Genomic DNA, 230,686 nt, shown 5'->3' on the forward strand with positions numbered 1-230,686 from the left:
GTACCAGGACTTCACGAGCACTCACGCGCTCCAGCAAATAGTCGCGACGTTCCAGCAAGTCCTTAGCGTAATCCAGCAGTTCCCCACCCTTTTCGGTCAACCGGGCATTGCGCTTGCTACGGTCGAAAATCTCCACGTCGAAGGTTTCTTCAAGCTCCTGGATGCGCTTGGAAATAGCCGACTGAGACATGTTGAGCTTATTTGCCGCCGCTTCGAAGCTGCCGAGTTCGGCTATCCAGTAAAGCGCGTCAATTTGCTTGAAGGTGATCATGACAACACCACATGAAAAAAAGCGATGCTAACGCATAATAAAATATCGCTAAAACTGTTTCTTTTTCACTCCTAAGATCGAGCCACAGCCCTGACCGGCTGCTACCTCAAACTTTCGGAGATCAGCCATGTCCTTGCCCGGTTCACGCATTCTTCCCAATCCACCGCTAGCCGATGCCGAAGTGCTGGAAGCCTTCACCAACGTGGTGACGCCGCACATCAGCGACAACCTGGGTCGCCACATCGGCGCTCGCGGCCTGACTCGTTACAACCGCAGCGGAAAGCTGGTGGGCACCGCCCTGACGGTCAAAACCCGCCCAGGCGACAATCTTCTGATCTACAAAGCCATGAGCATGCTGCAGCCAGGCCATGTATTGGTGGTAGACGCCCAAGGCGATACCAACAACGCGGTGATTGGCGAATTGGTCAAGCTTTACGCCCAGCAACGAGGTTGCGTCGGGTTCGTTATTGACGGTGCGATTCGTGACGTCGCCAGTTTCGAGGACACGCCTTGCTACGCCCGCAGCGTTGTGCACTGTGGCCCCTACAAAAGCGGCCCTGGAGAGATAAACGTGTTGGTGCTGACGCCGAATTGACCCAGTGGCCGATACCACGCTGACCCAACACCAAACGGCAAAGATCCAGCGCTGGTGTGTGTCACGAACGCTGGCGTAAGCCAGCGATGCTGTATCAAAGATGGGAGTAGGCCTCCCGGAGTCTGCTTGCAGGAGCTGGCTTCAAACCACCCGGTGCTGCTGCGTTCAAAAGGCGTGGTGGTGAGCGACCGTTGGAAAAGGCGCCGATAACGGCGTCAGGTACGTATTGAGAAGATGAGCGAAAGCAAACCGTCCGAAGACGCATCGTTATGGATTCAAATGCTGTCAAAACCGAGGTCGACCAGTAGCCTCGAGATCAGTCTGGAAGATACCTGTCTACTGTCCAGATGGCAGCCGGTGTATAGGCGGCATGAGCTCAATACAGGCTTTGATAGGGAACGTGAGAACCTCGCCTTTGATGCCAAGGAAAATGACAAGCGGCTACCACCGCAAGGAAGAATACCGATGCAGAGGTCGAGGGGCGGAGCCATTCGTAGTAGTGATGAAGTTCTTGTAATGGGAATGGAGCGAAGGGGTGGCGTTGCCCAGCTGGCTTATGTCATCAACCTGCTTCGGCGGGGAGGAGTGGTATGAGCACAGCAAAGTCGTACAGCATTTCCAAACTGACAGTTTGGGAGGCCTTCCAGCGAGTGAAAGCCAATCGAGGAGCCGCTGGGATAGATGAACAGTCTATTGCCCAGTTCGAGCAGAAGCTGCAACGCAATCTGTACAAGGTTTGGAACCGGATGGCATCGGGTTCCTATTTTCCGCCTGCGGTTCGGCAGGTGGAAATTGCGAAGCAATCAGGAGGCAAACGCAAGCTGGGTATTCCAACCGTCGCTGATCGTGTGGCTCAGACCGTTGTCAAGCTGCTCATAGAGCCTCGACTGGACAGCCTTTTCCATCCGGACTCCTACGGGTATCGACCAGGAAAATCAGCCAAACAGGCGGTCGAGATCACTCGGAAACGCTGCTGGAATATAAATTGGGTGGTGGAGTTTGATATCAAGGGTGCTTTTGATCATATCGATCATGAACTGCTGCTCAAAGCGGTTAGGCATCATGTGAAGGATGACTGGATCGTTCTGTATATCGAGCGGTGGCTCAAAGCGCCGTTTGAGACCGCTGATAGCGTCCAGGTGCCGCGTGATAGCGGTACACCCCAAGGTGGGGTGATCAGTCCTTTGCTGATGAATCTGTTTATGCACTATGTATTCGATGCCTGGATACAAAGGACGTTTCCGGGCTGTCCATTTGCACGCTATGCCGACGATGCGGTGGTTCATTGCCGCAGTGAAAAGCAGGCATGTGAGGTGATGGCGGCAATCAAGGCGCGCTTGGAGGCGTGTTTGCTGAGCATGCACCCGGACAAGTCGAAGATCGTTTATTGCAAGGACTGTAACCGTAAAGCAGATTACCCAACGACGCAGTTTACGTTTCTGGGATTCACCTTCCGGCCACGGGAGGCATGGGGCAATCATGGACGCCGGTTTACCAGCTTCCTGCCCGGTGCCAGTAACGAGGCTCTGAAACGGATGCGTAAACAAACTCGCCGCTGGAATATCCAGCGACAAACACCAGCCAGCCTTCTGGAACTGTCAAAGCAGTACAACGCTACCCTTCGAGGGTGGTGGAATTACTATGGGGCTTTCTACAAAACGGTGATGCGCAAGGTCTTCAATCACTTTGACTTGAAGCTGCAACGCTGGGCCCGTCAGAAGTACAAACCACTGGCGGGGCACAAGCGCCGCAGTGCTGACTGGCTCAACCGGATGAAGAAAGCCTGTCCATCGTTTTTCGTGCACTGGCATGTCTATGGAAATGAGGTTCGACCGGGCAACGGGAGCCGTATGAGTTGAGAGACTCACGTACGGTTCTGCGAGAGGCTGAAGGTGAAACTCCTACGGCCTACTTACCAATGGTTCACAAGGTAGGAGCCTGGGTCAGTGAAATATCGGTAACTGGGTCAATCCTGCGCTGGCGATAACAAGATGGGGAAACAAAGCGTGCTATCCCATCGTCAGACGCTGAAATTTCAACCTTGCTTTTGCGATCAACCGGCTCTTTCCAAAGCGGAAAACAGGCTGACGAATTCCAATGAAAGCTTATGGCGTGGCGCCAGATGAATCATGGGCACCGACGCTTCATGGGACTCACGCATTTTGACCGTGCTGCTCAAATAAACCGGTAACACGGGCAAGCCTTCGGCCACCAGCTCGTCGATCAGCATTTGGTGCAGGCTGGCACGCGCCACAAACTGGTTCACCACCACGCCTTCCACGATCAACGACTCATTATGGTCAGCTTGCAACTCGGCCACTTGCGCGATGACGTTGTAGAGCGCCTGACGGGAAAAGCTGTCGCAATCGAATGGAATCAGCACGCGGTCGGCGGCGATCATTGCGCTGAAGGTATAGAAATTCAGGGATGGCGGCGTATCGATATAAATGCGTTCGTAATCTTCGGAAAGCTCCACCAACAAGGGGCGCAGCTTATTGATTTTGAATTTTGACTCAAGCTTTGACTGCAGGTCGGCAAGCTCGTGGCTGGCCGTGACCAGGTGCAGATTGTCGTACCGAGTATCAGTGATGGCCACCCGATTTTTTTTGCTGGCCGGCCCGCTGGATAAGGTTTGCTTGAAGAAATCGGCAATCCCCATGGGGATATCATCGCCTGTCAGTCCTGTCAGGTAGTGGGTAGAGTTAGCCTGAGGATCGAGATCCACCAGCAACGTTCTGTAGCCTTCGGCAGCACTGACAGCTGCGAGATTGCAGGCGATGCTGGATTTGCCAACGCCCCCTTTTTGATTGAACACAGCTCGACGCATGAGGGAGGTAACCTGAAAAAGATCTCCCTTGATCATAGGACTGAAACATTTCAGTAATATTTCTACGCGACAATTATGTTTCAGTTTTAAGACAGCGGCTGCCATGCCCTGCCTGCGTCACCCGACTGCAGTCAATGAGAAACGTGTCTGTACTTATGGCATTACAAGGAGGTCGACAATGCAATGCTCGCCGGATGAAATACGCCACCAGATCCTGGACGCCGAATCTGTGTTGAAACGACTAGATATTGAGATGGAAAGGATCGAATTTGATCCGCTGGTACCGTCAAGCGTCACCGCTGCCTACGCCAAGGTCGATCGGGTGATTGAGCATTTGTTGGCGCGGTTCAAAAAAAACCCCATCCTGGGGCCGTTAACCAAAGAGCTGAAGTCCCAGTACCTTGACGGAATTCAAGCCAAGGTAGTGAATGCCAGAAATTACCAATGATGTCTTGTTAGATGACTATACCAACATAAAACCAGAAAGCACCGAAAGCACCGATCTAGAGCCTCTGTTTCATTTTGATACATCTCCAAAATGCATTACTCTCTGCCGCACCAAACGCACAGGGACTCTGCCAATGAATGTCAAAATCGAAGTGAATGAGCAAGGAAGCGGATGCAAGGTCTGGCTCGACGACAACGCTGTGTCATTTCAGAACTTGGAAGATGCGCAGGCCTATGTTGCTCAGCTGCAAGGGCGGATTCAAGCTGCATCTAGCTCGTTCACCTTGAAAGATGAAGGCTCAGAAAAAACCTAAGTGCCACACAGTTAGAGCGCATTCAGCGCAGGTGCTGGTTGTCGAAGCAGTACCTGCCCCATGCCGCGCTTGCTGCGGTTACTGCATTGCGGTAGCGATCATGTTCAGCCCAATCATCCTCGTTAAAGGGGTACGGAGTGGATTCGATATGCTTGCGATACGCGGCGTAGGCATCTGCAAAATCCTCTTCAAGTCGCTGAGATTCAATCCGATAGTCGCTGCCCATTCGTAGACACTCCCAGGTTCAATGCTCGTTCAACGTGGACGCTAACCAATGGCGTGAACTGCCGAGGTATCGCCCGTGTCGGAGGCGAAGTGCTTGAGCAACGACCTGATTGCCCCCCGAACAGGATGCTTGTCCAAATCCTTTGCGCTGAACCAGCGGCAATCATCAATCTCATTGCCGGCACGAGGCTTCTGATTGAACGTCCGCCGGGCCTCGAACAAAAAATCAATGACCTTGTCGTCCTCGTACTCGCAGACATAAGAGATTTGATCGATAGCCAATCCTGTCTCCTCTGCCATCTCCCGTAAGGCCGCTTGCAAAGGCGTCTCGCCCTGTTCAACGCGTCCACCCGGTAGATTCCACTTTGCGTTGCGTTTGCGCACAAAAAGGATTTGCTCATCCTGGCGTAGGATGACTGTCGCCCGTCGTTTAAGGGTAAGCGTCCGAGCTCAACTGATTACTCGCTGTTGAATGGTGCAGATATCGTTGTGGAGGCAGCTACAGAGAACCTGGACTTAAAGCTGCGGATAGCCAAAACATCCAAGAGGATCGTGGGTAATGGCCAAGCGTCTGCCTTTCAGTCATAAGAAGATCCGTTCTCTAAGATGATGGATAGTCAATTTCTCTGCCGCAGCTACCGGAGGAGCTCGTCGTTCATTCAGCTGTCATTTCGGCTAATTTCGCTAACTCACGACGGTTGCCTGCAAGGCATGGGCGCATGCATCAAGGCGTCGCTGCCGGACTCAGGCGATGCCTTGATGATTGTCATGAACGGATGCTGTTATTTGCGCTGAGCGGAGCGCCCTAAAGGTGCTTCGCTACCGACTTCGACATTGTTCTGTAGGCCGGCACTTCCATCACATGACCTTGCACGCTGGCCATTACCGAAGGCGCCATAGGGATAGCCACCGGACTGCGGGCGGCTGACCTTCTCCAGCCTCTGCGTCGCTTCCTCGCTCAGGTGAAGATCGGCCGCGCCAAGATTGTCTTTGAGGTGTTCAAGGGTGCGTGCACCAAATATCGGGGCGGTCACCGCTGGCCGGTCGGCAAGCCAGCTAAGGGCAACCTGGGAAGGCGTAGCCCCGATTTCCTGAGCAACCTGCACTACCGCTTCGATAGTCGCCCAGTTCTGATCCGACTCGGCGTATTCGGCCGATACCCATTGATAAAGCGGCTTCTCGGAACCGGCACGAGTGTTGACTGCAGGAATACTGCCGCGCTCGTACTTACCCGCCAGGAATCCACCGGCAAGCGGAGACCAAGGGAGCAGGCCGATACCATTGTGAAGCGCTGCTGGCACTATCTCCCATTCGATCTCGCGCGACAGCAAGCTGTACTGCGGCTGCAAGGTCACTGGGAGTGTGGCACCGAGGCGTTGAGCCGTGGAGATAAAAAGCTGCAACTGCCACCCCAGGAAATTGGAGAGCCCGATGTAATGAATCTTGCCCGCGCGAACCGCGTCATTAAGAAAAAGGATGACTTCTTCAACGGGCGTCAGAGGATCCCAGGCATGAAGCTGATAGAGGTCAATCGAGTCTCTCCCAAGGTTGCGTAGCGACTCATCCAGCAACCGATTCAGCCCTGGTCTGGAAAGCCCAGCGGCGTTGACACCAGCGTGGGTGGAGAATCGTCCTTTGGATGCAAGCACAACGGTGTCGGTGATGTCGCGCGGCCGGTTGGCAAACCAACGGCCTACTATCGCTTCGGACTGGCCGCCCATGTAGACATTCGCCGTGTCGATCAAATTGCCACCAGCTTCGACGTACGCATCCATGATCGCAAACGCATCCTGCTCGGAGGTTTCACCGGCGAAGTACATCGTGCCGAGCGCAAATCGCGAGACGATTGTGCCGCTGCTTCCAAGTTGTCGACGTTCCATTTTTCGATTCCTCATAATTGGTCACAGTCAGAGACCAGATGGCTCCTCCAGAGCGAAACGCATGCTCCCCCCTGGACTGAAAAGAGATACCCCACTGTAAAGTCGCGCTTATTGAGCGTCTATGCGCTAAAATCCGCATAGACTCATGAATGATAGCCAGCAATGTCAAAAGATAGAATCAGTGATGTACAAGCCTTTCTGGCAGTTTCTCGTGAACTGAGTTTCTCTCGGGCAGCGGTCAAACTAGGGCTGTCACCTTCGTCGCTAAGCCACACGGTGCGAAGCCTGGAAGAGTCATTGGGTGTGCGCCTGCTGACACGCACCACGCGCAGCGTTTCGTTGACAGAAGCAGGCGCGCAGCTACTGAAATCTGTGGCCCCCCGCTTGGCTGAGGTCGAGGCAGAACTCAATGCTATTGGCGAGTTCGCGCTCAAACCAAAAGGCACTGTGCGAATTACGTCTACTGACTACGCGGTCGATACGTTGATATGGCCACGTCTAACTAATGTGCTCACTGAATATCCCGAACTGAAGATCGAGATTTCCATCGATTACGGGCTCACCGATGTGGTCGCCGAGAGATTTGATCTCGGCGTTCGAAATGGCGACCAGGTTGCTCAGGACATGATCGCTGTTCGTATTGGGCCCGACCGCCGTATGGTGATAGTGGGTGCCCCATCGTATTTCGACCGTGCTCCAAGGCCGAAAAAACCTGAAGACTTGCTGAGCCATAACTGCCTCGCTCTAAGGTTCGCCAGCGGCGGGCTCTACGCATGGGAGCTGAAGAAAGGCACTCATGAAACCCAGGTGCGCGCAGAAGGACAGTTCATCTGTAACGGCAGCTCACAGCTCCTAAACGCAGCCCTGTCAGGCGTTGGCCTTGCCTTCGTTCCAGAGGATCTAACGACCGAGTACGTTGCCGACGGTCGCTTGGAATTCGTCATGGAGGACTGGTTCCCGACCTTCGCCGGCCTTCATGTTTACTACGCAAGCCGTAAGCAAATGTCCCGTGGCGTAGAGGTCGTTATTGATGCCCTTCGTTATCGTGACGCCCCAGAATGATCAGCGCATGATGAAACCACCATCCACCGAAATGGATTGCCCGGTCACGTAGCTGGAAGAAGCGCTACTCAACCAGAGGACGGCGTCAGCGATTTCTTCGGGTTGACCATGCCGGCCCATCGGCACGGCCTTGGTCATGCCTTCAAGAGCCTCGCCCTGCCCCGATGCGACCATCTGATCAACCATCGGTGTCCAGATCAGCCCCGGGCATACCGCGTTGACCCGAATGTTACGGGCGGCATATTCAAGCGCGGCGCTCTTGGTCAGGCCGATCACACCATGCTTGGCAGCGTGATAGTTGGCGCGTTCTGCACCACCCACCAGTCCACCTAGCGAAGAGCAGTTCACGATGGTGCCGCTACCTTGACGGCGCATGTGCTCCAGTTCGAACTTCATGCAGGCCCAGACGCCACGAAGGTTGATGGACATGACGCGGTCATAGTCGTCGACGGTCGCATCGGCGATTTCGGCCAGGATGTTCTGGATACCTGCGTTGTTGAACGCCGCGTCGAGTTGCCCGAATGTAGCGATGGTCTCCTTGACCATGGCCTCGACCTGATCAGTGTCGGCGACGTCACAGCGAAGACCAATGGCCGTGTAGCCAGCGGCAACCAGTGCCTCGGCCTGTGCCTTTGCTGCCTCCCCGTTGACGTCTACAAGCGCAACTGCTGCCCCGGCCTGGGCGAACGCCTTAGCGGTCGCCAGACCAATACCAGACGCTGCACCGGTGACCAGTGCAACTTTGTTTTCAAACGAAAAGCTCATCGAAAATCCTCGACTTTAAAGGTGATTAGATTCGGGTCGTGCCCACAGCACACAGGCTGCCGCGAGTAGACAGCCAAGTCCGCAGGCACCCACGACCAGGCCCATAGGCCAGGGGGTACCATCGGCAAACTTGGCCACCAGTGCGGAGCCCAAAATGCCGGCGCCATACTGCATTGCACCGGCGAGTGCCGACGCGGTGCCGGAAAATTGGGGAAGGCAGTTCAAAGCCCCAGTGATGGCGTTTGCCAGGACAAAGCCTGTGGCTGTGACGAATACGAAACAGCCACAGATGAGCAGCGGCAGCCCGCCCCAATCGGCCCAGGTGGTGAATGCAATCACGCCCCCGGCAATAGCCGAGATGACCCCACCAACCAACAGCACCGCATCGGCGTCATGGCGATTGAGCAATCGAGCGTTGAGCTGATTAGTCACCATGAGCCCAACGATGCCGGCCCCGAACAGCGCGCCGTACCACTGCGGATCAACATGGTGGTAAGCGATGTACGCAAAGGGCGAGCCCGCGATGTAGGCAAAGGTACCGGCGTAAAAGAACCCGCCAGTCGCGACATAGGCCAGGAACCTGGGCGTGCGCAGTAGCACGCCATAACGCTGCACGATGGTGGTTAGCGAAGTAGGGCTGCGCCGATGAGCTGGCAGGGTTTCAGGTAAAAGTATCAAGCTGGCAAGCGTGGCCAGGCCCAGCAATACCAGCGTCCAGAAGATGGCTTGCCATGAGAACAGATGCAAAATCTGCCCGCCGACAGTAGGGCCCGCCAGTGGCGCGACCGCCATGATGGTCATCAAGGTCGACATTTTCTGCCCGGCTTGGCGGCCTTCATAAAGGTCGCGCACCATTGCCCGTGCGAGAACCACATTGGCACAGGCGCCCAACGCTTGCACCACGCGCCAGGCAATCATGGTCGTACCATCACTGGCCAGAGCACAGCCGGCGGATCCCGCAATGAACAGGAGGCAGCCAAGTACAACAGGCAGCCTTCGTCCAAATCGATCACTGAACGGCCCCCAGAAAAGTTGCCCTGCACTGAACCCAGCAAGGTATCCGCTCACAGTTAGCGCCATCGTGCCGCCGTCTGCGTGCAACGAGCTCGCCATGATCGGCATCGCTGGCAAATAGAGGTCAGTGGAAATCGACGCGAAGGCCAGCAAGGCGCTGAGGATTAATAGAGTGCGAATGCCGTGCTGCGGATCATGTCCCGTTTGCGTTTCTCGGGAGCGAGACTCAGCCAATGCGATCTCTCTCACTGCGCGTTGCCTTCAGGCAAAATCCGAACAGTCGCAGCTCTTGAGCGCTCGCTGATCATGGGCGCCAGGTAGTTGCTCGTGCTGTACTTGGCTCGGTACGCATCATCGATGCGATCATTGACCGCACCGCTGACCGGTTCAAATCTGACGTCGATCGCCTTACCGGCTGCGATGATCCTCCCAGCCTTCTGCTTAAGTGCTGCCTGGTACCAACGAGACTGGACGCCGTTGTAGGCACGCACGTAGAGGTCACCTGCCACTTCGACGCACCAGATGAATGTGGGCGTACCGTAGTTCACCCTGTCTTCTCGAAACACAGTGATATGTAGATCGTCTGCTTTGACGATACTGCCAAGCTGGCCCTGATCCCACCTCATGGTTGCCTCCTTTGGCTGCGACGCGCCGACCGCTTCCGCACTTGTAACGCCGGTGCTGATGCCACTGCAGATAGATAACAAGCTCAATGCCATAGCTGGAAGCAGTCGTGTGCTCATGTTTGAGTCCTCTGCGGCTAGGGTCAGCGAGCGCTGATATGCGATGAAAAATTCAAGTGTGCTAACGCTAATCATTGAGGGAGCCCTTGAATACCGGGCAAATGCGGGATGTTCTACTGAGCAGCACTCATCAATCGCCTGGAAGGCCGGGATAGAGCTGCGATCCGAGAGACCGCTCCTGCGGTTATGGATTACTGAGCCCTGCTCATCGGATCATGTTGTTTTTGGCCGGTAGTACAGATGGGGATCCTGATCTAGCTTGTCCGCTCGACCGCCCACTGAGCAGGAGCTTGCCTATGAGAGCAATCATCAAAATGTCTTCGCTGGCCGCAATGGTGTTTACGGCCGTGTCTGCCCATAGCGCCGATATTCCAAAAGACCAGGCCATGGCTATCACGAGAAATGGCGAACAGGCTTCGATGATGGGAGCTCCAGCCAACTTCGTTGGGAACGCACGGATTGATCCCATCTTTGCAGCGCGCGCGCCATCCACAGTCTCTGCGGGCGCTGTGACTTTCCAGCCGGGCGCGCGATCGGCCTGGCATACCCATCCGAAAGGTCAGACCCTGATCGTCACGGCGGGTACCGGCTGGGTACAACAAGTGGGTGGTAAGAAAACCGTTATCAAACCGGGCGACGTCATCTGGACGCCGCCTGGCGTCAAGCATTGGCATGGCGCTACGGCCACTACAGGGATGACCCACATTGCCATCCAGGAAGCCGTCGACGGGAAAAACGTGGAGTGGATGGAGCCAGTCAGTGAAGCGCAGTACGAGGCGTCCCGGTGAGTTTGGCTAAAGCAGGTATCGCCTGCCTGACCCTGTTACTGGCCGCGTGCTCGTCTACAAATCGCTCTCCAGCAGTACCCACACTGGATGACATGCGTGCGGTATCTCCCGCCTTGGCTCATAACACTGAGACCACTTTGCTGGGTGAGGTATGGAAACGCCCTGGCTTATCGCCCCGCGATCGCAGCCTCGTCACCCTTGCGGTGTTGATTTCCAAGCAACAGACAGTCGAGTTGGCGTATCACCTGAATCTTGCACTGGATAATGGCGTCAAGCCTTCGGAAATATCCGATACCATCAACCACCTTGCGTTCTACACCGGGTGGGGAAATGCGACCGCGACAATCCTGATCACCAAAGACGTATTTGCGAAGCGCGGCATTACGTCGGATCAATTACCGCCCATCTCCCCCCCCCTGCTGCCTATCGACCAGGCCTCCGAGAAAGTGCGCACGGCGTATGTCGACAGGAACGTCGGCCCTGTATCACCAGGCCTTGTTCACTACACGAGCGCTTCGCTGTTCCACGATTTGTGGCTGCGCCCGGGATTGGCACCGCGTGATCGAAGCATGATCACCGTCAGTGCGCTGATCGCCACCGGACAGGTCGCTCAACTGGCGGCCCACCTCAATCGGGCCATGGACAACGGACTGACGCAGGCCCAAGCCTCGGAAATGTTGACCCAGCTGGCGTTCTACACCGGCTGGCCGAATGTGTTTACCGCTGTGCCGGTCGTCAATGAAGTGTTTACCAGCAGACAGAAATCCTGAGGAGAACGCAAGGATGAGTGACGACAGCAAAACTGGCCAAGGGCCTGCCAGCATTGGCCGCCGCAAGATCATGCTGGCGGGCGCCAGCCTCGCCGCTGCGCCCTTGTTCGTAGGCACCAGAAGCGCGGCGGCGATAGCCGAGCCAGCCCCAATTAAAGGCCCATATACGGTACTAGCGTATGCCACCAAAGGCGCCAAATCGGGCTTCGCGCCCATGCAGATTCAGCGCAGAGCTGTAGGGCCAAAAGACGTATTGATCGACATCGAGTACGCAGGAATTTGCCATTCGGACATTCACACCGCGCGCAGCGAATGGTCGGCGACTCCCTATCCTTGCGTGCCAGGGCACGAAATCGTTGGCAAGGTGGCAGCGATAGGCGAACAGGTCACCAAATTCAAGGTGGGCGACTACGCCGGTGTGGGCTGCATGGTCGACTCCTGCGGTGAATGCGAAAACTGCTTGGCCGATCGGGAGCAGAACTGTCTGAAAGGAACCACCTTCACCTACGCCTCACCCGATAAAGCAATGGGCGGCATGACGTACGGAGGCTATTCCGAGCGGATTGTGGTCAAGGAACACTTTGCCATTCGAATGCCGGCGGGTGCGAACCTGGCCGCTATGACACCGCTGCTCTGCGCAGGGGTCACCACGTTTTCGCCGATGCAACACTGGCAGCTGAAGCCTGGCCAACGAGTAGGCGTTATTGGCATGGGAGGTTTGGGCCATGTAGCCGTGAAGCTGGGCGTAGCTAGACGGGCAGAGGTCACTGTCTTCACGACGACATCGAACAAGCTCGAAGACGCGAAACGGATGGGAGCCCATGACGCCGTGCTGTGGAGCGACAAATCCGCCTTTACACGCTTAGCCAACCATTTCGACTTGATCATCTCTACGGTGCCGGAATCTTATCCAATGCAACACTTCGTCGACATGCTGAAGCTCGATGCGACGTTCGTCAATGTGGGAGCGCTGGGCAAACTGGAAGGCCTCGACGGCATGCTCATGGCATTCGGACGCAAGTCCTTTGCCGGCTCATTGATCGGCGGTATTGCCGAAACCCAGGAAGTCATCGACTACTGCGCTGCCCGCAATATCACTGCAGACATCGAGATGATCAAGCCTGAGCAGATCGACATCGCATACAAGCGAGTTATTGCTAAGGATGTGCGGTACCGCTTCGTGATCGACTTTGCGTCCGCACGGACGGCCTGACACGGCTGCAATCCACGCGAGTTATTGATATAGCCAAACGGTATCGCTCAGGTGTGTGCCGTCACAGGGTACGATGTTTTCCTGCTGGATATCAGCCAGGACGCTGTGGATCGGGGCATGAGCACACTGCGTAAGAATCTAGATCGGCAAGTAGCGAAGCAGACACTAACCCAGCAAATTGCTGACGATGCCTACCCGCGCATTGGGCAGCGACTAAGCGTGCATTCAAACTCTATCAACCTTTGAAATTTACTGGCCACGGCAGATGCAAATATGCGGTCGAGTCCATGTAATTAAGGAACAGCGTTGCGCGCCCCGCCGGTTGATTAATCGCCGAGCGGATGGATTTCTCGAATGAGATCTATCAGCAACCGCAGCCCCGTGGGAACCTGCCGGTGACTGGAAAAATACATATGGTAGCCAGGCGCGACGCTAGCCCAGTCATCCAAGACAGTGACGATCTCACCACAATCGATCAAAGGTTGCATGGCGGGCTCAGGGGCATACATCAGCCCGGCACCATTGCGCACCAAGGACAGGCCTACACGAGTTTCATCAATCGTGATCATTCCGGGCACTGTAATCGTGAGCTTCTGCTTACCTTTCTCAAACTCCCAGTCGTACATCGCCCCGTTGCCGAGGCGGATGCGCAAGCAGCGATGGTTGTGCAGATCGTCAGGGTGCTTAGGCACACCGAACCGTTCGAGATAGTCGGGTGTCCCGGCGACTACCCATCGGATGTCGGAGGATAGGCGCTGAGCAATCATGTCTTCAGGGACAGTTCCACCATAGCGGATACCGGCGTCATGACCTCCACCGATCACATCCACTAAAAGGTTCGTCACCGTCAGGTCTACCTGGATCTCCGGATACCGATCCATGAAGACTGGCAGCACAGGGCCGAGCAGGAGGTCAGCGGCATCGCTCAAAATGTTCAATCGAATGCGGCCTGTTGGTTCGTCCCGAAACTTGTTAAGGATTTCCATGGCATCGTCGATTTCTTTCATGGGCGTGCTGATCACCTGATGCAAACGCTCGCCCGCATCAGTCAACGTGACGCTTCTCGTCGTTCGATTAAGCAGGCGCACACCGATTCGCGTCTCCAGGCCTTTGATGGCATGACTCAGGGCAGATGCGCTGATTCCCACCTCTTGACCGGCCCGGCTGAAACTCTGGTGGCGGGCGATGGCAAGGAAATAAACAAAATCGGCGAGATTTGCGCGGCTGACACTCATGAGGGTTCCCGGGTTGGCCAGCGACCAATGATGGCGACTGCTTGGAATGATCTTACCTAACTCGAACAAGCTATTTGATGAGTATTTCTCAATGAACAATTCAACTCGGCTCATTAATCAGCGCATCTGAAGGGCGTGGGTCAGCTTAGCCGTTAGGCAGTCATCAACAGTTTCCGATGACAAGCACAAGCGCCCCAGGAACGGTTCGCAATATCGCAAAAAGCTGATGTGATGTGCTCTGCCCTACTGGAAAGATCCTCCAGTTCCAAAAATTCTCGTGCTGCTACGCTGATCTCTTCCACGAAGGAATCGCGATGTCAAATTCAGACCTACTCCCTTCCCTACTCGTCAAGATCAATCAAAACCAGCTAGCTCTTGAAGCCGCGACCTTGGAGCTGACTGGTCGATCTGCCCGGTTCGGAAGATGTTGGAGGCAAAGTACGCGGCGCACTACACATGAGCAAGAATGAAGAGTCCCAAGCTGGTTGCACTTCGCGCAACGCGCCATGCCTAGCGCACCAAAAATAAACGCCCCGAAAAAGTCGGGGCGTTTGTTGGGCTCGCCTTCAGTGCGTTTTCACACAGTTTGTTTCAGGGCCCTTTTGTACTCAAAGAAGAATCACTAGGTTCTCCCAAGACTCGGCGTTAGCCTGGCAAAATTTCAATGGCTACGGCACTTGATGAAGAAAGCGCTCTACATCGGATTTGAGCTTGCCGTTTAGTCATTTCATCGTCGGCATAGAGAACTCTACACCCTCGCGAATACCCGAAGATGGCCAGCGCTGAGTGACCGTTTTACGCTTGCTATAGAAACGAACCGCATCCGGGCCGTAGGCATGCAGGTCGCCAAACAGTGAGCGTTTCCAGCCACCAAAGCTGTGATACGCGACAGGTACTGGGAGCGGTACGTTGATGCCGACCATGCCGACCTTGATGTTGTCCGAAAAGTAGCGGGCGGCTTCACCATCCCGCGTGAAGATACATGTGCCGTTACCGTACTCATGGGCATCGATCAACTGCATTGCCTCTTTCATGCTTTGTGCGCGCACGACCAGCAGCACGGGCCCGAAGATCTCCTCCTCGTAGCAGCGCATGCCAGGTTTTACCTGATCGATCAATGTCCCCCCTACAAAAAAACCATTCTCACAAGCTGGTACTTGAATCGACCGGCCATCGACTACGACTTCAGCCCCCTCCTCTTCTGCACTATTAATGTAGCCGATGACTTTTTGCTGGTGCTCATGGGTGATCAACGGGCCAAAATCATTACTCTTTTCTTGATAGGCACCGACCTTGAGGCTGGCCATCGCTTCGCGCATTTTGCTGATCAAGGCATCGGCTGTCGCGTCACCTACGGTAACCGCGACAGACAACGCCATGCACCGCTCTCCTGACGAACCAAACGCAGCGCCAACCAGTTGATTGACTGCATTATCTATATCCGCATCGGGCATGACGATGGCGTGGTTCTTTGCTCCGCCCAAGGCCTGGCAACGTTTGCCGTTTGCCGCCGCTGTCCGGTAGATGTACTCCGCGATTGGTGTCGAGCCGACGAAACTTATTGCCTGCACACGGTGGTCGTGGAGCAAGGTATCGACAGCCTCTTTGTCACCATTGACTACGCTCATGACACCGTTTGGCAATCCAGCTTCCTGCAGCAGTTGCGCGATAAACAGGGTCGAACTCGGGTCGCGCTCGGAAGGTTTCAAGATGAAGCAGTTGCCGCAGGCAATCGCCATGGGGAACATCCACAACGGCACCATCGCTGGGAAGTTGAACGGCGTGATGCCAGCGACCACACCCAGGGGCTGGAACTCGCTCCAAGAGTCAATGTTGGGGCCAACGTTCTTGCTGTGCTCGCCCTTGAGCAACTCGGGAACACCACAAGCATACTCAACGTTTTCGATGCCCCGCTGAAGCTCACCCATGGCGTCATGGACAATCTTTCCGTGCTCTTCACCGATCATCTGGCAGATGCGTTCTGCGTTCTGCTCAAGCAATTCCTTGAAGCGAAACATCACTCGGGCGCGTTTGATCGGTGGAGTGTTGCGCCACTCAGGAAAAGCCGCCTCAGCGGTAGCAATGGCTTTCTCAACCGTTTGTTTCGAAGCCAGGGCAACCTGCTTCGTGACTTCCCCCGTTGCCGGGTTGAACACGTCCTGGGCGCGTTCAGTATCGGTGACGATTTGGCCGTTAATCAGATGACCTACAGTATTCATGCGGGTGTTCCTTATTGTTGAGTGCGCGGCAGTTACCGCTGACGTGATTAGGGTGGCGTTGTGGCTACCAGAGGTTGCGATAGAGTTCGATCATTTCGTCGACCGAAGGCACGCGGGGATTGTTGCCTGGAGAGCCGGAAGCCAAGGCTTGCTCCGCCATGGTCGGCATAAGTTCGAAGAAGCGTGAACGAGTGATGCCGAAGCCTTCAGGCGTGGGCACCTGCAGCTCATCGTTAAGGGCCTGCAGTTCGATGAGCAGCTTGGCGTTAGCGCTTTCGTCGCTGTCCTGTGCGGTCGCTACACCTATTGCCCGTGCACAATCGGCGTAGCGCTTCGGGGCGCCGGGAATGGAAAAGGCTGTCACACCCGGTAGCAGCATGGCGTTAGAAAGACCGTGTGGAACATGGAAAAACGCCCCAATCGGCCGGCTCATGCCGTGCACCAGTGCGACCGAGGCGGCCGAGAACGCGACGCCCGCCAGGGTCGACCCCAACATCAGCGCCTCGCGTGCAGCAACGTCCTGGCCTGAGTAATAGGCCCGTCGCAGATTCGGGCCTATCAGGCGCATAGCGGCCAGCGCTTGGCTGTCGCTGTAGAGGTTGGCCTTAAGGCTGACGTAAGCCTCGATGGCGTGGGTCAACGCATCGATCCCGGTATCGGCCGTGACACGGGCCGGCAGGCTGAGCGTCAGGTTGTAGTCGACCAACGCCGCTACTGGCATGAAGCCTATGCCAACACAGAGCATTTTTTCGTCGCTCTGCTCATCAGTGATGATGGTAAAACGGGTCACTTCCGAGCCAGTGCCGGCCGTGGTCGGCACGGCGATGATCGGCAGGCCTTGCTCACTCACCTGGCGTGGAAATTTGTAGTCGCGCATCTCGCCTCCGAACTTGGCGAGAATGCCGATAGCCTTCGCACTGTCGATGGGGCTGCCACCGCCCAACGCGATGATGCTGTCATAGTCACCCGAACGCGCATGCTCTACGCCGGCACGAATCGAATCGACCGTAGGCTCTGGCACCGTGTCGGCGAATACATCAGCGCTCAAGCCCTTATTAGCGAGCACATCCTGAATGCGACTGGCATATCCAAGCTGCACCATCATTTTGTCGGTGATGATCAGCGGCCGGGAACAGCCGAGACTGCTGAGCACATCGGGAATCGCTTCACTCGCCTTCGCACCTACCTGCAGGATGCGCGGCAGGACTATTTGACTGGACATGTGGCCTCCGGGTTTTCCATGCGGGTGCGGCCCTCCCTGGAGAGTCCGCCCCCAACTGCTATGTGTGATGAAATTGATCCAAGTACAGAGCCTTTGATCGGCACCAATCCCTGGGGTCAGACGGATGCGTCAGCTGGGCAAATATTCCTGACTCCAGCTCTCACTGACGACGTGGCACGCCATCAGCGCGTCGATGCGACTCTCGCTGTAACCGAGCGCAGCCAAGACCGTTCGCGTGGACGCACCGAACTTTTCAGCCGGCGCCAATGTGCGGATGGCGGCATGGCGCGGGCGAATGGCAAAGGGATCGAGCTGAGTCACACAGCGTCCACTTGGGTGATCGGCGTAGACACTGAACGAGTAGCTGCCGTTATCCGTGCCCGGATAGTGGTCGGCAGGACGGCTATAACGCTGGCGTAGCGTGTCGATGTTGTCCGGCACAGCCGCAGCAATACCGGCCGCCTGTAAGCGGGTTTGCCAGGTTTCGCCCGCAGCTTTGAGCAGCGCAGCACCGAGGAACCGAGCATGGTTGTCGGTGGCCGACAGTCCTTGCAGTCCTTTTACTGCCTCCAGTTTGTCTAGCTCGGCAACGCTGGCATCGAGGTAAAGCCAGCCATCCGCAGTGCGATAGAAGCGCGACAGATCGTTGTAGCCCAAAGTGTCGCGTCCGGCCGGTTCATCAAAGGGTGCACGGCCCGCGTAGTCGTAGCAAAATGGAATCTGTACCAGGTTACCCAGCGCCGCGAGCGAGGTTCGGGCACGACTGACTTTCCCGGTTCGTGCTTTTTGATACAACGCAGTGGCCACCCCCAGTGCTGCGGCGAAGCCACACATCACGTCGATGGTGCCAACATGGGCGTGCTCTTCCGGCGTCTGCATACCGCCACCGAATCGCAACATGATGCCGGTCGTTGCCTGGATTAGATCGTCGTAACCCAGATAGTCAGTGCGAGGGCCACGGCGTGGGCCACCGAAGCAATCCAGTTGGCAGAAAATCACCTGTGGGTTCACTGCCTTCAGACTGGCTTCATCCAGCCCCAGAGGTGCCAGTTGGCGATCCGGCGCGTTCATCACAATGACATCCACCGACTGCACCAGCTTGTTGAATACCGCCCGCCCCTCTTCCTGATTGAGGTCGACCAAAATGCTCTGTTTGCCACGCGCCGACGACATGCCAAACACGACGGTGTTCCAGGGATCGTAGTTGGGTGTGGTGGGATCAAGCTTGATGACATCCGCGCCAAATCGACCAAGGAATGATGTCGAATGTGGGCCGGCGATGACGTTGGTCAGATCGAGAATCTTTACCCCATCCAGCCATCCTTTTGAACTCTGCTGCGTTGCGACCGGTAATACCTCACGAGTGCCTTCACACAGGGTGGCGAGCGCCTCTTCAACACTAACTTCTCGACGGGAGAGCGGCGACAACATCAACTCTGAACTGTCTTCAAGCCAAGCGATGGCGCCGGGCTGCTTCATACGGCCATATTGGTGATCCACGACATCGACTACCAAACCGGCTGTGTTGGCATGTACGTCATGCAACCACTCTTGCGTGGAACGATGAGGTGCTCCGGGGAACTGCCCTTCGCCGAAAATTTTTTCCCATTGCGCAGCAGTCTTGGTCAGGAATACTTCCTTCATGCGCGCAGAGATCCGCTTTGCCCAGTTTTCCGGCAACGGATAAACGCCGAGGGACGCATCCCCCTCCCATTGATCGAAAGGCAGGTAGGGGTCATCGACTTTAGGCAGGCCGACGGTGAGCATTTCCTCGTATAGGCCCATTGCCTGAAGGCAACGCTTGGCGTGGGAGCGATGAGACGGACACACCGCGTAGAACTTGCGTCCATCGGCACATTCATAGGTGCGGTAGAAGGGGTCGAGATACTCCTGCAGATCCTCATAACTGAGGTTCATCGGCAGATTCTCGGCCCGGCGCCGCTCGATCTCTTTTTCCCGTAGGGTTTTGTAGCGCGCGGGGTACCCGTCAATCTTGATCGAGTTATAGGACAGCCCTTCCATGACTGCTGCTGCCAATGGCACTTCAATCTCGTCGCCCAACCCCGTGCGCTGCCGCGCCTGCAACGCTAGCACAACGGCCGAAACGGCGAGCATGGTGCCGTAGGCAGATGCCAGCGGTAGAGGCGAGAAACTCGGGTTGATGCCCATCAACACCCGGTTCTGCCCCATGTCGGTGAAAACCCCGGAGGCCGACGCGATGATGGCCTCGGTGGCACGCCATTGGTTGCGCAGCTCATCATTGGTGGCAAAACCGGGAATGGACAATGTGATCAACGACGGATGCTCACGACGCAACTCGGAAAAATCCAGCCCCAGTTTTTTCATCACACCTGGCCGGAAGTTTTCGATCACGATGTCAGCCTTGGCGATCATCTGCCGCGCCTGTTGCAGGCCATCAGTGGACTTCAAGTCCAGTCGCAGGCATTGCTTGTTGCGGTTGAGGACAGCGTTTGCCGGGCTGTCCCAGAGTGGGCCGGCGGGCGGATCGATATGAATGACCGTGGCACCGAGATCGCCGAGTATCATCGCGACCGCAGGGCCGGCAACGTATTGACCAAAATCGATGACGTTCACGCCGCTGAGGGGTAGCTGACTGAGCTTTGCCATGTTTCACCCATTATTTTTATTGTCCTGCCGTTTCCAGCTTTGAGCAGGGTTTCGGTTTTCAAAAAGCCGTTTGCAAAGGCACTTAGCGTTTCAGCCTTGACCATTGAATGGCGATCTGGAATCTACTTTCGAGAAAAGCTGAGGGCTGCGAAAGCAATAAAAAAAAGCCCTATGGGTTCATTTTTTTTATGGGATAGGAGTAGGATTTATGGATAAGTGCTGTAAGACGCCCCCTGATGCGCCCAAGAGTCAGTTCAATTTCCCTTGAGAACTCAATGCCATGAAGAAGCGATTGCCCCCGCTCAACTGGTTGCGTGCTTTTGAGTCCGCCGCCCGCCACCTTAGCTTTACCGACGCGGCTTTAGAGCTGAGCCTGACTCAGGCCGCCGTCAGCCAGCAAATCAAAGCCCTGGAGTCCCAGCTAGGAGCCGCGCTGTTCAAGCGGCTACCCAGGGGCCTTGAACTGACAGAACCAGGGCTGGCCTTTCTGCCCGTAGTCCATGAATCGGTGGAGCGCCTAGCAGCCGCGACCGACGAAATTTTTGGGCAAGGACATCGTAAGGTTCTAACTGTGCGCAGCAGCCTGGTGTTCTTTACCCATTGGCTGGCGAATCGGCTGCCACACTTCCGTGAGCAGCATCCGGTCATCAACCTGCGTATCACCAGCAACATCTGGATGGGCGATACCGACCTCGAAGCCGATCTGGAAATTCGTTACGGTAGTGGCAAATGGAGCGGCCTGAAAAGTGAACGGCTGACTTGGGATCTGCTTTTCCCCGTATGCTCCCCGACCTTGTCGACAATCGAAAAACCCTTGAAAACTCCCAAAGACCTTCGTCACCACGAACTGCTGCATGTCCTGGGGTACGAGGAGGGTTGGGGGTACTGGCTGAAGAAAGCCAAAGCCGATGACATCGATTCATCCCAAGGTTTGCAGTTCGATACGCTGATCTCCGCGCTAAAAATGGCAGAACTGGGGCAAGGCGTTGCCCTAGCGCGCTCTTCGCTGGTTGAGCAATACCTTCAGTCCGGACAACTCATTTCCCCATTGACCGCCAAATTCAAAACCTCAGAAGCGTTTTACCTGGTGTATTCCCCGCACAAGATTGTCAATCCACAGGCCGCCGCGTTTGCCAATTGGTTGATGGAAGAAGCGTTGGCCGCACGTGGCGAGGATTGAGAAAAGCCGTTTGAATCTTGGCATTTGACAGAGCGAGACCACCGCCCTGTTCTGCCCCCACAGATAATTTTTGTGTTGCACCCATAAAAAAAAACGCCCCATTGGGCTTTTTTTTATTGCTTTTACCTTCACCAATTTTTGTCGAGAGTAAGTCCCTGATCGTCTCCACGGCCGCTCACGCACCCGGTGCGCAACGACCTTGCGACGGTTACCCACAAAAATAAAAAATGAGGGGTATCCCGCATGAAAGGCGCCACATTGCTGTTGCTCTCAAGCATCGTTTCCTGCAGCGCATTCGCAGAAAACTCCCTGACCGTCGTGTCCTATGGCGGCAACCTGACCAACGCGCAGATTCAGTCCGCACACAAGCCCTTCTCCGCAGCCACTGGGACTCGGGTGGTCTCCGAGGATTACTCCGGCGGTATCGCCCAAATCAAAACCCAAGTTGACAGCAAGAAAGTCACCTGGGATGTGGTCGATGCCGAAATCCCCAACGTCATTCGCGCCTGCAACAACGGTTTGCTAGAGCGCATCGACCCGGCCACCCTGGCTCCAGCCCCGGATGGCACACCGGCCGTAAAAGACTTTCTGCCGGGGGCCCTGACCGAATGTGGTGTAGCCAGTTATATCTGGTCGACGGTGGTGGCCTACAACACCCAGGCCTTCAAGGGCGAGCAACCCCAAACCTTGAAGGACTTTTTCGATACCAAGCGTTTCCCCGGCAAGCGCGCGCTACGCAAGGCGCCACAGGTGAACCTTGAATGGGCGTTAATGGCTGACGGCGTACCTCGCGAGCAGGTCTACGACCTGCTGAGCACCGACGAAGGCCTGGAACGCGCATTTGCCAAACTCGACACCATCAAGAAAGACACCATCTGGTGGGAGGCAGGGGCGCAGGCCCCGCAGTTGTTGGCCGACGGTGAAGTCAGCATGATCTCGGCATACAGCGGACGCATCGTGATTGCCCGGCAAAAGGAGCAACAGCCCTTCAAGATCCTCTGGGATGGCCAGATGTACGACATGGAGGCTTGGGTGGTTCCAGCCGGCAATCCAAAGAAAGACCAAGCGTTGGCCTTCCTGAGGTTTGCAACCCAAAGCCCGGTTCTGGCCGACCAAAGTAACTACATTGCCTATGGGCCGACCCGCCGCTCGGCACAAGCGTTGGTCGACCCCAAAGTCAGGCCCGACCTGCCCACCAGCCCGGAAAACTTCGCCAGTGCCTTGCAGGTGGACTCACAGTGGTGGGGTGATCATTCCGATGAGTTGAATGAGCGCTTCAACGCCTGGCTCTCCAAGTAAGCGCCAACGCGATCCTGACATTGCCACCCGCACACCTGACATAACCCTTGATGGGCCCCGGCGACTTTTCGTGTCCGGCTCCGCTACGCCCCATAACAAGAGAAATCCCCATGCGTACTGAATCTTTCGTCAGCTTTCGAAATGTGCAGAAGAGTTATGACGGCGAACATCTCGTCGTCAAGAACTTCAACCTCGAAATCGAACAGGGAGAGTTCGTCACCATGCTTGGCCCTTCGGGCTCCGGCAAAACCACCTGCCTGATGATGTTGGCAGGGTTCGAAACTGTGACCCATGGGCAAATCAGCATTGATGGCCAGCCAGTCAACGACATCGCCCCACAAAAGCGGGGTATCGGCATGGTGTTCCAAAACTACGCCCTGTTCCCCCACATGACCATCGAAGAGAACCTGGCCTTCCCGCTCAAGGTGCGCAAGCTGTCTCGACAAGACATCGAAGACCGCGTGCGCAAGTCTCTGGAGCTGGTGGCCTTGGGGCCGTTTGCCAAGCGCATGCCAGCGCAGTTGTCCGGCGGTCAAAAACAACGTGTTGCGCTGGCCCGGGCGTTGATTTTCGAACCGCGCCTGGTGCTGATGGATGAACCGCTGGGAGCCCTGGACAAACAGCTGCGCGAGCAGATGCAGTACGAGATCAAGCGCCTGTCGAAACAGCTCGGAATCACCGTGGTGTACGTTACCCACGATCAAACTGAAGCCCTGACGATGTCTGATCGCATCGCCGTGTTCAATGACGGGATTGTCCAGCAACTGGCCAATCCATCCGACCTCTACGAGAAACCACAAACCGCTTTTGTCGCAAGCTTCATTGGCGAGAACAATCGACTGTCGGGGCAAATTATCGAGCGCCAGCATGGCTACTGCCAGGTGCGCGTCGGCAATCATCTAGTCAAGGCGCTGTCCGTCAACATCGCCACTGCCAGCGCGAACACCACCTTGTCGATTCGTCCAGAGCGCGTGCAGATCGGCGCTCGCGCAGGCGAGTACGACAACCATATGCCCGCCCGTATCGAAGAGATCATCTATCACGGTGATCATTTGCGTGCACGCCTGAAGCTGGCGGGCAACGACGAGTTCATCGTCAAGATGGTCAATACCGCAGGACACCCGACGCCAAGGGCCGGTACGTGCATTGATGTCGGTTGGTCGGCCGACGACTGTCGAGCACTGGACGCCTGAAGCCTTTCAACGACTTTACCGTTTTTGCCGGAGTCCCCAAGATGAACAGCTCATATAGCGTCAGCCCCGCGCTCGACAATGTCGACGAGGCACAACCGCAAAACAACCTGAAGGACAAACTTGACCGGGCTGAACGCCTCAACAAGACAAAGTCATTGCTGTTGGTCGTACCATTGCTGGCGTTCATCACGGTATTTTTCCTATTGCCGATTGGCACCATGTTGCTGCGCAGCGTGCAAACCCCGTCCCTTTCCGTAGCAATGCCACAGACTGCAGCCGCGCTGTTGGACTGGGAGGGCACGGTGCTTCCGGACGAGCAACTGTTCGCCGTCGTCGGGCATGAAATTCTCAGCCTGCAACAGGCACGGCAACTCGACAGTGTCGGCTCCGATCTCAACCGAGTCATGAGCGATGCCAAGACCCTGCTGGCCCGCACCGCGCGCGGTCTGGCCGCCGAGGCCGTCGAACCAGGCTCGTTCAACAGCCGAATGACCGCTGCCGACAAACGCTGGGGGCAGATCGGTACCTGGATGCAACTGAAGAAAATGGCGCCGGCCTATTCCGCCTCCAACTACCTGGCCGCACTGGACTTACGCTATGACGACCAGGGCAAGGTCGTGCAGCAACCTGAAAGCCGGCGCATCTACGTCAGCATCCTGATCAAGACGTTGATGGTCGCGTTGGGTATCACGGCACTGTGCATGTTCCTCGGTTACCCGCTGGCGTACATGCTGGCGACCCTTCCCGCAAAAACCAGCAATCTGTTAATGGTCATGGTGCTGCTGCCCTTCTGGACATCACTGCTGGTTCGCACCAGTGCCTGGATGGTGATCCTGCAGAACAATGGCGTACTGAACAGTACATTGAGCAGCTTGGGCGTGATCAGCCAGCCACTGGAGCTGATGTACAACCTGTTCGGAACAGTGATTGCCATGACGCACATCCTGTTGCCGTTCATGGTTTTGCCGATGTACAGCGTCATGAAAAGTATCGACTCCACCTATACCCGAGCGGCGCACTCAATGGGGGCCAGTTCGTTCCGCACCTTTGTTCAAATCTACTTTCCCCTGTCGTTGCCCGGGTTGAGTGCCGGCGGCATTCTGGTGTTCATCCTGGCCACCGGTTACTACATCACCCCCGCATTGGTAGGTGGCCGCACGGGCCAGGTCATTAGCAATTTTATTGCCTACCACATGCAGACCTCCCTGAACTGGGGACTGGCCGCTGCCATCGCCTCCATTCTGCTGCTGATTGTCCTGGTGCTGTATTGGATATATGACCGGGTCGTAGGCATCAACAACATGAAACTGGGGTAATCGAAATGAGTCTTCCAAGTTATACCAGCCCGATGGGCAGAGTCTGGTTCTTCAGTGTTCGTGGTTTTGGTGTATTGGTACTGCTGTTTTTGATCCTGCCAATACTGGTCGTAGTGCCTTTGTCGTTCAATGTAGAGCCCTACTTCAGCTTCACCAGCGGGATGCTCAGCCTCGATCCGGCGGCCTTTTCCATGCGTTGGTACCGCATGCTTCTTGAAGACCCACTGTGGGTGTTGTCGTTCAAGAACAGCCTGATAATTGCGTCCTGCGCCACGGTCATCGCAACGGCATTGGGAACGCTGGCAGCGCTCGGGCTATGCCGCGCTAATTTGCCGTGCAAAGGACTGCTGATGGGCACCTTGATTTCACCGATGATCGTCCCGGTGATCATCTCATCCGCTGGCATGTACTTTTTCTACAGCTCGCTAGGAATTGGACAGAACCACCTCGGTATCATCCTGGGCCATGCAGTACTCGGTACCCCTTTCGTCATCATCACAGTGACGGCAACATTGGTCGGTTTCGACCATTCATTGACCAGAGCAGCGGCAAGCCTCGGAGCGTCTTCGACCTATACATTTTTCCGTGTGACCTTCCCCATTATTCGTCCAGGGATCATGTCCGGTGCGCTCTTTGCGATGGTGACCTCATTCGATGAAGCTGTGCTGGTTCAATTTCTTGGCGGGGTTGAGCAACGCACCATACCACGACAGATGTGGTCAGGCATGCGCGAGCAGATCAGCCCAACTATCCTCGCTGCGGCCACACTATTAATTCTCGGTTCGGTAGCATTGCTGGTTGCCGTTGAACTCATGCGTCGACGTTCATTGCGCCTACGGGGTATTAAGGAATGATTGCCTGTAAGTGTTGAGGCATGTAAACGCAAACCCTGGAAAAGTAACTAGGGCAGAGGCTGCATAAACTCTGCCCCGATGTTAAAGAAGTCCTTCAGAGCTGACGGGGGTGGAAAAAACACCGGGCTCCGCCCCCTGAGATTCGGTAGGCAACCTAATCGTCAGCACAATCAGTATCCCACCGACCAAGCCGATTGCACCGTATACACCAGAGAATGTTCCACTGTGGCTCGCCAAGAGCCCAGCACCATAGTTTCCAAGCACTCCCTCCGTGCCCTGCATGACGTTAGCGATGCCAAATATGGCGACGGCCATCGAGGCAGAAGACGCCAGCTTGGAAACATACGCAAGAATTAGCCCGAAGATGGGATAAAAGGCCGTAGAGAACAGAACCCCGGCAACCAAAAGCCAGTATCCCGATGGATAAAACACAAAAATCAGTGCCGCAATCACCACGCATGCGTACACCAACAGCATCTCTGCTCGAAGCCCAGTCCTGTCAGAGAGCCCCCATTGTATAACGCCTCACTAAGACTCCTTTAACAAACGCTATGCCTAGTGGACTGTTAATTAATTCATTTATCTATTTAAATTGTTTCGTCACCTGTTTCTGGGTGATTTAGATAAACGAACTACCCGTACATGAGACTAGCTAGATACGTAGATCCAAACATGATGACAATGAGCAAATAAAAAAGGGCCCTCGCGGCGAGCCGTTTTCTTAATCGGTTGATGAATCAGGCCAAAGCCGCGTCCCGTAAGGCCCACAAAGCAAAAAGCCTCTGGAAGATATTTTCTCAGGGGCTTTTCGTTTCTAAGACAAGAGATAGAGCGGTTCGATAAGCAGGCTTCAACAGATTAAGCGAACAGCTCGCCCTCTCGGGCCCTTCCTTGTACTCAAACCAAAATCACTTGGTCAGCCAGGACTCAACTGTCGCAGAGCCGTAGACGGTTATAGCTGCAGTGAGATTGGTGAACGTGTACGTCACGGCTCAGTACCTACACGTACAGCTCTTGCAGGCAGCGCAACAAGAATTGCCAACCCGCCAGCAAGCATCAGCAATGCGATAGTGAAAATACCGTTATCGAGACTGCCTGTTAGATCCTTGATGAGACCAAGCAATGCCGGGCTGACGAATCCACCGACTACACCAATCGAGCTGACCAAGCCTATGCCTACTGCTGCCGTAGCTTTATTCAAGTAAGTCGAGGGAATGGCCCAGTAGGCGATACCTGCACCGAACTGGAAGAAGCCCACGAAACTGAGCACAAGCAACGTTGCCATCAACGAGTTGTTCAGGAATGGAGTGGTGGCCAGACCGATTGCTCCGAGAATGAGAGAGCCCCCTACGTGCCAGCGACGCTCTTTGCGCTTGTCAGAACTCGCCGACACAAAGAGCACTCCGAGTGCGGCAAACACATAGGGGATTGCGGAATATATCCCGATATGTGAGATGTCCGTCACGCCCAACCCTTTGATGATCGTGGGCAACCAAAAGGTGAAGGTGTAGTTTGCACAGGCTGTGGTGAAGTAAATGAAAGCGAGCAACCAAACCCGAGAGTCGCTCAGGGCCAGACGCATCTTGGATAGCATCCCGACATGCCCGTTACTCACGCTGGAATCCGCATCCCTTTCCATTGCGGTGATTACGACTTGCTTTTCGCTAGCCGAAAGCCACTTCGCTTCAGAGGGTCGGTTTGCGAGAAGGACGTAACAGAGGCACCCAAGCAAGACAGTCGGCATCCCCTCGATCAAGAACATCCACTGCCAGCCCTGCAGACCGCTGACGCCATCCATCGAAGACATGATCCAACCCGATAACGGCCCACCGATAATGCCAGCAACAGGGATGGCAAACATGAACTGGCCTGTAACCTTTCCACGCCGTGAACTCGGAAACCAGTAGGTGAGGTAGAGGATGATGCCAGGGAAGAAACCGGCTTCGCAGATGCCTAGAAGCAATCGCACGAAATAGAACTGCTCAGGGGTTTGCACCAGCATGGTCGAGGCAGATACAAGCCCCCAGAGAACCATAATGCGCAGCAGTGTTATCCGTACACCGATGCGCTCAAGCCAGAGATTACTAGGCACCTCAAACAGCAGATAGCTGATGAAAAAAATGCCTGCGCCCAAGCCATATACGGCTTCTGAAAAGCCCAAATCGGCACTCATCTGTAGCTTTGCGTAGCCGACGTTAATGCGATCCAAAAAAGCGAGCAGGTAGGCTAAGAACAGCAACGGAACCAACCGCAAGGTGATCTTTCGATAGACAGCATTTTCCGCTATTGAGCCGCTGGCGGTGCTACTCGCATCAGCATCGTTTCCGCTGACCGTCTGGATGTTGGTCATAGTGAACCCTCGCACTGGTATTATTATTGTTTTTTCCACGAAGCGATAAGCAACGACCACTCGATAAGTGGTCATCGACCTGCATACATGGATGTTAGGGGTGGCTTTCGCCAGATTGGATTTCAGAAACCCACGTTATGCGCGCCTTTCAATCCCAAGATCTGTCGGGCTTCGTCAGGCGTGGCAATTTCATAAGAAAGCTCTTCGAGAATTCGACGAATCTTTCGGACTTGGTCGGCGTTGCTCTTTGCTATTACGCCTTTCTCTAGGTAGATGCTGTCTTCCAGGCCCACACGTACATGGCCTCCCATAATCGCGCCGACAGTGAGCAAAGGCATCTGGTGGCGACCAGCACCCAAAATGGAAAATTCATAGCTACTGCGCCCGAACAGTCGGTCAGCCACGCCACGCATCATCGCGAGATTTTCTGGATCTGGCCCGAGGCCTCCCAGCACCCCATATATCGACTGGATGAAAAATGGAGGCTTGATCAGCCCTTCATCCACGAAATATGCAAGGTTGTATAGGTGCCCCACGTCATAGCACTCAAGCTCGAACCGAGTGCCTGACTCCCCCAGTTCTTGCATGATATTTTTGATGTCTTTGAAGGTGTTCCGAAAGATAAGATCTTCCATTCCTTCCACGTATGGTTTTTCCCATTCGTGTTTCCAGTTCTGCATTTTCTTAGCGATTGGATGAATCGAAAAGTTCATCGAGCCCATGTTCAGCGAGCACATCTCAGGCTTTGCCCGCAGTGGATATGCGAGTCGCTCTGCAAGAGTCATACGCGTACTGCCACCGGTAGTGATATTAATCACCGCGCCAGTCTGACGAGCGATTTCTGGGACGAACTGATCGAAAAGAGCTGGATCTGGTGAGGGGCGCCCATCAATGGGGTCGCGCGCATGCAAGTGCACGATGGAGGCACCGGCTTCGACAGCCTCAATCGACTGCTGCGCAATCTGCTCGGGTGTAATCGGCAGATACTCAGACATTGTTGGGGTATGCATCGCCCCGGTGACGGCGCAGGTGATGATTACTTTCCGATTTTTATTGTTCATGTTTTTTGCTCAGCAGGGGCTATCAACTAGCCGGGTGTTTAACGGAGTCGATCAGGCGAAGCGCGAGTTGTTTGCGTACTTCATCAGCCTGTTCTTGTGTCCAGGCCCGGAGTCCCTGCCCGGAGCGCATACCCTCGTGACCATGCTCAAGCAGTTGGTCTAAGAGATGGTTTGGCTGGGTGTCGTTGCAAAGGTCAGGGAAGATGACCTGGTGCACTTGCTTGGCGAGTGTCAGCCCCACAAGATCTGCGTTCTCCATGGGCCCGAGGAACGGCAGTCGCATGCCAAAGCTCTGCTTGACGACCGTATCAACTGTTTCCGCATCGCATACGCCTTGGGCAACTAAGGAAATAGCTTCTCGCCACATCGCATGCTGGAGACGGTTACCAATGAAACCAGGAACGTCTCGATAAACCTTCACAGGAGATTTGCCGAGACTCAGAAGCAGTTGGAATGTCGACTCGAACACGGCCTCGCTGGTGTATTCGGTACGTACAACCTCAACCAGCGGAACCAGATGCGGGGGGTTCCACCAGTGCGTGCCAACAAGGCGAGCGCGAGCATCATCGCTCAGAAGTTCGCCAATCGAGGTGATGGGGATCACCGAGGTATTGCTCGCCAAAATTGCATGTTCAGGAGCGTATTCAACTATCTCGGCAAACAGCTTCTGCTTCAACTCCAAACGCTCAGGAATCGCCTCAATGACGATGTCCGCATCCGCAGCAGCGCTTTTTAGATCCTGCGTCAGTAATATGTTAGCGAGTACAGCGCCAGGGGAAATCCCCATCTGCTCAAGGTTGTGAGCGACACGTTGGGGAGCAACCTCAAGGATGGCAGCGTCTGGGTCGCAAATGGTGACTTGGTGCCCGGCTTGAGCAAAAACCTGTGCGATGCCATGACCCATGAGGCCCGCGCCGATGACGCAAGCATGGAGTTTTTCTTTCATGGTGACTCCGTTTTTTATATTGCCCAAGGGCTTTTTGTTGGAGTCATACTACGAGCGTGCCGATAGTCTGATAAGGTTTCTAAGGGACATCTTCCAGTCCTATTCGGACAATAGTCATAGGCCTAACCATGCCGGCACCCGGTCAAATATTGCTGAACCAAAAGATCTTCGCCCCCTACAAGATAGCCACGCTTGTGGAGACGGTTGCCGAGCAAGGAATTACTGCTGAAGTGGTTCTTCGCAACACGCATCTAGATACCAGCAAAGTCCACGATCCAAATGCGCTGACCTCCGTACATCAGTACATAGAGGCCTGCGAAAACGTCATCAAAGCGGCAGCAGACGCATCTACAGCCTTCCAGGTCGGTGCTCGCATGCATTTGTCGGCATATGGCATGTATGGGTATGCGCTGATGTGCAGCCTCACACTTCGAGACTTCTTTGATTTCGGCGTGAAGTACCACCCGCTTGCGACACCCACCCTACATATCAGTTGGCGAGAAGAAGCTGGGGCTGCGATTTGGGAGTTCTCTGACATCTACCTCAACCTGATGACTGAAGAGACCCATGAGTTTTTGATTCAGCAACAGATGGCTCAGCACGTCACCCACCTGCATGACGCGGCAGGCCCGGACTGCCAGCCCATAAAAGCTCTCTTTTCATACCCGGCCCCACGAAACAGAGCCTTGTATGAACGCTGGTTGGCGTGCGAATGCCTATTCGACCAGCCGGCCAATGAACTGCATTACCCTAGCGCCATCCTGGATCAGGCACCTCAATTGGCTAACCGCTTAACTCGCAGCTTGCTTCAGGAAACCTGTGACCGACTGATAGGCAAAGCCAAGACATCCTCCGGCGTTTCGGGTGAGGTGTACCAGTTGATGATGCTTACTCCGAACAAATTCCCATCCATGGAACAAGTGGCTGAACAGATGAGGTTTACCACCCGAACTCTGCGTCGCAAGCTGGAGGCCGAGGGAACAGACTACGGGGCGATCTTGGATGACGTTCGATGCAGCCTTGCAATTGAGTACCTGCAGACAACGAAGATGAGCACCGAGGACATCGCTGCCAGGCTAGGCTTCAGCGACGGTACAAATTTCAGACGCGCCTTTAAGCGGTGGACAGGCAAGACCCCTCGCCAAATCCGGGAGGAAGCGTAAATAACTACCCGGCGAAAAGGAGATTATCTTGTCCGAAAATGACCCTTTTACATCCGCTTATGACCTCGCGCTGGCACCGGGTGATTCGTACCATGAGGAAAGGCAGCTCACCTATTGTTAGCGCGCCTCGCATACGGCTCAACCAATAATAAGAGTGCCAGTCAATGCTCATTCCTGTTCGCCGGATAATCACCTGCACCAATCACGACGGTCGCTCGTCGGTACTCTCGGACGGCCCAGCCACCAACATAATTGGTGGCTTGACCGAGCTGTGGACAACCGCTGAAGCCCCTCACGACCACGCTTCCAACACAGACCTCGGAGCGAGGTCGAACTCCTTAGAGCCCTCTACATCTGGAACCGTATTTCGCTTCTTCCAGATTTCGCCAGAAGCCAGTAGCGCTCACCTTTCTCCTGAAGAGAAGTCGAAAGCCTGGAGCGACTTATTCGCCAGCATGAACGCCGCGCATGTGCAGCCGGATACACGACGGGATCCCGGCATGCATAAGAGCGCCACGACGGATTACATAATCCTCCTGCAAGGTGCCATCACCCTCGTACTGGATGAGGAGGAAGTGGACATGAAACCATTCGACGTTGTCATCCAACGAGGGACAAATCACTCGTGGGTGAATCGTGGTGAGGTTGATGCCTTGCTGATGGCTGTGCTGGTTGACGCCAAGGGCACCTAGCGAATGCAAAGAACCTAGTAGTGCCGCCTTTATGACTGCACTGCTCACCCGTTCAAAGCGCTAATTAGATAGCGCCCCCCCCCCCTGCATTCTCAATCATTCGACGCAGCATTTCCGTTGTGAGGATAGCTGCGCGCAGAAAAAAGGAATAACAACAATGAATATCCTTATCCGCTCTGCACGACCCAAACTTTCTGCTGTAGCTGTACCAGGTGCTATCGGGTTGTTGTTTTCCACAGCCGCCATGACGGTCTTGGCCGAGGGATTTGCTGATGATGCTACCGCCTCCCTCAACTTCCGAAATTTTTATCAGAACCGTAACTTCCTCGACTCTACGTACCCACAAGCAAAAGCTGAGGAGTGGACACAAAGCTTCATCCTTGATGTTCGGTCGGGTTACACCGGAGGCACGGTTGGTTTTGGCGTCGACGTTCTAGGGCTGTACTCGATCAAGCTTGATGGTGGCCGTGGCACGGCAGGAACCCAGCTATTGCCTGTGCATGACAACGGACGTCCAGCTGACGACTTCGGTCGGCTAGGGATCGCACTGAAAGCCAAACTTTCACAGACAGAACTTAAGGTCGGTGAATGGCAGTTAGCCTTACCCATTCTGCGATCCGACGATGGCCGATCTCTGCCCCAAACCTTTCGCGGCGCTCAGATCACCTCTAAAGAAATCGAAAACCTCAGTCTCTATACCGGTCAATTCAGAGGTAACAGTCCTCGTAACGACGCCAGCATGGATGACATGTTCATGGCCGGTAGGCCTGGGGCTACCTCGGATCGATTCAACTTCGCAGGAGGCGAGTACACCTTCAACAACAAATCCACCCTCGTGGGCCTCTGGTATGCGGAGCTACAGGACATCTACAAGCAGCAGTACCTCAATGTTGTGCATACCCAAGAGGTTGGGTCGTGGAAGCTCGGTGCAAATACTGGTGTGTTTCTAGGCGACGAAGACGGTGCAGCTAAATCCGGTCAGATGGATAACAAAACCTACACCGCCATGCTTTCGGCCAAGAAAGGCACAAGCACTTTTTATGTCGGGTTGCAGCAAGTTCATGGAAGTACAGGTTGGATGCGGGTCAACGGTGCAGGTGGCGGCTCCCTGGCGAACGACAGCTTTATCACTAGCTATGACAACGCCGGAGAAAAGTCCTGGCAACTGCGACATGACTACGACTTTGTCGGCTGGGGCATTCCAGGTTTGACGTTGATGAACCGGTACATTTCGGGTGACAACGTCCACATCGGCAGTACGGACAACGGCAAAGAGTGGGGACGTGAATCCGAAATCGCCTATGTCATTCAAAGCGGTACGTTTAAGAACCTTTCGCTCAAATGGCGCAACTCGACACTACGGCGAGATTTCAGCAATTTCAGCATGGATGACAACCGAGTGATCATCAATTACCCCATCAAATTCCTTTAACCGAACCCTCCATCTATCCCTTACAAAGGAAGCCAGATGACTGATCAAAAACTGAGCGGGATCGATATCCGAAAATCCGTAATGGGAGATGAGTTTGTCGATAAGGCCATGAACGATGCGTCCGCCTTCAGGCAACCCCTCCAAGACTTCATTAACGAGCATGCATGGGGTGGCGTGTGGACTCGGCCTGGTCTGTCTCTTCAAACCCGAAGCCTCATAACACTTGCAGCGTTGACTGCGCTCAAAGCGCCTCAGGAGCTCGCCGGGCATGTACGGGGGGCACTTAACAATGGCTGTACCGTGACGGAGATCCGTGAGGTTCTCCTCCACTGCGCCGTGTATGCAGGTGTTCCTGCGTCAGCAGAGGCTTTTCGAGCAGCACAGGCTGTTATCGATGCTAATAGCCACGTTCCAACTGGAGGTGTAATTAAATGACCATTCAAACTATTGGCGTGATCGGTGCCGGCACCATGGGCAACGGCATCGCGCAAGTATGTGCTGCTGCGGGCTATCGCGTGCTCATGCTTGATATCAATGACGAAGCGTTGGAGCGCGGGCTCTCGGCCCTCAAGAGGAACCTTGAACGCCAAGTGTCAAAGCAAACGCTATCGAGCGCGCAAGCAGAAGACGCAATAGCACGAGTGCAGACCTCGACTGATTACTCGCTGTTGAATGGTGCAGATATCGTTGTAGAGGCAGCCACAGAGAACCTGGACTTAAAGCTGCGGATACTCAAACAGATTTCACATTACGTGCACCCGACCTGCGTCATCGCGACAAACACATCATCGCTTTCTATCACCCAGTTAGGCGCAAGCGTGGATAGGCCGGAACGATTCATTGGCCTGCATTTCTTCAATCCTGTACCAATGATGGGACTGATCGAAATAATCCGGGGGCTGCAGACCTCTGACGCCACACACGCCCAGATGATTGCGCTGTCGGATCGTCTGGATAAAACCGCGATTAATGCCGGAAACCGTCCTGGCTTCGTGGTAAATCGAATCCTAGTTCCAATGATCAATGAGGCAATCCTAGTTCTTCAGGAAGGGCTATCTACCGCAGAAGACATTGATTTGGGGATGCAGCTCGGATGCAACCAGCCGATTGGGCCACTCGCACTGGCTGACTTGATCGGTCTCGATACGCTGCTAGCCGTCGTCGAGTCGCTTCACGACGGGTTTAACGACAGTAAATACCGTCCAGCTCCCTTACTGAAAGAAATGGTGGCGGGTGGTTTGTTGGGAAGGAAAACGGGGAAGGGATTTTATCAGTATTAGTCGGCCAAGCGCTTTTGCAAAGAGGTCGGCGCAGTGTGACTGCGCCGCACCGAAGAAAGCCACAACACGGGCGAGCGCTTTCTCGGTGCCTGATCGCATATCCATCGGTTCGGTAGCCACCCTCGTCCTCAAGCAGAGTGTCCTGTCATAAATTGTCTCAGCTCTGCACTGCATAATCGTTGAAATCATGGAGTCATACCGGTACTCCTAGAGCCTCATTCTTTAGCAGGGAACGCACCATGCATCCAAGATTCAGGGTGATCGAAACCACCAGACTGAACGATGGAATTATGCAATATCGGGTTGTAGATCTCGTCGAGGGAGGCTCTGCTAGCAAGCACGGTGTGTTCAAGACCAGGGGAGAGGCAGAGGCTGTTTGCTCGCACCTGAATGCCGAGCATCCTCGTAAAAATGGCGTAGGTCGCGCGTCCTTAAGACTTTGATTCACCCGCTCAAGAATGCCAAGCGTTAGAAGATTTGCAGGACTGCTAATGCCTACAGCGCAGTCATGGATTACGTAGTGCATCCACCAGAGGCTGGAGCTGCACGCCGGTTCAATGGCCTGAAAAACCTTTTATCGTTAGTCGCTCGCCAAAAAAAAGCCCCGAACAAGTCGGGGCGTTTTTTGGGCTGACCTTGGGTGCGTTTTCACACAACCTGTCGTAGGGCCCTTCCTTGTACTCAAACCAAAATCACTTGGTCAGCCAGGACTCGACAGTTGCAGAGCCGTGTTCTGCTTTCCACTCTTTCGGTGTTTTGTGGTTGCCGCCTTTGGTTTCTACGACTTCTCCGATATACGGGGTTTTGTAGATGTTCACCTGACGTGGCTTGCGCGTGCCGACACTTTAGGGTTAGTTCCGAGTAAAACGCTCCATGCTTACCAGCGAACACTGTGCATTCAAGTTCGATGGTAAAACTCCCTGTGCAACGTAACGCCATCCCCACCTTCGGCTAACTCGCTCGGGCAGGGTTACTGCCTGCGAACGGATCCTGACTCAATTAACCGTGACAGCCGCATTCAACATCAACACCACAATCAAACCGACCACGGCGACGATGGATTGAACAACCGAAATGGTCTTGGTGGCTTCGCCCATCGTCATACCGAAGGATTCCTTCACCATCCAGAAGCCCGCATGGTTCGCATAGTTGAAGAACAGCGAGCCGCAGCCTATGGACAAGGCAAGCAGAGGCAGGTTGAGACTGGGATCAGCACCTGCAAGCGGCGCCAGCAAGCCAGCAGCACCAACGATACCTACAGTGGCAGAACCGGTAGATACCGAGAGCAACATCGCGATCAACCAACCCAGGATCAGCGGAGGGAACGCAGACTGCTGAGTCAGGTGCACAATGGCATCGCCCACCCTGGCGCTGGTCAGCAGTTCCTGAAAGGCACCACCACCGGCGATGATCATGATGATTGAGGCGATTGGCTTGAGGCTCTTGCCCAGGGATTCACGCAACTGCCCCGCATCGCCGCCCCGCGCGAGTACCAGACTTGCCCCGGCGAACAGCACGCCCAGGAGCATGGCTATCAGGGGATTGCCCAAGAAACTAGCCATTTTCAGGATCGCATTGCCCTTGGGTAATACCATCTCAGCGACGGCATGAATCAACATCAGGATCGCCGGTAGCAAGGCTGCCAGCACGCCAAGGAATACGCTGGTGCTTGGTTGATCGTCGGCTTTTTCAGCCAGGGTGAACTGATCTAGCAAAACCTGATCGGGCCGAGTGCTCATGCGCGGCGAAATGAATGCCCCATAAAGCGGGCCGCCTAAAATCATTGCAGGAATAGCCGCAAGGAAGCCATAGAGCATTGTGGGCCCAACCGAGGTTTTCAGCGCGGCGATGGCCGTCAAGGGGCCAGGGTGCGGCGGTACCATCCCGTGCATGGCTGCCAGTGCCGCAATCACCGGAACACCCACATACACATACGCTGAACCTTTGAAGCGAGCCTGGCTTTCCAACTTTCGCGCCACGCTGAATATCAACGGCAGCATGATCACCAAGCCCACCTCGAAAAACATGGGAATGCCAATTACAAATGCAACCATCATCATGGCCCAAGGAATCATCCGATCCGATGTTCGCTTGAGGATGACCTCGGCGACCTGCTCTGTGACGCCTGCGTCAGCAAGAATTTTGCCTAGCATCGCTCCAAGCGCGATTACGAGACCTACTGCACCCAATGTCTTTCCGGCGCCGGTGATCACGTGGGAGACGATGGCTTCTGGCTCCATACTGGTTGCAAAGCCAACGCCAACGGAAACTACTAGCAAGGCCAGGAGCGGGTGCATTTTGAGGCGCGACACGATGAGCGCCACCAACACCAGGACACTCACCAATGCGGTCAGTAAGAGGTCTATATCTAAAGGAGTCATGAAAGGATCTCGGTTGGGCTAGCGCTAAAACTGCACTCAGTATTTGAAAGAGAAGCTTGAAACCGTAACGCCTGTCGGCGCACGCGATTAACCAAACAGCGTCTGGGTGCTTTCAACTTCTGCATTGGATTCGTTATAAGTGGGTGAGATGAATGGTCATCCGCAAATGCACGGGTAAGATTCAGTTTTCGCCTTTTTAAAAACCGAATAACCTTCGAGGTGCTTGCACCAGCAACGAATTGCTAGCCTGAGTGGAACACTCCAGGGCTTGCAACTGATTGACTACGGTGCCGAAACCGATGCTTTGCTCATGCTGCGTATGCGGCCAGTCGCTGCCCCACACCAACTGGCGAAGGCCGAAACTTTGTTCCAGCAGCGGTAATGCCATTCGAGCGAAAATGATGTTCTGTTGCGGCGTACCTCCCAAACGATAGATTCCCGATACCTTCATCCAGATCGAACCTTTCGATCCCAACTCCAGTAACTCGCAAAACCCGGGCTGATCGACGCCCGAATTGGCATCCGGCCGACCAAAGTGATCAATCACCAACTTCAAACCGAACGGCGTCAATTGATTGATCAGTCCCGGCAGATCCCTTACCTCACGATGCAACTCGACATGCCAGTCAAGATCAGCGATGTGGCTGAAAAACTCTCTCCAGGCACTGTCACGAAAATCAGGTAACGCCTTACCCATCAGATTCAAGCGAACGCCGACCACGCCCAGGTGATCCATGTCATTTAACATGGCGCGACTGACGCCTGGCTCCACCACAACCACGCCTCGCAACTGATCCGGCGCTTGCCTCAACGCCGCCAGCAAGTAGCTATTGTCGGTGCCGAGAAAGCTCGGTTGCACCAATACGCCATGACTCAGACCATGAGCGTGCAAGTGCGCCAGATACTGCTCAAGTGTGGCGTCGTAATCAGGGGTATAGCGCCGTGCACCGACCAGATTCAGATCACGGCTAAACACATGAGCATGGGAGTCGATGCCGGTGATCGGCGTAGAACAGGTGTCAGTCATAGCATTCATCTATAGAAGGTAAAGGGCATCAGGCCCGCGCACTCTCGTTGCCGTTGATCGTTGCTGACACCGATGCACTCGAGGCTTCGAGGCTGCGTCCACGGGTTTCTGGCAGGCAAAGTGCTGCGATTACGGCCACACCGTAGGCAATCCCGGCGTCAATACCAATGGCTGACCCCAACGACATGGAGTCACTCATATGCCCGACCAAGAACGGGAAAACGGCGGACAGAACGCGGCCAAAGTTGTAGCAAAAACCCACGCCGGCGCCACGCACATCTGCCGGGTAAAGTTCGTTGAACAGTGCTCCCAGGCTGGCCGGGATACCTGCGGCGAAGAAGCCTAGCGGGAAGCCCAGAAACAGCATCTGCGTATTGGTCAGCGGCAAGAACACATAGCATTGCACGGTCACCACACAGCACAGGGCGAAGAGCACGATGTTTTTGCGACGGCCAATGCGGTCGATCAAATAACCACTGGCCACACAACCACACCAGAACGCAATGATGATCACCGCCAGGTAACCACCCGAGTTCAAGACGGAAAGGTTGCGCTCGGTCTTGAGGAAGGTCGGCAGCCAGGTCATCACCGCGTGATAACCACCGTGCGCACCCAGCCCCAACAGGCCACCAAACAAGGTCACGCGAATCAGTTCGGGACGAAAAATACCGGCCAGCGACTTGAAGAAGCTTTGCGGGATGGCGTTCTCTTTTTGCAGACGCTGAAAGCTGTCCGGCTCTTCGACGTTGCGGCGCACCCAGATGATTAGGAACGACGGCAGCAAACCCACAAGAAACATCACGCGCCAGGCGATATCTTGAGGCACCAAGGTATAGATCAGTGTGAACACGCCGACGGCCAGTCCCCAACCCACTGCCCAGGCACTTTGCACGGTGCCCATGACCTTGCCGCGATATTGCGGATTGATCGTCTCGGCCATCAACACCGCACCAGCCGCCCACTCCCCGCCAATGCCAAAACCCTGCAGCGCCTTGACGATCAACAGCTGGTTGAAACCGGTGACAAATGCTGAGAGGAAGGTGAAGAACGAGAACCACAAAATCATCCACTGCAAGGTGCGCACGCGGCCATAGCGGTCGGACAATGTGCCCCCTACCCAGCCACCGATGGCCGACGTGACGAGCGTGACGCCACTGATCAGCCCCGCATCGCCCTTGGACAACGCGAAAGCTGCGATCAGAGCCGGAATCGCCAGCCCAAACATTTGTACTTCCAGCGCGTCGAGTGACCATCCGCCGAAGCAGGCCCAAAACGTTTTGCGCTCCCGAGGAGTGACTTGGCGATACCAGCTGAACATGGTTCTTATCCTTATAAGTGGAACGTAAGGCAGCCGAGAGCGAACCGCACCGCTACAGGGCCAGTTTTGGCAAACAAGCAGGAAACCAGCGACGACCTGGGCGTCGCTGAACCATTCGCTATATGGACAGGCGCTAGCGAATATCCACGCTGTAGCGGAAGTGCTCCGCGTGCCCGCGAGAGCGGCGCCACTCCAGTGGTGTACCGGCATAATCACGGGCCAGACGCTCGATCACCACCACCGGGCTGTTAACCGGCACTTGCAACAGGCGTGCGTGCACGTCGTTCACCGATTCGGCGGTAAGAGTCTCTTCGGCATAGGCAACGACCTGGCCGCAGAGGTCTTCGTAGATCGGGTACAGCAGCGGCCCTTTCAGACTGATGTCGGTTTCAAGCAACGGTTGGAAGCGGCTGCGCGGCAACCAGATTTCTTCGGCAAGCACCGGCTGAACCTCCAGCAGGCGCAGACGAACAATGCGAATCACCGGCGCATCAACGGGCAACCCCAGCGCTTGGGCTACGGCTGAGGGTGCGGCTACCGGCTCGATCGACAGAATGCGGCTTTCCGGTACCTGGCGCTCGCCAGAGAGGGTCTGAAATCGAAAAAAGCGGAACAGAGAGGATTGGAATTGCGGTCGGCGAATAAAAGTCCCTCGCCCCTGCTGGCGCTCAAGGATTCCCTCACTGACCAACGCATCAATCGCTTTGCGCACCGTGCCGGTAGACAGTTGGTACTCCGCTGAAAGCGCAGCCTCGGTGGGAATCGCTTCGCCAGGACGCCACCGATTGTTGGCGATCTGCTCAGCCAGTTGGTCACGCAGGCGTTGATAGAGCGGCAGGCGAGTATCACTGGGGAGAGAACTCATCGACTTTATTCACCTTGTTATATAGTCATCTATATGAATCTTGGGGCGAGTATTTCCCCAGACGATTCAACTGTCAAGAAGAGGCGTGTCGTCTTGCAGACGAATGGCTGCTGTCGCTGAAGGCGAGTCACCATCATGGAGGCTATGTACCTCTCAAGCTGTTCGCCTGACCACCACCTCACGAATCTTGTCCATCAACGCTTTTGCCGCTGGCGACTGAAGCGCACCCATTCTTGAAATAAAACCAATTGGCCGCGTGGTATGACTCAGGGTAAGCGGAAGCTGAACAAGATCACCGCTGACCATTTCGTATTCCAACTGGTGCGCGGAAACAGCGGCCAGCATGTCTGAACGTAACAACACGCCGCGCAAAATCGCCAGGTCACCCGTTTCAATCACGGAGATTGGTACAGTGATGCCGATGTGAGCGAAAAACGCATCCAGCAGTTTTCTTGCGGGAGAACCCGCACGGGGCAGAATCCAACGCGCGGCACCTAAGTCTTCATAAACTGGAACCCGTTTTAACCAAGGATGGTTGCGGCGTACCAGGATAACCATTTCTTCTTGCAGCAAGGCCTCACTATGCAGGTCGCTGGCGTAGGCCGATGGACGTAGAGCTCCGAGCACAAAATCCACATCGCCTGCGCGCAGTTCACTTGCCAACAAGTCGAACGGGCTTTCGTTGGTTACGATTTGTACATGAGGGTGTTCCAAGGTCAGGCGCACTATCGCTTCGGGCAATATCCCCGTGCGTCCAAGAGGCAAGGCCCCTACGTGCACGACGCCTTGAAGGGAGCCACCCAACGCGGCGATGTCTGCATCGATGTGACGCAGTTCATTAAGGGCTCGGCGCACATGCACCAACATTGCAAGACAGGCACGTGTGGGAAGCAAGCCATGCGAAGTACGTTCAAACAGGCTAGCCCCACTGCCTTGTTCAAGGACTTTAATGGCAGCACTGATCGCTGGTTGTGAAACCCCGAAAGTGCTCGCAGTGGTTTGCATATGGTGCGTCTCACAGAGTTTCGCAAAAATCTCCAAGCGCCGGATTTGGAACAGATAAAGCGGCTCCGCAACGTGACCTAATACCTGTCCAAGCAATTGCGGTATTGCGAGCAATTCATCCATTGCCCTTCTAGCCCGAGGAACTGTGCACTCACCATACATAGTCAGACGCATACCATCCACGTGTCGCTCAAACAGCGAAATACCGAGCCGTTGCTCTAAAGAATGGATGGAGCGCGTCACAACAGACTGAGCACGAAAAAGCACAGCGGACGCCTTAGAAACACTGCCGTATTCGACGACACGAAGGAACGCTCGAATCTGCATGAGATTGGGTAGTTCAGAGCTGTGCATGTGCTCGTACCAAATTTTTGAGAACGCAGATTTACAGCATGCAGAACTCATCGCAATAAGTAAAACGCATACGAACCACCGCCAAACGCATTATTCAATTCCCTCCTCAAATGCGAACGTGGGCTCTATCAAACAACAGCAAAAAGAGCCCTCCAATGATCGATAAAACAAAAACCGCACTGGTAGTCAGCGCCCACTCAGCCGACTTCGTCTGGCGCGCTGGTGGCGCCATCGCGCTGCATGCCCAACAAGGTCACGCCGTTCACATCGTATGCCTTTCCTATGGGGAAAGAGGTGAGTCGGCCAAGCTCTGGCGCAAAGGCGATACGTCTGAAGACAAGGTCAAAACCGCGCGTCGCAATGAGGCTGAAGCCGCAGCGGAGATCCTTGGCGCGAGTGTGGAGTTTTTCGATATCGGCGATTACCCGATGCGGGCCGACAAAGAAACGTTGTTTCGCTTAGCCGACGTATTTCGTCGCGTTCAACCGGAGTTTGTCCTCAGCCACTCGATCAAAGACCCCTACAACTATGATCACCCGCTAGCGATGAACCTAACGCAGGAAGCCCGCATCATCGCCCAAGCTGAAGGCTACAAACCTGGTGAGAAAATTGTGGGAGCCCCGCCTGTTTACAGTTTTGAACCCCATCAGCCTGAGCAATGTGAATGGCGCCCGGATGTTCTGCTGGATATCACCGAGGTCTGGGACAAAAAATACGCCGCCATCCAGTGCATGGCAGGCCAAGAGCATCTCTGGGAGTACTACACACGTGTTGCACTGCAACGTGGAGTGCAGGCCAAACGCAATGTGGGCATCGCCTCCACCCGCAACATCGTTTACGCAGAGGGCTACCAAAGCATCTTCCCACGGGTGACGGAGAACCTGGCATGAGCACACTGATTGGAAAAACCGGCATTGTGGTGCGCAACATTCCCCGTGCTGACTCGGCGTTAATCGACGAATTGGATCGCTTTGGTGTTGCTACCGTACATGAAGCCCAAGGACGCAAAGGCCTTCTGGATTCCGCCATTCGCCCTATCCAGCAAAACCAGAGCATCACTGGAACGGCAGTGACCGTATTGGTCGCGCCTGGTGATAACTGGATGTTTCACGTGGCAGTCGAACAATGCCAACCCGACGATATTCTGGTGGTCGCGACATCGTCTCCCTGCACCGATGGCTACTTCGGCGACTTGCTCGCCACCTCATTGATGGCTAGGGGGGTACGCGCCCTAATCATTGACGCAGGAGTACGCGATACACGAACACTACGTGACATGGGCTTCAAGGTATGGTCGCGGGCTGTTCACGCCCAAGGCACCGTCAAGGAAACTCTGGGTTCAGTCAATGTGCCGATCATTTGCGCCGGCCAACTGGTCGAGCCCGGAGACATCGTAGTAGCTGATGATGACGGCGTGGTGATTGTCCGCCGCGAAGAGTTACCCGACGTGTTTGAAACCAGCCGAAAACGCGCTCGTTTGGAAGAAGAGAAACGCGTGCGCCTCGCAGCGGGTGAATTGGGACTGGACATCTACGAGATGCGCCAGAAGCTCGCTGACCGGGGTCTGAGCTATTACAACACTCTCACTGACCTACAAGGGTAGCCTTCATGCGCCAGACTCGTATTCCGTGTCTCCTGATGCGTGGAGGTACTTCCAAGGGTGCTTACTTCATGGCCGACGACCTGCCGCCCGAAGGTAAGCTGCGTGACCAAGTACTGTTGGCCATTATGGGGTCACCCGATGCACGCCAGATCGACGGCATTGGTGGGGCAAACTCGCTGACCAGCAAAGTCGCAATCATCAGTCGTTCAGATCGTCCGGATGCGGATGTCGATTATCTGTTTGCCCAGGTTTCAGTCGAGCAAGCTCGAGTTGATTACGGTCAGAATTGTGGAAACATTCTCGCAGGTGTCGGCCCCTTTTCGATTGAGCGTGGGCTGATCAACGCCGACAAATCGAAGACAAGCGTGCGAATTTTCATGGTCAATACCGGCCAGACCGCTGTAGCTAATGTACCCACGCCAGACGGCATCATTGAATATTCAGGTGAGACTCGCATCGACGGTGTTCCAGGCACCAGCGCCTCACTGATTGTCGAATTTGAAGACATTGCCGGCTCCAGTTGCGGAGTATTGCTGCCGACTGGTAACGCCATTGACCGCATCGACGGTATCGAGGTCACGTGTATCGACAACGGTATGCCTGTTGTACTGATCAGGGCCGCTGATGTGGGTTGTACGGGTTATGAACGCCCCGAGCAATTGGACGCCAACATCGAGCTCAAAGCGTTGTTGGAATCAATCCGACTGCAAGCGGGCCCTTTGATGAATCTGGGGGATGTCCGCGAGCGTACTGTACCGAAAATGTCTTTGATAGCAGCCGCTCGCAGTGGCGGCGCAATTTGCAGCCGTACCTTCATTCCTCATCGCTGTCACACATCGATCGGAGTGTTCGGCGCTGTCAGTGTCGCCTCTGCTTGCCAAGTTCAAGGGACAGTTGCGAGCAACCTAGCCCAAGTAGAAACAGCTGATCGAGTGCAATTATCTGTTGAGCATCCAACAGGCGAGTTTACGGTCGAGCTTCGTTTGATTGATGGCCAGTTAGCCGGGTGCGGCTTGGTGCGCACGGCCCGACTTCTGTTCGACGGAAACGTCCACATCCCTGGCGATATCTGGCAAAACACGGTGAAATCATAATGACCACAACCTTGTCTCTAATCGGTTTCGGTGAAGCAGGCGCCATTTTCGGCCAAGACCTCGCCGCGCTGGATGTGAAAATTTACGCCTATGATCGACTCCTTGAAGACCCGGCTCAACGAACTGCGCTGTATGAACGCTCTCAGCGGTGTGGCGTTCAACTTTGTGAAAGCGCGGCTCAAGCGATAGCGCTGGGCGAGTGGGTAATCTCAGCAGTCACAGCGGATAACGCACTTGAAGTAGCACTGAACGCGGCGCCACTGATGAGGCGTGGGCAGCTGTTCATCGACATCAACTCAGTGGCCCCCTCTACGAAGCGCGCAGCGGCCACGGCGATGCAGCAATATGGCATCGATTACATCGATGCGGCCGTCATGGCACCTGTACCCCCTCAGCGCTTGAAAACCCCCATTCTTTTGGGAGGCGAATGTGCTGGCCAGGTTGCCGAACGATTGGCCGAGGTTGGAATGAACGTTCGGGTAGTGGCCAACGAGATTGGCGTAGCCTCAGCGATTAAGATGTGTCGAAGCATCATGATTAAAGGCCTGGAAGCGCTCACTACCGAATGTCTGAGTACTGCTCGCCAGTACCATGCCGAAGAGGAGGTACTGGCGTCGTTGCACGAAAGTTTCCCGCAAATGGGTTGGGACGACGCCCTGCCTCATTATTTGATAAGTCGTGTGGCCGAACACGGTCGGCGTCGATCTGAGGAAATGAAAGAGGTCGCGAAAACTTCTCGCGACGTAGACGTTGTTCCGAACATGAGTCTTGCCATCGTCGATGCTCAAAAAGGGCTCGTCGACGCCATGCGTGACGCCGATATCGGTTACCCAAGTCTTGAGCCATTCAACTGGCCAAACCTAATCGACACGTTGTATGGCAGTCCAGTAGCCCGTGAAGGCGCTGTATAGGAAAAGCGTTAACATAGCCTTTTCCCAGAGTCGCGCTCATGGATCTCAAACAGCTCGAATGTTTCGTAAGGGTGGCCGAGTTCGGAAGTTTCACCAAGGCGGCGGCCGTACTGAACATTTCCCAGTCGGTCGTCAGCCGTCAGGTTAGGCAACTTGAGGTCGAGTTGCAGGAACATCTACTGTTGCGAAATGGTCGAGGGGTATTGCTGACCGCTTCCGGACAACGGTTGTTCGATCATGGCAAAGGCATCTTGCGGCAAGTACAGGTGGCTCGCGATGTTCTTCGCGAACAACGTGATACGTTGTCGGGAAAAGTGGTCGTCGGGCTTCCTCCAAGCATTTCCCGACGACACACCGTAGCACTGGTCTCGGCCTTCCGTGAACGCTTTCCCGACTGCATATTGGGTATCAAAGAGGGACTGACACACTCTATGCGTGAGTGGCTGCTGCTCGGCCGCCTAGATTTCGCCTTACTCTTCAATCCTGGCCTCAGTGCACAATTGCAGTATGAGCACATCCATTCAGAGCCACTGATGATCATCGGTGGTCAGCACTCGAATCTCCCCTCCCAGGTAGCGATGAAAGACTTGGGGCAATACCCTCTGATCACTCCCAGCGAACCTCACTCAATCCGCCGGCTCATCGAGAGTGAAGCGTCGCGACATGAGGTAAATCTGAATGTTTGCCTGGAGATCGATAGCATCCCCTCACTACTCGAACTGATTAATCTGAACATGGGTTACGGCGTTCTGTTTCGTTCTGCCTTGGCGAATGGCGACGGGAAACTGGAAGGCCTGAAAGCTGCGCAAATCGTTGACCCATCGATCCAAACACACCTGTTTATCGCAACATTTGAACAGCGCCCGCTGTCTCGCCTAGCAGAACAGACAATGCTATTGGTTCGTGAGATCTGCATAGACTGAAATGGCGCATGCGGAATTAGCATAACTGCTAGAGCCTGCATTCGGTTGTTGTAGAGCGTAGAGACGGCCACCATCGGGGCTATCGCTTCCGCTAACAATGACTAAAGGACACGAGATGAAAACCTGCCTCGCACCTGACTCCAATCCTACAAAACCCATGCTGCCGCTTCCTGCGGGTGCTTGGGATGCTCACTGCCATGTGTTCGGCCCTGCGGTTGATTTCCCCTATGCCGAAGATCGCAGCTACACCCCACCCGACGCTCCTTTTGAAACGTTGCGGGCATTGCACGACCACCTTGGGTTCACTCGCGGCGTGATTGTCCAGGCGAGCTGTCATGGCAGCGATAACCGCGCGATGCTGGACGCTATCGCCCGCAGCGAAGGACGGTATCGAGGTGTAGCCATCGTGGACGGCAGTGAAACTGACGAGCAACTTGCCGAGATGGACGCTGGAGGTGTTCGTGGCGTGCGATTCAACTTCGTTGCACATCTGGGTGGCGCGCCAGATCTGGATGTCTTTGACAGCACTGTTGATCGCCTAGCTGATCTGGGATGGCATGTAGTCCTACACCTTGATGCTCAAGACATCCTGACCTACGCAGAAAGACTCGCGCGTATTCCCGTACCTTTTATCATCGATCACATGGGTCGGGTCAAAGCTCAGGATGGCATTGAGCAGCAGTCCTTCATTGCCTTGCAGCAACTGATGGAGAATCCATTGGCGTGGGTGAAGGTATGTGGTGCAGAACGAGTATCAGTGGGCCGTCGCCCCTTCGAAGATGCGGTTCCTTTCGCAGAGAGACTGATTGAAATCGCTCCAGACCGCCTGCTGTGGGGCACTGACTGGCCTCATCCGAACATTACCAAAGATATGCCCAACGACGGTGAGTTGGTGGATCTGATGTTTAAGTTCTGTACCGACTCTCAGTTGCGTCAAAAGCTATTGGTCGAGAACCCAATGAAGCTTTACGGACGCTAACCGCAACAGCCTTCGCTGCACCTCCAAAAATAAGACTTTCAGTGAGTGACCGCCATGAATCCTAGCCCAGCATCTGCTCAGGTCGAAGTAACCGTTCCGATCAAGGTGAAGACCAAGCCGCCCTTCTATCGCGCAATGTACTTCCAAGTACTTCTGGGGATTATCGCAGGCGTCGCCGTCGGCCACTTTTGGCCCACCTTTGCCGCTGACCTTAAGCCGCTGGGTGATGCTTTCATCAAGCTAATCAAGATGATCATCGGCCCTGTAGTGTTCTGCACTGTCGTTACTGGCATCGCAGGCATGCGTGATTTGAAAAAAGTTGGTCGAGTAGGTGGCAAAGCACTGCTCTACTTCGAAGTGATTTCGACCGTTTCGCTGCTGATTGGTCTTATCGGTGGTCACCTTTTCAATCCAGGAGGTGGCTTCAATGTGGACGTCAATACGTTAGATGCATCTGCGGTCACCGGATTCGCTGAAAAAGCACAACACATGCACATGGTTGAATTCCTCATGGGGATCATCCCCTCGACATTTGTGCAGGCCTTTGCCGAGGGCAACGTCCTTTGCATTTTGCTGGTTTCAGTACTTTTCGGATGCTCGTTGTCAGCTATGGGTGAAAAGGGGCGGCCGGTTTATGACATGATCGAAGGTCTGTCCGGCGTGTTCTTTCGAATCGTACACATCATTGCCAAGCTATCTGCTATCGGTGCATTCGGCGCCATCGCTTTCACGGTGGGTACTTACGGTGTTGGCTCACTGCTGCCTCTAATGAAACTGGTAGGCAGCTTTTACGTGCTTTGCGCATTGTTTGTGATCGTCGTTTTGGGCGGTGTGGCGAGAGTCTGTGGGTTTAGTATTCTTCGCTTCATCTCCTACATCAAAGAGGAACTGTTAGTCGTTCTTGGAACCAGCTCTTCCGAAGTGGTACTGCCACAAATCATGGAAAAAATGGAGCGTCTCGGCTGCTCAAAACCCGTTGTCGGTCTGGTCATTCCCACGGGTTACTCCTTCAACCTCGACGGCACTAACATCTACCTGACAATGGCGGTGCTATTCATCGCACAAGCGCTGAATATCGACCTGACACTTTCGCAGCAACTTACATTGGTCATCGTGGCCATGCTCACATCCAAAGGAGCCAGCGGTGTCTCAGGTGCCGCCTTTGTCATGCTGACCAGCACGTTGATGGTGGTGCCACTTGTCCCTGTGGCAGGCATGGTTCTTATTCTGGGCATCCACCGTTTCATGGGCACAGGCCTAGCCATGACTAACCTGGTTGGCAACGGCGTCGCGGCACTGGTTGTCTCCGCGTGGGAAAAAGAACTAGATCGCAACAAGCTTGCCAAGGAACTTGGCACTAAGCCATAACCCGTCTGCACTATCGATCACAACATTCTAGAAAGTCTCTGTTCGGTCTAATACCGAACAGCGACTCCCTGCGTCAGGAAAATAATAAAAATGAACCGCGCCTTATATATTGCTGTGCTTGCATCCGTATTTTTCTCCATCGACACCTCCATGGCCGACGGCTTTATCGCTGACAGCAAAATTCGCTTAGAAGCCCGAAACTTCTACTACAACGGGGATTATCGCCAAGGAGTTGGCGTATCAAAAAAAGAAGAATGGGCTCAGGGCTTTTTGCTGAACTATGAATCGGGATACACACCAGGAATCATTGGCTTCGGCGCTGACGCATTGATCTTTGCAGGCTACAAGCTGGATTCGAGTCCCGATCGCTCGGGTAGCGGTCTCCTCCCCAAACGAGCCTCCGGTGAGGCCGCAGACGAATATTCGAAAGCAGGATATGGTGCAAAACTCAAGATATCCGAGACATCATTGCGCTACGGGATGTCATTGCCAAAGGTGCCGGTGCTGCAATACAACAACAGCCGCCTACTTCCCCAGACGTTCCAAGGTTGGCAGATTAACTCTACCGACATCGACCGCCTGACCATTAATCTGGCTCAATTCGATAAGACGATTACACCTGACTCCACCGACCTTCAGGACATCAGCCTCGCGGTGAAAGACGGCCGATATCGTGCAACAGGTATCGGAGACTACTACCGGTATGGCGGCGGTACATATAAGCTGACTCCCGAGTTAAGTGCGACGTATTTTTACGGAGAGCTTGATGATGTATACCGCCAGCAGTTCGCTGGACTGGTACACAGCACACGTATCGGAAAAGGCACGTTAACTACTGATCTACGTGCTTTCGCAAGCAGTGATGCTGGCGCAGCTAAAGCGGGAGATGTTGATAACCGCGCATACGCCGCAGCCCTCAGTTACACCGTGGGAAATGGACACAGCGTCATGGCGGCCTATCAAGTTATGGAAGGCTCAACCGGCTTTCCTTATATCAATAACCCCTACCTACTGAACTACGTTCAGTACCACGATTTCGGAAGTGCAGGCGAGCATAGCTGGCAGCTTCGGTATGGGTTCGACTTCGCAGCTATGGGTGTTCCCGGGCTTACCTTTTTTACATCCTACATTCATGGCGATGGATTGAAGAAAGTCGGCGCAGAAAAGGAATGGGAGCGCGATGTCGATGTGAGCTATGCCTTCCAAGGGCAGCTCAAAGGGTTTTCGGTGCGGTTGAGGAATGCAACCTATCGTAGTGACGACGCCCGAGATATCGACGAGACACGCTTGATCGCAACGTACCTGTTCACATCGTTTTAAAAAGTATGGGGTGCCATAGAAAGATGCGAGAGCGATCTGTGACGCGTAAAAATTCGTGTCGACTCTAGTCATATGATGGAGAACCATGACCAGTTGAGCCCTTCCCATCATCGGTTGCATTTTGATCGGAACTGTAAACCACGACGTAACCCTATAAAAAAAGGTTCTTCACGGAATCCCGGGAAACACAGAAACAAGAACGCCGATTTGATTGATGATGTTCGTGCGAGCAAACACATCTAACAAACCGGCGTTCTTATGCGCGATATTAATACTTTCCTTCCGTTTTGGGAGGGCTTTTCTGTCGTCACGATCAAGCCTGAGGGTGATGCCCTACGGATCGAACTGACTCCCCACGCCACCCGATTTCCTTCCTGTGGCGGCTGCCAAAAGCCTTGTTCAACCACTCATGAGTATTGCGAGCGAACCGTTCGCGATTTGCCCATTCTCGGCCGCGCGGTACGCCTCAGCGTGCTGCTCAGGCGCGTTGGCTGCCGCGACTGTGGCAAACGCATGGAGGCCGTGAGTTGGCTGGATCGCTATGCGCGCATGACACGCCGCTTGGCTGATGCGGTTATTCAGGCCAGCGAACGCCTTCCCACCCTGCACGTGGCCCAGATGTTTGGGCTGCATTGGGACACCGTGCGGTTGCTGGAGCGTCGGGCCTTGCAAGCGGCATTGAGCGAGTTGCCGACGGCTCAACCACGACGCCTGGTGATGGATGAATTCGCGCTGTTTAAAGGGCATCGCTACGCCAGTGTTGTGTTGGATGCCGATACGCGACGAGTGCTATGGATCGGCGAAGGCCGCAGCCGGGCGGCAGTTCGGCCCTTTTTCGAAGAGCTTGGGCCAGAGGGATGTGCTCGAATCGAAGCGGTGGCAATGGACATGAACACTGCGTTTGACCTGGAGGTTCGTCAGCACTGCCCGAAAGCGCGTGTGGTCTACGACCTCTTTCATGTGGTGGCCAAATATGGCCGAGAGGTCATTGACCGGGTCCGCGTCGACGAAGCTAACCGATTGCGTCATGACAAGCCGGCTCGCAAGGTCATCAAGCAGGCGCGATGGCTGTTGCTGCGCAATCCACAGAATCTGAAAACGCCGGAACAGCAGGTTCGCTTGCAAGATTTGTTGGCGGCCAACCAATCGCTGATGACGGTGTATTTGATGAAGGCTGAGCTCAAAACACTCTGGACACCGAGTGCTGCCTGGGCTTGGCGATCGGCCTGGAAGCAATGGCTGCGCCATGCTCATGAAAGCGAACTACCGGCACTGATCCAGTTCGCCAATCGGCTGAAGGCTTACTGGCGAGGCATCGTCAGTCGGGTTCGCTGGCCGATGCACACAGGGCAGTTGGAAGGTATAAACAATCGAATAAAGGTCATCAAACGGATGGCGTACGGTTACCGGGATAGCGAATTCTTTTTCATGAAGATCAAGAGCGTCTTTCCCGGTAATCCGTGAAGAACCTAAAAAAAGGGCCTATCAGACTGTGTGAAAACGCACTGAAGGCCAGCCCAACAAACGCCCCGACTTGTTCGGGGCGTTTTTTTTTGTGTGAGCAACAGACGAAAAAAGGCCTTTCAGCCCATTAGCGCGATTAACTGGCGGGCTCCGAGCACGCTAATCGCTCGCTTGAGGTTATAAGCGTTCACCGCCAAGGCCATTTCTGCTTTTGCTCCCTCCAACTGGCGCAGCAGGAACCGACCATTCCCAAACAGCCATTGCTTGAGGTTGCCGAAAGGATGCTCGACGATGGATCTTCGGCTGGCCATCATCTGCGGATGGGCCAGAATTCGCTGCTCCATTCGCTCAAAAGCTTCCTCGTGGGCATGGCGTGAGACATAGCGGCGTTGGGCGCCAGTGCATTGGGATTTGAGCGGGCAGGCAGCGCAGTCGCTGACATCGGCCTGATAGATCCGATCCCCCTTGTTGCGCTGCTTGAGCGTCAGCCAGTTGCCCGCCGGGCACTGATAACGGTCGTGTTCGTCTTCATAGGTAAAATCTTTGCGCTCAAAGAGCGCCTCGCCGCCAGGATTGACCGAACGATTGGGTGGTACATAGACCGTAATGGCAGCCTCCTCGCAGGCCTGAAACTGCTGGCCGTTTGAATAGCCGGCATCGGCCGTCACGCTGAGGGCCTCTTGTTCCAGGTGTTCTTTGGCGGCCTTGGCCATTGGCTCAAGCTGTTTTCGGTCGTCGCCGTCCTGGGTCACTTCGTGATGCAGAATCAGGCAATGTGCGGCGTCCACGGCGGTTTGTACGTTGTAGGCCACCCGCGGGCCCTTGGCGGTGCGCATCATGCGGGCATCACTTTCGTGGGTGTTGAACTGCTCAAGTCCCATCGAGCTCATCAGCGCCTGGCAGCTCTGATTGTTCTGCTGGCGAACTTCAAGCTGCGCCAGGGCTGTTTTGATTGCGCTGCGATCAATCGTCTCTGTGGTTTCGGCCTGGTCGGCTTCATCCAGCTCGGCCAGATACTGAGCAATGCGCTTATCCAGCTTCTCTTCCTGACGTTTGAGCTGTTTCAAATTCATATGACGCCGCGAGGACGCCACTGCCTGAAATTTGCTGCCATCGATGGCCACCAATTCACCGGCGATCAGGCCGGCAGTGCGGCAAAACCGGACGAAGGCACGGCACGTCGCCACAAAAGCGAGTTTGTTGTTTTTACGAAAGTCGGCGATGGTCTTGAAGTCGGGTTTTAGCCGGTTGATCAGCCACATCACTTCGATGTTGCGCTGGCACTCGGCTTCGAGACGCCGCGATGAGCGAATCCGCTGAAAATAGCCGTAGAGATAGAGTTTTAGCTGATCGGCAGGGTCATAAGAGGGGCGGCCGGTGCCTTTGGGCAGCGCCTTATCGAAGCCCAACTGCAACAGATCCAGCTTGGCGACGTAGAGGTCGATGACTCGAACGAGGTGATCCTCGGGGATCAGTTCTTCCAGCGAAACCGGGAACAGGCTGGTCTGGCTGCGGGATTCGCCTTGGATGTAGGCCATAACGAAAAATGCTCCGTATCTTTCGATACGGAGCATTTTCTTTGAGCGCTGCGCAGATTGCTAGGTTTTCACACAGTCTGTATGGCCCTTTTGTATTCAAACCAAGATTACTCGGCCAGCGATATGCAATAATGGTCTGCTTAATCACCGTTCAAGTTTTACACCCAAAGATAGAAGTCGCTCTATCTTTTTAGTAGCCTCGCGCATCAACTGAGTTAACAACGGAAGATCACGCTCATCTTTACGATACTGAGGTATGGTGGCTGAAATCGACCCTCGAATTTTACCATCTACGAAGAATGGCACAGCCAAGCCGAAAGCGCCGAGCACGCGCTCACCATCACCTGTGGCCCAACCTCTTTCGTGAATTACTTTTAACTCAGCCTTGAGTACTTCACGAGAAGTAATGGTTGCCTCGGTAATTTTTTCAAGCTCGATAAAATCGACTAATTTTTGATCACAAAAAGCTAATACAGCTTTACCCGCTGCACCGGCATAAAGCGGTACTTCCACGTTGACTTGCAGCTTGTACTGAATCGGTCGCCATCCTTGAATTACGTCAAGAAACTCTGCTTTTTCAGTGGTTTCGTCATAGGCGAGAAACGCGATTGTCTCACCAGTTTCTTGTACTAATCCTGACAAAATTGGCCGGGTGAGATCAGCGAGGTTGCGGTGATCACCGCCAATCCTGGACGCCCATTGATAGAGTTTTGAACCAGAAAACAAGGTTGAGCCAGATAAACTTACAATCCCTGCCTGGACTCCAGATTGTATCAATCGTTTGGCAGTAGCCTCATTGCATAGGAGTTGATCAGTCAAACCCACAGAGTTTTTCATCCCATCCGGAAATGCGCAGGTCAATAGTAAAAGTCTTTCGAGACGAGTAACGGTGGACTTCGTCTCCTCGATCAATATGTCAGGTGCTCGCTGAGGGCTGCCCAGAGTTCGAGACTTTACAGCCGCTTCTATCTGCTCAGCGACTCGATGTACATCTGCATCAACTTGCGAGGCTTTTTTTGACTCGGCGCTACCAACCGAATGGACAGAGACGGAGACGATTAGCCCATTCGCAAGACTCTTAGTGGCAATCGACAACGCGCCAGGAAATTCTGCCTCCGATAGCAATCCAAGGGCATCGTGGTGACTCGAACTACAGTCAGCATCACGTGCATTACCCAGCACATTTAAATGTGGAGATTCGGCCTCGATAAATGCACCAAACTGCCGACCGATATCTCCGAATGTAAGAGGAAAAACGACACCCAGTTCGGGCCTGAATGTAAGCGTAGCTTTGGCCTCGCGGCAGGCAGCTATGAAATAACCGTTACTGAAAGGGCAATAGACAGAGACGAGCGCAGTGCATTGTGATGAATCAGCCAGCTCACTCAAAAATGCCCCGCTCCGCCCAAGAAGCACACTCGAATCACTGAGCGTTTTGGTAAGGACGTCGACTCTGGGCCCTATGCTGTACTTACCAACTCCAACCTCACTTGCTAGGCCGATTTCAACCAACGAGACCAAAATCCGATTAACGGTACTTCGGCTCTCGGAAAGCTCTGCCGCCAGCTCTCGCACCCCCCATGGCTCACCGCCCGCTCTCCTAACAAGTGCGTCCACTACCTCTATCAGCCTTGTATGACTGGATGCAGGAGTAATGGGTGTAGAGGCGGTAATAGAGCGTTCTGATTGAGCCATCATTAGATAAATCGAGGTTCGGGGGCCCCATTCTGGGGTCAAAAGCTGCCCAACCGCAAATCGCACCAAGCTGTTGACAACTGTCTCCTGGTTCTAGAATCTAGACAAAACAAAAGCAGGACACTGTCCCATTTTTTGAATGAGACTTACGTCCGACAACCCGAGGTGCCCATGAACAACAATAACGTGATGGCCGAGCCTATTGTGCAGACCGTTGAAGAGACGGAGCAGACACGGAAGGCCAAGAAAGCAACCAGGGCCGCTGTATTCGGCACGTTTGTTGAGTATTACGACTTCAGCGTCTACGGGTATGTCGCTGCAACACTCGCAATGGTTTTCTTCCCGTCAGACGACGCGACGACAGGCTTGCTGAACACTTTCCTTGTGTTCGGTTCTGCATTTTTGGTCAGGCCGCTTGGCGCTATCGCTTTCGGCTGGCTCGGTGACAAGGTAGGCAGACGCTTCAGCCTGATCGCTAGCATCACGTTGATGGGGGCTGCAGCCACGTTCATTGGTCTACTGCCTGGATATGCACAGATAGGCGTCTGGGCGCCGATACTTCTAGTCGTGCTGCGCATGCTGCAGGGCTTTTCCGCTGGCGGTGAAATCGGTGGTGCTGCGAGCTACATCCGGGAGTGGGCACCACCTAAACGCCGCGCTCTGTACATCTCCTTCCTCCCCTCCATTGCTCAATTCGGTAAAGGCTTGGCAGCTGCGATAGCAGGTCTCGCTGCGGCAACACTTACAGATCCAGAGATGCTCTCTTGGGGCTGGCGTATCCCGTTCCTGTTGGCATTGCCGTTGGGGATCATTGGTCTGTACATGCGACTGAGCATTGAGGACAGCCCAGAGTTTGCGTCCAAGAAAAACGACGCTGAAGTCAAGAAAGGCCAGCCTTTCGCTGAGCTGATCCGCGACTATCGCAAGCCTTTAGTCAAAGTGATCATGATCGCGATGGTGCAGAACATCGGAACCTACATCGGTACCGTATTCATCGCAGCCTACTTCAGCTCTATTCTGGGGTACTCGAAGGGCCAGGCATCAACCATCGTGTTGGTCGCCGTAATCCTCGCCGCATTTTTGATTCCTCTCGCTGGTCAGCTCGGTTCCTATCGCGGCGGCAAGTCCATCCTGCGTTACGCCTATGTGGCCTACGCCGTAGTGTCGATACCGTCCTTCATGCTGATGCAGCAAGGCTCGGTGAATCTGGCAATGGCTGGGCTGGCACTCGGCATGATTCCGTATGCACTCTGCCAAGCGGGCACTTACTCAGTGATGCCGGAGTTCTTCCCAATGCATATCCGCCACACCGGCGTCGCCTTCGGCCACAGCGTCGGTGCGGTAATCGGCGGAGGTTCAGGCCCATTCCTGGCGACCTGGCTGATCGGAGCCACCGGCAATCAGTCCACCCCCGCATTCATCTTGTGCGCTTCAGGGCTCCTGGGACTGATCGTCATCTCGACCGTTCGTAAAAATGCGCCGGTGGCTGGCGATGACGCCAACACCCACCAATTCTCCTAAGGTAATGATCATGCCTTCCATTTATGTGACAAGCCCGATCCATCCAGATGTACTAAAGGCCCTTTCCTCAGTTGGTGAGGTTCGACTCGGCTATGGCCCGAATGCGGTGTCTTATGCAGAGATCCAACAACAGGTAGATGCCGTTTTTTTGCGCGGAGGCCATATCTCTGCAGAGATGATCGCCGCCTCCCCGAAGCTGCGGATCATCGCCCGACACGGCGCGGGATACGACAACGTTGACTACAAAACAGCAGCCGAGTTGGGTGTCTGGGTAACCAATACGCCTGGCGCAAATAGAAGAAGTGTTGTGGAGCATGTATTTGCTCTGCTGCTGGGCATTAGCCGCAAGATTCAACTGGCAACGGATCAGACCCGTAACAACATTTGGGCGGCAGATCGACTTTCCCTAACAGGTATCGAACTCGAGGGGCGCACCTTGGGCCTGATCGGCTTCGGCGACATTGGACGGCATGTTGCGCCAGTGGCTGAAGCTTTCGGCATGAAGGTGCTGGCGACTGACCCTGCTTATGACTCGAGCTTCGATAAACGCTTGGTAGATCTCGATACCTTGTTGGCTCAGGCCGACGTGGTGAGCCTCCACGTGCCTCTGCAGCCAGGCACTGAGAACCTCATTGGCGGGGCTGAAATCGAGAAGATGAAAACTGGCGCCATCTTGATCAACACCAGCCGAGGAGGAGTGATTGATGAAGCTGCGGTTGCTGACGCACTACGTAGCGGCAAGCTGGGTGGCGCAGGTGTCGACGTGCTGGCTGCAGAAAACACGGACATGATCACCCCATTCAGCTGCAACACGTTTCCTGTTTCCGACCTTCCCAACCTGCTCGTCACGCCTCACGTTGCTGGGCAAACCAATGAATCTCTGCTGCGGGTAGGCATGAGTGCGGTCGAGGCGATTTCTGCAGTCTTGAGCGGCGAAGCCCCCCTGCACCCAGTCAACAAACCTGTCTCCAAGTCGTTCAACTAATAGCGCTTTAAACGGATTCACGCCGAGGTCACCATGTTTATCAATGTATCTGATGAAAGCATCACCGTGAGCGAAGATTGGGAACGCGCGTCCCTTAAAGAAATTAAAGAGATATCGCATTACCCGGTCGCGCTAATTGGCGATGTTTTGCAGCGCATGGGAATGATGGCTTCCGCTATCCACCATGTTGCAGGTAAAGCTTCGTTCTACGGAACGGTACTGCCCATCCTCACTTGGGAAGGTGACAACCTCGCCATCCACAGGGCTCTTGATGATGCCAAGCCAGGTGATGTTCTCGTGATCAATGGCAATGGTGAAACCAACCGTGCTGTTTTTGGTGATCTGCTGGGTGAGGTCTGTCTCGCCCGCGAAGTCGCAGCTGTAGTCATCGACGGAGCAGTTCGAGATGTGGAGGAGCTGAGCGTCATGGGTCTGCCGACCTATGCGCGCGCTGTGAATCCAGCCGGCCCATCCAAGTACGGCCCTGGACAGGTCGGTGCGCCTGTCGCGTGCGGCAATGTTGTTTGTAATCCGGGCGACGCAATTTTGGGGGACAAAGACGGAATCATCGTTATCAGTCGCCACTTGGTTCCATCGCTCGCCGAAAAGCTCAAGATCCAGGATGGGATAGAGAATAGTTTTAGAGAGAAAGTACGAGCGAGCATTCGCTGAGAGCTGACGACGACATGAGGGAGGTCAAATCAGACCTTCCTTAAAACACTCTTAGATTCAAACTGACCGTCACGATCGCGTGCATCTTGCGTTCTGGTCAACTCACAAAACAAACCACCGAAAACCATAAAAATACGGGAGTTTGACCATGCGTAGACGTTACTGGGTTTACGGGCTTTTGTTTTCGCTGACAGCGATCAACTACATTGATCGTATGGCACTGGCAATTGCCTCTCACCAGATCACTCAAGAATTCGACATCAGCCCATTCATGCTGGGACTACTGCTGTCCTCCTTTTTATGGCTCTACCTCTTCGCACTTATCCCTATGGGCATGCTGGTAGATCGCTACGGCACTCGGCTAGTTAATGCCTGGGGTATCGGCGTCTGGTCGGTGGCCACCCTCCTCTCAGCAATGTCAGGTGGTTTTTCCTCGATGCTGATCACCCGCTTGCTGATGGGAGTAGGCGAATCGACTTCCTACCCTGCCGGCGGGCGTGTCCTGCGCGAATGGGTTCCTGCCGGTGAACGAGGAATGGCCACTTCACTCTTCCACGCAGGAAGCCTGATTGGGCCAGCAATAGCCGCGTTGGGCCTGAGCATTGTCGTCAATAGTTACGGATGGCGTGTTGCCTTTGTCATTGCCGCAGCCGTTGGATTCGTATGGATGTCCGCCTGGCTCATATGGTTCAGACAGCCTGAAGTCGCTCGCTGGTTATCTCCACAAGAACGGAGCTTGATCCTGCGTACAAGAGATACGGGAATAACCTCCCCATTATTGGACGAACCAAAGCTGGGATTGAAAACGCTGCTGCGCTCTAAAACTATCTGGGCGATAACGTTCACGCATGGCTGTGCGGTTTACACCACCTACCTTTTTCTCACTTGGCTGCCCAGCTATCTCCAGGCCGAGAAAGGACTGACCCTTTTGAAAAGTGGTCTATATACCGCCATCCCTTACCTGGGTGCAGCGGTATTGGGAATCGTCATAGGGATGCTCGGTGACCGCGCGATGAAAGGTAAAGCACTGGGCGGAGGCAAACGTAGAGTAGTCGTCGCAGCCTGCCTGTTGATGTCGACACCGATTTTTTTCGTGCCATTCCTGAACGACATACGGATCATTCTCGCGTTTTTTACCATTTCCCTGACTGGTTGTACTGCTGCAGTCGCCGCAAACCTGTCGCTCATCAATGACCTGATCCCATCGAAAGAAGACTCAGGTACGGCCATCGCTGTCATCAGCACAGGCGGTAATTTTTTCGGGATCTGCGCGCCCATTGTCACCGGCTACGTGATCTCAATGACTCACCAGTATCACTACGGCTTTGTCATTGCAGGTGTGCTCTTGGCGTTAGGCGCTCTCGTCTCGATGTTTTTGACGCGCAAGCCGATAGGCCAAGCAAAGGAGAAGACCGACCATGTACGCGTCGCCCCCCATACTTCGTACTGAACTGTTCACAACCTACCCGTGCTCTCTTCAAACAGGCGACGAACATTCCAGCTGGAGCCTAGCGCAGCCCGGTAAGCACATATTTAAGAGTTTTCTAGAGGGGCCGTCCTTCGATAAAAACGGCGTGCTCTGGTGTGTGGATATCGTCAACGGACGCTTGCTGAATGTCGATAAGGCTGGCGCGTTTTCGGTTGCCGCAGAGTACGACGGCTGGCCGAACGGCCTGAAGATCCGTGAGGATGGACTGGTGTTCATCGCCGATTACAAACACGGAATCATGACCCACGAACCGGGCTCTGGAAAAGTAAAGCCGTTGCTTGAGCGTGCAGCCGTAGAACGCTTCAAAGGCGTCAATGATTTGTTCTTTGCTCGCAACGGCGACCTGTATTTTACCGATCAAGGTTTAACAGGACTTCAAGATCCAACTGGCCGTTTATTCCGCATGACGCTCAGCGGGAGGATTGATTGCATTCTTGATGCTGTACCAAGTCCAAATGGTTTGGTGATGAATCTGGATGAGGATGCATTGCTTCTTGCGGTGACACGCGCCAATGCCATCTGGCGAGTGCCTTTGACCGGCTACGGCGCAGCAAAAGTGGGCAACTTTATCCAGCTTTCTGGGGGGGTCGGCCCTGACGGCCTGGCGCTGGATTCAGATGGGGGCCTCTGGGTCGCACATGCCGGCTTGGGCTCTGTCTGGGGATTCAACGCGATTGGCGAACCCTTGGCGAGAGTGAAAGTTCCGGCAGGGTTACTCACGACGAATGTGGCTTTTGCTTGCGACGGCACCACCGATCTTTACGTCATCGAGTCATCGACCGCGACAATCCATCGCGTCAATGCATCCGTGACCGGAAAACCCATGGCTTCGCACCTTTAGCCGTTTGAAACTGACAGCTCATCACCACCTGATAAAAAACTGCACTTCGTTGCTGAAATTTAGCGAGAATTTTTATGCAATTTACCCGACGCCGATTCCTACAAATTGCTGGAGCACTGAGCGCCTGTTGCCAAGCGCCTGCATGGGCGGTGCCTTGGTCAAAAGGTGAAGAACTTCCCAATCTCAACGTTCCAGCGGGAAGCGTGGACAGCCACATCCACCTCTATGATGATCGCATTCCACCTGTTGCTGGTGCCACACTGACTCCGCCAACAGCAACTCTGGCTGACTATCGTCTTCTCCAGCACCGCTTGGGGTTTGAGCGAATGGTCATAGTCACGCCCTCGACGTATGGTTTCGACAACAGTTTGATCCTCGAAGGGCTGGCTCAAAGCAAAGGCAGCGCGCGAGGCGTGGCCGTGATTCAACCAACCGTAACGGATAAAGAACTCAGCAGCCTTGATCAGGCTGGGGTTAGAGGCATTCGATTCAACTTGAGCTTCGGTGGCACCAAGATCAACGAGATGGAACGCCTCGCTTCGAGAGTTAATGAACTTGGTTGGCACGTTCAATTGGTATCGCCAGGCGATCAATTGCCGGGGCTGGAATCCAGGTTATCGAAACTGCCATGCCGATTGGTTATTGACCATTTGGGTCAACTTGCACAACCAGGCGGCGTTTCCTCCGAGGGCTTTGCAGCACTTTCAAGATTGCTTGCCACAGGACGCGTGTGGACGAAATTATCCGCTCCTTACAACACCTCGAAAATCGGTGCACCTGAATACCCCGATTTTGGGCAGGTGGCATCAGCGCTCGTGAAACTCAGATCCGACAGGTTGATGTGGGGAAGTGATTGGCCTCACCCGACAATGAAGTTCGAGAAACCCGACGACGCACAGATCCTCGATCTCTTGGCGATTTGGGCCCCCGAAGAAAGTGACCGGCGACTCATCCTTCGGGATAACGCGGTAAAGCTATACGGCTTCGATGCCTGATCACCCAAACATGCTAAAGGCATCCCCGTCTCTCCCACTGCCCAAAGTTCGTTAGCCAAAAAAAGCCGCATATCGGTTGGAGTTTTATCATGATCGCACGGTTGCTACCGTCCAAAAATCAAAGCGTGAACTACGACGATTTTCTTAAGCAGCTCGCTAAAGCGGGTTTCCGAGGAGAAATCGCCTACAGCTATGGCCAGCGGACGGTGCTTGCAACTGATAACTCGATTTATCAGCGTCTTCCTCAAGCTGCCGTATTCCCCGCAGACGCTGAGGACGTAGCGATCCTGGCGACGCTAGCGTCTGATCCTGAGCACAGGTCGGTTGTGCTGACACCACGTGGCGGCGGAACGGGCACCAATGGCCAGTCGTTGACCGATGGCATCGTCGTCGACCTGTCTCGTCACATGAACACCATTCTTGAAATTAACGCTGAAGAGCGGTGGGTTCGCGTTCAGAGCGGTGTGGTGAAGGATCAGTTAAATGCTGCGCTTAAACCTCACGGACTTTTCTTCGCGCCGGAACTGTCCACCTCCAACCGGGCAACTATCGGCGGCATGATTAACACCGATGCCAGTGGCCAGGGTAGCTGTACCTATGGCAAAACCCGCGATCACGTTCTGGAGCTTTCTACGGTTTTGCTGGGTGGTGAGTTACTCCACAGCGCGGTACTAGAGCAAGGTGGTCTTGAGCAAAAAACTGCGTGTCGGGATCGGATCGGAGAGGTTTACCGGTGCGCGGTCGACATCGCGGACAATCAGGCGGATCTGATTGAGCGAACCTTTCCTAAACTCAATCGCTGCCTCACCGGCTATGACCTAGCGCATCTTCGCGAAAAGGATGATCGGTTCAATCTCAACAGTGTGCTCTGCGGCTCCGAAGGCTCCCTGGGTTTCATTGTTGAAGCCAAACTCAACGTGTTGCCCATCCCAAAGTATTCCATCCTGGTCAACGTACGTTACGCAAGCTTCATGGATGCATTGCGCGATGCCAAGGCGTTGATGCTGCTTAAGCCATTATCGATTGAGACTGTTGATTCCAAAGTCCTGATGCTTGCGATGAAGGACATTGTCTGGCACGGCGTCGCTGAATACTTCCCCGAAGATTCCGACATACCGACCTTGGGCATCAACCTCATTGAGTTCAGTGGCGATGATGAAGCTGCTGTTCAGCAGAGCGTTCATGACTTTGTCCTGCACCTGCAGCGCGACACCTCCGTGGTGCGACTGGGCCATACGCTGGCCATTGGTGCCGATGCACTGAAGCGCGTTTACGCGATGCGCAAACGAGCTGTTGGGTTGCTGGGCAACGTCAAGGGTGAAGCCAGGCCGCAGCCATTCGTAGAGGACACCGCCGTACCACCTGAGAATCTTGCTGATTTCATCCAGGAGTTCCGTGCGCTGCTGGACAGCTACCAATTGCAGTACGGCATGTTTGGCCATGTCGACGCTGGCGTACTGCACGTGCGACCGATACTCGATATGAAAGACCCGGCACAGGCTGCGCTGATCCGCCCTATTTCCGACGCCGTTGCCGCACTGACTCAAAAACATGGCGGCTTGCTGTGGGGCGAGCATGGGAAGGGTTTGAGATCCCAATATGTACCCGACTACTTCGGTGAGCTTTATCCTGCACTACAGGCGTTAAAAGCGGCGTTTGACCCTTGGAATCAACTCAACCCCGGTAAAATCGCAACGCCTAAAACACTGCCGAATAACCGTTTGACGCGGGTTGACGAGGTGACGTTGCGCGGTGAACTTGACCGCACCATCGATGAGCGGGTTTGGCGCAGCTATGACACTGCATTGCATTGCAACGGGAACGGCGCCTGCTACAACTTTGATCAAGACGATGCCATGTGTCCATCCTGGAAAGGCACCCGTGACCGGGTTCACTCACCTAAAGGACGTGCTTCGCTGATCCGTGAATGGCTTAGACTGCAAGGTCAACAAAACATTGATGTGTTGGCGGCAAGTGATCGCATTCGATCAACCAGCAATGTCGCCAGCCTAGCAACACGAGCGGTCAATACGGTCGCGCAGAAAATGGGGCAGCAAGACTTTTCCCACGAAGTCTATGAGGCAATGGCTGGTTGTCTGGCATGTAAATCCTGCGCTGGCCAATGCCCAGTCAAAGTCAACGTGCCTGAATTCCGCTCTCGGTTCCTGGAGCTGTATCACAGCCGCTATCTCCGTCCGCTAAAGGACTATTTGATCGGCTCACTGGAATACACGATTCCCTATATCGCTCGTGTCCCACGTCTGTACAACTTTGTAATGGGCGCTCGCCCCGTTCGCTTCATTCTTGAGCATATGGCCGGAATGGTCGATAGCCCTTTGCTCAGCATCACGGACTTTGACGCTGTATGCCGTCGTTGGGGTGTGGAGATCGCAACACCTGAGCTTCTGTCGACATTGGGTGAGCAACAGCGTGCTCGCAGCGTAATCCTCGTCCAGGATGCTTTTACCCGTTACTTCGAAACACCAGTGCTATCGGACTGGATCGAACTTATCTCAAGGCTTGGCTACCAGATTTACATCGCTCCCTTTGCGCCCAACGGGAAACCGCTTCAAGTGCAAGGTTTCATCAGAGCGTTTGAAAAAGCGGCACACTTCAACAGTGAAGCTCTGCGACAGATTCAGGGCTACACAATACCGCTGATAGGACTCGATCCCGCGATGACTTTGGTGTATCGCCAGGAGTATGCGAAGACGCTAGGTAGCGACAAAGTTCCCACCGTTCTACTGCCACAGGAGTGGCTTGCCGGTGCGCTTCCACAGGCACAAAGCGTGAAAGATGCCGCTCCCTTTCACTTCCTTCCCCACTGTACTGAAAAAACAAATGAGCCGGGCAGTATCGGCCTTTGGCAGCAAGTCTACGAGCGAATGGGACTGAAACTGAGCGTTCAAGCTAGTGGTTGCTGCGGCATGTCTGGAACGTATGGACACGAGACGCAGAACGCGAAGACATCTGACATTATCTACGGTCAGTCGTGGAGGCCGCTGGTGGAAAAATTCAACCGTTCAGGACGCCTGTTGGCGGATGGGTATTCTTGCCGTAGCCAAGTTAAACGCAAGGAAGGTGTGACGATTTTGCACCCGCTGCAGGCTCTTCTCGCTGTCTTGCGGGAAGCAACTCACTAAGTTAATGCCGCCTCATGTCATTCGTATAAGGCAGTTCAACTGCATCTCTCGAATGAAATACAAAAAGGCCCTTGACAGACTGTGTGAAAACGCACTGAAGGCCAGCCCAACAAACGCCCCGACTTGTTCGGGGCGTTTGTTTTTGTGTGAGCAACAGACGAAAAAAGGCCTTTCAGCCCATTAGCGCGATTAACTGGCGGGCTCCGAGCACGCTAATCGCTCGCTTGAGGTTATAAGCGTTCACCGCCAAGGCCATTTCTGCTTTTGCTCCCTCCAACTGGCGCAGCAGGAACCGACCATTCCCAAACAGCCATTGCTTGAGGTTGCCGAAAGGATGCTCGACGATGGATCTTCGGCTGGCCATCATCTGCGGATGGGCCAGAATTCGCTGCTCCATTCGCTCAAAAGCTTCCTCGTGGGCATGGCGTGAGACATAGCGGCGTTGGGCGCCAGTGCATTGGGATTTGAGCGGGCAGGCAGCGCAGTCGCTGACATCGGCCTGATAGATCCGATCCCCCTTGTTGCGCTGCTTGAGCGTCAGCCAGTTGCCCGCCGGGCACTGATAACGGTCGTGTTCGTCTTCATAGGTAAAATCTTTGCGCTCAAAGAGCGCCTCGCCGCCAGGATTGACCGAACGATTGGGTGGTACATAGACCGTAATGGCAGCCTCCTCGCAGGCCTGAAACTGCTGGCCGTTTGAATAGCCGGCATCGGCCGTCACGCTGAGGGCCTCTTGTTCCAGGTGTTCTTTGGCGGCCTTGGCCATTGGCTCAAGCTGTTTTCGGTCGTCGCCGTCCTGGGTCACTTCGTGATGCAGAATCAGGCAATGTGCGGCGTCCACGGCGGTTTGTACGTTGTAGGCCACCCGCGGGCCCTTGGCGGTGCGCATCATGCGGGCATCACTTTCGTGGGTGTTGAACTGCTCAAGTCCCATCGAGCTCATCAGCGCCTGGCAGCTCTGATTGTTCTGCTGGCGAACTTCAAGCTGCGCCAGGGCTGTTTTGATTGCGCTGCGATCAATCGTCTCTGTGGTTTCGGCCTGGTCGGCTTCATCCAGCTCGGCCAGATACTGAGCAATGCGCTTATCCAGCTTCTCTTCCTGACGTTTGAGCTGTTTCAAATTCATATGACGCCGCGAGGACGCCACTGCCTGAAATTTGCTGCCATCGATGGCCACCAATTCACCGGCGATCAGGCCGGCAGTGCGGCAAAACCGGACGAAGGCACGGCACGTCGCCACAAAAGCGAGTTTGTTGTTTTTACGAAAGTCGGCGATGGTCTTGAAGTCGGGTTTTAGCCGGTTGATCAGCCACATCACTTCGATGTTGCGCTGGCACTCGGCTTCGAGACGCCGCGATGAGCGAATCCGCTGAAAATAGCCGTAGAGATAGAGTTTTAGCTGATCGGCAGGGTCATAAGAGGGGCGGCCGGTGCCTTTGGGCAGCGCCTTATCGAAGCCCAACTGCAACAGATCCAGCTTGGCGACGTAGAGGTCGATGACTCGAACGAGGTGATCCTCGGGGATCAGTTCTTCCAGCGAAACCGGGAACAGGCTGGTCTGGCTGCGGGATTCGCCTTGGATGTAGGCCATAACGAAAAATGCTCCGTATCTTTCGATACGGAGCATTTTCTTTGAGCGCTGCGCAGATTGCTAGGTTTTCACACAGTCTGTTGAAGGGCTTTTTGTACTCAAACCAAAATCATTTGGTCAGCCAGGACTCGACAGTTGCAGAGCCGTGTTCTGCTTTCCACCCTCCAGCGTGGCCAAGACCAGTGCGTTGATGACTTTTATACGGAAAAGACTCATGCGCAGTCCATGGAAACGGAGCAGCTCACGGATATGACCGTTCGTACTGCGATCAGACACGAGGGTCAGTGGATGGGTCGTTGCCTGGAACGGACGACGTTGAACTACGGAGGACAGGTCGTGGTTCAAGAACATGCAAAATACTCTTTTTCAGGATTGATCAGGTCGGGGCAGCAACGCTCAATAGTCGCTACCCCTTCCCGTCCTTCTCAGAAATCGACCGTGGCAGATAACTGCAAGGTGCGTGGATAACCAGGCGAGAACGCGCCGTAGGAGGCGACGCCCGACCAGTACTCACGATCGAACACGTTCTGTACGGTGGCGCGGAACGTCGTCGGCCGCCCTTCGATTTTGGTGGCATAACGCGCGCCGGCATCGAAGCGAGTCCAGGAATTCAGCTCTTGGGTGTTTGCTTGATTGACGTATTGGCTGTCGGTGTAAATTGCACCGCTGGTAAGGGTAAAGCCCTCAAGCCAAGGCGTGTCCCATTCGGCCCACAGGTTGGCTTGCACGTCTGGCACGCCTACCGGTTTGTTGCCGCGATTGGCGGCAGTGGCCGAATCGGTCAACTCGCCATCGAGTAGCGTCACCCCCCCCATCAAGCGCGTGCCCGGTACCACTTCGCCGAACATGCTCAACTCAATACCGCGATTACGCTGTTCGGCCTGCACGGAAAACACGTTGCCAGCGCCGATTTCGCCACTCGGTTTTTCAATCTGAAACAACGCCAGGGTGGTCATGAACGTGCCGTGTTCATACTTGACGCCGATTTCATGCTGCTTCGATTCGTAAGGTGCGAACGTCTCGCCGGCGTTGGCCGCCGAGCCCGGTGCGATGTCACCTTTGCTCAGGCCTTCAACGTAGTTGTAGTAGAGCGAAACGTCTTCCCAGGGCTTGACCACCACGCCAACCAGCGGGGTCGTGGCATTGTCGTTATATTTCGAGCTGACCGAGCCTGCCGCGTTGTAATTACGTGACTCGATGTCTTGTCGACGTACACCCAGGGTCAATTGAAAGCGGTCATCAAGCATGGACAGCGTGTCAGTCAACGCGACACCGGACAAATCCGATTCGGAAATGCGCAGCACCTTGGGCGAGTTGATAAATTGCTTGGGCACTTCCACCGGATGGTAGATGTTCGAACGCACTTCAGTGCCGTTGTTGATCCCTCGGGACAGCTCATCCTGGTACTGGGTCGCCATCAACGTCGTCATGTGGGTGACAGGACCGGTTGCGAACACTCCGCGGATCCCGACGTCGGCGGTAGAGCGGTCGACGTTGAATTTGTAATACCCGGGAATGTTGCTGGTATCGCCGGCCTCATTGATGATTCTCGGCACCTGGTCGGACATCCGCTTGACGTCTGACTTGCCGCCCCCCGCATGGGCAAACACGGTGATCGCATCATTCAGGTCATATTCGCCGCCCAGCAATGCCGACTGCTCTTTGGTGTCGGACCAGCCCCAATCCTGCGAGTGGTTAGTGCGACCGTTCGGCGCGGACGGCACATCGACGCCCGGCGCAATGGTGAACGGCCGTGAAGCACCCTCCCAATTTTCTTTCTGGCTGATGTAATCAAGGTTCAAGCGCAAGCGCTCGCCTCGATAATCCAGCGCGATGGCACCGACCCCCAGGTCTCGGTGCTGATCATCAACGGCAGTGTCACCGCCTTGCAGGTTGCCGTTGAAGCGCACGCCAAACTGGTTTTCTTCACCAAAGCGCCGGCTGACATCGAGGTGGCCACCGACTTGGGAGTCCGAGGCGTAACTGGTGGTAAGACGGGTCAGGTCTTCGTCCAGTGGACGTTTGGGTACGATATTGATCACTCCACCGACGCCGCTGTTTGGCGAAATGCCGTACATCAGGGCGCCCGGCCCCTTCAGCACTTCGACACGCTCGGCATACTCGGTGAATACCCGGTAGTTGGGCGCCACGCCATACACGCCATCGAACGCCAGTTCACCCAGGTTGCCTTCACCAACCGGAAAGCCACGGATGAAAAACGAATCGACGATACCTCCGGTCTGCCCGGTCGAGCGCACCGAAGGATCACGCTCCAGTGCATCGGCGACGGTGACGGTTTGCAGATCGGCGAGGGTCTTGGCGGTGTAACTGGTGACGCTGAACGGGGTATCCATCACATCTTTGTTGCCCAGCATGCCCAGTCGGGCACCGCGCGCCACCTGGCCACCGGCGAGGGTTTCCGGCAAGGCGGTCGCGCTGTTGTAATGGGCGTTGATGTTGGTGGTGTCGAGGGTCAGCGCGTCCGTGCTGCCGTCGGCCAGTGTGACTGGCACCTCGTTCCTGGTCTTATCAGCGGTAACGTTTTGCTGCTCGGGGCTTGCGGCCCAGACGTTGGCGCTTCCTGCGACTAAGACAAAATTCAGCATGGCGGTACGAATGGCGAGTGTTAACACGCGCTCACCGCAAGGACGACTGACAACAGGCATGACGTGAGGATCCTTTTCAATCAGGGAAAATGGTAATCACTCCTATTGCCAGTCGAAATGCGAAAAAGTATCACCTTCAATTATGTTTTTTGATGTTCCGCGGCCAGTTCAGAGAACGCCATGGTGTTGTTTTCCTGCGACGGCAAAGCACGTAGTCTGCTGATCCGTGATTTCGGCGATGGAAGGACTTACCGCCGCTGGAACAAAATGGCTACATACCCTGACCAATCCGTTCGCTATCGATTAACCACCAAGGACGACTCATGTCCCATACAGGTGCCATCCAGGGTTCTAAAGTAAGAGTCCTGATTTATCTTCTATTTGCGATCCAGCTTGTGTCCATGGGCGCGATGGAAATGAGTGGGCCCTTCTGGCCCGTCCACCTGCGTGGGCTGACCTCCTCGGAGTCGGTTTTCAGCTTCGCCAGCATCGCCGTGTACGTCGGGCCGATGCTGGGTATTATTCTGACCAGTGCATTCTGGGGTCGTATCGGCGATCGCTACGGCCACAAGTTGATGATGATCCGCGCCCTTGCGGGATTGTCGTTGACGCAGCTTGGACTGGCCCTCTCCAGCGACATCTGGGTCATTCTGATCCTGCGTTTTCTGCAAGGCGCTTTCGCCGGGTACATCGCGCCGGCCCAAGCTTATGGAGTCAGCATTGAAGCCCCTTCGCGGCGCGCACGGTTGTTCGCCATCCTGCAGATTTCCACCAACGTCGGCTCGTTACTGGGCGCAGTTGTTGGCGGACTGGTCCTCGACTACGCGACGTTCTTCTGGATCAACATCATTGCCTCGGCACTGTGCGCGGTATGCACCGTGGTAGCTGCCGTCACCTTGCCCGATGTACCGCCGGTGAAGAAAACGCCGGTCGACCATGCGACACCGGCCAAGCACTCGGGCAGCGTCTGGCAAGGTTCACCGTTATTGTCGTTACTGGGCGTGATGGGCATTCTGCTGCTGGCGCGAATGCTGCCGCAGACCTCCTTCTCGCTCTATGTCAGTTCTGTGTTCGAGGTCAGTAACTCGGTGGTCGGCCTGTGCTACGGCTTGTTGGCGCTGGGTTTCATTCTTTCCGCAACAGCCTGGTCGCGTTATTTCGAACACCGCACTCAGCAGGAAACCATGCACCGCATTACCTACGTTGTCATCGGCTGCATCGCCCTGACGGCAGTGGCAGGCGTCACGCACAACCCTGTGGTGTTTGTCATCGCCTACTTCATCTGGGGTGTGCTGCTGGGGGCCACCACGCCAGTGCTCATGGCGCTGATCTCGAAAACCGCCGATAGCTCACAACAGGGTCACGTGCTGGGGATTGCCCAGGGCACTGCACAATTTGCTTCGATTGCGGGGATCTCGGCCGGTGGCTTGCTCAGCCAGGTTTATGGCTTGCAATACACCTACCTGTTTGTTTGCCTGGCCTATGGGGTGGCATTGATTCCGATTGTCGCGCTGCGTTACTGGCCCTTGCGCCATCAACGGGTTGTAAACTAGCATTGGGAATACTTCTCACTTGCATGAAAGTCTGCAGCCATGAGCGAAACCCTTTCCGCGAACAATGACGATCACCTGCGCGCGATCGAAACCCTGTACAGCGGCCACCATGGTTGGCTGTATGCGACGCTGAGAAAAAAACTGGGTAACGCCATGGACGCGGCGGATCTGGCACAGGACACCTTCACCCGCATCCTCGCCTCCCGGGTCACGGTCATCGAACAACCTCGCGCGTACCTGAGTTGCGTGGCCAAGGGCATCCTGATCAACTGGTACCAGCGCAAGGCACTGGAACGTGCCTATCTGGATGCCCTCGCTCATGTGCCCGCTCCCGAAGTGCCTTCGCCGGAATTGCGCTTCATGGTGCTGGAGACCCTGCACGAAATCGATGCAATGCTCGATGCCCTGCCGCCCCTGGTCAAACGTGCGTTCCTGCTCTCGCAGATCAGCGGCCTCAAATACGACGACATCGCCGAGCAACTGGGCGTGTCACTGATCACCGTCAAACGCTACATGAAGCAAGCCTTCGTGCAATGCCTGTTGCTGGTGGAGTAAATGCTCAGTCGCCGCCAAGAGCCGCATCCCGATCACCAAGCTCTTGAAGAAGCCGCAGACTGGCTGATGCGCCTCAGTGAGGGCGAACTCATTGACGCTGAACGTGCCGAATGGGAATGCTGGAAAGTCAGCACGCCCGAGCGTGGTCGTGCCTGGGGCCGCGCGCAGTTATTGCAGAGCAAATTCGGCGGTCTGCCACCGTCACTGGCGATGTCGGCACTGGATCGCCCAAGCAGCCCGCAACGTCGCGCAGCGCTGGGCAAACTGGCGATGATACTGGCGATCCTGCCGGCCGGTTGGGGCAGTTGGAAGCTGGCGGAATCCCTGCAATGGTCGGCGGACTATCACTCGGCTGTCGGCCAGAGACGCGAGTTGACCCTGGCTGACGGCTCGCACATCACCCTGAACACCGATACCGCCATCGACGTACTGTTCGATGCCCACCAACGGCTCATCCGCCTGCGTGAAGGCGAAATACTGGTGCAGACCGCACCGGATATTTCCCCGCTGGCGCGGCCTTTCCTGGTCAGCACCCGCCAAGGCCGAATGCAGGCACTGGGCACACGGTTCACCGTTCGAGAATTGCAGTCACGCACTCACCTTGCGGTGCTGGAAGGCGCTGTGCAGGTCGACCTCGCCGACAATCGCCAGGGATCGCCATTGATCATCAATGCCGGCCAACGCACCGACTTTTCGTCCGACACCTTTGGCCTGGTCACCGCGACCGATCGCTACATCGGCGCCTGGGCCCAAGGCATGTTGATGGCCGACAAGATGCGCCTGGCCGATTTCGTCGCCGAACTGACCCGCTATCGCCGCGGCTTCGTGCGTCTCGATCCGGCGATTGCCGACCTGCGCATTTCCGGTGCCTATCCGATCAGCGACACCCAGCGCACGTTGAACATGTTGGCGCAGACCTATCCGATCCTCGTCAGCGGCCACTTGAATGGCTTCTGGGTCATGCTCTCCCCGGCCTGAGCCAAAAAAGTGCGCACAGGTGATACTTTTTTTGATCTCGACTGGCTATGGAGAAGAAGAACTTTTTCGTCCTGTTTATAGGTTCATTCATTCATGTTCGCTGCACGCCTCCTGCGCCCGGATCGTCAGTTCAGCCCAGTTTTTCGCAGTGCGTTGCTAAGCCTTGTCCTGATCGGTGCCATTTGCCCGTTTGCCTTGGCCGTCGTGCCTGCGCAACTGGACGCTGTCGCGGTCCGTGCCTATGACATTCCTTCCGGCCCCCTTGGTGCGACCCTGTCGAGCGTTGCCGTGGACGCCGGCATCGCGCTGTCGTTCCAGCCATCATTGACCGAAGGCCTGATCAGTCCTGGACTGGTCGGCAACTACTCCACCCAGGAGGCGGTCACTCGCTTGCTGGAGGGCAGTGGCCTGGACATGGTGTTGCGCCGCGACGGCAGCTACACACTGGTGCAGCGCCGGGTGACGCTGGATGAAACGGCCGTCATCGGTACCGACAAACGCACCGATGCCCTGCCACCCGTGTATTTCGGCGGGCAGGTCGCCAACGGCGGGCGCCTGGGCATCTTGGGCAACACTGATGTGATGGACGCGCCTTTCAGTGTCAGCACCTACACCTCGACGCTGATCAAGGATCAGCAGGCCGTCACCGTCGGTGATGTGCTGGAGCGCGACTCATCGGTGCGCTCCACAGGACAGGCGGGAGGTATTGTCGACTCGTTTTTCATCCGCGGTTTTCCGGTTGGTGAAGGCAACCTCGGCGAACTGGCGTTCGACGGCGTGTACGGCGTGGCGCCCAACTACCGGGTATTCACCGATTACGCCGAGCGCATTGAGCTGGTCAAAGGCCCCGGCGCCCTGCTCTACGGCATGTCGCCCAACAACGCGGTTGGCGGCGTCATCAACGTCGTGCCCAAACGCTCCATCGATGAGGACCTGACCCGTTTCACCGCCAGTTATGCCATGGATTCGCAGATCGGTGGCCACCTCGATGTCAGCCGACGCTTTGGGGAGGATCGCCGGTTCGGCGTGCGCATCAACGGCAGCACCCAGCAGGGCGACACGGCAATCAACGATCAATCCCGTCACGTCGATATCGGCGCTATATCCCTCGACTATCAGGGTGAACGCCTACGAACCACCCTCGACTGGCTCAACCAGAAAGAACACTTCGATGCCGCCTCGCGACCGTTTTTGATCGCCTCGGGCGTGGACATTCCCTCCGCCGCCAATGGCCGTACCAACGTGAGCCAGGCATGGGGCTGGTCCGAAACCCGTGACAAATCGGCCCTGCTCAGCGGCGAATACGACCTCAGCGACGCGTTGACCTTGTTCGCCCACGCCGGCGGTGGAAAATCGGACGTCGCACGAATGTCCGACCAAACGCCGACCATCATCAACGCGGCCGGCGACACCTCATCGGTTCCCGGCTATTACAAATTCGAAGTCGAGCGTTACACCGTCGACGCCGGTGCACGCCTGCGCTTCGACACCGGACCGATCAGTCACCGGGCAGCCCTGCAGGTCAACCGTTATCGGGATGTACTGTCCCGTGGGATCATTTCCGGACCGCCCATCCTGTCGAATATCTATCACCCGGTGGATCACCCGAAACCCGCCATCCCCAAGCCGGACACGCCCAAAGTATCCGAGAGCGAACTGACCGGCGTGGCCCTCGCCGACACGCTGTCGGTGCTGGATGAGCGCATTCAGGTAACGCTCGGCCTGCGCAAACAGAACATCAACTCAGATAACTACAACGCGTCCGGCACGGTCACCACCTCTTACGACGACGCCAAAACCACGCCGCTGTTTGGTGTGGTGGTCAAACCCTGGGACCACGTTTCGTTCTATTACAACTATGTCGAAGGCCTCAGCAAAGGTGACATCGCGCCCTCCGCCGCGTCGAACGCCGGAGAGATCTTTGCGCCTTATGTCTCCCGGCAACAGGAACTCGGGGTCAAGGTCGACTACGGCACGTTCACCTCGACACTTGCCCTGTTTCAAATCAAGAAACCCAGTGGCGAACTGGTATCCGGTGTGTTTTCGGTACAGGGCGAACAGCGCAACCGCGGGCTGGAGCTGAATGTGTTCGGCGAAGTCGCCCCAGGCACACGGCTGCTCGGTGGCGTGACGCTGCTCAATGCTGAACTGACCAAAACCGGGGTTGCCGCCAACCGTGGCAATAAACCGGTCGGCGTGCCGCAGGTGCAGGCCAACCTCTGGGCCGAATGGGATACCTCGTGGGCCGAAGGCCTGACGCTCACCGGCGGGGCGATTCATACCGGGAGCCAGTACGTGAACCAGGCCAACACCCAGCAACTGGATGACTGGACCCGCTTCGATGTCGGCGCACGTTACACCACCCGCATCGATGAACGACCGACCACGTTTCGCGCCACCGTGCAAAACGTGCTCGACCACGAGTACTGGTCGGGCGTTGCCTCCTACGGCGCGTTCTCCCAAGGCTCACCGCGTACCTTATTACTGTCGGCGACTGTCGATTTCTGAAACGTTCAGCCCGGCAGCGGTATAAGCCGTTGACCGTTCTGGCTTTTGCAAAGGCTTTGACCATGGTGACTTTTGATCGACGCAGCCACACGTTCGCTGCACTGCTACTGGCAGGACTGCTGAGCCTGGTAGTGCTTTCCTTCGCACCGCGCAGCGTGCTCGCCGCGGAAGCGGATCCGGCGCTCACCGAGGTGACCGATCTGCTGGGGCGCAAGGTCAAGGTGCATTTGCCGGTCAGACGCGTGATTCTGGGTGAAGGCCGCCAGATGTACCTGGTCGCCGCACTGGACACACAAAACCCCATAGAGCGCATCGTCGGCTGGCGCAAGGATTTGATCCAGTCGGACCCCGACACCTACGGCGCCTACCTGCGCAAATTCCCCGACATCGCAAAAATCCCCACCTTCGGTGGGTTTGAGGACGGCACGTTCGATATCGAGCAGGCCATCTCCCAGCGCCCGGACGTGATCATCCTCAATATTGAAGCGCAGCATGCGACCGAAGATGCGCGCTACATCGAGAAGCTCGACGCCTTGGGCATCCCAGTGGTTTACGTCGACTTTCGCAACAACCCGATCCAGAACACCGAGCCGACCATGCGCCTGTTCGGCCAACTGTTCGCCAAAGAGCAGCGTGCCGAAGCCTTCATCGATTTTCGCAACCAGCAGATTCGTCGCGTGACCGACGTCATCGAGAAACATCACCCGCCCCGCCCCAGCGTGTTCATTGAGCGCATCGGAGGCTACACCGATGATTGCTGCCTGAGTTTCGGCAACGAAAACTTCGGACTGTTCGTCGATATGGCCGGCGGCAACAACATCGCCCGCCGCATCATTCCCACCACGTTCGGCCAGTTGAACCCCGAGCAAGTCATCGTCTCCAACCCGGCGCATGTCGTCGTCACCACCGCCAACTGGGAAGCCTTCGCCCCCGGCGGCCGTTGGGTCGGTGTCGGCCCGGGCGCGGACATGGCGCAAGCCAGGAAAAAACTCGCCTGGTACACCCAGCGTCCAGCCTACGCCGGGATCAAGGCTCAGGACGATCACGCCTTTCACGCCATCTGGCATCAGTTCTACAACAGCCCCTACCAGTTCGTGGCCATCCAGCAATTGGCGAAATGGTTCCATCCGACGCTGTTTGCTGATCTGGATCCGGACGCGTCATTTCGCGAACTGCATGAGCGCTTCCTGCCGGTGCCCTATGAGTCCGGTTACTTTGTCAGCTTGCGCCAGCCTGAGGTAAAACCATGAGCTCATTGACCGACGCCGTGGTCGTCCAGCGCGAAACCTATCGTCGCCTGGTGCTGCGTAAACGCCTGATTCTCCTCGGGCTGGTGATCTTGCTGTTGTGCAGCGTATTGCTCGACCTGGCTCTTGGGCCGGCGAGTTACAGCTTGCGCGAAGTGCTCGGCGCACTGTTCTCGCCAGACAGCGCTTCACCGCAAGTGCGCGTGGTGATGTGGGACATCCGCCTGCCGGTAGCCCTGATGGCCGTCGCCGTCGGCGCGGCGTTGTCGCTGGCTGGCGCCCAGATGCAGACGATCCTCAACAACCCGTTGGCCAGTCCGTTTACGTTGGGCATTTCCGCCGCCGCCAGTTTTGGTGCGGCTTTGGGGCTGGCGTTCGGTGTCGCGCTGTTCCCGCTGGCAGCGCAGTTCATGGTGCCGTTGAACGCGTTCATAATGGCCATGTTGTCGGCGCTGTTGATCCACTTCTTGAGTATGCGTCGCGGCGTCACCGCCGAAACCATCGTGCTGCTCGGCATTGCGCTGGTGTTCACGTTCAATGCGCTGTTGGCGCTGGTGCAGTTCTTCGCGACCGAGCAAGCCGTGGCCGCCGTGGTGTTCTGGACAATGGGCAGCCTGACCAAAGCCACATGGCCCAAACTGGGCGTGATCTGCCTTGTGATCCTCATCACCCTGCCAATCTTCGCCAAACGCGCCTGGGCACTGACTGCGTTGCGCTTGGGTGATGACAAGGCCGCAAGTTTCGGGGTCAACGTGCGCAGCTTGCGTTTTCAGACGCTGATTATGGTCAGCCTGCTCGCCTCGTTCCCGGTGGCTTTTGTCGGCACCATCGGTTTTATCGGGCTAGTCGGCCCGCACATCGCGCGGATGCTGATTGGCGAAGATCAACGCTTCTTCCTGCCGGCTTCATTGCTGACCGGCTCGTTGATTCTGTCCGCCAGTTCGGTGGTCAGCAAAACCCTGATCCCCGGCGCCATTTTTCCAATCGGCGTGGTCACCTCACTGATCGGCGTACCGTTCTTCATATCTCTGATTCTCAGCGGGAAGAAAAACTCATGGTGAATATCCAGCTTGAGAACCTCGGTGCCCGTTACGGGCAGCGCGAAATCATTTCCGGCGTCACCACTGCCGCCTTCATGGGCGGTCAGGTAGTCGCAGTGGTCGGGCCCAATGCAGCGGGAAAGTCGACGTTGTTCAAACGCATGGCCGGACTGATCGACGGGCCGGGCCAGGTCATCCTGCAAGATGCGAAAAAGGGCCATCAGGGCATCAGCTACATGCCTCAGGGGCTGAATGCCAGTGCCCGACTGACGGTCTACGAATCAGTGTTGCTGGCGCGCAAACAACTGACACCCGGCTGGGTTGTCCACGACGATGAATTGAGATTGGTGGACGAGATTCTCGGCGCACTCGGGATCACCGAATTGTCCTTCCGCAACCTCGGAGAACTCAGCGGCGGTCAGCAGCAGTTAGTGTCGATCGCACAAACCCTGGTGCGCGAACCGGAAGTGCTGTTGATGGACGAACCGACCAGCGCACTCGACATGCATCGACAGGTACAGGTGCTGAACTTCATGCGCGCGCTGGCTCGTAAACGCGAGGTAGTCGTGTTCATAGCGATCCACGACCTGAATCAGGCCCTGCGGTTTGCCGACCAGGTGTTGGTGATCGCGCAGGGAACAACTCAAGGCAGCGGTCCGTGCCATGAGGTGATTACTGAACAGATGCTTCGCAACGTCTATAAGGTCGAGGCGAGGATCGAGAAATGCAGTCGCGGGGAGCACCACATCCTGATCGACGATATCGTTTTATGATGAATCAACCGGATGCTGAGAATACTGCCCTCTTTAATGCAGTCCTGTTAAGCCTTGCGCGTTGGACGAACAAATCCTCACTCAAGCCGCCCATTGGTGTATGCGCTTGCATGATGACAACTGTACGGCCGAATGACGATCGCGTTGTTACCGCCGAGCAACAGGTCCAACACGATGATTTGCGGCAAGGCAGACCAGTTGATGGCGTCTGGAAAAGCGTGCATACGTGGGTCTCGCAGATTGGAAAGTCAGTGGGCGAACAGCGGCACGATGCCCGTCAGCAAGGCAATGGCCAACAGGATCAAGCTGCTGATGACCGACCATTTGAGGGTAAATCGTTGGTTCTCGGCGTAGTCCAGGTCCAGCATGCTGACCACCAGGTAAGTGGAGGCCACCAGGGGGCTGAGAATGTGCACCGGTTGACCCACCAGGGAGGCGCGGGCCATTTCGATGGCCGTGATGCCATGGTGCTGGGCGGTTTGTGCGAGGATCGGCAGGATGCCGAAATAGAACACGTCGTTGGACACCAGCCAGGTCACCGGGATGCTGAGCAAGGCTGTGATCAACGCCATGTAGGGCCCGAAGCTCTCGGGCACCACCTGCACCAGGCCATTGGCGACCGCGTTGGCCATGCCCGCGCCGTTGAGCACACCGGTGAATACTCCGGCGGCGAAGATCAGGCTGGACACCGCCAGTATCGGTGGCGCGTGCAAGGCCAGTTGGTCATGCTGGGCCTTGAGCGACGGAAAGTTGACCACCAGTGTGATGCACGCGGCCACCATGAACAGGTAGCTCAGCGGCAGCACTTCCAGGCACAGGCCCACCAGCAAGGTGGCGGTTAGCGCCCAGTTGAAATAGAAACGCCAGCCACCCGGCCCGCGGTGCTCGTTGCGGTCGGCAAAGTCACCGTTGAGGTCGATCGCCCCGCCCAACCGCGCGCGCTCGCGTCGGCCAAACATATAGGCCAGCAAGAAGGTCCACGCCACACAGCCCAGCAGCGCCGGCAACATGGGCACGAACATCTCGCCCACGTCCACGTGCATGGCGGTGGCCGCCCGTGCTGTCGGCCCACCCCACGGCACCATGTTGCCCAACCCCGCCACTTGCAACAGCAGGCAGCACACCATCGGCAACGACAGGCCCAGGCGCTTGTAGATCGGCAGGAAGGCCGACAGCACGATCATGTAGATAGTTGCCCCATCGCCGTCCAACGCAACAATGAAGGCCAGTGCCACGGTGCCGATAAAGATGCGCACCGGATCGCCTTTCACCGCGCCGACGATGCGCGATACCAGCGGGTCGAACATCCCGGCCTCGGTCATGGTCAGGAAGTACAGCATGGCGAAGATCATCAGCACGCCGTTGGGCGCGACCATCTTCACCCCATCGATCACGTACTTGGGCAGGTCAGCGTAAAAGCCGCCCAGCAACGCGAACGCAGTGGGGATCAGGATCAACGCGGTCAGGGCCGAGAGCTTCCTGCTCATCAAGAAATAGATAAAGCAGGCCAACATGAGGAAGCTGAGCAGCATGAGCATGGCGGGTTCCCGTTTCTTATAGTTGTTCAGGGCAATGAATCAGACTGGCAAGCCCTTGGCACGCAGCAGCGAATCAAAGCGCTCGGGGTCGGCGGTACCCGCCTGGTTGGTTTCGCGGATGCCCGCCTCGCGCTCCAGGTGCGCCAGGGTTTTGGGCAGTAACGCGGCGGCGTCTTGCGCGGGAATGGCGATGACCCCATCGGCGTCGCCCAAAACCAGGTCGCCGGGCAACACGCACAGGCCGGCGCAGGCGATGGGGATGTTGATTTCACCTGGGCCATCCTTGCTCGGGCCGCGGTGGGTGTGGCCGGCGGCAAACACCGGGATGATGCCTTCGGCCAGTTCCTCCAGGTCTCGCACCGCGCCATCGATAACGATGCCGCCCAACTTGACCCGCAACGCCGTGGTGCGTACCAGTCCGCCAATCACCGCCTGGCTGACGTCACCACCGCCATCGATCACTAGCACGTCGCCGGGCTGCACCATCATCAATGCCTTGTGCACCATCAGATTGTCACCAGGGCGTACGCGCAGGGTGAAGGCCGGCCCGCAGAGCTTGAGGCCCAGGTCGCCGTGGTAAATGCGCAAGCCACGAGCGCCAATGCTACGACCCATGCAGTCACCGGCGACCGCCACCGGGATGCTGCGATAGGCTTCGATCAGGTCGGCTGGCAGACTGTCGACCCGTGGGTTGATGCGGTAGCCGGCTGGCCATTGTTGTGAAGTGCTCATTGCACACCTCCTGATTGGTTGAAGACAGATGGATTGACGCAGGCGCTGATCGCCACCGGAGTGCCATTCAAGTAGGCCAGCACGTTCTGCGCCGCGCCCCGGGCCATCGCCGCCAGCGCCGCCGGGGTAGAACCGCCGACATGCGGGGTCAGCACCACGTTGTCCAGCGTGAGCAGCGGACTGTTCGCTGGCAGTGGCTCGACCGCCATGGTGTCCAGGCCCGCCGCGAACAACTGACGATCACGCAGGGCCTGCACCAGTGCCGGTTCGTCGATCACCTCGCCACGGGCGGTGTTGATCAGCAGCGCATCGCGGGGCAGCAGCGCCAGTTGTTCGGCACCGATGAAGCCGCGGGTTTGGGCCGTGAGCGGAACGTGCAGGCTGAGTACCTGAGTGCGTGGCAGCAGTTGCGCCAGGGTCGCGACCCGCTCCGCGCCCTGCAGGTCGGCATCGGCCGGCAACAACGGGTCATAGACCAGAACCGGCATACCGATGGCCTGGCAAGCCTGGGCGACGCGTCGCGCGACTTGGCCAAAGCCGATCAGGCCCAACGTGCGACCGCTCAACTCAAGGCCGTCCTGGGCCCGGGACCAACGCCCCGCGCGCATTTCGCTGTCCATCCAGTTGACCTTGCGCGCCGCGGCGAACATCAGGGCCAGGGTCATCTCAGTCACCGCCTGGGCGTTGGCGCCCGGCGTCACGTACACCGGGATTGCGCGCTCGGTGGCCGCCGGCACGGCGATATTGCTCACGCCCACGCCGTGCTTGGAGATCACCTTCAGCGTGGGGCATCCGGCAATGGCCGCCGCGCTGAGGTCCAGGGTGCGCGAGATCACCGCGTCGATAGGCTCGCGGGCCATCAGTTGCTCGATGTCTGCAGCGCCCTGCCCCGCCGGGATGAACAACACCCGGCAGTCATGGGCAGCGAGCAGGTCAAGGCCGGCCTGAGCCAGCGTGGGGGCAGTGACCAGGAGGGTATGGGGCATGGATTAGACCTTTTTAAACAGGGTTCAGGCGTGATCCAACGGCGACGGTTTGGCGTCGATACGGATCTTGTAGAGGTGCACCGGGTAGTCCACGGTCGAGGGTTTTCCTGCGGTCGTGGCCGGGGTGCGGTTGATCTGTGCGGCAGGCAGGTACAGGTAGCCGCCCTCTATCCACAGCGCGTCGACCCAGATCAGCCGAGGGTCGGCCACCACCGTGCTCACGGTCTTGTCCGGTGCGATGCGTTTGACACTGCGGGTGTTCACGTCCGAGGCGTAAATGTTGCCCGCCGCATCAATGGCAGTGCCGCCGGTACTCCATGTGTCGAGCCAATGTTCAGCGTGTTTTTCCACTTCGCGGGCCGCAAGCTTTGGGTCGTCGATGTAGCGGGTTTCGATGCGCGCCAAGGGGCCGGGAATGGCCTGGTAGTACAGGTACTTGCCGTCGGGCGAGACTTCCAGTTGGTCCAGCCCCACGCGTTTTTCCTGGCCATTGGGGATGAACAGCTTATTACCGTCGGCGAACATTGGTAGATGGTCGATAGACAGCTCATGGCCTTCCAGCACCGTGCGCGCCTGGCCGCTGTCCATGTCCAGCACCACCAGGCGCACCGCGCCGGGGTCGGTGAGGTAGGCCAGGCGACCGTGGAAGCGCACGTCATCGAAATAGCTGTTGTCTTGCTGCACGGGGCTGGCAAAGGTGTACACCTGCTCGACACGGTTGCTCGCCAGGTCGATTTTCACCAGTTTGCCCGCCCCCGGTACCGCATGGGCACCAGTGTTGATCCCGGTGTTGCCGGCATCCACGGCCCACAATTTTCCGTCGGGGCCGACCCGCAGCGCATTCACGTGCAAAAAGTGCTGGCCCGGCTCGGCCGCATTCCAGGTGTTCCATTGGGCATCCGGGTAGGGATGCAATTGGCCGTCTTTGCCGATCTCGGCCAGGGAGGTGCCGGGGCCTTCGGATTGGGTGAGGGACACGAAGGTGCGGCCATCGACCGTGACCGCGGCACCGTTCCAGATGTGTCGCGAGGTGGCTACGTCGATCAATCGGCTATCTTGCTGGGTGGGCAGTTGCGGCGGCAGCACGTCCTGCGCCTTGGCCAGCAGCGGACACAACAGCGCGACGGACAGCAGTAGAGGCTTGCTCAGTGGCATGGTGGTAACTCCGGCTTCTTATTTTTAGGGCCCCTAGGCGGGGCGTGCCGGAAGTATCACGCGGGCAACCGTTCGAATCTATTAGCGTATTTTCAACAAATCTTTCCCGTCAGGAATGATTTACCGTTTGCAGGATGTCGATGAAGCGCCGTGTGGCCGGCGACAAATAACCATCTGCCCTTCTGACAACGCCCAGGCTGCGGCGCATGGTGGTGACGGGATTGTGCAGCTCCACCAACCCATGGGCGTGGTGGCCGGCTTGCAGGTATTGGCGTGAAACAAAACTCAGCAAGCCGGTTTCGGCGATCAGGTTGGGCACCGCCGCGATGGAGCTGGTGACGATGGCCACTTGCAGCGGTGGCAAGCCATGGTGTTCGAACACCCCTTCCAGCCATTGGCGCGTGGCCACCGAAGGCGACGACAAGATCCAGCGGTATTCGCACAACGCTTGAATGGCAAAGGCCTGCCCCGCCAGCGGGTGATTGGCAATGGCTGCCACCACCACTTCGTCATCGGCAATGCGTTGCTCCAGCAAGTCATCATCGCGGGTGCCCAACGGCCCTACCACGATGTCCAACAGTCCCTTGCGCAAGGAATCGTGCAGCACGTCGTTCATACCGATCTGCAAATCCAGCACAACCGCCGGCGCCTCTTCCTGTAACAGACGACAGGCACGGGGCATCAGGTATTCCGCCGTGGTGGCCGCCGCCCCCACCCTTATCGTGCCCGCCAGGCCCTTGCCCAACGACGAGGTTTGCCGGTGGGTTTCATCGAGCATGCGCTCGATTTGCAACGAACGATCACGCAGCAACTGGCCCGCATCGGTGAGGCGGATACCACGGCCGATGCGCTCGAACAGCTCGGCGTCGTAGGCGCTTTCCAGGCGGTCGATGCACTTGGAAAGCGCGGACTGAGAAATGTGCAGGGCTTCGGAGGCGCGGCCCAGGTGGCCCAGTTCGGCAACCTTGATGAAGTAGACCAGGTCGCGGATTTGCAGGTTGACGCTCATGGGGCGATGCGGCTCCGTGGCAGGTCGTGGGGAGGGAATACTATGACGTTGCGCGATTTTGCGCACGCTACAACGCTTTGTTGCTGCCGCGCGAGGCCTATCAGCCGGGTATCAGTCGCCGGGCCCATGGATGCCGTTGGGGATATCCTCGCCGGTCACTCCTGTCAGGCATTGGGTCGAGTTCGCCTGAGGATCGAGATCCACCAGAAGCGTCCTGTATGTAGACACCGATGCCAAATTAATCCACCAGACGGCGCAAGACTGACCCACTTCAAAATCGGTACTAATCCATTAGAGGCAACGGTTCTCAAGGCGTCAGATCGGATCAGTGAGATCCTGGCAACAACGGTGGATCAACTCGTGCTCGAACGCCAGCTTGAACAGCGCCACACATACCTGAGTGCTAAGACGCTCATACGCATGTATCTACAGGCATTACCAATGCATGACAGACACCAACAACCTGGTCTTTAAACTTGCGTCAAGGCCGCACTTCGTCAGTGGTTCTGCATCGCTCCCAATTACCCGCGCGTTGATGGCAGAGCAAGCGAGTGCTACAGAGTCGTCGGCCTGATCGGCGTCAAAGCCAAACACGTACATTTTTGGAGCAAAACCATGAGTGCACCACAAAAGGTCGTCATCGTTACCGGAGCGTCACAAGGGATTGGTGCTGAAGTCGTCAAGGCATTCCTCGCGCTCAACTATCGGATAGTCGCGACGTCCCGCACGATCAAACCGTCGGACGATCCGAACATCCTGACGGTAGCCGGAGATATCGGTGATCCGGCGACTGCACAGCGTGTCGTTAGCGAAGCTGTCGCGCGATTTGGCCGAATCGACACGCTGGTGAATAACGCCGGCATCTACATCGGCAAGCCTTTTACTGAGCACTCCATCGAAGACTACAACGCCGTCATGAACGTAAACATGTCTGGTTTTTTTCACATCACCCAACGGGCCATTGCCGAAATGGAAAAGCACGGGAGCGGTCATGTGGTTACCGTTACCGGCAGCATAGAAAACGGCATCAGCGGCGCGCATACCGCCTTGGCCGCGCTGACCAAGGGTGGCTTGAGCGCCGTGACCAGATCTCTGGCGATTGAGTACGCGAAGCAAGGCATTCGCGTTAATGCCGTTGCACCGGGTGTCACTAAGACGCCTATGCATACGGAGGAATACTACGAAATGCTGGCTTCTCTTCATCCGCTGGGACGCATGGGCGAAGCGTGCGAGATCGCCAGCGCTATCCTCTTCCTGGATTCGGCGGAGTTCATCACGGGAGAAATCCTGCACGTTGACGGCGGCCAAAGCGCCGGTCGATAGCGTGATGGTCAAGCGCTATTGAGGCCGCGCTGATTCCTTGTACGGCTGGCACGCGGCTTTTTATCCGGGTGCCATCGCCCCGCTGTTAATGCGGCAACATGTTTACAAGGATGACTGGCGGAACCTTCTTGATAACCTGAACCTGAACGCCTCAGATCACTGCAAGCATGCCACGAAACGCTTCTGCCTCCATCTCCACGAGACGGGAAGAGGTGCTGCCCTCATGCTCCAGCAGGAATCGTTTTACGAGCTGAAATCCAAGGGAATAGCCCAGCCATCTCGGGAGGTCGGCTGCACCAAAGAACCACGCGTCGTGGCCATAATCATTGCGACTCCAGTCGCTCTCCGCCATTGCGACAAGGCGTCGAATGTCAGACACATCGAGGCGCTCCCAAGGTTCAGGTAAACCACCACAGACTTCCTGTGCAAAAACGCCCGCCAGCCCCTCCGAAACAAGCGCTTCGCCTAATGATGATCCATAATCTGGCCCATCCCAGCAGGCAGCATCGGAGCCGCTCGGAATGGCAAGGCGCGTTGTCGAAACCGTTCCGCGTCCAGTCATACGTCGGTAAATCGTCGGCTGACTCCGTTCAATTCGCACGACTACGCCGCGATCTATACCTGTCATAAATCCGCTCCCCCCTGACAAAAAAGAGCCTTTTGCTAACATTTCAACGATCCCTGCAAATCCTTGAGCCGCGCAGGTCTTCGATCACGCGCGTCATTGAGCAGCGAACTACGCTTAATTCTGAATTTATGATTTAACTAGATAGTTAGCTACCCATATAATGCGCAGATCTTTCAAAGGGACACTTAACGTGAAGCAGAGTCAAAGCCTCTCGGGCATATCAAAATTCATTCTGGTCGGGCTGGGCGTGATCATCGCCCTCCTCGGCTTGGCATTGGCCGCCGGCGGCATGAAATTGGTCAGCCTGGGAGGGTCCTGGTACTTCCTGGTGGGCGGGCTGGTGATGACCGTTTCCGGTCTACTGATCGCTCGCTTCAAATTGGCCGGTGCCTGGTTGTTCGCTGCGTTTCTGGTCGGGACAGCGATCTGGGCTGTGAGCGATGCCGGTTGGGAATTCTGGCCAGTGTTTTCGCGCCTGTTCATGTTCAGCGCGGTCGGTTTGGCTGTGACGCTGGTTTACCCGTTGCTCAAGCGTGCCAACGGTAGCGTTCCAGGACGTGGCGCTTACGGCGTTGCTGCTGTGCTGGCGATCAGTCTGGCCGTAGCCGCCGGCAACATGTTCGTCGCGCACCCGACTGTTGCTGCCACCGGCACTGGCCCTGGCCTGACGCCGGTTGAGCCAGACAAGGCGCAAAAGGACTGGGCTCACTACGGTAATACCGAAGGTGGCAGCCGCTTCGCAGCACTGGATCAGATCAATCGCACGAACGTCGACAAGCTGAAAGTCGCGTGGACGTACCACACCGGTGACGTCGCCGAGAGCGATGGCAATGGCGCCGAAGACCAGCTCACCCCGCTGCAGATCGGTAACAAGGTGTTCATCTGCACCCCGCACAACAACTTGATCGCGCTCGATGCCGACAGCGGCAAGGAACTGTGGAAGAACTCGATCAACGCTCAGTCGAAAGTCTGGCAGCGTTGCCGTGGCATGGCGTATTTCGACGCCACCACCGCCATCGCTCAGCCGGGCAACTCGACGATCATCGAAGCCAAACCGGCGCCGGCAGCCAATTGCCAGCGTCGTCTGCTGACCAACACCATTGATGCCCGCCTGATTGCGGTCGATGCTGACACCGGCGAGTTCTGCCAGGGTTTTGGCAACAACGGCCAGGTGGACCTGAAGGCTGGACTGGGTAACGTCCCGGACAGTTACTATCAGTTGTCCTCGGCTCCGTTGATGGCCGGCACCACCGTGGTGGTGGGTGGTCGCGTAGCTGACAACGTGCAAACCGACATGCCGGGTGGCGTGATTCGTGGGTTTGATGTGATCACCGGCGCCATGCGCTGGGCCTTCGACCCCGGCAATCCGCAGGATCGCAACGCGCCGGCCGACGGCAGTTCTTATGTGCGCAGCACACCGAACAGCTGGGCGCCGATGTCCTACGACCCGGCGACCAACACGGTGTTCCTGCCGATGGGCAGTTCTTCCACCGACATCTATGGTGTCGAACGCAGCAAGCTCGATCACACCTACGGCGCCTCGATCCTGGCGCTGGACGCCACCAGCGGCGAAGAACGCTGGGTCTTTCAGACCGTTCACAACGACCTCTGGGACTTCGACCTGCCGATGCAGCCGAGCCTGATCGACTTCACCAAGGACGGCAAAACCGTACCGGCGCTGGTCATCGGCACCAAGGCTGGGCAGATCTACGTGCTTGATCGTGCCACCGGCAAGCCACTGACCAAGGTTGAGGAAGTACCGGTCAAAGCTGCAGACATCCCTAACGAACCGTACTCGCCAACCCAGCCGAAATCAGTGGGCATGCCGCAGATCGGTGCTCCGCACCTGACCGAATCCGACATGTGGGGTGCAACGCCGTACGATCAACTGTTGTGCCGTATCGATTTCAAATCGATGCGTTATGACGGCCTGTACACCGCGCCGGGTACCGACAAATCCCTGAGCTTCCCAGGTTCGCTGGGTGGCATGAACTGGGGCAGTATCTCCACGGACCCTGTGCACGGTTTCATCTTCGTCAACGACATGCGTCTGGGTCTGTGGATTCAGATGATCCCGTCGCAAAACAAAGCTCAGGCCGCGTCCGGTGGCGAAGCGCTGAACACCGGCATGGGCGCCGTGCCGCTCAAGGGCACGCCGTATGCGGTGAACAAAAACCGCTTCCTGTCGGTGGCCGGCATTCCTTGTCAGGCACCGCCGTTCGGCACGCTGACCGCCATCGACATGAAGACGCAGAAAGTCGCCTGGCAGGTTCCGGTCGGCACCGTTGAAGACACAGGTCCCTTGGGTATCCGCATGCACCTGCCGATCAAGATTGGTCTGCCGACCCTCGGCGGCACCCTGTCGACTCAAGGTGGCTTGATCTTCATCGCCGGCACTCAGGACTTCTACCTGCGCGCCTTCAACAGCGGCAACGGTGAAGAGGTGTGGAAAGCTCGCCTGCCAGTCGGTAGCCAGGGCGGCCCGATGACCTTTGTCTCGCCGAAAACCGGCAAGCAGTACATCGTCATCACCGCCGGTGGTGCGCGCCAGTCGACTGATCGCGGCGACTACGTGATGGCCTACGCCTTGCCGTAAGCCGCTGTGCCCGTCTCTCTGGCGGGCAATCTCTCTGTGCGCGGCACCTGTGGGTGCCGCGCCGCTTTGCGAAATCATTCAAGATTCCACCAGGAAGACTCACATGTTTGTGGCTGTTCGCTTTTCTCATGCAGGCTGGGGCTTGTTGTTGGGCCTGACCTGCAGCGCCACCCTTCCCGCCTTCGCCGATACCGACTCGAACCTTTTGACCCGCAATACCCTGACCGGTGACTGGGGTGGCCTGCGCCACCAGATGGATCAGGACGGCATCAAATTCACCGGCGATTACAGCGGCGAAACCGCCTACAACGCCGATGGCGGCCTGCACCGCTCGGCCCGTTACTCGCAGAACATCAAGCTCGGCGCGCAGTTCGACCTGAGCAAACTGTATGGCGTGGATAACGCCGGCAAGATCCAGCTGACCATCAATGACCGACGTGGCAACAGCGCCTCCGAGGATCTGGTCGGCAACCGTCTGCCCATCCAGGAAAACTACGGCGGTCTCTACACCCGCCTGACTGAACTGAGTTACGAGCGCAGCCTGTTCACCCCGGCCCTCAACGTGAAGCTGGGTTACATGGCCATGGGCAACGACCTCGGTGGCCTGGACAGTGGCATTCTCTGCAACTTCATGAACGCCGGTTTCTGCGGCCATCCGCTGAACATGTCCGGCGGTAGTGGCTGGACTAACTATCCCAACGCCCACTTGGGCGTGCGCGTGAAATACGACCTGTCGTCGTCCTGGCAGCTGCGTGTGGCGGCCTTCAATGTCGATCCGGAGAGCAACGGCAATTCCAGCCGTGCCTGGCACCTGGGCCCGAAACATACGACGGGCACCGTGGTGCCGATCGAACTGGTGTACAAGCACGCCGGTGAGCTGCCCGGCGAGTACAAGGTGGGCTACTACTACGACAGTTCCGACGTGCAACGCATCGGCAGCGATAAAGAAGTGTCCGGCCGCGGCGGTCATTACCTGCTGATCGATCAGGCCGTGTGGCGTTCGCAATCGTCCGAGGGCCGCAGTCTGCACGCCTTCGGCCAATACTCGGCGGCGAGCGAAGCGGCTTCACCGTTCAGCAAGTGGTACGGCACCGGCGTGGTTCTGTACAAACCGTTCGAAGGTCGCCCGCGTGACACCGTTGCTCTGGGCTATGGCCGTGCCGTACCCAATCCACGCAGCCGGGATGTCCAGCAGGACGCCGCGCTGGCCAACGGCACCACGTTCCCGAACCTGGACAGTGCCGAACAACTGATCGAGCTTGGCTACGGCTACCAGGCCACGCCTTGGCTGACACTGCGCCCGAATGTGCAATACATCATCGAACCCGGCGCGTTTTCCGGGCAAGACATCGACAATGCACTGGTGCTTGGGTTGCAGGTGAAAGCTGCGCTCTGAGCGCTTGTTCCTGCGTATCCGTCACTTCAAAGGCGGCTTGCGAAAATCGCCAGGCCGCCATCAGAGGATCACCAGAGCGCGATGGCTTGCGCGTGCCGGTTTTGGACTTAGCTAACGGGAGACCGGCAAACTTCACCTTCGGAGCATTGAAGGACTCTATAGATCTCAGAAACCACTTGCTTCGTTGCCTCTTCGATCGTTCCTTCATTACGGCATAACACCCAGCCGTGATCAGCAACCGCTCGCTCGAAAGCCATGGTACAAGCGACATGTTCTTCCAGCTTATGCATCACAGTGCTGCTCAGCCCGCGCCGTCGTGCCGCTGCCCTCGCCCATGAAATATCAGGATCGGTGACAACCCCGACAAGCAGGTCTGGCACTCGCACGTTTCGATCAAGGTTCAACTGCAGAATTTCTGCAAACGGGACTACACGGCGAAACGCCGCATCAGACGGGTACCAGCGATCGATCAAGACGATGCTGTCGGGTGGCTGTTTAGCCAGGACGTGCCGGGAAATCCAGGTACGGCTATCAGCCAAGCGCTCACAGACCTCCAACTCCAATTCCCGCGTGGGATTTCTGACGAGTTGGTTAACGAGGGTCATTGTTTCCCCCCGAAAAGGGTCGCTTTTTTTCTCGCAAAGCCGGATCACTTTTTTGTTGTCTGCCCTCAGTGCTCTCGTAACGGCTTCCAACAATGTGGTTTTACCGGCGCCCTTGGGGCCATCCAGGGAAACAAACAGCGAACGATTCATTCTTCACATTACGATTGATATTCGGTTTTTTCGCCGTGTTCGTTCGCTGCAACCGCTTGGACTACGCGAATCGAGTGATGGGCCCTTGGTTCATAGGTTAAATCATGCGTCAGGAGGGAGCTTGTGAATAATGACCTGGGCCGTGTGCGCGCCGCATCACACCCGGCTACGCAGCCACTGCAAGAAGCCCTTTTTCTCAATGACCTTGGCTTCTTCCTGCGTCATCGTCTTGGCAACCTGCAAACGGAATTCCAGCAACGCCTTCATCGCCACGCCGATGTCATGGCGGGCCTCGACGCACGGTCTGAAGAACTCCTTCTCGATCCGGTACAGATGACAGAACGTCAGGGCGGCGAATTCCGCTGGCAGCGCCGTACCCGAGACGATCCCGCCTTCACCAATGACTTCACCCGGCCCCATGCGCCCCGCTTCGAACTTGACGCCTGCACGGCTCAACGCCACCGTCACCACCCCCGATTCGATAATGTACAGGTGTTCGCTGACCTGTCCGGCGGGCAAAATGATTTCGCCCGGCTCAAAGATTTGCCGGGTCATGTTCTGGCTGACGTCATCCTTCTCCTCCTCACTCAACGTCGTCGCGAAAATACTCGAGTTGTCCAGCAGCGAACGCTCTTTTGACTGCGCCAGGGGCAAACTCGATTCAACCGTCGACAACCAGTTGATACCGGCTGCCTGTAGATGCCGATACGCCAGATCGTATAACTGGTTGCGCACGGTGCGTTTCTGATCCATCGACACCACGAAGCCACTGACTTCGTATTCCACGCCATTGCTGCCGGTACTTTTGATCGTCACTTTGGGGGCCGGTTTGGTCAGCAGAATGCGGCAGCCCTGCGATGCCCTTTCAAGCGCATCGAACACCCGGTTCGGACGCACAAGGGGGCTGATGAGCAAACTGATCGAGACCCCGAACATATCGCTGGGCCGGCTGAAGTTGGTGATCTTGGCCTTGGCCGCCATCGAGTTGGGAATCACGATCATGCTGCCTTGGGACGTTTGCAGGAACGTAGCGCGCCAATCGATATCGGTCACCCGGCCCTCGGTGCCGTCGATAGCAATCCAGTCATCGATTTGATAGGGCTTGGTGGTGTTCAGAACGATGCCGGAAAATACATCGCTGAGGGTGCTTTGCAGGGCCAGACCGACAATGATCGCCAAGGCACCGGAGGTGGCCAGAACCCCCTTGACCGGCAGATTGAGCACATATGCCAGCGCGGCGATCACCGCAACCAGGAAAATCACGGCCCCAAGCAAGTCCTGAAGTAACCGCCCGGTGTGCCCTACCCGATACATCATTACGGCGCCGATCATCACCGTGAGGGTACGCGCGCCGAACAACCACCACATGATTTGCAGCACCGTGTGCGCAAACTGCAGCGGTGCGTCATCGATCGGAGGCGCCGGCTCCCATGGACTCAAGCCTTCATGGAATAACAGTGCGCTGTACAACGAAAAAATGACCAGCCGCGCGAGCACTTTCCAGTTGTACCGGTGGGAACCGACGACACGCCACATCACCATATCGATCAGGATCAAGCCCAGGCCGAAGATCAATGGACGTTCAGAGAACAAGGACAGCATCAGGTATCTCCAGCTCAGGCCAATGATCACCGCTGCGCCGCGGACCTACACGCTACTACCCGCCCTTGAATGATAGTCAGGCCACCCGAAAGTGATTGCCGGTTCGACGCAAATGCGCCTGTCTTTGTTGACGATCACTGGCCGGGGCATGCAACCCAGCCGTCAGCAGACGTGGCAAGTTCTGAACACTGACTTACACTGCGATACACCCAACGCGTATGAATGACTATGCAAAGGATCGATGGGTCCCAAGGCAATCCGGTGATCTGGGTAACGCCAACATGAAAAAGGTCACGGCCTGTTTCGCCTCTGTGCTCTCTGCCAGCATTTGCCTGGCGACGGTCCCCTGCGCACACGCTCCGCCTTTCACCACCAGCTACGACTGCGCCACGGCCACCGCCACTGTTGAAAAACTGATCTGTCGCGACTCGCAACTGGCGCAGATGGATATCGAATTGATGCGTCTCTATCGCCTGGCGCTCACGGATGAACATTCAGTTCCGCTCCCGGATAAGGTCCTGATCGATCAGCAATTCTGGGTCGAAGACCGTAATCAGTGCGCCTCACAGGCTGACATCAAGGCGTGCACGATCCAAAGTTATGCCAAGCGAGCGCATCAGTTACGCCAAGGCTCGGCAATCGTGAGAACCAAGGATCCCAGCAGGCTCACCGAAGGCCCCCTGGCGTTTCGCTGTGCCGGGCTGAATGCGCTGCTGGCCGCCACGTTCTTTACCACGCAGCCGGGCGTCGTTTACCTGACGTGGGCGAAAAGTGCGATCACGCTGAACCAGGTGCCGAGCGATTTCGGCACCCAATACATCGGCAAGGATTTCCAGGGCAGCTACAGCTTCCGGCAGGACGGCAATAACGCTGTCTTCCAGAAACCAGGCTCGGCAGCGCTGAGTTGTACGGTCGAGCCAACGGGTTGATGTTCACGCTGCATGGTTCTGGCGACCACACCGGCAACCGGTATAGCCGCCAATCCGTCCTGTCATGAGGCTGCCGGTGGCGGATCCTGTACCCATTGCCAGAAGAGCTGATAACCGACCGCGAGTACCACCGGGCCGATGAACAAACCGATGATCCCGCTGGTGACCATGCCACCGAGGGCGCCGATCAGTACCACCGGCATCGGCACGTCGACACCACGGCCCAGCAGCAAGGGCTTGAGCACGTTGTCCACCAGTCCCGCAACGAAGACGTAGATGGCGAATACGATGGTTGCGGTGCTGGGCCCTTCGGTGGCGAACACGTAAGCAATCACCGGCACGGTCACCAATGTTGCCGGCAGCTGCATGATGCCCAGCAGCAAAATGGCCAATGCCAGCAGGCCGGCACCGGGAACCCCCTTCAACACAAAGCCGAGCCCCACCAACAACATTTGAATGAATGCGATACCGACCACCCCGAGCGCCACGGCACGGATGGTGGCGGTGCACAACGCAGCGACACTCACGCCTCTGTCCGGCCCGCTGACCCGCGAAGCGATCTGCACCGAGGCGCGGCTGCCGGCTTCACCGTAGGCCATGAAAATCCCGGCGATGATCAGCGAGAAAATGAACGTCAGAAAGCCCATGCCGACACCTGCCAGTTTGCCCAGCAGGCCGAGGCTGACGCCCTTGATTTGCGGTATGTATTTGGCCGTAAGCCCCGGAAGATCGGTGGCCGCTTGCTGCCACAGCGCAAACACCTGATTGCCCACCAGCGGCCATTCAGCCACGGACGCCGCCGGCGCCGGAATGTGCACGCCTTCGTCCTTGACCACGCTCATGGCGCTTTCCACGGAATCGGCAATCGAGGTGCCCAACAGATAGATCGGCACCATCAGGATGGCGATGGCCACGATCACGATCAATGTCGCAATACGGCCGTCCTTTTGCCCTAATGGACCTCGCAGTCGTTGTTGCAACGGGTACAGGGTGATTGCCAGGATCACCGACCACAGCATCAAGTCGCGGAACGGACTGAAAATCTGAAAACAGAACAGCACCAGAACGACAATCAGTCCGGCGCGAATCAACACGTCAAGCAATCCGCGGGACAAGGCCTTCGCTGACAGCGGAATGGGTTCCATGGATATCTCCTGACAATTCACTGTGACTGGTTAGCCCAGCATAGACGTTAAGTCTGTTTTCGCTTGTGAACGCGAGGCGTAATGGCGGAAGGTAGCCGGAGTCGAACCTGCCCGGGAACGGATGCCGTCCCCAACCGGGTTTGAAGCCCGGCCGCGCCACCGGGCGCGATTACCTTCCTTGAAATCAGTGTTCTGTCAGCCGGGCCAAGGCGTTGTCGTGGCGAATCTGCCGGCGATCACCCACCCGCCGAGTCAGGCCGAGGCGGTCGAAGTATTCGAGAATCTGGATGCTGCGCTTGCGGCCCAGGCCCACCGCATCGCGAAACGCTGCCACCTCGATCACCGGATTGCCATCGGCCAGTTGCAACAGCATAGCCGCCAAACGCTGGATCGTTGAGGCCGGGTAAAACAGGTCGCGGACCACTTGATGCAGCAAACCCAACCGGGCCATTTTCCGTAGCAGCGCACGCACAGTGGCTTCGTCGTGACCCAACTCGCGCACCCACGGCGGATTGAGCCCAGCCGCCTCGAACGCCGGTTGCAATGTTTGCCACAGGGCTTCGTCCGCTTCACTGAGGCGCACTTGGTGATCGGGTAAATGCAGCCATGGGCCGTTGGCGGCGATGGTGTAACTGGCGAGTAAATCGTCGAGCAGGCTCAGAAACGTCGAGCGATCAAGCGTGCTTGCGATGAACCGTCGCAAGCGATCGCGATCCGGTCCCATTTGATCCGGTTCCAGTTCATGAAAACGAGCCAGGTGTTGCACCACTTCGGCCTGCAACGCCTGCCAACGGCCGACGCTGAACAAGACCGGTGCCTGCCGGGTTTCGACCAGTTGCACGTCATCGGGCAGTAGCCAGTTCGCTCGCGGGTGATTGAACTGGCGCTCCAGACGTTGCGGATCGAACCCGATTTCGCTGTTGGCCAGCAATACCGGCAGCACCTCTTCCAGACGCGTGCTGAGTGCCAATGCCTGTAGCTGCGCCAATCGCTCAGGGCTGCGTCGATGTCGGCTGGGGGCGAACGGATCCAGCACCCGTCCGCCGCCCAGTGTGCGCTGCGCGCTTTGGTCGCGCAGGATCAACGGATCGCCCTTCACCGCCTGCACCGGCACGTTCAACAGGATTTGCGCGAACATCCGCTCGCCCGGCGCCAGGCTCGATCCTTCCAGCAACGCCACGCGTCCCGTCACATCCTGTGTGCCGAGATGCACGTGCACTGACTGAAAATGCTCGAAGGCGCGCGGTTCACTCGGCAGTAACTGCAAGTCGATGTCCAGGCGTTGGGTCGGCGCGTACAACCACTCGGCCGAGAGCCACTGACCGCGATGAATCTGCTCCAGCGCCAACCGTTCGCCACTCAGGTTCAACGCCACGCGTTGCCCGGCCATCGCGCCTTCGGCGGGCTGATTCTGCGCGTGCAACCCGCGCACGCGAACGGTTTTTCCGAGCGGACCGAGTGTCAGCGTATCGCCCACTGCAACCTGCCCGGACACTGCCGTACCGGTGACAACGACACCCGCGCCGGCCACGCTGAATGACCGGTCGATTGCCAGCCGAAAACCACCTTCAAGACTGCGTTGCGCGACTTCGTGCTGAGCTTGCAGCAACGTCTGACGCAAGGTGTCGACACCCTGCCCGGTCACGCTCGACAGTTCAATCAGCGGCGCATCGGCGTAAGGCCCGGGCGCCAACAATCCGCTGACCTGCTCGCGCACCTCTGCCACCCGTGACGGTTCGACCCGGTCGCACTTGGTGACCGCCACCACGGCATGTGGAATACCCAGCAGTTCGACGATGGCCAGATGCTCCCGGGTTTGCGGCATCACACCGTCATCGGCTGCCACCACCAGCAGCACCAGATCGATGCCCTGCGCCCCGGCGAGCATGTTGTGGGTGAACCGTTCATGACCGGGCACATCGATGAAGCCGGTCAGAGGCGCGCCCGGTTCCAGCGCGGCGTAGAGATAACCGAGGTCAATGGTCATGCCGCGCTCGCGCTCTTCCCGCCGCCGATCACCGGCCTGCCCGGTCAGAGCCTGAAGCAGTGCAGTCTTGCCGTGGTCGATGTGCCCAGCCGTGCCGACAATCACCCTGCCCGGCCCTCCACATGCAATTGATCAAGTTGCGCCAACCACGCGGGTTCGTCGTCCAGTTGCCGCACATCCAGCCACAAGGCGTCGTCATCGATGCGCCCGAGCACCGGGATCGGCAAACCACGCAAGGCCGTTTCCAGATCCAGCAGCGATCGTCCGCGCAACCGCTTGCTGGTATTCGGGCGCAGGCATAACGCGGCACTCGGCAGGCGCGCCACCGGTTGGCTGCCGCTACCGATCATCCCTTGCGCGGGCAACGCCCTGACGCTCCAGTTTTCGCCCAGACGTGTGGCCAGCGACGGTTGCAGGCGTTCGGCCTGGGCAAGGATGTCGGCCTGTGGCCGGGTCAACAGACGCAGGCTCGGCAGTCGTTCGGCCAGTCGATCCGGATTGCGATACAAACCCAGCACCGCTTCGAGGGCGGCGAGGGTCAGTTTGTCGACCCGCAATGCGCGTTTGAGCGGGTTCTTCTTGATTTTGGCGATCAGGTCTTTGCACCCGACAATCAACCCGGCCTGCGGACCGCCAAGCAATTTGTCGCCGCTGAAGGTGACGATATCGGCGCCATCGAACAGTGCCTGGCGCACCGTCGGTTCGGCGGGCAAGCCCCAGCGTGTCAAGTCCAGCAAGCTTCCGCTGCCCAGGTCTTCGAGCAGCGGCAGGCCATGCTGGTGGGCCAGTTGCGCCAGTTCAGCGGTGGGCACACTCGTGGTGAAACCCTGAATGCTGTAGTTGCTCGCGTGAACGCGCATGATCAAACCGCTGCGTGGGCCGATGGCGGCTTCGTAGTCGCGGGCATGGGTGCGGTTGGTGGTGCCGACTTCATGCAGCTTTACCCCGGCGCGGGCCATGATGTCGGGAATGCGAAACGCGCCACCGATTTCGATCAGCTCGCCTCGGGAGATGATCCCTTCCTTGCGTGCGCCGAGACTGTTAAGGGTCAGGAGTACCGCGGCGGCATTGTTGTTGACCACGGTCACGGCTTCGGCACCGGTGAGTTCGCGGATCAAGCCTTCGATCAAATCATCGCGGTCGCCACGCTTGCCGCTGTGCAGGTCGAATTCCAGATTCAGCGGATAGCGTGCGGCCACTTGCACCGCTTCTATGGCTTCATCCGGCAGTAACGCTCGCCCGAGGTTGGTATGCAGTACGGTGCCGGTAAGGTTAAACACGCGGCGTACATGGCTGCGGTGTTGAACCTGTAGACGTTCGCCTACCCGCCCCGCCAGCACTTCAGGGCTGACTTCAATCGCCTGCACCAGCCCCTGCTGTACGGCTTCGCGCAATTCATCGAGCAATTGCCGCAGCATGGCCAGCAACGCATCGCGCCCATAGCGCTCGGCCAAAGGCTGGCACGCCGGGTGCCGCAACAAACGGTCGATGGAAGGCAAACGCAAGTTAGGGCTGGCACCGCTGGCGGACATCTGGCGCTCCTGAAATCGAAAGACCGTCGCGCCAGAGTGTAGACGCTGTGCTCATTCGTCCCCGGGAGCCAGCAACAGATTCGGTGCCAAACGCTGATAGCCGTCCTGGGCCAGGCGCATGTCGAGCATCAGGCTGCTCAAGTCCGCCGACAACGCTTCGGCTTTAGCGTCGTTCTCCAGATAGAGCAATTTCAGATAACTGTTGCAGCTCGGGCACCGTTCGGCCCGCAGCGGCGCCTGATTGGCAGCATGGCGATCATCTTCAAGGCTGAGGTATTCCAGGCCTTTGCTCTGCTCGCAGTACACGCATTTGACCCGCACCACATGCCATTCGCAGGCACACAGGGAACAGACCAGATAACGCAAACCGTTGTGCTTGCCGCGATTTCGAATCACCCCGGCCATGGCTGGCGAACCACAACACGGACATTGACTGAGGCTGTCGCCGGGCTTGAGTTGCAGATTCGGCGTGCTCAGCAGCCAGTGACTCCAGGCTGTCTGCAAGGCTGCACCGAGGAACGGCACCAACGCTGCCGGTACCAGCGAATACTGGCCGCTGACCAGCGCCACCGCCCAGACTCGACGTTGGCCCGAACTGGCGTCACGCAACGTTGCCAGCGCTTCGGACACCGCCGGTTGTGACGGCATCGCATAGCGTTGCAAAAAGGCGTCGAGGTAGCGCTGCCAATCGTCCTCGCGGGTCAGGCTGTCGGCTGCAAACGGTGGCAAGCCGTGTTGCTGGCACAGTTCGATGCGTTGCGCGTCGAGCGGTTCGCTCAGCGGCGGCTCGTCCAGAATCTGCTGCTGCACCCGGCACAAACCGGCGATCAACAGCAGGTAATCGGCCAGCGGGTGATCCACGGCCAGTTGCTCAAGGCGTTGTGCGCGCAGGGTAAACAGGTTGTGCGGCGGCAGGTGCAGAAACGGCGGCGAACTGGCCGCCGCTTCGATTTGTCCGGGTTCGAGAATGGTTGGCAAAGGTCAGCCCTTTTTGGTGATCGGTCGCTCGGGAGTTTCGTCGCGAAGCTCATCCTGGGTCACTTGGCGATACCAGAGTTCATGGTGTTTCTTCGCCCAGGCGCGGCTGACCCAGCCATGCATCATCGCGCTGACCGAACCCTTGATCCAGATGCCGGCGTAGATGTGCACGATGATGCTCAGGATCAGCACGAAACCCGCCAGCGCATGCAGCAGCATGGCCCAGCGAATGCTGGTGATGCCGAAGTACGCGCTGAAATAGGCCCGCCAAATCACCAATCCACTGAACAGCAACACCAGCATGCACAGCAGTAAAGTCCAGAACAGCAACTTCTGCCCAGGGTTGTATTTGCCGATGGGCGGCACACCCTCCTCTTCATTTTTCATCACGCGGTCGATGCGCTTGAGCCACAGGCGGTCATTGGCAATGAAGTAGTTGGCCCGCCAGAAACGAAACACCAGACCGAGGAAAAACACGAACATCAACACGCCCATGAACGGGTGCAGGATGCGCGTCCACGGCCCGCCGCCGAACAGGTTGGTCAGCCAGAACATTGCCGGGTGGAACAGCGCCAACCCGGACAAACCCGCCATCAAAAACAGAATCGCCACCAGCCAGTGGTTGGTGCGCTGGTTGCTGGTGTAGCGCAGGATCGTCTTGTTGCTCATGGCCTGCTCTCCCCGCGTGGATCGTAGGTGTGCACCGACGGATCGACTTCATGCACCGAAGTGTCCGGCACGCCGGGATGTTCGTCTTCCTCGACGATTTGCGGCCCGACGCGCACATAGTGGAAGAACCCGGTCAGCACCGCCGCGCCCATGGCCAGCAGCGCCAAGGGTTTGCTGATGCCTTTCCACAGGCCCACCAACGGACTGATCGCCGGATGGTCGGGCAACCCCGCATAAATCCTTGGCGTGTCGGCGTGGTGCAGCACGTACATCACGTGGGTGCCGCCGACGCCTTCAGGGTCGTACAGGCCGGCATTGTCGAAGCCGCGGCTCTTGAGGTCGACGATGCGCTCGGCAGCGTGTTCCTTCATGTCGTCCTTGGTGCCGAACACGATGGCGCCGGTGGGACAGGTTTTCACGCAGGCCGGTTCCAGCCCGACCGCAACACGGTCCGAACACAGGGTGCATTTGTAGGCCTTGTGGTCCTTTTGCGAAATACGCGGAATGTTGAACGGACACCCGGTGATGCAGTAACCGCAACCGATGCAATGGTCCTGATCGAAGTCGACGATGCCGTTGGCGTGCTTGATGATCGCCCCAGGGCTGGGGCATGCCGCCAGGCAACCGGGTTCTGCGCAATGCATGCAACCGTCCTTGCGGATCAGCCATTCGAGGTTGCCGGCGTCGGTTTCGTGCTCGGTGAAGCGCATCAGTGTCCATGTGTCGGCGGTCAGGTCGTGCGGATTGTCGTAGGTGCCAAGGTTGTGACCCACCTCGTCACGCAACTCGTTCCATTCCGAGCACGCGACCTGGCAAGCCTTGCAGCCGATGCATTTGGTGGTGTCGATCAGCTTGGCGACTTCCTCCACACCGCGCACCGACGGCGCGGGCGTGGTGGTGGCCGAGCGGGCAATGATGTCTTGGCTGGCCATTTAGACTTTCTCCACGTTGACCAGGAATGACTTGGATTCCGGGGTCTGTGTGTTGCCATCGCCGAGGAACGGCACCAGGGTGTTGGTCAGGTAACCGTGACGCGTGAGGCCGGTAAAGCCCCAGTGCAGCGGAATGCCGATCTGGTGCACCACCTGATTGTTGACCTGCAACGGACGAATGCGCTTGGTCACCACCGCGACCGCTTCGATGAAACCGCGCTTGCTGCTGACCCGCACCCGATCGCCGGCGACGATGCCTTTTTCCTTGGCCAGCACCTCGCCGATTTCGACGAACTGTTCCGGCTGGATAATCGCATTGAGCTTGCAGTGCTTGCTCCAGAAGTGGAAATGCTCCGTCAGCCGGTAGCTTGTCGCCGCGTACGGGTAATCCTTGGCCACGCCGAGGGTGTCCCACACCGAGTCGAAGATCCGTGCTGCCGGGTTACTGGTGGCGTTCTTGTTTTTCGGGTGCAGCGGGTTGATGCCGATGGGTGTTTCGAATGGCTCGTAGTGTTCGGGGAACGGGCCTTCGTTCATCTTGTCGACGGCAAAGAATCGCGCCACGCCTTCGGGGTTCATGATGAACGGGTTCATCCCCGCTTCCGGCGCCACATCGGCTTTGTAATCCGGCACATCGGTGCCACCCCAGGCTTTGCCGTTCCACCACACCAGGCGTTTTTTCGGATCCCACGGTTTGCCTTGCAGGTCCGCCGAAGCACGGTTGTAGAGAATCCGCCGGTTGGCCGGCCAGGCCCAGGCCCAGCCCTGATGCTGGTGCATGCCGAACGGATCGTTATTGTCTCGGCGGGCCATCTGGTTGCCCAGTTCGGTCCAGCTGCCACAGAAAATCCAGCAGCCGGACGCCGTGCTGCCGTCATCCTTGAGCTGGCCGAAACCGGCCAGCTGCGCGTTGGCTTTGATCACCGCGCCTGTGGCGTCGGTGAAGTCGGTGGTGGCAGAGCCGTTGATTTCCTTGGCCAGTTCTTCCGGCGAAGGCTCGTCAGGGATCTTGTACGGCCACGACAGTTTGAGCAGTGGGTCCGCAAACTTGCCGCCATTGGCCTGGTAACGCTGGCGCAGACGCAGGAACAATTCGCTCATGATCCGCACGTCGGTACGCGCTTCACCGGGGCCGTCGGCGCCTTTCCAGTGCCATTGCAGCCAGCGGCTGCTGTTGACCAGCGAACCGTCCTCTTCAGCGAAACAGGTGGTGGGTAGACGAATCACTTCGGTCTGGATATCGGCGGTGTTCACGTCGTTGTACGGGCCGACCTTTTGCCAGAACTCCGACGTCTCGGTGGCCAGCGGATCCATCACCACCAGCCATTTCAGCTTGGCCAGTGCCGCCATCACCCGGTTCTTGTCGGGCAATGCGGCGATCGGGTTGAAGCCTTGGCACATGTAGCCGTTGACCTTGCCCTGGCCCATCAAGTCGAACACCTTGAGGATGTCGTATTGCGGGATATCGAGTTTCGGCAAGTAGTCGTAGGCCCAGTTGTTCTCGACCGTGGCGTTGGCGCCGTACCAGGATTTCATCAGGCTGACGTGGAACTTGCTGTAGTTCTGCCAATAGGACAATTGCCCCGGCCGCAACGGTTTTTGCGTGCGTTTGGTGATGTAGGCGTTGTAATCCTGCTCGGCATCGCCGGGCAGTGTCAGGTAACCCGGCAATGAGTTGGACAATAGGCCCAGGTCCGTCAGGCCCTGGATATTGGAGTGCCCGCGCAAGGCATTCACGCCTCCGCCCGGCATGCCAACGTTGCCCAGCAACAGTTGCACCATCGCCGCGCTGCGGATGATCTGCGCGCCGATCGAGTGCTGGGTCCAGCCCAGCGCATACAGAATGGTCATGGTCTTGCCCGGTTGCGAGCAAGTGGCGATTTCCTCCCAGATTTTGTGCATGGCATCGACCGGCATCCCGCAAATCTGACTCGCCAGTTCGATGTTGTAGCGGCTGTAATGCTGCTTCATCAATTGATAGACGCAGCGCGGGTCTTGCAGGGTCGGGTCGACCTTGGCAAAGCCGTCCTCACCGAGTTCATAACCCCAGCCGGATTTATCGGTATAGAGACGCTTGGCCGCATCGTAGCCACTGAAAATGCCGTCCTCGAAGCCAAACCCGGCTTTGACGATGAACGACACGTCGGTGTAGTTGCGCACGTATTCGTGCTGGATCTTGTCCTCGGTCAGCAGGTAATTGATCAGCCCGCCCATGAAGGCGATGTCGGTGCCGGTACGGATCGGCGCGTAATAGTCGGCCACCGAGGCGGTCCGGGTAAAACGCGGGTCGACCACGATCAGCCGCGCCTTGTTGTGCGCCTTGGCTTCGGTCACCCATTTGAAGCCGCACGGGTGCGCTTCTGCTGCGTTGCCGCCCATCACCAGAACCAGATTCGCGTTGGCGATATCGGTCCAGTGGTTGGTCATGGCACCACGGCCGTACGTCGGGGCAAGACTTGCCACCGTCGGGCCGTGTCAGACACGCGCCTGGTTATCAAACCCCAGCATGCCGAGACTGCGAATGACCTTGTGGGTGATGTAGCCCGCTTCGTTGGACGCCGCCGATGCCGCGAGGAAACCGGTGGTCACCCAGCGATTCACCGTTTGGCCTTGCTCATTCTTCTCGATGAAGTGGGCGTCGCGGTCGGCCTTCATCAGGTCGGCGACGCGATCGAGTGCTTCATCCCAGGAGATTCGCGTCCATTGCGTGCTGCCGGGCTTGCGCACCTGCGGGTATTGCAAGCGGCCGGGGCTGTGAATGAAGTCCAGCAGGCCTGCGCCTTTGGGACAAAGGGTGCCGCGGTTGACCGGGTGGTCGGCGTCACCTTCGATGTGGATGATGTTTTGCGCGACATTCTTCGCGTCATCGCCCTGGCTGTACATGATCAACCCACAGCCGACCGAGCAATACGGGCAGGTGTTGCGGGTTTCATGGGTATGGGCAAGCTTGAAGTGGCGCACCTGCTCGGCGAAGGCTGGCGTGGGGGCCATGCCCAACGCACCCAGGCTCGAGCCCACAAGGCCGATACCAGCGACCTTGAAGAACTGACGACGGCTGAGGTCCATCGTGCACTCCTGATCAGGTGGAAATCCGGTGCTTTGCCGGACTCTTCTGGACAATCACGGTTGCGGCAGACGGACTGCCGACTTTTGAATTCTAGACAAGGCTGTCGAATTCACCATGACAACCGACCGTCGGCCTTGGACCGCCCCTTGTAGGAGCGAGCCTGCTCGCGATGGCGTCAGCACATCCAACATAGAGACCGACTGACACTGCGCTTCGCGAGCAGACTCGCTCCTACAGGGGATTGGCGATTATCATGGTCGGCATTCCAATCCAGCCTTTTATGAGACTGCGCATGACTTTCGATTTTGATCAGGTGTTCGACCGTCACAACACCGGCAGTACCAAATGGAGCCGCTACCCGGCCGACGTGTTGCCGATGTGGGTCGCCGACATGGATTTCGCCGCACCGCCGATGATCATCCAGGCCCTGCAAAAGCGTCTGGAACACCCGATGGTCGGCTACAGCGTGGCCCCGGACAATTTGCGCGCAGCCATCGTTGCCGATCTGTGGAACAAGTTCGCCTGGCGTGTCGAGCCGCAAGAGCTGATTTTCCTGCCGGGAGTCGAATCGGGCTTCAATATGGCACTCAAGGCGCTGGTCCAGCCGCAACAGAATGTCGTGGTGCAGGTGCCGAACTACCCGCCGCTGCGCCACGCGCCGGGGCATTGGGGCCTGAACAAGGTCGAGCTGAATTTTGATTCGCAAGCCGACGGCACCTACACCACGCCACTGGATACCCTGAGCCAGTCGCTGCAAGGGGGCGGCGCCCTCTTGCTGAGCAACCCGCACAACCCGCTGGGCAAGGCGTTCCCTCAGGCAGAACTGCAAGCCATCGCCGATATCTGCCTGGAACACGACGCCTGGATCATCTCCGACGAGATCCATGCCGAGCTGTGTTTTGACGGTCGCCAGCACATTCCGATGGCAACCCTGAGCCCGCAGATCGCCCAGCGCACCATCACGCTAATGTCGGCCAGCAAGGCCTACAACATCGCCGGGCTGAAAACCTCGTTCATGATCATCCAGGATCGCCACCTGCGCGAGAAGGTCAACCACGCCCGTTGCGGCATGGTCGACAGCGTCAACCCGCTGGGCCTGGAAGCCACCCGCGTCGCCTACAGCGAAGCCGGTCCATGGCTTGCCGAGTTGAAGAATTATTTGCAGAGCAACCGTGATTATCTGGTCGAGGCCGTGCGCACCCGCCTGCCGGGCATCACCATGAATGAGCCACAAAGCACTTACCTGGCCTGGCTCGACTGCTCGGCGCTGGGACTGGATAACCCGCAGCAATTCTTCCTCGAACAGGCCAAGGTCGGTCTGAGCCCGGGTCTGGATTTTGGCGATGACTGCAAACAGTTCGTGCGCCTGAACTTCGGCTGCCCACGTTCGTTGCTGGAAGAAGGGATTGCGCGGATGGAGCGTAGTTTGCGGGACCTCAAGCGCTGACACCCTCTGAGCAACAATACAGATCTCTTGATGGAGCGAACCGATTCTCTGACGTAAAAATGGAACCCCGGGGTAACTGCGGCGCTCCACAGCTTATGGGCCCGGCAATGGCGGGCCCTTCGATATCTGGAGGTCGCCATGTCCGTACCTGTCGTCAAACTGTTCACTCAACCGAACTTCGCCTGGACGGATATCCGTAAGGAAGAGGAAGCCCATCCCGGTGGAAATGATCCTGGCCTGGTTCAACGTGATGACGCCTGAGCATCTACGCGCCACCGTCGGTTGATGTCCCCGAGCCATGAGCTTCATTGCCTGGGTCGCGGTGCTGGGCGCCGTACTGCTGACACTGGCGCTGACTTCGTCGTACCTGCGCTGGATGCCGGTGACCACTTCCGCCGTGTGCCTGGTGCTGGGGGTGGCCATCGGCCCGGCCGGCCTGGGCTGGCTCAGGCTGGACATCAACGATGCGACGTTCTGGATGGAGCACCTGACGGAAGTCGCGGTGCTGTTTTCGTTGTTCGTTTGTGGACTCAAGCTACGGTTGCCACTCAAGGACCGCAAGTGGCGAGTCGCATTGGGGCTCGCTGCCCCGGTGATGCTCTTGACCATCATCGGTGTCAGCCTGCTGCTGCATTTCGTCTTCGGGCTGGCATGGGGACCATCGTTGCTAATCGGGGCGATTCTGGCGCCCACCGATCCGGTGCTGGCGTCGCTGGTGCAAGTCAACGATGCCAAGGATGACGACCCGGTCCGTTTCGGACTGTCCGGCGAGGCCGGGCTCAACGACGGTATTGCCTTTCCGTTTGTCATCCTCGGTTTGTTGTTTCTGCAACAGAGTTCCGGTGCCTCCCTCGTCTGGCTCGATGACTGGGCGCTCAAGCGTCTGTTGTGGGCCGTGCCCGCCGGTTTGTTGATCGGCTACTGCATGGGCCGCGGCATCGGCCGCCTGACCCTGTCGATGCGCATCCGCAATGCCGACAGTACCCTTTCCCCCAACGATTACCTGACGTTCGCCCTGATTGCGCTGGCGTATGTCGCGGCCGAGTCGGTTCACGGCTATGGCTTTCTGTCGGTATTTGCCGCTGGCCTGGGCTTGCGCCGGGCTGAGGTCAAAACGACAGGAGATTCGCAAACGCCGGCTGAGCATCTGGTGCAACCGGTGGTCGGTCACCAGAACGTCGAGCCGGATGCCGCCGTGCACGGCGATGTGGCGAACCTGGAGGACAGCCAGGTCGCGGCCGGGATCATGATCGGCGACATGCTGTCCTTCGGCAGTTTGGTTGAGCGGGCCATGGAGGTGTTTCTGGTCACCCTGCTCGGGGTGGTGCTGGTTGGCCATTGGGACTGGCGCGCGTTGGCCATTTCCCTGGTGCTGTTCTGCGTGATTCGCCCCTTGAGTGTTGCCCTGTTGCCATGGGGCGGTTTGCTGACCGGCCCGCAACGACTGCTGATCGGCTGGTTCGGGATTCGCGGCATCGGGAGTTTCTATTACCTGTTCTATGCCTTGAACCATGACCTGCCGCCAGCGGTGGCGAGCGTGTGCACCGACATCACGCTGTCGGTGGTGGCGCTGAGCATTCTGCTGCACGGCATCAGCACTCAACCGATGCTGGCGCGTTATGAACGGCAGACTCGCCAACTCACTTCATTGCCAAGGCGATGATTTCCACCAGATTGCTTTGAGTAAAGGGTTTGGGCAGGCGCGGGAGTCTGGCCGCGAAGCCTTCCAGACTTTCGGCGTAACCGGTGGCCAGGACGATCGGGATTGTTGGCTTCAAGATTCGAATGGCCTGCGCCAGTTGCGCGCCATTCATTTGCGGCATGGCCATGTCGGTGATGACCAGATCGAAGTGCTGCTCGCTGTCGATCAACCGTAACGCCTGCGCGCCGGACTCGGCGATGCTGACATGATGCCCGAGATCTTCCAGCAGCAGGCAGGTGCTGGTCAACACCAGGCTGTCGTCATCGACCACCAGCACATTCAATCGCGGAACCTGTGGTGCGTCCGGTTCTGTGGCGACAGATTCGGCTACCGAACCTGCCCCGGCCACGGGCAACCAGAGTTCGGCGGTGGTGCCTTGGTCTTTCTCGCTCTTGAGTATGAAGCGCCCACCCATTTGTTCGATAAAGCCATGCACCATCGACAGCCCCAGTCCCGTGCCCTTGCCGACGCCTTTGGTGGTGAAAAAAGGGTCCATCGCCGATGCCAGCGTTATGGCGTCCATGCCCTCCCCGGTATCGGTCACGCTCAGGCAGACATAACGTCCCGGCGCCAGGGATGATTGCGGCTGTTCGAGAATGACCTCGGTGCGAGTGTCGATAATAATTTTTCCACCGTTGGGCATCGCATCGCGGGCGTTGGTGGCCAGGTTGAGCACCGCCAGCTCCAGCTGATTGACGTCGGCCAGCACTGGATCGGGCTCAGGTAGGAAGCAGGTTTCGATTTTCACCGACGGTCCAAGGGAGCTGCGCAACAGTCCGGTGATGCCCTGCACCAGAGCCGGAATCTCGACGGTCTCGGCCTTGAGCTCCTGACGCCGGGCAAACGCCAGCATGCGCTGGGTCAGGGACACACCGCGCAAGGCGCCCTGGGTGGCGTTGTCCAGCAAACGGGCGATTCTCGGATCGTCCGGCATGCGCTTGCGGACAATTTCCAGATTGCCGAGGATCACGGTCAGCAGATTGTTGAAGTCGTGGGCAATCCCGCCGCTGAGTTGGCCGATGGCCTGCATTTTCTGCGCTTGGAACAGTGCCTCGCGGGTTTGCTCAAGGGCCAGCTGCGCCTGGGTTGCCTCGGTGATATCCCGGGTGATCTTGGCGAAGCCAAGCAATGTGCCGGTCTCGCCCCAGATCGGGTCCACCACGACATGCGCGAAAAACCGCGTGCCGTCCTTGCGCTGACGCCAGCCCTTGTTCTCGAAACGCCCGTCGCGCACCGCAATCTCCAGCGTGCGCTGCGGCTCGCCGGCGGCACGATCTTCCGCGGTGTAGAACATGGAAAAATGTTGGCCGATGACTTCTTCCGGCCGGTAGCCCTTGATGCGCTGCGCCCCGGGATTCCAGTTGGTCACGCGTCCATCCGGAGCGAGCATGTAGATCGCGTAATCCGTGACGCTTTGCACCAACAGGCGAAATTGCTGTTCGCTTTGCTTGAGGGTTTCTTCGGCCATCTTGCGATCGGTCAGGTCACGGGTAATCTTGGCAAAACCGAGCAAAGTGCCCGACGCATCGCGTATTGGATCAATCACCACGTGGCACCAGAAATGCGTGCCGTCCTTGCGCACCCGCCAGCCCTCGCCTTCGAAACGTCCTTCGTGAATCGCCGTGTCCAGGGCCCTTTGGGGCAAACCGGCACGGCGATCCTCTTCGGTGTAGAACTGCGAGAAATGATGACCGAGAATTTCGGCCTCTTCATAACCCTTGAAGCGCCTGGCGCCAGCGTTCCAGCTGCTGATGATGCCATTGGGATCAATCATGTAGATGGCGTAGTCGACCACCGCATCGATAAGCAGACGAAAGCGCGTTTCATCATTCACGTCCGCTCTGGTTTGATCCACGCTCATTGGGTTCTCGCGTCATATTTGATTTTCTGGAGTATGCGACAAACTGCCGATTTGGAAAGCCGCTACATCGGCAGTTTGCTGATCAAATCGAGCCTGTTAACGATATACGTGTTTGACGATGCCGGCGTACAAATCCTACGGCGCTGAGGAGGAAAACGTCGGCTCGATCGACCACCAGTGCGGCAACAATTGCCTGACTTTACTGTCGCCAAAGCGGTCATCAATCAACATCACCACCCCTTGGTCTTGCTGCGTACGAATCACCCGTCCTGCGGCCTGCACCACTTTCTGTACGCCGGGAAACAGGTAGGTGTAGTCGTAGCCGGCACCGAAAATCGCGGCCATTCGCTGTTTCAGCTGTTCGTTGACCGGGTTGAGTTGCGCCAGCCCCAAGGTAGCGATGAATGCACCGATCAACCGTGCACCGGGCAGGTCGATGCCTTCACCGAACGCCCCGCCCAGTACCGCGAAGCCGACGCCCTCGCCGCTTTCGGTGAATTGATCGAGAAACTGCTGGCGTTGCGATTCTCCCATGCCCCGGGATTGCGACCACAGATTGATTTGCGGATGACATTCGGCCAGTGACTGAGCCACTTGCTGCAAGTAATCGAAACTGCTGAAAAACGCCAGATAGTTACCTGGCCGCTGGCGGAACTGGTTGGCGATCAGCTCGACAATCGGTGCTACGGAGGCCTGACGATGCACGAAACGGGTCGAGATACGGTCGACGATGTGCACCTGCAACTGATCAGCGGCAAACGGCGACTCGACATCGATGCACACGGTGTTTTCCGGCGTCCCCAACAGATCGGCGTAATAGTGACGCGGGCTGAGCGTTGCCGAAAACAGTACCGTGCTACGCGCTGCCGTCAGGCGCGGCCCGATGAAGCCGGCGGGCACTACGTTGCGCAGGCACAGTTGCGAGAGATTTCGTTTGCGCTCCAGGTCGCGCTTGCTGATATCGAACAGAAAGTGCTCGTCGAACAGTTCGGCCACTCGACTGAACTGCAACATGTCGAAGTAAAAGCCCTGCAGTGCGCTGTCCAGCCCTTGCGGGTGATCGTTCAGGTAGTCACCGATACTGGCGCTGCACGATGACAGCGCCTGGAGCAGTTTTTCCGGGGCCTTGTCATAAGCCTGATAGGCGCCCGGTTGCTGATTGTGCAAAGTATTCCATTCACGATTGACCCGTTGCAGGGGCTTTTTCAACGCTTCGGGAGCGGTTTTTCGTACAGCATTGAGGGTCGCTTGATCGAGGCTGGCGCTGTACATCTGACGACCGCGTTCCACCAGGTTGTGGGCTTCATCCACCAGCACCGCGACCTTCCAGTTATTGGCTTGCGCCAGCCCGAACAGCAACGCGCTGAAGTCGAAGTAATAGTTGTAATCGGCAACCACCACGTCGGCCCACCGGGCCATCTCCTGGCTCAGGTAATACGGGCAAACCTCGTGGTCGAGCGCGATTTGTCTCAACGCATTCTGGTTCAGCAGGCTTACTTCACTGGCGGCCTGGCGCGCTGCCGGCAAGCGATCATAGAAACCCTGGGCCAACGGGCAGGATTCACCGTGGCAGGCTTTGTCCGGATGCTCGCAAGCCTTATCCCGGGCGATCATTTCCAGAACCCGCAAGGGCGGTGCATCGGCGCGATCGAGGATTACCTGCGCCGCATCCAGTGCCAGTTTTCGCCCCGGGGTTTTCGCCGTGAGGAAGAACACCTTGTCCAGTTGCTGTGGCGCCAGGGCCTTGAGCATCGGAAACAGGGTGCCAACGGTCTTGCCGATCCCGGTCGGCGCCTGCGCCATCAGGCACCGGCCGGTACTGACAGCCTTGAACACCGATTCGGCCAGATGACGCTGCCCCGGCCGAAAACCGGCGTGGGGAAACGCCAACTGTTGCGCCGCCTGGTTGCGCCCTTCGCGATGAGCCATTTCCTGCTCGGCCCAGCGCAGGAACCGTGCGCAATGCTGCTCGAAGAACAGTTGCAGTTGCGGGGCACTGAAGGACTCGACCAGACAGGTTTCCTTTTCGCTGACGATGTCGAAATACACCAGCGCCAGGTTGATTTGCTCAAGATCCAGATTGCGGCACATCAACCAGCCATAGATTTTCGCCTGGGCCCAGTGCAATTGTCGGTGGTTGGCCGGTTGCTTGCTCAAGTCGCCCCGGTAGGTCTTGACCTCTTCCAGGCAGTTTTGCGCGGGATCGTAGCCGTCCGCCCTGCCCTTGACGGTCAGGCGTTGGTATTGGCCTTCGAGGGCCACTTCACTCTGGTAGCCTTCGCTGCGCCGCGAAGCGACCGTGCGATGGCCGACAATGCCTTCCAGCGCAGTCGGTGACGGTGTGAAGCGCAGGTCAAGGTCGCCGGCCTTGGCGGTGAACTCACACAGTGCCCGTACTGCAATGCTGTAGCTCAAGCGTCCTGCTCCGCCCACTGCACGTAACACACGGCAATCGGCATGCGGTGCTCATGGCAGAACTCCAGCCAACGCAACTGGTTATCCTGAAGGCGATCCCCCGGCCCTTTGACTTCGATCATGCGGTAGGTCTTTTGCTCCGGCCAGAACTGGATCAGGTCCGGCATGCCGGCGCGATTGGCCTGGATGTCCAGCAGCAAGCGATTGAACCAGTGTTTGAGGTGCTCGGCCGGCAAGCAGTCAAGGGCCTGATCCAGCAGTTCCTCGCTGAGTACGCCCCAGAATACGAAGGGTGATTGCACACCCCATTTCTCGACATAACGCTGGCGAATGGTCTGCCGATAGCGCCCATCATCGAGTTGCGCGAGACAAGCCTGGAACAGGTCAGCCCGGCGCACATGGAAATCTTCATTGAGCAGGTCAACCGGACCGCGCTGGAACGGGTGGAAAAACGCCCCCGGCAGCGGCGCGAAAATCGCCGGCCAGCACAGCAGGCCAAACAGCGAATTGATCAGACTGTTTTCGACGTAATGCACCGGTGCCGACGCTTGCGACAAGTGCGCCTGCACGTAATTCTCCACCGACATCACTGGATCGGTCCTGGGCAATTGCAGGTCCAGGCGCAGCATTTCCCGTGGGGTCGCACGTTTCATCGCCGGCCCGCCGAGCTTGCGGCGCAACCGGGGCAACACGCGGCGCAATTGCTGTTGTTCAGCGGCGCTTTGCGGTGATTGTTCCGCCTCTGTGGCCAGATCCAGGGCCAATTCGTATTCCCCGCAACGCTCCAGCACCCGGATCATTCGCGCACGGGCGCCGGGGTAGGCGCACTGGCGGTACAGCATCAGCGCCGTGGAAAAATCCGCGATGCGCTCGCAGTGCTGGGCCATCAAGAACAACAATTTGTCGCGACGCCTTTGCAGCCAAGGATTGATCAGCGTCAGCCCGTTGATCTGCTCGACAATGTCAGCCACCGCTTCACCGGCCTCGAAGTGCTGCTGACATTCATAGAGGAACATGCAGGCATCCACGTCCTCACGGCTGCGCAAACCCCTGGAATCGGCGCAGAACTCGACTTTTTCGTAGGTGTAGATGCCAAGGTCGGCCAACACGAATTCGGACCAGTCTTGGTAAAGATTGCCGAAAAACATCAAGCGCAGGCGATCGCACAGGCCCATGATGGTCAGACTGAACAGGCGATCCGCCAGCTCAGGGCACCAGTCTGCGAAACTCCGTGTTTCGGGAAACAGTTCGCACACAGCCGGCAGCCAATCGGCCTTCTTGCCTTTGGGCTGGTCGATGGCGCTGCCCAGGCACTGAACGATTTCGGCCTTGAGCAATACCTCGAACAGTGTCTCGACCGACAACGGCAGTTGTTCATCGACCCAACCCAGGGCCACGAGGGGGTCGGCAGCTTTGGCGATGTCACCGATTTCGGCGTAATGCAGTTTGCTCGCCCTGAAATGAATCCCCTTGCGCATGACCATCCGGACCAGCAGCGCCCGGGACTCGCGCGGCAAGCCATTGAAGTCGGCAATGAACCGTTGCTCTTCGGCGCTGAGTACATCGGCATAGCGATGCTCAAGCCAATCAAGCACTTGCATGAAGTTGTTCAGGTAATAGAACGGATCGTCGAGCGGGTTTGCAGTCACAGGAAAATGGGCCATGGCGAGCAAGTACTGGTTATGCGTACAGATACCAGCAAGCCCTGCCCGGCGCAATCGGAAAAGGATGGGCGGAAGCGCTGCCAGGAAATTTTTTCGGCGCGTAGAACTTTCCGCCGATCCGTGGCACCAACCGCGTTAGAGGTGCTGTCGTGCTCGACAGTCGTGGCGATTTTTTGAAGGATGAGAGGTGGTTATGAACATCAAGACATTGGGTTTGCCTTTGGCGGTAGCGGCCTTTCTGGCCCTGGCCGGCTGCTCGACGCCCACGGTGGTGACCCTGCAGAATGGCACCCAGTATTTGACCAAGGACATGCCGAAAACCAAGACCAAGGACGGCTTCTTCGAGTTCGAGGATATTTCCGGGGCGAAGGTGAAGGTCAAGGCTGATGAAGTGAGTACGATCCGGCAGGAAGATTGAAGATCGCGTTATCGTTCTTCGCGAGCAAGCCCGCTTCCACATTTGACCGAGTCGCCCGCAAATTCCGGGGTGGCCGAAATCGTTGCAGCTGCCGCTGGCTGCGTTCGACTGCGCAGCGGGATTTGATCCGGCACATCAGCTCGGCCAAGGTTTTATCCCGCAGTTGTACCAAGCAGTGCATGTGGTCTGGCATCACGATCCACGTCAGAAAATCAGCCCAATTTTCTTTTTGCGCCTTGTGCAATTCCAGCGCCACCAGCCCACCCAGCCGCCAATCGGTAAAAACCGGCTGTCGCCGATGGACCACGGCTGTCAGTAGATAGATGCATCCAGTTTCTGGGAAACGACCAATGCGTAAATGACTGGCATTCAAACAGACAGGCATTCCATTGCCTCCTATATCCACTTAAAGGAGGCTCGGAATCTACGGAGTTGCGACTTCAGGTGGCAGGCGCATATCGCTACAAAAAATGACCGATCAGCTACCGCTCCGAATCTTGTTCCAAAGCCGCGTACGAATCCGGTCGATGTTCAGTGGCATCGCTTCCAGGGCGAACAATTTGCCCATCATTTCCGGGCTCGGGTAGACCTTGGTGTCGTTCTTGATCGCCGGGTCGATCAGGCTGTCCGCCTGTTCGTTGCCGTTGGCGTAATGCACGTAATTGCTGATGCTGGCCATCACTTCCGGGCGCAACAGGTAGTTCATGAAGGCGTAGCCGGCCTTTTCGTCGGGGGCATCGACCGGCATGGCGACCATATCGAACCAGATCGCAGCGCCTTCCTTGGGAATCGAATAGCCGATATCAATGCCGTTCTTGGCTTCCTTGGCGCGGTTCTCCGCTTGCAGGATGTCACCGGAGAAACCGACCGCCACGCAGATGTCGCCGTTGGCCAGGTCGCTGGTGTACTTGGACGAGTGGAAATAGCTGACGTACGGCCGGACTTTCAGCAGCAGCGCTTCGGCCTTTTTGTAGTCTTCCGGATTTTTACTGTGGTGCGGCAAGCCCAGGTAATTCAACGCGGCAGGCAACAATTCCGGGCCGTTGTCGAGAATGGCTACGCCACACTTTTGCAGTTTCTGCATGTTTTCCGGTTTGAAGATCAAGTCCCAGGAATCCACGGGCGCGTTATCGCCCAGCACTGCTTTGACCTTGGCGATGTTGTAGCCGATGCCTGTGCTGCCCCACAGATACGGGAAGCCGTGTTCGTTGCCCGGGTCGTTGGTTTGCAACGCCTTGAGCAGTACAGGATTGAGATTCTTCCAGTTCGGTAACTGGCTCTTGTCGAGCTTTTTCAGCGCCCCGCCTTCGATCTGCCGTGCCATGAAATGGTTGGACGGGAACACCACGTCGTAACCGGATTTGCCGGTCATCAGCTTGCCATCGAGGGTCTCGTTGCTGTCGTAGACGTCGTAGGTGAAGGCGATGCCGGTTTCTTTCTGGAAGTTCTTCGTAGTGTCCGGCGCGATGTAGTCAGACCAGTTGTAGATTTTGACGTTGTCAGCCGCCTGGCTGATTGAAGCGATGAGCATCAGCGGCGCCAGGGTCAGGGTCTTTCGGATCATGAGTCGATTCCTGTATGGGTTTGTTTTTGTTGGCAGGCAATCAAAGGATCAGCTTTTAATTTTTTAAGGGGTTCAGAAAATCAACACGTAGGTCTTGCGCACGGTTTCCTGGATATCCCAGATACCGAGGCTGTTAGCCGGCAACATCAGTGCGTCGCCGGCTTCTATGTGCAGGGTTTCACCATCGTCCGGGGTGAACGTGCAGCGACCCTGGATGAAGTGACAGAATTCCTGGGCCACGATCTGCCGACGCCAGCGGCCGGGGGTGCATTCCCAGACACCGGTTTCGACGCCGTCGTCGCGCTCGACGCTGGTGGTCGACGCCACCGCCACGGGCGTACCCAAAGGCACGGCGACCGGATTGGACTCTTCCAGCTTCAGGGTTGCGGTGTTCTTGAATTGCGTGATGCTCATGGGATACCTGTTGAAATAAAACGTCGTTTGATTAGTGCATGAAATCTTCCATGAACCCCGCGACCCCACTGGCGAGCTTGCGCCGCCAAGGCGCGGTGGCCGGGTTGGCCAGGGTCTGGTCTTCGTGGACGAAGCTGCGGATGATCGCGTTGTAACCGAGCCAGCGGCAGGGTTCGGGCTCCCACGCCCGTAGCGCATTGAGGCCGCGCTGTGGAATGACCCACGGTTGATGGACCCGCTCGGTGTCGCGTTGCAGGATCAGATCGGCAAGGGTTCGCCCACCCAGATTGCTGGCGCCCACACCCTCCCCGCCATAACCACCGGACAGGGCAATCCCGCTGGCCCGGTCGCAAAGCATGTGCGGCTTGAAGCGCCGGGACATGCCCAGGTTGCCGCCCCAGCCGTGGGTGATCTGAACGTTCTTGAGCTGCGGGAACAGTTCACCGAACAGATAGCGGCGCAGCTCGATTTCGCTACGGGTCAGGTCGAAGTCATGGCGCAACCGTCCGGCAAACTGGTATCCGCCACGGGCGCCGAAGATCAATCGATTGTCGGCGGTGCGCTGGCCATAAGTGACCTGGCGACTGCTTTCGCTGAAGGCTTGACCGCGACTCAAACCGATTTCGTCCCAAGTGGCGGCGGACAATGGCTCGGTGGCGACGATCAGGCTTTGTACCGGTAACTGATAGCGGCCCAATGGCGGCAACGTCACCGAATAACCTTCTACCGCCGGCACCACCCAATGGCTGCGCACCGAGGCCTTGGCCGTGCGCAGGCTGCCCGACTGCCATTGAGTTACCGGGCTGTTCTCATAAATCCGCACCCCCATGCGCTCCACCGTGCGCGCCAGTCCGCGTACCAGTTTCGCCGGGTGAATGGTTGCTACGTGCGGGGCATAAATGCCGCCATACGGTTTGGCGACGCGAATTTGCTGCGCCAACTGTTCCGGGCTCAGCCAGCGGTAATCGCTTTCGTTGAGGCCTTGCTTGTAGAGCTTGTCCAGATACTGGCGAAGGCTGGTTTCCTGTTCGGGATACCGTGCGGCGCAGTACAGCGCACCACCCTTGCGATAATCACAGTCGATGCCTTCACGTTCGAGGACAATTTCCACTTCATCGGGGATGTTGTGCAGCACGTCGTAGGAGGCGCGGCGCTGTTCGGGGGATGAATCTGCAAGCAGCCGATCTTCGCCCAGCAGATTGCCCATCAACCAGCCACCATTGCGACCTGAGGCGCCAAAACCGGCGGTTTGCGCCTCGATGATGGCGATGTTCAGCTCCGGCGACTGACGCTTGAGGTAATACGCGGTCCACAGCCCGGTATAACCGGCGCCGATGATCGCCACGTCGATATCCAGGTCCTGTTCCAGTGCCGGACGCGCCAGGAGCGGCTCGTCGAGTTGGTCCATCCACAAACTGATAGTGCGCCACGCCGGCATGCAAGCCTCCGCCACTCAAAACTTCGATGGCGTTGATCCTAGTGCGTGGGCTTAGACGGTGTCTTGCGCGCGTGCACGCAAAGAAATTTGTTTGGCGTATGCCTTGGGCGACAGACCGGTGTGCTGGCGGAAACAGCTATAGAACGCCGACAGCGAATTGAACCCGGCGGCGAACGCCAGTTCATCGATGCGCAACGGCGGCGTCGCTTTATCCAGTGCGTCGAGCAGGTGTTGCAGGCGAGCCCGGTTGACGTAGCGATAGAAGCTCTGGCCGAGCACCTGATTGAGCAGATAGGAAATCTGATTGCGGCTGTACCCACACTCCTTCGCGACCCGTTGCAGGTCGAGTTCAGGGTCGAGATAGGGTTGCTGGCGCTGGAAGTACTGTTGCAAGTCGTCGGCCATGAAACTCAGTTGGCGCGGAGACAGGCCAAGGCGGCTGACGGCCGGCCGCTGATTGCTGGCGGCTTTGCTCGCGGGTTGTTCATGCACCAGCGAAGCGTATTCGTTGACCCGCCAGATCAACCCGTCCTTGACCGTGATCGCCTCGCTGGCACGGAACGACACCAAACCCTCGCCGCCACGCAGGGTAATGCGGTACTGAATGAACGCGGTATTGCCGTCCAGACGAATGCGGTCCGAATGCTCCAATGCTTCGTCCGGATCGCGGGGCATGCTGCTGCGCACGTATTCACGCAATTCGCCCAGGCCCATGACCCGATTCTGGAAAAAATCGCTGTACTGGATATCGGGGTGATACAGCGCCATGACACCGTCCAGGTCCCGGTGCTTCCAGCGCAAGTGGTAACGCATGACCGTCTCACCCGTGGCAAGGGTTTGCTGTGGGCCATCATCCTCGGCGTGCATGGAAGGTCTCGACAAAAAAAACTGAGCTTGCCCAACTTCTGCCAGTGCTTCAACGACTAAACCTGTATCGGCGTTTTTCCGAAAACGTTTGCGCGACACGGCTTGTATAATAAATGCGAAGCAATCGCCAAACGGCCTGAAAATTCCACATTTTTTTCACCTCCAGGTGCTACTTTTATAGTCTGTCACTGGTTGAGCCATTGAAGGCTCTTCCCTCCTAACATGAGCTAAAGGAAGCGCTCGATGAAGAAGGCGGGCAACACATGAATAAAGGGTTCAGCAAGGTCACTTTTCCAAATGCCTGCCAGCTGATGCGCTGGCATTTTCATCCCATGGGTTTCGAGGCGAGCATGGATGCCCCGGGCAGCATGATTGCCCGTCTGTTTGACCGAGCCACTGGCGAGACCATGATCGCCATTGCCGGGATCCCTTGCGCGACAGTCATGAATGCCGCCGATGTCGAACGAATAATCGAAGCGGTGGAGGATGAGCTTGAGACATTTATTCCCCCTGTAGCCCTCCGGAGTTATGCCTGAAGGCCCGACTGATCGTAAAAAGCCCACGTCATGTGGGCTTTTTCTTGGGTTAAAGGTCAAAAGATTTACGCCGAAGCTTTGCTCTGTCGATGATCGGCGAAGAACGCCTTGCCCTTGCCGATCCGGTCCGAAGCCTTGGGGTTGTTCACCGCTTGGGTGTCCTGCCCATCGACATACCAATAACAATGACGCACGGCGCGGGTGATGCCCACATAGGCCAAGCGCAGGATTTCGTCTTTTTGCGCGTTGTCGTACGGTTCGCTGTCGCCGGCCTTGCCCAATCCGGCCATTCTATACACCTGATTTTTGTATGGTGAACTGGTCAGGTGCTGACAATCGCCGAGCAGGAAGACAGCGTCGGCCTGCAAGCCCTTGGCGCTGTGGTAGGTCAGTTGTTTCAAGCGCCGGGACTCGTACGGCAAGCTAGAATCAACATTAACTACAGACTGAATATGCTCTTCTATCAATGACTTATCGCTACTTTTTCGATAAAGCATCAGGATTGAATCGCCCTTCCTGTAATGCTCGATCAAGCGCTGGGACATGCCTGAGTCGTCACGATCCAGCACGTTGACCGGCAGTAAATCCTTTCGCTCGCCGCTGGCTTTGGCCTTCTTCCCGGCAATCGCCGGCGCAGCGCGCACGATGTGCTCGGCAGCGTCGATGATGTGCTGGTGACTGCGGTAGTTGTCGCTGAGCATCACCTTGGTTGTACTCGGCGAGGAGAACTCCTTGTTGAACTCCATGAAATAGCTCGGCGAACTGCCACGCCAGCCGTAAATCGATTGCCAGTCGTCACCGACGCACAGCAGCGATGAGCGCTGGGCGCCTCGACCGACGTGCATCGCCGGGCCGCGACTGCGGACTTCAGCCAGGCTGGCGCGAACCCAGGAAACGATCTGCGGCGATACGTCCTGGAACTCATCGATCATCAAGTGCGAAAGCGGCCTCAGCAATTCGTCGCTGAGCAGCTTGAGGTTTTCCGGTGAATGCTCGCTGAACAAGGCGAACATCCGGTTGTAGGTCATGATCGGCGGTTTCTGGTCGAGCAAGTGATCTTCCAGCGCTCGCCAATACAGACTCAAGGCCTCGAAGAAAAACCGGTCAGGGTCGTCCTTGCCAAAACTCATCTGGCCCACTGCCGTCCGCACATCCAGCCCGAGGTTTTCGATGAACCCGGCGGCAGCGACAAAACAATCGAGTAACGGTGCGGAGGCGAGTTCGCCCTTGACCTTGTAATCAAAGCCTGGCCCGGCACTGGCGTCGCCAGCCAAGGATGCCAAAACACGCTTCGACGATTCGTAACTATCAAGCCATATCAATGGTTTACGGCAGAAAGCTTGAAACAGGGTGCGCTTTACCGCCCACTCTGCGCGCACCGTCAGCTTGGCATTCGGACGGGTGACCTGCGGGTTTTCCCGAGGATCGAAGCCCAGCACGACCCAGGCATCCAGTGACGGAATATAGCCGTGGCAATGGAATGTCGAACCGTTGATATCGAATGTCTGGCGCTTGGGCTCGATGCCTTTGATCGGCCAGGCCTTCACCCGAAACCACAAATCCTCAATCGTGTCGCAGAGTTCTTCATCGCGCTTGGCGGCCAGTTCAGTCACGGCCACGCGCTTTTGCACGTCCGGGTGATCGCGCTCCAGCTCCTTGAGCTGCAAGGCGTGACGCGACAACGGCTTGATCAATTCGCGAAAGCGTTCATCGCGAGTGTGCAGCGCTTGGTAACAGGCATTGAGCTGCTGGCGTTGGGCGTCATTGATGCGCAGGTCGAACGGATTACTGTCCACCTCTTCATCGCCACTTTGCGCGCGCAGGCTGAGGTTTTCGAAGGCTTGCAGGCGTTCGAAGCCCGGCAGACTGCGAACCATCGGCAGAATTCGCGAGTGGAAGGTGCGCACCAGGTCCCGCGCTTCCTTGAAACTGGGCGCCCGCCCCCAGAGCGCAAGCAGTTCGATCAACTTGTTGATGAAGTCCTTACGCGACTCGCGGGTGAACGTCACCACGGTCATCGAGCTCAACTCGAACCCCAGGTAATGCACCAGCAACACAATGCGCAGGACCAGCGTTGTCGACTTGCCCGCACCAGCCCCGGCAATCACCGACGTTGAAGGCGTGTCGCTGAAGATCATCTTCCACTGCGCTGCGCTGGGTTGCGCATGAGCCGGCAACAGTCGGGCGACATCGGCTTTCATGCGCTTCTTCAATTCGGCGGTCAGCGGCAGGCGCCAATCATCGAACAGATGATCATCGATGTTGGGTGGCCGATGTTCGGTGCTGCGCGAGTCGCGGATCAGCAGGACCTGCCGGCCTTCCTCCAGTCCCTCGAGCTTGCCTTCCTTATAGCCATATTCAACGCCGGCCGTGTGGCCGCTGCGAAAGCCATCCGCCTGGCCATGCAGCCACGACGCGCGGTGTTGTGCGCGCAGTCGTGTCAGGCCATGACCAAAGAAACGGGCGGCCAGACGCTTGAGCAGCGGCATCTCGGCCAGAGGACGAAGTTCAGGTGGAAGATCGGGGGTGTGTTGCGACACGCGGACGGACTCCAGGGTGTGAGGCTGTTGAGGGCTATGGTGTCTGCATTTGTCGTTGAGTTCTAGTGAAATGCTTATGACTCATTGGCTTATGCGTTGAATTGAAGGCTGGGTGAGAGTATTTCGAATGTATTCGATATCTAATCATTCGATGGTTATGAGGCATTTTTTACGCTTTTTATCGATTATTGACTGAAGGATCATGCCCGTCATCAACCACCGGTCTCGCTTCATGGCCCAGGCGCTCCGCCCCATGACGAACCTTTTCAGGAGACGATCATGCTTGAACTCAGACCTTTCAACTCGCTTGGCGGCGCACACCACGGCTGGTTGGATGCCCATCACCATTTTTCGTTCGCCGAATACTACGATCCCAAACGCATGAATTGGGGCAACCTGCGTGTGTGGAACGACGACGTGATCGCCCCCGGCACCGGTTTCCCCCAGCACCCACACCGAGACATGGAAATCATCACCTATGTGCGTGAAGGTGCGATTACCCACCAAGACAACCTGGGCAACAAGGGCCGCACCGAGGCCGGTGACGTTCAGGTCATGAGCGCGGGCACCGGCATCGCTCACAGTGAATACAACCTGGAAGCAACGCCGACCAAGATCTTCCAGATCTGGATCATCCCTAACGAATCCGGCCTGGCACCGTCCTGGGGCGCCAAACCGTTCCCGAAGGGTGACCGCGAAGGCTTCGTGACCCTGGCCAGCGGCAAGGAAGGCGACGATCAGAGCCTGCGCATTCGTGCCGATGCACGACTGGTGGCGGCGAACCTGAAGGCTGGCGAGTCCGCCGAGTACCGTCTGGACAGCGGCCGCCGCGCCTACCTGGTTCCGGCTACAGGCGTTATTGAAGTCAATGGCTTGCGCGCGCAAGCTCGAGACGGCATTGCAGTTGCCGATGAGCAGGTGTTGCGAGTGACGGCGATTGAGGACAGTGAGATCGTGTTGGTTGATCTGGCTTGATTCGATAACTGCACGGACAAAAAAAGGTTCTTCACGGAATCCCGGGAAACACAGAAACAAGAACGCCGATTTGATTGATGATGTTCGTGCGAGCAAACACATCTAACAAACCGGCGTTCTTATGCGCGATATTAATACTTTCCTTCCGTTTTGGGAGGGCTTTTCTGTCGTCACGATCAAGCCTGAGGGTGATGCCCTACGGATCGAACTGACTCCCCACGCCACCCGATTTCCTTCCTGTGGCGGCTGCCAAAAGCCTTGTTCAACCACTCATGAGTATTGCGAGCGAACCGTTCGCGATTTGCCCATTCTCGGCCGCGCGGTACGCCTCAGCGTGCTGCTCAGGCGCGTTGGCTGCCGCGACTGTGGCAAACGCATGGAGGCCGTGAGTTGGCTGGATCGCTATGCGCGCATGACACGCCGCTTGGCTGATGCGGTTATTCAGGCCAGCGAACGCCTTCCCACCCTGCACGTGGCCCAGATGTTTGGGCTGCATTGGGACACCGTGCGGTTGCTGGAGCGTCGGGCCTTGCAAGCGGCATTGAGCGAGTTGCCGACGGCTCAACCACGACGCCTGGTGATGGATGAATTCGCGCTGTTTAAAGGGCATCGCTACGCCAGTGTTGTGTTGGATGCCGATACGCGACGAGTGCTATGGATCGGCGAAGGCCGCAGCCGGGCGGCAGTTCGGCCCTTTTTCGAAGAGCTTGGGCCAGAGGGATGTGCTCGAATCGAAGCGGTGGCAATGGACATGAACACTGCGTTTGACCTGGAGGTTCGTCAGCACTGCCCGAAAGCGCGTGTGGTCTACGACCTCTTTCATGTGGTGGCCAAATATGGCCGAGAGGTCATTGACCGGGTCCGCGTCGACGAAGCTAACCGATTGCGTCATGACAAGCCGGCTCGCAAGGTCATCAAGCAGGCGCGATGGCTGTTGCTGCGCAATCCACAGAATCTGAAAACGCCGGAACAGCAGGTTCGCTTGCAAGATTTGTTGGCGGCCAACCAATCGCTGATGACGGTGTATTTGATGAAGGCTGAGCTCAAAACACTCTGGACACCGAGTGCTGCCTGGGCTTGGCGATCGGCCTGGAAGCAATGGCTGCGCCATGCTCATGAAAGCGAACTACCGGCACTGATCCAGTTCGCCAATCGGCTGAAGGCTTACTGGCGAGGCATCGTCAGTCGGGTTCGCTGGCCGATGCACACAGGGCAGTTGGAAGGTATAAACAATCGAATAAAGGTCATCAAACGGATGGCGTACGGTTACCGGGATAGCGAATTCTTTTTCATGAAGATCAAGAGCGTCTTTCCCGGTAATCCGTGAAGAACCAAAAAAAGGGGCGACCGTACTGGTCGCCCCTTTGTTTATGGATTTGTGGCGAGGGATCACTTCCCGGAAATAGCACCGTCCACCAACGTCTGGGCTTCTGCCACCAATTGCTTGAGGTGGTCATCACTCACGAAGCTTTCAGCGTAGATCTTGTAGATATCCTCAGTGCCCGACGGACGCGCCGCAAACCAGCCGTTCTCGGTCATGACTTTCAGACCGCCAATGGCCTGGTCGTTGCCCGGTGCGTGGCTGAGGATGCTCTGAATGGCTTCGCCGGCCAGTTCGGTCGAAGTGACCTGCGCCGGAGACAGCTTGCTCAGCAAGGCTTTCTGTTCCGGGTTGGCCTTGGCATCGACGCGAACGGAGAACGGTTCGCCCAGTTCGTCGGTCAAGGCACGATAGGCCTGGCTTGGGTCACGACCGGTGCGAGCGGTCATTTCAGCCGCCAGCAGCGCCGGAATCAAACCGTCCTTGTCGGTGCTCCAGACGCCGCCGTCCTTGCGCAGGAACGAAGCGCCGGCGCTTTCTTCACCGCCAAAGCCCAAAGAACCGTCGAACAAGCCATCGGCAAACCACTTGAAGCCGACCGGCACCTCGTACAGGCGACGGCCCAGACGCTTGGCCACGCGATCGATCAGGCCGCTGCTGACCACGGTTTTGCCCACGGCTGCATCAGCGCGCCAATGCGGACGGTTCTGGAACAGGTAATCAATGGACACCGCGAGGTAGCTGTTCGGCGCCAACAGGCCGCCGGACGGGGTCACGATGCCATGGCGGTCGTGGTCAGGGTCGCAGGCAAACGCCACGTCGTAGCGCTCTTTGAGGCCGATCAGGCCCTGCATGGCGTGAGTGGACGACGGGTCCATGCGAATCTGGCCATCCCAGTCAACGGTCATGAAACGGAAGGTCGGATCGACCTCTTTGTTCACCACGTCCAGGTCCAGGCGGTAATGCTCGGCAATCGCCGACCAGTAGCGCACGCCCGCTCCACCCAGCGGATCGACACCCAGACGCAGCTTGGCGTCACGAATGGCGTCGAAGTCGATCACGTTGATCAGGTCGGCGACATAGGTGTTCACATAATCGTGACGATGGGTGGTGCCGGCCTTCAGGGCTTGCTCGTAGCTGATGCGCTTGACGCCAGCGAGCTTGTTGCCCAGCAGTTCGTTGGCCTTGGCTTCGATCCACTTGGTGATGTGGGTATCGGCCGGGCCACCGTTGGTAGGGTTGTATTTGTAGCCACCGCTTTGCGGCGGGTTGTGCGACGGCGTAATCACGATGCCGTCCGCCAGGCCCGAAGTGCGGCCGCGGTTGTAGCAGAGAATCGCGTGGGAAATCGCAGGGGTCGGCGTGTACTCGTCGCCCTCGGCAATCATCACCGTCACGCCATTGGCCGCCAGTACTTCCAGGGCGCTGGCGCCGGCCGGAGTGGACAGCGCATGGGTATCGATGCCGACGAACAGCGGGCCATCGATGCCCTGGGCTTCGCGATACAGGCAGATCGCCTGGCTGATGGCCACGACGTGCCATTCGTTGAAACTCAGGTCGAAAGAGCTGCCTCGGTGCCCGGACGTGCCGAAGGCCACGCGCTGGGTCGAGATGGCGGCATCAGGCTGGCCGGTGTAGTACGCCGTTACCAGTCGCGGGATGTCGACCAACAATTCTGCCGGTGCCGGTTTACCCGCAAAATGACTGAGTGTCATGCAAAACCTCTGGAATAGAGTGGTTCAGGAATTGGAACGCAGTTTACTGGCAGTTTGACCGTAGCGCGACGTTATCGATCCCGATTGAACTCATGCTCAATGTTATAAATCCTCAGCCGCCCTGCTCACTCGATCGACGCCCTGCGCAATGCGTCTCCCAACAGACCCAGCGCGGTAGCGAGATCGTGATCACTGCCGAAGCTGTGGCTCAAGCGCAAATGTTGCGTGTGCAATCCCTGAAGACTGAACAACTCTCCCGGCGCGATCACCACCTGATGCTTGAGCAGGCGCTGAAACACCTCACGCACATCGACCCGCGGCAATGTGCGCACCCAGACCGTTGCGCCACCTTCCGGCTCGACGATCTGCAATGTGTCACCCATCCGCTCGCACAGCAATTGGGTCATTTGCTCCTTGCTGTCTTTGAGCCTGCGCCGCAGCAATTGCAAGTGCTGGTCGATGCGTCCGTTGCTGTACAGCCGAGCAAGGGCTTTCTGGCGAATCGGTGAGAGGCGGAAGGCGCGCAGCAGAAAGTGCCGCTGCCATTCGACGGCCAAATGCCGCGAGAGCAAGTAACCGTAGGGCGCTTCCGGCCCGACGATTTTTTCGAACGTGGAGAACACGATCAGGCGTTCGGGTGCCAGCAGATCGCGAAACCGCAAGCCTTCGGACTCAAAAGCGAGTTCACCGTAACAGTCGTTTTCCAAGACCCAGCAGTCATGCCGTTGCAGCAACTGCGCAATGGCACGCCGGTTTTCCTCCGGTGCCTGACTGCCGCGAGGCATGTTCAGGCCGGATGAAACCATCACCAGGCGCACGGGCTCGGTTTCAAGCAAGTCCTTGAGGTGTTCGCGGTCAAGACTGCCATCGGCCCGGAGCGGCCATTCGATCAGCCGCACCCCCGCCGTCTGGAGCAGGCGCAATATCCCCCAGTCGCAAGGTGACTCGATCACCACTGTGGCGTCCTTGAGGCCCAACACAGCGATCAGTATTTCCAGCACTCCACGAAGGTCCGCGCCAATGTACACATCATCGGCGTGCCAGCAACGTACCGGTGACGCGGTGTAGCGTGCGGCCAGCGCCATACGCAGTTCCAGCTCGCCACAAGGTTGCGAGTTCGGTTGCGGCTGGCGCGGATACTGGCGCAACAGTTCTCTTTCCAGCAGTAACAGCGGGCTGTCGATTGGCTGCAGCAATGCCGGGTCATCGCCACTCAGGACCAGCATCCCTGGGCGGCGAGCATTGACGTAAACGCTTTCGAGCAAATCGTTGCTGCTGTAGAGCGTGTTGATGGCCGGGGCTGGCGGCGCGTAATAGCCGGACTTGGCCACCGAATACACCCGCCCTTCTTTCTCCAGCAGCGAGTACGCGTATTGAATGGTCGAGATCGATACGTTCAGACGCTCGGCCAATTCACGCAACGAAGGCAAACGCATTCGCGTGTGGCTGACGGTTTCACCGATCAGTCCAGAGAGGTAACGGTAAACGGCCTGGTAGGCGAAATCCGTTTCGCGAGGACCTTTCATGGCAAGCATCCGCGCACGGTTAACGACCGGCTGACCATTCACTCGCCACCGAGATATCGTCATCCACCGCTTCGGTGCCCAGGTCCGGTTCGCCAGTTGCCGACTCCAGCGCCCTGCCCTGATCCATAGGCACAGGGCCGAGACTGTAGAGCTTGCCAATCAGACCGACCGGCAACCCACTGACGTCGACCATCCATTGAATGATCTGATCCGCAACCGGATGCCCCTGCATGGCCCGGTGCAAATCCGGCATGGCGACCAGCATGCCGGGATGGCATTGGCGCAGAAAGCGTTCAAGGTTCGCAGCATTGTCACTGAACGGCGCGAACAACAGGCATACCAGTTGAGCCTCGGTGAGGCCAAGACTGTGTTGCGCCTCGGTTGCCGTGCGTGTGCGCAATTGCGCCAGTGTCGCCGGGTTGCCAAACACCTCCTCTGCCAGTTCGCACAAGCGCTCCGGCAGTTGCTTGCGACGCATCATCACCAGGGCACGTTGCAGGTATTCGGTGACGCCCGCCTCGTAGCTGCGACCCTGCACGAAACAGGCTTGCAGTCCTCGCAAGTGTGCCGAAACCGAGAGGCTGACGTACTCGTTATCACTGAGCTGGGCGGCCAATTCATCTGCCTGGAATCCGAGAAACTCGGTAAGCAGTGGCCAGCGCTCTTCCAGGTTACTGACCAACATGTCGTGGATGTCGATCAGTGTCGAGCGACGACAGGTTTCGAACTGTTCGGCCGGGCGCCACGACGCCAGGCCATCCTCGGCGTAACACCGCCGGAAGTCTTCGCGCCCCAGTTCGTCCAGCAAGCTGAATAGCCCGGCGTAACCTGGCTCATGGCTATTCGAAGGCGCAAACCCAGCCTTGTCGGCCGCCCGCTTCAAACCCTCCATGAACTGCTTCTGCTGGCGCGGTGTATCACTGATGACCAAAGCATCGACGCCATGGTTCCAGCGCGCGATTTGCCCGTAGAACTCACCAGTGGCCAGGTAACCGTCATCCCACAGATGAAGCGGTCCGTCGCAATCCCGGCGATGGCCGAGCATCAGCAGGTTCGTCCGATTGGCTTCGCTGCCGGCCGGGGACATCGGTACTGCTGGGTCGAACGGCAGGACCTCCCGGTTATCGACCATCAGGACTTCAACCCGTGGGTCGTCATAGAGAAACAACGCGCTATAGGTGCGATGGATGTTTTCCAGCGCCGTCGGGTTGCTGCCGTTCAAACGCAAGGTCGCCACCCGCAGCTGGAACGTCGCCGGCGCGCGGCTGGCGATCGTCAGTTGTGCGGCGCGCAGCAGCGCCAGGGTGTAGCAACTGTCACGGGAGCCCGACTGGACCGCCAGCACCTTGTAATCGCCTATGCGCTCCATGCCTCCGGCTGCAACTCCCAGGCGCTGCATCAACAACTGCAATGCCGTGCGTTCGGCTCGGGAAAAGAAACCCACCAGTCGCTGCAGTATTTGTTGATAGACGTAGTTCATCGCTTGGTCATGGATGTTGGTCATCTTAATTTACCTGATGCTTATAAGCTTGATATTGCGCAAACAACTGCACGCACAGCGCAGGGAATGGCCTGAACAAGATTCGAAGTTGAGCGTTATTGCCAAATGCTAGCACTTAAGTTTTCAAGCCAGCATTTCTGGCGACTGGGCAGCGCCGCAAGTGCCGCGCGCTTGGCGCAGGCTGGAAGCCCCGTGCTGAAGGGGTTGCTGCGGGTTGCTCTCGACATCCTAGGAAATGTCCGACAACGTCCCACAGACGTTTAATACATAAAATAAAGAAAGAACTAGCGCACGACAATTCGGCAGCCGTGTAAGAACGCGCTACTTCTTGAATATATGTCCCCGCAGCGCATCGAAAAGTATCGACCTGATACCCGTCCATGACTCATTCCTTGAGATGAAAGTAATCATCCAATTATCAGGGCTTAGTTGCTGATTAGAAGCTACAGATCGAGAGCAAAAACCAGTTCAGTTGCTGAACTGTCCCATCGACGGTTCGAGGGGATGTCTCGTGTAGGAAAGTGCTGAATCGAGTAGGAGGCGGATTCACATCCGCCGTCCTCTCACACCACCGTACGTACGGTTCCGTATACGGCGGTTCAGGTTTAGCGGTTAAGCCGGGTTATCGTATCCAGTATCGAGACCAGCCCGAGTCGATCCCATAGTTTCTTCGGCAGCGCCTGATTCATATGGGGGGCTCCGGAGTTCCACCAAGGGCCTCGACCATTGAATGCCGAGTTACAAGCACGCGCCTCGTTGAGTCCCAAGCGCATCAAGTTGCGGGCCCTCGTAGAGGGCTGCTTCCATTGGCGCCAGATGATACAGCGAAGTTTATGTCGCACCCACCCATCCAGTGTCTCAAGTGCCCGCTTGCTCTGACTTAGCTTGAAATAGCCTGCCCAACCGCGCAGTACGGGGTTTATCCGTTCGATGACGTTCGCCATCTTGCGGCTCCGCGTTGCACGCAGCAGGCTTCTAAGTCGGTCGCGTAGGCGATTCAGACTCATCGTCGCCACTCTCAGTCTCGGCTGTTGATGCCAGCTCATCCCGTAGCCCAGGTAATCACACATCCACGACCCGGCTACTCGGCTCTTTTCCCGGTTCAGCGTCAGTTTCGGGCGCTGTCTCAGGAAGCGCTCAACGCCAGCCATCACTCGTTCGCCTGCCCGTTGGCTGCGCACATAGATGTTCGCATCATCGGCATAACGCACAAAGCGATGCCCCCGCCGTTCCAGCTCGCGGTCGAGTTCGTTGAGCAGGATGTTCGACAGCAACGGCGAGAGCGGCCCGCCTTGCGGCGCCCCTTCCTGTCGTCGGCTGACGAGTCCACCCGACATCGTTCCCGCTTCGAGATAGCGACGGATCAGCGTGAGCACACGCTTGTCTTCGATTTGGCGCTCGATGCAGACCATCAAGACATCGTGGTTGATCCGATCAAAGAACTTCTCCAGATCGAGTTCCACGCACCAGCGGTGACCCACTGCCACATGGCCGCGAGCGGTTTCAATGGCTTGATGAGCGCTTCTGCCCGGACGAAAACCGTAGCTATAGTCCGAGAACAGAGGATCGAAGATCGGCGTGAGCTGTTGCAGCAAAGCTTGTTGGATCAGGCGATCCACAACGCTGGGAATGCCCAGTTGTCGGGTGCCGCCTTGGGGTTTGGGAATCTCGACGGCGCGTACACCTTGCGGGTAGTACTCGCCGGCCAGCAACCGAGTCTTGAAGATCGGCCAATACTGTTTCACGTAGCCTGCCAACTGCTCGACCGTCATGCCATCGGCACCCGGCGCGCCCTTGTTGCTGACTACGCGTTGATACGCACGCCTGAGGTTGGCGGATGCAAGCACTCGCTCCATCAACGTGTCCGGCTCCGCTTTCGTCCACGTCACAGACGCCGTCGATACCTGTGCGCTGTCAGCCGTCATCCTCGGATTCTGTCCGGGACTCGGAGTAACAGTCTTCTCTGGGAGAAATTTCTGCATTTCGGTATTCAACGAGACTGTGACGCCTACTGGCGGCATAACCTGTTCGGCCCTTGGTGGCGTGGTTTTTTCCGCCACTTACTACGGCCTCGGCTGACTTCTGCAGGTTCATCCCGTCGCCTCTCGACGCTCGGTAGCACAGTGGCAAACCTGCAGATCTCCCAGGGTAATTCGCGCGACCTTCCTGCTTATGCCTGTCGGATCTACGTCACAGCGTTCCGTGCAAGTATCGGGCTTTGAAGATGCTTGCCTTCTTACCCCGCTGCGCCGCCTCTATCCGCTTCCTGTTCGTCAGGCCAGCATTTTGCCTCGGGCTTCCTTCAGATTCGCAGTCACCCGCGACACCCTTGCCTCTGGCTAACACTTCCCCTTGCCGGGTGTGTAGAGGACTTTCACCTCCAAGTCACCAGCGAGGCCACCACAGCCAAGCTGGTTGCGCTTACGCGCAACGCGCCATGCCTGGCGCACAAGCAAAAGAGTCCGTGTGGTACGGACTCTTTGAGCTGGGTTACGCCGGTTCGACCTGCAGGGCGACCCTTTCGCGGCATGGGCATTCGTCCATGTAGCGGTGGGCTTCGACAAACTCGGTAAACGGAAAGACCCGAGTCTTGAGCGGCAGGAGCACGCGGTCAGCGGTCAGCTGGTTGATGTCGCGCAAGGCACGCTGCAGGGCAACCTGGTCCTGGATGATGCCCAGTTCCGGCTTGCCAGTGAAGTTACCGATGCAGTGCACGAAGAACTGAATGTTCTTCTGGAACGCTGCGCAGGCCGGGAATGGCGTCTGGTTGCCGCCTTGCAGGCCGTACAGGACCAGGCTGCCACGCGGTGCCAGCACGTCGCCCAACAGCGACATCTGTGGGCCGCCCAGACCATCGAACACTACGTCCACGCCGCGATTGTCGGTGATTTTGTTGATCCGCATCAGCAGATCTTCTTCCTCGGTGACAATCACTTTCTCGGCACCCAGCGACAGCAGGTACTCACGTTCGTCCGCTGACTTGGTCGCGGCAATCACCCGTACACCCAAGGCCTTGCCCAGTTGCACAAACGATGGGCCGGCGCAGTGGCTGGCGTCAGTGACCAGGGCAAATTGCCCGGGTTTGACCCGTGCCAGATCGGCATAGCCGAAATAAGCGATCAACAGCGGCGTGTAATGCACGCTGGCCTCAATCGGGTTGAGCACATCCGGGTAACGGGTCAGCGACGAGCGCGGCAGCACAATCAACTCACCATAAACCGGATAATCGTTCGGGCTTTGAGCCGGGAAACTGGCGACTTTGTCGCCTACTGCCAAGTCATCGATACCGTCGCCAACCGCCATAACGATACCAGCCATCTCCTGGCCAAGGCCCGATGGCAGTTTAGCGTGGGACGACGCCAGGTTTTGACGCCAGAGCGTGTCGTACCAGCTGATGCCAATGGCTTCGACGCGCACCTGCACTTCACCCGGTGCAGGCAGAGCGGCCGCATGCTCTTCGCATTTGAGCACCTCGGCTGGACCAAACTTGTGAAAACGGATCGTGCGGGACATCGCAAACCTCGCCAAATGAACCTCTAATGCCATGAACTCTAGCTGGGCTTTCAACCCAACACTATCAGCGGCTATTAATAGTCGACATGCCTGTCATTGATTCCGCATCAGCGGCAACATCGTCAAATGTCGTAAGAAACCGAAGCATCCTTTGTAGGAAAACTGAATTACTCGGTGCAGAGTACCAGCCTTTCCTCGTAATATTCCTGCTGGCCATTGTTCTCATATGGCCGCTCACGTCAAGTTTGCTGACTCTGCCAGGACTCCAGATGAATCGTAATGACCTGCGGCGTGTCGACCTGAACCTGTTGATCGTATTCGAAACCTTGATGCACGAACGTAGTGTGACCCGCGCTGCCGAGAAGCTGTTCCTCGGCCAGCCGGCCATCAGCGCGGCGCTATCGCGGCTGCGCGGGTTGTTCGATGATCCACTGTTTGTGCGCACCGGCCGCAGCATGGAGCCGTCGGCGCGAGCCGTGGAAATCTTCGCCCTGCTCTCCCCGGCGCTGGATTCCATTTCCACCGCCGTCAGTCGGGCGGCCGAATTCGACCCGGCCACCAGCACCGCGGTGTTCCGGATCGGGCTGTCGGACGATGTCGAATTTGCCCTGCTGCCCATGCTGCTCAAGCGCCTGCGCGCCGAATCCCCGGGAATCGTGCTGGTGGTGCGACGGGTCAACTACATCCTGATGCCGGGATTGCTGGCATCCGGCGAAATCTCCATCGGCGTCAGTTACACCACCGACCTGCCGGCGAATGCCAAGCGCAAAGTCTTGCGCCGCAGCTCGCCGAAGCTGTTGCGCGCCGACACCGTGCCAGGGCCATTGAGCCTGGATGACTTCTGCGCACGTCCCCACGCGCTGGTGTCGTTCGCTGGCGACCTGAGCGGCTTTATAGATGAAGAATTGGAAAAGCTCGGACGCAAGCGGCATGTGGTGCTCGCCGTACCGCAGTTCAACGGACTGAGCACGCTGCTGAGCGGGACCGACATCGTCGCCACCGTGCCGGACTACACGGCCGACGCGCTGACGGCGGCTGGCGGGGTGCGGGCTGAAGATCCACCGATGCCGGTTCAAAGCTTCGAATTGCACATGGCGTGGCGTGGGTCGCAGGATAATGATCCGGGTGAGCGCTGGTTGCGGTCGCGGATTCAGATGTTTTTCGGGGATCCGGACAGTCTGGCCTGATCCGGATTGTGCGTTGAGGCTGATGGCCCTATCGCTAGCAGGCTAGCTGCTCCCACATTGGATCTGTGGCGTTCACAAATCTCTTGTGGGAGCTAGCCTGCTGGCGATGGACGCACCCCGGTCTCAAACCTTATTAATGCTTTTTCAGCAACACAGAATTGCCATCGACCCAATTGATAGCCCGCTAACCAAAGGTGCATGCTAGAGGGCTGAATCGGGTCTTATATCATTCCGAATGATAGTTACCTTCGCCTCATTCGATTCGTGCGATACCAACCCGCCGAGCATCATTCGCCAATCTCAACACATTGGCGGATGCATCCATGGAACAGTCACTCAAACATTTGCGCTTCCCGTTGGCCATGCTGGCCGTACTGGTGATGAGCGCCTGCGGCAAAGCGCCGGAAACTGCCGCCACGATGCCAGCGGCGAAAGTCAGCGTGGCCAAGGTGCTGGAGCAACCGGTCAACGAGTGGGACGAATTCACCGGGCGCCTTGAAGCGCCGGAAACCGTAGAAATTCGTCCAAGGGTCTCCGGCCAGATCGACGAAGTGGCCTTCACCGAAGGCGCACTGGTCAAGAAAGGCGACCTGCTGTTCCAGATCGACCCGCGTCCGTTCCAGGCTGAGGTCCGCCGCCTCGAAGCGCTGGTGGCCCAGGCTCGCGCCAATGCCACCCGCAGCGAAAACGAAGCCCAGCGCGGTGAGCGTCTGCGCACCAGCAACGCGATTTCTGCCGAATTGGCCGACTCGCGCACCAGCGCCGCCCAGGAAGCCCGCGCCGCCGTCGGCGCCCTGCAAGCGCAACTGGACCTGGCCAAGTTGAACCTGAGTTTTACCCGCGTCACCGCGCCAATCAGCGGCCGCGTCAGCCGCGCGGAAATCACCGCCGGCAACCTGGTCACCGCCGACACCACCCCGCTGACCAGCGTGGTCTCCACCGACAAGGTCTACGCCTACTTCGACGCTGACGAGCGTGTGTTCCTCAAGTACACCCAGCTCGCTCGCCAAGGCAAACGCGGCGCCACCACCCCGGTTTACATGGGTCTGTCCAACGAAGACGGCAACCCGCACCAGGGCGTGATGAACTTCGTCGACAACCAGGTCAACCCGAAGACCGGCACCATCCGTGGTCGCGCGGTGTTCGACAACAGCGACGGCAGCTATACCCCGGGCCTGTATGCACGCCTGAAACTGGTGGGCAGCGGCACTTATAACGCCATGCTGATCAACGACGAAGCGGTTGGCACTGACCTCGGCAAGAAGTTCGTATTGGTGATGGATGCCGAGAACAACACCGCTTACCGCGCGGTCGAGCTGGGTCCGAAAATCGAAGGTCTGCGCATCGTGCGCAACGGCCTGAACAAGGACGACACCATCATCGTCAAGGGTCTGCAACGGGTGCGTCCAGGTTCGCCAGTCAGCCCTGAAGTGATCCCGATGGCCAGCGAACAAACCCTCGCGGCCCTTGCACAACAACGACAAGCGCTGGAAGCCAGCAACCTGCCCCAAGTCGCGCCTGCCAAGGTCGCACCGGGTACGGCTGTGAAACTGGCTGCAGCGACCCCACGCGGTTAAGGGATAACGACTCCGATGAATTTTTCCCAGTTCTTCATTTCACGGCCGATCTTCGCAGCGGTGCTGTCGCTGTTGATCCTGATCGCCGGCGCGATCTCGCTGTTCCAGTTGCCGATCAGCGAATACCCGGAAGTGGTGCCGCCGACCGTTGTGGTCCGCGCCAACTTCCCGGGTGCCAACCCTAAAGTCATCGGTGAAACCGTAGCCGCTCCGCTGGAGCAAGCGATCACCGGCGTCGAGAACATGCTGTACATGTCCTCGCAGTCGACCGCTGACGGCAAGATCACCCTGACCATCACCTTCGCGCTGGGCACTGACCTGGACAACGCGCAGGTACAGGTGCAGAACCGCGTGACCCGGACCGAGCCGAAACTTCCCGAGGAAGTGACGCGCATCGGTATCACCGTGGACAAGGCATCGCCCGACCTGACGATGGTTGTGCACTTGACCTCGCCGGACAAACGCTACGACATGCTCTATCTGTCCAACTACGCGATCCTGAACATCAAGGATGAGCTGGCGCGGCTGGGTGGTGTTGGTGACGTGCAACTGTTCGGCATGGGCGATTACTCGTTGCGTGTATGGCTCGACCCGAACAAGACCGCTTCGCGCAACCTGACCGCCACCGATGTGGTCACCGCCATTCGTGAGCAGAACCGCCAGGTGGCTGCCGGTGCCTTGGGCGCCCCGCCTGCCCCGAATGCGCAAAGCTTCCAGTTGTCGGTCAACACGCAGGGCCGTCTGGTCAATGAGGAAGAGTTCGAGAACATCATCATTCGCTCCGGCGACAACGGTGAAATCACTCGCCTCAAGGACATCGCTCGCGTTGAGCTGGGCTCCAGCCAATACGCCCTGCGTTCCCTGCTGAACAACCAACCGGCCGTAGCGATCCCGATCTTCCAGCGCCCGGGTTCCAACGCCATCGAGATCTCCAACGAAGTACGGTCGAAAATGGCCGAGCTAAAGAAGAGCTTCCCCGAAGGCATGGACTTCAGCATCGTCTATGACCCGACGATCTTCGTGCGCGGCTCCATCGAGGCGGTGGTTCACACCCTCTTCGAAGCGCTGATTCTTGTGGTGCTGGTGGTAATCCTGTTCCTGCAAACCTGGCGCGCCTCGATCATTCCGTTGGTGGCGGTGCCGGTATCGTTGATCGGTACGTTTGCGGTGATGCACCTGTTCGGCTTCTCGTTGAACGCCCTGTCGCTGTTCGGCCTGGTACTGGCGATCGGTATCGTGGTCGACGATGCGATCGTGGTGGTAGAGAACGTCGAGCGGAACATCGAACTCGGACTGACCCCGGTCGAAGCGACCAAAAAAGCCATGGGCGAAGTAACCGGCCCGATCATCGCCACGGCGCTGGTGCTGTGTGCGGTTTTCGTACCGGCAGCGTTCATCTCCGGTCTGACGGGCCAGTTCTACAAGCAGTTCGCCTTGACCATTGCGATTTCGACGGTGATCTCGGCCTTCAACTCGCTGACCCTGTCGCCAGCACTGGCGGCGGTATTGCTCAAGGGCCACGACGCGCCGAAGGATCGTTTCTCCAGGATTCTGGACAAGATGTTTGGCGGCTGGCTGTTCCGTCCGTTCAACCGCTTCTTTGAGAAAGCCAGCCACGGTTATGTCGGTACCGTTGCCCGTGTGATTCGCTCAAGCGGTATCGCCCTGCTGCTGTACGCCGGCCTGATGGTCCTGACCTTCTTCGGTTTCTCCAGCACCCCGACCGGTTTCGTACCCGGCCAGGATAAGCAATATCTGGTGGCCTTCGCGCAATTGCCGGACGCCGCGAGCCTGGACCGTACCGAAGACGTGATCAAACGCATGTCCGACCTCGCCCTGAAACAGCCTGGCGTGGAAAGTGCGGTGGCCTTCCCTGGCCTGTCGATCAACGGTTTCACCAACAGCCCGAACGCTGGCATCGTGTTCGTGACCCTGAAACCGTTCGACGAGCGTAAAGACCCGAGCATGTCCGCCGGTGCAATTGCCGGTGCCCTGAACGGCCAGTTCGCCGGGATTCAGGAAGCCTACATGGCGATCTTCCCACCGCCGCCGGTACAAGGTCTGGGCACCATTGGTGGTTTCCGCCTGCAAATCGAAGACCGGGGCAACCTGGGCTACGAAGAGCTGTACAAAGAAACCATGAACATCATCAACAAAAGCCACAACGTACCGGAACTGGCGGGCCTCTTCACCAGCTACACCGTGAACGTGCCGCAGGTCGATGCCGCTATCGATCGTGAAAAAGCCAAGACCCACGGCGTGGCCGTCAGCGACATCTTCGACACCCTGCAGATTTACCTGGGTTCGCTGTATGCCAACGACTTCAACCGCTTCGGTCGTACCTATCAGGTCAACGTTCAGGCCGAGCAACAGTTCCGCCTCGAATCCGACCAGATCGGCCAGCTGAAAGTGCGCAACAACAAGGGCGAGATGATTCCGCTGGCGACCTTCATCAAGGTCAGCGATACCTCGGGCCCGGACCGCGTGATGCACTACAACGGCTTCATCACCGCTGAAATCAACGGTGCGGCAGCCCCCGGTTACAGTTCCGGCCAAGCCGAAAAAGCCATCGAGAAACTGCTCAAGGAAGAACTTCCGAACGGCATGACCTACGAGTGGACCGACCTGACTTACCAGCAGATTCTGTCCGGCAACACCGCGCTGTTCGTGTTCCCGCTCTGCGTATTGCTGGCGTTCCTGGTGCTCGCCGCTCAATACGAAAGCTGGAGCCTGCCACTGGCGGTGATCCTGATCGTACCGATGACCTTGCTGTCGGCCATTACCGGCGTGATTGCCTCCGGTGGCGACAACAACATCTTCACCCAGATCGGTTTGATCGTACTGGTGGGGCTCGCCTGTAAGAACGCGATTCTGATCGTCGAGTTTGCCAAGGATAAACAGCTGGAAGGCATGAACCCGCTGGCTGCGGTGTTGGAAGCCTGCCGTCTGCGTCTGCGGCCGATCCTGATGACCTCCTTCGCGTTCATCATGGGTGTTGTGCCACTGGTGTTCTCCAGCGGTGCCGGTGCCGAGATGCGGCATGCGATGGGTGTGGCGGTGTTCTCCGGGATGCTCGGGGTGACCTTCTTCGGTCTGCTGCTGACGCCAGTGTTCTACGTACTGATCCGTAACTTTGTCGAGCGCAGCGAGAAGCGCAAAGCTGCCAAGGCCTTCGTGAAGCTGGAGTCGCATTGATGAGTTTGAAAGCCTTCCTGCCGAGCCTGCTGGTACTGGCGCTGAGCGCCTGTGCCGTCGGCCCGGACTACAAAACCGAAGCCCTTGAACCGGCCAATATCACCACTGCCACCGATGGTGCGGCCGGTCAGAAGAACTTTGACCGCTCGCGTTTCGAAGGCATCTGGTGGCAGCAATTCGAAGACCCAACCCTCAACCAGTTGGTGACCGAGTCGCTCAAGGGTAACCGTGATTTGCGTGTCGCCTTCGCCCGCTGGAAAGCGGCACGGGCGATCCGCGATGACGTCAGCAATGACGCCATGCCAACCATCACCAGCCGGGTCAGCAGTGATTTGGGCAAGGGCCAGATTCCCGGCCAGACCACCGACCGGGTCAATAGCGAACGCTACGACCTGGGATTGGACATGGCCTGGGAGATCGACCTGTTTGGCCGCATCCAGCGCAATCTGGAATCGGCAAACGCCGAGCAACAAGCGATCGAGGCTGACCTGTACCAACTGCAAGTCACCATGATTGCCGAATTGGTGGACGCCTACGGACAATTGCGTGGTGCACAACTGCGCGAAAAAATCGCCCTGGCCAACCTGAACAACCAGCAAGAGTCGCGCAAAATCACCATCAGCCTGCGTGATGCCGGCGTTGGCGATCAGCTCGACGTGGAACGGGCCGATGCGCGTCTGGCCTCGGTCGAAGCCAGCGTGCCGCAATTGCAGGCCGAGCAGGTTCGGCAGAAAAACCGCATCGCCACGTTGCTGGGTGAGCGTCCGGACAAGTTGACCGTGGACCTGAGCCCGAAAGACTTGCCGGCGATTGCCAAGGCCCTGCCGATTGGTAATCCGGGTGAATTGCTGCAACGTCGTCCGGACATCCTCAGCGCCGAACGCAAACTGGCCTCAGCCACGGCGCGGATTGGCGTGGCCAAGGCGGATCTGTTCCCGCGCGTCAGCCTCAGCGGCTTCCTCGGCTTCACCGCCGGGCGTGGTTCGCAGATTGGTTCGTCAGCAGCGAATGCCTGGGCGCTCGGCCCGAGCATTACCTGGGCAGCCTTTGATTTAGGCAGTGTGCGTGCCCGTTTGCGTGGCGCCGATGCCGATGCCGAAGGCGCCCTCGCGACCTACGAGCAGCAAGTGTTGCTGGCCCTGGAAGAATCGGAAAACGCCTTCAGTGACTACGGCAAACGCCAGCAGCGACTGATTTCGCTGATTCGTCAAAGTGAGTCGAGCCGCTCCGCTGCCGACCTCGCCGAGATTCGCTACCGCGAAGGCACTGCCGATTTCCTGGTGTTACTGGATGCGCAGCGTGAACGTCTGGCGGCCGAAGATACGCAGGCCCAGGCCGAAGTCGATCTGTATCGCGGCATCGTCGCAATCTACAAGGCCCTCGGTGGTGGCTGGCAGCCGGAGACAGTCGCCAGCAAGTAATACGGTTTTCTAAAGAGCTCCTTTGGTTGGCCGCAACCAACCAATTTTTTTGCCCCGCGTATCATTCGGTCGCGGGGCTTTTTTTCGCCCACGAAAACACCCAAATCCCCTGTAGGAGCGAGCCTGCTCGCGAAGGTCGTCAACGATGAGACGGAACGCCTGAATAAACGCGGTGCCCTTGAGTTTTTCGCGAGCAGGCTCGCTCCTACAGGGGTTAGCGGTGGTCTTTAGAATTGTGGGTTTCCTGCACGGTCACCGTCGCCGTCGTCCCCGCCCGTAATGTGTCCTTACCCGCATAATCCTCATCGATCTTGATCCGAACCGGCACCCGCTGCGCCAGTTTGACCCAGGTGTAGCTGGGGTTGATGTTGGCCAGCAAACGCCCGCCCGGCAGGTTTTCCCGGTCGGCGATGGCGAAGGCGATGCTTTGCACAGTGCCGCCAAAACGCTCGCCACTCATCAACTCGATGTCGACGCGGTCGCCCTCACCGATTCGCGGCAATTTGGTTTCTTCGAAGTAGCCGCTGACATAAAACGAATCGCTGTCCACCAACGCCACCAGTGGACCACCCGCCGTTGCGTAGTCACCCTGGCGGGTCAGCAGGTTGGTGACGTAGCCAGAGACCGGCGATACGACGTGCGTACGCTGCAAGTCGAGCTCAGACTGGGTCAATGCCGCCACGGCCAACTGCACGTTGGCCTGGGCCAACACCAAATTTGCCTGATTACGCAGTAAATCGGCCTGGGCGACCGATACATCGGTGTTGGCTTTTTCCCACTCTTCGCCGGAAATCGCCGAACGTGCCTTCAGCGTGCGCCGACGTTGCTCCTCGCTCTGACGTTGTTTGAGCAAGGCTTCGCTGGCGGTGATGGTCGCCTGAGCCTGCCCGAGCGAGGCTTTCGCCACCTCGACGGCACGTTTGGAATGCTCCACCGCCAGCGTGTAACGCGCCGGATCGATCTCCAGCAGCGCGTCGCCTTTGTTCACATGTTGATTGTCCTGCACGGCCAGGCTGACGATTCTTCCCGAAACATCGGCGGACAAAGTCACCACATCGGCACGCACCCGTGCATCCCGAGTCCAGGGCGCGCGGGTGTAATGCTCCCAGGCAAACCAGCCGAGCACAAAAGCCAGCAGGACCACAGCCAATGTCGAGAGGTGGGCGAGGATCTTCTTCAAGGCATCAGGCTCCCATCAGCAGAATCAGCGTTGCGCACACGCAGGCGTACAGCGCGCCTTCGAACAAGGCTTCATGCCAGACAAATCGCAGCACACCAAGGCGCCGCAGGGTCCAGTCCAGCACCAGGAAAATCGGCAGGCCCAGCAACAGTGCCTGGGCAATCGGCGGCAGGTAGACACCGCCTATTTCCAGATCAATGGGCAAGTGTGGGTTCTCCTTGGGATTCTGCGGTTTCAAAGTAGCGGCGGTGCCGCCCCAGAAATGACACCACGATCAGCAACGCCACGCGCATGCGAAACACTGACCACAGGTGTTCATGGACGCTGGAATGCAGCGTGTCGAGTTCATCGCCCAGGGTATGCAGGTTCTCAAGCACCCGATCGACCTCGATATTCGGCCGACCGGCGACCAGTCGCCCGGTTTCCCTGACAGTGGTAGCCAATCGTTGTTGCGTTGGTTCGCTCAACAGCACATTGCCCTGCGCCTGCTGCCTGAGCTGGTTCAAGGCGATGCCCAGCGCCATGCAGCCGAGGCTGACTTCGAACAGGTCGCGCGCGGTTTTGTCCTGGATGGCGGGCAACAGGCCGAGCATCATGGTCAGGCGATCGACCATGCGACTCTCGAAAGCAAACTGGTTGTCGTCGGTGGGCGGGGTTTTCAGCAAGGCGTTGACCTGCTCGCAGTTCTCCTGATGCAGGCGACGGATGCGCAGCACCGGCCTGAACGGGAAGATCAACGCGTAGACGCTCAACGCCAGCGTGGCGGCGCAAACATAGGCGCCGGCAAATTCGAACCACTGGATCGCGGTGTTCTGCCCCAATCCGGCATTTTGCGGCCCCAATAACAAAAACGTGGTCAACCCCAGACCGATCCCCGTCCCCGTAGTCGCTGGGGTGGACAACCCCACCGCGACGGCATACAGCAAAGGCACCAGTAACAGAGCCAGCATCTCGAAACTGCTGATCATCGGCACCAGCGCAAATTGCAACACCGCCGACACCACCAGCGCCAATCCCAGTCCGCGGGCATAGCTTTGGACAGCCAACAATGGCCGGGGAAACGTCGCCATCAGCGAGCAAAGAATCCCGGTCACCACCATCCCGCCACGGGCGCCATCCCAACCGGTTTCGATCCAGATCAGGCCGGCCACCATCAATGCGCAGTACGCACGGATGGCGTTCATCGTTGCCAGGGTGAAATCCAGGTGCAGCGGGTTGGCCTGGCCGCGATACACACTGCTGGCCCCGCGACCGCTCTGGATCACATCACTCAACTCCAGAATCGTCTCAAGCTGCTGCAGCATGCGCGCCTGTTCCCAGCGCAACGACCAGGACAGCGAGCGCAAGGTCGCCTTCAGCGGCTCGGTCAGTTGCTCCGAACGGTAAGCCAGTGCATCGAAACGCTGCTGCAACAGCGAAAACTGCCGTCGCTGCTCGGCCGGTAGCGCACGTCCCTGGCGGGCCAGTTCATCGAGAAAGACCAGTTCTTCGCTGAGCAACTGCCGAATCTCTTCGGGGAAATCGCCTTCCCAGCGCGCCAGTAGCAGTTCACGTTGATGGCGCAATGCAGTGAGTCGGGCCGTCAGCAGTACCAGTTGATTACCGAGCAATTGCACCAGATCATCGGCGCTGCGCAAACGTGGCGCGTCGTAATACAGGTGCCGTCGTACCCCTTCCAGTGCGCTGATCTGCCCCAGCAACTGCATTTGCCGACGATGGAAGTCTTCTTCGCTCTCCTCGGTACGAATGACGGCGCTGGCATGGGTCGCCAGCAGTTTGATTATTTGATCGATCCGCGCGAAGTAATCCTTGGCCACAGCCTCCGGTCGAGCCGTCAACAGGCTGACGACGCAGACGCAGGCCACTGCCAGCAACGTCTCGGTGACACGGGTCACGGCCAGCAAAAAGGTGCCGTCCGGGTCCGGCACCGCCAGCAGCCCCACCACCACCGCCGTATAACCGCTGAGCACGAACGCCTGGGAACTGGTGTAGCGCAACAAGGTGCCTCCGGCGGTGCACAGCGCCAACCACAGAGACAACGTAATCAGGAACGGCACCGGCGCCTGAGGAAAAATCGCCATAATCATCACCGCCACCGCCGCGCCCACGGTGGTGCCGATGACCTGGCCGAAACTGCGGGCCAGCACCATTCCGGCCAAGGGCTGGCTGATGATGACCACGGCCATGATCGACCATTTGGGTTGCTCAAGATCGAACACAAAGGCCAGGTACAGCGTCAGCAGCCCGGCCGCAATGGTGCGCAAGGCAAACAGCAACACCCCGGGGCCGGGGCTGATGATCGCCTTGAAGTATTGCAGCAACGCTTGCATGGGACTGCTCATGGAGAGGGCTTTCAGCAAGCGTAGTCACAGCTTTGAGGTCCCGACAGGTTTCACATCCCGCCAGTCAACGTTTGACTCACAGCCCTGCCTGACCGAAGCTGACAACTTTGCCTAAGCGTTCCTGCTCCCGGATTCTGCATGCCCAAGTCCCGCCGCAACCTGCTCATCAGCCTGTCTATCCTGTTTGCCATCGGCCTTGCGTGGGCGTTCCTGCGCAGCACGACCCCCATCGTGCCCGAGGCGATCAAGCGCGGTTACAGTGAAGCGCTGACGGCTGCACGCAACGGGCAGCCGGGGGCCGCGCGGGTGCTTTACCAACAATTGGCACGCCCGGATATTTCGCCCAAGCGTCGCGTCTGGCTGCATGCAGAATTACCCAACTACCCCAGTTCCGTCGCCCTGAAACTGGCAGATACCGACTTGCAGCATGAGTCGCCCGATGTGCGTATTGCCGCGATTAAAAGTATCAGCGGCCTGGTGCCCAGCGGTCAGCGCAGCCTGTTGCTGGGTCCGTTGCTCGATGACGGCGATCAGAGCGTTCGCTTTGCTGCGGTCAACGCATTGCTGGGGTTGTCGCAGGATGATCTTGGCTTGTATTTCGGGTCACTGGAACAGGCCATCGACGCCTGGCAACAAACGCTCAAGAGTGAGCCGCAGAGTGCGGAAAACCAGTATCAACTGGCTCGGTTGTACCTGCACAATGCTGAATACAAAGAGGCCCAGCAGGCTCTGGAAACCACCTTGCGCCTAGCCCCGGACAACCTGCCCGCGCTGGTGATGCAGATCGAAGTGCTGGACAAACTCGGCCAGAACGACGCTGCCCGCCAACTGTTGGCCAAACAACTCAAGGCGCAACCCGACTCAGCCTATTTGCAACATGCCCTGGGACTCTGGTTGCTGCATCACGGCCAGAGCGAATTCGCCTTGCTGGGCCTTTCGAAAGCCGTAGAGCTGGAGCCGGACAACAAGGATTACCGCTATGACCTGGCAACCACGCTGCATGGCGAGCAGGAACTGGAAGCGGCGCAGAAACAGTTGCAGGACATCGTCCAGCGCCACCCGAACGATCGCCGGGCGCGGGTGCTGTTGATCAATTACTGGAAGGAAAGCGGCCAATTGCAGAACGTGCAGATTCTGTTGGCTCAACTCGAACAGCTCAATCCTGACGACCCGGCTATCCAGCAAGGGCTTTGATATCCGGCACAAATTTCGTTGAACCGTCGTCTCGGCCAAAGGTCAAGTGAAACAGGCAGCCCATAGTGGCACTCGTGTCAGCTGCCTTGTTCCCCTTAGTCAAGAGAGGGCATTTTTTGTCTACATCCAACGAGTTGATCAGCGCAAAAGCCGCCACCGGCATCGAGGGTCTCGATGACATTCTCAGTGGCGGATTGTCCCGCGGGCATGTGTTTTTGCTCGAAGGTGAGCCCGGCACCGGCAAGACCACCGTCGCCCTGCACTTTCTGTTGGCCGGTGCCAGAGCCGGCGAACGCTCGTTGTACATCACCCTGTCCGAAACCGAGCGCGAGTTGCGCCAGGGGGCACGCTCCCACGGCTGGGAACTGGACGACAACGTCTATATCTTCGAGCTGACGCCGCCGGAAAACCTGCTCAATGCCGAGCATCAGCAATCGCTGCTGTACTCCTCGGACCTTGAACTGGGTGAAGCCACCCGGCAGATCTTCGAAGTGGTCGAACGGCTCAAGCCGACCCGCGTCGTGCTCGACAGCCTGTCCGAGATCCGCTTGCTGGCGCAAAGCTCCCTGCGTTATCGCCGGCAGATCCTCGCGATCAAGCATTACTTCGTACGCTACGACGCCACCGTGGTGCTGCTCGACGACCTGACCACCGAATCCCTCGACAAAACCGTGCACAGCGTGGCCCACGGGGTGATTCGCCTGGAAGAACTGACCCCCAACTACGGCGCCGAACGGCGGCGTATCCGCGTGGTGAAGTATCGCGGGCAGAAGTACCGTGGCGGCTTCCATGACTTCACCATCATGGGTGATGGCGTGCATGTGTTTCCACGCCTGGTGGCCGCCGAGCATCGCGGCGCTTACCTGCGTCAACAGCTGACCAGCGGCATCAAGGAAATGGACGCCCTGCTCGGCGGCGGCATCGAAACCGGCTCCAGCACATTGATACTGGGCCCGGCCGGCACCGGCAAATCCCTGATCGCGATGATCTTCGCTGCGGCGGCCGTGACCCGGGGTGAGAAAGCCGCGTTATTTATCTTCGATGAAGAGCTCGGTTTGCTGTTCGAACGCATGAAGAACATGGGCATCGACCTCCAGGCGCTGCAAGACACCGGCAACCTGTTGATCGAGCAAGTGGACGCGGCCGAATTGTCCCCCGGCGAGTTTTCCCACCGCGTGCGACGCGCCGTCGATGAAGGCGAGATCAAAACCGTGGTGATCGACAGCATCAACGGCTATCAGGCAGCGATGCCCGAAGAAAACGCCCTGGTCTTGCACATGCACGAGTTGCTGCTGTACCTGAACCGCAAGGGCGCTGCGACCTTCATGACCGTTGCCCAGCATGGCCTGGTCGGCGACATGCAGGCGCCAGTCGATATCACCTATCTGGCGGACGCGGTGATTCTGCTGCGCTACTTCGAAGCGCTGGGCAAAGTACGCCGGGCGATTTCGATCATCAAGAAACGTACCGGCAGCCATGAGTCGACCATTCGTGAATACCGCATCAGCTCCAGCGGCTTGACCATCGGTGAACCGCTGGAAGCGTTCCAGGGCGTGTTGCGCGGGGTGCCGACTTACCTGGGTGCGAGCATTCCCTTGCTCGGGGATGAAGCGCCGTGATGCCTCAGCCAGCAACGTCCGAGCGCGCGATCATACTCGCGCCGCTGGGACGTGACAGTCAGATTGCGCTGATGCTGCTCAAGGAGGCAGGTTTCGATGGGGTGATCAGTGCTGATCTGATTGGGTTGTGCACGGAACTGGAACAAGGCGCGGGTTTGCTGCTGATTTCCTCTGAAGCCTTGCTGGGCGCCGATCTCCAGCCGCTTTTACAGTTGATCGAGCAACAGCCGGCCTGGTCGGATTTGCCGATTGTCTTACTGACCCATCACGGCGGCCCGGAGCAAAACCCCGCCTCGCGGTTCGGACCGCAACTGGGCAACGTCACATTCCTCGAACGGCCTTTTCATCCTGAGACCTTGGTCAGCCTGGTGACGACCGCCCTGCGTGGCCGACGACGACAGTATGAAGCCAGGGACCGGCTGGTGGACTTGAGTCAAAGTGAATTGCGCCTGCAAAACACCCTGGAAACCCTTGAACAACAGGTTGAAGAGCGCACCGCTCAACTGCGCCATAACGAGGAAGTACTGCGCCAGTCGCAGAAAATGGAAGCGGTCGGCCAACTCACCGGCGGTATCGCCCACGACTTCAACAACATGCTGACCGGGATCATCGGCAGTCTGGAGCTGCTGCGTCGGCGCTTGAGCCGTGGCCGCACCGAAGATCTGGACAGCCTGATCGATCTGGGAGTGACGTCCGCCAACCGTGCCGCCGGCCTGACTCACCGGCTATTGGCGTTTTCCCGTCGCCAGTCGCTGGATTCCAAACCCGTGGAAATGAACACCCTGGTGGTGTCCATGGGTGAACTGCTACAACGCAGCATCAACGAAAGCATTCGCCTGGACATGCAGTTGAGCGAGCAACTGTGGGTGGCCGAGGCCGATCCCAATCAACTGGAAAGCGCCCTGCTCAACCTGGTCATCAACGCCCGCGACGCCATGCCCGGTGGCGGAAGACTGGTGGTGCAAACCTCAAACCGCCATCTGAACGCCGATTTCACCGAAGCCCACAGCAACCTCGAACCGGGGGATTACGTGGTGCTCAGCGTCAGCGACACTGGCTGCGGCATGCCGCAAAGCATCATCAACCGCGTGTTCGATCCGTTCTTCACCACCAAGCCGATCGGTCAGGGCACCGGCCTTGGCTTGTCGATGATTTATGGTTTCAGCAAACAATCGAGGGGCCACGTGGCGATTCAAAGCAAAGAAGGTGAAGGCACGACCGTGAACCTGTTCTTGCCGCGCTTCGGCGGCGAGGCACCGCAGGAGAATCCGGTCGACAGCCAGCACCCACTCTTCGCGCAAAACGGTGAAACGGTGCTGATCGTCGAGGATGATCCGGCGGTGCGGGTATTGGTCAGTACCGTACTCAGCGAGTTGGGATACGCTTTCGTCGAGGCCGGCGATGCGGACGGCGCGATGCCAATTCTCGACTCGGGGCAGCGTATTGATTTGATGATCAGCGATGTCGGGTTGCCCGGCATGAATGGCCGGCAACTGGCGGAAATTGGCCGGCAGTACCGGCCTGAGCTCAAGGTCTTGTTCATCACCGGTTACGCCGAGCATGCGGCGGTGCGCGGCGGCTTCCTCGACCCCGGCATGCAGATGATCACCAAGCCGTTCACCTTCGACCTCTTGACGGCGAAGGTGCGGGAGATGATCAGTGCCTGACCTGTGCAGGCGCTGCCGAACGCTGCGATCTTTTGATCTTGATCGTTAAAAGATCGCCGCCTTCGGCAGCGCCTACAGGGAATCAGGAAAGCATCTCTTCCATGATTTCCGCCAACACATCCAGGTCGAACGGTTTTTCCAGGATCGGTGCCTTGCGGGTGATCGGGCTACCGGTCTCACGGATTTCCTGCGGGTAGCCGCTGATGAAAATCACTTTCAAGTCTGGTCGCAGTTTCACTGCCGGTTCGGCGATCTGCACACCGGAGATACCGCCCGGCAGCCGGAAGTCAGTAATCAACATGTCCAGATGCGGTTTGCTCGACAGGATATCGAAGGCCTGCTCGCCGTTTTCCGCCTGTAATACGCGATACCCCTGCCCCGACAGGTAATCCGTCAGCACCATCAGGATAACCGGTTCGTCCTCGACAACGAGGACTACGTCTTGTGCATCTTCACTCATGGGAAGCCTTTGTTCGGTCTTTAGCTGCTGATACGACCGTGGGGTCGATCAGAGGTTGCGTTTATCGGGCTGTTTTCCTACAGCGGCAGACAAACGCGAAACAGGGCGCCTTCGCCAATCCGGCTGTCGACGGTAATGGTACCGCCATGGGCGGTGACAATCTGTTCGGAAATAAACAATCCCAGGCCCAGCCCGGCGACGGCGTGTTTGGCCGTTACCCGCTCGAACTGCTGGAAAATCCGTTGCTGGTTTTCTTCGCTGATGCCGATTCCGAAATCCCGGACCTCGACCCGCGCCTCGCCGTTTTCACTGTACACCTTCACGGTGATCGGGCTCTTGGCACCGTAACGCAACGCGTTGGTCAGCAGGTTGGAAATCACCTGTTCAATGCGGAATTCATCCCAGTTGCCGATTACCGGTTGCTCGGCGTCGAGGGAAACGGAGGCATCGGCGGCCTCGATCTGTTGGGCAAAATTCTGTAACAAACCATGAACCAGCGTCGACAGATCGAATAACGTCGGCCGGATCGACAGCTTGCCGGTGCGAATGCGCGATACGTCGAGCATGTCTTCGATCAAGCGGATCAGACTTTTGATCTGCCGTTCGTCGCGGTCGACCATGGCGTGCATTTTGTCGAGGCTAAACGCGGCGGCGTTATCCCGCGCCAGGTGCATCTTGCGCAATTGGGTTTCGAGAATCAGGCCATTGAGCGGTGTGCGCACTTCGTGGGCGACGATGGACATGAAGTCATCGCGCATGCGCACGGCCTGCTGCAGTTCAAGCTGGGTGTTCTGCAATTGCTTGAGCAGCGCTTCCTGCTCGCGGCGGCTCTGCTCCAGGGCTTCGACCTGCTGCTTCATCGCCTTGCTCTGTCGGTACAACTCGACGAACACATTGACCTTGCTCTTGACCGCATGGATATCCAGCGGCTTGTGCAGGAAATCCACGGCACCGCTTTCATAGCCCTTGAACGCATAGTTGAGCTCGCGGCCGGCGGCGCTGACGAACACGATCGGGATGTTTTTGGTTTTCTCCGTGCCACGCATCAACTCGGCGAGTTCGAAGCCATTCATGCCAGGCATCTGCACATCGAGAATGGCCATGGCGAATTCATGTTGCAGCAACAGGGACAAGGCTTCGTCAGCCGATTGCGCCTTGAACACGATGCGGTCTTCGCGCTTGATCAGCGCTTCAAGTGCCAACAGATTCTCCGGCAGATCGTCGACGATCAGCAGTTTGGCCGGGATATTACTTAGCATGCGATTCGTTCCAACTCGACAAGCAGACGGCCGATGCCGCGGATAGGAAGAATGTGATCAGGCTGATGAGCATCCAGCGCCGCTTGGGGCATGGTTGCCACCTGGGCTTCCTGCGGGTCTTGCACAATGGTCAAGCCGCCGCGCTGTTGCACCAGCGCCAGCCCATTCGCACCGTCGCGGTTGGCGCCGGTCAGCAACACCGCCGCCAGGCTTGAGCCGTAGGCATCAGCGGCGGACTCAAACAGGTAGTCGATGGCCGGCCGCGAATGGTGCAGGCGATCTTCCAGACTCAAGGAAAAACTGCGGTCCTGCTCCACCGACAGGTGATAACCCGGCGCTGCAAAATACAGGGTGCCGGCCACGACCGGTGTTTTGTCACCGGCTTCCAGTACCGGCAGCGACACACGTCGGGCGAAGACTTCAGCCAAGTGGCTGCGGCGCTCATCGGGCAGGTGCAACACAACGATGATCGGCAACACAAAACCTTCGCGCAGCGGGCTGAGGATATTGAGCAGCGCCTCGACCCCGCCGGCCGATGCACCGATCACGATTGCTTCTATGGAAGGCAAAGCAGTTGCACCGTTCATGTTTTGCGATAGATCCGTTCGTGTTTGACCAGCGCTTCGAACTGGTTGCCGTAGGCCGAAAAATCCGGGGTTTCCTTACTGCCCAACACCAGGAAACCACGATGGCACAGCGACTCGTGAAACAAGCCGAAGGCACGATCCTGAAGTTTTTTATTAAAATAAATCAATACATTACGACACGATATTAATTGAGTCTCTGAAAACACGCTGTCGGTTGCCAAGCTGTGATCGGCAAAGGTCACGTTCTCGCACAACGACTTGTCGAAAATCGCATAACCGTAAGCTGCCGTGTAGTAGTCGGCGAACGAACGCTGGCCACCTGCCTGCTGGTAATTAGCAGTGTAGGCGCGGACATTCTCCATCGAGAAAATCCCTTGCTTGGCTTTCTCCAGCGAGCGCGGATTGATGTCGGTGGCATAGATGATAGTGCGATCGAGCAGGCCTTCCTCGCGCAGCAGGATGGCCATCGAATAGACCTCCTCACCGGTGCTGCAACCGGCGATCCAGATCTTGATCGACGGATACGTCTTGAGCAGCGGCACTACTTCCCGGCGGATGGCCAGGAAGTGCGAGGGGTCGCGGAACATTTCACTCACCGGAATCGTCAGCAGTTGCAGCAGCTGCATGAACGCCGTCGGGTCATGCAGGACTTTTTCCTGCAAAGCCGAAATGGTGTTGCATTCGAACTGGCTGAGCGCATGCGTAACCCGGCGCTTGATCGATGCGCCGGAATAATCGCGAAAATCGTAGCTGTACTTGAGATAGATGGCTTCGATCAACAACCGCAATTCGATCTCGTAGTTTCGCTCGACTGAATAATTGCGCTCCACTAAATACGTTCCATCTTCGGTAACCACACACGAATCAACGAAAACAAACGATCCAGGTCGATGGGCTTGGCCAGGTAATCATTGGCGCCAGCCTGCAGGCAGCGCTCCTGATCGTCCTTCATGGCCTTGGCCGTCACCGCAATGATCGGCAGCTTGCGCCAGCGCGGGTCCTTGCGGATCTCGATGGTGGCTTCGAAACCATCCATCTCCGGCATCATCACGTCCATCAACACCAGATCGATGTCTTCGACTTCATTCAATCGATCAATCGCTTCACGACCGTTCCGGCCGATGACCACGATTGCACCCTTCTGCTCCAGCGCACTGGTCAGGGCGAAGATGTTGCGCACATCGTCGTCCACCAGCAGCACTTTGCGGCCCTCGAAGACCTTGTCGCGGCTGCGGGCGGTCTTGAGCATCTTCTGCCGTTCATGGGACAACCGTGATTCGACTTTGTGCAGAAAAAGTGTCACCTCATCCAGCAAACGCTCGGGCGAACGGGCACCCTTGATGATGATCGAGCGTGAATATTTGCGCAGTTCGGCTTCTTCATCGCGGGTCAGGTTGCGTCCGGTGTAGACGATGACCGGCGGGAACGAGCAGATCTCTTCGGTGGACATGCGCTTGAGCAGGTCGTTGCCGAGCATGTCCGGCAGCTTCAGATCAATGATCATGCAATCGAAGATCGTGGTGCGCAGCAGGTCCAGCGCCTCTTGGGCTAAACCGACAGCGGTGATTTCGATGTCATCGTCGCCGATCAACCGGGAAATGCTGTCGCGCTGCAAATCGTCGTCTTCCACCAGCAGTACGCGCTTGACCTTCTGGGTCAATTTGGCTTCCAGCCGCGCAAATACATCCTTGAGCTCTTCACGGGTGGTGGGCTTGACCGCATAACCGATGGCGCCCATGTGCATTGCCGCTTCGACCCGGTCCTCGACCGAAATCACATGCACCGGGATGTGCCGGGTTTCGGCGTGTTCCTTCAGGCGTTGCAGCACGGTCAACCCGGAATGATCCGGCAGTCGCATGTCCAGCAGGATGGCGTCAGGAATGAACTGCCGGGCCAAGTCATAGCCTTCATCGGCACCGTGGGCCACCAGGCATTGGTAACCCAACTCGTGGGCCAGGTCATAAAGGATATGCGCGAAGTTGGGCTCGTCTTCGACCACCAGGATGCAGCGTGTGCCGAACGGTGCCTTGGCGCGGTCATCGTTGAAACGCGGGATATCGACTTCGGCGATCAACGGTTTCAATAGAGGTGCAACAGCGCTCGGCGTAGTCACTACCGGTTGCGCCCGAAGCGGCTCAATTGGGCTTTCGCCCGGCTCTACATACTGTTGCGGCAACACCAGGGTAAACACACTGCCCTGCCCCGGCACGCTGGACACACTGATGGAGCCGCCGAGCAACGCCGCAAGGTCACGGGAAATCGACAAGCCCAACCCCGTGCCGCCGTAACGGCGATTGGTGGTGCCATCGGCCTGGCGGAAGGCTTCGAAAATGCTTTCCTGTTGATCACCGGCAATGCCGATGCCGGAATCGCGGACGATGAAGGCAATGCCGTCGTTCGGTGCAGTGGCAACGCTCAGGCTGACTTTTCCTTGCTCGGTAAACTTCACCGCGTTGGACAGCAGGTTCTTGATCACCTGCTCCAGACGCTGGCGATCAGTGAACATCATCGCCGGCGAACCGTCCTGCAACTCGATCTGGAAATCCAGTTGTTTGTCTTCTGCCAATGGCTGGAACATCCCGCGCAAACCGTCGACCAGACGTGCGACGCTGGTGTTCTCCGGACGGATTTCCAGCTTGCCGGCCTCGACCTTGGAAATGTCGAGAATGTCGTTGATCAGGTTGAGCAGGTCATTGCCGGCGGAGTAGATCGACTCGGCGAACTTGACCTGTTCGGCGCTGAGGTTTTCCTGGGGGTTCTCGGCGAGCAACTTGGCCAGGATCAACGAACTGTTCAGCGGTGTGCGCAGTTCGTGGGACATGTTGGCGAGGAATTCGGACTTGTACTTGCTGGAGCGCTGCAACTCCTCGGCGCGCTCCTCAAGTTGAGTCTGCGCCTGATTGAGCTCGGTGTTCTTCAAGTCCATGGCGTCGCGTTGTTCGGCCAGCACCTCGGCCTGTTCGGCCAATTGCTCGTTGGTCTGTTCGAGCTCGACCTGTTGGGTTTCCAGGTGCGCCTGGGACTCCTTGAGAATCCGCGACTGCTCTTCCAGCTCTTCGTTGGCGGTCTTGAGTTCTTCCTGCTGGACCTGCAACTCTTCGTTGAGCTGCTGGGTTTCGGCCAGCACTTCCTGCAAGCGCTGGCGATAGCGCGCCGCTTCGATGGACGTGCCGATGTTGCCGGCAATCAGTTCAAGCAGTTCGACGTCGCGGTCGTTCAGTGGACGCAGGAAACCCAGTTCGATAACGCCATTGACCCGGTCATCGTCGCTGGTCGGTACCACCAGCACACTGGCCGGCAAACCTTCGCCGAGACCGGAACTGACCTTGAAGTAATCGCTCGGGACAGCGTCCAGACGAATCAGCCGCGCCTGCTGCGCGACCTGGCCGACAATGCCTTCCTCGCTATAGATATGTTGTTCGCTGGCTTCCTGTTCACGGGAGAATCCGTAAGACGCAACACGACGCAGGCCGCCGTGCTCTTCCCGAACATAAATTGCCGCGACGGCGATGCCGAGGTACTGCGCGCAGAATTGAAGAATATTGCGCCCGAGCAAATTCAACGACAACTGCCCCAGCACCTGCCCGGCCAGTTCAGTCTGGCCATTGCGTAGCCAGGCCTGGCGCTGCAAGCGTTCGGCGCTGGCTTGTTGCGCGGCGAGGTTGACGCTGTAGCTTTGCGACAGGTTCAGCAAATCGCGGCGGCCGATATACGCCAGCAGCCCGCTGATCGCAGCGATAAACAATAGATAAAGGGTGATGCTCCAGATCGTGGTGCTCCGCACCTCTTCATTACGCGCGGTACGCAGCTGCTGCTCCATGTCGATCACGTCTTCGAACTGCTTGCGGATCTCGTCCGTGAGGCGTTTGCCCCGGCCGGCTTTCACCGCCTCACGGTAATCACCGCTGCTGCGTTGCAAATCGATCATCGATTGCGCGTAATCGCTCCACTCCCCTTGCAAGGCTTCGAGCCGGTGCAGGCGGTCGGTTTGAGCCGGGTTGTCGGCGGTCAGTTCGAGCAAGGTCTTGAGGACAACCTCGATCCTCGGCTTTGCCGTTTCATAGGGTTCCAGAAACTTGTTATCGCCACTGAGCAAGAAACCGCGCATGCCAGTTTCGAGATCAACCGTCAGCTTGACCGCCTCATTGGCATTATTGATCACCCGGTCGGTGTGCTCGACCCACTGAATCGTCGACAGCAAGTACGTGATGAGCGACACGAAGAAAACGGCGCTGACCAGACCGACACCCAGCGGCAGGCCGACGTTGCGGCTCAGGAGTTTACGAAATCGCTGCTCATCAACTGAAGACTCAGAGGTCATGGTCAAGCCTTGTCGAACTGCTGAAAACCAAGGAGTTTGCCCCAAAACTGGCGCATTGATCCAATTTTCTCACGCATTTACGCGCAAAGTCCTACATTCAGCTGCTCCCGTGCCTAAGGAGCAGTTATCCTTCTCTCTATTCTTTTTACAGCGCATTGGGAACTTGTCGGGATCCGCCACTTACTCATGCAAGAGGGCCGGCGATTTCGATCAACCGGCAACCGCCCATCCCTATCGAGACCCCCACTATGTCCAACAACGGCTCCACCATCCTGGTCGTCGAAGATGACTCCATCGTGCGCATGCTGATTGTCGATGTGCTGGAGGAACTGGAGTTCAAGGTGCTGGAGGCTGACGGCAGTGAGCAGGCGCTGGAGATTCTCAAAGACGTCGACCAGCACATTGACCTGATGATGACGGATGTGGGCTTGCCGGGCATGGACGGGCGGGAACTGGCGCTCCAGGCACGGATGCTGCGCCTTGAGTTGCCCATCCTGTTTGCCAGTGGTTACGCCGAAAACATTGACGTGCCCGATGGCATGTTCATGATCGCCAAACCGTTTTCCATCGACCAGTTGCGGGATAAGGTCAAAGCCATCCTCGAAAGATCCTGAAACCCGCTGTGGTTTAATCATCCTCTTTTTGTCCCTCGCCCTTTGCCCGCGTCAAGGAATCCCCGTTCATGAATCACGCCCGCGCAACCAAAGTCCTGGTCATTGGTTACGTCTGGCCCGAGCCCCGCTCCTCCGCGGCCGGTGGCCATATGATGCAAATCCTTGAAACGCTCCTTCAGCAAGGCTGGGACATCACTTTCAGCAGCCCGGCCGGCACCGGTGAACACCGTGCCGACCTGACAACGCTGGGCATTCGCGAAGTGCCTATCGAGCTGAACAACAGCAGTTTCGACACGTTCATCAGCGAACTGGCCCCCGATGTGGTGTTGTTCGATCGTTTCATGATGGAAGAACAATTCGGCTGGCGCGTGGAAAAGCACTGCCCCGATGCGGTAAGGGTGCTCGAAACGTCCGATCTCCAGAGCCTGCGCGACGCTCGGCATCAGCGGCTCAAGGAGCGTCTGAAGGCCAGCGATGATACCGACGACTTCAGCGAATTGTTTGCCCCGGCGTTACCTGAAGAGTTTCAGTTCATGGCTGATACGGACCTGGCCAAACGGGAGATCGCGGCGATCTATCGTTGCGATCTGAACCTGATGATTTCCGAAGTGGAAATCGAATTGCTGGTTGAACAGTTCAAGGTGCCGCGCAACCTGCTGCACTGGTGCCCGCTGATGGTCGATCTACCGACCGATGCGCCCGTACCGTTTGAGGATCGGGCGCACTTCCTGCACATCGGCAACTTCCGGCACGCGCCGAACTGGGATGCGGTGCTCTGGCTGAAAACCACGATCTGGCCGCTGATCCGTGCGCAGTTGCCGGCCGCGCAGCTGCATATCTACGGCGCTTACACGCCGCCCAAGGCCACCGCATTACACAACGCGGCGCAGGGCTTTCATGTGCTGAACTGGGCGGAAGAGGCCCTGCAAGTCATGTCAACGGCGCGAGTGTGTCTGGCGCCATTACGGTTTGGTGCAGGTATCAAGGGCAAAATCGTCGATGCAATGCTCTGTGGCACGCCCAACGTCACAACACCCGTGGGTGCCGAAGCGATGCACGGTGATGAGCCCTGGCCCGGTGCCGTTACGCGTTCGGCGCGGGAGTTCGCCAATGACGCCGTCCAGCTCTACAAGGACAAGACCCAGTGGCTGAATGCCCAGACTCAGGCTCAAGCCTTGTTGAGCAGCCGTTATCAGCAGTCCATCCATGGCCCGGCGCTGATCGAGCGACTGCTAGATTGCCAACGGAATCTGGGCAATGTCCGGCGGGATAACTTTACCGGCAGCATGTTGCGTCATCATCAACACAAAAGTACCCAGTACATGGCGCAATGGATTGAGGCAAAAAACCGCAATCCATTGTGAGTTATCGAATCATCCAACCCTTAAATTCGAGCAAGCGCAAAGCCACTAACCTCACCGGCTAAAACATCTCTTGCTTCACCTTCCATCTTGGCGTGTCGCGTATATAAAACTATAAACACCCCTGGCACTTCAAACCAAATAACGGCCTCCATCAATTAGGGGGCCATACCCTGCTCTGGACTATGCCTGGTTTCTACCAAAATCGCCCATCGCTGGAGCGGGATAGGCGATACCAGCGTCAATGAACTTGAGACCCACATTGATAGCGTCATGCAGCGGCCACCTACCGGCTCTAACCCGTGGTCGCTTTCCGCCACGAGTTACAGCCTCGCCCTGGGCCCTGTAAACATCAAGGAGCAACTTAATCAATGGTTCGATCCAGGCACGAGACATTGGACTCTAAACTGTAGCGTAGTCAATGCAAATTTTTTCGAAGATAGCCGCCGGGTCATTAACTGCCGAACCGGAAACTTAATAAAGTCGCAACAACGACCTAAATAACTTTCCCCTGTCGATAAGGGTCAACTTTGATCCATGGAGTGGACTTGTTTATAAAAAGGAATTGGCATAACTGACCACGCGCTGTACGACCGCCCGATTTCGCAGGCTGGCGCTACTCACCCCATTGAGGGCATGATCGAAGCGCGATAACAATAAAAGTGCACCGACATGACCCGAAGCGCCAGAGTCACCGACCCTTCCTACGAACTGATGGACGACCACAACGGGTTGTCCATCATCTATCGCCAGCACGGTTTCCCTTGCCCTTTGGTGCGCTGGCATTTTCACAAGGAATACGAACTGCACCTGATCGTCGCCAGCTCCGGCAAGGTGTTCATCGGCGACTACATCGGCAACTTCTACCCCGCAACCCTGTTCCTCACAGGCCCTAACCTGCCCCACAACTGGATCAGCCAGGTGGCCGAGGATGAAGTGGTGCCCAAGCGCGACATGCTGGTCAACTTCACCGACGAGTTGTTCGACAGCGGCTATCAGGTGTTTGCCGAACTCAAGACCCTGGCGCCACTGTTGGAGCGGGCGCAGTACGGCATCGAGTTTCGCTGCAAACACACTATCCGCAAGGCGATGGACCTGATGCAACGCATTGCCGATACCAACGGCATCACCCGGCTCGGGCACTTTTTTATCCTGCTGGAATTGCTCGCCGCATCTGACGATTACCAGTTGCTGTCTGGCGCGACGACGCCGCAATTGGCGGACGAACACAACATCGACCGCACCAACCGCGCGGTGGATTACATCTTTACCCACTACGCCCGCGACTTGACCCTGGAGGAAGTCTCCGAGCACTTGGGCATGAAGCCGACGTACTTCAGCCGTGTGTTCAAGCAGGCCACCGGGCGCAACTTCATCGAGTTCGTCAATCGCTTGCGCATCAGTAAATCCTGCGAGCTCCTGTCCGATGGCGATAAACCGGTGACCGATGTGTGTTTCGAGTCCGGGTTCAACAATATTTCCAACTTCAACCGGCGCTTCCAGCAACTCAAGGGCATGACGCCTTCTCATTATCGGCGGTTGGTGGTGCAGCGGTTGACCGAGCAAAACCTGGGCTGACAGCGAAAATCCCTGTAGCAGCGAGCCTGCTCGCGATGAGGCCGTGTCAGGCGACATTTATCAACCTGATACATCGCCATCGCGAGCAGGCTCGCTCCCCCAGGTACAGCGCCAAACCCTGAAACCTGTACGTATCCGATCTCACCCTCACGCTGAAACCCCCTTGCCTGCGTCTACGCCTTCAAAGCCCAGTGCAAAAAAGTATCGATCAAAGTGCGATGGATGATTTGTCTCGTGCTCGATTGAAGGCTGTAATCAGCACAGATTCTTCCTGCCTTCGGAAGACACAAAAACAATAACTGTCCTTCTGTAACCCGCCGGGTGCAGAAAAGGAGTGCACGATGCAACCTTCTGTAAAAGCTCTGCTTGCCCTCACCTGCATGACCCTCAGCAGCGTCAGCCTCGGCGCCCAGACCCTGACCATCGCCACCGTCAACAACAGCGACATGATCCGCATGCAAAAGCTCTCGAAAACCTTCGAGGCCGAGCATCCGGAGATCAAGCTCAATTGGGTGGTGCTCGAAGAAAACGTCCTGCGTCAGCGCCTGACCACTGACATCGCTACCCAGGGCGGGCAGTTCGACGTGCTGACCATCGGCATGTACGAAGCGGCATTGTGGGGTGCCAAAGGTTGGCTGGAGCCCATGAAGGACTTGCCGGCCAGTTATGCCCTCGACGACGTGTTCCCGTCGGTTCGTGAAGGGCTTTCGGTGAAAGGCACGTTGTACGCCCTGCCGTTCTACGCTGAAAGCTCGATCACCTATTACCGCACCGACCTGTTCAAGGACGCCGGCCTGACCATGCCCGAGCGCCCGACCTGGACGCAGATCAGCGAATTCGCCGGCAAACTCACCCACAAAGACAAGGAACAGTACGGCATCTGCCTGCGCGGCAAGGCCGGTTGGGGCGAGAACATGGCCCTGATCACTACTGTCGCCAACGCTTATGGCGCACGCTGGTTCGATGAAAAGTGGCAACCGGAATTCAATGGTCCCGAGTGGAAAAACGCGCTGAACTTCTACGTCGACACCATGAAGAAATCCGGCCCGCCGGGCGCGTCGAGCAATGGATTCAACGAAAACCTGGCGCTGTTCAACAGCGGCAAATGCGCGATCTGGGTCGATGCCAGCGTCGCCGGTTCGTTCGTCACCGACAAGACCCAGAGCAAGGTCAGCGATTACGTCGGCTTCACTTACGCGCCGCATGAAGTCACCGACAAAGGCTCAGCCTGGTTGTATTCCTGGGCTCTGGCGATCCCGACCAGCTCCAAGGCCAAGGACGCAGCGAAAACCTTCAGCGCCTGGGCCACGTCCAGGGAGTACGGCGAATTGGTCGCCAAAACCGACGGCATCGCCAACGTACCGCCAGGCACCCGGGCCTCGACCTACAGCGATGCGTACATGAGCGCCGCACCGTTTGCCAAGGTCACGCTGGAATCGCTCAAGGCTGCCGATCCGAGTAAGCCAAGCGCCAAACCGGTGCCGTACATCGGCATTCAGTTGGTGACCATTCCCGAGTTTCAGGGCATTGGCACCCAGGTCGGCAAATCCTTCTCCGCAGCGCTGATAGGCCAGACCACAGTTGACCAGGCCCTGGCCGCCGCGCAGCAAACCACTGAACGAGAGATGAAGCGCGCGGGTTATCCCAAGTAACCCGCTGCTCGCTCACGCCTTCGTGTGAGCGAGCCTGCTCGCGATGACGGGCTCCCATTCAACATTGTGGGTGACTGATACACCGCTTTCGCGAGCAGGCTCGCTCCTACAGTGGATCTCCATAGGTCTGTACGACTCGGTTCTGATCACCATGAATACTTCAACTGCCAAAGCTCACATGGAAATCCCTCAACCGCTGCGCAAAAGCCGGTTGACCAATCCCGGCTGGTTTTTGGTCAGCCCTTCAGTGGCTCTGCTGCTGTTGTGGATGATCGTGCCGCTGGGGATGACCGTCTACTTCTCGGCCATACGCTACAACCTGCTCAATCCGGGGGAAAACGAGTTCGTCGGCCTGGAGAACTTCACTTACTTCCTGACCGATTCCGGCTTCCTGCCCGGCGCCACCAACACCCTGCTGCTGGTGGGCAGCGTGCTGCTGATCAGCGTGGTGTTCGGCGTGTTGATCAGCGCCTTGCTGGAGGCCAGTGAGTTTCTCGGTCGCGGCATCGTGCGGGTCATGCTGATCTCGCCGTTCTTCATCATGCCCACGGTCGGCGCGTTGATCTGGAAAAACCTGATATTCCATCCGGTGTCGGGGATTCTCGCCTACGTCTGGAAACTGTTCGGCGCGCAACCGGTGGACTGGCTGGCGCATTACCCGCTGTTGTCGATCATCATCATTGTTTCGTGGCAATGGCTGCCCTTCGCGATCCTGATCCTGATGACCGCCATGCAGTCCCTCGACCAGGAACAGAAAGAAGCCGCACGCCTCGATGGCGCCGGGCCGATTGCGATTTTCTGGCACCTGACCCTGCCGCACCTGGCGCGGCCGATTGCGGTGGTGGTGATGATTGAAACCATCTTCCTGCTCTCGGTGTTCGCCGAAATCTTCACCACCACCAACGGCGGCCCCGGCTATGCCTCGACCAACCTTGCCTACCTGATCTACAACCAGGCACTGGTGCAGTTCGACGTGGGCATGGCGTCCGCAGGCGGTTTGATTGCGGTGGTGATCGCCAACATCGCGGCCATCGTGCTAGTGCGGATGATCGGCAAAAACCTGACAGACAAAGCCTGAGGCCTGCCATGACTCTTCAACAATCCCGTCGCCTGCAAAGCCTGCTGCTCGGTACGTTGGCCTGGGCCATCGCGATCGTGATCTTCTTTCCGATCTTCTGGATGGTGCTGACCAGTTTCAAGACCGAAATCGATGCCTTCGCCACGCCGCCGCAGTTCATTTTTACGCCGACGCTGGAAAACTACCTGCACATCAATGAACGCAGCGATTACTTCAGTTTCGCCTGGAACTCGGTGGTGATTTCCTTCAGCGCCACGGCGCTGTGCCTGCTGATCGCGGTGCCGGCGGCCTACTCCATGGCGTTCTACGAAACCCAGCGCACCAGAGGCACGCTGCTGTGGATGCTCTCCACCAAGATGCTGCCGCCAGTGGGCGTGCTGATGCCGATCTACCTGCTGGCCAAGAGTTTTGGCCTGCTCGACACGCGCATCGCGCTGATCGTCATTTACACGTTAATCAACCTGCCGATCGTGGTCTGGATGATTTACACCTACTTCAAGGACATCCCCAAAGACATCCTCGAAGCCGCTCGCCTCGACGGAGCAACCCTGTGGCAGGAAATGGTCCGGGTACTGCTGCCGATTGCCAAGGGCGGCCTGGCCTCGACGGTCCTGTTGTCGCTGATCCTGTGCTGGAACGAGGCGTTCTGGTCGCTGAACCTGACCTCGTCGAAAGCCGCGCCGCTGACCGCATTGATCGCTTCGTACTCAAGCCCCGAAGGGTTGTTCTGGGCCAAGTTGTCGGCGGTATCGACCCTGGCCTGTGCGCCGATCCTGATCTTCGGCTGGATCAGCCAGAAACAACTGGTGCGCGGCCTGTCGTTCGGCGCCGTGAAATGAACCCCTGTAGGAGCGAGCCTGCTCGCGATGGACGTGAACCATGACGCGTGCTGCCTGAATGAACGCGTCGCCTGCAAATTAATCGCGAGCAAGCTTGCTTCTAAAAAAACAAAAAGTTGGAGGCCCATCATCATGGCCAACCTGAAAATCAAGAATCTGCAAAAAGGCTTCGAAGGCTTTTCCATCATCAAGGGCATCGACCTTGAAGTGAACGACAAGGAATTCGTGGTCTTCGTCGGCCCGTCGGGCTGCGGCAAATCCACATTGCTGCGCTTGATCGCCGGGCTGGAGGAAGTCAGCGGCGGCACCATCGAACTCGATGGCCGTGACATCACCGAAGTCAGCCCGGCCAAGCGCGACCTGGCGATGGTGTTCCAGACTTACGCCCTGTACCCGCACATGAGCGTGCGCAAGAATATGTCGTTCGCCCTCGATCTGGCCGGCGTACCCAAGGCCGAAGTGGAAAAGAAAGTCGGTGAAGCGGCGCGCATCCTTGAGTTGGGGCCGATGCTTGAGCGCAAACCCAAGCAACTCTCCGGTGGTCAGCGCCAGCGCGTGGCGATCGGCCGGGCCATCGTGCGCAACCCGAAAATCTTCCTGTTCGACGAACCGTTGTCCAACCTCGACGCGGCCCTGCGAGTGCAAATGCGCCTGGAGCTGTTGCGCCTGCACAAAGACCTGCAAGCGACGATGATCTACGTGACGCACGATCAGGTCGAAGCCATGACCATGGCCGACAAAGTGGTCGTACTCAATGGCGGCAAGATCGAGCAGGTCGGCTCGCCGCTGGACCTCTATCACCAGCCGGCCAACCTGTTCGTCGCCGGATTCCTCGGCACACCGAAAATGGGCTTCCTCAAAGGCAAGGTCACCCGCGTTGACGACCAGGGTTGCGACGTGCAACTCGACGCCGGCACGCGCATCAGCCTGCCGCTGAGCGGTGCCAACCTGAGCGTCGGTGGCGCGGTGACGCTGGGCATTCGTCCGGAACATCTGGAACTGGCCAAACCGGGCGACTGCACCTTGCAAGTCACCGCCGATGTCAGCGAACGCCTGGGCAGCGACACCTTCTGCCACGTTCGAACCGCTTGCGGTGAAGCCCTGACCCTGCGCGTACGCGGTGACCTGGCGAGCCGTTATGGCGAAACCCTGGGCCTGCACCTTGACGCCGCACACTGCCATTTATTCGATGCCGACGGCGTGGCGCTCACCCGCCCACTGCGCGTTGCCGCCTGATTCCAGAGAGCTTGTGATGAAACTCAATAAACAGAACCTCCACCGCCTCGCCCCCGAGGTGGTCCTGCCCGCCTACGCCCTGAGCGATACGCACCAAGGCATCGCCCACATCGGCGTCGGCGGTTTCCACCGCGCCCATCAGGCGTATTACACCGACGCGCTGATGAACACCGGCGAAGGCCTGGACTGGGCGATTTGTGGTGTCGGCCTGCGCACCGAAGACCGCCGCGCCCGGGATGACCTCAAAGAACAGGATTACCTGTTCACCTTGTTCGAACTCGGTGATACCGACGACACCGAAGTCCGGGTCATCGGCGCCATCCGCGACATGCTGCTGGCCGAGGACGGTGCCCAGTCGCTGATCGACAAACTCACCGATCCGCAGATCCGCATCGTCTCGCTGACCATCACCGAGGGTGGTTACTGCATCGACGACAGCAACGGCGAGTTCATGGCGCACTTGCCGCAGATCCAGCACGATCTGGCCAACCCGGATGCCCCTCAAACCGTGTTCGGTTTTCTCTGCGCGGCACTGGCCAAACGCCGTACGGCGGGCACGCCTGCGTTCACCTTGATGTCTTGCGATAACCTGCCGCACAACGGCGCTGTTACCCGCAAAGCCCTGTTGGCGTTCGCCGCATTGCTCGATGTCGGGTTGCGCGACTGGATCGATGCCAACGTCAGTTTCCCCAATGCCATGGTCGATCGAATCACGCCGATGACCAGCACCGGGCATCGCCTGCAACTGGCGGACAAACATGGCGTCGACGACGCCTGGCCGGTGGTCTGCGAGCCGTTCGTGCAATGGGTGCTGGAAGACAAATTCGTCAACGGTCGCCCGGCCTGGGAAAAGGTCGGCGTGCAGTTCACCGACGACGTCACACCCTACGAAGACATGAAGATCAAGCTGCTCAACGGCAGTCATCTGGCCCTCACGTACCTGGGTTTTTTGAAGGGTTATCGCTTCGTCCACGAAACCATGAACGACCCGTTGTTCGTGCGTTACATGCGCGCCTACATGGACCTGGACGTGACGCCGCAGTTGTCGCCGGTGCCGGGCATTGACCTGGCTGACTACAAGAACACGCTGGTGGAGCGTTTTTCCAATCAGGCAATCGCCGATCAATTGGAGCGTGTGTGTTCGGACGGTTCGTCGAAGTTTCCCAAGTTCACCATTCCGACGATCAACCGCCTGATCGCCGATGGCCGCGAGACCAGGCGTGCGGCGTTGGTGGTGGCGGCATGGGCCTTGTACTTGAAGGGCGTGGACGAGAACGGCGACACCTACTCGATCCCGGATCCACGGGCGGCGTTCTGTCAGGCGTTGGTGGCCGACGATGTATTGATCACCCAGCGGTTGCTGGAGGTTGAAGAGATTTTTGGTACAGCCATTTCCCGCTCGGCGGAGTTTGTCGCGGCGTTCGAGTGGTGCTGCAATAGTTTGCGGGATGTGGGGGTGACGCGGACGCTGGAGCGGGTGCTGGTGTAAGCCATGCGGTGAGTCTGTCCGAGATGGGCTTAACACTGATCGACCTGATATACCAAGGATCCACCATGGCAAACCAACAATTATTCCTCGGCATCGACTGCGGCACCCAAGGCACCAAAGCCATCATCCTCGATGCGGTCAGCGGTGAAGTGCTGGGACTGGGCGCGGCCGCCCACACGCTGATCAGTGGCGCCAATGGTCGCCGCGAGCAGGACACCACTCAGTGGCTGGAGGCCTTCGCCATCGCTACCCGCCGTGCGTTGCTGGCCGCCGACGTCGATGGCCAGTCCATCCTCGGCATCGGCGTTTCCGGCCAGCAGCATGGCCTGGTGTTGCTCGATGATGAGGGACAGGTCCTGCGCCCGGCCAAACTCTGGTGCGACACCGAAACCACCGCAGAGAACGATCGACTGCTCGAACACCTGGGTGGCGAGAAAGGTTCGCTGGAGCGTCTCGGCGTGGTCATTGCACCGGGCTATACCGTCTCCAAATTGCTGTGGACCAAGGAGCAGCATCCAGCGGTATTTGCCCGAATCGCCCGCATCCTGCTGCCCCACGACTACCTGAACGTCTGGATGACCGGCCGCAGTTGCAGCGAATACGGTGATGCTTCGGGAACGGGTTATTTCAACGTGCGCACCCGCCAGTGGGACTTGCAGCTGCTTCGCGACATCGATCCGAGCGGGCGCCTGCAAGCCGCATTGCCGGAGCTGATCGATGCTCACGCAGCGGTCAGCACGATTCTGCCGAGCATTGCCGAACAGTTGGGGATCAATCCGAAGGCGCTGGTCTCCAGCGGCGGTGGCGACAACATGATGGGCGCCATCGGCACCGGCAATATCCGACCTGGAGCGATCACCATGAGTCTGGGGTCGTCCGGCACGGTGTACGCCTATGCCGCTCAACCGACCGTCAGCCCGGACGCTGCGGTCGCCACCTTCTGTTCCTCCAGTGGCGGCTGGTTGCCGCTGATCTGCACCATGAACCTGACCAATGCCACCGGCGTCATCCGCGAATTGTTCGACCTGGATATCGAGTGCTTCAACGCGCTCGTATCCCAGGCGCCCATCGGTGCCGAAGGCGTCTGCATGCTGCCGTTTCTCAACGGTGAACGCGTCCCCGCCCTGCCCCATGCCACCGGCAGTGTGTTGGGCCTGACCATGACCAACCTAACCCAGGCCAATCTGTGCCGCGCGGTGGTCGAAGGCACCACCTTCGGTTTGCGTTACGGGCTGGACCTGCTGCGACAAAATGGCTTACAAAGCCGCAGCATCTGCCTGATCGGCGGCGGTTCGAAAAGCCCGGTGTGGCGGCAGATTGTCGCGGACATCATGAACACGCCGGTGATCTGCACCGAACAAAGCGAAGCTGCAGCCCTTGGGGCGGCGATTCAGGCGGCGTGGTGCAAGTCCTGGGCAAACGGGCATGAGGACAGTCTGGCGGATTTGTGCGAGCGCTGCGTGAAGCTCGATCTGGCCAGTGAAACCTTGCCGATTACAGAAAACGTACTGGCCTCCCAGCAGGCCTACGAACGCTATCAACAGCATGTCGCAACCCTTTAGAGAGCGAACAATTATGTATCTGGTGTGTGGCGAAGCGCTGTTCGATTTCTTCAGTGAAAATGACGCCAGCGGGCTGGCTTCAAAGGTGAATTTCAAGGCAATTGCCGGCGGTTCGCCGTTTAACGTCGCGGTAGGTTTGCGCCGGTTAGGCGTGGACGCGGCACTCTTTGCCGGGTTGTCTACCGACTACTTGGGCCGGCGTTTGCTGCAAGTGCTGCAGGATGAAGGCGTGCGCACGGATTATCTGCTGGATTTCGCCGCGCCCACTACGCTGGCGATGGTCGCGGTCGGCGCCAATGGCTCGCCGCACTACAGTTTCCGTGGCGAAGACTGTGCTGATCGGCAATTGAAAACGGAGCATCTGCCGGAACTTGCGCCTGAGGTGCGCGGTTTGCACATCGGTTCGTTTTCGCTGGTGGTGCAACCGATTGCCGACACCTTGCTGACGTTGGTGCGCCGGGAAAGCGGCAAACGCCTGATCAGCCTCGATCCGAACGTGCGGCTCAATCCTGAACCGAATATCGAGCTTTGGCGTTCACGGATTGCCACGCTGGTCGAGCACGCAGACCTGATCAAGGTCAGCGATGAGGATTTTAGCCTGTTGTACCCCGAGCAGGATCCGGCCCGGGTGATTGCAGGCTGGTTGCAGCACCGTTGTCAGTTGGTATTCCTGACCCGTGGTGGCGAAGGTGCGACGGTGTTCAGCAGGGCTCACGGTTTCTGGTCGGTGCCGGCCTGTGCGGTGAAGATCGCTGATACGGTGGGCGCTGGCGATACTTTTCAGGCGGCATTGATTGCCTGGTTGACCGAGCAGAAACTGGATTCCGTTGAAGGCTTGCGTGAGCTGAGCCGTGAGCAGATCGAAGCGATGATGCGGTTTGCGGTTCAGGCAGCGGCGTTGACTTGCAGCAAGACAGGGCCGGATTTGCCTTATCGGAATCAGTTGGATCTTCGCTGAGTTCAATGGCCTCATCGCGAGCAGGCTCGCTCCTACAGTTGGAATACATACCTCTGCAGGAGCCTTCGTCCGCCGAACGGTAGTGGCAAAGCGACAGGTGGCGTTCAGGTGGGTTAACCAATGCTTAATCGTGCAGTCCAACACTAACTGGACCGCACGCCCTCAGAGCTCTCTGACGCCCAGTGCGGCAGGTTCGACAACACGTCGAGCTGACTTTAGCCTGCACTGGAGATTGCCCCATGAACACGCGCGTATTGCTCGTTTCCTCCGCTCTTGTCTGTGCCTCATTTACAGGATTTGCCCAGGCCGACACCACCTCGGCTCAACCTGTGCCTTCGTATCACTACGGCATGCCATTGCATGTGGGCAAGGTGATTGCCTTGACCGAGCCCACCACCATGGACTGCGAAGTGATCACGGCAACGATGAAATACATCGATACGCAGTCGGGCCAACCCGCAGAACTCGCTTATCGAAAACTGTCTGACGCTTGCAGTTATCAGAACTGACATCGAACTGGCTCCGGGCCTGGCTTCATTCCAGGCCCGGAGCCTGTCGACGGCACTATTACCTTCCGCAGCTTAAAGTGCTTTGCCGACCACTTGGCGCTGTTCAACGGCGACGTGGTGAAGTGCAAGGTCGGTGCGCAATTCTGCAATCAGTTCATTGATTTCTCGACAGCCATTTAGACGCTGGGCATCTATGCCCGTCTTCAATAGATCAATCTGATCGGTTTCGCCGTCTGCATACACTTTTACGGTCATCGAGAGATCCGGCGACAGTGTGCATTGACAACGCTTGGGCAAAAAACTGCTTTCAATGATATTGCGAAGTTCCAAGGCAGAAAGAAACATGGCGACCCTCTCCTTTTTGTGAGACTGCCAATCAACTATCGACGCTGGCTCATGTGAAATCCCGGTCAGCTTAAGAACAGATACAGCATAAAACATGCCCGGCAATGCGCCCGGTTGCTCATCGGTAAATCAAGGATTTATGTAACAGCTCATTAACACCGGTCATGCAATTTGCAGGAAAGACCGCTGGCGGCTTTGCAATTTGCACAGACCACTATTACCTCATGCCAAGGCATCACCCAGCGCGGCACGCTCGGCGACATACCGCAAGCTGTCAAAATTGATGTTGGCGCCGGAGTCTATTGCCACCAGTGTCCGCCCCCGCACGCCGCTGCGTGTCACGTATTTCTTGATGCCGGCTACGGCAAGGGCACCGGAAGGCTCGGTGATTGATCGGGTGTCGTCGTAGATATTCTTGATTGAAGCGCAGAGTTCATCATTGTTCACCGTCAGCACTTCATCGACGCAAAACCTGCACACTTCAAAGCCGTAAGAACCGATCTGCGCCACCGCCACGCCATCGGCAAAGCTGCCCACGGCGGGCAGGACCACACGCTCATTGGCTTGCAGCGCTGCTTGCAGGCAGGCCGAATGCTCTGACTCCACGCCGATGATACGAACTTCGGGGCGCAGGTATTTGACGTACGCGGCAATGCCGGCGATCAATCCACCACCGCCCACAGGCACAAAGATCGCGTCCAACGCCCCTTGATGTTGACTAAGGATTTCCATGGCAACGGTGCCCTGCCCGGCGATCACGTCCGGATCGTCGAAGGGCGAAACAAACGTCTTGCCAGTTTGCTCTGCCAACTCCAGCGCATAGGCCAGGGCAAATGGAAAACTCTCGCCATGCAGCACCGCCTCGGCACCACGACTGCGCACGCCCAGCACTTTCAATTCCGGTGTGGTGGCAGGCATGACAATCGTCGCATCGATGCCTAACTCCCGCGCGGCCAATGCCACACCCTGTGCATGATTGCCAGCCGAGGCGGTGATCACCCCACGCGCCCTTTGCGTAGCGTCCAGGTTCACCAGTTTGTTGTAGGCGCCACGGACCTTGAAAGAAAAGGTTGGTTGCAGATCTTCGCGCTTGAGCAGGATCTGGTTGCCCAGGGATGCCGACAATGCGTGTGCCGGTTGCAGCGGTGTACGAATGGCCAGTTCATAGACCGGCGCAGCGAGGATTTTTTTGACGTAATGCTCAAGCAGGGTTTGCTGGGCGGGCGTACTGGTCATGATCGTCTCCTGACATTGATCAGAGCCCCGAGACAGATAATAAAAACCCGCCTCCAGGGCGGGTTGGGTGCTGCAGTCGTGAGCTAGCCCGCCAAATGAGGAATGGCGGTAATAATGCTTGGCTGGCAGCGCGATACGGTAAAACTCATGGCTGGAAATTAGCCGGGCGCGCGAGGCAAGTCAATGGCAAGTTCAGTATTGCCTCTGTAGGCTGGTCATCCTGCCCATCGTCCCAAGGAAGGAACCCATGAAGCCTGTCGCCCTGCCCCTGATAGCCCTGTAGCAGCTCACAAACTTGCTGCCACAGGGGATTGCGGTGAATCGATTACTTGAGGCCTACCTTGTACAACCCGCCATCCTCTTCATCGGTCAACACATACAAATACCCGTCCGGCCCCTGCCGCACATCGCGGATACGCTTGTTGAGTTCGCCCAGCAAGCGCTCTTCGTGAACCACCTTGTCGCCGTCGAACTGCAGGCGGATCAACTCCTGAGTCACCAGCGCGCCGATAAATACGTTGTGCTGCCAGGCCTTGAAGCGATCACCGTCGTAGAACGCCATGCCACTGAGACCGGGTGATTTTTCCCAGAAATGACGCGGGTTGACGGAGCCTTCGGCGGTTTTCCCCTTGGCTTCCGGAATCGCCTGACCGGAGTAGTTGATGCCATGAGTGGCCAGCGGCCAACCGTAGTTTTTGCCGCGCTCGATCACGTTGATCTCGTCACCGCCCCGGGGGCCGTGCTCGTTCTCCCAGAGGGTGCCATTCCACGGGTTGAGCGCCGCGCCTTGCGGGTTGCGAACGCCATAGGCCCAGATCTCCGGACGCACACCGAACTGGCCGACAAAGGGGTTGTCGTCGGGCACCTTACCGTCCGGGTAGATCCGCACGATCTTGCCTTGCAACTTGTCGAGATCCTGAGCGGTCGGCCGGTCGTTGTTTTCACCCAGGGTAATGAACAGATAGCCGTCGCGGTCGAACACCAGTCGTGAACCGAAATGGTTGCCGACCGAGAGCTTGGGCTCCTGGCGGAAAATCACCGTGAAATCCTTGAGGGTCGTCAAGTCTTCCGACAGCTGTCCCCGGCCGACTGCAGTGCCTGCCTTGTCGCCCTGCCCGCCACCCTCGGCGTACGACAGATAGATCGTGCGGTCCTGCTTGAAGTCCGGTGATAACGCCACATCCAGCAAGCCGCCCTGCCCCTTGGCCCACACCTTGGGCACACCGTTGATGGGCGCGGAAAGTTTACCGTCAGCCGTCACCACCCGCAGGTTGCCGGGCCGTTCAGTGACCAGCATGCCTTTGCGGTCAGGCAGAAACGCCAGCGCCCAGGGATGCTCAAGGCCCTTGGCGATCGACGTGACCTCAAGGGTGCCCTGTTCACTTTTCATGTCCTGGGTGGCCGCCGCCAATACAGGCAGCGTGGCGGTCAATAGTGCGCTGGCGCAGAGAGTGGCCAGAAGGGTTTTACGCAACATGCACGATTCCTTTTGCCATGAGGATGGACGTCTGCCCTGCCGTTCAACGAATGCGGGGCCTTAGTTTCGAGGAGGCGGATTGGGGATGAATGTCGGTGAGCCGGTGGGCGCCGATCGCTGCTGGGGATAGCGATTGCCGATGCCGCCGTTGTCGAGGGTCGGTGGACGCGGCACCGGCACGGTGTTCGGGCCACGTATGGCCGGAGCACTGGGTTGTGAGCCCTGCATGCTGTTGGGGTTAGCCCGGCGAATCGGGCTGTTGTACGGGTTGTTGTTGCCGCTGTTCGGCAGGTTCTGGGTGATCTGCAATGGCACACGCGGCGAACGATCCTGCGCTTGAGCCAATAGGCCGAAAATACCGGTCATGATGAGCAGGATGAGAGCGGAAATGTATCGTGTCATGGAACGCCTCACTACATGCGCGTGAACATGGTCTTCGATAGCACGCTACGCCCAGGGTTCGGTTTTGTTAACCAAAACCTCGTCCGCAAGATGTAACACGAAGTTGATCTCCCGCCACGACCGGGCTGCAACCCGCGGAAACTTTTGCCCGAGGCCCAGAGTCACCTGATCATCACTCGCGAGAACACGGCCATGGCACGGGCAATCTGGAAAGGCGCGATCAGTTTCGGGCTGGTGCATATTCCTGTGGCGCTGGTCTCGGCGACCTCTTCGCAAGGGGTGGACTTCGACTGGCTCGACAGCCGCAGCATGGAACCGGTGGGCTACAGGCGCGTTAACAAGGTCACCGGCAAGGAAGTCACCAAGGAGCACATCGTCAAAGGTGTCGCCTACGAAAAGGGTCGGTACGTGGTGCTCAGCGAAGAGGAAATCCGCTCGGCACATCCCCTGTCGACTCAGACCATCGATATTTTCGCCTTTGTCGACGCCAAGCAGATTCCGCTGCAAAACATCGACACACCCTACTACCTGGCGCCGGATAAACGCGGCGGCAAGGTCTACGCGTTATTGCGCGAAACCCTGATCAAAACCGAAAAAGTCGCTCTCGCCCGTGTGGTGTTGCATACCCGCCAGTACCTCGCGGCATTAATGCCGCTGGAATCGGCGCTGGTACTGGTGAAATTGCGCTGGCCGGCGGAAGTGCGCAGCCTGGATGAACTCGCCCTTGGGCCGGACGTCACCGAGGCCAAACTGGCCAAGGGTGAACTGGACATGGCCAAACGGCTGGTACAAGACATGAGCGCCGAATGGACGCCGGAAGATTACCGGGATGAATTCGAAGACAAGATCATGGCCCTGGTCGATAAAAAGGCCCATGAAGGCAAGATCGAGGATGTAGAGACGGACACCGGCGAAGAGGCCCGTAAGACAGCGGATGTGATTGATTTGACTGAGTTGCTCAAACGCAGTCTTGGGGGCCGGAGCGCGGTTAAGGCACCGGCGACAACCAAGTCAGCGAGCAAACCGGCAGCGAAGAAAAAAGCTGCCAAGTGATGTATTGGGTTTCCTGGCCCCATCGCGAGCAGGCTCGCTCCCACAAGGTTCACACCGAACCACTGTAGGAGAGAGCTTGCTCGATAGCATCCTCAGCCGTAAAACATTTTTTAGATCAGAATGAACACCGCCAGCAAACCACCAAAAATCGCCCACTTCTCGAGGTAGTAGAGCTTGCGATTACGCTTCTTCAGCGCTTTGCCACGCAAACGAATCTTGTAGATCTTGCCAAACAGACGATTGATGCCACCGGTCTTGTCGCCCGCCTCGTTCGGTGCGCCGGCAGCCGACATCACGTTGCGGCTGAACCAGCCGTTGAACGCTGCCGCCCAGCGATATTTCATCGGCCGCTCGACATCGCAAAACAGAATGATGCGGTTCTGTTGCGTGGTGTTTTCCGCGTAATGAATGAATGTCTCGTCGAACATCACCGCTTCACCGTCGCGCCAATGGTAGTTCTCGCCATCGACATTGATGTAGCAACCGGCGTCGTTGGGCGTTTCCAGGCCCAGGTGATAGCGGTACGAGCCTGCATACGGATCACGGTGACGCACCAGTTTTGAACCCGGCGGCAACTCGGCGAACATGGCAGCCTTGATCGAGCCGATGCTCTGCACCAGCTCGGTGGTACGCGGGCAAAGCTTCATCGCCGATGGATGGCTGTCGCCGTACCACTTGAGGTAGAAACGCTTCCAGCCGGTTTTGAAGAACGAGTTGAACCCGACGTCGTCATACTGGTTCGAGCGCTTGATCTCGCCGGCTCGCAGCAGGTTCTGGCCTTCGGCGCGAATTTCTTCCCAGTTGGCCTGCAACGGCGCAAGGTCGGGAAAATCCGCCGGGTTGAGGTAAGGCTTGTTGGGGATTTTGGAGAACAGATAAAGGAAGCAATTGATCGGCGCAAGAAACGTCGAGTGATCGCTCAGTTGGCGGCCCAGCTTGTGGCGCACCCGACCGCGCAAGTGAACGTACGCGACGGATACAACGTAGATAGCGGCAATGATGAGTTTCACGGAAATCGTCACACGTCAGAAGTGAACAAACTGCGTCCCCTGCCAGCCAGGGGCCTGCGGGTCTTGTGCAGCGTCTGAAAACGAAACAGCGGCCACGGTGCCTGTCCGTAGTCATGCCGGACATCGGCAGCCGGTGAAAGATGGCATTTTAGCCACAGTTTGTAACCAATAGTTAACCTGTTCCGGTGAAAATCTATAGGTCGATGCTGCCAAAGTGTCTCTGTGGCCTGATTGCCCTATCGTTTAAAGAGCCAGACCAGTACAATCGCCGCCAAACTTTACGTGCCACTTCGTTGATGACGGGAAAACCCGCCTTCAGCGCACTTTGATTCGGGTCAAGCGCGGTACTGCCGCACCCTGGCTACTCTGAATGCTTCGCAGGAAAAACCTTTGATCTCTACAGCTAACATCACGATGCAGTTCGGCGCCAAGCCGCTCTTCGAAAACGTCTCGGTCAAATTCAACGGTGGCAACCGTTATGGCTTGATCGGCGCCAACGGTTGCGGCAAGTCGACCTTCATGAAGATTCTCGGTGATGACCTCGAGCCGTCCGGCGGCCAGGTCATGCTGGAGCCGAACGTGCGTCTGGGTAAATTGCGCCAGGATCAGTTCGCCTACGAAGAGTTCGCCGTAATTGACACCGTGATCATGGGTCACGAAGAGCTGTGGAAGGTCAAGGCCGAGCGCGACCGCATTTATTCGCTGCCGGAAATGAGCGAAGAAGACGGCATGGCCGTGGCCGAGCTGGAAACCGAATTCGCCGAAATGGACGGCTACACCGCCGAATCCCGCGCCGGCGAACTGCTGCTGGGCCTGGGCATTCCCCTGGAACAGCATTTCGGCCCGATGTCCGAAGTCGCACCAGGCTGGAAACTGCGCGTGCTGCTGGCCCAGGCCCTGTTCTCCGATCCGGAAGTGCTGTTGCTCGACGAACCGACCAACCACCTGGACATCAATACCATTCGCTGGCTGGAAACGATCCTCAAGGCGCGTAACAGCACCATGATCATCATTTCCCACGACCGTCACTTCCTCAACAGCGTGTGCACCCACATGGCTGACCTGGACTACGGCGAGCTGCGCCTGTTCCCGGGCAACTACGACGAGTACATGACCGCGGCGACCCAGTCCCGTGAGCAGCTGCTGTCGGACAACGCCAAGAAGAAAGCCCAGATCTCCGAACTGCAAACGTTCGTCAGCCGCTTCTCGGCCAACGCCTCGAAAGCCAAGCAGGCCACTTCCCGCGCCAAGCAGATCGACAAGATCCAGTTGGCCGAGGTCAAGCCATCGAGCCGCGTGAGTCCGTTCATCCGTTTCGAACAGACCAAGAAACTGCACCGCCAGGCCGTGACCATCGAGCAGATGTCCAAGGGCTTCGACGGCAAGACCCTGTTCAAGAACTTCAGCTTTACCGTCGAAGCCGGCGAGCGCGTCGCGATCATCGGCCCGAACGGTATCGGCAAAACCACCCTGCTGCGTACCTTGATGGGGGAACTGACCCCGGACGCCGGCTCCGTGAAATGGACCGAAAGCGCGGAACTGGGCTACTACGCCCAGGACCACGCCCACGACTTCGAAGACGACGTCACCCTGTTCGACTGGATGGGCCAGTGGACTCAGGGCGAACAGATCATTCGCGGCACGTTGGGCCGCATGCTGTTCTCCAACGACGAGATCCTCAAGTCGGTCAAGGTCATTTCCGGTGGTGAGCAAGGTCGCATGCTATTCGGCAAGCTGATCCTGCAAAAGCCGAACGTGCTGGTGATGGACGAACCGACCAACCACCTGGATATGGAATCCATCGAATCGCTGAACCTGGCGCTGGAAAACTACCCGGGCACGCTGATCTTCGTCAGCCACGACCGTGAGTTCGTATCGTCCCTGGCCACCCGCATCATCGAGTTGAGCCCCAATGGCGTGACCGACTTCAGCGGCACCTATGACGACTACCTGCGTAGCCAAGGCGTGGTGTTCTAAACGTCGGTTTGAAATGAAAAGCCCTGTCCTTGTGATGGGGCTTTTTGTTTCAGGATCAAAAGATCGTTAGCCTGCTTTCTTTTATCGCAACGTCGCGCCATCATGCAGCTCTCCCACCGCCGCCCGCGAACGAGCCCACATGTCTGCGCAGCAACAGCCACCGCAAAGCTCCACGGCGATCACCCTGCAGATCGTCTCTATCGTTTTCTATACCTTTATTGCCTTCCTCTGCATCGGCCTGCCGATTGCGGTGCTGCCGGGGTATGTGCATGAACAGCTGGGGTTCAGCGCTGTTATCGCGGGATTGACCATCGGCTCACAGTACCTCGCCACCCTGCTCAGTCGACCCATGGCCGGGCGCATGTCCGACAGCATCGGCACCAAGCGCGCCATCGTCTATGGCTTGTCGGGAATCGTATTGAGTGGCGGGCTGACCTTATTGTCGACGTTGCTGCAAAGCTTTCCTTTATTAAGCCTGTTGATCCTGATCGCCGGCCGATTGTTGTTGGGGATCGCCCAAGGCTTGATCGGGGTCGGCACCATCAGTTGGTGCATGGGCCAGGTCGGTGCGGAACACACGGCGCGCTCGATTTCGTGGAATGGGATTGCGTCCTACGGTGCGATCGCCATTGGTGCGCCGCTGGGCGTCGTAATGGTCGCAGAGCTGGGCTTCGCCAGTTTGGGAATCGCCCTGTCGGTGCTGGCCCTTGCGGCGTTGCTGCTGATTCGTAACAAACCTTCGGTGCCGGTGGTGCGCGGCGAGCGCCTGCCGTTCTGGGCCGTGTTCGGGCGCATCGCGCCGTTTGGGGCGAGCCTGAGCCTGGCCTCCATCGGTTATGGCACCCTGACGACGTTCATCACGTTGTACTACGTCAACCGCGGCTGGACCGGCGCGGCTTACTGCCTGACGGTGTTCGGCGTGTGCTTCATCCTGGCGCGGTTGCTGTTCATTTCCAGCATCAGCCGTTTTGGCGGATTCACTTCGGCCATCGCCTGCATGACCATCGAAACTATTGGCCTGGTGTTGCTCTGGCTAGCGCCGTCGACCGGTTACGCCTTGATCGGTGCCGGCCTCACCGGGTTTGGCTTGTCGCTGGTGTACCCGGCGCTGGGTGTCGAGGCGATCAAGCAAGTGCCCAACGCCAGCCGAGGCGCGGGACTGAGTGCTTATGCCGTGTTTTTCGATCTGGCGCTGGCGATCGCTGGCCCGTTGATGGGGGCTATTGCGCTGAACCTTGGGTATTCGTGGATTTTCTTTTGCGCGGCACTGTTGTCGGTCAGTGCATTGGCGTTGACCTTGCTGCTCAAGCATCGTTCGATGGCCTAGAGCCTTGCATCAACCTTGTGGGAGCCAGCCTGCTGGCGATGGCGGAGTAACAGTCGACATTGGTGTTGGACCTGATGGCCTCTTCGCGAGCAGGCTCGCCCCCACAGGGTTTGGAAGCGGGTTATTGATCCGCCGTCTGCATCCCCGCCCGCGACGCCTTGCCCAAAGTACGCGAGAAGAAGCGCCCCGCTTCGGTAATCAGATTGCGGTGAATGTCTTCCCGGTCGACACCATCGGCATCGGTGCACAGCGCCGGCATGATGACGATCTGCTCGTCGTTGCACGGCGCCATGAACACGAAGTGCCCTGCCCCGGCCAACAACTTGAAGTCCGGCGCGACAGGCAGTTTGCGCGCCAATGCAGCGGCGTTCATGTCGAACGGCACCAGTTTGTCGCCATCGCCGCTGTACAGCAGCACCGGTACATGCACGTCCGCAAGCGTGTGACGGCCGAATTTCAGGCTCAGCGGCGCCATCAGTAACAGCGCATGAACGCGCGGATCGGCCACCGGCTGCAAATCATCACGATCGACGATCAATTCACCCTGGGTGTTACAGGCATCGCGGTCATCCGGGCGTTCCTGGCAGTAACGACGCAGACGATCCAGGTCCGGCGTCGCACCGGACAGTATCAACGCCGTCTCCCCACCCGCCGAATAACCGATCACACCGACCTGGTCAGCATTGACGAACGGCGCGAGCATGCGGTCGCCCAAAGTCGCGGTGATGGCTTCGGAAATCTGGATCGGCCGTCCGTAGAGATTGCTCAAGGTGCCGAGGCGACTGTGGTCTTTAGAGTTGTCGCCCGGATGGATCACCGCCACCACGACAAAGCCCTTGCGAGCCAGCGACGTGGCCAGGTCATGCAGGGCCAATGGTGTTCCGGTGTTGCCGTGGGACAGCATCAGCATGGGGAAACGGCCCATGGCGACCTTGGTGTCTTCACCGGCCTCGACCGTGTAGCCCTCAAGCCTGCTGGAGTGCTCTTTTTCGCTGGAGGGATAGAACGCGATGGCGCGCATCGGTTGCAGATCGAGCGGGTCGAGAAAACTCATCTCGTGGTAACCGACGCTCAAGTGAGGATGCGGCGCGGGGGCGGCGTGCACTGAATTCAGGCTGCCAAGCAGGCATATCAGTAAAGTTGCACAAAGACGCATCATCGGATGCCCCACCTGTTACCAGACCATAGACGTTAACCCTTGATTGCATATCCTGGGCCAAAATCTGTAACAGCCAGAAACAAAAAACTCCGTATCTGGCACTTGCGTGATCAGAATACAGAGTTTTGGGGGGCATTACCTGAACGGCTTGATGCTTTTACGCAAGCCTTACGCGGCGGCGAACAGTTGCTCGCTGATTTGCGTGTGAGCATCGCTCATCGCCTTGGTGCGCACTTCGTCACCGTACGCCAGGCCGTGTGCACGAACGAACTCGATGTCGGTGATGCCGATGAAGCCGAACAGCACTTTCAAGTAGTCTTCGTGGGCAACACCGGTCGCTTGGCCAGCGTGCAAGCCGCCGGAAGTCGAAACGATCACCACTTTTTTGCCGCCGCACAGGCCTTCAGGGCCGGCTTCGGTGTAACGGAAGGTCTGACCGGCAACGGCAATGCGATCGATCCAGGCCTTCAGCTGTGTCGGGATGGTGAAGTTGTACATCGGCGCTGCAATCACGACGGCGTCGGCGGCGAGGAATTCGGCCAGGGTCTGGGCGCTCAGCTCGGCTTCGTACTGTTGTGCGGCGTCGCGCAGCTCAGCGGTGGTGCCGGCAGCAACCAGAGTAGTCGCAGAGAAGTGGCTGATGGCATCGGCGGCCAGGTCACGGTAGGTCACCACGGCAGATGGCTCGGCGGCTTGCCAGGCTTTGACCACTTCGCCACTCAGTAGCCGGGAAGCCGAGTTGTCACCAAGAATGCTCGAATCGATATGCAGCAGTTTCATATGGGATCTCCAGGTGAGGATCGCCGCCAGGGCGATCTGATGGAGACAATCCTACAGACGAAACGAATAACTGATTAGCGTGCAACAATGCGATAGTTTGTCTCACTGGTAGAACGATTGAGTCACACCAATGCAAGATCTTAATGACCTTTATTACTTCGCCAAAGTTGTCGAGGCCGGTGGATTCGCGGCGGCCGGACGTTTGCTGGGGATTCCCAAGTCGCGGCTGTCACGGCGTATTGCGGAACTGGAAGAGCGTCTCGGCGCGCGGTTGTTGCAGCGCACCACCCGGCAACTCAAGCTGACCGCCGTGGGTGAACGCTACCTGCGTCATTGTCAGGCGATGTTGCTGGAAGCCGAAATGGCCGACGAGGCCGTGGCCAGCATGTCCAGCGAGCCACGTGGGCGCTTGCGGGTTTCATCTCCCGTCGGATTGGCTCACGAAATGCTGCCGGACGTGATCAGCAACTTCCTGGAGAAATACCCGCAAGTGCAGCTGGAGGTGATGCTGGTCAACCGGCGCGTCGATCTGGTGACCGAAGGTGTCGACGTGGCTTTGCGCGTACGTGAACCGGGCGACGAAGACCCGCTGCTGGTCACGCGCCGATTGCGTCAGGCACAGATGCTCCTGGTGGCCAGTCCTGCATTCCTGCAAGGCCGTGACATCAACCGTCCCGAGGACCTGAAAAACCTGCCGGTGCTCGGCGCGTTAGAACCCGATCGCATGCTGCATATTCGCCTGGTGGATGACCAGGGCAAAAGTTTCGAGCTGGCCCTTGAAGCGCGATTGGGCATCGACGATTTCATCGTGCGCAAGACCTGCGCGCTCGCCGGGCAGGGTTTTACCACGCTGCCGATGATGTACTGCGAGCAGGAACTGGCAAACGGTTCACTGGTGCAACTGCTGCCGGACTGGAAGCTGCCGGGCGGCTGGTTGCAAGCGGTCTATCCTCACCGTCGCGGCGTGATGCCGGCCGTGCGGGCCTGGCTCGACCATTTGATCGAAACATTCAATGCCTGTGGGGACCGTTTGATATGAAGGCAGTACGCATGAGCGAAGCGGATGTCGCGGCGTTTTGCCTCGCTTTGCCGGGTGCTCGGGAAGATTACAAATGGGGTGGCGTGCGGGTGTTTTCGATTGCCGGGAACAAGATGTTCGCCTTGCAAAACCTGCGGGGCGACTCCCTGGCGTTCAAGGTCGACAAGGATCTGTTTCTCGGTCATTGCGACCGCCCAGGCATTCATCCGGCGCCTTATCTGGCGCGGGCACAGTGGATCATCATGGCAACGCCCTACCCTTTGGGCGCTGAAGAACTGCAAGGTCTGTTACAGCGCTCCCATCAACTGGTGGTCATTAAACTGCCCAAGCGTACTCAGGTCGGGCTGCTGCTCTGATTCCTTCTTTATCAGAACAACGCGAACAGCTGCGCGCCGAGGAATAACTGGTCGATCCAGAACACCTGGTGCAGTAACACGATGAGCCAGAACACCAGTTGAAACGAGACTTTGCGCGTCTTGTGTCGAAACACCTGCTGAGCGAGCAACGCACCTGGCCAGCCACCGGCGAACTCCAGGGCATGCAGCACGTTTTCCGGGGTTCGCCATTGATCGGCGCGAGCCTTGCGTTTGTCGCTCCAGTACAGCAAAAACGCCAGCACGCTGACGATGCCGTAGGCTGCCAGCGGTATCAGCGACACCCCTCGCAGCCACAACGACATCGAACCGAACAACGGCAGCGCGCACAGGGTCGCAAACACTAGCATTTTCAGCCGGGGATTGCGGATCTCGCCTCCGCAATTGCGCCCGGGCTTCTTGCGCGCGCTGGAATCACTCATGGCTGGGCCGCAGTCCAGTCAACCCAGCCAAACTGCCAGGTGGCCAGAATCAGCAGGCCGAACGCGATGCGATACCAGGCGAACGCCGCATAACTGTGGCTGGCGATGAACTTGAGCAGGCCCCGAACGGCAATCATCGCGAAGATGAATGCAGTGACGAAGCCGATCGCGAACACCGGGAAGTCAGACGGCACGAACAGGTCTCGGTACTTGTAGCCCGAATACACTGCCGCACCCACCATGGTCGGCATGGCCAGGAAGAACGAGAACTCGGTAGCGGTCTTGCGCGACAAGCCGAACAACAAACCGCCGATGATCGTCGAGCCGGAGCGCGAGGTGCCCGGAATCATTGCCAGGCACTGGGCGAAACCGACTTTCAGCGCATCTTTCCAGGTGATGTCGTCAACGGTTTCGGCATGCACTTCATGTTGGCGCTTTTCAGCCCACAGCATGACGATACCGCCCACCACCAACGCGGTGGCTACCGTAATCGGATTGAACAGGTAGTGGTGAATCAGGTCGGCGAAAATCACCCCCAATACCACGGCCGGCATGAAGGCGATCAGCAGATTGGCGGTAAAGCGTCGAGCGCTCGGCTGCGTCGGCAAACCGATGACCACGTCGAAAATCTTCCGGCGAAATTCCCACACCACCGCCAGGATCGCCCCGAGCTGAATAATGATGTTGAACGCCATGGCGCGTTCGCCACCGAAGTTGAGCAAGTCGGCGACAATAATCTGGTGCCCGGTACTCGAAATGGGCAAAAATTCCGTCAGCCCTTCTACAACCCCAAGAATCAAAGCCTGAAAGGCAGTCCAAAGATCCATCAATCCCCCAAAAAGCTATGCGTCGACGCATGCCCCATTAGTATTTTACAAAGCGTTTATCGCGCTCAGCGTAGTTGAAGCTCCACGAACACAAGTTCCCGTTACCCCCTGAAAACCCGTGAAAAATCAATTTGCATTCAGGTTTTACCGCGCGGGGCCGAAATCCTATCAGACAAGTCTGGAAAGCGCTGCCGCGTTATCAGACCTGGCAGGATGCTGGCGATCATTCATTACAAAAACAAGAAACCCAGAACAAGAAATCGGAGCACCGCGCTATGAACAGCTTGCGCAATATGTCGATCAGCCGCCGTTTGTGGCTCATCCTGATCGTGGCCGTCATGATGCTGTTGGCCTTGGGCGTGATGATGCTCAAGCAGATCCATGACGACTTGTACGACGCCAAGGCGCAGAAAACCCAGCATGTGGTGCAGACCGCCAGCGGCGTTCTCAGTTATTACCAAGGCCTGGAAACCGCCGGCGCCCTGACCCGCGAAGCCGCGCAGAAACAGGCGTTGACCGCTATTCGCGGCCTGCGTTACGACCAGAACGATTACTTCTGGATCAACGATCTGACGCCGGTGATGGTCATGCACCCGGCCAACCCGAAACTCGACGGCCAGAACCTCGCGGCGATCCGTGACCCGGACGGTTTTGCGCTGTTCAACGAAATGGTTGCCGTCGCCAAGAGCAAGGGCGCCGGAATCGTCAATTACCGTTGGCCGAAGCCGGGCGCCAGCGCACCGGTCGAGAAAACCTCCTACGTCAAATTGTTCGAGCCTTGGGGTTGGGTCATTGGCTCGGGGGTGTACATCGATGACATGCAGGCCGAGTTCTACGCACAGGTCTGGGAAGCGTCGCTGATCGGCGTGGCCATCGCACTGATCATGGTTTCCCTGGTGATCGTGATTGCGCGCAGCATCGTCCGTCCATTGCAGGAAACCGTAAACGCGATGGCCAACATCGCCAGTGGTGAAAGCGACCTGACCCGCAGCCTCGACACCCACGGTCAGGACGAGGTCACACAACTGGCGCGGCACTTCAATGCCTTCACCACCAAGCTGCGGCTGGTGATCGGTGAGCTGCAGGTGTCGGCGAGCGCCCTCGGCCAGTCATCCAGTGAACTGGGCAACGACGCCACCCAGGCCCAGCAACGCAGCCAGCAACAATCGCAGCAGATGGAGTTGGTGGCCACGGCCATTAATGAAGTGACCTACGGCGTGCAGGACGTGGCGAAAAACGCCGAGCATGCCGCCAGTGAAATGCGCGATGCCGAAGCGCAGGCGCAGCAAGGCCAGATCAACATCGACGGCAGCCTGCAACAGATCGACACGCTGTCTTCGACGATCGATCAGGCGGTGGAAGTGATCCGCACGCTGGCCGCGGAAAGCAATCAGATCGGCAGTGTTCTGGAAGTGATCCGCTCCATCGCCGAGCAAACCAACCTGCTGGCCCTCAACGCCGCCATCGAGGCTGCCCGGGCCGGTGAGCAAGGTCGCGGTTTCGCGGTTGTCGCGGATGAGGTCCGCCTGCTGGCCCAGCGCACCCAGAAGTCCACGGCAGAAATCCAGTCGATGATCGAACGCTTGCAAACCCATTCCGAAGCGGCGGTCAAAGTCATCGGCGACAGCAGCCGTGCCTCGCAACTGACCATTGAACAGGCCGGTCTGGCCGGTGCCAGCCTGAGCGCCATCGGTCAGGCGCTGCGCAACCTCAACGGGCTGAACGCCTCGATCGCCAGCGCGACCTTGCAACAGGCGCATGTGGTCGAGGACATCAACCAGAATGTCACGCAAGCAGCCGGGCTCTCCCACAGCACGGCATTGGCGGCGGAACAGTCCAGCGCGGCGAGTGTGCGACTCAAGGAGCTGAGTGAGCAACTGAACGGATTGCTCAAGCAGTTCCGGGTGTGATTCCAAAAAGATCGCAGCCTGCGGCAGCTCATACAGAACAAGGCGTTCACCGGTAGGAACTGTCGCAGGCTGCGATTTTTTGATCTTCAAACCAAATACCGCTGCCTGCGGTTACAATCCGCGCCCCCATTCGATTTCCCCAAGGAACCTCCATGTCCGGGCTTGAACTGTTTGCCGCCACCCTCGGTGTCATTGCCGTCTGGTTGACGGTCAAGCAGAACCCCTGGTGCTGGCCGATCGGTCTGGTCATGGTACTGATTTACAGCTGGGTCTTTTTCGAAGTGAAGCTGTATTCGGACATGTTGCTGCAAGTGATCTATGCGGCCCTGCAGATCTACGGCTGGTGGCAATGGACCCGTGCAGGCGATGCGCGACAAGGACGCGAGGTGACCCGGCTCGACGGCCAATCTGTGATGTTCGGTCTGGCGATCGGCGCAATTGGCAGCCTGTTGCTTGGCGCTGCGATGGCGCATTGGACGGACGCCGCCCAGCCCTGGCTCGATGCAGCCCTTACCGGTTTCAGCCTGGTGGCCCAGCTGTGGATGGCGCAGAAACGCGTTCAATGCTGGCCGTTGTGGATCGTCGTGGATGTGATCTTCGTCGGGCTGTTCGTCTACAAAGGGATGTACCTGACCGCCGCTTTGTACGGCTTGTTCCTGCTGCTCGCCGTGCAGGGCTGGCGTGAATGGCGTACCGCCCCGGCGTTGCGCACATGAAGGTCCTGGTGCTCACAGGCCCTGAATCCAGCGGAAAAAGCTGGCTTTCGAACGAGATTCACGCCAATTTTGGCGGCATATTGGTCGGTGAGTACGTTCGGCACTTCATCGAACAAGAAGCCCGACTAACCTGCTACGACGATATTCCATTGATCGCACATGGCCAGCTCACGTGGGAAGATGAGGCTCGCGCCAAACAGCCCTCACTGTTGATTCTCGATACGCACCTTTTGAGCAATATCCTTTGGAGTCGCGCGTTGTTTGGCGCTTGCCCGCCATGGATCGAGCAAGCATTGCGGGTACGGCACTATGACCTGCATCTGTTGCTGAGTCCTGAAACCGTGCCCTGGCATGACGACGGACAGCGCTGCCAACCGCAATTGACAGAACGCCAGGCGTTTTTCCAGGCCAGTCGCCAATGGCTTGACTTGCACTGCCAGCCTTACGAGGTACTGCAAGGTGGCTGGAAACAGCGCAAGGACGCGGCTTTCGAAGCGGTGAAGCGCTTGCTCAACGCCTGACAGGGCTGCCCTGCCCTGTCAGGATGTCCATTTCTGATACATTCCCCTCTGCGCAGACCCGCGAGCTAGAGCGGCCCGCCCCTTCCAGCAAGAATATGTTAAACCACTGATACAACCTGCCTTAAGAGCCCTCAGCGAGCATGGCCGCCAGCCGGGACGGGGTTTTTGAGTGGATCTGTCTCAGCGGCGATACAGATTTTTTTTAACTTTCCCTCGATTTGTTTCAACCCTCTGTTTTTTATACAAAAACGAAAAACGGCACACCTTCTGCTCACTTCCTCGCAACGCTGATAAGGGCCAGCGTTTCACAACAGAAGGAATTGCCGCCGTGGGGAAACTCAATAGAAGCATCCATCGCTTCATTCTGATTGGATGCGCACTGGGATCAAGCATCTGCCTGCCTGTTCAGGCTGACAACGGCATCATTGTCATTACCCGTGATGTCCAGACACGCATGGCAACGCGAGCGCCGATAATCCCCGACCCCAACCCCACGACCGTCAACGCCAACCCGTCCCAACAAATCCTCAAACAAACGAGTGAGCTGAGCGACGGCGACTTTGCCGGCGTCACCAGTGGTACGGGTATCTCTGGCCTGATCAATCTAGGCAGCAATGGCAACCTGGGCGGCAACATCAGCAACCAGACCCAGCTTTCCAACCTCCCCGGCGGACGTTCGGGCAACTCCGGCAGCGGTATTGCCAACATGGTCAATTCAAGCGTCGAGCGAGGCCTGGGTGCGCTGAATATCATGACGGGAGAGCGTTAAGATGAATCGTACGCTGCTGATTCTCGCCATGTTTTGCAGTGCATCGACCTTTGCCCAATCTCCCGTCATCAATAACGCCGAAATCGACGCGTCGGGCATGCAGTATCAGGGCAACCTCGCCGTCAACCAGGCGGCGGGCGATCTGCAACAACAAGCCAACGCCCGGGCCTTCGCCAATGGCCACAATGCCAGTGCCAGCACCCAGATCCGCCAACGGTTGCGTACGGTGGTCGACCCCAATATGGAAGCTCGGTCCAGCATCCAGGGCGCCTCCTTCAGCCATGGCAACGGCGCACTGGGTGTTAACCAGAGTTCGGGGGCCAGTAACCAGCAAGCCAACGCACTGCGAATCAGTATCAGTGCTCAGCCGCAAAGTATCGACGACAGCGTCCTCATGCAACAGAACGTGGCGCTGCTCAACAACTCCGATCCAACTGACTCCACACCAGGCTATCGCCAGGTCACTACCAGTGACCAGGCTTTCACCGGTAGCCGTGGGGTGATTCAGTTGAATCAGAGCGCCGGGGTGGGAAACCGAATGGCCAACACCCTAAGCGTACGGGTCGTGGATTGACCCAAACAGGTAATAACAACACTTAACCTAAAATAAGTACGGAGAATCACCATGAAACCTTCGATGGCACTCAAGCCTCTGGTTTTCGCAATTGCTGCGGTCATGGCTGTTGCTGTACAAGCTGGGCAAAACGATAGGGACCGTGGCCATGGCCACAACAACAATGGCCATCAAAACGGTGGCCAACACACCCCACCTCCAACAAAGATCCCTGTCTATGCGACTGCCAATGCTATGGATAAGCAAAGCAGTACCAACAACCGCATTTACAACGAAGGGGTTGAGAACAGCGCCGAGATGAGTAGTTCTGCCACTGGCACCAGCGGCAACGTCGGCGTCAACGTGGCAGCAGGCGCAGGCAACCAGCAAGACAACGCGGCCGCCATTGCAAACGCCGGCGCCGACTCCAGCCTGGATAACAGCTTCGTGTTCGGCAGTGCGTCCGCCACCGCCAGCGTTCGGCAGTACAGCAACAACAACAAGGTGATGAACTACGGCGTAACAAACTCTGCCACGATGAGCGGATCGGGTAATAACGGCAGCGGCAACATGGGGATCAACATTGCTGGCGGCGATTTGAATCAGCAGAAAAACACCATGGCAATTGCCAACTCCAATGCACCACTGGGCAGCGCCACCGCCACCGCCAATGCCGATCAAAACGGTCCTGGCCTCGTGGTGACCAACTCCGCCGATCGGACGTATCGCCTCGATACGATCACCCTCACCACAACCAAAAGCGGCAGTTTCTCTAGTGATAAGTCCTTCGAGGCCAGCGGCAGTCAAAGCGCTTCTTCGAGCTGGAACAAAGCCGGCTCCAAGAGCTCTGAAGCCAGCGGCTCCTTTAGCGCTGATATCAGCGGTTCTAGCAGCAGCAATGCAAGCGGTTCCAACAGCAGCGCTTCGAGTGGTTCCAACAGCAGCAACTCGAGTGGCTCCAACAGCAGCAGTGCCAGCGGCTCTTCGAGCGCTTCTTTGACTGCTTCCTTGGGCGCAACGCTGGACGCTCAAGCAGCGGCTTCCAGTTCCACTACCGTCAACAATGGCTGGGGCGATCGCACCCGTAGCAGGAGTTCCGAGGCATCGCTTAGCGGATCGCTTGACGCAACACTTGACGTAGCGGTCGACAAATCGTTCGACAAATCGCACGACTCCTCGTTTGACAGATCGCGCGACTCCTCGTATGACAAGTCGCACGAATCCTCGTACGACAAATCGCGCGACTCCTCGTACGACAAATCGTTCGATAGCTCGTACGAGAAAGCGAATGCCTCGTCGTTCGAAAAATCGGGCAGCAAATCGTCCGAATCCGAGTGGGAAAAAGCGAAAAGCTACAGTGAAAGCAGCTCTTTTGATTTGAGCAACACCTACTCTTATCAAGTGCTGACTCCAACTGGCTGGGCCAACCCTGTGACCAACACTGCAACCCTGAGCGGTTCGGTGAATGGCGGCAGTGGCAACCTGGGCGTCAACGTAGCGGCTGGTGTGGGTAACCAACAAAGCAACTCGCTGGCCATCTCCAACACCTCGTTCTAATGCTGGCTCTGGAGGCCCCCTCACGGGGGCCTTTTTTCAGAACATCCAGGGGGCGTCACATCATGCGAATTATCGCCTTGGCATTTTTGCTTTGCGTGTCCGGTGTGATCGAGGCTGCACAACTGCCGCTTTCCATCCTGCCGGGTGGCGCAGTGGTGTATAAGCCGATCCAGAGCATACGCGAGCGTAAATTTGCCGACCTGGTGCAACAGAAAACCGACTTCAGTTGCGGCGCAGCAGCGTTGGCGACCGTATTGCGTCAAGCCTATTGGCTGGACGTGAATGAAGAACAGATCATCGAAGGCATGCTGGGGCACTCCGATCAAGATCTTGTCCGCGTTCAGGGCTTCTCCATGCTCGACATGAAGAAGTACGTGGAAAGTATCGGCATGCGGGCCCGTGGCTACCGGGTAGCGACTGAAACGTTGAACGACATCAAAATTCCGGTTGTCGTGCTTTTGGATATCCGTGGCTACAAACACTTTGTGGTCATGCAAAGAGTCCACAACGGCTGGGTCTACATCGGAGACCCGGTACTGGGACATAAACGTTACAAAGTCGAAGACTTTGTCAAAGGCTGGAACGGCATCATCTTTGCCGTCATCGGCCAGGGCTACGACAAAAACAATGCGTTGCTCGATCCACCTTTGCCACTGACCGCCAAGAACCGCATCAACGCCTTCAACCCGGTACAAGACGCAGAGTTGATGGACTTCGGATTCATCCAGAGCGACTTCTTCTAATAACAAGGGAGCATGAAGCTCCGGGAGCATTCAATGAAGACTCCAATCTGGCTGGCCATCGTTTGCCTGACCGCCAGCCTGCCAACCCATGCAGAAATTTTTAAACCCATCGAACTGAAAGACCAGGAACTGGCGAACCTTCGCGGCCGCTTTGTCATGCCGGGACGGATCATCAGCTTCGGCGTTGTCATGTCCAGCACCTGGCAAAATTCCAACGGAGATGTGATCGGGGCACGCTCCTCGATGCAAATCCAGCAATCGACCATCAAGCCGCAGTTCTATGTGTCGATGATCGACGAAAAAGGTACTGGCTCAACACGTTCGCAAAGCGCCGGCAGCGGCACCGTCACTGGCGGCAATGGCCTCAACAGCACCCAGGGCGTCACTCAAGTCGTGCGTGCGGCCGGTGACAACAATACCGCCTACAACGATGTTGATATCAACGTCACAAAGGCTAACCAAGTGCCAGCGACGCAACAGCAGGGCCAGGCACTGACTGCAGGCTCGACGCTGACCGGCGCCAATGGCGCGGGCTCGCTGAGCATTTCCTCGACCGGCAATGGTGTGCAACTCAACATCGTCGCCAACAACAACCAAGGCAGTACCATGCAACGCCTGGCCCAGGGTGGGCTGATGCAGAATACGACTTTGCTCGGCGGCAGCAACCAGGTCCGAAACCTCACGTCTTTCAATGTCGTACTGCGTGACAACGTGACGACAGCAGGGTCGCTGAACGGCAACCTGGATCAGCTCAAAGGTCTTCGAACTCTCGGATTCTGATCTACGCTCAGTCTCATTCAGATGTAGTCAGAAGGGACGGCTAACCCATGCACCGATCGTTAACGTTTAGAGCTTTCGTTTGTTTGAGCAGCCTGGCCCCGGCCTCAATGCTTTACGCAGCACAGGACCCCCAGGTCGAAGCACTAAAACAAGAACTCATGGAGTTGAAACAGCGTTACGAAGCACAACAGAACGCGCTGATGGTACTCGAACAGCGCGTTCGCCAAGTTGAAGCAGCACCTGCGACACCCGCCCCCAAACGCCTGACCAAATCCCCCGCCGAAACGACCAGGGGTGGCCAGACAGTGGCTACCGGTGCACCCGGAACCACGGGCAGTTCCTATGGGGAGTCGCTCAAGGATGACTCGGAACCGGCACAAAGCGTTTCGAACCTGTACGACGAAGCCAGCGGGTTCTTCGGTGGCGGCAAGTTCAGCGTCGAAACCGGCCTGACCTATACCCACTACGACACCCGGGCGCTGACGCTCAACGGTTTCCTGGCTTTGGACTCGATTTTTCTCGGCAACATCAACCTCGACCGCATCAAGGCCGATAACTGGACACTGGACCTGACCGCTCGCTACAACGTGGCACAGCGTTGGCAATTCGACATTAACGTGCCCGTGGTTTATCGCGAATCGACGTATTCCTCCGGAGGCGCCGGTGGCGCAGGCCCGGTAACGTCTGACGCCAGCGTCACCCGCGATCCGACCATTGGCGATGTGAACGTTGGCGTGGCGTACAAGTTTCTGGATGAGTCGGAGAACCTGCCCGACGCGGTCGCTACACTGCGCATCAAAGCGCCGACCGGCAAGGACCCCTATGGCATCAAACTGGTCAATGACCCTGGCAACGATAACCTCTCGGTGCCCGAGGACTTGCCTACCGGCAATGGTGTCTGGGCGATCACCCCAGGTATCTCGCTGGTCAAGACCTTCGACCCGGCCGTGCTGTTCGGCAGCCTGTCCTACACCTACAACATGGAAGACTCTTTCAGCGACATCAGCCCTCAGGTCGGCTCCAAGGTCAAAGGCGACGTGAAACTGGGTGATTCCTGGCAAGTCGGCGCCGGCATTGCATTCGCCTTGAACGAGAAGATGAGTATGTCGTTCTCGTTCACCGATCAGTTTGCCCGCAAGAGCAAGATCAAACCGGACGGAGGGGATTGGCAATCGATTACCAACAGTGACTACAACTCGGCCAACTTCAACATCGGCATGACCCTGGCAGCAACCAATAACCTGACCATCGTACCCAACCTGTCCATCGGCCTGACCGAAGACTCGCCAGACTTTTCCTTCAGCCTGAAATTCCCGTACTACTTCTAATCGGGCACCCACAAAAAACCGCCTTCTCGGCGGTTTTTTGTGGGTGGCAGTAAATTTCTCAGCGCTGTACCTGCAACTTGCAGTTAAAAACCTGCAGTTCAGCGTATCTGATGCTTGTGCAACAAACGGTAGAACGTCGGCCTGGATATCCCCAGCACCTTGGCGGCAATGCTCAAATTGTCGCTGTGGCGGTTGAGAACATCGCACAAGGCCTGGCGCTCTGCCCGGTGCTTGTAGTCTTCCAGCGTGCCCATCGGCGTGGCAACGGACTGGTGGCTAATCAGTCCCAGGTCCCGAGCCTCGATCTGCCGGCCTTCAGCCAACACCAGTCCGCGCCGAACCCGATTGGCCAATTCGCGAACATTGCCCGGCCAGTCATGGTTACCCATGGCAACTAGCGCATCTTCGCTGAAACTGCGCGGACGACGTCCGGTTTCGTGGCTGTAGAAATGGGAAAAATGGTTGGCCAGCAGTGACAGATCGCCATTGCGCTCACGCAGGGGCGCGGTCGCGACCTGTAACACGTTCAGGCGATAATAAAGGTCTTCACGGAAACGTTTCTTCTCGATTGCGGCCTCAAGATCGACGTGAGTCGCCGCCAACACACGTACATCTACTGGTATCGGCTGGCTGCCGCCTACCCGCTCGATGTGTTTTTCCTGAAGAAAACGCAGCAGGTTGGCCTGCAATTCCAAGGGTAGATCGCCAATCTCATCGAGAAAAAGCGTGCCGCTGTTGGCCGCCTCGATCCGCCCGACCTTGCGTTGGTGGGCGCCGGTAAAAGCGCCTTTCTCGTGGCCAAACAGTTCGGACTGAATCAGGTGTTCGGGAATGGCGCCGCAGTTTATCGCGACAAAGGGTTTACTGTGACGCTGAGACTGCCGGTGCAGGGTGCGGGCCACCAATTCTTTACCGGTGCCGCTTTCACCGCGAATCAAAATCGGAGACTCGGTGGGCGCCAATTTGCTCAGCAGTTTGCGCAACTCGCGGATCGGCTTGCTGTCGCCCAATAGTTCATGTTCGGGCTGATCGATATGAACCGTGCCCTGCCCACGCAGGCGGGCCATGCCGAACGCCCGCCCCAGCGTGACCTGCACCCGTGACACGTCGAACGGCAGGGTGTGGAAATCGAAAAACCACTCGCAAACGAAATCCCCGACATTTTGCAACCGCAGGACATCTTGGGTTAGAACGGCAATCCACTCGGTGCCGCTGCGGCTGATCAGCTCTTTGACGGCATCCGGTCGCTCCAGATGAAAAGGTTGCAAGCGTAACAAGCCCACATCGCAGGTTCGGTCGGCAGCGTGTTCCAGTGAACAGCTGTCAACATCCCAACCCACAGAGCGTAATCCCGGTAATAAACGATGGCAGTCGTCGCAGGGATCAACCACTAGCAGACGTCGTAAGGCAAGCGCTTCGCTCATGACGATTCCTTGGCGCCAAATTCTCGGAAATATTATTAAAAACAGTCATTTGGCGGACTTGGCTGTAACATTAGCAAGAATTTGACGTGGCCTTGTACCGTTTGACTATAGGGTTGTTACGCAAATCGTTATAAGAATATCTTTTGTTAGTTACCTAACGAGTTCAATCTTTCATTCAGCTTTCAAAAAATGGCCTTGCATCGGGTATCCGAAAGAAAGTTGAAATTTCTTTTGTTTGTGTGTGACCCGAACCCCGGTTGCGGGCATCAGTACAAGTAACCTGCCGAACGGTAAGCCCAACCGTCGGCACATCACTTGAATGGGCATATTGAGAGAACATCCTATGAACGCCCCGCTCCGTATCAACGAAGCTCTTTTGATTGCCGACCGCGCATTCCAGCCTTTTCAGTGCGTGGCCTGGGCGCCACAGGACGGCAACGGCGAACTCAGCCTGACCGTGATCGATCGCACCAACAACAGTATAGGCCGCAAGCAGATTCCAAGCAGCGCCTACACCGACCCTGAGCAGCTTGAGCGCTTGCTGAAACAGGCTCGTGAAGAGTTGAGCCAGGAAGGTTACACACTGCAATCGTGGTCGATGCCGCACTGATCGTTTTGCGGATTACTCCGGAGTAATCCGCGCCCTTCCACCCGCTGTCGTTAGTTGCCTGGTTTTAACGAGCACCAACACTTGCAATACTCAAATATTTTAACTAGCGCACACTTAATTCTTTGCACGCTTGCCATTGGTTCGAAAAGACACTGTTGTGGCACACAGCGACTCTCCGCCTGTTAGTTAGGTCAGTTGCGCATTCGCGCATTCAGGGATTGAATGTTCTTCTTATAAAGTCGCCATCCCAACTCCTGGACAAAGACGACTCGCAAGGAGATGCGTGCATGTCAACCCAGTCCGTTTTGGCCTTCCCGACAACCTTCAGTAACACCGGGATCCTGGATACCGCTTTCGCCAACGGTGGCAAAACCCAGGTGTACTTCGCCGGCAGCGTTTCAAGCATGGCCAACAGCATCACCATCGATCCACAAGGTCGCCTGTTGGTGGCGGCCAAGGTCGGAATGCCGGACGGCAGCCGCTTCGGGCTGGCCCGGTTGCTGGAGGACGGTTCGGCGGACTTGGCATTCGGCAAACAAGGCAGCGTTATCGGGCAATTCGAGCCTGGCTTCGAAGCCATGGCCGGCAAGGTCAAGGTGCTGCCCGACGGCCACATTCTGATCGTTGGCCTGCACTACGAAAATGCCCACCGCACACTCCCCGCTCTAGCATTGTTTGACCCGCAAGGCTGCCCGGTCCAAGGGTTTGGCGACAACGGTCGCTGCGTCGTGCGCTTGCCCGGCAATCTGTCCCACGGGGTTCGTGATGCCTGGCTGCCACCCGGTGTACCTGGAGCCGAAGCCTGTGATGTGAGCATTCAAGAGGACGGTCGAATCCTGTTGATCGCCAATCATCACTTCGAACTGGCGGACCATACCGGCCTGCTTTTGCGGCTGGATAGCGACGGCTCGCTGGACATGACTTTCAATGGCCTCGGCTTCGTCATCGTTCGGCATTTACTGATGAACACTTGGCTCAGCACACTGATGCTGCAACAGGACGGTCGGATTCTGGTGGGTGGCTCGATCAACTTCCCCGAAGAAGGTTTGCTGGCTCGCTATCAGGCTGATGGCAGCCTTGACGAGCGTTTTGCCGTGGATGGCTTCATGAGCTTCACGGCCCTGGAGCAAAGTGCGCAGGTCAGCCAGATCGTCCAGCAAGACAACGGCGACATACAGTGTCTGGGCAGTAGCCGTGATCCAATGCGCTGTCTGTCACTGAGGGTGCACAGCAATGGCCGGCCAGACACTCACTGTAACGACGGTCTGTCACAGTTGCTGGAAATCGGCCGCAGCGGCTGCCATTGGACCGCCGCCCAGATACAACCGGATGGCAGTGTGGTCACGGCCGGAGCAACCATTGGTGGTGTCGAGGCCGACTTTATTCTTGGCCGCTACCTGGCTGATGGACAACTCGACTGTGAATTTGGCAACGGCACCGGATGGATTCGTACACGCCTGGGACGCAGCCTCGACACGGCAACTTCAGTGGCTGTTCAGACAGATGGAAACATCGTTGTTGGAGGCTACTCATTAGATGGCAACTATCGGGCCGTCGTCGCGCGCTATATGGGTTAGCAAGATTGATTGTTCATACGCTTGATCTTCTGTTCCGGTTACGGCAACTTGCGCGCTTCTAAAGATAAGGAGTAGCCGATGTCCGGTTCCATGGCCAAGGCGTTCGCGCATAACTTTCTCGGCAACTCACCCCGTTGGTATAAGGCCTGTATCGTCGGTTTCCTCATTCTCAATGCCCTGGTTCTCTGGACTGTCGGTCCAGTGGCAGCGGGTTGGCTGTTGGTGCTGGAGTTCATTTTTACCCTGGCCATGGCGCTCAAATGTTATCCGCTGATGCCGGGTGGTTTGTTGATGGTCGAAGCGCTGTTGCTGAAAATGACCACGCCTCAGGCGCTCTATGACGAGTTGGTGCACAACTTCCCGGTGATCCTGCTGCTGATGTTCATGGTGGCGGGCATCTACTTCATGAAAGACCTGCTGTTGTTTCTGTTCTCGCGCCTGCTGCTTGGCGTTCGCTCCAAGGCGCTTCTGGCGTTGATGTTCTGCTTTTTGTCGGCGTTCCTGTCGGCGTTTCTCGATGCATTGACTGTCACCGCCGTGATCATCAGTGCCGCCGTAGGTTTCTATTCGGTGTATCACCGGGTGGCCTCCGGCACCGATCCGCGCCAGGACAGCGAGTACGGCGATGACCAGAACTTGCCCACGCTTCATCATGGTGACCTGGATCAGTTCCGTGCTTTCCTGCGCAGCCTGCTGATGCATGGCGCGGTCGGCACGGCGCTGGGTGGTGTTTGTACGCTGGTGGGCGAACCGCAGAACCTGCTGATCGGCCATGAGATGGGCTGGCACTTCTCTGAGTTTTTCCTGCAGGTCGCTCCGGTGTCCCTGCCAGTGCTGGTGGCAGGCCTGGTGACCTGCGTCATTCTGGAGAAGGTGCGCTGGTTCGGTTACGGCACGCTACTGCCGGACAACGTACGCGCCGTGCTGGCCAACTACGCTGACGAAGACAACGCCGTGCGTACCTCACGCCAGCGTTCAGCACTTATCGTGCAGGGTGTGGCCGCTCTGATCCTGATTGCCGGCCTGGCGTTTCATGTCGCGGAAGTGGGGCTGATCGGCCTGATGGTGATTGTGTTGATCACTGCGTTCACCGGCATTACTGACGAGCACCGCCTCGGCACCGCATTCAAGGATGCCATGCCGTTCACTGCATTGCTGGTGGTGTTTTTCGCCGTGGTGGCGGTGATTCACGATCAACACCTGTTCACGCCACTGATCCAGTGGGTCCTGGCCCTGCCGGCCGATCAGCAGCCGGGCATGCTGTTCATCGCCAACGGATTGCTCTCGGCCATTAGCGACAACGTGTTCGTGGCGACCATTTACATCACTGAAGTCAAACGCGCGTTCCTTGCCGGTGAAATGACCCGCGAGCATTTTGAGACATTGGCCATTGCGATCAACACCGGCACCAACCTGCCAAGCGTGGCCACTCCGAATGGCCAGGCTGCGTTCCTGTTTCTGCTGACGTCGGCGATTGCGCCGCTGATTCGCTTGTCCTACGGGCGGATGGTGTGGATGGCATTGCCGTACACCGTGGTGATGGGCGCCCTGGGCTGGTATGGGGTGAGTTTCTGGCTGTAAACACGGACCCGATGTAGGAGCGAGCAGGCTCGCTCCTACATTGTTATGTGTGTTTATTGAGGGAGGATGTAGCGCTCGATTGCCTGAGCAGCGCCATCTTCAGCATTGCTGCCCGTCACCACATCCGCCTGACACTTCACCGCGTCTTCCGCCTGCCCCATCGCAATCGACAATCCCGCCACGCGAAACATCGCCGGGTCGTTGCCGCCATCGCCCATGGCTGCGGTTTGCTGCAACGGTACGTTGAGGAACGCCGCCAGCGTCGCCAACGCCTCGCCCTTGTTGGCTTTCATTGCAGTCACGTCCAGATACACCGGTTGTGAACGCGAAACCTGGGCCTGATCGTCGACTTTCGGCAACAGCTGCGCCTCCAGTTCAATCAGCAGTTCAGTGTTGTTGCTGGCAGCGACGATCTTGTCGATGCGCGCCAGATACGGCTCGAAGCTCCCGACCACCACGGGCGGATAGCCGAGTCCATGCTGTTCACGTGGCACCATGGGCCCGTTCGGGTCCTTCACCAGCCAATCGCCGCCACTGAACACCCAGACTTCGATGTCCGGTTGATCGGCGAACAGCGCCAACGTGATCAGTGCCGCCGTGGCTGGCAAGTAATGCGCGACCAGCAAACTGCCATCGGGATGGACGAGAGTGCCGCCATTGAAAGCAGCCGTTGGCAGATCGACGCCCAAGGCTTCCATCGTCTGCAGCATGGCCTTGGGCGGTCGCCCCGTGGCCAGGCTAAACAGCACACCGGCCTCGCGCAATGAACGGACCGCATCGATGGTGCGCTGGCTGAGGCTGTGATCGGGCAGCAACAACGTGCCGTCCATGTCACTCAGTAGAAACCGGACAGTTTCACTCATCCGAGACCGTGCCAGACGCGACCATCGCGAGTCAGCAACGCTTCAGCGGCCTTCGGCCCGTTTTCGCCGGCGGCGTAATGCTGCACCGTGGCATCCTGCTGCCAGGCATCGAGAAACGGCTGCACCGCACGCCAGCCGTTTTCAATGTTGTCGGCACGCTGGAACAGTGTCTGATCACCGGTCAGGCAATCGTAGATCAGGGTTTCGTAGCCGGTGGACGGCTGCATCTCGAAGAAATCCTTGTAGGCGAAACCCAATTCGATGTTATCCATCTTCAGGCTCTGGCCCGGCCGTTTGGCCAGCAGATCGAACCACATGCCTTCGTTGGGCTGGATCTGGATGCGCAGGTAAGTCGGCTGCAGCTCGTCGACCTCGGTATCGCGGAACTGCGCATACGGTGCGGGTTTGAAGCAGATGACAATCTCGGTGTCGCGCACGCTCATGCGCTTGCCGGTGCGCAGGTAGAACGGCACGCCGACCCAGCGCCAGTTGTCGATCATCACCTTGAGCGCGACATAGGTCTCGGTGTTGCTGTCAGGCGCGACCTTTTCTTCCTGGCGATAACCCGGCAGAGGCTTGCCGTCGACCTCGCCCGCAGCGTATTGGCCGCGGACTGAATTGGCCCGTGCCTCCTCGACTGACCAGGGACGAATCGCACCGACAACCTTGGCCTTCTCACCACGCACCGCATCGGCGCCAAAAGCGGCCGGTGGCTCCATAGCAACCATCGCCAGCAACTGGAACAGGTGATTGGGCACCATGTCCCGCAGGGCGCCGGTGTGTTCGTAGAAACTGCCGCGGGTTTCCACGCCGACGGTTTCGGCGGCGGTGATCTGCACATGGTCAATGTAGTGGTTGTTCCAGAACGCTTCGAACAAGCTGTTGGAGAACCGGCTGACCAGGATGTTCTGCACCGTTTCCTTGCCCAGGTAATGATCGATGCGATAGATCTGCTTCTCGGTCATGACCTTGAGCAGGCAAGCGTTCAAGGCTTCTGCGGTTGGCAGATCGGAGCCGAAAGGCTTTTCGATCACCACCCTTCTGAACGCCTCGGGCGTTTCTTCCAGCAAACCGGAAGCACCGAGGCGCCGAACGACTTCACTGAAGAAACGCGGTGCGGTGGCCAGGTAGAACACCGCATTGCCTGTGCCGCTGCCGGCGATTTTCGCCGCCAGCGCTTGATAAGTGCTGTCGTCCAGGAAGTCGCCCTGGACGTAGCTGATGTTTTTTGCGAGCTGAGCCCACAAGTCCGGATCGAGAGACTGATCATCCTTGCCGACCTTGGTGGCCACCTCGTTGCGAATGAAGTCTTCGAGTTTTTTCGCGAAGCCTTCATCGCTGATGGCGTTGTGGTCAACGCCGATGATCCGCAGTCCATCCCCGAGTAAACCGTCGCGCTTGAGGTTGTACAGCGCCGGCATCAGCAGGCGCTTGACCAGATCACCGTGGGCGCCGAACAGAAACAGCGTGGTAGGTGGTGCGGGTTCAGTCTTGGATTTTCTGCGGATCGCATGGGTCATTTTTTCGGTGTCTCCACATGGCCGCCGAAGCCGAAGCGCTGGGCCGAAAGAATCTTGTCGCCAAAGGTGCCTTGACCACGGGAACGATAGCGGGAGAACAGCGAGTTCGACAGCACCGGTACCGGCACGGCTTGCTCCATGGCGGCTTCGATGGTCCATTGACCTTCACCGCTATCGGCTACGGAGCCGGAGAAACCGTCGAGTTTCGGGTCGCCGGCCAGCGCGTCGGCGGTCAGGTCGAGCAACCACGAGGACACGACACTGCCACGGCGCCAGACTTCAGCGATGTCGGCAACGTTCAGGTCAAAACGCTGATCTTGCGGCAGGCTCTCGCTGTTTTTGGTTTTGAGGATATCGAAGCCCTCGGCGAAGGCCTGCATCATTCCGTACTCGATGCCGTTGTGGATCATCTTCACAAAATGCCCGGCGCCCGCTGGGCCGGCATGAATGTAGCCTTGCTCCGCGCGCTCGTCGTCAGACTTGCGGTCCTTGGTACGCGGAATGTCGCCCATGCCCGGCGCCAGGCTTTTGAACAGCGGATCAAGGCGCTTAACGTTTTCGGCATCACCGCCGATCATCATGCAATAGCCGCGCTCCAAGCCCCAGACGCCACCGGAAGTACCGACGTCGACGTAGTGCAGGCCCTTCTCCGAAAGGGTTTTTGCCCGGCGGATATCGTCCTTATAGAACGTGTTGCCGCCGTCGATGATGGTATCGCCGGCGTCGAGCAAGGTGCTCAGGGTGTCGATGGTGTCTTCGGTCGGTGCGCCTGCCGGCAACATGACCCACACCGCACGCGGCTTGGCCAGGCCAGCGACCAGGGCCGACAAATCGGCTACGCCGGTGGCACCCTCTTGGGTCAAGGTTTCGACGAAGGCGGTATTGCGGTCGTACACAACGGTGGTATGCCCGTTGAGCATCAGGCGTCGCGCAATATTTCCGCCCATGCGGCCCAGTCCAATAATCCCGAGTTGCATGTGCTGATGCTCCCTACTACAAATAAATGTGTGTCAAAGGTTATAGCCCAACGCGACTAATGAGGGTTAGTCCAGAGCGCTGGCGTGAAGTTTCCGGGCATTGTGCCCGATCCAGATGGATAACGTCGGGAATCGTACCGAAGACACAACGACCATGAAAAATAAAAAAGTTCCCTTCACGGGCAAAAGAAATCAAAATTGGCGCCGATAGTAGATCTACCGCTGATTTCAGGCGGTTCTACAGTTGAGACACGCCATTTGCGAGGTGAGCAATGGGCACAGTACACACCGCACTGCCAGCACAAACCCTTTACGTCACAATCCGTCGTGACGAATTGCGCCAGTTGAAAGACGAGCGCGACCAGTTGAAACAGGAACTGGCGCAGTTACGCCTGCTGATCCAGGGTCAACAGCCCTTACCCGTGACCCAACGCGCCCCTCACGCCTGACACCCTCTCCTGAACCGGAAACAGCCCCGAGCTGTTTCCGCTTGCCATCGTCCTTCGCCGGTTCCGGCAACTCACGAACTTTTCACATCCCCTTATTGATACTCCGGTTCATTGTGGCCGCTCGGTATGCGCGCGCCTCCCGTTCGTCGGCGACTTTTGTGGCCTGGCGGTGGAAGTTATCTTTGGCTGGAGCAATGAATGGCTTGGTTTAAACGCAGCGAAATGTCTGCGAAAGGTTTCGATTGGGCGGGGTTTCTCTGGCTGTTCCTGTTCTTCTGGTATTTCTCCGGCATTACCCAACTGCTGATTCAACTGACAGGCACCTCCGGTTTTACCGGGTTCCGCCAGGCGTTTGTGATGAGCGCGATCTGGCTGGCGCCGATGCTGTTGTTCCCCAAGCGCACGCGTTTGCTGGCCGCCGTGATCGGTGTGGTGCTCTGGGCCTGCTCCATGGCCAGCCTCGGCTACTTCTTCATCTACCAACAGGAATTTTCGCAAAGCGTCATCTTCATCATGTTCGAGTCGAACGTGTCTGAAGCCGGCGAGTACATGACTCAGTACTTCGCCTGGTGGATGGTGGTCGCGTTCATCGCGCATACCGCATTCGCCTGGTTCCTCTGGACCCGCCTGCGCCCGGTGTACCTACCGCGCGGTCGCGCGCTGGTGGCGGCGACTGCGATCCTGGTTGCCGTGATCGGTTATCCGCTGATCAAGCAAACCCTGCGCACCGGCAGCTTTGCCAGTGGCTTCGAGAAGTTCGAAACCCGCATCGAGCCGGCAGTGCCATGGCAGATGGCCGTGGCCTATCACCGCTACCTGGATACCCTGGCCGGCATGCAGGAAATGCTGAACAGTGCCAGCAACATCCCGCCGTTGCACAATCTCAAGGATTCGATGGCCAACCAGCCGTCGACCCTGGTGCTGGTAATCGGCGAGTCCACCAACCGTCAGCGCATGAGCCTGTACGGCTACCCGCGCGAAACCACGCCGGAACTGGACAAGCTCAAGGATCAACTGGCGGTCTTCGACAACGTCATCACGCCGCGCCCCTACACCATCGAGGCGCTGCAGCAGGTGCTGACCTTCGCCGACGAAGACAATCCCGAGCTGTACCTGTCGACGCCATCGCTGGTCAGCATGATGAAACAGGCCGGTTACAAGACCTTCTGGATCACCAACCAGCAGACCATGACCAAGCGCAACACCATGCTCACGACCTTCTCCCAGCAGGCCGACGAGCAGGTGTACCTCAACAACAACCGCAACCAGAACGCCGCCCAGTACGATGGCGATGTGATCGAGCCGTTCAACAAAGCCCTGGCCGACGCTGCGCCGCGCAAGCTGATCGTGGTGCATTTGCTCGGCACGCACATGAGCTATCAGTACCGCTACCCTTCGACCTTCGACAAGTTCAAGGACCGCAATGGCGTTCCGGCCGGCGTGCGTGACGATCAACTGCCGACGTACAACAGCTACGACAACGCGGTGCTGTACAACGACTTCGTGGTGTCGAGCCTGATCAAGGACTATGCCAAGACTGATCCGAACGGCTTCCTGATGTACCTCTCCGACCACGGTGAGGATGTGTTCGACTCCGCAGGTCACAACACCCTTGGCCGCAACGAAAGCAAACCGACCGCGCCGATGTACACCATTCCGTTCATGGCCTGGGCTTCACCGAAGTGGCGCGAAACCCACGACTGGAGCTTTGCCGCTGACGTGAGCAGGCCGTACAGCAGCTCGCAGCTGATCCACACCTGGGCGGATCTGGCAGGCCTGAACTTCGATGAACTCGATCACAGCAAGAGCCTGGTCAGCGACAGCTTCAAACCACGGCCATTGATGATCGGCAACCCGTACGAACGGCAGCAGCGGCCGTTGATTGATTTCAGCTTGATCAAGCCGAAACCGGCGGTAGCAGAAGTCGTACAGAAGTAATTACAACCACTGTAGGCGCGAGCAGGCTCGCGCCTACAGTGGTTTTTGTGCGGCCGAAAACCCCAAAGATAATAATTATTCTCGTTTAACCCTAAATCTCTCCACCCTCCTTCGTCTTTGAACAAACGGAATTTTCCCCTAGACGACAAGGAGTCGGCTGCGATGTTCGCGCCTATCACCCGTTCCATGACTTTTACCCTTGGCCTGTGCGGTGCCGCACTGAGCCCGGATTTGCTGGCTGAAACCGAGAAAGAGACAACGCCATTGGCGCCCACGCTCCTGCTCGGTGCCACCAACGTCACCGCCCAGAACCTGGGCAGCACCACCGAAGACACCGACTCATACACCACCGGCTCCATGAGCACGGCGACCCGCCTGAACCTGTCGATCAAGGAAACGCCGCAATCGGTGTCGGTGGTCACTCGCCAGCAAATGGACGATTTCAAGCTGAGTACATTGTCCGAAGCCATGAGCCAGACCACCGGCGTGGTGGTCCAGCACAATGACTCGGACCGGGTCAGCTATTCCTCCCGTGGCTACTCGATCAATAATTTCCAGATTGACGGGATGTTGAATACCTTCAGCTACATGAAGTCCGATTCCGACACCATCATCTACGACCGCATCGAAGTGGTTCGCGGCGCAACCGGTTTGACCACCGGTGCTGGCGATCCATCGGCCACCATCAATATGGTGCGTAAACGCCCGACTTCGCAATGGGAAGCCAAGACCGGGGTCAGCGGTGGCAGCTATGACGATTACTACAGCTACCTCGACGTCGGCGGTCCGCTGGCCTTTGAGGGACGCCTGCGCGGACGCGGCGTGGTGGCCTATCGCGACAGCGATTCGTACCGGGACAAATACCAGCAGCAGCGGGAAGTCGGTTACGGGGTCCTGGAAGCAGACCTCACCGACGACACGGTGTTGGCGGTGGGTTACGACTATCAGAACAAGCACGTCCAGGGCACATCCTGGGGCACCGTGCCGTACTGGAATTCCGATGGCGGCACGGCCAACCTCGGGCGCTCGACCAACATGGCCACGTCCTGGAGCTCCTGGCCGCTCAAGGACAAAACCGCGTTCGCCAACCTCGATCACCAACTCGGTGGTGGATGGCAATTGAAGGCGGCATACACCCATCGCGAAAGCGATACCGACGGCAAGATCTATTACGGCGGTGGCGGCTTCCCGAACGCGGATCGCAGCGGCATGTTCGCCAACGTCAGCCATATGATCGGCACGCAGAAAATGAAGGCCTATGACTTCAACGTTTCCGGCCCGTATTCGCTGCTGGGTCGCGAACACAAATTGATGGTCGGGTATGGCGAGGCCGAGCGCCGTGAAGAATCGCCCTACACGGTGGACGGCCCGCGAGCAGCGGATTACGAAAATGTCCCCGACTGGAAATACATGGGCAACATCGGCAAATTCCCCGACACCGTCACCCGCCTGACCGGAGCCAGGGACTACACCCGGCAAAAGGCGGGTTACCTGGCCACGCGCCTGAACCTGACCGATGAACTGCACGCGGTACTCGGCACCCGTTATGGCAGCTGGAAAGCCTCCAGCACCACCAACCGCTATGACGACAACCTTCAACTGAGCGGCGTCGATCACAGCAGCCAGCAACACAACGATATGTGGACACCCTACGCCGGCCTGCTATACGACCTCACTGCGCAGTACACCGTTTACGTCAGCTACACCGACATTTTCAAACCGCAGGCCGAACGCGACAGCAGCCGTAAATACCTGGAGCCGGTGGTTGGCAGCAACTATGAACTGGGTCTCAAGGGCAGCTTGCTGGAAGAGCGACTGAACCTGGCCACCGCATTGTTCTGGAGCAAGCAGGACAACGTCGCAGAACTGGACGACTCGGTGCCGCCAGACCCGGTCACCGGTGAGGAGTTCTATAAGTCGGGTGGCAAAGGCAACAAGGTGCAGGGCTTCGAAGCCGAGCTGTCCGGTGAAGTCATGAACGGCTGGAACATGACCGCCGGTTACACCTACACGCACTCAGCCAACGGCGAAGAACAGCGCAACAACACCCACCAACCGCTGAACATGTTGCGCTTCTCGACCGCGTATCACCTGCCCGGCGAGTGGCAGGCGTTGACCGTGGGTGCCGCGGTGAACTGGCAGAGCGACGTTTACCGCGCGGCCAATCGCCCGGTCGGGCGACGCGCCGATGGCAGTCTGATTACCGAACGCACGGACATCGAGCAGGAGGCGTATACCGTGGTCAATCTGATGTCGCGCTATCAATTCGACGAACACCTGTCGGCCTCGCTGAACGTCAACAACCTGTTCGACAAGAAGTACTACGACAACGTCGGTTTCTACAACGGTGTGTATTGGGGTGACCCGCGCACGGTGACCCTGAGCCTGGACTGGAAGCTGTAGACGATGTTAATTCCCATTTAACGGAATCGGCGGATAATGAGGCTCGATTTTGATTCATAGATTCATAGATTCATGGACGAAAGGCATCCGACACCTGTAAGTGGGAGGCACACCATGAAAAGATCTACGTTGATCCTCGCCGTCCTCATGACGTTGGGCTCCGCCAGCGCCTTTGCCGAAGGCGGCGCCGAACGCATGCGCTACTACTACGAAACGCTGCATTACAACCAGCAAGTGGCGCTGGGCAATATCACGCCAGAACAGGCGAAAGAACTGCGCGTTCCGGACGACCAAACCGCGCAAGTGACCGAGTCTTACAGACCGAAATGATTGACTGCTTGTCTGCAGGAGCGAGCAACCTCGCCCCTGCAGACAGCTTAAAGTGGCTTGATCCAGAACATCATGCGCCCGTGTGCCGGGTCGAACTCGCCAGGCGTAAAACCGAACTTGCCGTATGACGCCTGCGCCACCGCATTACCTTCCAGCACTTCCAGGGTAATTTTGCAGCAACCGCGTTGGCGGGCGATTTCCTCGACTTTTTGTAACATTCGCTGGCTCAGGCCCAATCCTCGAAACTTTGGCACCACGGCCACATCGTGCACGTTGACCAATGGCCGGCAGGCAAAGGTCGAGAACCCCTCAAAACAATTGATCAGCCCCGCCGGCTCGCCGTTGACAAAGGCCAGCACGCTGAACGCATGCGCACGCTTGGCCAGCTCGCCCGGCAACTGCTCCAGAACGTCGGCAGGCAAGGCGTGGCCGCCGCCCATCGGGTCTTGGGCGTAACTGTTCAGCACCAGCCCGATCGCCTCGGCATGCACCGGATTGGTGAAGCTGGCTTGCAGTACAAGTATTTCTGCGGAATCCATTTCCATCCTCGAAAACATTAAATGACCCCAGCGCGCAGTTCGCACTGGAAGGCCGCACGACGATAGCGCGAGCGTTTTGTGGCGACAATCGGATTAATCCTAATGTCCCCAGATCAACGCTTCGGTCCACCCCAGCTCGGCAAAATCCTCGGCTCGCCGGTGCGACTCACCGGCACAGAAGAACTCGTCCAGTTGCGGCGGCTTGACTGACGTGCCGCTGAGCATCGCGTGAACCTGACCTCGATGATGAATCTGGTGCTCCAACAGATGCGAGAGCATGCGCAAGCGACTGTCGTGCTGCGGCGTGTCCCGGGCGATGGTCACGACTTTGCCCAGGTCGGCATCGCGCAGTTGCTCGCAGTAGGCGATCAATCGACGGTCGACCTGCGCTTGCTCGCGCTTGAGGTCCGGGGCTGATGTGAACGGCTCGTCGTCCTTGAAGAACACGAAGCAATCGGGATGCGGCTCATCACCGCGCAATTCGCGCTCAAGGGCGTCCACGTAGAACCAGTCACAGGTCAGGATGTGGTTGAGGGTCGCGCGGATACTGGGAAAGAAACTGACCCGAGGGGCGGCCAGATCGTCCGGACTCAATTGACTCCAGGCCTTGGCCAGTCGGTGATTGGCCCAGGCGTTCTGGTAAGCCATGGTCAGCAAGTGGTGCGAAAGAGGTTGATTCATGGTCAGTCCTCCTGGATATCAAACCTCGGCGAAACGTTGCAGCTGCATTTCCTGTAGACGACTGAGGGTGCGGCGGAACGGGAATTCCAGATAGCCTTCGGTATACAGCGCATCCATCGGCACCTGCGCCTCGAGATACAGCGGCACTTTGCGGTCGTAGCACTCGTCCACCAGGGCGATGAAACGCCGCACACCGTCGTCATGCACCGACAACTGCGGCAATTCACGGTCACCGGCCTCGACCCGCACAGCGGCGTCTTCAGTGCCCCGAGCGATGCGTCCGGCCCGCTTTTGCGCGCTGAGGTTGGGCACTTCACTCAACAGGATAGCGCTGAAGGTATCGCACAGGGCCATGAAATCCATCGCGGCAAATGGCTGTTCGCAGAGATCGGCGTACCGGCACCAAAGCACGGTTTGACTGGCCTGCACCACCGGCAGTGAACGGTAACCGACCTTGATTGGCTCGCTGGAAACCGCTTGGCCAACGGTCAAAAGCTTGAACACCTCTGCCAACGCACTGGGTTGCCCCGGCGCTGCCACCCAGTATCGTTGCAAACCTTGCCCCGGATGCAGGCGATGATCTTCGCCGCCATCCACCGCGATCACCTGCATGTGCTGTTTGATCGCCGCGATGGCAGGCATGAAACGGTCGCGGTTGAAGCCTTCCGCGTACAGCTGATCAGGGGGCAGATTGGACGTGCAGACAACGACGACGCCCTGCTCGAACATCACCTGAAACAAGCGCCCGAGAATGATCGCGTCACCGATGTCATTGACGAACAACTCGTCGAAACACAGCACCCGCACCTCTTCACTGAGTTCGCGCGCCAGCGCCTTCAACGGGTCGGCAGTGCCGGTCAGCTGAAACGAGCGTTGATGCACCCACCCCATGAAATGGTGGAAGTGCTGACGCCGCGCCGGCACCCGCAGGTTCTGGTAAAACTGGTCCATCAACCAGGTTTTGCCGCGCCCGACCGGGCCCCAAAGGTACACGCCACTGATCGGCGTGCGCCCTTCGTGCAGCGCCTCATGACACTTTTGCAAGGCCCAGACGGCATGTTCCTGGGCTTCGTCCTGGACGAATCCCTTTTGTTCAATGGCGTGCTGCCAGGCACTGAGGGGAGAGTCGACATTCATGCGCGGCAGTATGCCACCAGACATCAACGACTACAGTGAAATGTCCAGCCGGGCGATCTTGCCCTGTTCATTCAGGCGAAACATATAGCGCAGTCGCAGTGGGCTGCCGGGAAACGAACCGGAAATCAGGCCATTGACCAGCACTTTGCCCGTGCGCTGTTGCACGCCGAGCACTTCGACCCGTGGCTGGTAACGTTCGGCAGTGTCCTGCATCCATTGGGCGATGGACTGGGTGCCGATGCGGTGCTGGCCCTCATCGAACACATTGGCATCTTCGGCGAAAAAGCTGCCGACCCGCGCGGTGTCGCGCGCGTTGGCAGCGGCAATGTAAGCGGCGATGGCAGGCGCCAGTGCAGAGGCGGGATTGGACATGTTACGACTCCTTGTTTGTTGATTCTGGAGCCATGCTAAAACAGCGCTGTGTCAGTTCTTGTCAGGAGTGAAACGCCCGGCATCATCCAGTTGCATCTGCTTGCGCCAGGTGCGCAGCAGGTCACTGCGGCGCCCCGGATAACGCTCGCCCTGCTCGCTCGCTTGGGAAATCCGGTCGGTGCGAAAGGTGCGATACGCGCTGCGCAATTCGCACCAGGCGACGATGATTCGCACTTCATTGAGAAACCCCAACGCCAATGGCCAGATCAACCGTTGACTGGGCACTTGCTGCGCATCGGCGTAATCGATGTGCAATTTGGCCTGATTGCGAATGGCTTGACGAAACACATTCAAAGGCACCGCATTCGGCGCAAAGCCATAACCGGGCGGTCCCGGCATGACGGTTGGGTTGTGCAGCGCATCCAGCGCTTCCGGCGCCAGCACCGCGGCAATCTTGGCCAGGGCATCGGCGGCGGCTTTGCTCAGCACCTCATCCCCGCGCTGATCCACGTAACGCAAGCCCAACACGATGGCTTCGGTTTCATCGGCATTGAGCATCAGCGGCGGCAGGAACAGACCGCTACGCAACACGTAGCCAATCCCCGCCTCGCCATAGATCGGCGCGCCCAGTGCGGTCAGTTCGGCGATGTCGCGGTACAGCGTGCGCTCGGAAATCTCCAGTTCGCCGGCCAGCGTCGCCGCCGTCACCGGACGGCTTTTACCGCGAAGCACTTGCAACAACGTCAGTAAACGGGTGGTTCGCGACACGATCGGCAACTCAGTGCGGGAAATTCGTCGGAGCTTAGCAGAGCGCCCTGTCAGAAACTGGCAGTAGTCGATGCTCCCGCTGGTCGCGGTTTTGGCGTTCCAGAAAAATGCGCCTTGACGACTTAAATGACTGGCATCATATTTTATAGATGTTTTCAGTCATCTAAATAAACATCTACGTTTCCTTCTGGAGTCTTCCCCATGCATTACAAGGTTTTTGGCCGCAAAACCGGCTTGCGTGTATCCGAACTGGCACTGGGCGCCGGCAACTTCGGCACCGGTTGGGGCCATGGTGCGGAACGCGACGAAGCCAAAGCCATTTTCGACGGCTACCTGGAGGCTGGGGGCAATTTCATCGACACCGCCAACGGCTATCAGGCTGGCCAGTCCGAAGCCATGCTCAGCGAATTCATTGCCGCCGAGCGCGATCGTCTGGTCATCGCCACAAAATACACATTGGGCACGACTCCGGCCGCTGGCATTTCCCACACCGGCAACAACCGCAAGAACATGGTTCGCGCCGTCGAAGAGAGCCTGAAGCGGCTGAAGACCGATCACCTCGATCTGTTCTGGGCGCATATGAGCGATGGCGTGACGCCGATGGAAGAAATCCTGCGCGGTTTCGACGATCTGGTTCGCGCCGGCAAGATCCATTACGCCGGGCTGTCGAACTTCCCGGCCTGGCGCATCGCCCGGGCTGACCTGCTGGCGGAGGTGCGTGGATTTGCGCCGATCGCGGCGATTCAGGTCGAATACAGCCTCGCCGAACGCACCGCCGAACGCGAACAACTGCCGATGGCCGAAGCATTAGGGCTGGCCGCGACCCTGTGGTCGCCGCTGGGGGGTGGTTTCCTCACCGGCAAATACCGCAACAGCGAGGGCGACAACCGCGCGACCAAACTGGGCATGCTGGTTCACGCCGAAAAAAGCGCCCGCGAAACCGCCCTGCTCGACACCCTGCTGGCCGTTGCTGCGGAACAGTCGACCAGTCCGACCCACGTAGCCATCGCCTGGCTGCGAGAAAAAGCCAAGCGTTCGACCACTGCGCTGATTCCAATTCTCGGCTCACGCACCCGCGAACAACTGGATGCGACCTTGGGCGCGTTGAATGTTCAGTTGAGTGCCGAACAGTTGGTGCGTCTGGAGGATGTCAGTGGTGTGGCCAAAGGTGTGCCGCATGAGAGCATTGCCGGTTCGGTCGCGCGGTTCAGTGGTGCTGAAACCCTGGACTTGCCAATCGTCCCGGTGGCCTGACACAAACCAAAACTGTAGGAGCGAGCCTGCTCGCGATCGCGGTGTATCAGTCGCCATCGACGTGACTGACACTCCGTCATCGCGAGCAGGCTCGCTCCTACATTGTTTTGTGTGTTAACGATAGACCTTATGTTTTGCCGCATACAGACAAAGCATCTCCATCGCCAGCGTCGCCGCCGCCAGTGACGTGATGTCCGCACTGTCATACGCAGGCGCCACTTCCACTACATCCATCCCCACCAGATTGATCCCGCGCAAGCCGCCGAGGATTTCCAGTGCCTGCACCGTGCTCAAACCGCCACACACCGGGGTTCCGGTGCCCGGCGCGAAGGCAGGGTCGAGGCAGTCGATATCGAACGTCAGGTACACTGGGTGATCCCCCACCCGCGCCCGAATCGCCTCGACAATCGCATCCACCCCGCGTCGATGCACCTGCCGCGCATCCAGCACCGCAAAGCCTTGATGATCATCGTTGGTGGTACGCAAACCGATCTGCACCGAGCGCGACGGATCGACCAGCCCTTCCTTGGCCGCGTGCCAGAACATGGTGCCGTGGTCGATGCGCTTGCCCTCTTCGTCCGGCCAGGTGTCGCTGTGGGCGTCGAAGTGGATCAGCGACAGCGGACCATGTTTGCGGGCGTGAGCCTTGAGCAACGGATACGTGATGAAGTGATCGCCGCCGAAGGTCAGCATCGCGCTGCCGGCACCCAGGATGTGCTCGGCGTGGGCCTCTATGGATTCCGGAGTCGAGTGCGGTGAACCGTAATCGAAGTCGCAATCGCCGAAGTCGACCACCGCCAGATGATCGAACGGGTCGAACGTCCACGGCCAGTGACGTTCCCAGGCAATCCCGGTGGACGCCGCGCGAATCCCCCGTGGCCCAAAGCGTGCGCCGGGGCGGTTGCTGGTGGCGGTGTCGAACGGCACGCCGCTGACCGCTACGTCGACGCCTCGCAAATCACGGCTGTAACGACGACGCATGAAACTGGTGATGCCGGCATAGGTACTTTCGGCAGCGGTTCCGTAAAGGCTGTCACGGGTGATGGCTTGGTCGTTCTGCGCTGGGACGTCCATTGAAGGTTCCTTATTAGTTATTGGCGGCTACGGAAAGTGGTCCACACGCGGGTGCGCTGGCGCATGTCCTTGAGGCTCATGCTGCGGTCGGCATAGAGTCGGTCACGCACGTCGGCGGGCGGGTAGATGTCCGGGTCAGTGCGCACCGCTTCATCCACCAGTGGTGTCGCGGCCTGGTTGGCAGTGGCGAAGAACAGCGTGTTGGTCAGCGCGGCGACGGATTCGGGGCGCAACATGAATTCGATGAACTGGCGCGCGGCTTCGGGGTGCGGCGCGTCTTTGGGGATCGCCAGGTTGTCCTGCCAGACGAGCGTGCCTTCCTTGGGAATCCGGTAGGCAATTTCGTAGGGTTTGTTGGCCTTGCGCGCCTGATCGGCGGCCATGCTCGCATCACCGTTGTAAGCCAAGGCCAGGCAGACACTGCCGTTGGCCAGGTCGTTGATCTGCCGGCCGCTGGCGACGTACAGCACTGACGGCTGCAATTGATGCAATAACGCTTGCGCGGCTCCGAGATCATCCTTGCTGGTGCTGTAGGGATCCTTGCCCAGATAGTGCAGCGCCAGGCCAATGACCTCTTGCGGCGAGTCGATGATCGCAATGCCGCAGTCCTTGAGCTTGCTGGCGTATTCCGGCTTGAACAGCAGGTCCAGGCTATTGAGCGGCACGTTCGGCAGGCGTTTTTGCACCGCTTCGACATTCATCCCCAGCCCCAGCGTGCCCCAGGTGTAGGGCACGCCATATTGATTGCCGGGGTCGACGGCCGCGAGTTTTTCCAGCAGATCCGGGTCAAGGTTGACGTAGCCCTTGAGACCTTCATGGGGAATGGCTTTCAACGCACCCGCCGCTAGGCCACGGGCCAGAACGCTGGACGATGGCACCACCACGTCATAGCCGCTGCCACCGGTCAGCAGCTTGGTTTCCAGCACTTCCGGCGCGTCGAAGGTGTCATAGCGCACGTGAATGCCGGTTTCCTGCTCGAACCGCTGCAAGGTTTCCGGGGCGACGTAATCGGCCCAACTGTAGAGATTGACGACCTTGTCCTCAGCCTGTGCAGCGGCCATGGCAAGGAACAACGCGGGTAGACACAACTTGAATACGGGAGCCATGACGATCACCTGACCGGAAGAGTGGTTGCAGGATGCATCGTCGGATACATTGGTGAAATATCACCTTTATTAACCTGACATTACTCAGGAGTAATGTTTGATGCTCGGTCAACTCCACGATGTGGACCTGCAACTGTTGCGCCTGTTTGTCAGTGTGGTGGAGTGCGGCGGCTTCAGTGCGGCGCAAGGTGAACTGGGCCTGAGCCAGTCGAGCATCAGCCAGCAGATGGCCAAACTGGAAACCCGCCTCGGCTATCGGCTGTGCAGCCGTGGTAAAGGAGGTTTCAACGTCACGCCCAAGGGTGAGCAACTGCTCAACGCCACTCGCAACCTGTTCGAGTCCATCGAAGCATTCCGTCATCAATCCAACGGCGTGGCCGGGCGCCTGATCGGCGAGGTGCGTTTGGGTTTGTCCGAAGCGCTGGACCAATCGGTGCTGCAGCGAGTGGCCGAGGCGATCGGGCGCTTTCGTGAGCGCGACGAATCGGTGCGCATCGAGTTGATGAGTGCGATGCCCGGCGAGATGGAGCGTTTGCTGCTGCAACAGCGGCTGGACCTGGCGATCGGTTACTTCTCGCAGATCCAGAACGCCTTTGACTACCGCGAACTGTTCACTGAAACCCAGCACCTGTACTGCGCCGCCGGCCATCCGTTGTTCACCAATGAGGCACCGGATGACCAAGCGTTGCAAGCCTGCGACCGGGTCGATCACCCTTACCGCTTTCTGCGCAGCGACGAGCCTTTCCAGGGCAAGCTGTGCTCGGCGCGGGCCGAACAGGTCGAAGGCACTCTCGCCTTCATTCTGTCCGGCAAACACATCGGCTACCTGCCCAGCCACTTTGCCCGTAGCTGGGAAGACAAAGGTTTGTTACGGGTGGTGCGCCGCCAGGGCATGAGTTTCGAGGTGGCGTTTCATTTGGCCAGGCATCGGGCGTTGGTGCCGGGTGATGCGCAGAAGGCGTTTGCAGAGGATTTGCTCGCAGCCTTTACCTGAAAATCTAGAGATCTGTTCTTTTGCCGTGGCCGGATCGTTCTGGCATCCTGCGCCTCCTTTTTCTGACCCGGCCCCGCCTCCCGGCACGCATACCACCATGACTTCCCCTGAAAAAACCTCGCGCCACAACGACCTGATCTATGGCCTCAACGACCGCCCTCACCTGACGGCTACCGTGTTCGCCGCCCTGCAACACGTACTCGCCAGTTTCGTCGGCATCATCACGCCGACGTTGATCATGGGCAGCGCCCTGGGCCTGCAAAGCGAAATTCCGTATCTGATCAGCATGGCGCTGTTCGTCTCGGGACTGGGCACCTTCGTTCAGGCGCGGCGCTTCGGTCCTGTCGGTTCAGGATTGCTGTGCCTGCAAGGCACCAGTTTCTCGTTCATCAGTGTGATCCTCAGTGCCGGCTTCATGGTCAAGGCCCGGGGTGGCGACACCGATGCAATCCTCTCGACGATCTTCGGCGTGTGCTTTTTCGCCGCGTTCATCGAAGTGGTGTTAAGCCAGTTCATCGGCAAACTGCGCATGCTGATCACCCCGGTGGTGACCGGCACCATCATCACGTTGATGGGCTTGTCGCTGATCAAAGTCGCGATGACCGACATCGCCGGTGGCTTCGGCGCTCCTGACCTGGGCGCGGCCAGTCACCTGGGGCTGGCGGCATTGGTACTGGGGACCATCGTGGTATTGAATCGGGTGGACGTGCCGTTCCTGCGCCTGGGAGCGATTGTCATCGGCCTGACCCTCGGCTACGTCGTCGCCTGGCTGCTGGGCCACGTCGACTTCGCCAGCCTGCCCGCCGTGCCGCTGATGAGCGTGCCGGTACCGTTCAAATACGGTTTCTCCTTCGATTGGGTAGCGTTCGTGCCGGTGGCGGTGATTTTCCTGGTGTCGCCACTGGAAGCCGCCGGCGACCTGACCGCCAACTCGATGATTTCCCGGCAACCGGTCAAAGGCCCGATCTACATCCGCCGGATCAAATCCGGATTGCTCGCCGACGGCCTCAACTCGGCGATGGCGGCGGTGTTCAACAGCATGCCAATGGTCACCTTCGCCCAGAACAACGGCGTGATTCAGTTGACCGGTGTGGCCAGTCGTTACGTGGCGTTTTTCATCGGCGGTTTGTTGGTGGTGTTGGGGCTGTTCCCGATGATTGGCGCGGTGCTGCAACTGATGCCGAAACCGGTGCTCGGTGGCGCCGAGTTGGTGATGTTCGGCACCGTGGCCGTGGCCGGAATCAAGATCCTCGCCGAAGCCGGTCTGCATCGGCGCAACATGCTGATCGTGGCGATTTCCCTCGGTATGGGCCTGGGCGTTGCCGTTGTTCCGGAAGTCTTGCGTGAACTGCCGAAGGCGTTGCACAACATTTTCGAATCGCCGATCACTGTGGGCGCGTTGTGTGCGATTGTGCTGAACATCTTCCTGCCGGAAGAATTCATCGAGTTGGAAGAAGACGACTTCGATCCTGAAGCGTCGATTTTGCAGGTCATGGAAAACCCGGATATCCCGGCCAAGGGTGAACCCGCCAGGCCTGCGGTTGTCGCACAGTTGAACCGCTAGACAAACGCTCAAGGGCCGAGCCGCTGGCGGTTCAGCCCTTTTTACTGGTGAGAGCACGTTCATGCGCAGCATCCACGCCGTTGTCCTTTCCCTCCTGTTGCTCGCGCTGAGTGCCTGCGCATTGTTGCCGAATCGCGATCCGCTGAACATCAACGTGGTCGGCATTGAGCCCCTGCAAAGCCAGGACATGGAAATCCGCTTTGCCGTGAAGATTCGCGTGCAGAACCCCAATGAAAGCTCGATCAGCTTCAACGGTGTGTCCCTGGACCTGGACATCAACGGCCAACCCTTCGCCTCCGGGGTCAGCGATGAATCAGGCTCGATTGCGCGCTTCTCCGAAACGGTGTTGACGGTGCCGGTCAGCGTGTCGGCGTTCTCGGTGCTGCGCCAGACCTTCGGCCTGAGCCAGGTGCAAACCCTGAACAACATGCCCTACGTCCTGCGTGGCAAACTCGCCGCAGGCTTGTTCGGCACAATGCGATTCGTCGATAGTGGCAAGCTCAGCCTGCCGGGACCCACCACCGGCAACCGGTAAGACTGATTCAAGGCGCTGCAAAAAAACATGGACGCCATACCCACGCTGTACACCGAACGCCTGATCCTGCGCCCGCTGGAACTGGCCGATGCCGAGGCCATTCAACAACAGTTCCCGCATTGGGAAGTGGTGCGCTATCTGAACGCTTTCGTGCCATGGCCCTATCCCGCTGACGGCGCGTTGACTTATCTGCGCGAAATTGCCCTGCCAGCGATTGCCCGTGGCGAGGAATGGCATTGGTCGATTCGACTGAAAACAGCGCCCGACCAGTTGATCGGCAATGTCAGCCTGATGACCGAGCAGGACAACAACCGTGGTTTCTGGCTCGGCCCGCAATGGCAAGGTCAGGGTTTGATGACGGAGGCCAGCGAAGCTGTCACCCGATACTGGTTCGAAACCCTCGGTGGTGATGTGCTGCGCGTGCCGAAAGCGGCGCCGAACATTGGCTCGCGCAGACTTTCCGAACGCACCGGCATGCGCTTGATCGGTACCGGAGAAGATAACTTCGTCGGTGGCAGATTCCCGAAAGAAATCTGGGAAATCACCCGTGAAGAGTGGCTCCAGCAGCACTGAAAAACCAATGTGGGAGCTAGCCTGCCAGCGATAACGGTGTGTCAGTTGCCGTAGAAGCTGGCTGACACGCCATCGCTAGCAGGCTAGCTCCCCCAGGGTTATGAAGTGAACCTTACGCCCGGCCTGGCCCGCTCATCCACCGTCAACTCGAACACATCCGGCCGTGCATAGTGCCCGACCACGTCGTAGTCGTAACGGGCACGAATCAGGTCATCGGTGTCAATTTCAGCGGTCAGTAAACCTGGACCTCCACGCAGCGGACCGGCCAGGACATCGCCCATCGGCCCGACAATTACACTGCCACCGGCAATCAACGGCCGATCTGCTGGCCAGTTGGCAACCTCGATACCCAAAGCCTGCGGCGAGTCCTGAACCTGACAGGCGCTGACCACAAAGCAGCGTCCCTCGTGGGCGATGTGACGCATGCTCACCTGCCACATCTCGCGCTCGTCCACCGTCGGCGCGCACCATACTTCTACGCCTTTGGCGTACATCGCCGTGCGCAGCAGCGGCATCATGTTTTCCCAGCACACCACTGCGCCGATCCGCCCGACCTGGCTGTCGATCACCGGCAAGGTGGAACCATCACCCTTGCCCCAAATCAGCCGCTCAGTACCGGTCGGCATCAGTTTGCGGTGCTTGCCCACCAGACCGGCCTGCGGATCGAAATACAACGCGGTGCAGTACAACGTACTGCCGGACCGCTCAATGACGCCGATCACCAGGTTGGCGCCGGTCCGTGCCGAGAGCCCCGCCAACGCCTCGGTTTCGGCACCTGGCACGTCGATGGCATTTTCGAAATAGCGGGCAAAGGCCTCGCGTCCTTCCGGCAGCCGATAACCCAATTGCGTGCCGAACCCCTCACCTTTCGGATAACCACCGAGCAACGCCTCAGGCATCACCACCAGTGCGGCAGCGGATTCGATGATCGCGCTTTCATACGACAGGATCTGTTCCAGCGTCTCGACCTTGCCACCGGGCAAGGCGCCGATTTGCAGTGCGGCAACAATTGACTTGGGCATCGCAGTAACTCCGTTTGCATCAGGTGTTGCTGATTCTCCGGCGTCAAGGGATCATGAATAAAGCCCCATTTACTGCTGAATGATATGAACCTGATGAATATCGCCGACATCGATCTCAACCTGCTGAAAGTCTTCGAAGCGCTCCATGAGGAATCCAGTGCCAGCCGCGCAGCCCTGCGCCTCGGGGTCACACAATCGGCAGTCAGCGCAGCGTTGCGTCGGTTGCGTGAGGTGTATGGCGATCAATTGTTTGTACGCACGGGTCGCGGCCTCGCGCCGACGCTCAAGGCCAATCAACTCAAACCGGTGGTCAGCGACGCACTGAACAAATGCCGGCAGAGCCTGGCCATGGTCGATCCCGGCGCCAGCCATTACGACGGGCGCTCCGTGACGGTAGGCATGTCGGATGATTTCGAGATTGCCTACGGCCGGCGTTTGATCGAGGAGGTCGCCCGCAGCGCGCCCAATCTGCGCCTGATCTTTCGCCAGACCCACAGCCAGATCGTCGCCCAGGCGCTGATGGAGCGCAGCATCGACCTGGCGATTACCGCCGGCGGCTTTGCCGAACGCCTGCTCAGTCGTCAGGTGTTGGGGGAAGGGAGTTACGCGTGTCTGGTCGACCCGCTCAGCCTGGCCGCCGGTCAACAAAGCATCAGCCTTGAAGAATTTGTAACCCGCGAACATATTTTGGTGTCGTCAGGAGGCTTTATCGGCATTACCGACGAGGGCCTGGCGGCGTTGGGGTTGAGTCGGCGGGTTTGTGCCTCGACCACGCATTTCGCAGCATTGCCGCATCTGCTCAAGGGCAGTCAGGCAGTGGCGACCATTCCGGCCCATGCCGCCAGCAGCATCGCGGCGTTCAGTGGCTTGGCGCTGCTGCCCTGCCCTTTGGCATTGCCGCGCTACCCGATCGAACTGGGCTGGCGCACCAGTACTCAACTCGATCCGGTGGTGTTGAAAGTGCGTGAGGCCATTGTCGCGAGTTTTGCCTAGGCGTTACTTGTTGGCGGCCATCAGGCGATTGACTTCACTGCGCACCATGTTCGAGAACTCGGGCGGCGACATGCCGTCCAGCTCGGTGCGGACCCACTCGGCCCATTTGCCCTTGCGTTTGGCCCGCTCGCCGAACAACCGTGCAGCTTCGCCCTTGGCTTTGCCCAGGTTGTTTTGCCAGAGTTCGAACAGTCGGGATTTTTCATCTTCAAGCGCAGCGCGCTCGGCAAGGGGTTTGTCGGCCAGATTGAAGCTCATGGGAATTTCCTGCTGCGTGAAATAGGCGACATCTTACACTGTAGGACGAAACGTCCTGCGCTGGATTTCTTCGGGATTGCGCCAGAACGTTAAGTCGCTGCAACTTTTTCAATCGCTGCGCACTCCATTGTTCACTGTCCACTTACCTGCAAGGAGTACTTCAATGGCCCGGAAAACCGCCGCCCAAGCCGCCGAAGATCAAATCAAGGATCTGGCCTTCAGCGAACTTCAATCCCTGATAGAAGAGTCGGAAAAACTGCTGAAAAGCAGCGCTTCACTGGTCGGTGAGGAAGCCGAGACACTCCGTGGACAAATCGCCCAGAAACTCCAGCAGGCCCGGGACTCGGTAACCAGCGTGCGTGACCGAACCCTGCCTGCGGTCGAAGCCACCGAAACCTACATCGGCGGTCATCCATGGCAAACCGTGGCGGTTTCCGCCGGTTTTGGTCTGGTGGTCGGTTTGTTGTTGGCTCGACGCTAAACGTTACCAGCGCTTAATGAAAAACCTGTGGGAGCGGGCTTGCCCGTTCCCACAGGTGTTGTGTCAGCCGCCCGCCAACTCCCGCAAATTCGCCAGCGTCGCCTCATCCAGCGCAATGCCATTGGCTTGCGACTTGGTACGTTGAGAATGACGTCGATCACCCGGCAATCGCTTGAGCCCCACGCCGTGCATCTGCCGCACCAACTCCTGGCTGCGCTCGGCAAAGCTCTGCCCGGCGGCTTTGCCCGGATCGATCACAATCAGCAACTGGCCGGTCCACGGTGTCTTCGCGCCCGGATGATTCTTCCAGTCGAACTCGAAAGAAAAATTGCCTCCAGTCAACGCTGCGGCCAACAGCTCCACCATCATCGACAGCGCCGAGCCCTTGTGCCCGCCAAACGGCAACAACGCGCCGCCTTCCAGAATCGCTTTCGGGTCCTGGGTCGGCTGACCGAGGCCGTCGACGCCCATGCCCGGTGGCAACCGCTCACCCTTGCGCGCGGCAATCTGCACATCGCCATGGGCAATGGCGCTGGTGGCCAGATCGAACACAATCGGCTCGCCGTCGGCACGCGGCGCGGCAAAGGCAATGGGGTTGGTGCCGAACAACGGCCGATCGGCACCGTGGGGTACAACACAAGTCATGCTGTTGACCACACTGAGCGCCACCAGCCCTTCATAGGCAAAGGGCTCGACGTCCGGCCACAACGCGGCGAAATGGTGCGAATTGCGGATCGCCAGGACCGCAATGCCGGCGCTGCGGGCCTTTTCCACCAACAATGCCCGCGCGGCGGCAAGCGCCGGTTGCGCGAAACCGTTGTCGGCATCGACCCGAACGAAGCCGGAGGCCACGTCCTCAATCACCGGAACAGCCTTGCCGTTCACCCAACCGCTCTTCAGGGTCGAAACATAACCGGGAATGCGAAACACCCCGTGACTGTGCGCACCGTCGCGTTCGGCGCCGGCGCAGTTTTGTGCCAGCACCCGAGCGACATCGGCCGAAGTGCCGTGACGCAGGAAGATCTTCTCAAGCAATGCCGTCAATTCAGCCAGGGACAGGTTTTGCGAGACAGCAGTAGACACATGATCGTGTGGCGCAGACATCTGAAGCTCCAGACTAATTATTGGAGGGGGCAACAGCGTATGTAGACCGCCGATTAACAACGCGCGGCGAGTGCGCTGTCAACCCTTCGATGGCACCTGTTTGCACGAACATGGGCTTGCCGTGCGTTAACTATCTACCGCCCATGCCTTGGCCCCGACTTTTAGTCTCGATGCTCCATCCATTGGCACTCTGCGCCGTGCCTTGCTCGAGACTCGACAATGCCTCAATCCCCTGCACCACTGTTTTTCCCCGAAGCCCTGCAGTCCCCCGGCCTTTGGGCTGAACTGGGCAAAACCCACGGGTTGACGCGAAAGGATTTTGAATGGTTCCAGCACATTGAACTGGCCACCCAGACCCTGCGCAATCAACAGTCGCCACCGATGCTCGCCGAAAGAATTCTACTCGGCACTGCCGACGAGGAACCGGTGCCCCTGGCGGGCAGTTTCGTGCTGAGCCCCTCTCCGGAAACTGACGGGGTGATTGTCTACACCCCCTACGGCGGTATCCAGAAGTATTACAGCCGCGCTGCCTTGACCGAACAGTGGGTACAGCGACTGAGCGACGCATCCGAGGACGACAGCCTGCTCGCCTTCATGTCCCTCGCCCGGCGCAAGATGCTGGCGGCAGCCACCCGCATCAAGGTGATCTATCAGACGATCGATGGCGATGTATTCGAAGACCAGAGCGCCGCCATCGGCAGTAACCGGAGCCTGGACGACCAGGCAATGATCGACGAACTGATTGCGCTACCGTCCCTCACTTCGCTGCTCGACACAGTACTTGGCGAGTTACTGGCACCTGCGTTTCCAGGGCTCGACCAACGTCGGACCCAAGTCAATTTTTACGCATCTTCCACTGCCGACCCAATAGACAAACCCGTTCGACACTGGGTCAACTCCCTGTCATTGAGCGCTGCGGCTCTGTCGTATTACCGCGATCAGCAATGGCCGGCCGGTCAGCACGTCGAGTTTTCCCACCCGCAAAAAACCGCAGCAAGTACCGATCAGCAACGCTGGGACGGCGCAGTCAAATCCGCTTCTGCAAAGTTGTTCAGTTTGCTGTCGGCGCAACTGGAGCACTTCTGGAGCGCGGCCAGCGCCGACGGTGCGTCACGCCGGGAATTCTTCGCCAGGGCCATTCGTGAACAGGCACGAGCAGAGCTTCTGCTCAAACGTGAGGCTGAGATCATCACTCCCGAACAGAGCTCGGTCCTGCACACACTGATTGAACCGGCTTCCGGTGTTGCTCGTAGCCCAACCCTGGAGACCGTGCGCCTGTGGGAACACCCAGCCAACAATGTAGAACTGGCGGGCTCGCTGATGATCAGCCACGTCAATGCCTGTCTCTACACCCCCACCCACGGGCTACAGGTGCTCAAGGACTACCAGGACTTGAAAGACACTTTGCGCAGCAAATTCAGCGCGGCCGGTCACGAAGACGAACTCTACGGCCTGCTGAGCCTGGACGAGCGCAACCGCTTTATCGCTTTCCACCAACCCCATGTCACCGGGGAAGTGATTTCAGGGTCGATCTTCAAAACCCTGTTTGAAGCGATCATCGTCAAACAACAACAAAACCTGGAATACGTGCTTCAGCTGTTGCGTTTCAGCGATGACGCCGTAGATATCCATGCCTTGTTCGACAAGGCGCTGGATATACGTTCCATGATCAACGAGCGGTTGCTGGAGCTGCAGGCTGGCGGACGCTGGAGTACCCGGCCCGTGCTGTCCGGCAGGCAAACCCCATCCATGGTTCTTGCTGATACCGCAGCGGCGTTCGTCAAGACTTTCAGCGACGTCGAGTCGCTGATCAGCACTGAATTTGCTGCACAGCCCTTGACCACGCTGGCACTGCAAAAGGTCTATCTGGAAAACATGAAATCACGCCTGGCTCATGCGCTTGCCGTCGGTGTGCAGGGAGAGGCGCGTCTGCGGGTACTCGGCTCGACGTTGCGCGACGCAGACCGGGCGATTGTCGACACCGTGTTCAACCCTGACCAACCGGAACGCGACAATCGAAGCGCCCTCAACGGGTTCCGACCCGACGCCTACTCGTTGATCCTGGCGTGTTCCGGTCAGGCTAGTGTCCTGCCGCTAGCCAATTGCTTCCTGTTGACTGAGCGCGGAGGCCTGGACGTCCAGCATTCGGGGCGAGCCCTGCTATGGACCCCGGCAACGGGGCTGGAGGTTTTCAGTGGCGTTGACAACGCAAGGCAGGAACTGGTGCGGCGCTTGCAAAACCCTCGAAAACGCCTGCAGTTGCTGGAAAACCTCATTCCTGCACAGCGACAGTTTCACCAACGCTATTCATTGAGTTCATTGCGACTGATTGAAGGCAATGTTTTGCGCAATCTGACGCAATCAGCCATCGAGCATTTTCTGGCTGGCTGCGAATACGTGCGTTCGCTAGCACTCACTGCGGCGCAAAAACACAGCGCGTTAAACAAACTGGCGCAAACCCCCATCGACAGTAATTTGCGCAGAGCCATGCAGCTGTCGCAAGCCGTCGCCCGCCAACACGCCTTGCCGGCCTGGCTAGGCATGGCACCGGTAGAAGCACAGCAGTTGCACCTCGAACTACTGCAGCAGTACCTCAATAACGTCAGCGAAGACAAAGACTATCTCAGCGGCCTGCCAACCTTGCCGGCGTACGTTCACGATACGCTGCTGACCTTGCTTCGTAGCCGCTTCCCCGGAGCCGCTACCGGGCCGGACGACATCGAAATAGTCCCCGATCCGGCCTTGGCGGGGCCATCGCTGAGCCTGACCGAGCTCGCGCTGAATCCTGCCGGCATTACCGAGGGTTCGGGGTTCAGCATCCGTTCGAAAACCACTGCCGCCCTTCCGGCGAGCCTCGATCAAAACGCTGTCCGACAGCTCTTGTCGTCACTGGATATCCAGGCCGGATTCGCAAAAAAAATAGTCGACCGCCTTTCAGAGGATAGCGATGAGGCCAAGGACCGGTGCTTGCGCTTCATTCGGCAGTTGCCCTGGCAGCTGATGCAGCATGCCCACGCCCTGCACCTTCAACAACGACTGTCCGCGGCGGCATTCGACTTGATCCAACAAGTCCTGGACATGCCCGACGACATTGCCCGGGCGGCGGTGCAAGGCGCCCACGCCATCATGCGTCCGTTGGCGCTGATCAAGACTGCAGGCGCAACGGCCGTCAACGCACTGGGCCTTTACCTGATCGGCCCGCGGGCCGGACATAAAGGCCCACAGATCCTCTATGCGCCTTATCACACAAGATCGCTTTTCACCGAGTTCGACAGCGAGACCCGCCTGCTCGCCGCGGTCCATGCCCCGGGTCCGTTGCAGGATCTGGTGATTCGCCGTCTGCCCAAAAATCAACAATCGGTGTTCCGCCACTTGCTCCAGCCCACCGTCGATCAATCGATCGAGATCACCCTTGCCTCCAACCCCATCGACGGCAACCTGTTGACCCGATTGTTCAGCGACAACTCAAAGCTGCTGGAGCACCTACTGGGCAGTCTGTCGTCGACGTCGCTCCAGTCGGACTGGAGCACAGTTGCCAACGTGTTCAGTTCCGGAATCAAACGGATTGCAGGCGTAATACCGGGCAAACTGGCCTACGCGCAGTTTCTGTGGCAAAGCTTCAAAGACGCCGAGGCCTCCGCCGAGGACCTGCAGGATCACCACTGGAAACGCGCACTAGAGGAATTTATCGCCGGTGCCGTGCAACTCATCTCGATGGGGCGGCTGTCGCTGGAAGGGTCGATTGAAGCTTCGTCGGTGTCTGCCGAAACCGCACCTGTGGCGAGGGTAGTGAAAGACCCGCGCTGGGCGAAAATCCAGCCGACCGCGCCGATCCGCACGCTGCAACAACCGTTCGAAGCCCCGAACGTTGCCTTGAAAGATCTGACCCGCCAGCCTGACGAAGGCACTTTTCTCGACCCGCTCAGTCAACATCGATTCGCGGCTGTCGCCGGAAAAGTCTACCGCGTCGACAAACCCGGCGCGGTCTTGCAACTGAACAATGCCGGCAAGACAGGACCTTCCTTGCTGATGGCGCCAGGCGGGCAACAGGTGATGGACCTTGATACGCATACCGTGCACTTCGGCAAGGCCTTATCGAAGATGCATAATCAGTATGCCGCCGACCAGGAAGTCAACCGGGCGCTGAACATTGAAGCACGGGGCATGGCTGCCATTCGCCTTTTGCAACCGGAAAGGGCGCGTCAGATCGTGCGGGCCATCGACATGGCACGTTTTTATGCGTTCAACAGCCTGCACAATCTGGCGAAACCCCGGCCGCTTGTACCGGGCACACGGCTCAATACCTTCCTCAAAGCATTCTTTGATGTGCCCGACGTTAGCGCGCAACTGATCGAAAAAATCAAAAAAGCCATTGTTCCCGTCTGCAACGCCCTGGTGGACCCGAATGAGGACTTCATGAACACCGAGCGTTTTGTCATCGGTTCCAATCGATTCCCGAACGCCAACATGATTGCCTTCGTAGTGGACAAGGATGCGCGCAAGGTCGTGCATTTCACCGAGAAGTTTTTCGATCAGCAACTCGAGTGGTACAAGTCGTGCCTGACCGAGCCTTTCGATGTCGACGCCCACAGCCAGGCGTCCACCTTGATTCACGAGTTTTCCCACCTTTATTCAGATTCCCTGGACATTGCGTCACTGGAAGCACGTCGCCCTTTCACCGACCTCGTTGCACCCACGACCGCCTATGGCGCGGCCATGAAAAATACTCAACAGGTGTTTCAGCGCGAGGCACTGTCACTGGCAACACCGCCAACGGAACTCTTCGCCCGCTGGAGTGGCGCTGCGCAAGCCTGGGTCGGCCTGGACAGCATTGTCAGCACCGAGCACGTGGGCAAGGCGATCCTCAAAATTACCGGCTGCACCACAATGGCCGGGGCGCGCACGGCTTTTTTCGATCCACTCAAAGCGGACGCGCGGATTGACGTCATCTTGCGCAATGCCGACTCGATTGCCTTTTTGATCGGTCAAATGGGCCGGCAACTGGACCCCGTTCCGGTGGAGTCCGGTCAACACGTCTGATGGAGCCTCGAAAATGCGCAGAACCGCTGTTCTGCGCAGCTATAAGGCAAATAGAGAACTTTTTGATCAAATTTTCACGCTGACTGTGAATACTGCTGCCCGTTGGCGTGTTTCTCGACAGCACGCAAAAATAAATACACTTTGATGGGTAATTGCCATGACCGATGTTCTCGGCGACGGCCCCTCAAGGTTAGAATGGCGGAAATCAGGATGAGTCAATGACCGACCACTCTCTCTCCCAAGACGAATACGACGCCATCACCGATGCCGCAGCGCACTGGTGCATGCGTCTGCACGCCGATGACTGCAGCGCGCAGGAGCGTGTGGCCTTCGAGCAGTGGCTGGCTGCTGACCCGCTTCACGCGTTCGAATACCAGGCGATGCTCGAAATCTGGGATGTTGCGGGGGATCTGCCTCGTCCCGAGCCTATCGCCGTGCCAATGGTGCCGGCAAAACACCAGACGCCATGGCGCACCTTCGGCATGGCCGCTGCCGTGTGTGCATTGGCGTTGCCGCTGGCGGCCTATAGCGGCTGGAACCTCGGCTGGCTGCCCAATTCGTACCAGCATTTCGAAACGACCAATAATGTGCGTCAAGTCACGTTGAATGACGGCAGCAAGGTCGAGTTGAACCTGGGCACGGAACTGACCTACAGCAACTACAAGGACCAACGTCGGATCACCCTGAAAAAAGGCGAAGCTTTCTTCAGCGTCACCCACGACACCAGCCACCCGTTCGTGGTCAAGGCTGCCGAAGGCAAGATTCGCGTCACTGGGACCAAATTCAACGTCTGGATGTACGAAGACCAGGTGAAAGTGAACCTGATCGAAGGTTCGGTGCTGGTCAGCAGCAATGATGATTTGCCGGGGGACGGCTTGAGGCTCGGTCCATCGATGCAGGCAAGCTACGGCCGTGGCGACTACATTCCGCGGATCCGCCAGACCTACGACAACGACAACTCACTGGCCTGGCTCAATGGCAAACTGGTGCTGGACGATCTGGCGCTGAGCGAGGCGCTGCCGTTGATCAATCGTTACCTGGCAACGCCGTTGATGGTGGCCGACAACAGCACCGGTGCGATCCGTATCGGCGGCATCTACAACATCAAGGAACTCAACACCCTGGTGACGAACCTTCCCAAGGTGCTGCCGGTTTACCTGACCCGCAACGAAGAGGGCAACCCGGTCCTCAACTCCATTCCGCAAAAACCTCCAAAAAGCTAATAAGGCCGCAACCCTTGTGGGGTGCGGCCTTCTTCTGTCTCTCAAACACTCATCACATTATTGCGCCGCAACCTTCGCGGCCTTCTCGTCCTGTTCGCGGATCGTCAGGTTCTGGTATTGCGGATCGGACTTGATCTGCTGCTCGGTAAAGGGCAACACACTCAATTGTTTCTTCGAAAACGCCAGCGTCTGGTCCCGCGAGTATTTCGAGGCCGGGTCACTGGACAGCGAGAACGCCAGCAGCCCTTTGGCCTGCGGTCCCTTGTCATCGAAGGTCACGACTTGCAGATAACTGGTGCCGCTGACCACTTCACGCTTGCCGTCGGTTCTCGGCACGCTCTGGATTGCGTTGTAGACGCCCAAAGTCCCCGGCCCACCGTGAATCGGCGTTTGCTGTCCACCGCTGCTGACCACCTGGATGTCACCCCAGCGGCTGTCTTTTTTCAGCCCTGAAGCATTGACCTGCTCCACCGACGCGAGCATTGCCTGACGCAGCGCCTGCGCCACTTCCGGTCGGTCGACCGCCAGGCCGCGCGGCGTGTGTTGCGGGTCTTTCGGATCGAACGCCACACGCCACACATCCGGGGCTTGTTCCAGAGGTTCCATGACATTCTGGAAATGCACGAAGCCCAGCCCACTGTCGAGATTCGCCTTCCGGTCCCAAGCCTTGAGACTGGCGCACAGCGGTGCCAGTGTTTTTGCATCGCCGCCCAAACCGTCCGCGCAGAATTGCAGCAGATCCGGCATGACTTGCGCGGCCTGATACACCTGATCGTCCATCACCATGTGTTGCAGATCCGCCGCTCCCAGCGGGCCGGCCTTGGCCAAGGTGTTCAGGCGATCCAGGGCGAAACGCGAGCGCAGGCCCAATGGCTGACTGTCCTGGCTGATCAATGGCGAGAAGCCGGTCAACGGTTGCGCCGGGTTGGCCATCCACGCCGAATCGTTGGAGTGCTGCACAAAATCCTTGCGCAACAATTGCGGCAGTTTATCCGCCGCATAAATGCCCTTCTGCGCGGCTTGCGGGTCGATGTCCCACGCGCAGGCGCTGTTGGAGCCATCGAGGACGATCATCTGCAAGCCGATCCGTGGATCGCTGCACTGAGCCAGTTTCTCGGCACTCACGTTCGGCACCACCGACAGGTTCATGTATAGCGTTTGCCCTTTGTCGTCCGCCGCCAGCGTGTTGACCCACGGGATGCCCTGGATTTTGTGGACGCTGTCCTGGAAATCCTTGAGATTTTTGGCGCGATTCATCGCGTACCACTGTTGCAGGACGCGGTCGTTATCAAGGTTGGCGTCGCGCAGGCTGTAGGCAAACTGGTTGTCCCAGTCCAGTTTGCCGGGCCACTGCACGATCGGGCCGAATTGCGAGCTGTACACATCATGGGAAACCGCTTTCACCGAACCGTCCGGCTGCTTCACGTCGACCGTCAGCGTTTGCTTGTCCATCGGCAAGGACTTGCCGTCGAGCAGGTAACGGGTTGGATCCTTGGGGTCCAGTTGCAGGCGGTACAGGGTGAAATGCTTGGACGAGTCCACGGTGTGGGTCCAGGCCAGGTGCTGGTTGAAACCGATGTTGATCATCGGCAGGCCCGGCAACGCGGCGCCCATCACATCCAGTTTGCCGGGAATGGTCAGGTGCATCTGATAAAAACGCATGCCGCCGACCCACGGAAAATGCGGATTGGCCAGCAACATGCCGCGGCCGTTGAAGGAGCGGTCACTGCCCACCGCCACGGCATTGCTGCCGCGGTCCAGGGCAAAACGCTGCATGCGCATGTCCGCCACCTGGAACGCCGTCTGCTTGCCGATGCTTGCGGCGACAGCGGCCGGCGGCGTAGCACCCGCCAACGCCTCGGCAAACTGCCCGACGCCACCTTCTACCAACAGACGGCGAGTCAATTTGACCAGATCCATTGCGGTGATTTCACGCACCCAGTCGCCCTGGCACTGTTGCGGCAGACCCTGTTCACGACGTTCCGCCAGCGCGCGGTTGTAACCGGCCACATAGCCTTCCACCCGCTCACGCACTTCAGGGATTTGTGCCTGCCAGAACCCGGCAACGGCTTGCGGCGTGTTCAACCAGGTGAAAAACAGATCGCTGAGTTGGTTCTGACGCTCTTCGACCGTCAGTTGATCCGGGCCGAAAAACCGTGAGCGTTGACCGTTCACCGTGGCGATCTCATTAGCCAACAAACACAGGTTATCCTGAGCGTAGGCATAGCCGATTCCGTAACCGAGCCCGCGCTCGTTCTCGGCACGAATGTGCGGCACGCCGAAACTGGTCCGGCGGATATCGGCACTGGCCTGCTCAGGCTGGCTGCGCGCGTTCGCCGCAAGACTCAGCCCCAGAAACATACCTGCCAGGCTCAACCTGGTTAACTGGCTGGAAATAATCACACTCGCTCCTGATCGAAAAACGATGGTCACAGTTCTGCGTACAAACCACGCACTGCGCATCCTTCTAGGGACGAAGCAAACGATGAAAATTTAGGAGATTGGAGCGCGGAGCAGCGACGTCTGACAGACCAATGACGCAATGACGACAAAATTTCTACATTTAAATCTTCATGATTTGCGTCGCTCATACGTCTTGTTATGTAAGAGCGCCCATTTTTCCGATCAGGCTCTGAAAAGGAGTTTTGCCATGTACAACTCGCAACTGCCAACGGACGGTAGCAAAGCGCCAAAGGGCACCGCCCTTGGAGTCGGTGTATACGAGCAGCCCACCGAACTTCACGGCAACGAGCGGATTCGCTTCCTGCTTAAAAGCTTTGGCCTGCGAACCAGTCTGATTCGTCTGAAAGTCATCGATGCCCTGCTGACGGCCGCTGAAAACGACCGCAGCCTGGGTGTGCGTGGTGTACACACTCATTTGCTGGAACTGGATATTCCCCTGTCCTTCCTGAGTGTGCGCGAAGTGTTGAAGCGTCTATGCAGCGAAGGCGTGATCGTGCTCAACGCCGACAAAAGCTACAGCCTGGACCCGCGGGCCGCGGCCGTTCTGCACCACCACTGACCAATTGCGGGGCAAGCGCCTGAGCGTCAGGGCTCAGGGCTCAGGGCTCAGGGCTCAGGGCTTGACCTTGCGACGTATCACGCCGTTGATTACCACCACGACCACCGCTACGCCGATGGCGATGTACTGGAACTGTTTTTCGCTGATGACGCCGGTATTCTGCAAATACGACAGGCCAAACATGATCCCGAGTACCGCCAGGGCGATCAGAATCGAATATTTCAAACGTTGCGACTGGGTCATTGGCAGTTCCTGAATCTGAATAAATGTATCCGCTTTGTATCCGAATGCATGCCAAGCCCCTACCGTATTTCGGGGATGGACCACTGCAAACGGGGTCTCATGTTACAGCCGATGAAGAGTTTTGGCTTCACTGCGGCGATAACCATGAGGAGTTACAAATGTTGCGTCGAATCACACTGCTGATTCCCCTGCTGGCCCTGCTGTCCCTGAGCGGCTGCATCGTTTTCCCCCACGGCGGCTGGCACCATGACCGTCATTACGATGATCGTGGTGGACCCGGATACTACCCGCATCGATAAATCGCTGACTGCTGCAGCGATCACTCTGAAGCAGCGGGCGAAGCCTGCTGCTTCAGACCTGACAAACTTGTAATGCTCCCCTCATCTGCCTGACAGCCTTGATCTATGATCATAGGGCTGCGCAGCGCTGTAGCAATTTGAAACACACCGTGAATGCCTGCCCGGAAAAACCGGTCAGAATGCGTTTTTTCGCCTGCAATCCGAGACCCATTCCGACATGCGAACCCCTCTGCGTCTGGCTGCCTTGAGCGCCCTGTTCATTTCCTCCCTGGCCCAGGCCGCCGACCTGATCCCGATCGAAGTTCACCGCGACGCCAATTGCGGTTGTTGCAAAAAATGGATCACTCACCTGGAGGCCAACGGCTTCAAGGTCGAGGACCATGTCGAAGCCAACATGAGCGAATTCAAGCAACAACACGGCGTGCCACCGCGGCTGGCGTCGTGCCATACCGGTTTGATCAACGGCAAATTCGTCGAAGGCCATGTACCTGCCGATCAAGTGCTGGCCCTGAGCAAACGCGATGACCTGCTGGGTGTGGCCGCTCCGGGCATGCCCATGGGCTCGCCGGGCATGGAAATGGACGGCATGAGCGATGCCTACCAAGTGATCGGCCTGAAGAAGGACGGCACTGACGTGGTCGTGGCGGACTACCCTGCCCATTGATTTTCGGCGCCTACATCGGCTTGTTTCTCGCGGCATTTGGCGCCGCGACATTGTTGCCTCTGCAATCCGAAGCAGTGCTCGTCGGGCTGCTGCTCAGCGACAAATACTGGCTGTGGTCGCTGCTGGCCGTGGCGACGCTGGGCAATGTCCTCGGCTCACTGGTGAACTGGTGGCTGGGGCGAGCCATCGAGCGCTTCCGTGACCGACGCTGGTTTCCGGTCAGCCCGGACCATCTGGAAAAAGCCCGGATTCACTATCAACGCTATGGTCATTGGTCGCTGCTACTCAGCTGGCTGCCTGTGATCGGCGACCCGCTGACCCTGGTCGCCGGCGTGATGCGTGAACCGCTGGGGCGTTTCCTGCTGATCGTTACCGTGGCCAAGGGCGCCCGATATGGCGTACTGGCCTTGGCCACTTTGGGCTGGATGGGTTGAACCAACCGTTGTGGCGATTGCCTGTTTAATGTCGCCCTAATCAAGCCGATCCAGCATCGGCGGATTTCCAATGGAGTTCTCTATGCCCTTCACCCTTCCCCGCTGGCTGCCTGGCCTGCTGCTGACCGCCGCCCTGCCTGTTATCGCGCACGCCGAAGGTCCGGCATACGGTCCCGAGCTGCAAGGTTTCGAGTACCCCTACACGGTCAAGCATTTCGCCTTCCAGTCCCAGGGCAAAGCCCTGCAAATGGGTTACATGGACGTCGCCGCCCATGGCAAGGCCAACGGCCGCAGCGTGGTGTTGATGCACGGCAAGAATTTCTGCGGTGCAACCTGGGAAACCTCGATCAAAGCGCTGAGCGACGCCGGTTACCGGGTTATCGCTCCGGACCAGATCGGTTTCTGCACCTCCAGCAAGCCTGATCACTATCAGTACACGTTCCAGCAACTGGCGAGTAACACTCAACAATTGCTCAAGGCGCTCGGCATCCAGAAGGCCACCCTGCTCGGCCACTCTACCGGCGGCATGCTCGCCACCCGCTATGCCCTGCAATATCCCGAACAGGTCGAACAATTGGCACTGGTCAACCCGATCGGCCTGGAAGACTGGAAAGCCCTCGGCGTGCCGTATCGTTCGGTGGATCAATGGTACGAGCGCGAGCTGAAACTCAATGCTGAAGGCATCCGCAATTACGAGCGCAACACCTATTACGGCGGGCGCTGGAAGCCGGAATTCGATCGTTGGGTGGACATGCTCGCCGGCCTCAACAAAGGCACGGGGCATACACAGGTCGCATGGAACTCGGCGCTGATCTACGACATGATCTTCACCCAACCGGTGTACTACGAATTCCAGCACCTGAAGATGCCGACCCTGTTGCTGATCGGCACGTCCGACACCACGGCCATCGGCAGTGATATCGCCTCGCCCGAGGTCAAGGCGAAAATCGGTCACTACGACGTTCTTGGCAAACAAGTGGCAAAACTGATTCCCCAGTCGACACTGGTCGAATTCCCCGGCATGGGCCACGCCCCGCAGATGGAAGAACCGGCGCAGTTTCACCAGGCGTTGCTTGACTGGCTGAACAAAACCAACCCCGTGCGTGAATGAGGTAAGGCTGATGGCGGTGCAGATTGCAGTGATTGACGATTGGCAGGATGTCGCCCGAAACGTGGTCGACTGGTCGCTGCTGGAAGACATTGGCCAAGTGAGTTTCATCCACGATTACCCGGCCGACAATGAAGCACTGGCGCAACGCCTTGGCGACTTTGAAGTGATTTGCGTGATGCGTGAGCGCACCCGATTCGACGCAGAGCTGCTGGCGCGCTTGCCGAAACTCAAGTTGTTGGTGACCGGGGGCATGCGCAACTTCGCCCTCGACTTGAGCGCGGCAAAAGCGCTGGGCATTCAGGTGTGCGGCACCGACAGCTACAAACACGCGGCACCGGAATTGACGTGGGCGCTGATCATGGCCGCGACCCGCAACCTCGTGGCCGAAGCCAATGCCCTGCGCGCAGGTCAATGGCAACAAGGCCTGGGTGGCGATCTGCATGGCAAGACTCTGGCCATCCTCGGTTTGGGCAGCATCGGCCAGCGAGTTGCGCAATTCGGCCAGGTGTTCGGCATGCGCGTGATCGCCTGGAGTGAAAACCTCACCGCCGAGCGGGCCGGGCAAGTCGGCGTGACCTACGTCAGTAAACAAGAACTGTTCGAACAGGCTGACGTGTTATCCGTCCATCTGGTCCTCAGCGACCGCTCCCGTGGTTTGGTGGACGCCGAGGCCTTGAGCTGGATGAAGCCCACCGCGCTGCTGGTCAACACCGCACGCGGGCCGATCGTCGATGAAGCCGCGTTGATCAAGGCCTTGCAGAAACAACGTCTGGCCGGCGCGGCACTGGATGTTTTCGAAGTCGAGCCGTTGCCACCGCATCATCCGTTCCGGACGCTGGAGAATGTGCTGGCCACACCGCATGTCGGGTATGTCAGCCAGCAAAATTATCATTTGTTCTTTTCGCAGATGATTGAGGACATCAAGGCTTGGTCCGCCGGTGAACCGATTCGTGTATTGAGCTGATACCGCATCATCATTCATCGCTAGCAGGCTAATTCCCACAGGGATTTTCAGCAGCTCAACAGTGGAAGCGAGCCTGCTCGCGATGAGACCAGTCCAGACAACACACCTTCAGAATCCCGCACCGCAATGGTGCAAAGCAACTGTTCGCCCACGCACATCGTTGTGACAGTTCTGCTTCATTTCTTTCCAATTTTTCAAAAAAACCTGCACTTCGTCGGTGCGTTCGCTCCGCAATCCGGCACGTCCGTACCTCTTTAAACCGATTGTCGAACAATTTTGCCATTCGGGCTTTACCGCTCTAAGTTCTGGTCTAGGCTCACTTTCTCGGGTCGAAACCGGCCGGTCACAAAGTGGAAAAAAAGGCGAAACTTTCGCCCACCGTGATCGGTCGACTGAAAGGTAGGTGCGTTGCGACTGGTGCAATCCTTGCAATAGTCGATTCACCCATTCTGCTTCAGCGCATTTGGGCAGCGCTTGCTCACTGATGTGCAGCGCTTTTGCGCCAGTCCACAGGAAGTGGCCCTGAAAGACCGTTTGCCAGAGCTAAGAATTAGATCAACAACACGGGAGATTCATATGATAAGTACGGCTTTAGATGTTCAGGGAGAACGTGCTCATCAGCATGTCGGCGAATCCAGCACCGTGAGTGCTCCTACTGCCCAATCGATCAGCATTCCCGGCACCAAGACGCTCGCCCCCGTGGCCAGCCAGAATCCGAACAAGAAAAAAGTGTTGTTCGTCACTTCGGAAATTGCCGACCTGGTGAAGACCGGCGGCCTGGGCGACGTCTCTGCGGCGCTGCCACGGGCCATGGCCCATCTGCACGATGTGCGGGTGTTGATCCCCGGTTACCCGCAAGTGCTGCACAGCGAAAACCCGATCCACATCATCGGCGAACTGGGTGGGCATGCCGCACTGCCACCCTGCAAGATCGGGCGCATGGACATGCCCGATGGCCTGGTCATTTATGTGTTGATCTGCCCTGAACTCTACGAGCGCGAAGGCTCGCCCTACGGCGCCAACAACGGTCGCGACTGGCCGGACAACCACATTCGCTTCGCCCGCCTGGGTCTGGCGGCCGCCGATATCGCCGCCAACCTCGCGCAAATTCACTGGTGCCCGGACCTGGTGCACGCCCATGACTGGCCGGCCGGTCTGGCGCCTGCCTACATGCACTGGCGTGGGCAGCGCACCCCGACGCTGTTCACCATCCATAACCTCGCCTACCAGGGCGTGACCAGCCTGGGATCGTGCCCAGAACTGGGCATACCCCATCACGCGCTGCAACAGGAAGGCATGGAGTTTTACGGCAAGATGTCGTTCCTCAAGGCCGGGATGGCTTATTCGAGCCACATCACCACGGTCAGCGCGACCTATGCCCAGGAAATCACCACCCCGGCTTTCGGCTGTGGCCTCGACGGTTTTCTCGCCGCCAAGACCCAACAAGGCCTGCTCAGCGGCATCCCCAACGGCATCGACGAGAGCTGGGACGCCGCCACCGATTCGCACCTGTTCTGCCCGTTCAGCATCGGCGAGTGGGAAGGTAAAGCGGTCAACGCCGCCCATGTCCGCCAACTGTTTGGCCTGGATGATTCTGAAGGTCCGCTGTTCGCCGTGGTCTCGCGACTGGTCTACCAGAAAGGCCTGGACCTGACTGAAGCGGTATCCGAGTACATCGTCAAATCCGGCGGCCAGATTGCGATCATCGGTCGTGGCGAACCGGAGGAAGAACAAGCCATGCGCGAACTGGCCCTGCGCTTTCCGGGGCAGATCGGCGTGCGCATCGGCTTCAACGAAACCGATGCCCGGCGGATGTTTGCCGGCAGTGATTTCCTGCTGATGCCTTCGCGCTATGAACCTTGCGGCCTGAGCCAGATGTATGCCCAGCGCTTCGGTTCGTTGCCGGTGGCACGCAACACCGGTGGCCTTGCCGACACCATTGAAAACGGCGTGACCGGTTTCCTGTTCGATGAATCCACGGTGGAGAGTTACCAGGAGGCCCTGAGCCGCGCATTCAAGGTTTTCGCGTTCCCCGAACTGCTCAATGCCATGCGGTGCCGGGCGATGGCCGCGCCGTTCAACTGGTGCAAGGCGGTCGAACCCTACGCCGAACTCTATGAACAACTGGTGGCAAAAGCCTTGGGGAAATCGCACAAACAGTAAGAGGTTTACAAGATGCCGTTACGGACCCTTGAGACCTGGCCCCACGGCGCAATCAAACTGGACGCGGAACAAACGCAATTTGCGTTGTGGGCGCCAGATGCGTTTTATGTCAGTGTCGAATTGGAAAATGGACAATCCTTGCCGTTGTTGCCTCAGGCTGACGGCTGGTTCGTGATCAATACCCGCTGCCCGGCAGGTACGCGATATCGCTACAACATCGACGGTGAGTTGGACGTGCCGGACCCGGCCTCGCGTGCACAGGCCGGGGGCATCGACCAGCCCAGCCTGGTGGTCGATCCACTCGCCTACCCGTGGCAACACAGCACCTGGCTGGGGCGACCGTGGAACGAAGCGGTGATTTACGAGTTGCATGTCGGTGCGCTCGGCGGCTTTCAAGCTGTCGAGCAGCATCTGGCGCGCCTCGTTGAACTGGGTGTCACCGCGATCGAACTGATGCCCGTGGCGCAGTTCCCCGGCGAGCGCAATTGGGGCTACGACGGGGTG

195 protein-coding genes, 1 tRNA gene and 7 pseudogenes (2 of these 203 only partly in view) are annotated in these 230,686 nt (G+C 57.8%); 111 read left to right on the forward strand and 92 right to left on the reverse strand.

What is annotated here, in order from left to right; genetic code table 11:
* Nucleotides 1-271, reverse strand: the start of a protein-coding gene (locus ACNYC6_RS00265) for a LysR family transcriptional regulator (RefSeq protein WP_419710547.1). 626 nt of this gene lie to the left of the window's left edge; the window shows 271 of its 897 coding nt (coding positions 1-271); its start codon is at nt 269-271; its stop codon lies off the left edge, out of view.
* A 127-nt stretch (nt 272-398) separates the two neighbouring features.
* Here ACNYC6_RS00265 and ACNYC6_RS00270 point away from each other — a divergent pair.
* Nucleotides 399-851 (forward strand): annotated as a pseudogene (locus ACNYC6_RS00270) (RraA family protein); the annotation flags it as partial.
* A gap of 605 nt (nt 852-1,456) precedes the next feature.
* Nucleotides 1,457-2,725, forward strand: coding sequence for a group II intron reverse transcriptase/maturase (gene ltrA / locus ACNYC6_RS00275; protein ID WP_419710548.1), 1,269 nt, complete (start codon nt 1,457-1,459; stop codon nt 2,723-2,725).
* Nucleotides 2,726-2,919: 194 nt separating this feature from the next.
* On the opposite strand, the gene ACNYC6_RS00280 is transcribed toward ltrA (ACNYC6_RS00275), so the two are convergent.
* Nucleotides 2,920-3,693 carry a ParA family protein gene (locus ACNYC6_RS00280; RefSeq protein WP_419713044.1) on the reverse strand — a complete coding sequence of 258 codons (774 nt, stop codon included), beginning with the start codon at nt 3,691-3,693 and terminating at the stop codon, nt 2,920-2,922.
* Between the two features lie 178 nt (nt 3,694-3,871).
* Between ACNYC6_RS00280 and ACNYC6_RS00285 the strand changes: the two genes are divergently transcribed.
* A complete protein-coding gene (locus tag ACNYC6_RS00285) occupies nt 3,872-4,141 on the forward strand; it encodes a hypothetical protein (RefSeq protein WP_419710549.1) in 270 nt (89 codons plus the stop codon).
* Complete coding sequence (locus ACNYC6_RS00290) at nt 4,122-4,454, forward strand: hypothetical protein (protein WP_419710550.1); 333 nt, start codon at nt 4,122-4,124, stop codon at nt 4,452-4,454. The genes ACNYC6_RS00285 and ACNYC6_RS00290 overlap by 20 nt, the downstream gene beginning before the upstream one ends.
* A gap of 22 nt (nt 4,455-4,476) precedes the next feature.
* Here ACNYC6_RS00290 and ACNYC6_RS00295 read toward each other — a convergent pair whose 3' ends face one another.
* From ACNYC6_RS00295 to ACNYC6_RS00305, 3 genes are all read right to left on the reverse strand, one after another.
* Nucleotides 4,477-4,680: a hypothetical protein gene (locus tag ACNYC6_RS00295; protein ID WP_419710551.1), complete on the reverse strand. Its 204-nt coding sequence runs from the start codon at nt 4,678-4,680 to the stop codon at nt 4,477-4,479.
* A gap of 41 nt (nt 4,681-4,721) precedes the next feature.
* Entirely contained in the window at nt 4,722-5,063 is a 342-nt protein-coding gene (locus ACNYC6_RS00300) for an NUDIX domain-containing protein (protein ID WP_419710552.1), read from the reverse strand.
* A 398-nt stretch (nt 5,064-5,461) separates the two neighbouring features.
* Nucleotides 5,462-6,559, reverse strand: coding sequence for an aldo/keto reductase (locus ACNYC6_RS00305; protein WP_419710553.1), 1,098 nt, complete (start codon nt 6,557-6,559; stop codon nt 5,462-5,464).
* Nucleotides 6,560-6,721: 162 nt separating this feature from the next.
* Between ACNYC6_RS00305 and ACNYC6_RS00310 the strand changes: the two genes are divergently transcribed.
* On the forward strand, nt 6,722-7,621 hold the full coding sequence (locus ACNYC6_RS00310) for a LysR family transcriptional regulator (protein WP_419710554.1): 900 nt from the start codon (nt 6,722-6,724) through the stop codon (nt 7,619-7,621).
* Here the strand turns inward: ACNYC6_RS00310 and ACNYC6_RS00315 are convergent, their stop codons facing one another.
* The 3 genes from ACNYC6_RS00315 to ACNYC6_RS00325 are packed head-to-tail and all read right to left on the reverse strand — an operon-like array spanning nt 7,622 to nt 10,143.
* Nucleotides 7,622-8,386, reverse strand: a complete 765-nt coding sequence (locus tag ACNYC6_RS00315; RefSeq protein ID WP_419710555.1) for an SDR family NAD(P)-dependent oxidoreductase — start codon at nt 8,384-8,386, stop codon at nt 7,622-7,624.
* Between the two features lie 15 nt (nt 8,387-8,401).
* The gene (locus tag ACNYC6_RS00320; protein ID WP_419710556.1) at nt 8,402-9,649 is read right to left on the reverse strand and encodes a multidrug effflux MFS transporter; all 1,248 of its coding nucleotides are present in this window, start codon (nt 9,647-9,649) and stop codon (nt 8,402-8,404) included.
* Nucleotides 9,646-10,143 (reverse strand): DUF2255 family protein, encoded by a 498-nt coding sequence (locus ACNYC6_RS00325; RefSeq protein ID WP_419710557.1) that lies wholly within the window; start codon nt 10,141-10,143, stop codon nt 9,646-9,648. Before ACNYC6_RS00325 ends, ACNYC6_RS00320 begins: the two co-directional genes overlap by 4 nt.
* 296 nt (nt 10,144-10,439) lie before the next feature.
* On the opposite strand from ACNYC6_RS00325, the gene ACNYC6_RS00330 reads away from it, so the two are divergent.
* From ACNYC6_RS00330 to ACNYC6_RS00345, 4 genes are read left to right on the forward strand one after another with little or no spacing between them, the layout of a single operon-like run.
* A complete protein-coding gene (locus ACNYC6_RS00330) occupies nt 10,440-10,931 on the forward strand; it encodes a cupin domain-containing protein (RefSeq protein ID WP_419710558.1) in 492 nt (163 codons plus the stop codon).
* Nucleotides 10,928-11,701, forward strand: coding sequence for a carboxymuconolactone decarboxylase family protein (locus tag ACNYC6_RS00335; protein WP_419710559.1), 774 nt, complete (start codon nt 10,928-10,930; stop codon nt 11,699-11,701). Before ACNYC6_RS00330 ends, ACNYC6_RS00335 begins: the two co-directional genes overlap by 4 nt.
* Before the next feature lie 13 nt (nt 11,702-11,714).
* Nucleotides 11,715-12,914 carry an NAD(P)-dependent alcohol dehydrogenase gene (locus tag ACNYC6_RS00340; protein ID WP_419710560.1) on the forward strand — a complete coding sequence of 400 codons (1,200 nt, stop codon included), beginning with the start codon at nt 11,715-11,717 and terminating at the stop codon, nt 12,912-12,914.
* A gap of 51 nt (nt 12,915-12,965) precedes the next feature.
* On the forward strand, nt 12,966-13,160 hold the full coding sequence (locus tag ACNYC6_RS00345) for a 3-hydroxyacyl-CoA dehydrogenase NAD-binding domain-containing protein (RefSeq protein WP_419710561.1): 195 nt from the start codon (nt 12,966-12,968) through the stop codon (nt 13,158-13,160).
* 80 nt (nt 13,161-13,240) lie between these two features.
* On the opposite strand, the gene ACNYC6_RS00350 is transcribed toward ACNYC6_RS00345, so the two are convergent.
* Nucleotides 13,241-14,149 carry a LysR family transcriptional regulator gene (locus ACNYC6_RS00350; RefSeq protein WP_419713045.1) on the reverse strand — a complete coding sequence of 303 codons (909 nt, stop codon included), beginning with the start codon at nt 14,147-14,149 and terminating at the stop codon, nt 13,241-13,243.
* Nucleotides 14,150-14,463: 314 nt separating this feature from the next.
* Here ACNYC6_RS00350 and ACNYC6_RS00355 point away from each other — a divergent pair.
* A pseudogene (locus ACNYC6_RS00355) lies at nt 14,464-14,677 on the forward strand (hypothetical protein).
* A 194-nt stretch (nt 14,678-14,871) separates the two neighbouring features.
* Here ACNYC6_RS00355 and ACNYC6_RS00360 read toward each other — a convergent pair.
* The 3 genes from ACNYC6_RS00360 to ACNYC6_RS00370 all read right to left on the reverse strand — a co-directional run bounded on the left by ACNYC6_RS00360 (nt 14,872) and on the right by ACNYC6_RS00370 (nt 20,218).
* Nucleotides 14,872-16,368 carry a CoA-acylating methylmalonate-semialdehyde dehydrogenase gene (locus ACNYC6_RS00360; RefSeq protein ID WP_419710562.1) on the reverse strand — a complete coding sequence of 499 codons (1,497 nt, stop codon included), beginning with the start codon at nt 16,366-16,368 and terminating at the stop codon, nt 14,872-14,874.
* A gap of 64 nt (nt 16,369-16,432) precedes the next feature.
* Nucleotides 16,433-17,590 carry an iron-containing alcohol dehydrogenase gene (locus ACNYC6_RS00365; protein WP_419710563.1) on the reverse strand — a complete coding sequence of 386 codons (1,158 nt, stop codon included), beginning with the start codon at nt 17,588-17,590 and terminating at the stop codon, nt 16,433-16,435.
* A 129-nt stretch (nt 17,591-17,719) separates the two neighbouring features.
* On the reverse strand, nt 17,720-20,218 hold the full coding sequence (locus tag ACNYC6_RS00370; RefSeq protein ID WP_419710564.1) for a CoA transferase: 2,499 nt from the start codon (nt 20,216-20,218) through the stop codon (nt 17,720-17,722).
* Nucleotides 20,219-20,498: 280 nt separating this feature from the next.
* On the opposite strand from ACNYC6_RS00370, the gene gcvA reads away from it, so the two are divergent.
* From gcvA to ACNYC6_RS00395, 5 genes are all read left to right on the forward strand, one after another.
* Nucleotides 20,499-21,398: a transcriptional regulator GcvA gene (gcvA, locus tag ACNYC6_RS00375; RefSeq protein WP_419710565.1), complete on the forward strand. Its 900-nt coding sequence runs from the start codon at nt 20,499-20,501 to the stop codon at nt 21,396-21,398.
* 243 nt (nt 21,399-21,641) lie between these two features.
* Complete coding sequence (locus ACNYC6_RS00380; RefSeq protein ID WP_419710566.1) at nt 21,642-22,697, forward strand: ABC transporter substrate-binding protein; 1,056 nt, start codon at nt 21,642-21,644, stop codon at nt 22,695-22,697.
* Nucleotides 22,698-22,807: 110 nt separating this feature from the next.
* Nucleotides 22,808-23,890 carry an ABC transporter ATP-binding protein gene (locus tag ACNYC6_RS00385; protein WP_419710567.1) on the forward strand — a complete coding sequence of 361 codons (1,083 nt, stop codon included), beginning with the start codon at nt 22,808-22,810 and terminating at the stop codon, nt 23,888-23,890.
* 41 nt (nt 23,891-23,931) lie between these two features.
* The gene (locus tag ACNYC6_RS00390; RefSeq protein WP_419710568.1) at nt 23,932-25,206 is read left to right on the forward strand and encodes an ABC transporter permease subunit; all 1,275 of its coding nucleotides are present in this window, start codon (nt 23,932-23,934) and stop codon (nt 25,204-25,206) included.
* A 5-nt stretch (nt 25,207-25,211) separates the two neighbouring features.
* Complete coding sequence (locus tag ACNYC6_RS00395) at nt 25,212-26,060, forward strand: ABC transporter permease (protein ID WP_419710569.1); 849 nt, start codon at nt 25,212-25,214, stop codon at nt 26,058-26,060.
* An 81-nt stretch (nt 26,061-26,141) separates the two neighbouring features.
* Here the strand turns inward: ACNYC6_RS00395 and ACNYC6_RS00400 are convergent, their stop codons facing one another.
* From ACNYC6_RS00400 to ACNYC6_RS00415, 4 genes are all read right to left on the reverse strand, one after another.
* On the reverse strand, nt 26,142-26,537 hold the full coding sequence (locus ACNYC6_RS00400; protein WP_419710570.1) for a hypothetical protein: 396 nt from the start codon (nt 26,535-26,537) through the stop codon (nt 26,142-26,144).
* Between the two features lie 508 nt (nt 26,538-27,045).
* Nucleotides 27,046-28,410 (reverse strand): MFS transporter, encoded by a 1,365-nt coding sequence (locus tag ACNYC6_RS00405; RefSeq protein WP_419710571.1) that lies wholly within the window; start codon nt 28,408-28,410, stop codon nt 27,046-27,048.
* Nucleotides 28,411-28,532: 122 nt separating this feature from the next.
* Nucleotides 28,533-29,471, reverse strand: coding sequence for a 3-keto-5-aminohexanoate cleavage protein (locus ACNYC6_RS00410; RefSeq protein ID WP_128870490.1), 939 nt, complete (start codon nt 29,469-29,471; stop codon nt 28,533-28,535).
* A 22-nt stretch (nt 29,472-29,493) separates the two neighbouring features.
* Nucleotides 29,494-30,417, reverse strand: a complete 924-nt coding sequence (locus tag ACNYC6_RS00415) for a 3-hydroxyacyl-CoA dehydrogenase family protein (RefSeq protein ID WP_419710572.1) — start codon at nt 30,415-30,417, stop codon at nt 29,494-29,496.
* Nucleotides 30,418-30,545: 128 nt separating this feature from the next.
* On the opposite strand from ACNYC6_RS00415, the gene ACNYC6_RS00420 reads away from it, so the two are divergent.
* From ACNYC6_RS00420 to ACNYC6_RS00440, 5 genes are all read left to right on the forward strand, one after another.
* Nucleotides 30,546-31,580, forward strand: coding sequence for an AraC family transcriptional regulator (locus tag ACNYC6_RS00420; protein ID WP_419710573.1), 1,035 nt, complete (start codon nt 30,546-30,548; stop codon nt 31,578-31,580).
* A gap of 164 nt (nt 31,581-31,744) precedes the next feature.
* A complete protein-coding gene (locus ACNYC6_RS00425) occupies nt 31,745-32,272 on the forward strand; it encodes a cupin domain-containing protein (protein ID WP_419710574.1) in 528 nt (175 codons plus the stop codon).
* 244 nt (nt 32,273-32,516) lie between these two features.
* On the forward strand, nt 32,517-33,704 hold the full coding sequence (locus tag ACNYC6_RS00430) for an OprD family porin (protein ID WP_419713046.1): 1,188 nt from the start codon (nt 32,517-32,519) through the stop codon (nt 33,702-33,704).
* Between the two features lie 36 nt (nt 33,705-33,740).
* Nucleotides 33,741-34,139 carry a carboxymuconolactone decarboxylase family protein gene (locus tag ACNYC6_RS00435; RefSeq protein WP_159259208.1) on the forward strand — a complete coding sequence of 133 codons (399 nt, stop codon included), beginning with the start codon at nt 33,741-33,743 and terminating at the stop codon, nt 34,137-34,139.
* Nucleotides 34,136-34,984: a 3-hydroxybutyryl-CoA dehydrogenase gene (locus ACNYC6_RS00440; RefSeq protein ID WP_419710575.1), complete on the forward strand. Its 849-nt coding sequence runs from the start codon at nt 34,136-34,138 to the stop codon at nt 34,982-34,984. The genes ACNYC6_RS00435 and ACNYC6_RS00440 overlap by 4 nt, the downstream gene beginning before the upstream one ends.
* 692 nt (nt 34,985-35,676) lie before the next feature.
* On the opposite strand, the pseudogene ACNYC6_RS00445 reads toward ACNYC6_RS00440, so the two are convergent.
* The 6 genes and pseudogenes from ACNYC6_RS00445 to ACNYC6_RS00470 form a co-directional block, all read right to left on the reverse strand.
* Nucleotides 35,677-35,823: pseudogene (locus ACNYC6_RS00445) on the reverse strand (transcriptional regulator); the annotation flags it as partial.
* 156 nt (nt 35,824-35,979) lie between these two features.
* A complete protein-coding gene (locus ACNYC6_RS00450; protein WP_419710576.1) occupies nt 35,980-37,365 on the reverse strand; it encodes a GntP family permease in 1,386 nt (461 codons plus the stop codon).
* A gap of 196 nt (nt 37,366-37,561) precedes the next feature.
* Nucleotides 37,562-38,392: an amidohydrolase family protein gene (locus tag ACNYC6_RS00455; protein ID WP_419710577.1), complete on the reverse strand. Its 831-nt coding sequence runs from the start codon at nt 38,390-38,392 to the stop codon at nt 37,562-37,564.
* 28 nt (nt 38,393-38,420) lie between these two features.
* The gene (locus tag ACNYC6_RS00460; RefSeq protein ID WP_419710578.1) at nt 38,421-39,710 is read right to left on the reverse strand and encodes an MFS transporter; all 1,290 of its coding nucleotides are present in this window, start codon (nt 39,708-39,710) and stop codon (nt 38,421-38,423) included.
* Nucleotides 39,711-39,843: 133 nt separating this feature from the next.
* Nucleotides 39,844-40,575, reverse strand: coding sequence for a GntR family transcriptional regulator (locus tag ACNYC6_RS00465; protein ID WP_419710579.1), 732 nt, complete (start codon nt 40,573-40,575; stop codon nt 39,844-39,846).
* 153 nt (nt 40,576-40,728) lie between these two features.
* Complete coding sequence (locus ACNYC6_RS00470; protein ID WP_419710580.1) at nt 40,729-41,934, reverse strand: LysR family transcriptional regulator; 1,206 nt, start codon at nt 41,932-41,934, stop codon at nt 40,729-40,731.
* 155 nt (nt 41,935-42,089) lie between these two features.
* Between ACNYC6_RS00470 and galB the strand changes: the two genes are divergently transcribed.
* The 9 genes from galB (at nt 42,090) to ACNYC6_RS00515 (ending at nt 51,596) form a co-directional block, all read left to right on the forward strand.
* On the forward strand, nt 42,090-42,824 hold the full coding sequence (gene galB / locus ACNYC6_RS00475; protein ID WP_419710581.1) for a 4-oxalmesaconate hydratase: 735 nt from the start codon (nt 42,090-42,092) through the stop codon (nt 42,822-42,824).
* Nucleotides 42,821-43,537, forward strand: a complete 717-nt coding sequence (locus ACNYC6_RS00480; RefSeq protein ID WP_419710582.1) for a 4-carboxy-4-hydroxy-2-oxoadipate aldolase/oxaloacetate decarboxylase — start codon at nt 42,821-42,823, stop codon at nt 43,535-43,537. Before galB ends, ACNYC6_RS00480 begins: the two co-directional genes overlap by 4 nt.
* 5 nt (nt 43,538-43,542) lie before the next feature.
* Nucleotides 43,543-44,631: a 4-oxalomesaconate tautomerase gene (locus ACNYC6_RS00485; protein ID WP_419710583.1), complete on the forward strand. Its 1,089-nt coding sequence runs from the start codon at nt 43,543-43,545 to the stop codon at nt 44,629-44,631.
* Entirely contained in the window at nt 44,631-45,542 is a 912-nt protein-coding gene (locus ACNYC6_RS00490; protein ID WP_419710584.1) for a DUF1932 domain-containing protein, read from the forward strand. Before ACNYC6_RS00485 ends, ACNYC6_RS00490 begins: the two co-directional genes overlap by 1 nt.
* A 38-nt stretch (nt 45,543-45,580) precedes the next feature.
* Nucleotides 45,581-46,465, forward strand: a complete 885-nt coding sequence (locus tag ACNYC6_RS00495; protein ID WP_419710585.1) for a LysR substrate-binding domain-containing protein — start codon at nt 45,581-45,583, stop codon at nt 46,463-46,465.
* Between the two features lie 115 nt (nt 46,466-46,580).
* Complete coding sequence (locus ACNYC6_RS00500) at nt 46,581-47,444, forward strand: amidohydrolase family protein (protein WP_419710586.1); 864 nt, start codon at nt 46,581-46,583, stop codon at nt 47,442-47,444.
* Nucleotides 47,445-47,498: 54 nt separating this feature from the next.
* Nucleotides 47,499-48,812 (forward strand): dicarboxylate/amino acid:cation symporter, encoded by a 1,314-nt coding sequence (locus tag ACNYC6_RS00505; protein WP_419710587.1) that lies wholly within the window; start codon nt 47,499-47,501, stop codon nt 48,810-48,812.
* A 90-nt stretch (nt 48,813-48,902) separates the two neighbouring features.
* Nucleotides 48,903-50,132 carry an OprD family porin gene (locus tag ACNYC6_RS00510; RefSeq protein WP_419710588.1) on the forward strand — a complete coding sequence of 410 codons (1,230 nt, stop codon included), beginning with the start codon at nt 48,903-48,905 and terminating at the stop codon, nt 50,130-50,132.
* A 258-nt stretch (nt 50,133-50,390) separates the two neighbouring features.
* Entirely contained in the window at nt 50,391-51,596 is a 1,206-nt protein-coding gene (locus ACNYC6_RS00515) for an ISL3 family transposase (RefSeq protein ID WP_419709226.1), read from the forward strand.
* A gap of 119 nt (nt 51,597-51,715) precedes the next feature.
* Here ACNYC6_RS00515 and ACNYC6_RS00520 read toward each other — a convergent pair whose 3' ends face one another.
* The 3 genes and pseudogenes from ACNYC6_RS00520 to ACNYC6_RS00530 form a co-directional block, all read right to left on the reverse strand.
* The gene (locus ACNYC6_RS00520; RefSeq protein WP_419708291.1) at nt 51,716-53,134 is read right to left on the reverse strand and encodes an IS1182 family transposase; all 1,419 of its coding nucleotides are present in this window, start codon (nt 53,132-53,134) and stop codon (nt 51,716-51,718) included.
* A gap of 144 nt (nt 53,135-53,278) precedes the next feature.
* Nucleotides 53,279-54,523: an IclR family transcriptional regulator gene (locus ACNYC6_RS00525; protein WP_419713047.1), complete on the reverse strand. Its 1,245-nt coding sequence runs from the start codon at nt 54,521-54,523 to the stop codon at nt 53,279-53,281.
* 159 nt (nt 54,524-54,682) lie between these two features.
* Nucleotides 54,683-54,832, reverse strand: a pseudogene (locus ACNYC6_RS00530) (hypothetical protein); the annotation flags it as partial.
* 168 nt (nt 54,833-55,000) lie between these two features.
* Between ACNYC6_RS00530 and ACNYC6_RS00535 the strand changes: the two are divergent.
* The 7 genes from ACNYC6_RS00535 to ACNYC6_RS00565 all read left to right on the forward strand — a co-directional run bounded on the left by ACNYC6_RS00535 (nt 55,001) and on the right by ACNYC6_RS00565 (nt 64,475).
* Nucleotides 55,001-56,350 carry an MFS transporter gene (locus ACNYC6_RS00535; protein ID WP_419710589.1) on the forward strand — a complete coding sequence of 450 codons (1,350 nt, stop codon included), beginning with the start codon at nt 55,001-55,003 and terminating at the stop codon, nt 56,348-56,350.
* Between the two features lie 10 nt (nt 56,351-56,360).
* Nucleotides 56,361-57,335 (forward strand): hydroxyacid dehydrogenase, encoded by a 975-nt coding sequence (locus ACNYC6_RS00540; RefSeq protein ID WP_419710590.1) that lies wholly within the window; start codon nt 56,361-56,363, stop codon nt 57,333-57,335.
* 33 nt (nt 57,336-57,368) lie between these two features.
* Entirely contained in the window at nt 57,369-58,007 is a 639-nt protein-coding gene (locus ACNYC6_RS00545; RefSeq protein ID WP_301157931.1) for an RraA family protein, read from the forward strand.
* Nucleotides 58,008-58,155: 148 nt separating this feature from the next.
* Nucleotides 58,156-59,457 (forward strand): MFS transporter, encoded by a 1,302-nt coding sequence (locus ACNYC6_RS00550; protein ID WP_419710591.1) that lies wholly within the window; start codon nt 58,156-58,158, stop codon nt 59,455-59,457.
* Nucleotides 59,426-60,337, forward strand: coding sequence for an SMP-30/gluconolactonase/LRE family protein (locus ACNYC6_RS00555; protein WP_419710592.1), 912 nt, complete (start codon nt 59,426-59,428; stop codon nt 60,335-60,337). Before ACNYC6_RS00550 ends, ACNYC6_RS00555 begins: the two co-directional genes overlap by 32 nt.
* 74 nt (nt 60,338-60,411) lie before the next feature.
* Nucleotides 60,412-61,332: an amidohydrolase family protein gene (locus tag ACNYC6_RS00560; RefSeq protein WP_419710593.1), complete on the forward strand. Its 921-nt coding sequence runs from the start codon at nt 60,412-60,414 to the stop codon at nt 61,330-61,332.
* An 89-nt stretch (nt 61,333-61,421) separates the two neighbouring features.
* Nucleotides 61,422-64,475: an FAD-binding and (Fe-S)-binding domain-containing protein gene (locus tag ACNYC6_RS00565; protein WP_419710594.1), complete on the forward strand. Its 3,054-nt coding sequence runs from the start codon at nt 61,422-61,424 to the stop codon at nt 64,473-64,475.
* 172 nt (nt 64,476-64,647) lie between these two features.
* On the opposite strand, the gene ACNYC6_RS00570 is transcribed toward ACNYC6_RS00565, so the two are convergent.
* The 3 genes from ACNYC6_RS00570 to ACNYC6_RS00580 all read right to left on the reverse strand — a co-directional run bounded on the left by ACNYC6_RS00570 (nt 64,648) and on the right by ACNYC6_RS00580 (nt 68,732).
* The gene (locus ACNYC6_RS00570; protein ID WP_419708291.1) at nt 64,648-66,066 is read right to left on the reverse strand and encodes an IS1182 family transposase; all 1,419 of its coding nucleotides are present in this window, start codon (nt 66,064-66,066) and stop codon (nt 64,648-64,650) included.
* Between the two features lie 117 nt (nt 66,067-66,183).
* Nucleotides 66,184-66,417 carry a hypothetical protein gene (locus ACNYC6_RS00575; RefSeq protein ID WP_419710595.1) on the reverse strand — a complete coding sequence of 78 codons (234 nt, stop codon included), beginning with the start codon at nt 66,415-66,417 and terminating at the stop codon, nt 66,184-66,186.
* A 74-nt stretch (nt 66,418-66,491) separates the two neighbouring features.
* The gene (locus ACNYC6_RS00580; RefSeq protein WP_419710596.1) at nt 66,492-68,732 is read right to left on the reverse strand and encodes a TonB-dependent receptor; all 2,241 of its coding nucleotides are present in this window, start codon (nt 68,730-68,732) and stop codon (nt 66,492-66,494) included.
* A 263-nt stretch (nt 68,733-68,995) separates the two neighbouring features.
* Here ACNYC6_RS00580 and ACNYC6_RS00585 point away from each other — a divergent pair, with 263 nt between their 5' ends.
* The 7 genes from ACNYC6_RS00585 to ACNYC6_RS00615 all read left to right on the forward strand — a co-directional run bounded on the left by ACNYC6_RS00585 (nt 68,996) and on the right by ACNYC6_RS00615 (nt 77,326).
* On the forward strand, nt 68,996-70,225 hold the full coding sequence (locus tag ACNYC6_RS00585; RefSeq protein WP_419710597.1) for an MFS transporter: 1,230 nt from the start codon (nt 68,996-68,998) through the stop codon (nt 70,223-70,225).
* A gap of 39 nt (nt 70,226-70,264) precedes the next feature.
* Nucleotides 70,265-70,780, forward strand: a complete 516-nt coding sequence (locus tag ACNYC6_RS00590) for a sigma-70 family RNA polymerase sigma factor (protein ID WP_419710598.1) — start codon at nt 70,265-70,267, stop codon at nt 70,778-70,780.
* A complete protein-coding gene (locus tag ACNYC6_RS00595; protein WP_419710599.1) occupies nt 70,781-71,758 on the forward strand; it encodes a FecR domain-containing protein in 978 nt (325 codons plus the stop codon). It begins immediately after the preceding gene.
* Between the two features lie 93 nt (nt 71,759-71,851).
* Nucleotides 71,852-74,266: a TonB-dependent siderophore receptor gene (locus tag ACNYC6_RS00600; protein WP_419710600.1), complete on the forward strand. Its 2,415-nt coding sequence runs from the start codon at nt 71,852-71,854 to the stop codon at nt 74,264-74,266.
* A gap of 62 nt (nt 74,267-74,328) precedes the next feature.
* Nucleotides 74,329-75,516 carry an ABC transporter substrate-binding protein gene (locus ACNYC6_RS00605; protein ID WP_419710601.1) on the forward strand — a complete coding sequence of 396 codons (1,188 nt, stop codon included), beginning with the start codon at nt 74,329-74,331 and terminating at the stop codon, nt 75,514-75,516.
* Nucleotides 75,513-76,574, forward strand: coding sequence for a FecCD family ABC transporter permease (locus ACNYC6_RS00610; RefSeq protein WP_419710602.1), 1,062 nt, complete (start codon nt 75,513-75,515; stop codon nt 76,572-76,574). The genes ACNYC6_RS00605 and ACNYC6_RS00610 overlap by 4 nt, the downstream gene beginning before the upstream one ends.
* Nucleotides 76,568-77,326 (forward strand): ABC transporter ATP-binding protein, encoded by a 759-nt coding sequence (locus tag ACNYC6_RS00615; protein WP_419710603.1) that lies wholly within the window; start codon nt 76,568-76,570, stop codon nt 77,324-77,326. Before ACNYC6_RS00610 ends, ACNYC6_RS00615 begins: the two co-directional genes overlap by 7 nt.
* Before the next feature lie 248 nt (nt 77,327-77,574).
* Here the strand turns inward: ACNYC6_RS00615 and ACNYC6_RS00620 are convergent, their stop codons facing one another.
* The 6 genes and pseudogenes from ACNYC6_RS00620 to ACNYC6_RS00645 form a co-directional block, all read right to left on the reverse strand.
* The gene (locus ACNYC6_RS00620) at nt 77,575-78,864 is read right to left on the reverse strand and encodes a CitMHS family transporter (RefSeq protein ID WP_419710604.1); all 1,290 of its coding nucleotides are present in this window, start codon (nt 78,862-78,864) and stop codon (nt 77,575-77,577) included.
* 39 nt (nt 78,865-78,903) lie between these two features.
* A complete protein-coding gene (locus ACNYC6_RS00625; RefSeq protein ID WP_419710605.1) occupies nt 78,904-79,596 on the reverse strand; it encodes an RraA family protein in 693 nt (230 codons plus the stop codon).
* Entirely contained in the window at nt 79,593-80,582 is a 990-nt protein-coding gene (locus ACNYC6_RS00630; RefSeq protein WP_419710606.1) for a hydroxyacid dehydrogenase, read from the reverse strand. Before ACNYC6_RS00630 ends, ACNYC6_RS00625 begins: the two co-directional genes overlap by 4 nt.
* A gap of 24 nt (nt 80,583-80,606) precedes the next feature.
* Complete coding sequence (locus ACNYC6_RS00635; RefSeq protein WP_419710607.1) at nt 80,607-81,737, reverse strand: SMP-30/gluconolactonase/LRE family protein; 1,131 nt, start codon at nt 81,735-81,737, stop codon at nt 80,607-80,609.
* 109 nt (nt 81,738-81,846) lie between these two features.
* On the reverse strand, nt 81,847-82,746 hold the full coding sequence (locus ACNYC6_RS00640) for a LysR family transcriptional regulator (RefSeq protein WP_419710608.1): 900 nt from the start codon (nt 82,744-82,746) through the stop codon (nt 81,847-81,849).
* Between the two features lie 129 nt (nt 82,747-82,875).
* Nucleotides 82,876-83,034: pseudogene (locus ACNYC6_RS00645) on the reverse strand (ParA family protein); the annotation flags it as partial.
* 327 nt (nt 83,035-83,361) lie between these two features.
* On the opposite strand from ACNYC6_RS00645, the gene ACNYC6_RS00650 reads away from it, so the two are divergent.
* The gene (locus ACNYC6_RS00650; protein ID WP_419710609.1) at nt 83,362-84,069 is read left to right on the forward strand and encodes an SDR family NAD(P)-dependent oxidoreductase; all 708 of its coding nucleotides are present in this window, start codon (nt 83,362-83,364) and stop codon (nt 84,067-84,069) included.
* A 151-nt stretch (nt 84,070-84,220) separates the two neighbouring features.
* On the opposite strand, the gene ACNYC6_RS00655 is transcribed toward ACNYC6_RS00650, so the two are convergent.
* Nucleotides 84,221-84,697, reverse strand: coding sequence for a DUF2268 domain-containing putative Zn-dependent protease (locus ACNYC6_RS00655; protein ID WP_419710610.1), 477 nt, complete (start codon nt 84,695-84,697; stop codon nt 84,221-84,223).
* Between the two features lie 160 nt (nt 84,698-84,857).
* On the opposite strand from ACNYC6_RS00655, the gene ACNYC6_RS00660 reads away from it, so the two are divergent.
* Together ACNYC6_RS00660 and ACNYC6_RS00665 are read left to right on the forward strand one after the other, a co-directional pair.
* Nucleotides 84,858-87,293 carry a glucose/quinate/shikimate family membrane-bound PQQ-dependent dehydrogenase gene (locus tag ACNYC6_RS00660; RefSeq protein WP_419710611.1) on the forward strand — a complete coding sequence of 812 codons (2,436 nt, stop codon included), beginning with the start codon at nt 84,858-84,860 and terminating at the stop codon, nt 87,291-87,293.
* Between the two features lie 103 nt (nt 87,294-87,396).
* A complete protein-coding gene (locus tag ACNYC6_RS00665; protein WP_419710612.1) occupies nt 87,397-88,689 on the forward strand; it encodes a carbohydrate porin in 1,293 nt (430 codons plus the stop codon).
* Between the two features lie 107 nt (nt 88,690-88,796).
* Here ACNYC6_RS00665 and ACNYC6_RS00670 read toward each other — a convergent pair whose 3' ends face one another.
* Both ACNYC6_RS00670 and ACNYC6_RS00675 read right to left on the reverse strand, forming a co-directional pair.
* A complete protein-coding gene (locus tag ACNYC6_RS00670) occupies nt 88,797-89,444 on the reverse strand; it encodes a dTMP kinase (protein ID WP_419710613.1) in 648 nt (215 codons plus the stop codon).
* Nucleotides 89,445-89,600: 156 nt separating this feature from the next.
* Nucleotides 89,601-91,046 carry a mechanosensitive ion channel domain-containing protein gene (locus tag ACNYC6_RS00675; RefSeq protein ID WP_419710614.1) on the reverse strand — a complete coding sequence of 482 codons (1,446 nt, stop codon included), beginning with the start codon at nt 91,044-91,046 and terminating at the stop codon, nt 89,601-89,603.
* 281 nt (nt 91,047-91,327) lie between these two features.
* Between ACNYC6_RS00675 and ACNYC6_RS00680 the strand changes: the two genes are divergently transcribed.
* Entirely contained in the window at nt 91,328-91,975 is a 648-nt protein-coding gene (locus ACNYC6_RS00680) for an MliC family protein (RefSeq protein ID WP_419710615.1), read from the forward strand.
* Between the two features lie 62 nt (nt 91,976-92,037).
* Here ACNYC6_RS00680 and ACNYC6_RS00685 read toward each other — a convergent pair whose 3' ends face one another.
* From ACNYC6_RS00685 to fdnG, 8 genes are all read right to left on the reverse strand, one after another.
* Nucleotides 92,038-93,120 (reverse strand): AI-2E family transporter, encoded by a 1,083-nt coding sequence (locus tag ACNYC6_RS00685; protein ID WP_419710616.1) that lies wholly within the window; start codon nt 93,118-93,120, stop codon nt 92,038-92,040.
* 82 nt (nt 93,121-93,202) lie between these two features.
* A tRNA-Sec gene (locus tag ACNYC6_RS00690) sits at nt 93,203-93,298 on the reverse strand.
* 6 nt (nt 93,299-93,304) lie between these two features.
* A complete protein-coding gene (gene selB, locus ACNYC6_RS00695) occupies nt 93,305-95,212 on the reverse strand; it encodes a selenocysteine-specific translation elongation factor (protein WP_419710617.1) in 1,908 nt (635 codons plus the stop codon).
* Nucleotides 95,209-96,639, reverse strand: coding sequence for an L-seryl-tRNA(Sec) selenium transferase (gene selA, locus ACNYC6_RS00700; protein ID WP_419710618.1), 1,431 nt, complete (start codon nt 96,637-96,639; stop codon nt 95,209-95,211). Before selA ends, selB begins: the two co-directional genes overlap by 4 nt.
* A gap of 51 nt (nt 96,640-96,690) precedes the next feature.
* The gene (gene fdhE, locus ACNYC6_RS00705; protein WP_419710619.1) at nt 96,691-97,617 is read right to left on the reverse strand and encodes a formate dehydrogenase accessory protein FdhE; all 927 of its coding nucleotides are present in this window, start codon (nt 97,615-97,617) and stop codon (nt 96,691-96,693) included.
* A 3-nt stretch (nt 97,618-97,620) separates the two neighbouring features.
* The gene (locus ACNYC6_RS00710; protein WP_419710620.1) at nt 97,621-98,286 is read right to left on the reverse strand and encodes a formate dehydrogenase subunit gamma; all 666 of its coding nucleotides are present in this window, start codon (nt 98,284-98,286) and stop codon (nt 97,621-97,623) included.
* Nucleotides 98,283-99,218 (reverse strand): formate dehydrogenase subunit beta, encoded by a 936-nt coding sequence (fdxH, locus tag ACNYC6_RS00715; protein ID WP_419710621.1) that lies wholly within the window; start codon nt 99,216-99,218, stop codon nt 98,283-98,285. The genes ACNYC6_RS00710 and fdxH overlap by 4 nt, the downstream gene beginning before the upstream one ends.
* Complete coding sequence (fdnG, locus tag ACNYC6_RS00720; RefSeq protein ID WP_419710622.1) at nt 99,219-102,284, reverse strand: formate dehydrogenase-N subunit alpha; 3,066 nt, start codon at nt 102,282-102,284, stop codon at nt 99,219-99,221.
* A 293-nt stretch (nt 102,285-102,577) separates the two neighbouring features.
* Here fdnG and ACNYC6_RS00725 point away from each other — a divergent pair, with 293 nt between their 5' ends.
* The 3 genes from ACNYC6_RS00725 to ACNYC6_RS00735 all read left to right on the forward strand — a co-directional run bounded on the left by ACNYC6_RS00725 (nt 102,578) and on the right by ACNYC6_RS00735 (nt 105,395).
* Nucleotides 102,578-103,732 (forward strand): MalY/PatB family protein, encoded by a 1,155-nt coding sequence (locus ACNYC6_RS00725; protein WP_419710623.1) that lies wholly within the window; start codon nt 102,578-102,580, stop codon nt 103,730-103,732.
* 138 nt (nt 103,733-103,870) lie between these two features.
* Entirely contained in the window at nt 103,871-103,993 is a 123-nt protein-coding gene (locus ACNYC6_RS00730; protein ID WP_419713060.1) for a hypothetical protein, read from the forward strand.
* Nucleotides 103,994-104,030: 37 nt separating this feature from the next.
* The gene (locus tag ACNYC6_RS00735) at nt 104,031-105,395 is read left to right on the forward strand and encodes a cation:proton antiporter (RefSeq protein WP_419710624.1); all 1,365 of its coding nucleotides are present in this window, start codon (nt 104,031-104,033) and stop codon (nt 105,393-105,395) included.
* Here the strand turns inward: ACNYC6_RS00735 and ACNYC6_RS00740 are convergent.
* From ACNYC6_RS00740 to ACNYC6_RS00750, 3 genes are all read right to left on the reverse strand, one after another.
* A complete protein-coding gene (locus ACNYC6_RS00740; protein ID WP_419710625.1) occupies nt 105,373-107,295 on the reverse strand; it encodes a PAS domain S-box protein in 1,923 nt (640 codons plus the stop codon). The genes ACNYC6_RS00735 and ACNYC6_RS00740 overlap by 23 nt on opposite strands.
* 135 nt (nt 107,296-107,430) lie before the next feature.
* Complete coding sequence (locus ACNYC6_RS00745) at nt 107,431-109,710, reverse strand: ATP-dependent DNA helicase (RefSeq protein ID WP_419710626.1); 2,280 nt, start codon at nt 109,708-109,710, stop codon at nt 107,431-107,433.
* Complete coding sequence (locus ACNYC6_RS00750; RefSeq protein WP_419710627.1) at nt 109,707-111,374, reverse strand: VRR-NUC domain-containing protein; 1,668 nt, start codon at nt 111,372-111,374, stop codon at nt 109,707-109,709. The genes ACNYC6_RS00745 and ACNYC6_RS00750 overlap by 4 nt, the downstream gene beginning before the upstream one ends.
* A gap of 193 nt (nt 111,375-111,567) precedes the next feature.
* Here ACNYC6_RS00750 and ACNYC6_RS00755 point away from each other — a divergent pair, with 193 nt between their 5' ends.
* Nucleotides 111,568-111,792, forward strand: a complete 225-nt coding sequence (locus ACNYC6_RS00755) for a YgdI/YgdR family lipoprotein (protein ID WP_059407112.1) — start codon at nt 111,568-111,570, stop codon at nt 111,790-111,792.
* Here the strand turns inward: ACNYC6_RS00755 and ACNYC6_RS00760 are convergent.
* The 5 genes from ACNYC6_RS00760 to ACNYC6_RS00780 all read right to left on the reverse strand — a co-directional run bounded on the left by ACNYC6_RS00760 (nt 111,752) and on the right by ACNYC6_RS00780 (nt 116,075).
* Nucleotides 111,752-112,177, reverse strand: coding sequence for a transposase (locus ACNYC6_RS00760; protein WP_419710628.1), 426 nt, complete (start codon nt 112,175-112,177; stop codon nt 111,752-111,754). The two genes, ACNYC6_RS00755 and ACNYC6_RS00760, sit on opposite strands and share 41 nt — an antisense overlap.
* 93 nt (nt 112,178-112,270) lie before the next feature.
* Nucleotides 112,271-113,356: a polyamine ABC transporter substrate-binding protein gene (locus ACNYC6_RS00765; protein WP_419710629.1), complete on the reverse strand. Its 1,086-nt coding sequence runs from the start codon at nt 113,354-113,356 to the stop codon at nt 112,271-112,273.
* 72 nt (nt 113,357-113,428) lie between these two features.
* Nucleotides 113,429-113,770 carry a cupin domain-containing protein gene (locus ACNYC6_RS00770; protein WP_033054953.1) on the reverse strand — a complete coding sequence of 114 codons (342 nt, stop codon included), beginning with the start codon at nt 113,768-113,770 and terminating at the stop codon, nt 113,429-113,431.
* 31 nt (nt 113,771-113,801) lie between these two features.
* Nucleotides 113,802-115,208, reverse strand: a complete 1,407-nt coding sequence (locus ACNYC6_RS00775; protein ID WP_419710630.1) for an NAD(P)/FAD-dependent oxidoreductase — start codon at nt 115,206-115,208, stop codon at nt 113,802-113,804.
* Nucleotides 115,209-115,259: 51 nt separating this feature from the next.
* A complete protein-coding gene (locus ACNYC6_RS00780) occupies nt 115,260-116,075 on the reverse strand; it encodes a helix-turn-helix domain-containing protein (RefSeq protein WP_419710631.1) in 816 nt (271 codons plus the stop codon).
* Nucleotides 116,076-116,338: 263 nt separating this feature from the next.
* Between ACNYC6_RS00780 and ACNYC6_RS00785 the strand changes: the two genes are divergently transcribed.
* A complete protein-coding gene (locus ACNYC6_RS00785) occupies nt 116,339-116,611 on the forward strand; it encodes a DUF1652 domain-containing protein (protein ID WP_047538622.1) in 273 nt (90 codons plus the stop codon).
* Between the two features lie 65 nt (nt 116,612-116,676).
* On the opposite strand, the gene ACNYC6_RS00790 is transcribed toward ACNYC6_RS00785, so the two are convergent.
* The gene (locus tag ACNYC6_RS00790) at nt 116,677-119,151 is read right to left on the reverse strand and encodes a UvrD-helicase domain-containing protein (protein ID WP_419710632.1); all 2,475 of its coding nucleotides are present in this window, start codon (nt 119,149-119,151) and stop codon (nt 116,677-116,679) included.
* A 279-nt stretch (nt 119,152-119,430) separates the two neighbouring features.
* On the opposite strand from ACNYC6_RS00790, the gene ACNYC6_RS00795 reads away from it, so the two are divergent.
* The gene (locus ACNYC6_RS00795) at nt 119,431-120,126 is read left to right on the forward strand and encodes a pirin family protein (protein WP_419710633.1); all 696 of its coding nucleotides are present in this window, start codon (nt 119,431-119,433) and stop codon (nt 120,124-120,126) included.
* 121 nt (nt 120,127-120,247) lie between these two features.
* Nucleotides 120,248-121,453 carry an ISL3 family transposase gene (locus tag ACNYC6_RS00800; protein WP_419709226.1) on the forward strand — a complete coding sequence of 402 codons (1,206 nt, stop codon included), beginning with the start codon at nt 120,248-120,250 and terminating at the stop codon, nt 121,451-121,453.
* A 62-nt stretch (nt 121,454-121,515) separates the two neighbouring features.
* Here ACNYC6_RS00800 and pgm read toward each other — a convergent pair whose 3' ends face one another.
* The 5 genes from pgm to ACNYC6_RS00825 form a co-directional block, all read right to left on the reverse strand.
* Nucleotides 121,516-123,162: a phosphoglucomutase (alpha-D-glucose-1,6-bisphosphate-dependent) gene (pgm, locus tag ACNYC6_RS00805; RefSeq protein WP_419710634.1), complete on the reverse strand. Its 1,647-nt coding sequence runs from the start codon at nt 123,160-123,162 to the stop codon at nt 121,516-121,518.
* A gap of 125 nt (nt 123,163-123,287) precedes the next feature.
* On the reverse strand, nt 123,288-124,688 hold the full coding sequence (locus ACNYC6_RS00810; RefSeq protein ID WP_419710635.1) for a PLP-dependent aminotransferase family protein: 1,401 nt from the start codon (nt 124,686-124,688) through the stop codon (nt 123,288-123,290).
* A 19-nt stretch (nt 124,689-124,707) separates the two neighbouring features.
* Complete coding sequence (locus ACNYC6_RS00815) at nt 124,708-126,192, reverse strand: hypothetical protein (protein WP_419710636.1); 1,485 nt, start codon at nt 126,190-126,192, stop codon at nt 124,708-124,710.
* A 602-nt stretch (nt 126,193-126,794) separates the two neighbouring features.
* Complete coding sequence (ltrA, locus tag ACNYC6_RS00820) at nt 126,795-128,210, reverse strand: group II intron reverse transcriptase/maturase (RefSeq protein WP_419713048.1); 1,416 nt, start codon at nt 128,208-128,210, stop codon at nt 126,795-126,797.
* A gap of 469 nt (nt 128,211-128,679) precedes the next feature.
* Complete coding sequence (locus ACNYC6_RS00825; RefSeq protein ID WP_419710637.1) at nt 128,680-129,702, reverse strand: zinc-dependent alcohol dehydrogenase family protein; 1,023 nt, start codon at nt 129,700-129,702, stop codon at nt 128,680-128,682.
* Nucleotides 129,703-129,971: 269 nt separating this feature from the next.
* Between ACNYC6_RS00825 and ACNYC6_RS00830 the strand changes: the two genes are divergently transcribed.
* The 4 genes from ACNYC6_RS00830 (at nt 129,972) to ACNYC6_RS00845 (ending at nt 137,082) form a co-directional block, all read left to right on the forward strand.
* Entirely contained in the window at nt 129,972-130,889 is a 918-nt protein-coding gene (locus ACNYC6_RS00830; RefSeq protein ID WP_095194224.1) for a LysR family transcriptional regulator, read from the forward strand.
* Nucleotides 130,890-131,212: 323 nt separating this feature from the next.
* A complete protein-coding gene (gene mexE, locus ACNYC6_RS00835; protein ID WP_419710638.1) occupies nt 131,213-132,466 on the forward strand; it encodes a multidrug efflux RND transporter periplasmic adaptor subunit MexE in 1,254 nt (417 codons plus the stop codon).
* 15 nt (nt 132,467-132,481) lie between these two features.
* Nucleotides 132,482-135,661: an efflux RND transporter permease subunit gene (locus ACNYC6_RS00840; RefSeq protein WP_419710639.1), complete on the forward strand. Its 3,180-nt coding sequence runs from the start codon at nt 132,482-132,484 to the stop codon at nt 135,659-135,661.
* A complete protein-coding gene (locus ACNYC6_RS00845; RefSeq protein WP_419710640.1) occupies nt 135,661-137,082 on the forward strand; it encodes an efflux transporter outer membrane subunit in 1,422 nt (473 codons plus the stop codon). Before ACNYC6_RS00840 ends, ACNYC6_RS00845 begins: the two co-directional genes overlap by 1 nt.
* A 214-nt stretch (nt 137,083-137,296) precedes the next feature.
* On the opposite strand, the gene ACNYC6_RS00850 is transcribed toward ACNYC6_RS00845, so the two are convergent.
* The 3 genes from ACNYC6_RS00850 to ACNYC6_RS00860 are packed head-to-tail and all read right to left on the reverse strand — an operon-like array spanning nt 137,297 to nt 140,604.
* Nucleotides 137,297-138,262: a biotin/lipoyl-binding protein gene (locus ACNYC6_RS00850; protein WP_419710641.1), complete on the reverse strand. Its 966-nt coding sequence runs from the start codon at nt 138,260-138,262 to the stop codon at nt 137,297-137,299.
* A gap of 4 nt (nt 138,263-138,266) precedes the next feature.
* Entirely contained in the window at nt 138,267-138,467 is a 201-nt protein-coding gene (locus ACNYC6_RS00855; RefSeq protein ID WP_416126919.1) for a DUF1656 domain-containing protein, read from the reverse strand.
* Complete coding sequence (locus ACNYC6_RS00860) at nt 138,457-140,604, reverse strand: FUSC family protein (RefSeq protein WP_419710642.1); 2,148 nt, start codon at nt 140,602-140,604, stop codon at nt 138,457-138,459. The genes ACNYC6_RS00855 and ACNYC6_RS00860 overlap by 11 nt, the downstream gene beginning before the upstream one ends.
* A gap of 138 nt (nt 140,605-140,742) precedes the next feature.
* On the opposite strand from ACNYC6_RS00860, the gene ACNYC6_RS00865 reads away from it, so the two are divergent.
* The 3 genes from ACNYC6_RS00865 to ACNYC6_RS00875 all read left to right on the forward strand — a co-directional run bounded on the left by ACNYC6_RS00865 (nt 140,743) and on the right by ACNYC6_RS00875 (nt 145,084).
* On the forward strand, nt 140,743-141,798 hold the full coding sequence (locus ACNYC6_RS00865; protein ID WP_419710643.1) for a tetratricopeptide repeat protein: 1,056 nt from the start codon (nt 140,743-140,745) through the stop codon (nt 141,796-141,798).
* Between the two features lie 116 nt (nt 141,799-141,914).
* Nucleotides 141,915-143,417: an ATPase domain-containing protein gene (locus ACNYC6_RS00870; protein WP_419710644.1), complete on the forward strand. Its 1,503-nt coding sequence runs from the start codon at nt 141,915-141,917 to the stop codon at nt 143,415-143,417.
* The gene (locus ACNYC6_RS00875) at nt 143,417-145,084 is read left to right on the forward strand and encodes a response regulator (RefSeq protein WP_419710645.1); all 1,668 of its coding nucleotides are present in this window, start codon (nt 143,417-143,419) and stop codon (nt 145,082-145,084) included. Before ACNYC6_RS00870 ends, ACNYC6_RS00875 begins: the two co-directional genes overlap by 1 nt.
* Nucleotides 145,085-145,166: 82 nt before the next feature.
* Here ACNYC6_RS00875 and ACNYC6_RS00880 read toward each other — a convergent pair whose 3' ends face one another.
* The 5 genes from ACNYC6_RS00880 to ACNYC6_RS00900 form a co-directional block, all read right to left on the reverse strand.
* Nucleotides 145,167-145,544: a response regulator gene (locus ACNYC6_RS00880; protein ID WP_419710646.1), complete on the reverse strand. Its 378-nt coding sequence runs from the start codon at nt 145,542-145,544 to the stop codon at nt 145,167-145,169.
* Between the two features lie 77 nt (nt 145,545-145,621).
* Entirely contained in the window at nt 145,622-146,803 is a 1,182-nt protein-coding gene (locus ACNYC6_RS00885; RefSeq protein WP_419710647.1) for a hybrid sensor histidine kinase/response regulator, read from the reverse strand.
* Nucleotides 146,797-147,390, reverse strand: a complete 594-nt coding sequence (locus tag ACNYC6_RS00890; protein ID WP_419710648.1) for a chemotaxis protein CheB — start codon at nt 147,388-147,390, stop codon at nt 146,797-146,799. The genes ACNYC6_RS00885 and ACNYC6_RS00890 overlap by 7 nt, the downstream gene beginning before the upstream one ends.
* Entirely contained in the window at nt 147,387-148,220 is an 834-nt protein-coding gene (locus ACNYC6_RS00895; protein ID WP_419710649.1) for a CheR family methyltransferase, read from the reverse strand. The genes ACNYC6_RS00890 and ACNYC6_RS00895 overlap by 4 nt, the downstream gene beginning before the upstream one ends.
* A complete protein-coding gene (locus ACNYC6_RS00900; protein WP_419710650.1) occupies nt 148,220-151,711 on the reverse strand; it encodes a response regulator in 3,492 nt (1,163 codons plus the stop codon). The genes ACNYC6_RS00895 and ACNYC6_RS00900 overlap by 1 nt, the downstream gene beginning before the upstream one ends.
* 248 nt (nt 151,712-151,959) lie before the next feature.
* Here ACNYC6_RS00900 and ACNYC6_RS00905 point away from each other — a divergent pair, with 248 nt between their 5' ends.
* From ACNYC6_RS00905 to ACNYC6_RS00955, 11 genes are all read left to right on the forward strand, one after another.
* A complete protein-coding gene (locus ACNYC6_RS00905) occupies nt 151,960-152,325 on the forward strand; it encodes a response regulator (RefSeq protein WP_419710651.1) in 366 nt (121 codons plus the stop codon).
* A gap of 68 nt (nt 152,326-152,393) precedes the next feature.
* Nucleotides 152,394-153,689, forward strand: coding sequence for a glycosyltransferase (locus ACNYC6_RS00910; RefSeq protein WP_419710652.1), 1,296 nt, complete (start codon nt 152,394-152,396; stop codon nt 153,687-153,689).
* A gap of 669 nt (nt 153,690-154,358) precedes the next feature.
* Nucleotides 154,359-155,264: an AraC family transcriptional regulator gene (locus tag ACNYC6_RS00915; RefSeq protein ID WP_419710653.1), complete on the forward strand. Its 906-nt coding sequence runs from the start codon at nt 154,359-154,361 to the stop codon at nt 155,262-155,264.
* Between the two features lie 341 nt (nt 155,265-155,605).
* Complete coding sequence (locus ACNYC6_RS00920) at nt 155,606-156,916, forward strand: ABC transporter substrate-binding protein (RefSeq protein ID WP_419710654.1); 1,311 nt, start codon at nt 155,606-155,608, stop codon at nt 156,914-156,916.
* Nucleotides 156,917-157,094: 178 nt separating this feature from the next.
* On the forward strand, nt 157,095-157,994 hold the full coding sequence (locus ACNYC6_RS00925) for a carbohydrate ABC transporter permease (protein ID WP_419713049.1): 900 nt from the start codon (nt 157,095-157,097) through the stop codon (nt 157,992-157,994).
* An 8-nt stretch (nt 157,995-158,002) separates the two neighbouring features.
* Nucleotides 158,003-158,833, forward strand: a complete 831-nt coding sequence (locus ACNYC6_RS00930; RefSeq protein WP_419710655.1) for a carbohydrate ABC transporter permease — start codon at nt 158,003-158,005, stop codon at nt 158,831-158,833.
* A 132-nt stretch (nt 158,834-158,965) separates the two neighbouring features.
* On the forward strand, nt 158,966-160,069 hold the full coding sequence (locus tag ACNYC6_RS00935; protein ID WP_419710656.1) for an ABC transporter ATP-binding protein: 1,104 nt from the start codon (nt 158,966-158,968) through the stop codon (nt 160,067-160,069).
* 16 nt (nt 160,070-160,085) lie between these two features.
* Nucleotides 160,086-161,558 carry a mannitol dehydrogenase family protein gene (locus ACNYC6_RS00940; protein ID WP_419710657.1) on the forward strand — a complete coding sequence of 491 codons (1,473 nt, stop codon included), beginning with the start codon at nt 160,086-160,088 and terminating at the stop codon, nt 161,556-161,558.
* Between the two features lie 65 nt (nt 161,559-161,623).
* Nucleotides 161,624-163,120 carry a xylulokinase gene (gene xylB, locus ACNYC6_RS00945; protein WP_419710658.1) on the forward strand — a complete coding sequence of 499 codons (1,497 nt, stop codon included), beginning with the start codon at nt 161,624-161,626 and terminating at the stop codon, nt 163,118-163,120.
* 13 nt (nt 163,121-163,133) lie between these two features.
* Nucleotides 163,134-164,078: a carbohydrate kinase family protein gene (locus ACNYC6_RS00950; protein ID WP_419710659.1), complete on the forward strand. Its 945-nt coding sequence runs from the start codon at nt 163,134-163,136 to the stop codon at nt 164,076-164,078.
* Nucleotides 164,079-164,317: 239 nt separating this feature from the next.
* Nucleotides 164,318-164,587, forward strand: coding sequence for a DUF2790 domain-containing protein (locus tag ACNYC6_RS00955; protein WP_419710660.1), 270 nt, complete (start codon nt 164,318-164,320; stop codon nt 164,585-164,587).
* A 72-nt stretch (nt 164,588-164,659) separates the two neighbouring features.
* Here the strand turns inward: ACNYC6_RS00955 and ACNYC6_RS00960 are convergent, their stop codons facing one another.
* The 4 genes from ACNYC6_RS00960 to ACNYC6_RS00975 all read right to left on the reverse strand — a co-directional run bounded on the left by ACNYC6_RS00960 (nt 164,660) and on the right by ACNYC6_RS00975 (nt 168,047).
* Complete coding sequence (locus ACNYC6_RS00960; RefSeq protein WP_150700498.1) at nt 164,660-164,932, reverse strand: DUF1652 domain-containing protein; 273 nt, start codon at nt 164,930-164,932, stop codon at nt 164,660-164,662.
* Nucleotides 164,933-165,154: 222 nt separating this feature from the next.
* Nucleotides 165,155-166,168: a threonine ammonia-lyase, biosynthetic gene (gene ilvA / locus ACNYC6_RS00965; protein WP_419710661.1), complete on the reverse strand. Its 1,014-nt coding sequence runs from the start codon at nt 166,166-166,168 to the stop codon at nt 165,155-165,157.
* Nucleotides 166,169-166,493: 325 nt separating this feature from the next.
* Complete coding sequence (locus tag ACNYC6_RS00970) at nt 166,494-167,645, reverse strand: PQQ-dependent sugar dehydrogenase (protein WP_419710662.1); 1,152 nt, start codon at nt 167,643-167,645, stop codon at nt 166,494-166,496.
* A 60-nt stretch (nt 167,646-167,705) separates the two neighbouring features.
* Nucleotides 167,706-168,047: a hypothetical protein gene (locus tag ACNYC6_RS00975; RefSeq protein ID WP_419710663.1), complete on the reverse strand. Its 342-nt coding sequence runs from the start codon at nt 168,045-168,047 to the stop codon at nt 167,706-167,708.
* A 192-nt stretch (nt 168,048-168,239) separates the two neighbouring features.
* On the opposite strand from ACNYC6_RS00975, the gene ACNYC6_RS00980 reads away from it, so the two are divergent.
* Nucleotides 168,240-169,100, forward strand: coding sequence for a Ku protein (locus tag ACNYC6_RS00980; protein ID WP_419713050.1), 861 nt, complete (start codon nt 168,240-168,242; stop codon nt 169,098-169,100).
* A gap of 110 nt (nt 169,101-169,210) precedes the next feature.
* On the opposite strand, the gene lpxO is transcribed toward ACNYC6_RS00980, so the two are convergent.
* Complete coding sequence (gene lpxO, locus ACNYC6_RS00985) at nt 169,211-170,110, reverse strand: lipid A hydroxylase LpxO (protein ID WP_419710664.1); 900 nt, start codon at nt 170,108-170,110, stop codon at nt 169,211-169,213.
* 390 nt (nt 170,111-170,500) lie between these two features.
* Here lpxO and ACNYC6_RS00990 point away from each other — a divergent pair, with 390 nt between their 5' ends.
* Together ACNYC6_RS00990 and ACNYC6_RS00995 are read left to right on the forward strand one after the other, a co-directional pair.
* On the forward strand, nt 170,501-172,087 hold the full coding sequence (locus ACNYC6_RS00990; RefSeq protein ID WP_419710665.1) for an ABC-F family ATPase: 1,587 nt from the start codon (nt 170,501-170,503) through the stop codon (nt 172,085-172,087).
* Nucleotides 172,088-172,226: 139 nt separating this feature from the next.
* On the forward strand, nt 172,227-173,414 hold the full coding sequence (locus tag ACNYC6_RS00995; protein WP_419710666.1) for an MFS transporter: 1,188 nt from the start codon (nt 172,227-172,229) through the stop codon (nt 173,412-173,414).
* A gap of 121 nt (nt 173,415-173,535) precedes the next feature.
* Here ACNYC6_RS00995 and ACNYC6_RS01000 read toward each other — a convergent pair whose 3' ends face one another.
* On the reverse strand, nt 173,536-174,573 hold the full coding sequence (locus ACNYC6_RS01000; RefSeq protein ID WP_419710667.1) for an alpha/beta hydrolase family protein: 1,038 nt from the start codon (nt 174,571-174,573) through the stop codon (nt 173,536-173,538).
* Nucleotides 174,574-174,741: 168 nt separating this feature from the next.
* The gene (locus tag ACNYC6_RS01005; RefSeq protein ID WP_419710668.1) at nt 174,742-175,353 is read right to left on the reverse strand and encodes an FMN-dependent NADH-azoreductase; all 612 of its coding nucleotides are present in this window, start codon (nt 175,351-175,353) and stop codon (nt 174,742-174,744) included.
* 130 nt (nt 175,354-175,483) lie between these two features.
* On the opposite strand from ACNYC6_RS01005, the gene ACNYC6_RS01010 reads away from it, so the two are divergent.
* Both ACNYC6_RS01010 and ACNYC6_RS01015 read left to right on the forward strand, forming a co-directional pair.
* Nucleotides 175,484-176,392 (forward strand): LysR substrate-binding domain-containing protein, encoded by a 909-nt coding sequence (locus ACNYC6_RS01010; RefSeq protein WP_419710669.1) that lies wholly within the window; start codon nt 175,484-175,486, stop codon nt 176,390-176,392.
* A complete protein-coding gene (locus tag ACNYC6_RS01015; RefSeq protein ID WP_419710670.1) occupies nt 176,389-176,748 on the forward strand; it encodes an MmcQ/YjbR family DNA-binding protein in 360 nt (119 codons plus the stop codon). Before ACNYC6_RS01010 ends, ACNYC6_RS01015 begins: the two co-directional genes overlap by 4 nt.
* An 11-nt stretch (nt 176,749-176,759) precedes the next feature.
* Here ACNYC6_RS01015 and ACNYC6_RS01020 read toward each other — a convergent pair whose 3' ends face one another.
* Nucleotides 176,760-177,188, reverse strand: coding sequence for a DUF1294 domain-containing protein (locus tag ACNYC6_RS01020; protein ID WP_419710671.1), 429 nt, complete (start codon nt 177,186-177,188; stop codon nt 176,760-176,762).
* Nucleotides 177,185-178,015 carry an undecaprenyl-diphosphate phosphatase gene (locus ACNYC6_RS01025; RefSeq protein ID WP_419710672.1) on the reverse strand — a complete coding sequence of 277 codons (831 nt, stop codon included), beginning with the start codon at nt 178,013-178,015 and terminating at the stop codon, nt 177,185-177,187. Before ACNYC6_RS01025 ends, ACNYC6_RS01020 begins: the two co-directional genes overlap by 4 nt.
* 365 nt (nt 178,016-178,380) lie before the next feature.
* Here ACNYC6_RS01025 and ACNYC6_RS01030 point away from each other — a divergent pair.
* The 10 genes and pseudogenes from ACNYC6_RS01030 to ACNYC6_RS01075 all read left to right on the forward strand — a co-directional run.
* Nucleotides 178,381-179,019 (forward strand): annotated as a pseudogene (locus tag ACNYC6_RS01030) (cache domain-containing protein); the annotation flags it as partial.
* Between the two features lie 318 nt (nt 179,020-179,337).
* Nucleotides 179,338-179,925: pseudogene (locus tag ACNYC6_RS01035) on the forward strand (methyl-accepting chemotaxis protein); the annotation flags it as partial.
* Between the two features lie 152 nt (nt 179,926-180,077).
* A complete protein-coding gene (gene pnuC, locus ACNYC6_RS01040; RefSeq protein WP_419710673.1) occupies nt 180,078-180,641 on the forward strand; it encodes a nicotinamide riboside transporter PnuC in 564 nt (187 codons plus the stop codon).
* Complete coding sequence (locus ACNYC6_RS01045; protein WP_419713051.1) at nt 180,638-181,162, forward strand: AAA family ATPase; 525 nt, start codon at nt 180,638-180,640, stop codon at nt 181,160-181,162. The genes pnuC and ACNYC6_RS01045 overlap by 4 nt, the downstream gene beginning before the upstream one ends.
* Nucleotides 181,163-181,490: 328 nt before the next feature.
* Nucleotides 181,491-181,931, forward strand: a complete 441-nt coding sequence (locus tag ACNYC6_RS01050; protein ID WP_419713052.1) for a hypothetical protein — start codon at nt 181,491-181,493, stop codon at nt 181,929-181,931.
* 1 nt (nt 181,932) lies between these two features.
* Nucleotides 181,933-182,505 (forward strand): adhesin, encoded by a 573-nt coding sequence (locus tag ACNYC6_RS01055; protein ID WP_419710674.1) that lies wholly within the window; start codon nt 181,933-181,935, stop codon nt 182,503-182,505.
* Between the two features lie 51 nt (nt 182,506-182,556).
* Nucleotides 182,557-184,041, forward strand: a complete 1,485-nt coding sequence (locus tag ACNYC6_RS01060; RefSeq protein WP_419710675.1) for a heme utilization protein — start codon at nt 182,557-182,559, stop codon at nt 184,039-184,041.
* Between the two features lie 62 nt (nt 184,042-184,103).
* The gene (locus ACNYC6_RS01065) at nt 184,104-184,784 is read left to right on the forward strand and encodes a C39 family peptidase (protein WP_419710676.1); all 681 of its coding nucleotides are present in this window, start codon (nt 184,104-184,106) and stop codon (nt 184,782-184,784) included.
* Between the two features lie 33 nt (nt 184,785-184,817).
* The gene (locus ACNYC6_RS01070) at nt 184,818-185,564 is read left to right on the forward strand and encodes a hypothetical protein (RefSeq protein ID WP_419710677.1); all 747 of its coding nucleotides are present in this window, start codon (nt 184,818-184,820) and stop codon (nt 185,562-185,564) included.
* 47 nt (nt 185,565-185,611) lie between these two features.
* On the forward strand, nt 185,612-186,892 hold the full coding sequence (locus ACNYC6_RS01075; RefSeq protein WP_419710678.1) for a hypothetical protein: 1,281 nt from the start codon (nt 185,612-185,614) through the stop codon (nt 186,890-186,892).
* Nucleotides 186,893-186,990: 98 nt separating this feature from the next.
* On the opposite strand, the gene ACNYC6_RS01080 is transcribed toward ACNYC6_RS01075, so the two are convergent.
* Nucleotides 186,991-188,316, reverse strand: a complete 1,326-nt coding sequence (locus tag ACNYC6_RS01080; RefSeq protein ID WP_419710679.1) for a sigma 54-interacting transcriptional regulator — start codon at nt 188,314-188,316, stop codon at nt 186,991-186,993.
* Between the two features lie 343 nt (nt 188,317-188,659).
* On the opposite strand from ACNYC6_RS01080, the gene ACNYC6_RS01085 reads away from it, so the two are divergent.
* The 3 genes from ACNYC6_RS01085 to nhaB all read left to right on the forward strand — a co-directional run bounded on the left by ACNYC6_RS01085 (nt 188,660) and on the right by nhaB (nt 192,084).
* Nucleotides 188,660-188,926 (forward strand): hypothetical protein, encoded by a 267-nt coding sequence (locus tag ACNYC6_RS01085; RefSeq protein ID WP_419710680.1) that lies wholly within the window; start codon nt 188,660-188,662, stop codon nt 188,924-188,926.
* Between the two features lie 287 nt (nt 188,927-189,213).
* Entirely contained in the window at nt 189,214-190,503 is a 1,290-nt protein-coding gene (locus ACNYC6_RS01090) for a hypothetical protein (RefSeq protein ID WP_419710681.1), read from the forward strand.
* A 78-nt stretch (nt 190,504-190,581) separates the two neighbouring features.
* On the forward strand, nt 190,582-192,084 hold the full coding sequence (gene nhaB, locus ACNYC6_RS01095) for a sodium/proton antiporter NhaB (RefSeq protein ID WP_419710682.1): 1,503 nt from the start codon (nt 190,582-190,584) through the stop codon (nt 192,082-192,084).
* Nucleotides 192,085-192,137: 53 nt separating this feature from the next.
* Here nhaB and ACNYC6_RS01100 read toward each other — a convergent pair whose 3' ends face one another.
* From ACNYC6_RS01100 to gnd, 3 genes are read right to left on the reverse strand one after another with little or no spacing between them, the layout of a single operon-like run.
* Nucleotides 192,138-192,947 (reverse strand): HAD family hydrolase, encoded by an 810-nt coding sequence (locus ACNYC6_RS01100; protein ID WP_419710683.1) that lies wholly within the window; start codon nt 192,945-192,947, stop codon nt 192,138-192,140.
* Complete coding sequence (gene zwf, locus ACNYC6_RS01105; RefSeq protein ID WP_419710684.1) at nt 192,944-194,467, reverse strand: glucose-6-phosphate dehydrogenase; 1,524 nt, start codon at nt 194,465-194,467, stop codon at nt 192,944-192,946. Before zwf ends, ACNYC6_RS01100 begins: the two co-directional genes overlap by 4 nt.
* Nucleotides 194,464-195,444 (reverse strand): phosphogluconate dehydrogenase (NAD(+)-dependent, decarboxylating), encoded by a 981-nt coding sequence (gene gnd / locus ACNYC6_RS01110; protein ID WP_419710685.1) that lies wholly within the window; start codon nt 195,442-195,444, stop codon nt 194,464-194,466. Before gnd ends, zwf begins: the two co-directional genes overlap by 4 nt.
* Nucleotides 195,445-195,716: 272 nt before the next feature.
* On the opposite strand from gnd, the gene ACNYC6_RS01115 reads away from it, so the two are divergent.
* The 4 genes from ACNYC6_RS01115 (at nt 195,717) to ACNYC6_RS01130 (ending at nt 200,564) form a co-directional block, all read left to right on the forward strand.
* Entirely contained in the window at nt 195,717-195,893 is a 177-nt protein-coding gene (locus ACNYC6_RS01115) for a DUF6026 family protein (RefSeq protein WP_175645467.1), read from the forward strand.
* 198 nt (nt 195,894-196,091) lie between these two features.
* A complete protein-coding gene (locus tag ACNYC6_RS01120) occupies nt 196,092-197,831 on the forward strand; it encodes a phosphoethanolamine transferase CptA (RefSeq protein WP_419710686.1) in 1,740 nt (579 codons plus the stop codon).
* A gap of 162 nt (nt 197,832-197,993) precedes the next feature.
* Nucleotides 197,994-200,234, forward strand: coding sequence for a TonB-dependent siderophore receptor (locus ACNYC6_RS01125; protein ID WP_419710687.1), 2,241 nt, complete (start codon nt 197,994-197,996; stop codon nt 200,232-200,234).
* 114 nt (nt 200,235-200,348) lie between these two features.
* On the forward strand, nt 200,349-200,564 hold the full coding sequence (locus ACNYC6_RS01130) for a hypothetical protein (protein ID WP_419710688.1): 216 nt from the start codon (nt 200,349-200,351) through the stop codon (nt 200,562-200,564).
* Between the two features lie 47 nt (nt 200,565-200,611).
* On the opposite strand, the gene ACNYC6_RS01135 is transcribed toward ACNYC6_RS01130, so the two are convergent.
* The 5 genes from ACNYC6_RS01135 to ACNYC6_RS01155 all read right to left on the reverse strand — a co-directional run bounded on the left by ACNYC6_RS01135 (nt 200,612) and on the right by ACNYC6_RS01155 (nt 204,061).
* Nucleotides 200,612-201,103 (reverse strand): GNAT family N-acetyltransferase, encoded by a 492-nt coding sequence (locus ACNYC6_RS01135; protein WP_419710689.1) that lies wholly within the window; start codon nt 201,101-201,103, stop codon nt 200,612-200,614.
* A 99-nt stretch (nt 201,104-201,202) separates the two neighbouring features.
* On the reverse strand, nt 201,203-201,784 hold the full coding sequence (locus ACNYC6_RS01140; RefSeq protein WP_419710690.1) for a DinB family protein: 582 nt from the start codon (nt 201,782-201,784) through the stop codon (nt 201,203-201,205).
* 18 nt (nt 201,785-201,802) lie between these two features.
* A complete protein-coding gene (gene zapE, locus ACNYC6_RS01145) occupies nt 201,803-202,921 on the reverse strand; it encodes a cell division protein ZapE (RefSeq protein ID WP_419713053.1) in 1,119 nt (372 codons plus the stop codon).
* 30 nt (nt 202,922-202,951) lie between these two features.
* A complete protein-coding gene (locus ACNYC6_RS01150) occupies nt 202,952-203,293 on the reverse strand; it encodes a nuclear transport factor 2 family protein (protein WP_419710691.1) in 342 nt (113 codons plus the stop codon).
* 51 nt (nt 203,294-203,344) lie between these two features.
* The gene (locus ACNYC6_RS01155; protein WP_419710692.1) at nt 203,345-204,061 is read right to left on the reverse strand and encodes a helix-turn-helix transcriptional regulator; all 717 of its coding nucleotides are present in this window, start codon (nt 204,059-204,061) and stop codon (nt 203,345-203,347) included.
* A gap of 201 nt (nt 204,062-204,262) precedes the next feature.
* Between ACNYC6_RS01155 and ACNYC6_RS01160 the strand changes: the two genes are divergently transcribed.
* The gene (locus ACNYC6_RS01160; RefSeq protein WP_419710693.1) at nt 204,263-205,315 is read left to right on the forward strand and encodes an aldo/keto reductase; all 1,053 of its coding nucleotides are present in this window, start codon (nt 204,263-204,265) and stop codon (nt 205,313-205,315) included.
* Between the two features lie 114 nt (nt 205,316-205,429).
* Here the strand turns inward: ACNYC6_RS01160 and speB are convergent, their stop codons facing one another.
* The gene (gene speB / locus ACNYC6_RS01165) at nt 205,430-206,389 is read right to left on the reverse strand and encodes an agmatinase (protein ID WP_419710694.1); all 960 of its coding nucleotides are present in this window, start codon (nt 206,387-206,389) and stop codon (nt 205,430-205,432) included.
* A 17-nt stretch (nt 206,390-206,406) separates the two neighbouring features.
* A complete protein-coding gene (locus ACNYC6_RS01170) occupies nt 206,407-207,495 on the reverse strand; it encodes a polyamine ABC transporter substrate-binding protein (protein ID WP_419710695.1) in 1,089 nt (362 codons plus the stop codon).
* Nucleotides 207,496-207,595: 100 nt separating this feature from the next.
* Here ACNYC6_RS01170 and ACNYC6_RS01175 point away from each other — a divergent pair, with 100 nt between their 5' ends.
* The 4 genes from ACNYC6_RS01175 to ACNYC6_RS01190 all read left to right on the forward strand — a co-directional run bounded on the left by ACNYC6_RS01175 (nt 207,596) and on the right by ACNYC6_RS01190 (nt 211,161).
* Nucleotides 207,596-208,489, forward strand: a complete 894-nt coding sequence (locus ACNYC6_RS01175) for a LysR family transcriptional regulator (protein WP_419710696.1) — start codon at nt 207,596-207,598, stop codon at nt 208,487-208,489.
* A 97-nt stretch (nt 208,490-208,586) separates the two neighbouring features.
* On the forward strand, nt 208,587-210,053 hold the full coding sequence (locus tag ACNYC6_RS01180; RefSeq protein ID WP_419710697.1) for a nucleobase:cation symporter-2 family protein: 1,467 nt from the start codon (nt 208,587-208,589) through the stop codon (nt 210,051-210,053).
* Nucleotides 210,054-210,114: 61 nt separating this feature from the next.
* On the forward strand, nt 210,115-210,588 hold the full coding sequence (locus ACNYC6_RS01185; RefSeq protein WP_419710698.1) for an LEA type 2 family protein: 474 nt from the start codon (nt 210,115-210,117) through the stop codon (nt 210,586-210,588).
* A gap of 27 nt (nt 210,589-210,615) precedes the next feature.
* Nucleotides 210,616-211,161, forward strand: coding sequence for a GNAT family N-acetyltransferase (locus ACNYC6_RS01190; RefSeq protein ID WP_419710699.1), 546 nt, complete (start codon nt 210,616-210,618; stop codon nt 211,159-211,161).
* A 98-nt stretch (nt 211,162-211,259) separates the two neighbouring features.
* On the opposite strand, the gene ACNYC6_RS01195 is transcribed toward ACNYC6_RS01190, so the two are convergent.
* Nucleotides 211,260-212,183: a carbon-nitrogen hydrolase family protein gene (locus ACNYC6_RS01195; protein WP_419710700.1), complete on the reverse strand. Its 924-nt coding sequence runs from the start codon at nt 212,181-212,183 to the stop codon at nt 211,260-211,262.
* Nucleotides 212,184-212,267: 84 nt separating this feature from the next.
* Here ACNYC6_RS01195 and ACNYC6_RS01200 point away from each other — a divergent pair, with 84 nt between their 5' ends.
* On the forward strand, nt 212,268-213,176 hold the full coding sequence (locus ACNYC6_RS01200; protein WP_419710701.1) for a LysR family transcriptional regulator: 909 nt from the start codon (nt 212,268-212,270) through the stop codon (nt 213,174-213,176).
* Nucleotides 213,177-213,179: 3 nt separating this feature from the next.
* Here the strand turns inward: ACNYC6_RS01200 and ACNYC6_RS01205 are convergent, their stop codons facing one another.
* Entirely contained in the window at nt 213,180-213,434 is a 255-nt protein-coding gene (locus tag ACNYC6_RS01205; RefSeq protein WP_419710702.1) for a hypothetical protein, read from the reverse strand.
* Nucleotides 213,435-213,597: 163 nt separating this feature from the next.
* Here ACNYC6_RS01205 and ACNYC6_RS01210 point away from each other — a divergent pair, with 163 nt between their 5' ends.
* The gene (locus ACNYC6_RS01210; RefSeq protein ID WP_419710703.1) at nt 213,598-213,915 is read left to right on the forward strand and encodes a DUF883 family protein; all 318 of its coding nucleotides are present in this window, start codon (nt 213,598-213,600) and stop codon (nt 213,913-213,915) included.
* 63 nt (nt 213,916-213,978) lie between these two features.
* On the opposite strand, the gene ACNYC6_RS01215 is transcribed toward ACNYC6_RS01210, so the two are convergent.
* Nucleotides 213,979-215,019, reverse strand: coding sequence for an Ldh family oxidoreductase (locus ACNYC6_RS01215; RefSeq protein ID WP_419710704.1), 1,041 nt, complete (start codon nt 215,017-215,019; stop codon nt 213,979-213,981).
* Nucleotides 215,020-215,238: 219 nt separating this feature from the next.
* Here ACNYC6_RS01215 and ACNYC6_RS01220 point away from each other — a divergent pair, with 219 nt between their 5' ends.
* Nucleotides 215,239-220,059, forward strand: coding sequence for a dermonecrotic toxin domain-containing protein (locus tag ACNYC6_RS01220; protein WP_419710705.1), 4,821 nt, complete (start codon nt 215,239-215,241; stop codon nt 220,057-220,059).
* Nucleotides 220,060-220,277: 218 nt separating this feature from the next.
* On the forward strand, nt 220,278-221,282 hold the full coding sequence (locus ACNYC6_RS01225; RefSeq protein ID WP_419710706.1) for a FecR family protein: 1,005 nt from the start codon (nt 220,278-220,280) through the stop codon (nt 221,280-221,282).
* 57 nt (nt 221,283-221,339) lie between these two features.
* Here ACNYC6_RS01225 and ACNYC6_RS01230 read toward each other — a convergent pair whose 3' ends face one another.
* Nucleotides 221,340-223,685 carry an acylase gene (locus tag ACNYC6_RS01230; RefSeq protein WP_419710707.1) on the reverse strand — a complete coding sequence of 782 codons (2,346 nt, stop codon included), beginning with the start codon at nt 223,683-223,685 and terminating at the stop codon, nt 221,340-221,342.
* 247 nt (nt 223,686-223,932) lie between these two features.
* On the opposite strand from ACNYC6_RS01230, the gene ACNYC6_RS01235 reads away from it, so the two are divergent.
* Nucleotides 223,933-224,304, forward strand: coding sequence for a fe2+ zn2+ uptake regulation protein (locus ACNYC6_RS01235; RefSeq protein ID WP_419710708.1), 372 nt, complete (start codon nt 223,933-223,935; stop codon nt 224,302-224,304).
* Nucleotides 224,305-224,358: 54 nt separating this feature from the next.
* On the opposite strand, the gene ACNYC6_RS01240 is transcribed toward ACNYC6_RS01235, so the two are convergent.
* Entirely contained in the window at nt 224,359-224,547 is a 189-nt protein-coding gene (locus ACNYC6_RS01240; protein ID WP_338580734.1) for a hypothetical protein, read from the reverse strand.
* A 158-nt stretch (nt 224,548-224,705) separates the two neighbouring features.
* On the opposite strand from ACNYC6_RS01240, the gene ACNYC6_RS01245 reads away from it, so the two are divergent.
* The 7 genes from ACNYC6_RS01245 to treZ all read left to right on the forward strand — a co-directional run.
* Complete coding sequence (locus ACNYC6_RS01245; protein WP_170948656.1) at nt 224,706-224,846, forward strand: hypothetical protein; 141 nt, start codon at nt 224,706-224,708, stop codon at nt 224,844-224,846.
* Nucleotides 224,847-225,063: 217 nt separating this feature from the next.
* A complete protein-coding gene (locus ACNYC6_RS01250; protein WP_338580733.1) occupies nt 225,064-225,510 on the forward strand; it encodes a DUF411 domain-containing protein in 447 nt (148 codons plus the stop codon).
* A complete protein-coding gene (locus ACNYC6_RS01255; protein WP_419713054.1) occupies nt 225,510-225,944 on the forward strand; it encodes a YqaA family protein in 435 nt (144 codons plus the stop codon). Before ACNYC6_RS01250 ends, ACNYC6_RS01255 begins: the two co-directional genes overlap by 1 nt.
* A gap of 82 nt (nt 225,945-226,026) precedes the next feature.
* A complete protein-coding gene (locus ACNYC6_RS01260; RefSeq protein ID WP_419710709.1) occupies nt 226,027-227,055 on the forward strand; it encodes an alpha/beta fold hydrolase in 1,029 nt (342 codons plus the stop codon).
* A 10-nt stretch (nt 227,056-227,065) separates the two neighbouring features.
* Complete coding sequence (locus ACNYC6_RS01265; RefSeq protein ID WP_419710710.1) at nt 227,066-228,019, forward strand: D-2-hydroxyacid dehydrogenase family protein; 954 nt, start codon at nt 227,066-227,068, stop codon at nt 228,017-228,019.
* 576 nt (nt 228,020-228,595) lie between these two features.
* On the forward strand, nt 228,596-230,182 hold the full coding sequence (gene glgA / locus ACNYC6_RS01270) for a glycogen synthase GlgA (RefSeq protein WP_419710711.1): 1,587 nt from the start codon (nt 228,596-228,598) through the stop codon (nt 230,180-230,182).
* Between the two features lie 12 nt (nt 230,183-230,194).
* On the forward strand, nt 230,195-230,686 hold the 5' portion of the coding sequence (gene treZ / locus ACNYC6_RS01275) for a malto-oligosyltrehalose trehalohydrolase (RefSeq protein WP_419710712.1). The gene runs 1,305 nt beyond the window's last position; the window shows 492 of its 1,797 coding nt (coding positions 1-492); its start codon is at nt 230,195-230,197; its stop codon lies off the right edge, out of view.

Origin of the sequence: Pseudomonas sp. NFX224 (genome assembly GCF_048565165.1) — a bacterium.
GTDB lineage: Bacteria > Pseudomonadota > Gammaproteobacteria > Pseudomonadales > Pseudomonadaceae > Aquipseudomonas.

What these genes read in the sequence shown, in the direction of transcription:
- ACNYC6_RS01000 (WP_419710667.1), bottom strand. Translation starts at nt 174,573, where the DNA reads ATGATGCGTCTTTGTGCAACTTTACTGATATGCCTGCTTGGCAGCCTG.
- ACNYC6_RS00940 (WP_419710657.1), top strand. Translation starts at nt 160,086, where the DNA reads ATGAAACTCAATAAACAGAACCTCCACCGCCTCGCCCCCGAGGTGGTC.
- ACNYC6_RS00420 (WP_419710573.1), top strand. Translation starts at nt 30,546, where the DNA reads ATGCCGGCACCCGGTCAAATATTGCTGAACCAAAAGATCTTCGCCCCC.
- ACNYC6_RS01195 (WP_419710700.1), bottom strand. Translation starts at nt 212,183, where the DNA reads ATGCCCAAGTCAATTGTTGCCGCACTGCAAATCGGCGCCTTGCCCGGT.
- ACNYC6_RS00685 (WP_419710616.1), bottom strand. Translation starts at nt 93,120, where the DNA reads ATGGAACCCATTCCGCTGTCAGCGAAGGCCTTGTCCCGCGGATTGCTT.
- ACNYC6_RS00775 (WP_419710630.1), bottom strand. Translation starts at nt 115,208, where the DNA reads ATGCCGGCGTGGCGCACTATCAGTTTGTGGATGGACCAACTCGACGAG.
- ltrA (WP_419710548.1), top strand. Translation starts at nt 1,457, where the DNA reads ATGAGCACAGCAAAGTCGTACAGCATTTCCAAACTGACAGTTTGGGAG.
- ACNYC6_RS01185 (WP_419710698.1), top strand. Translation starts at nt 210,115, where the DNA reads ATGCGCAGCATCCACGCCGTTGTCCTTTCCCTCCTGTTGCTCGCGCTG.
- ACNYC6_RS00900 (WP_419710650.1), bottom strand. Translation starts at nt 151,711, where the DNA reads ATGACCTCTGAGTCTTCAGTTGATGAGCAGCGATTTCGTAAACTCCTG.
- ACNYC6_RS01190 (WP_419710699.1), top strand. Translation starts at nt 210,616, where the DNA reads ATGGACGCCATACCCACGCTGTACACCGAACGCCTGATCCTGCGCCCG.
- ACNYC6_RS01170 (WP_419710695.1), bottom strand. Translation starts at nt 207,495, where the DNA reads ATGGCTCCCGTATTCAAGTTGTGTCTACCCGCGTTGTTCCTTGCCATG.
- ACNYC6_RS00925 (WP_419713049.1), top strand. Translation starts at nt 157,095, where the DNA reads ATGGAAATCCCTCAACCGCTGCGCAAAAGCCGGTTGACCAATCCCGGC.
- pgm (WP_419710634.1), bottom strand. Translation starts at nt 123,162, where the DNA reads ATGACACTCAGTCATTTTGCGGGTAAACCGGCACCGGCAGAATTGTTG.
- ACNYC6_RS00520 (WP_419708291.1), bottom strand. Translation starts at nt 53,134, where the DNA reads ATGGCCTACATCCAAGGCGAATCCCGCAGCCAGACCAGCCTGTTCCCG.
- ACNYC6_RS01125 (WP_419710687.1), top strand. Translation starts at nt 197,994, where the DNA reads ATGTTCGCGCCTATCACCCGTTCCATGACTTTTACCCTTGGCCTGTGC.
- ACNYC6_RS00570 (WP_419708291.1), bottom strand. Translation starts at nt 66,066, where the DNA reads ATGGCCTACATCCAAGGCGAATCCCGCAGCCAGACCAGCCTGTTCCCG.
- galB (WP_419710581.1), top strand. Translation starts at nt 42,090, where the DNA reads ATGATCGATAAAACAAAAACCGCACTGGTAGTCAGCGCCCACTCAGCC.
- ACNYC6_RS00840 (WP_419710639.1), top strand. Translation starts at nt 132,482, where the DNA reads ATGAATTTTTCCCAGTTCTTCATTTCACGGCCGATCTTCGCAGCGGTG.
- ACNYC6_RS00750 (WP_419710627.1), bottom strand. Translation starts at nt 111,374, where the DNA reads ATGGCCCATTTTCCTGTGACTGCAAACCCGCTCGACGATCCGTTCTAT.
- ACNYC6_RS00325 (WP_419710557.1), bottom strand. Translation starts at nt 10,143, where the DNA reads ATGAGCACACGACTGCTTCCAGCTATGGCATTGAGCTTGTTATCTATC.
- ACNYC6_RS01080 (WP_419710679.1), bottom strand. Translation starts at nt 188,316, where the DNA reads ATGAGCGAAGCGCTTGCCTTACGACGTCTGCTAGTGGTTGATCCCTGC.
- ACNYC6_RS01260 (WP_419710709.1), top strand. Translation starts at nt 226,027, where the DNA reads ATGCCCTTCACCCTTCCCCGCTGGCTGCCTGGCCTGCTGCTGACCGCC.
- ACNYC6_RS00735 (WP_419710624.1), top strand. Translation starts at nt 104,031, where the DNA reads ATGAGCTTCATTGCCTGGGTCGCGGTGCTGGGCGCCGTACTGCTGACA.
- ACNYC6_RS00970 (WP_419710662.1), bottom strand. Translation starts at nt 167,645, where the DNA reads ATGTTGCGTAAAACCCTTCTGGCCACTCTCTGCGCCAGCGCACTATTG.
- ACNYC6_RS00610 (WP_419710602.1), top strand. Translation starts at nt 75,513, where the DNA reads ATGAGCTCATTGACCGACGCCGTGGTCGTCCAGCGCGAAACCTATCGT.
- ACNYC6_RS00950 (WP_419710659.1), top strand. Translation starts at nt 163,134, where the DNA reads ATGTATCTGGTGTGTGGCGAAGCGCTGTTCGATTTCTTCAGTGAAAAT.
- ACNYC6_RS00315 (WP_419710555.1), bottom strand. Translation starts at nt 8,386, where the DNA reads ATGAGCTTTTCGTTTGAAAACAAAGTTGCACTGGTCACCGGTGCAGCG.
- ACNYC6_RS00350 (WP_419713045.1), bottom strand. Translation starts at nt 14,149, where the DNA reads ATGAGTGTCAGCCGCGCAAATCTCGCCGATTTTGTTTATTTCCTTGCC.
- ACNYC6_RS00505 (WP_419710587.1), top strand. Translation starts at nt 47,499, where the DNA reads ATGAATCCTAGCCCAGCATCTGCTCAGGTCGAAGTAACCGTTCCGATC.
- ACNYC6_RS00675 (WP_419710614.1), bottom strand. Translation starts at nt 91,046, where the DNA reads ATGCTGTCCTTGTTCTCTGAACGTCCATTGATCTTCGGCCTGGGCTTG.
- xylB (WP_419710658.1), top strand. Translation starts at nt 161,624, where the DNA reads ATGGCAAACCAACAATTATTCCTCGGCATCGACTGCGGCACCCAAGGC.
- speB (WP_419710694.1), bottom strand. Translation starts at nt 206,389, where the DNA reads ATGGACGTCCCAGCGCAGAACGACCAAGCCATCACCCGTGACAGCCTT.
- ACNYC6_RS01210 (WP_419710703.1), top strand. Translation starts at nt 213,598, where the DNA reads ATGGCCCGGAAAACCGCCGCCCAAGCCGCCGAAGATCAAATCAAGGAT.
- ACNYC6_RS01130 (WP_419710688.1), top strand. Translation starts at nt 200,349, where the DNA reads ATGAAAAGATCTACGTTGATCCTCGCCGTCCTCATGACGTTGGGCTCC.
- ACNYC6_RS00665 (WP_419710612.1), top strand. Translation starts at nt 87,397, where the DNA reads ATGTTTGTGGCTGTTCGCTTTTCTCATGCAGGCTGGGGCTTGTTGTTG.
- ACNYC6_RS00290 (WP_419710550.1), top strand. Translation starts at nt 4,122, where the DNA reads ATGCCAGAAATTACCAATGATGTCTTGTTAGATGACTATACCAACATA.
- ACNYC6_RS01180 (WP_419710697.1), top strand. Translation starts at nt 208,587, where the DNA reads ATGACTTCCCCTGAAAAAACCTCGCGCCACAACGACCTGATCTATGGC.
- ACNYC6_RS00330 (WP_419710558.1), top strand. Translation starts at nt 10,440, where the DNA reads ATGAGAGCAATCATCAAAATGTCTTCGCTGGCCGCAATGGTGTTTACG.
- ACNYC6_RS00575 (WP_419710595.1), bottom strand. Translation starts at nt 66,417, where the DNA reads ATGTTCTTGAACCACGACCTGTCCTCCGTAGTTCAACGTCGTCCGTTC.
- ACNYC6_RS00890 (WP_419710648.1), bottom strand. Translation starts at nt 147,390, where the DNA reads ATGAACGGTGCAACTGCTTTGCCTTCCATAGAAGCAATCGTGATCGGT.
- ACNYC6_RS00980 (WP_419713050.1), top strand. Translation starts at nt 168,240, where the DNA reads ATGGCACGGGCAATCTGGAAAGGCGCGATCAGTTTCGGGCTGGTGCAT.
- ACNYC6_RS00510 (WP_419710588.1), top strand. Translation starts at nt 48,903, where the DNA reads ATGAACCGCGCCTTATATATTGCTGTGCTTGCATCCGTATTTTTCTCC.
- gnd (WP_419710685.1), bottom strand. Translation starts at nt 195,444, where the DNA reads ATGCAACTCGGGATTATTGGACTGGGCCGCATGGGCGGAAATATTGCG.
- ACNYC6_RS00285 (WP_419710549.1), top strand. Translation starts at nt 3,872, where the DNA reads ATGCAATGCTCGCCGGATGAAATACGCCACCAGATCCTGGACGCCGAA.
- ACNYC6_RS00755 (WP_059407112.1), top strand. Translation starts at nt 111,568, where the DNA reads ATGAACATCAAGACATTGGGTTTGCCTTTGGCGGTAGCGGCCTTTCTG.
- ACNYC6_RS00920 (WP_419710654.1), top strand. Translation starts at nt 155,606, where the DNA reads ATGCAACCTTCTGTAAAAGCTCTGCTTGCCCTCACCTGCATGACCCTC.
- ACNYC6_RS00760 (WP_419710628.1), bottom strand. Translation starts at nt 112,177, where the DNA reads ATGCCTGTCTGTTTGAATGCCAGTCATTTACGCATTGGTCGTTTCCCA.
- ACNYC6_RS00885 (WP_419710647.1), bottom strand. Translation starts at nt 146,803, where the DNA reads ATGCTAAGTAATATCCCGGCCAAACTGCTGATCGTCGACGATCTGCCG.
- ACNYC6_RS01115 (WP_175645467.1), top strand. Translation starts at nt 195,717, where the DNA reads ATGGGCACAGTACACACCGCACTGCCAGCACAAACCCTTTACGTCACA.
- zapE (WP_419713053.1), bottom strand. Translation starts at nt 202,921, where the DNA reads ATGAATGTCGACTCTCCCCTCAGTGCCTGGCAGCACGCCATTGAACAA.
- ACNYC6_RS00605 (WP_419710601.1), top strand. Translation starts at nt 74,329, where the DNA reads ATGGTGACTTTTGATCGACGCAGCCACACGTTCGCTGCACTGCTACTG.
- ACNYC6_RS00435 (WP_159259208.1), top strand. Translation starts at nt 33,741, where the DNA reads ATGACTGATCAAAAACTGAGCGGGATCGATATCCGAAAATCCGTAATG.
- ACNYC6_RS00340 (WP_419710560.1), top strand. Translation starts at nt 11,715, where the DNA reads ATGAGTGACGACAGCAAAACTGGCCAAGGGCCTGCCAGCATTGGCCGC.
- ACNYC6_RS00425 (WP_419710574.1), top strand. Translation starts at nt 31,745, where the DNA reads ATGCTCATTCCTGTTCGCCGGATAATCACCTGCACCAATCACGACGGT.
- ACNYC6_RS00845 (WP_419710640.1), top strand. Translation starts at nt 135,661, where the DNA reads ATGAGTTTGAAAGCCTTCCTGCCGAGCCTGCTGGTACTGGCGCTGAGC.
- ACNYC6_RS00400 (WP_419710570.1), bottom strand. Translation starts at nt 26,537, where the DNA reads ATGCTGTTGGTGTACGCATGCGTGGTGATTGCGGCACTGATTTTTGTG.
- ACNYC6_RS01220 (WP_419710705.1), top strand. Translation starts at nt 215,239, where the DNA reads ATGCCTCAATCCCCTGCACCACTGTTTTTCCCCGAAGCCCTGCAGTCC.
- ACNYC6_RS00550 (WP_419710591.1), top strand. Translation starts at nt 58,156, where the DNA reads ATGCGTAGACGTTACTGGGTTTACGGGCTTTTGTTTTCGCTGACAGCG.
- ACNYC6_RS00910 (WP_419710652.1), top strand. Translation starts at nt 152,394, where the DNA reads ATGAATCACGCCCGCGCAACCAAAGTCCTGGTCATTGGTTACGTCTGG.
- ACNYC6_RS01065 (WP_419710676.1), top strand. Translation starts at nt 184,104, where the DNA reads ATGCGAATTATCGCCTTGGCATTTTTGCTTTGCGTGTCCGGTGTGATC.
- ACNYC6_RS00545 (WP_301157931.1), top strand. Translation starts at nt 57,369, where the DNA reads ATGTTTATCAATGTATCTGATGAAAGCATCACCGTGAGCGAAGATTGG.
- ACNYC6_RS00430 (WP_419713046.1), top strand. Translation starts at nt 32,517, where the DNA reads ATGACGGTCTTGGCCGAGGGATTTGCTGATGATGCTACCGCCTCCCTC.
- ACNYC6_RS00385 (WP_419710567.1), top strand. Translation starts at nt 22,808, where the DNA reads ATGCGTACTGAATCTTTCGTCAGCTTTCGAAATGTGCAGAAGAGTTAT.
- ACNYC6_RS00795 (WP_419710633.1), top strand. Translation starts at nt 119,431, where the DNA reads ATGCTTGAACTCAGACCTTTCAACTCGCTTGGCGGCGCACACCACGGC.
- ACNYC6_RS00640 (WP_419710608.1), bottom strand. Translation starts at nt 82,746, where the DNA reads ATGAGCGTCAACCTGCAAATCCGCGACCTGGTCTACTTCATCAAGGTT.
- ACNYC6_RS00485 (WP_419710583.1), top strand. Translation starts at nt 43,543, where the DNA reads ATGCGCCAGACTCGTATTCCGTGTCTCCTGATGCGTGGAGGTACTTCC.
- ACNYC6_RS00770 (WP_033054953.1), bottom strand. Translation starts at nt 113,770, where the DNA reads ATGAGCATCACGCAATTCAAGAACACCGCAACCCTGAAGCTGGAAGAG.
- ACNYC6_RS00655 (WP_419710610.1), bottom strand. Translation starts at nt 84,697, where the DNA reads ATGACAGGTATAGATCGCGGCGTAGTCGTGCGAATTGAACGGAGTCAG.
- ACNYC6_RS00480 (WP_419710582.1), top strand. Translation starts at nt 42,821, where the DNA reads ATGAGCACACTGATTGGAAAAACCGGCATTGTGGTGCGCAACATTCCC.
- ACNYC6_RS00680 (WP_419710615.1), top strand. Translation starts at nt 91,328, where the DNA reads ATGAAAAAGGTCACGGCCTGTTTCGCCTCTGTGCTCTCTGCCAGCATT.
- fdxH (WP_419710621.1), bottom strand. Translation starts at nt 99,218, where the DNA reads ATGGCCAGCCAAGACATCATTGCCCGCTCGGCCACCACCACGCCCGCG.
- ACNYC6_RS00395 (WP_419710569.1), top strand. Translation starts at nt 25,212, where the DNA reads ATGAGTCTTCCAAGTTATACCAGCCCGATGGGCAGAGTCTGGTTCTTC.
- ACNYC6_RS01150 (WP_419710691.1), bottom strand. Translation starts at nt 203,293, where the DNA reads ATGTCCAATCCCGCCTCTGCACTGGCGCCTGCCATCGCCGCTTACATT.
- ACNYC6_RS00710 (WP_419710620.1), bottom strand. Translation starts at nt 98,286, where the DNA reads ATGAGCAACAAGACGATCCTGCGCTACACCAGCAACCAGCGCACCAAC.
- ACNYC6_RS00865 (WP_419710643.1), top strand. Translation starts at nt 140,743, where the DNA reads ATGCCCAAGTCCCGCCGCAACCTGCTCATCAGCCTGTCTATCCTGTTT.
- ACNYC6_RS00500 (WP_419710586.1), top strand. Translation starts at nt 46,581, where the DNA reads ATGAAAACCTGCCTCGCACCTGACTCCAATCCTACAAAACCCATGCTG.
- ACNYC6_RS01100 (WP_419710683.1), bottom strand. Translation starts at nt 192,947, where the DNA reads ATGAGTGAAACTGTCCGGTTTCTACTGAGTGACATGGACGGCACGTTG.
- ACNYC6_RS00280 (WP_419713044.1), bottom strand. Translation starts at nt 3,693, where the DNA reads ATGCGTCGAGCTGTGTTCAATCAAAAAGGGGGCGTTGGCAAATCCAGC.
- ACNYC6_RS01045 (WP_419713051.1), top strand. Translation starts at nt 180,638, where the DNA reads ATGAAGGTCCTGGTGCTCACAGGCCCTGAATCCAGCGGAAAAAGCTGG.
- ACNYC6_RS00725 (WP_419710623.1), top strand. Translation starts at nt 102,578, where the DNA reads ATGACTTTCGATTTTGATCAGGTGTTCGACCGTCACAACACCGGCAGT.
- ACNYC6_RS00660 (WP_419710611.1), top strand. Translation starts at nt 84,858, where the DNA reads ATGCGCAGATCTTTCAAAGGGACACTTAACGTGAAGCAGAGTCAAAGC.
- ACNYC6_RS01160 (WP_419710693.1), top strand. Translation starts at nt 204,263, where the DNA reads ATGCATTACAAGGTTTTTGGCCGCAAAACCGGCTTGCGTGTATCCGAA.
- ACNYC6_RS00615 (WP_419710603.1), top strand. Translation starts at nt 76,568, where the DNA reads ATGGTGAATATCCAGCTTGAGAACCTCGGTGCCCGTTACGGGCAGCGC.
- ACNYC6_RS01175 (WP_419710696.1), top strand. Translation starts at nt 207,596, where the DNA reads ATGCTCGGTCAACTCCACGATGTGGACCTGCAACTGTTGCGCCTGTTT.
- ACNYC6_RS01055 (WP_419710674.1), top strand. Translation starts at nt 181,933, where the DNA reads ATGAATCGTACGCTGCTGATTCTCGCCATGTTTTGCAGTGCATCGACC.
- gcvA (WP_419710565.1), top strand. Translation starts at nt 20,499, where the DNA reads ATGAAGAAGCGATTGCCCCCGCTCAACTGGTTGCGTGCTTTTGAGTCC.
- ACNYC6_RS01025 (WP_419710672.1), bottom strand. Translation starts at nt 178,015, where the DNA reads ATGGATCTTTGGACTGCCTTTCAGGCTTTGATTCTTGGGGTTGTAGAA.
- ACNYC6_RS01140 (WP_419710690.1), bottom strand. Translation starts at nt 201,784, where the DNA reads ATGAATCAACCTCTTTCGCACCACTTGCTGACCATGGCTTACCAGAAC.
- ACNYC6_RS00765 (WP_419710629.1), bottom strand. Translation starts at nt 113,356, where the DNA reads ATGATCCGAAAGACCCTGACCCTGGCGCCGCTGATGCTCATCGCTTCA.
- ACNYC6_RS01135 (WP_419710689.1), bottom strand. Translation starts at nt 201,103, where the DNA reads ATGGATTCCGCAGAAATACTTGTACTGCAAGCCAGCTTCACCAATCCG.
- ACNYC6_RS01225 (WP_419710706.1), top strand. Translation starts at nt 220,278, where the DNA reads ATGACCGACCACTCTCTCTCCCAAGACGAATACGACGCCATCACCGAT.
- glgA (WP_419710711.1), top strand. Translation starts at nt 228,596, where the DNA reads ATGATAAGTACGGCTTTAGATGTTCAGGGAGAACGTGCTCATCAGCAT.
- ACNYC6_RS01200 (WP_419710701.1), top strand. Translation starts at nt 212,268, where the DNA reads ATGAACCTGATGAATATCGCCGACATCGATCTCAACCTGCTGAAAGTC.
- ACNYC6_RS01235 (WP_419710708.1), top strand. Translation starts at nt 223,933, where the DNA reads ATGTACAACTCGCAACTGCCAACGGACGGTAGCAAAGCGCCAAAGGGC.
- ACNYC6_RS01010 (WP_419710669.1), top strand. Translation starts at nt 175,484, where the DNA reads ATGCAAGATCTTAATGACCTTTATTACTTCGCCAAAGTTGTCGAGGCC.
- ACNYC6_RS00875 (WP_419710645.1), top strand. Translation starts at nt 143,417, where the DNA reads ATGCCTCAGCCAGCAACGTCCGAGCGCGCGATCATACTCGCGCCGCTG.
- ACNYC6_RS00470 (WP_419710580.1), bottom strand. Translation starts at nt 41,934, where the DNA reads ATGCACAGCTCTGAACTACCCAATCTCATGCAGATTCGAGCGTTCCTT.
- ACNYC6_RS00650 (WP_419710609.1), top strand. Translation starts at nt 83,362, where the DNA reads ATGAGTGCACCACAAAAGGTCGTCATCGTTACCGGAGCGTCACAAGGG.
- ACNYC6_RS00975 (WP_419710663.1), bottom strand. Translation starts at nt 168,047, where the DNA reads ATGACACGATACATTTCCGCTCTCATCCTGCTCATCATGACCGGTATT.
- selA (WP_419710618.1), bottom strand. Translation starts at nt 96,639, where the DNA reads ATGTCCGCCAGCGGTGCCAGCCCTAACTTGCGTTTGCCTTCCATCGAC.
- ACNYC6_RS00580 (WP_419710596.1), bottom strand. Translation starts at nt 68,732, where the DNA reads ATGCCTGTTGTCAGTCGTCCTTGCGGTGAGCGCGTGTTAACACTCGCC.
- zwf (WP_419710684.1), bottom strand. Translation starts at nt 194,467, where the DNA reads ATGACCCATGCGATCCGCAGAAAATCCAAGACTGAACCCGCACCACCT.
- ACNYC6_RS00590 (WP_419710598.1), top strand. Translation starts at nt 70,265, where the DNA reads ATGAGCGAAACCCTTTCCGCGAACAATGACGATCACCTGCGCGCGATC.
- ACNYC6_RS00390 (WP_419710568.1), top strand. Translation starts at nt 23,932, where the DNA reads ATGAACAGCTCATATAGCGTCAGCCCCGCGCTCGACAATGTCGACGAG.
- ACNYC6_RS01205 (WP_419710702.1), bottom strand. Translation starts at nt 213,434, where the DNA reads ATGAGCTTCAATCTGGCCGACAAACCCCTTGCCGAGCGCGCTGCGCTT.
- ACNYC6_RS00915 (WP_419710653.1), top strand. Translation starts at nt 154,359, where the DNA reads ATGACCCGAAGCGCCAGAGTCACCGACCCTTCCTACGAACTGATGGAC.
- ACNYC6_RS00310 (WP_419710554.1), top strand. Translation starts at nt 6,722, where the DNA reads ATGTCAAAAGATAGAATCAGTGATGTACAAGCCTTTCTGGCAGTTTCT.
- ACNYC6_RS00960 (WP_150700498.1), bottom strand. Translation starts at nt 164,932, where the DNA reads ATGTTTCTTTCTGCCTTGGAACTTCGCAATATCATTGAAAGCAGTTTT.
- ACNYC6_RS00810 (WP_419710635.1), bottom strand. Translation starts at nt 124,688, where the DNA reads ATGAAAGGTCCTCGCGAAACGGATTTCGCCTACCAGGCCGTTTACCGT.
- ACNYC6_RS00825 (WP_419710637.1), bottom strand. Translation starts at nt 129,702, where the DNA reads ATGTCCCGCACGATCCGTTTTCACAAGTTTGGTCCAGCCGAGGTGCTC.
- ACNYC6_RS00595 (WP_419710599.1), top strand. Translation starts at nt 70,781, where the DNA reads ATGCTCAGTCGCCGCCAAGAGCCGCATCCCGATCACCAAGCTCTTGAA.
- ACNYC6_RS00360 (WP_419710562.1), bottom strand. Translation starts at nt 16,368, where the DNA reads ATGAATACTGTAGGTCATCTGATTAACGGCCAAATCGTCACCGATACT.
- ACNYC6_RS00370 (WP_419710564.1), bottom strand. Translation starts at nt 20,218, where the DNA reads ATGGCAAAGCTCAGTCAGCTACCCCTCAGCGGCGTGAACGTCATCGAT.
- ACNYC6_RS01245 (WP_170948656.1), top strand. Translation starts at nt 224,706, where the DNA reads ATGTTGCGTCGAATCACACTGCTGATTCCCCTGCTGGCCCTGCTGTCC.
- ACNYC6_RS01265 (WP_419710710.1), top strand. Translation starts at nt 227,066, where the DNA reads ATGGCGGTGCAGATTGCAGTGATTGACGATTGGCAGGATGTCGCCCGA.
- ACNYC6_RS00815 (WP_419710636.1), bottom strand. Translation starts at nt 126,192, where the DNA reads ATGACCAACATCCATGACCAAGCGATGAACTACGTCTATCAACAAATA.
- ACNYC6_RS00450 (WP_419710576.1), bottom strand. Translation starts at nt 37,365, where the DNA reads ATGACTCCTTTAGATATAGACCTCTTACTGACCGCATTGGTGAGTGTC.
- ACNYC6_RS00415 (WP_419710572.1), bottom strand. Translation starts at nt 30,417, where the DNA reads ATGAAAGAAAAACTCCATGCTTGCGTCATCGGCGCGGGCCTCATGGGT.
- ACNYC6_RS00785 (WP_047538622.1), top strand. Translation starts at nt 116,339, where the DNA reads ATGAATAAAGGGTTCAGCAAGGTCACTTTTCCAAATGCCTGCCAGCTG.
- ACNYC6_RS00305 (WP_419710553.1), bottom strand. Translation starts at nt 6,559, where the DNA reads ATGGAACGTCGACAACTTGGAAGCAGCGGCACAATCGTCTCGCGATTT.
- ACNYC6_RS00455 (WP_419710577.1), bottom strand. Translation starts at nt 38,392, where the DNA reads ATGACTGACACCTGTTCTACGCCGATCACCGGCATCGACTCCCATGCT.
- ACNYC6_RS00540 (WP_419710590.1), top strand. Translation starts at nt 56,361, where the DNA reads ATGCCTTCCATTTATGTGACAAGCCCGATCCATCCAGATGTACTAAAG.
- ACNYC6_RS00830 (WP_095194224.1), top strand. Translation starts at nt 129,972, where the DNA reads ATGAATCGTAATGACCTGCGGCGTGTCGACCTGAACCTGTTGATCGTA.
- ACNYC6_RS00780 (WP_419710631.1), bottom strand. Translation starts at nt 116,075, where the DNA reads ATGCACGCCGAGGATGATGGCCCACAGCAAACCCTTGCCACGGGTGAG.
- ACNYC6_RS01090 (WP_419710681.1), top strand. Translation starts at nt 189,214, where the DNA reads ATGTCAACCCAGTCCGTTTTGGCCTTCCCGACAACCTTCAGTAACACC.
- ACNYC6_RS00535 (WP_419710589.1), top strand. Translation starts at nt 55,001, where the DNA reads ATGAACAACAATAACGTGATGGCCGAGCCTATTGTGCAGACCGTTGAA.
- ACNYC6_RS00565 (WP_419710594.1), top strand. Translation starts at nt 61,422, where the DNA reads ATGATCGCACGGTTGCTACCGTCCAAAAATCAAAGCGTGAACTACGAC.
- ACNYC6_RS00490 (WP_419710584.1), top strand. Translation starts at nt 44,631, where the DNA reads ATGACCACAACCTTGTCTCTAATCGGTTTCGGTGAAGCAGGCGCCATT.
- ACNYC6_RS00995 (WP_419710666.1), top strand. Translation starts at nt 172,227, where the DNA reads ATGTCTGCGCAGCAACAGCCACCGCAAAGCTCCACGGCGATCACCCTG.
- ACNYC6_RS01215 (WP_419710704.1), bottom strand. Translation starts at nt 215,019, where the DNA reads ATGTCTGCGCCACACGATCATGTGTCTACTGCTGTCTCGCAAAACCTG.
- ACNYC6_RS00905 (WP_419710651.1), top strand. Translation starts at nt 151,960, where the DNA reads ATGTCCAACAACGGCTCCACCATCCTGGTCGTCGAAGATGACTCCATC.
- ACNYC6_RS00460 (WP_419710578.1), bottom strand. Translation starts at nt 39,710, where the DNA reads ATGTTCAGCTGGTATCGCCAAGTCACTCCTCGGGAGCGCAAAACGTTT.
- ACNYC6_RS01120 (WP_419710686.1), top strand. Translation starts at nt 196,092, where the DNA reads ATGGCTTGGTTTAAACGCAGCGAAATGTCTGCGAAAGGTTTCGATTGG.
- ACNYC6_RS00295 (WP_419710551.1), bottom strand. Translation starts at nt 4,680, where the DNA reads ATGGGCAGCGACTATCGGATTGAATCTCAGCGACTTGAAGAGGATTTT.
- ACNYC6_RS00410 (WP_128870490.1), bottom strand. Translation starts at nt 29,471, where the DNA reads ATGAACAATAAAAATCGGAAAGTAATCATCACCTGCGCCGTCACCGGG.
- ACNYC6_RS01250 (WP_338580733.1), top strand. Translation starts at nt 225,064, where the DNA reads ATGCGAACCCCTCTGCGTCTGGCTGCCTTGAGCGCCCTGTTCATTTCC.
- ACNYC6_RS00380 (WP_419710566.1), top strand. Translation starts at nt 21,642, where the DNA reads ATGAAAGGCGCCACATTGCTGTTGCTCTCAAGCATCGTTTCCTGCAGC.
- ACNYC6_RS00600 (WP_419710600.1), top strand. Translation starts at nt 71,852, where the DNA reads ATGTTCGCTGCACGCCTCCTGCGCCCGGATCGTCAGTTCAGCCCAGTT.
- ACNYC6_RS01070 (WP_419710677.1), top strand. Translation starts at nt 184,818, where the DNA reads ATGAAGACTCCAATCTGGCTGGCCATCGTTTGCCTGACCGCCAGCCTG.
- ACNYC6_RS00560 (WP_419710593.1), top strand. Translation starts at nt 60,412, where the DNA reads ATGCAATTTACCCGACGCCGATTCCTACAAATTGCTGGAGCACTGAGC.
- ACNYC6_RS00630 (WP_419710606.1), bottom strand. Translation starts at nt 80,582, where the DNA reads ATGCCCCATACCCTCCTGGTCACTGCCCCCACGCTGGCTCAGGCCGGC.
- ACNYC6_RS00955 (WP_419710660.1), top strand. Translation starts at nt 164,318, where the DNA reads ATGAACACGCGCGTATTGCTCGTTTCCTCCGCTCTTGTCTGTGCCTCA.
- ACNYC6_RS01085 (WP_419710680.1), top strand. Translation starts at nt 188,660, where the DNA reads ATGAACGCCCCGCTCCGTATCAACGAAGCTCTTTTGATTGCCGACCGC.
- ilvA (WP_419710661.1), bottom strand. Translation starts at nt 166,168, where the DNA reads ATGACCAGTACGCCCGCCCAGCAAACCCTGCTTGAGCATTACGTCAAA.
- ACNYC6_RS00800 (WP_419709226.1), top strand. Translation starts at nt 120,248, where the DNA reads ATGCGCGATATTAATACTTTCCTTCCGTTTTGGGAGGGCTTTTCTGTC.
- ACNYC6_RS00930 (WP_419710655.1), top strand. Translation starts at nt 158,003, where the DNA reads ATGACTCTTCAACAATCCCGTCGCCTGCAAAGCCTGCTGCTCGGTACG.
- ACNYC6_RS00620 (WP_419710604.1), bottom strand. Translation starts at nt 78,864, where the DNA reads ATGCTCATGCTGCTCAGCTTCCTCATGTTGGCCTGCTTTATCTATTTC.
- mexE (WP_419710638.1), top strand. Translation starts at nt 131,213, where the DNA reads ATGGAACAGTCACTCAAACATTTGCGCTTCCCGTTGGCCATGCTGGCC.
- ACNYC6_RS00365 (WP_419710563.1), bottom strand. Translation starts at nt 17,590, where the DNA reads ATGTCCAGTCAAATAGTCCTGCCGCGCATCCTGCAGGTAGGTGCGAAG.
- ACNYC6_RS00555 (WP_419710592.1), top strand. Translation starts at nt 59,426, where the DNA reads ATGTACGCGTCGCCCCCCATACTTCGTACTGAACTGTTCACAACCTAC.
- ACNYC6_RS00670 (WP_419710613.1), bottom strand. Translation starts at nt 89,444, where the DNA reads ATGAATCGTTCGCTGTTTGTTTCCCTGGATGGCCCCAAGGGCGCCGGT.
- pnuC (WP_419710673.1), top strand. Translation starts at nt 180,078, where the DNA reads ATGTCCGGGCTTGAACTGTTTGCCGCCACCCTCGGTGTCATTGCCGTC.
- ACNYC6_RS00860 (WP_419710642.1), bottom strand. Translation starts at nt 140,604, where the DNA reads ATGAGCAGTCCCATGCAAGCGTTGCTGCAATACTTCAAGGCGATCATC.
- nhaB (WP_419710682.1), top strand. Translation starts at nt 190,582, where the DNA reads ATGTCCGGTTCCATGGCCAAGGCGTTCGCGCATAACTTTCTCGGCAAC.
- ACNYC6_RS01020 (WP_419710671.1), bottom strand. Translation starts at nt 177,188, where the DNA reads ATGAGTGATTCCAGCGCGCGCAAGAAGCCCGGGCGCAATTGCGGAGGC.
- ACNYC6_RS00740 (WP_419710625.1), bottom strand. Translation starts at nt 107,295, where the DNA reads ATGAGCGTGGATCAAACCAGAGCGGACGTGAATGATGAAACGCGCTTT.
- ltrA (WP_419713048.1), bottom strand. Translation starts at nt 128,210, where the DNA reads ATGCCGCCAGTAGGCGTCACAGTCTCGTTGAATACCGAAATGCAGAAA.
- ACNYC6_RS01015 (WP_419710670.1), top strand. Translation starts at nt 176,389, where the DNA reads ATGAAGGCAGTACGCATGAGCGAAGCGGATGTCGCGGCGTTTTGCCTC.
- ACNYC6_RS01005 (WP_419710668.1), bottom strand. Translation starts at nt 175,353, where the DNA reads ATGAAACTGCTGCATATCGATTCGAGCATTCTTGGTGACAACTCGGCT.
- ACNYC6_RS00515 (WP_419709226.1), top strand. Translation starts at nt 50,391, where the DNA reads ATGCGCGATATTAATACTTTCCTTCCGTTTTGGGAGGGCTTTTCTGTC.
- ACNYC6_RS00635 (WP_419710607.1), bottom strand. Translation starts at nt 81,737, where the DNA reads ATGCCACTGAGCAAGCCTCTACTGCTGTCCGTCGCGCTGTTGTGTCCG.
- ACNYC6_RS00495 (WP_419710585.1), top strand. Translation starts at nt 45,581, where the DNA reads ATGGATCTCAAACAGCTCGAATGTTTCGTAAGGGTGGCCGAGTTCGGA.
- ACNYC6_RS00880 (WP_419710646.1), bottom strand. Translation starts at nt 145,544, where the DNA reads ATGAGTGAAGATGCACAAGACGTAGTCCTCGTTGTCGAGGACGAACCG.
- ACNYC6_RS00465 (WP_419710579.1), bottom strand. Translation starts at nt 40,575, where the DNA reads ATGAGTTCTCTCCCCAGTGATACTCGCCTGCCGCTCTATCAACGCCTG.
- ACNYC6_RS00585 (WP_419710597.1), top strand. Translation starts at nt 68,996, where the DNA reads ATGTCCCATACAGGTGCCATCCAGGGTTCTAAAGTAAGAGTCCTGATT.
- ACNYC6_RS01060 (WP_419710675.1), top strand. Translation starts at nt 182,557, where the DNA reads ATGAAACCTTCGATGGCACTCAAGCCTCTGGTTTTCGCAATTGCTGCG.
- ACNYC6_RS00935 (WP_419710656.1), top strand. Translation starts at nt 158,966, where the DNA reads ATGGCCAACCTGAAAATCAAGAATCTGCAAAAAGGCTTCGAAGGCTTT.
- ACNYC6_RS00625 (WP_419710605.1), bottom strand. Translation starts at nt 79,596, where the DNA reads ATGAGCACTTCACAACAATGGCCAGCCGGCTACCGCATCAACCCACGG.
- ACNYC6_RS00440 (WP_419710575.1), top strand. Translation starts at nt 34,136, where the DNA reads ATGACCATTCAAACTATTGGCGTGATCGGTGCCGGCACCATGGGCAAC.
- ACNYC6_RS01075 (WP_419710678.1), top strand. Translation starts at nt 185,612, where the DNA reads ATGCACCGATCGTTAACGTTTAGAGCTTTCGTTTGTTTGAGCAGCCTG.
- ACNYC6_RS00730 (WP_419713060.1), top strand. Translation starts at nt 103,871, where the DNA reads ATGTCCGTACCTGTCGTCAAACTGTTCACTCAACCGAACTTCGCCTGG.
- ACNYC6_RS00405 (WP_419710571.1), bottom strand. Translation starts at nt 28,410, where the DNA reads ATGACCAACATCCAGACGGTCAGCGGAAACGATGCTGATGCGAGTAGC.
- ACNYC6_RS01240 (WP_338580734.1), bottom strand. Translation starts at nt 224,547, where the DNA reads ATGACCCAGTCGCAACGTTTGAAATATTCGATTCTGATCGCCCTGGCG.